Here is a 167,940-nt window from a genome sequence, read left to right on the forward strand (position 1 = left end):
AATGTCCTCGTTAAATTCACTCCGTTCCAATTCAACATTAAACACAGATTTAATAGTGGAGAGTACGAAGTCTAGCCCCCCTGCTTCTTCGATAGCGGCATCTTCATAGGTCGCGCTAACAGGGCGAGTATCCATGTAGCCGTTATTATCGTCATTACAGTGGACTTCTTCGATAGTGATTTCGCTCACCTTAAAAGCTGTCATCAACTGATGAAGATTGGCAAAAGAAATGAGTTGCGTTAAGGGAGTTAATGAATGGTGAAGAACAAGAGCCTGTTCTACAAAGTGCTCGTTGATTTTAGCTGGGTTCATGTGTATCTCCGTTATCAAGTTGATAAGGTTATACTTTCATGGATTCAACTGACACAAGTGCCGCACCATGGTCTTTGATAGAAAAAGCTAACAATGAACAAAAAGACACCAGAAATCTCCAATTAATCTACCTCTGTGGTAGATTTTTTAACGAAATTTGCGATTAGAAATATTGGGGATAAGGTTGCCGTAAATCAATAAAGGAGATTTACATCATGCATCAAATAATCACAACAAATGGAATAAAACAACTGGCTAATGTTGCAGGCCAAGAGCCGCACACTGAACCTCTGTACAATGAATTAAATAAATTGCTTGAACATGGTGTTATTGGGGAGGAAGCGGTCGCGCAATGGGTTACTCAGTTTACGGATTTGGACTTTAAGACGACGGTTAAACCATTATCATTGTTACTGTAGAGCTTTTTAATAGCAAAAAGGGGCATTGCGCCCCTTTGTCTATCAAAGATAATTCATCATGCAGCCACACTGTCTAAATACAGGCAGTGGTAGCAATCAGCAACGTAGCCGTAAAGGTTGCCGAGGACGTCCTTACACTCACTGGCCGCATCCTCACTCACTTCACCTTTCTCTATCATAGATTCGATAACCTTAAGGCTCTGAGTTTGTTTGGTTCGCCAGCTTGCGATTCTGCTTTTTATTCGTGCTTTTGGCAGGCCGAGTATTTCGGCTTTCTCTAAATCAGCTTGGAGGCTATTAATTTTAAGCGTGGCCTCGTACTCCTTCTTCCAGTATGAGGCGAACCGGCGTTTCTGTGCATTAGTCATATCCTTCCTCCTACGCGATTTCTTCAAGGTATTCGGCATGCTTCTCAAGCAGCGCTTCAACTAAGCCGTGAGCATCAGAACGGCTATCACGCTTGTAGGTTTTACCATTGAAAACAACTTCGAATGAAGAGCCTGTGATAAAACGTACAGATTCATCATAACAAGACGCTCCTTCTTCGTTTGAACAGGCCGTTACGACAAACACTTCTAGCGATAACTTAGCTTTGTGGTCGTGCCATGCGGCGATACGTTGACGAAACACCCCGGCAAAATCATTTTCGTCAAGGAATTCTTTGATTTGGCTTTTAGAGATAGTGTCGATGTTCATGGCTTTATCCTATTAGCGTTTGCATCAAATGATGCGTTGTGCTGTGTACGTATTTAGATTAACGCCATGATTGATACCGCAACCCCTTTCACTAACGAGAAACATGTCTACCAAGGAAATGTAACAATTAGATAAGCTCGCAAGAGCCCTTTAGGTATAGAGAATTAACAAAGAAAAAAATAAAAAAGGGAGTGTGGTTGCCACACTCCCTTCACGTTTATCAAAGCCAAGGCTCAAAATCTGGGCCTGTCAAAACATACCTATCAGTGCGCTTTATCTGAGAGGCGTTTCTGCCAATATTCGGCAGTCGCGATACCTTCAATAAGAGGCAATGTGATGTCGTGATATCTATCTAACCATGCTAGCAACTGAGGCACTTCTGAGACGGTCTTTTTTGCGTGCTTCATATACATGGTTAAGATCGAGTAAATCTGCTTATCTGTTGCATTCAGGCCATGCATTGACTCTAGCCAAGCCTTGAAGCCGTTCGTATCGAGATAGTCCTGCTTAAACTTTTCAAATGAAGGCGGCACTTCCATGAAGGTAATATACTTTTCTACTTTACTGTCATAGATAGGGCGAAGAAATGTATCAAAGGTTTGAAAAGTCGCGGTATTCATAGCAATTTCCTGTGCTGTTTTTGTGGACGTTCTATTATGTCACCCGTTTCGATAGCGCAACCCCAACTTCAACAAGAGCAGGAAGAACCATACTTTCAACATATTTCATTCGATATAGAATAAATGGCAAAAAAATACTATGTCTATCAAAGATAAAGCATCGCTCATAACAAGCTATTTTGAATAAGAAATATCCACAGATAATGTGCGCACATTATGTTTTACCTGTGGATAAAAGTAATCGTTTTAATCAGCTAAATGTGTATTAAAGCTTTCCAAAAGGCGCAGAAACATTGCTTTGCCCTGCGCCGTGAAATTATCTAAAAGAAATGTTATTTCTAGCACATGTATCACGTATAAGGTCGGCAACAACTGAAGCTTCCCACTTCATCAAATTCATCCGTAGACAAAGCTGGTTAAAGCGGTCCTGAGCAATACGATGCTTTCCATGGCGAATTGCGGAAAGTACTGGTTGAATATCGGTGTGAATTGGATGAGCCTGACTTCGCCAGTTAAGAGCTAGTCTTTGGCCGACTTTATAGGTTCGAATACTCATTTTTAAATCTCGACTTGGGTACTTGGAAAGAGTTCAGTGAATATTGAGTCGCATAAGTTCCACTCCACTTCGGAAGGCGATAACCATGTAAGCGCATCCTGTATCAATATCAGACTGTTATACTGTTCCTCGGCCCAGTCTTCATATGACATCTTGCCTTCGCCAAGCAAATCGAACAGGTTTTCAGAGGTTGGTGAATCAAGTTCCGTCATACTAGTATGATAATAGTCCGTCGTTGCTATGCGAGGCTCATTCGGCGATAAATCTTCAGCTTCGCGGATACAAGCAACCCCGCCGTCTTCAGTGAGCACAGTAAGTTCTTTTTCGTTCTCATTGATCAATAGTCTGAACTTCATAGCATTATCCTTCTATTAGCGATTTCATTAATTAGATGTTTCCTGTATGTCATCCAGTTTAACTCGGGCGAAGATATGGCAAGGGCTAGGAATGGAAAGCCCTCCTTAAGTTAAGAAGGGCAATGATTGGCAGTTGAATTATTGAGGTTGGCAAGTCAACGAGAGAATATTGCTTGCTTGAATCTTCATGGTGTCACTGATAGACCATGCTTCATCAGTTGGCATTGTTTTACTGTCGGTCTCATCAGCAAAGTCTGCCTTAGCGCGACACCAACCTAATAGACGGCTAATGGTGACATTAAATTTAAGCATCGCAGCCTGATTGAAGGCTAAGTGGCGATTGCCGTTAAGGTAGTACTTGATTTTAAGCAGGTCAATTGTCTTACCATCAGGCGTGTTACCTCGAATCAGATAAGCTTTGCCAGCTTCCATGTTTTCGTAGGCCTCTGACATATGCAGGTTGCTGTAACCCAGTAAACGAAAGACAACAATTAAATCGTTCGTGAACTGACGCGTATTTTCATTGAGCCCATGTTCCCAAGAATAAGAACTAAAGTTTCTAGAGCCAGAGTGAATAAAACGATAGTCTAGCACGCGTTTACATTCGCGTGACGGGTCTCCTTCCTCATATGAGCTATAGCGCCAGCGGTCAGAGAAAACGCGCTCATTGGACTTGTAGTAGCGCAAAATAGACTCTTCGCTAGTCAGTTTCTTATAAACAGAAATCAACGATTCCTCAATCAACTCGTTACCCATGTCCACCGCATACGAGATAACATAAACAGCGTTGGTATAGGTAAAATCCAGCGCGGTCTGTGATAGCTCATTAAGCAAAGCGGTTTTATTTTCGCTGGTGAGCTTTTCCTTTATCACATCGAGGTGATTAAATAACATCGACCAATATACGCGACGAAAGCCAAGAAGCTTGGCGCGAACGCCCGTTACTAAGTCTTCATGTTTAACACCTAGCTCGCCTAATAGCACTCCGTCCAATTGGCCTATCAATTTGTATTGATCCAATGTGCGCGTCATGTCTCTTTCGTATTGATCAAGAAGCGCCCACAGCACGCCACGGCTTTTCACGACTTCAAAGGTTTCTGATGTTTCATCGTTCATTTCACGCTTGATACGTTCGCGTTCTACGTGCTCATTAAATTCGTTTGTCGTCGTAGAATTGGTTTTCTTCAAGCCAAGCTCTTTATCGATAAACATCAAAAAAGGTGATGTTTTATTGATACCCAGCGATGCCCGGTACGGGTGAAACATGCGACTTCTATCTTGAAAGCGCTTTTCATAGGCCGCCATCTCTTCAGCTACAGCTTCTGCGCTCATGTCCATGAAGCTAAAGCGAACTACATGTACCTTAGCGCGAGCCTTTCGCTCAGCATCGAAGAAATCCGACTTGGCGAGAATTTCGCTGTATTCCAGTCCACGGTTTTGCATCGCTGCCTTGATGTCTTTGTTATCTACCCAGCGTTGAGGGATAACCGCGTACAATACTGTAAAATCAAGCTCTTCAAGGATACGTGCTACCCATGCCGCATAATCCCTATAGGGAGGGTTTACGAAAGCAAAATCGGCCGTTTTAGAAATTAGGTTCGTTTCATAAAAATCGGTACCTATAAGGCTTATGTTTTTGCTTCGGTAAGAGTTGATGTGAACGGTGCTTTTTTCAATCGCATAGGCTTTGAAAGGCTTATCTAGCTTATCTTTTTCTTCATTAAGCAAGTCACGCAGCGCCGTTACCACTCGACCATCTCCGGCACCAATATCTAGGATTGTTGGTTGCTCGTTACGACCAGAAATCTCATAAGCTTCCTTCAGTCGAGCGATGTCGTTTTTAATGGTATCTATCTGGCCTTTTGTTGTAGGAAACCACTCATAGTCTTGATTTAACTCTTGAAGAGCCTTCAATGTTTTGCTGGTGGTAACTGGTTCTACTGGGGCAATAAAAGTGCCGGTATCTGAATGGTCAAAACCAAAGCTTGATTGAATATCTAACATAGCGAACTCCGTCTTAATTTATGAGTCCACTTTACCGTCTGACCAGATAACGCAAGGCTATCTCCTTCGTCGACGGTAGAAAGAGAGAAACGCTAAATTTGTTCTGTAGAATAGGCGAACGCTAACTACCCTCATTGGCTTTAGCCAGTTGGGTACTTAGTGAGGTTATTTATATATAAAATGAATAGAGTCGAGACTTTAAAAGAACACGCCCCCTAAGACATCAACGAGAGATTAAAAATCTAAGGGGGCGCTACACTTTTTTTAACGCCGTCAGTGACTAAGTGACAGCATATGCATTATTCAATATTTAAAACGCGCAATCAAGTGCTTATATTATCCACATAAATCAGCTTACTGTAGAATATTTCAACACGTTCAGTTGTATCTGATATTTGCTTTCCTATACGAGACCTAAATTAGCTAAAATTTCCACGGTGTTAGTTCTAACCTGAGGGCTGAGAGTGCTTCGACAGTAGGTTTCAAAAAACAGTCCAACGTCGTATTCAGAGTTGTAATTGAAGCGCCCTAATAGCTCCCACAGCTCATCATTATCTTCAGCACTCTCTATGTCCTTCATAGACACACTTAGTGCTTTGGCGAAATTGGCCTGAGCATTACGGGGAAGGCAATGATAGTGTCCCAATAAATCACCAAGGACCTCTGTTTCATCCCAACTCCCAATGCCTGATAAGGAGGCGTGCGACATGCCATGCTGCGCACACTGCACCACTTCATCAAGTACCTGATTGTGCATCTCAGTGAGCAGGCGGCCTTGTCCAATGTGTTTGCGAAGCTTAGTGGCATCACAAGAAAAATGGGTGAGTGGCGCTTTAAATTTGGCCTCATGAACTAAAGCAGTTTCAGCACATCCCAAAAAGTGAACCCGTGATGGATTAACGGCTTGTACAAAATCAAATGTTTCTCTGGGAGACAACGCTTCTGCATTTGACGGCAGGCCAACAATAAAATCGAAACCCAATAGCTCACGGCAGCGGTTATAGTGTTCTTTAATAGACAAAGCTCCTTTCTGCATGGGTACCATGAAAGAGACTCCTTGCTGGTAGAGTTCTTCGATGTCTTGGTGATATTGCACTAATAGGTCGTAGCTATTTTGCTGTTTACCGACTTCATCTGGCGCGACGACAATAAGGCCATCAAGATTTTCGCACTGGTCGATAACATCGCGATAGAGGGCGAAGACTTTTTTAAAGTTGATTGGCGGCGTCAGAGGGTTTTTAAGCGTCTTTTTGAAGACACGGAATGCACCGCTATCAATAAAGACATGGCCACCTTGAGAAACATAGTCAGCCACTAGCCCTCTAACGGGCGCTGAAGCATCTAAAATACAAATACCAATAGGCGACTTGGCACGAATGTAACCTAATATATCGGCACGAGCGCTCGACCCAGAACGATAAGTGGTAACGTTTGAGGCTGGATTAAAGTCACTAACAAAGTCACCTTGTTCACGTTTGAATATGACATCTTCTAATTTTTGTTCCCAATCGTATCGCTTTACATCTACTGGGTTACGTTTCACTGGTGCAGGTGCACTGCCAAACATATCAACTTGCATCTTGCTTCTCTAATTTTTATTGATATGTGTATTCTTGCAGTAGTTGAGATAACGCAAGGTAGCCATATCCCGTATGGCATGTATTTGGAAGAAGGCGTTGACAATGAAAAAAAAGACTAAGAAATAGAAGAAATGACAGAATAAGCAAAAAATGAATTTCTGATTTTTCTTAAGCAAAAGTGGTGATGAGTAAGTGTGGAAATGCCGCAATGATTGGGAAATTGGCGGCATCGCCACGCGAATTCATACTAAGGTTAATTAGCCCTTACGAGTTTAGTCGCAAACATTAAAATACCTGCGCAAACTGATGCCCCTATTCCCCAGATTATTCCCGTCATAACGTAAATAGCAGACTCAGCAAAATCCTTTAGTGAAGAGATATTCGAAAGGTCTGCGACAGAAAAATAGATGATCAAGATCACAGCACTGCTTACAGCCGCGACTGAATGAGCAAACCCAGCGCTTAATGATTCATATTGTTGTTTAATAAAAAAGTGAACAAGAAGCCCTACTAAAAACGCTACTGTATATGTCCAGAACCCATAACCTAAAATATCAATTGGTGTCATTCCAAAACTCCTCTTAAATAGATAACACTCATTTATTATTGCACGATTCTGAATACCGCAACCAACTGATTAAAAGATAATTATATCTTTATCTATAATTTTAATTTCAAATATGAAATTTAGAATGCCATCGCTAACTGACCGTTGTCTTCAAGTAAGGTTTTAATTGTTAATTTCCCCTGATTCACTGCTTCTACACGTTCGCTACCAGTTAACCAATTCCCAATATGACGCCCTACGGCTGCCCATGGTTGTGGAGCCACAGAATTTCCAAGCATCATATGCGCTCCAGTTACGTTAGTTCGTGTTGTAAGGTGATGCGAGCCTTCACCAATAGATACTACCGCTTGTTTATATTCACCATCCATGCGACGCACATTGGCGTGCTCTGAAACAGTAAGCAGTCTATGAACTGATTTGTTTTCTGGATGCGCTAAAAGTGGTGTATCAGCTTTGCATTTAGCATATGTGGCTGGGATTGTTGGCATTGTCTTATCATGCATTTCAGCTACACACATTTTATGGTTATGGCCGTGCTCGCTGTTCTTTTTTGCAATGTGCGTCATATCTCGCCATGCTTTATCATCTAACGCCATAGGTTCAACTATGTCCTGAACGCGCCTTTCTTCAGCGCAGGTGGATACCAGTTTAGTCATATCCAATCCTTGTAGGCCTTTCGATACCCATACTAGGCAAAGTCTTTTTCTTCTTTCAAAATCACCGTGATCGTGGCCATTAACAACGGTTTCAGTTCTATAGTAGCCAGTAGCTGACATTACTCTGTCCATCAGTGACAGCGTTGTACTATTCAGCATATTGTCTGAATTTTCTAAAACGACGAGTGCAGGGTTTGCGCGATTTATAATATCTAACGTCGGAATGAACAATGCTCCAGCATCATGTTCTAAATCACGCTTTCTGTTTGCGCCCTGCTGTCTTGAAAAGGGTGTGCAAGGGTAACCAATGACTAGGCAGTCGAGCTCTGGCACCAAACTCTTATCCATAGTCATAATGTCGTCGTGAACGAACACAGCGTCAGGTGCAGTCTGTTGCCAAATTGGGTTAGAGTTTACGTTCACATCAGCTGGCAGACGTTCCAGCTCATTTCCGAAAGCCATGGTTGTACTTAGACCGGCAGCTAATAGCCCCATATGCAGTTGTTTTGAAAGTAAACCAATACCCGCGAACAATTCGCCCATACGCAAAGGAATTCGCTTCTTAACTTTGTTAATCAGTGACTTTTCACGTTGTCTGACACGTTTCTCGTGGTGATAGACACGAAGGATGATTTCCCCCTGTTTGTAGTCAACTGATACACGATCACAATCAGGTAATGTTTGGCCTAGCTTTTTGTTTCTTAAATCCATCAATGGGCCACGGCCGCAGTTCAAAACCTTACGCTCAGAATCTGGGTTAACAATGATGCGAACGCAATTATCTTCGTGAATTTCCTCAAACCCGACACCGGCTTCAAAGCCAATTTTTTCAAGAGTTTTATTGTTGAGGTAGACGCGGTGACCGCCTTTAGTTTTCTTAAGTGAAAGTGTCTCTATCTGTTTCATGGTGCCTCCTACAGCAAATTCGATAGAGCCATAATGACATGGTATGAAGGGAGGCAAGAGGGCAGGTAGACCCGAAGGCCTATCCACGAGAGAAGATGGTTATTCGTTAATAGGAGTAATATTATCTAACCACAGTCGAAGGTCTTCTTTAATGTCTTTGAGAGAAGATTCACCACTTTCATAATGAAATTTACCATACACCCAAACAGTCTCGGCATTGGCGTTATTGTGATACCCCTCGTTAAGAACCACCTCTATCACCTCACTGTCTTCATCTACTTTTTCTATCAGATGAGAGAGTTTTTTTGGAATCCACGATTCGATACGCTTTATGTTTAACAAGACAGGCCTCCTATTGACTATGACTTTTTAAAAAATTCTATCTGTCCACGATATTCAGGATGATGCGGTCCAATTTCTACTGCTTCCCCTGAACGCACATGTGTGCGGTAGTGAGATATTTTTGCTGCCCCATTGCCGCTAACAAGCTTCTGACAAAAGAAGCAGCAATGTTTTGGGTATGTACGTTGTTCAGCCATTTGAAATCCTTTAGTTTCATTAACGCAAAAAGTTAAAATGAAGTATTAACGCAGTGCCCGTGACTCATGCGGTACTCATGAACTTTGGCATCGCTCCAATCAGCGAACTTTTCTTTAGCCGCTTCTATCACCTCAGGTAAATAGCGCTTACCCCACACACCAAGATTACGATTCTCTATTTTCGTTTTGCCCGATTTAGTTTTGACTTCGATAGCATTCAGATGGCTCCACTTATTCAATTTAGCCTTTTCTAGCGCAACCCATTCATTTAAAGCTTCACCATAGTTTCGTCTGAGCCATTCAACCTCTTCTAAACTGCCGAAGGGACAAAAAATACAGTTGGAAGGCAAAGGAACAATCTCCCCGACGCTTTTGATATAGGTTTGACAAGCAGCCCTGTCCATTCCGAGTTCAACAAGGGGATAACTGTGTGTCACTGATTCGCGGTACCAAGTCGCCTTATTATCTTCAGCATTTGTCATTCGCTTCTCTTCGTTTTTAGCGATACCAATGATCATGCGAATTTTGCCTGACTCTTTTGCAAACTGTTTTAGGCCAGACTTTCTGCCCGTCTTCACACCATATCGCTTGCCAACGTAGTCCTCTAAAAAACGATAGATAGGATCGATTTTAAGGCGCTGAGAGCAAATCTTAGGGTATGCTTTACTCCCTATTGCATTTTTCACCATGTAAAAGTGCTGGAGTGATTTCCAGTCGCCTGTGTGATAGCCCATATCGTTCGTAATGAAGACGAACTCAATACCGTATTTCTTGCACTTACTTTGAAGATAACGCACATGCTCATATGTTTCTGAGTGCTCATTACCTGTGTCGCTCATCACTACAAGAAAATCGTTAGGTGCGTATTTAGTGCGGAAATCAGGATCATTGATGTATTTGTACAATAATGCCGTACTGTCCTGCCCAGCACCCATTGAGAGAACGGTAAGTTTTGGCTCATTATTTTGGGGGGCAAATAAATCCTTCATCATTGTCCTGAAACTCTTTAACAACCTTGCTTTGATATGTAAAAGGTATCTTGGATTTCAATGACGCAACCTCTTACTAGAGAGGGGTTATTGAATTAAATATAGCGACGTCTATCTTGGACACTGTGGGTCCTTGAATGCTGTATAACGAATAGGGGATTTATAGAAGGTTTGTCAAAGGGGAGAAGAGAGACATCAAGGATATAAAATACTTCGCCTCACACCCGTATAGTGCTTTTAAGCTTAGTTATTGGCATCGCTTGAATAGAGTTTGTTCATCTTCAGTCTATCGACGAACTCATTACAAAAAAGCATTGTAATGATAAACGCAGAAGGGTAGAACAACGCAATAATATTACCTTCTATGAGTTCAATCACTACGTCTTTGGTAAACCAAGAAATACCTACAACAAAAGACAAAGTAAAAACAGACCGAAATAGAGCGTACATCAAATTCCTCTAATAAGTAATTAGAAATACCATAATTGCTTTGGCATGCCGCTAGCAGGTTGCTAGAACTAAGCTTTTGAGGTGCTATTAGCAGTAGTGATAAAGCCATTTAACAACAGTAGCGAACCGTACATAAGCGCTGCTATACCACCTAAAAATGCAAAACTAAATTCGCTAAAAAATGAAGGAATAACTTTGTAACCTTCAATGCAGATAAATGCACCGATTCCAATCCAGATTAGGCCACTAGCAAATGATTTAAGACCATTTATATTCATAACCACACCCTAATTCTATAGATGGGGGCATCCCACCAATTGATATTTTTATTAGTTTATTATTAGCCAGAGAAATCAGACGGAATTAAGAGGCTTAAATTTAATCGTTATTATGCGAACGAGGGGAGAATATGAATAGTCATACAAGGAACTGAAGGTTGATAGACATAAAACGGTTTTCGCAAAGTTCCAATTATCAGCATAACCTACTGTCTATCGTTGACAGCAAATGTGAGGTTGATGACATTTTCGTTTCTGTTAGATGGCACCCTGATAAGCTCTTTAGCCGTTGAAATATTAATGTTTGAAGCTATCTTATCTCTATTAAGCGGAGTGTAATTGGTGGTCGCGCCTGAACGCAGATAGAAGTCTGCAACGGCTTCACCTAAGTCTAAATTCATACGTTCATTGATAAAAATTACATAACCGTTCCTCTCTTCGCCTAATACAGTCATGTAACGCTTTTTAATGTCTGCGAAAGTACCATCGAAGCAACTGATAAGTAGAACTCCATTCTCTGACTCTAAAACGTGCCCAAAAAGGTCTTCAGCAGCAAATAAAATATTTTCCAAAATGGCCTCCAAGAAACGTCGCTAATTAATAATAATTTCAAAATCTGGAGGCATTGGTTAGATAAGCAAAGCGAAATCAGTCCTTAATGGCATAAAATGGCCAGTTTCAATCTGGCCATATATAGCTAAAAGAGCTACCTCAATCTGTTAAATGTTTCATGAGGTCTCTACGAATGTACATCGTGGACTCAACATACGAAGCAAATGAATTGTACAGCGCATCATCATCCCACTGACCAGATACAGCGATAGCATGTAATTCTTTGTCCTTCGCGGTTCGTTTAGAAGACATTGTTGAAACATACATGTCTTTAAGTTTAAGCATTAACTCATCACTAGCACGCCTTTCAATTTCTTCGAAAGGTAGTTTGCCATCTATGATGAGTTTCGATTCTGTGGGAGGTTTGCTTACGCTTGTTCTAGTTTGTGGAGAAGAAGGCGTCTCTTCTGCATTTAATACGGTCCATGCATAAGCTGCTGGATTATCGATATCAGAACGTTGCCTCAAGGTTGTTTGGATTGCATTAATACGTTCTTCTAGTTCTGCAATAGAAAGCCTGTCGAAAATACGCTGTGATTGTTTTTTAGTAATTCCAAGCTCATGAAGTGCATATTCATATTCAGACATTTCAATTGTGGTATCAGTGTCCTCAAGAACCTTATAAGCAGCGTTTGGCTTAATTTTAAAACGAATGCCAGATACCTTTCTACCAGTCCGTTTCAGCTCAACTTCAAAGATTTCAATATTGCTCTGATGATTAATCTCTTTAACTGCTTTTTTGATGACTTTCGTGTTGAAGGCTTTAAATTCTACATAGGAGGATGTGTCAATACCCAATAGCCGTTTCAATGTATCGACTGGAAAAATAGGGGTTTCACCAACATTGATGAATCGGTAGACGTTCTCATAAAGTGCTAAAGATTGAGTTGAGATAAAACTGTTCTGAATTGCTAAATCAATATTAGCGTACACAGAAGGGTATAGCAGTTCTTCACGCAACTCACTAGGGAATCGAAAGTAGATTTTGCCATCAACTAACTTACCGTAACTCAGAATCGGCATAACTGCCCACTCTTTGACACCACGGGAATTAATAATGTTGTATTCTATGGCAGAAGTAGCAAGTCCAAACAGCGCTTCTTTAATGAGGGAATGATCATTGCTATCAAAATGAATATCTTTCTTAAGTCGATGTAAGGGGATCTCATAATTGATTTCCTGTCCTTTGGTTTTTTCAAGATACTCATCAAGTCTTTCTTTATCACTGCTTCCTATAGCTTCAATTATTGTTTCTCTTGCTCTGAGAAGCAAAGAGTTAACTACTTTTCTTTGTACTAGGCCCCACTTTGAACGAGACGTGTCAGAATGGATTATACTTACATGCTTTCTAAGTACTGGCGACCTATCAGTTCCTTTCATATGTATTCCTGCAAAAGGTATAAATCTTATTTACACCTTAATATTTCATTGTTTATATAAAAGTGCAACATAACAAAAGAAAAAGATCATGAGATAGATCGACGATGTGTTTAGATCGTTTAGATCGTTTAAGATCGTTTGATCGTTTAGCTCCTCTACAGAGCTTGTATTCAATGGCCTGCACGCCTAAAAGGTATCCTTCTACGGGGAATAAAGTACCCATCTACGGGGAATAAGGTACCTACTCACGGGGAATATGGTACCCATCTACGGTAGAAAAGGTGTACATATACGGGGAGAGGTACCCTATTACGGGGCGTATAAATAAGTTAATCACTTTTCTAATAATGATGCTTTAACATATTGTATAATAAGGAAAAATAATACCATACTTTATCGCTATCAATAGCTTAAAATCCAAAGGTACCCACCTACGGGGGTAAAGGTACCCAACTTCGGGGAGGGTATCCGGCTACGGGGAGAAATTAATTTTTTAGAAAAACGAACATACTTTATACAAATTGAAAAAATTTGGCATTTAAAGTGCCAATATCACTATAAAAACTCAACAAAACTCCAATAAGACATAGAAAAAGTGTGCTTAATTAAATAATTAAAGAAACTCTAGTCTCATTTATCCCCCGTAGATGGGTACCTTATTTCATATATTTTCCCCGTAGAAGGGTACCTTTTAAGGATTTATTCCTCTGTAAGAGGGTCGTTGAAATAAATAATCTCCCCGTAGAAGGGTACCTTTTGAGGTGGTGGCCCCCGTGAATGGGTTCCTTTAAAGGTTAATTCCCCTGTAAATGGGTACCTTTATGTTAATTCCTTCCCGTAGAAGGGTACCTTTTGAGGTGGTGGCCCCCGTGAATGGGTACCTTTAAGAGCTTATTTCCCGTAAATAGTTACTTTTGTTTGGGATGCTCCCCGTAAGTGGGTACCTTTAAGTACCCTCTTCGTGCAAGGGTACCTTTAGTATTAGATTTCAAAATAAAAGTTTTTTTGGGGGGAGTTTGAATTACTGAACTCATTTAAGATCTAATAGATCTTATTCAACACCGATCCTTTGTTCTGTAATTTTGTAAAGAATATCCAAGTCATTCAGCACATCGATAGGATCACGGTCAATACAATTCCGTATTGCCTCTCTCAGCCAGAATGAGGTAGTGGGGTCGTTAATAATTTGTTGTTCATCCATTAGTAAATTGCCTAGTTCAAAAATCCGGTCATTGATAACGTAATTAATTGTAGAGTTCTGACATGCTTAACGTTGTTTACTCAACCACGTAGTACCGTGCGATTTGTAAAGCCGCTTTAATGCATCAGCAGAACTAGGCTCTAAATCGGGATACTGAACGCGAGCCCAACAAGAAAGGAGTTTTTCCTTCCATTTAGGGCCGTGAGCCCTTTGCAATTCGTTAATCGCAAATTGCGCATCTGAAGGTATAGGAATTTGTCGCATGTGAAATCTCCAGTAAAGACAATATAAATAGAGTATTCGATAGACAAATCAAAAATTAAAAATAAGAAGGCTACTTTATGGAATTGTTGCGCCCCCTGGGCGCACGAGTGAAATCAAAGCATCGTTTAATTATTAAAGATTATGCTTTGAGATAGTCAGAGGAACACACTTCTCCCTCATCATTGACTAAAAAGCCATTTTTTCTGTGACGCCCCTCGGCCATCTCGGCAACAATAGGCTATTTCGCTTTACCAAACTTACCTAAAGCATCATCTAAATTGCCCTTTGAAAGAACAATAAACATGAATCTGAATTCCCCTTTCTTGTTTGCTGGGCATATCGACATAAACTCTCTATACATAACGTATAGTTGGAAAAGCGCTTCAGCGGCCTTTTCATGGGCTTCAGTGGGACATGAGTAGTAATTGTTTATTTGCATGTTCCAAGCGCCACAGCAGCGGTCTATGAACGATTGACGGTCATGAAGGAAAGCATCGCTACCGAAAGTGTCTATCATTGAAATAGTGCCCGGTCAGATAAACCTTACACCAAACGAAAAAAGGAGAGCACACGCAATAGGGCGGCCCTTAGCTTGTCGATAGGTTTTGTATGCTCAAAAGGAAATGCTGTAACCCAGACGCCGTTTTTGACATATTCTTGTCTAGCAGCGTCCTTGTGAGGTTTTACACGCCCGTGAATACCAAATATTGTTTTGCAATCTGTGCATACCCCGTGGCCATCGAAGCTAAAGACGTCTTGAAACGCCTTACTAACAATACCTCTAACGTGGGGGCCTGTGATTTCTTTTTTACATGATTTGCAATGACCGGTAATTTCAGTCAGTAGAAAACCATTCGAAAAACGGTAGGGTAGTGCAGACTCCAAAGGTGCTTCTTTCTCAAAGCGTTCAATCATTTCTTTAGTGGAAGCCATGTTAACCTTAGAGACAAAATAATTAATGATTGCTTATAGGTTGCCACGATTTCATGTTACGCAATCTTCATTAAGGCTTCATAAACAAAAACTAAGGTCTTCGTGAATTAAGTCAGAAAAGTATGAATTTAAAGGATATGACAACTAAAGATGGTCAAATCGCCAGCTTACGCCCGTTGTAGGATAATTTCTTTTCAGTAAGTACACGGTAGACACATTGGTAACTCGCTCTTTATAGATGAAATTTTCGTGGCGCAGAACGCATAGATGCTCGGCCTGCACTAGTAAGCTTATTTTTAACTCAAAACCATTATTTACTGGAGTTGAGACAAGGCAACTGTTGCGCGAGCATCGCTCCCTCTGCGCGTTTACGCACAGAGAGAGAAGTAAAGAAGCACACAAAAGGATTACTTTTAGAAAGGGGATAAACATACTATGAACAAACGGCAAGCATTTTATCAATGACTCGCTTTTCACGAGAAAAGTACTGCAACCCATATTTTTTCACGACACCATCAAAACGTATTAAATATTCACAGCGGTATTTATGGTTGGGTGGCATCCACTCAGTAGGACCAGCTGCCCCTTTTTGACGATTTAGGTACTTATTAACAGCGATCAGGTTTTCAGGGTCGTTAGCGAACCGTTCCTTGCGCTTCTTGCTCCAAGCTGCTCCACCCCTTGCACTAGCATAGCCAAGGGGTACCCTATGGTCGATATCAAGGTCGTCGTCATCGATAAAAATCTTATCTGAATATGGGTCGTAAAAGGTGCCTTTATCAACAGTACAATTGTTTGACTTATCAAATAAAACCGCAGTAGAAGACTGACGAATAAGTTGCTCGGCTCTTTCATCTTGGCAATCATGGTCTTTATCTGTCCAATGGTTCCAATCATCTCTGTTGTATTTGCCACTGGAGGGACTAGACGCGTTAGTCGAATAGTTTACATGCCCTTTAGGAAGACGCCCACCAGATGATAAGCAGGCTTCAATATTCTCATAAACTGTATAATTCTTCGTTCTTGAATAGAAGGCACTAGTCTCATCGTGACAGATACCACTGGTAGACAGCTTAACAGGTGGGTTGCCTGCTAAAGATTGCGATACAAAAAGAGAAATCGATAAAAAAAGTAAATAACGACGAATAGAGCGCATCAGGCGACCTCTTGCCGTTGGTTGTAAGTAACCCATTCATTGAAAAGTTCGTGAAAATTCTCATCTAAGTGAAATGCATTGGTTTCTAGGTCGTACACTCCAATATCGATCACTTCTTCTAACGGGACAATAGTGAGTGCTGTGGTTGGGTAGTGGTCTTTAGCTCGTCCTGCCGCTAATGAACATTTATCTTCAAATGTTTTGATGTTCTCAGCGCCGTAAACATTACCTTCGTAATAAACCATAACTGAGGTATCAGAAATAGTTCTGGATTTAACAATCGCACTGGCTGGGGAAACAATATCCGCGAGTCTTGAATTTTTGCGTGGGATATACACCGTAAACTTCATAAAAACCTCAGTATTCCAAAGTAAATTTAGTGTCGCATCTAATTCGATGATGCGAGTTCGTTAAGGGAATAATAATTGGGGGTTAAACATGTATCTCATGGACAATGCTCAACCCACCATTAAATGCAAATTTCACTCAGGCGAGGTTAAGAACGATTCAATGGCCTGTTTTGCTTTATTGATAATGCCTCTTTGCTGATCAAGGGCTACATCGACAGCGACTGATGGTGCTACTGACTTACGTGTTTCCACGTATCCCTCAAGTTGGCCACGTTTCTCAACAAGTGTTAATAGCGTTTGGTGAGTAGGATTTGTTTTCAAATCACGGATTGCTTTAAGTGTCTCTTGCTCAATCTTTTGGCCTGTTTGATAAATGGCATTGCGCAACATATTGTTGTTTTTACTGGTTGCTTGTCGAGAAATATGATCATGGATACTCATTGTTATTCCTTAGGTGTTTAACGTACACCTAAAGAATGACATAAGCCTGCAAAACGCAAGGGGAATGCTATAAGGAACCACAGTATATGGAAGAAAGTTCTAAAAGTTGTTAAGCAGTACGTCACTACCGCTTGTTCGTAGCCTAGCGAATCTAAAACTGGTTTCATCTTACGTTTATTAATTGCGCCGATAAACGAGGTTGGTCTATGGAGGACTTAGCGTTTAAGATATTTGAAATGCTGCTTTTTACCGCTTTGTTTATCACTTGCTATGATCTGGTTAAAGTAATCCTTGCACTCTTCTACTGACAATATCTGAGCAAGCGGCACCACCGAGGCTGGTCAAATACCAAAATCAGTTTTTGCTTTATTAGAGGGATACATGACCGTGAAGAAAGCAAAAGGGCGGCCATAGAATTGTTTCACTACTGTATTTCCAGTGCTGGTGGTAGGCATATATAGCGCTGATGCAATCGCCCACTGCTCTTCAATTTCTGGTTTTTTGGCGCCATGTGTAGCGCTAGCGGTGTGGAGAACTAACTCAGCAAGCTTGTCACGCTCTAATAGGTGCGATGGGACAGATAATTTAGCATCCGCATGAAGTTGATAGAATCTATCAACGGACATGCTAGCCATTACGAGATGGTCATTATGCGGGTAATAGGTAAAAAATTGTGCGAAGTTCTCATCCACGACATCTTCACTGTGGGCCGTTGCTGACCATCCTTTTTCTACAAGAGAAGAGATGTATTTTTTAAAGCGAGGATTATCCAAATTTTTTATCCTTTTACTTGTAAGTCATCAGGTCCAAATGATTTATTGTCGAGATAGGTATATGAGGGGGTGCCTTTCGCATCAACACTTAGGTAATGAGGTTTCTTAATACCAGAAGGTAGCGTCTCTATTACTGTCAAATGTGTTCCAGCGAAGCTTTTCAATACACCCAGTAACTCATCGATTCTTTCAACGAATACATTTTGTTTCGAACATTTTACTTGAATTGACATTATAATCATCCTGTTAAAATCTATGGGTATGCTCTATCACATACCCGTAATAATTGTTCCGCTTTAACATTGAACAAAAAGCTAACATTCAGAACGGTTAGCTAGAACGGAATGTCATCTTTTTTCTTGTCCGATTTTGGTGGAGCAGCGTCGTAATCATTTGGCGCAGGTTGAGGCGACTGAGCAGGTGCCTGCTGTGGCTCATCATGCTGAGAGGGAGCGGCTTGTTTCCTGTCAAGCATCTGCATTTCCTCAATAACTATTTCAGTAACATAGCGGTCTTCACGCCGTTCGTCTTGCCATTTACGAGTTTGCAACTTCCCCTCAAAATACGCCTGTGAGCCTTTTTTAAGGTTTTGCCCAATAATTTCAGCGAGGCGACGATATGACACCATTCTGTGCCATTCAGTGCGCTCTTGAAGGTTTCCGTCTTTGTCTTTCCAACTTTCAGTTGTGGCAACACTTATGTTGCAAACTGGTGTTCCATTTGGCATGTAACGCAAATCAGGGTCAGCACCTAAATTGCCAATTATCTGTACTTTGTTAAGCCCTTTAGTTGCCATAAATCTCTTCCTCTTATTCAAATCAATAGGGGTATGCTAACCCTTTATTTAATGGCGCAAGCACGCATTTTCTTAGCCGCTCTGTCTATGGTTGAAACGCTACCTGTTAAACTTATTGTCTAAAATTGCCCTGCAAATATGCATAGTTGTCATGTCAGTTTCAAAACTGTCGGATAGTAATTCTTCAGGTGATAAAAATCCTAATACTTCGATATCATTAAGCACTGACTGTATATGAGGGCCGTCGAGGTGATAGACGTGTGCATGAAGAAGACATGGCCGATTATCTGGGTAGAAATCGCTGCAAATTAACTTTGGAAGTACGTCTTGTTTTACAATATATGAATCAAGTTCTAGTTTGCAGTCCAACTGCTTAGAAAAGAAGGTGTCAAAGGACTCGTCTAGGTCAATATTGGAGTCTTTCACAATCAAATCAGTTATTCCCAATTCACTGACAATTGCAGCGCTGACTTGACCTTTAAGAGTGTTCTTGAAAGCCCATAACTTGCCGTCATACAAGATAACTGCTGTAGGAACGACCTTTAAGAAATCGCTGTCATGCTCTGCTACACCACGCTCGCATAAGAGTATGTCTTTGGTAGAAAGTGTATAGTCAATAAATGCATTATTTTCGCCGTATACCATAGACGACTTAACACAAACAACATGCTGACTATCGTGCACAATATTTTCTCCCGATATTCGTAAAAAATACTATTGTGCCTTTATTGTGAAAGGGAGCATTGCAATAAGACCAGCATATTCCGTGCTTAATGAGCACGCTTGTAATGGTAGGCCGCTATGCGACCTAAAACATTGCGATTGTCTTTGTATCGATGAATGCTGCGGTTTTAGACTTCTCTCGCTGCGCTTTTTTAGCTGCCTTTTCTTCCGCTTCTATGCGTTTTCGCTCCAGCAGCTGCTCCCTGCGCTCGTGGAGTATCATTTTCCAACGTCTAACAGCCACTTCATCTACCGGAACGCCGGTCTTATCAGACAGTGAAACCTTGATCGTCTCTCGCCGCTTAACTTTCTCCCCGTCAACTGTTTCTGTGGTAGTACGGGTTTTAAAGAACATAGTGTGATTTACGACTTCCTCTAACGCTATCATCATCTCGTAGTCAGTATGCTCGCCGTTGGTCGCAATCGAGCCATACCAGTTAGCCGCGTTGGTCAAATCTTGCTTGTTACCAAGGATGCAAAATACGTAATTGTATTTTTATGGATACTATTTGACTGCACTATTTTTTTGACGCAGTAGATATGCAAGGGCAGTCTACCAGCTTGAGCGAGTTGGCGATGCTTTTGATGGTTTTAACGGTTACAATCCCTAAGAGGTTCTGCTGACCTCCTTTAGAGGGTCGAAAAAACTTCCCCTTGTAACGATGCTCAAGGAACAGGTTTATCTACAAGCAGTCTTTTAATCGCATATCGCTGAATAGTAATGGGAATTTACCGACTGCATGGGGGCGCTGGTGGCTTATGTTACGGACCTGATGTTCCTCAGTAATATCCATCAACTCTCCATCAAACGTTGGTGATGATCCTAAATTAAGTTTTGTTTGGACAACTGAAATCTTCTTTGTGTCTTGTCATTAACAAACCACTCGAAAATTAGCCCTTAAACGCTTATCATTGATTTATCAAGGTAAGTTCGTTACCTCGCGCTTACTTTGAAGGCGCAGATGGTGTAGGAGCCTCTGCGCTGACAACTAAATACTAAATGCTAGCTGACCCTCTAACTGTTCAGATTGACTTTCCATGCCAATAGAAGATTCGATACGCTCATAAACCCCTACCCATTGCGTGTAACAAGTAATACCAATCTCTTTTTTAAGATTCGCTTTTAACCAGTAATTCTTTTTCGCCAAAACTATTAAGCCATGCACCACTAAATCACCATCATGCATATCAAAGCATGTATCGTAATCACGCTCTCCGATGTTGTGTTCATCATATAACTGGTAAGAATTTAGCTCCGTTTTTAACTGGTGAGTAAATACAGTGGCTAAGAAATCAATACGAGACTTCAAGCCTTTGCTATCGGCCAGCGCTATTTTTGACTGAAGGCGCTTGAGCTTTGCTATAGCTTTAGCTTTGTTAGATTGAGATTTAAAGTCAGCGTCTTTCATCTGAAAGTATTTTCTGTCGCAGACCAAAACGTCTGAACCAACAAAATGCTTTAATGCTGTTCGCTCCACACTAGCGCTATGTTCCTTTTCACAAGCATCACAGTAAAAACCTTTGGGTATACCTACACCGTTGCGCCCTGCTGCACTACCGCGCATGAAGCCGTGTTTTCTATTTCCCGCCGTTTTCATTACCTCGCTGATATTGATTTATGAAGCCCCAGTAGGAGAAGGGGCTATATTCAAGAAATGTTTGTTAAACAGCTTTTAATTCCCAAACGCTATCATTGTCGATCATGCGTTTAACTAGTTTTGAACCATCTAATGGCTTTAAAGAAATCAAAGTACTGTCTTGATAGCCAATGTATTGTTCCTTGGTCGATTCATCTTCTTTATGAATTGCTATCAGTTCACATTTGCCGAGATTAGGCACTTCGATGTAGTGAATGAAATCACTAAAGATACGTCCATCACGAACAATCTGAGCTGTTTTGGCTTCAGTTAACTCTTTACAAGTGCAAGAACAATATTCACATTTTTTGTTAATTGAGCATGATAGACAGTGATTACAGTAATACATACTATGCTCCCGCCAATATTGGAGTTAATTCTTTTAAAAGCATTTGACGTGCTTCTGTTAACGCAGGAACCTTTACTCGTTCAGAGAATTCATCTTGTATAAGTTCTAAGCAGTATGTAATGAATTCAGGCATGTCATCCTGCGCAACATCAGCTTCGTATCGTGCGCGAATTATATAGAAGAAATTATACAGAGTCTTTTCACGCTGTGCTTCAACAACTCGTCGAGCCATTGCATCTACCCCGCCTACGTTTTCTAAACCTGATTCAATGTCTCTGCACATCAATTGATAACGCTTATCAGCTTTCTCAGTTTCGTGTTCTAGGAATTTAATAAGTTGTTCCATGATTTACCTCGCTTAAAGAATTGTATTTGTGTAATAGGAGTTACCTGATAAGTTAGTTATTTAGTAACAAAATAGCCTTACAAATAAGGGTAGTGTTAATGGATAAAATGATAAGGTGTAATTAGGTCACGTTAAAGCAGGTTTAAGAGATGCCATTCCTATCAAACTCAAGGGTTTTTTTTCGATAGGTTTATTTTCTCTCTAAACCATATATGGCAAGGGGTGCAGGATGCTTTTTCTTGTTTCTAGCAATGTCGCTGGTGGACTCGGAACGCTATTAGCTACGCCATTAAAGTAGAGGGTATGCCCATGACTTGTAAGGCCATAAGCATACTAGAGAATTACTGCGTGGATACTAAGCCTGCTATAGGCTTATCGAGTGCGGAGTGGGTCATCTCAGCTCGTTTAAATGTCATCAATGCCTTAAAATAATCACACGACTTCTTCAAATGTTTCGTTAGACACATACTCCTCTATATCTGACATAGTTAAGTCTGTAGAGGCAGAAATTTCGTGAATATTAAGCGTGTCAGCCCGCGTGAAGGCAAGATTCACTAATGACCGGTATTTTCTCAAAAAACTTTGTGTCATCGATATACTTAAACCATCATAGATTTTAGTTAAAAAAAGCAGTAAGGTGCTTCCTGTTGTGTCTTAAAGTGTATTTAAGGGCAGAACAAATGGTGTTGATAAAAGGCCTTGTTTTGGCCCTTTAAAAATTAGTAGTTATATGAATTCAATGAATTGTGTTGGTAGTGCCCAGCGCTGTCTTAATAGCTTGATTGGAAGCTGAATAGCTACGCATCAAACGAGCTCCTTCCTTTGTTATTATCAGGTCGCTAGCACGAGCTACAGAGAAAGCCAAGTTTGAAATAATTGAAGCATTGATATCAAGAGAAGAAATTTCCTCCTGAACACAGTTATCAGACGGAGATATAAATCGTCGCAAGCCGGTAAACGGGCGTATGCATTTCTTATCTGCTTCTTCGTATACTGCATTTACGTGCAGGTGGTAACCTTTTTCTATTTTTTCTCCGGCCCAAGATTGGGTTGAACCGTCGTTAAAAATGATTGAGACCTCGATCTTTTCTGACGCATTCTCAGTTGGTACTGATAGCAGTAGTTGCTCATTTGCCATTTTAAAACTCCGTTTGAATAATTAGAAATGTCGAGGTTGATTATGCTGTACTTTTATTTAACGCAAGCCCAAAAACAAAAAAAGCCCCGAAGGGCTGTTTTAAAGTCGTTTGGTTTTGGCCAGTGTATTAGTTCTATCTGCTTGTAACGATTCAGTTATTACTGACATCTCGTCTGGAAGAGAATCATAAGACAATCCGTTCTCAATAATGAATTTGTTTAGCTTTTTCAACGGACCTGTATCAATTTCAAAAGCGATAGGAAGATCACGTAAGCAACTGGCTGGTATCGCACGAAGAATGCTAATGTCTTCTTCAGTCAATCCGCGAGACGTCATTTCAAACTCACGGGTAGGACCTTCTTCTTCAATGATAGAAAATAGCTCTACTAAACGAGCTATGTAGTCAGCTTGTATATCGCAAAGCTCCTCAGTGAGCTCTATCCCTTTTTGCAAGGATGGATTCTCTATTTTCATTGTAAGTACCTTTTAAATCATATATTCATAATTTAGTTAATAAAATCTATACCACGGAGAATAAACTACACGAGCCGAAGTGCCGGTGGATTAAGCAGGTTACCAGATGTTTTTTCTAGCTTTTTATTAAGACGCTGCGTACAGATGAGCCAGTTTCGTTTTTCCTCATGGGACATTGAGTCAGCACAGTTTATATCAGCAACGGCATTGCGTATTAAAGTATGAGTGTCTGTTAGATTAGCATCAATATGCGGGTAGACCATTTTGCATAAGATAATCATACATGAATCGATAACATTCATCTTAGCCTTGTTGTTAGATATGTTTGAAGACATTTTAAGTAGCGACTCATAAAACCGTTTTATTGGCTGCATATTCTTGTTTTTTACTTGATAAAGGCCAAAGCCGGTGATACTGCGCTCACGAGCAACCTCTATAGCTCTATCGAGGACCATTAAAGACATTTCAGTATCTTTGCTCAAATAATTGTGACTAATTCTATTCAACCTACGGGTGCGAGACTTCAGTTGTTCTGACACATGTGACCAGAAAAGCTTATTGTCATCGACAAACGAACGTTCAATATTCGTCATAGTAAATTCTCGCAAAGCTGTTTCGGCCTTTGAGTCGACGAATGAAATGAATCTGTTATTTAATGAAATAGAAGCATTGCTCATATATTTTAAAGGCTCTTAATGTTGCTAAACAGTATGGAGTGCAACATTTGATAAACCATCCTCAAAAAGTTCAAAAATTTGATATTAAGTATTCAGTAAAGTGAACAGGTACTTGTTCAAGTAAAACAGTCCCTATCCGGCTTTTGACTCGTGAAAAATAAATAAGGGCACGAATCACTCAGTGCTTTATAGAAAAAATTTCACTACAGCATACCGCAGGTATGGATAGCGAAAGGGTAGTCTTATCTGTGTTTGATAATTTCATTTTCAGACATAGCTACTCCGAGATAAAAAACAGCTAGACAATTGATAATGTCTACTGATTAGCTTCTGGTACTAGTAAAGAGCCATCTAATCCCAAAAAGTGCTCAAAAGGTTTAATCATGCTGTCATAATCAAGTTCTTCGCTGGTGGCGATCTCAATATCTTCAACTGCTACAGAGAACGATAGAGGGAAAAAAGGGGAGCAGATTGTCAATTGTTGGTTATTGCTGCCGGGTTTAGCACCTTCGACTTTGTAAACAGTGTCGACAGCCATAGTGCCGTACTCTTCAATCAACTCAGAGCTGAGACGGTCGCGGCGAAAAATAACTAATTTATTAGTCCATTCATCTATATGTGAACCATTCCTAAGAACTGCTTCTGAAGAAAAAGCGAACGATTTCATAATATTTCTGATTCCTGAAAAACTTTACCAACATGTACCATTGAATCTGTTTTGAATCGTGACACGCAAAAATAAAGGAAGTTCTTTATCGGAAATCCAATACAAATCTTCGAAAGGCACCGTATTCAGAACAACCCTTCAAATCATGCTGCGCGGTTTTTTAAGATTTTCCTTTCGCCACATTCAAAAGGCATTCGAAGTCTAAAAATGATACACCGAGCAACGAAATGAGTAGTTTAATAAGGGAGCGTTTTTAGTCCCTTAACTGACAAAAAAAGTCATTGATAGAAGAAAAGGTAGTTGAGAAGCGTCCATAGAAGAAAGCATTGCTAGATAAGAAAGCTATTTTAGAAATATTGACTGTTAAAAAATGCCACTAAGAGCATATAATAAAAGGTGTGTATGTATTGTTACAGGATTGTTGTGGTAGATTGTTACAACATATTGCTACTGTAGACATGATTGAAATATAAATAGCGTATTACTAAATTAACGGCGCTAAAAGATGTCCTTAATGGACGAGATTTGAAAATTTATAGTGATAAAACTATTTGAGAGTGTGTACGATAGACACACTGATATCTGGATTTTGAAATCATTTCTTCGTTGGACGTAGCTTATGAAACATACAATTTTAGCAGTGTCGTTAGCGCTCACATCAACATCTTTATCTGCTGATGTAGTTTTTGAAAAAAGCAAGAACGTCGATAGAGAAGTCGTCGTCACATTCAACGAAAAAAAGAATTTAAAAAAACAAATAATCGAAAAAATTCTAGAAACTGAAAGAAATAGATTCTCTGTACACTTCTCAACCTTTGGCGGCAATGAAGTTGATACCAAGAATGAGCTAGAAATTTTACAGCATGGAAGAATAAACCAGAACGGCTCCATTAAGCCTGACGTTGTTCTTAGCAATCTAGTTTATATCATTAAACCGTGTACAGATAAGTCATTGGACATAGTAAATGCTGTATGTGTTAAATATCAAGCAAGTGTGGAGATAGCAATAAATAGTGACGCTTTTATGGATGAAGGCGAAGTACATTCCTTCAATGGTCGTTTAAGCAAGGCCTCTAGGTTATTGTTAAAAAGAGATGGTTAAAAATAAAAGATATAAAAAGTACATTGTTCAGAAGGGATTTCTGAAACTTCCTTTGTTCAGGAAATTAATTGTATTAACAGCTCCTAATGGCGAAACAGTGCCGCGTGACTTTTACATAGAAGAGAAGGTTACGCAGGTAGTTGATGTCAAAGATAGCAATGTTATCCCTAACGCTATAACAATAAAAACAATCGACGGGGATTATGACCTTATTATCTCTGATAATTTTGAAAAATCCAAAAACAATCTCAAGCTTCTGGCAGAAAAAGAAGAAGTAAGTCTATTTTGGATAGATAAAGAGATGCTTGATATTCAAGCTGATGACGATGAAGATGACATTATCGATGCAATCGCGTTAGAGGGTGTTAGAAAGTGGATCTACTGCCCATACATAGCAGAAAGTTATAACGAATGGGTAGAGTTAGTTGTTCGTGATGTCGGAAATGCGGAAGAATATCAAATCGAAAGTGAAGATGTTTTGTGCGCTTCAACAATTGAGTTCTCAATGCGAGACCCCCACGTTCTCCCCGATGTTATCAAGCAGCAGTTTAATATTGATATTGGAACTTTGCTCGAAGCCTTAAACTTAGAAGAAAGCGAAAGTCAAAGGCAAATTCTCAGCGCTGCAATCATAATCATCCAAGGTATATACGATCAAACCATCGAAATGAAAAAGGTTGCACATCGTATGCTCAACGTTCTGCGCTTGCCTAGTGAAGCTAAAGTGTTTCTTCAGTATCACGCTCAGACAATTAACTGGAGTACGATGGAACTTGAGGCGCTTAAAAGCGCTTTGCCAGTTTATCGCATAGAAGGGTTGATAGACTTCATTCAAAACGTTGATGCTACCGATGATGAAATAAAGGAAATTGAAAATAACCTTAAGCAAATTCTTGGTTGTATCAAACAAACTTTGAAAGTATTGCCCGGTGTAAAATTGACAGAAAATGAAACTGTATTAAGACTAGATAGGCGAGAGTGGGTGATTTCCATTCAAGCCTCTAATCACTTTGATTCCGAACAGTTTGTGACTGGTGAGTCTCCCGAGTACATCGGTAAAGTTATTCAGCATTTAAGTCAGATGGAAATGGCCAAAAAAATGTGGATAAAAAATGGAACGAGAATTTATCAATGCGTTAAATGTGATTTTATACAAGAGCATAAACATGCATGTGAGTCTTGCGGTGGTTTGGAAATGATTAGTAAACTACCGGCATCCATTAAGAACCACAGATACAGTATACAAGATGCTGTCAGAACAATTGGGCGTAGTCACTAGTGTTATGACTACGCGACCAATTGACATTGATCTAAAGAGCTCTGATTTGTATTTAAATTAGGAAGCGTGATAGTCAAATCAACACGGTCCACGCCATTTAAACGCAGTGTGACATGATTTTTGTTGGTATCGATTACTTCCAAAAAAAAGTCATCTGAAATACTAATAATATCTCCAATTTTACAGTTCATTTTTAGCATTTTTTGACCTATTTATTTTAATATGTTCTGGCGCATCCACGCCTATCGAAACGCGGCTTGTGCCGCTTTTCAATATCTTTATGGAGACGTCCATCTCCTTTAATTCAATTGTCGTGCCGCTGGGGCTTGATAACTCAAAACCATACTTTTTACTGTCGTTAAATTGCAAAACTGAAGAACCCCTCAACAATAACATTTAGCTTTTGCTTTAATGAAAGCTCTACATTTGGAACTGCATATTCAAGCCAGTATGAAAGTTTATAGTCAGGGGGGGCCATTTTAGCCATCCCGACTAAACTCAAAAGGCTTTCAGAAAACTCAAACTCCAGTGACGAAGCCCCGTACTGTTGACATATTTTTTCAGATAAAACTATTAGCTTTTCTTCTGTGCAGTAAATTGAACTTACGTCACATTTCTTGTTGTTGGTGATGGATTTAAAGATACCAACAAGTTCATCAAAGCTTGTACAACTCATAATCAAACTCCTCTAGTAGGAAGTATTTTATGCAATTTGAAGAAGATGCTTTGCAGTTAAGGGGGTCAAAAAGTGTTTTTATTGGAGAAGGTGCATCTGACAAATACTCCGCGACTGTCTGATGCGGTAGGCCGCAATGTGTGCTGTAGGAGGACATATTTACCTCCAAAGAGGTAGGAGCTTTATTAATATATCATAAACCTATTCAAGGGTGTGATTTTTAGAGCGAAGAATTAACCCTTTATTACAAGCAATGATCCTTCGATTATGATTGAACACATAATCGGGGCACGAGCATTCTAGAATTTTCTCACCGAGTTGGAAAGATACCTCACCGTCACTGGCCATGATAACATCTGTAATAGCAAGAGAAGCCGTGTCTACTGGTGACAATTTATTACTATTTCTTTGAGCAAGCCATGGCAATTTAAATGTAAGATTTGAACGCTCAGATGCTTCAACAATTCGATTGCCAAAAAGTGAATACCATTCAATGCCATTTTCCGTCACTGCTTCAACCGTCAAAATTAATCGGTGGAGTTGTTTTTGGTCAATGTAGGCCGCTTCACTGTATTGGTAACCGTCAGCTTTCATCAGCCGCGTGTTTTCATTTAAATAGCAAAAACCTCGGCTGTAGCTTAATTGGATAAGTTGAGGCCAGCTTAAAACTGCTGCGACAAAATAATCACTTTTTTGATCTGCTTCTTTTATTCTAACTGAGTATACTGAAGACACTGATTCACCCCCATATTCGCGGTGCGCAGCATCGCTCACCGCTAGAACGAGAAACCGCATCTTTTTAAGAGTTTCACATTGAGATTTGTTGATTGAGTCGCGAATGCTGAGAGCATCCACGACAAGGTTATTTGAAGTGAGGAATTTCTTGTAAATACTTCTCATATTTACCACTCACAAAACTTCGGTTTTCTGATTTTTTTTCTCTTGTCTGTTACAGAGTGTCCATGCCAAACGTTGTCTTTCATAGAAATATGCAGATTGGTCATGGTTTCTTCATAAATACTGAAAAGCTTGTCGAAATCTTCATCGTCAATGAAAAAGGTTTCGCAATCGTCCATTGTGGCGTATTCAGAAGCGACAAAAATAAAGTCGTCTAAATCATTTCCTGTCGCAACAAAATAGCTTTCACGGTAGAACATCTCCTGTATGCCGTAACCCATATTCACGGCATCTTTTGAAAATGAGTTTACTTCGCAACTTTTTGTTGTTTTGACGTCAACTGCTCGATTGTCAAAACGTAAAAAGTCAAAGCGAGAGCGTTTTTTCAAGCCCGTGATAGGGCATGTGTAAATGATGCTTACCTCAGGCAAGCCCTCGTCGGGGTTAAGTAACGGACCTGCGTCACCGTGGCTTAGGATTGTTTTCGCGCAACGAATAGCATCATCATAAACAATGCCGTCAATTTTGTTTTTACCTTTATTCAACTCGTCGTTTTTAGCATCCATAACATCAAAAATTGGAGTTAAAGGTGCCACCTCCAAAATTTGCTTTATCACAGAATCTTTTTTACTTAGACCACTTGTGATCCCCAACTCTTTAGCGTGTGACTTTAAATCATCAAGAGTAACTAAGGCATTAGGGTGTTCTGCTTTCACCAACCCGCGATAATGCCTATCCATAAAGCCCTCTGGCTCAAGTACGATTTCATGGGCATAAGTACCAGCATTAAGTGTGTGCTCGGCTGCTTTCAGGCGATTACGCTGAATATCATCGATGTATGTGCGTTTATAAAGTTTAGGGCAAGCACGGTATTTCTTAACCATTGAAGAAGATAACGTAGGCAAGCTGTGGTAAACCTCATTAGGAATACCAATCCAGATACCATCCACCAACTCATTATTCTCCGTCACAAATAAAGGATTGCCGCTCTCATCATAGGCAAGCTTTGCGTCAAACGAAGATTTTGCTAGTCGAGCGCCATAATATTTTATCTGCAAGGCCACATATTCTGCCGTTACTTTGCATGATTCAAATAAGCTTTCGCTTGTATCAATTTCAAAAGAACCAACAAGTTCTTTATGTTCAAAGTAATCATTTATAAATTGGTGACTGGCGTGCATCTTAAACCTCATTTCGTGTAATCAATCAACACATTCAGAGTACCATTAGGTAAGATGCCGCAAGCCCCTTAACCCTTTGAGCTGCTTATTCTTTTCGCCAAGATTTTGAAAGAACTATAAGCAGCTTCAGTAGTTAAGTTAGGGAAGTTAAAACAATACTGCGATAGACATAGGTGTCCAAACATCATGCTGTCTGCGAAAGACATTTTTACGCCCATCTTAGGTTTCCCCGACTCGTTTAGAGACGCAAATACACTGTCGTTTTGGAAACGACCTTCGAATCCCTTGTTATTTTGAGAGCCATGGTAATTACACAATACAGAAGGCGTTAATGTTAAGAAAAACGCTGTAGCTTCCGGAAGTTCGACATTTGTCAACTGTAGACTTATTTTGTTAGACCAGTCATACGTCTGCTGCCCGTTTATGCGTTTGGCCGCTTCAATACGAACGGTGTGCCAGTTTGATTTTGTTGCATCTGGCTTAATTTCGATAGCAAAATCTTTACCGTGACATTTCAATGAATAATTCTCACGGTAACCCATAGCTGACAAGTAAGCATTGTAGCCAGTGTTCTGTTGTTGATGTTGAGGAGGTCTATTACGTTGATAGCCCTGCTCTAAATTGTTATGCATAGAATCCTCCTTAGATATTCCTGAAATACATGATACCGCAGGTTCATATCACACAAGATAAATCTAATTTTGTAATAAAGAAGCTGTTGATGATTAAGATACAGAAAAAGGCGCCTTAGCAAGCCTTGCATTGAATTAAACGGGTGTACGATTTGATTATGTACAAGGGGAGATGTTTCAATGAATAAGATTTTAACCATGGCTGCTTTGGCAAGTTTAACACTACCAAGTGTGTGCTATGCGAAGTGTGAACCAGCTGAGCTTGAGCAACTATTGAGAAAAGGGCCCTATACTTCTGCGTTTAACGAATTTCAAGTATCTGCTGGTTTCGCTTATGGAGCATGGGTAACTAAGTATGACGAACTAAAGTTAAGTAACGATCAGAAAGAGCGAAGTACGTTTCTTAACTTAGGTAAACAGTATATGTCTGATGCTACAAAGTCTGTCCAAGATTTATATAGTGTGGCCGCATCGCTTCCTAGTGAAGCTTATTGTAGGAATGAAATGATGTCTTATATCAAAAAGAGCGGTGAAGACATGGTTCAATTCCACAATCAGATGATCGCGGAGTTCGTTAAATGAAAGTATCAGATATTGTTCATAAGTTAACAGGTTACGGTTCAAGACCCAAAGAGTCTGAATCGATTGAAACACTTGTTAAATTGTACAAGCGCCAGATGATTGCTAAGACGGTAGTTATGCTTCTTGTGCTAATTTCACTTGTGGTTCAGCTAGGGTTTTCTAAAAGGCCGCCGAGTTTGACCGTTCCACATGTTGCTGTCGTCAAGGTGCATGGTCCCATTGGTGGCGAAAATGGCGTTCAGGGCGTTGATGTTATTAAAGCGATAAAGGAAGCTTACAACTCACCTACTGCAAAAGGCATATTGCTAGATCTAAATTCTGGTGGTGGCTCTCCAGTTCAAGCTGAAATGGTCTATGAATATATAATGTCTTTAAGAGGCAAAGGTAAACCAATAAAAGCAATAGTACAGGAAGGATGTATGTCAGCCTGCTACTATATTGCGTCTGCCGCAGACAGTATTACAGCACATCGTTCGTCTGTTGTAGGGTCCATTGGCGTAAGAATGGACCTATGGGATTTCTCTGAAGTTAAAGATCGATATGGTATCGGAAAAAAAACGCTTTCAGCGGGTATCCACAAAACAATTCTAGACTCATGGAGTGATAACACTATGAGTAAAGAGAGCATTGAACTTGTGAGTAAAAATGCCATGAACCCTTTATATGAGAGCTTCGTCAGTGATGTTAAAGCTGCACGGATAGGTATCGATGAGGACTCTTACCCTAATATTTTTCAGGGGATGTTTTACAGTGCTTCAAAAGCAAAGCAAGCAGGTTTGATAGACCACGTAGAAAGCTTCTATTTCTTTAAAGAAAACTTTATGAGCGAACTAGATGTAACCGAATCACGAATTTACGAACAGCGTAAAAAGTCGTTTTTTGAAACACTTGGTTTTCCTTCAATTAGTGTAAACCTAAACCTACCCAACTCATCAGTAACAAGTTAGGAGTTGTCATGCTAAAAAAGTCAGTCTTTAGTATCGGTGCTTTGATGATAGCTATGCCGTTGCTATCTAACGCACAGCAGTTTTCGGCAGAAGACATTGAACTACGTGCTTCTAATCTTGAAATGAAGCGTGTAGAAGTCGTAAAAAGACTGTCTGAAAGCATTGCTCAATTGGAAGTAAGAGATGTATCAGTCATACGTGCAGAAACCTCTTCAGTAAATGAAAGTGACTTGGGGTTGGAAGAGCTACATGGTCAGTTTCGGATTAAGTTACAAGAGGGTGTAAGCGAGCCCGACCCAAAGCAATAAAACGACTTGTAATGTGATTTGAAAGCCCCGCTTGTGCGGGGTTTTTTTATTGGCGATTGATAAGGAGTCAAAATTGATATCTTAACGACAGGTTAAACGAAAGAAGCAGAATAGAATGGAGATAAATATAAAACAGGATTTTTTCATGAAAAGATTTGTATTAACGACAATTGCTGCATTTTCCATATCTTGTTCGGCTTATGCTAATCAAGTAGCTGCCCCTACATCTCCTGAGGACATAGAACAAACGTTGAATAAAGTAGTGCCGCTTCCTGCAAATAAGTTGTTCTTTGCAGAGGATGGTGAATCGACCTATATCTTTTCACAATCTGGCCGTTTCGTTTTTACCGGAAAGGTCTATGACACATGGCAGAAAAAGTACATCGAGAATAAAGCTGATGCGCTTAACAGCCATACTGTGCGGTTAGAAGAAATTGGCTTCCCTCCAGAGCTTCTTGGTGCCGTCCATACCAAGCAAAATGGTCAGGTTGATGCAATTGTGATAACTGACCCTAATTGTTCAGCATGTAAATCGATATACAACGACATTGAAGATGCCCTACCTGATTCGCGGGTCGCGTATGTGCTTACAAACTTAGTAGGCGGTGAGAAATCAGTTGAAACAATTACAGAATTGTATTGCGCAACAAGCGACGAAGATGCGGTTGAAAAACTCAAAGGCAACGACGACATCGAGCTAGTTTACGACAATGATTGTGATGAAACCCGACTGCTTAAGAATATTCAATTAGCAACGTTGTTAGATGTTCAACGACTACCGGTGGTTATTAACTCAGTTGGCAGAATCCAACAAGGAGTACCGGCAGATTTAGAAGCATTTTTAGGAGAAGGCCGTGAATAGAACATTAAAGACAAGCTTGTGTCTTATTGCCATTTCTCTATTAGGTGGCTGTGCAGGTATGTCCATTGGTGAAAAGGAGTCATGTGGTTTAGTACCAACAGGTGCGACATGTGTTAGTGCAAAAGATGTTTATCTGATGACGAATCATAGAGAACATTTAGAGAATATGTCGCCAGAAGAGCTGCAAGCACTACGAGAAAGGGCAACCGGAAAACAGTCTGCGCCATATCAGGCATCTGAAGAAAAACCCACGCTTTCTGAGTTTTTTGGGTTCGGGGCCAGTGATAGTAAAGACAGTAAGTTTTTAAAGGTTGATCCAAAGCCTCAGGTGAATACAAACGAAGTTGTTAGTAATGACGGGCTTAAAAATGCTAAAGACATTAAATTAAAAGAAATGCTTATAGATGAGCAGTCAGTCTATCGTACACCTGCAAAAATGCTGCGCATGCAATTCGCGAAATGGGAAGATCAGTCAGGCCGATTGCATGACCCCGGTAAAATCTACGTTGAAATCGAAGGTCGTAAATGGATTACTGGCAGACAACAAGTCTCAAATCCTAAGATTATTACCCCTCTAGAAGTAAGACGTGCTGTTGATAAGAAAGCTGAAAGCGTCTCGGGTAAATAAGGAGTAGCTATGGGTATCTTCCAATCATCTGCGAAGCTCGCGGAAAAACTAACGCGAAAGCACTGTCCCGGTGACCTCTTCCCTTACATTGATTATATGGAAGAGGACAAGATCTTTGTGTTGGACGACGGCTATATTGGGGCTGTTTGGGACTGTCGCCCAATAAACGGAACCGCAAAAGAAATCGAAGATGTTGTAAATAGTCTTTTGAACAAAGACTACCCAGAAGGGGTCTGCATGTCATTCATGCTATTTGCATCTCAAAACATCGCCGATTTCAAACATTCTTATCAAGTAATGCGTGGTGGACGTGTTGATGACAGCGAGCTAAATAACCTCTACAGCGGCATCAGTAGAGGGGTAGTAGATTGGTTAGATGAAGGCGTAAAAAAACCACTAAACAAGTCTGGCATGAAGATGCGTAACTACGATCTTTATATCAGCTTTAAAATGCCTGTAAGCAAGAAAAAAAGAAAAGAGGACTTTGTTTCAGCCCGAGAAATGTACCAGTTCAGGAAGTTTATGAACATCATGGATGGTGCATTGACCTCAGCAAAGCTAATGCCAAGAATATTGGATGAAGAGGGCCTTCTGTATAAATTGCAATCAATATTTAATTGGTCAGATCGTGCTCCTTGGAGAAAGGGGAGGGCGAATGTTGATGCATCTCGCACTATGAGGGAGCAAATATTTGATATTGGTAACGGCATTCGTGTAGATGATGAAGGTGGCACAATTTCTGTCAAAGACAAAGTAATAACACCATTCTCAGTAAGTGCCCCACCAAACTACATGTTCTTTGGCCGAATGATAAACCTTACAGGTGACTGGGAAAAAGGGATTGAGGGTTACTTTGATAACTATGCTCACGTTCTGAATGTCGAATTTCCAGATAGAAAAAAGGCTATGCGCCGATTCTCCAATTCACGCGGAGCTTTGAAACATCAAGTAAATGTTGGTTTGGCCAAACTTAATGAGCGTATCAAACTTCAAGCTGATGACTTCGATAAGCTTTACCAGAAGATTGAAGTAGATAAGGAAAAACTCATTGAATGGAGCCTTCATTTTCTAACCTTCACCGATAAAGATGAAGATGTAGAGGGGAAAGCCGAAGACTTTATGAATTACCTAAAGTCTCGTGGGTTTAGTGTTGAGCAGGACCAAGGTATAGCATTGCCGTTGATTATGAACTGTATGCCATTGGTGGCAAATACAGCACGTAATAAATTCCTTGATCGCATGAATAAAGACACATCGAGTGTGGCCGGTTTCTTTATGCCGATATATGCGTCATGGCGTGGGAATGCGTTCTACAATCCCATGATGCCCTACATAACGAGGACAGGACAACTTTTCGGGTTTAACCCTTTTATTTCTGATACCAACTATAACATGCTGGTTTGCGCTACATCAGGTGCTGGTAAGTCATTCTGGACAAATGGATACGTGGCGAACCTTCTTACGAGCGGAAAAACTACTGTTAATGGCTTATTAACCAAAGAAGGGATGGAAGACAAATCGCGTCACCCTCTAGATGGCGGCATTGTTTATATCATAGACGTTGGTGGTTCATATGCGAAGCTGTGCGACCTTTATAAAGGCCAGAATCTTCAATTTAATAATGATTTTGATTACTCGCTTAACCCATGGCCCATGGTAGATGAATGGGAAGGTGAAGAGGGTATGGCCGAGATGGTCTTCCAAATACACGCGCTAATGGCGTTTGAGGTGGGAGAACCAGACGCTTTCCAAACATCTCGCTTGAGAAGCATCATTAACCAAGTTTGGAATGAGAAAGCACGAGAAGCGCATATTGATGATGTGGCCAAATTATGTCTTGCAGATGAAGACCGCCGTGTTCGCGACATGGGTCACCAACTTAAAGAGTTCTGCCCCGGTGGTACCAATTACCGTTATTTTAGAAAAGACAAAAAGCCTGTTAACTTCAACAGTAACTTTGTACTTGTAGAGCTTGAAGAACTTAAATCTAAACCTCACTTACAGAAGATTGTACTTTTACAAGTATTCTCTAACATCCAGTTTTCGATGTATTTGGGCGATAAGAACCGACGTAAGAGCCTTATTATTGACGAAGGTTGGGAATGGATTAAAGGCGATAACAAAATCGTAGGTAACTTCCTAGAAACCGGTTGGAGGCGTTTCAGGAAGTACAACTCTAACGGAATACTAATTACTCAAAGCTATAGGGATACGAAGCAATCTTCAGTTGGTGAGGCGCTGTCTACGAACTCAAAGTGGAAGATGATTCTTAAACAGGGTTCTGGAGAAGTTAAGAAAATGCAGCAAGAAAAAATGCTGGATGTTACTGACTCTCAATATGAACTAATGAGCACCGTAGCGACGGTACCCAAGCAGTATTCAGAGATATACATTGATGGTGGAGATGCCAGTGAAGTAGTTAGGTTTATCGTACCTCGATTCGAGCAACTACTTTATACTACGGCGCCGGAAGAAGTAGCAGCCATACAAAAGTATACTAAGAAAGGCTTGTCTCTGATTGAAGCGATTAGAGAGGTTATGAAAGAGGAAGGTTCTTCATAATACTCTGTGGGATATTGAGACCAGCAAGCATAAGCTTGTTGGCCTCATAAACTCTACCGAAGATATTAGTTAAACTGACTGGATATTATGAATACAGTTCAAACCTACACCTCCTTTGACAAAGGTGCTAAACGAAAAGACCGTAGAGAGCATCTTAAACTGTGTGGTTATATACGCATTGCCGATATAGATCCTGCTCTTGGTAAGCCAAGAGAATTAGCGATGGAGCGTCTAAATGCAAAGTCTGAAGTCGCTGGTGGGCAGTATCACGGTGTCTACCCACAAGACATTAAAGGCATGAATGGCAACATAAGCTATTCATTGTATGTAAATGAAAAATAGATATTGGAATGCTAAGTGTCTTCAGAATTACATGACCTCTTATGCATAAGAGCTGGGAAGTTTCTACAAAATAACGGCTTTGCAGTATCATTTGATGACCGCTTTGAAGCAGCTGTGGATACGGGTGAACGACCTGACGCATTAGGGTTTAGAAATGGTGTTAGCTGTCTAATCGAAGTTAAAGTTTCACGTTCTGATTTTTTGGCAGATAAAAAAAAGCGATTCAGCCAAAACCCAAACTTAGGGATGGGGGATTGGCGTTTTTATCTATCACCAGCCGATGTCGTGCGCGTAAATGATTTACCTGAAGGTTGGGGGCTATTGCACGCGACAAACAAATAAGGAAAGTTCATGGATGGCCGCCAAACACACAGTGGTATTCGGCGAAGCCCATGAACGCTAATATACAAGCAGAGTGCGATTATCTCTACAGTGCTTTAAGGCGAATTAAATTAGCAGGCCATTTAGAAACTGCATTCTTAAAATAGAACACAAAAAAACCTAGCAGTCGCTAGGTTTTTGTTTGATATTAGTGCGGGTTTTATTCGGCAAGTCCAATTTTTTCTGCAATCTGTTTTGGTGGTAATGCGCCGGGAATTGATACTAAATTATCTGCTACGATAAGAGGTGTTCCTTGCACATTGAACATATCGCCAGCCTTGTACATTTTATCAATTTTGTTATCACAAACTGCCGTTGGGACTGGTTGTCTTGCAAACGCGGAATCGAATGCCGCTTTCTTATCGTCAGCGCACCAAACATCACGGTTAACAGCATACCCAGAACCTGAAGTTCCTGAACGAGGGTATGCGATGTAACGCACTGTAATACCCAATTCGTTAAGCTCAGGAATCGACTGGTGAAGCCTGCCGCAGTAACCACATGTCACATCTGTAAATACGCTAATCACGCGCTTCTCATTTGCCGCTTTGTATACAACCATTTCGTCGGCCAATACTTCTAAAGCGTTAGCCTTGATGGGCTTAAAACGTTCAGACGTATGGTTTTTAAAGCCTTCGCCAAAATCATAGATTTGGCCCTGAATAAAATGCTCACCATCTTCTGTTGCGTAATATATACCCTTAGGCGTAACTATCTGTTTAACGCCAGATACAGGTGAGTCTTCAATTGCCATTATTTCGAATGGGAAAAGCTTACTAAACTTATCCTCAATGATGGTATTGGCAACGGCGCTGGCGCTTAGTAATGAGGCTGAAAGAACAGCGGTAGCAAGAAGTCGTTTCATAGTCTTTCCTTCAAAATTGATGACATGCAGATATTAACTGGAATATTGATGCTGCAACCTCTTTAAGCTAGTTAAATCGGGCTCTTAATAACCGACGATGCTTCTAATGAAGTGGATAATACTTAGTAGTAAAAACAACTTGAGAGTTACTAATGTTAAAAAAAGCTTTGTGTTTGATAGCTGCGTGCGTCATAAGCGCGAACACCATGGCTTCTCTTTCCAGTTCTGAATCTACTATTAGTGTAAAGAAAGGAAAGGTCTCCATTGAAATATATTCCGAACCAAGCACCATTGTTTATTTAGACGGATTGCATGTAATAACTGAAGGGGGGATTGCCTCGACCGATTACCCTGAAGCACAAGCACATCGCTTTATTAGAGAAGATGTGATTGGGTATAGAGGTGGCCTGAACATGGGTATGAACATTTTCAATGTAAAAGAGAATGAGCTTAGCGTCATTGTTCAATACAAATCCTGTGACCTTGTAAAAGAAGTGTGTTTCCCGCCTCAGCAGGATGTCCATAGGATAAGTAAAAACAGGTTGGACACCCATACAGATAGTAATGCTCCGAACCTCAGAATTGCTATTACTGAAGTTGATAGCTTGAGAAACCGAGTAAACGAACGAATTAGCTTTGAACGAAATCCTTACCTTCTTTTAGTTGAGAAGGGATGTCTACAGTGCAAATTAGCCCTTAATGAAGTACTACCCACACTACCAAGTTCAGGTATGGATTTATACATATTCGAAGATGCTTTTACATCAGAGAGTTCAGGTTATTTAGCTGATATTGCTACGCCTGAAGGGATCATGATTTTCAAAATAAACAACGACGCGACGATATTAGATAGTGTCGGTGGCTTAAACGATAAAAAAGAACTTCTGGAGTATTTCTTATGAAAATTGGAAATGTAAAACGAGTTAAAAAGAGTGCGCTAAATAGCAAAGTAAATAAAACGGTTGCTGGACTGTTTGGTGTGCTTGGTATTTATATGTTGCTTATCAATCTCGCGGTCTATGGCAATGTGGCTCCGTTGTGGATTGTGGCATTGTCTGTTATGGCGTTGTTATTTCTTCCATTGACGAAGGTAGAAGATGACAAAGGCAGGCAATATCTAGCGTATTGGGGAATAGTATTTAAATCGTTAAATACAGAGGCTTTTGAAAGGGTTTCACAACGCTAAAGCAATTACGCTCTAGCGTTCTCTCCTTTTCTGAACATGAGCGCTTTCTTAACGCATATTGCTAAGACAATGCATCCCATGAAAGCTAAATTCGCATAACAAGCGATTAATAGTATTTTAGTGAAAATGCCGACAGCCTCACGAATTGAAAGTAACCTGTAGCTTATTTCAGACTGAAATATAACGGCCAGCAATATGATAATAATTGATAGGGCCAATACTCCCGGTAATGCGTTACGTAAGTCTGCGGTAGACGGCCCCATGTGAACAGACACGGCAATTATTAGATAAACCCACAAAATTTCTTTGAAGGACGCATCACTGAGGGCGAACAAGATACCCTGAAAGCTCTCGATGGAAACAGCCTCAAAGAATATAAATGAACTCAACAAAGTTGAGAATCCACCGCTAATGGCTTTTTCATTAATGGCTAGAAAGAGTTTATTTACCTCAGGAAAGAAAATCATATTGGCCAGAAATATAACGGCAGCGCCCATCAATAGTGGCGCAATACCAATAAAGAAACAACCACATATCTGATAAATGGTATTTCTGTAACCATGTTGTACGTAACCTAAAACCCCTGTCTTTATGTCAGGTGCAAATAGTTTCACTTGTGCAACTTCGTGTCGAAAGAAAACAGCGAAAATAGCGTGAGATAATTCATGTAATGGGGTGCCGATAACAGCTGTGGGATAGAGGCTTCTAAATCCAAATTGTGTGACTAGGAGGTGTTTGTTGAGTTTTTGTAGTCCATATAAGATTAGACTGAATGCAAAAACAACCCCAAATAAGCTGGATAGCACTTCAATACAGAATGAAAGAACAAGCGGAAAGTTAAAATACATATAATTTTAAGTACCGCTCAGCTCTGCTTCATTGTTCGGTAAGATAGGATTACCTTCTATTAAAGCTGAAGACTTGGCTTTAAATTTCTCTATGACTTCCGGCGCGATGCGATAATACTCATTAGAGTTGATAAAAATTAACGCTTTCCCATCTACGTCTACAAAGAAGTTTTTATACTCCAGTGCTTCTAGGCAAGCGCGAGCATCTTCTTTTCTTTCGGCTTCATTTGAATCATCTACTACACCATATGATGCCTTAATGCAGCTCTCATAGTTTGACGGTTGCACTATTAAGCTACTGTCTACATCGTAGTTATGAGAGGGTGTTGTCATTATAATGTACCCAATAGCTACTAGGCCAATAGCAACTAAACCAATGAGTTTTCGTTGTTTAATGGTTGACGATTTCATTACTTTTTGTCCTTTTTATTTTTTTTGTTTTTATCTTCATCTTCATCGATTTCTGGATCAATAAATACGCTAAGGGAAGAGCGGTTTACATCGACTCTAAGGTCATCGCGTTCTGGGTCAAAGTCGCTTTTGCCTTCGTCGGTTAATTCGTCGTCTGGAGTGAGGTTCCTTAGGACATCGCTTCGGGTAGGCTCAGGAATAAATTGCACATCTACCCAGTTTTTCAATTCCTTGGAATATACAAATGTTCTATCAATATATTTACGCATTCGCGTGAATTCCTGAAGCGTGAAGATGGGCTCGTTATCCTTCATTGCTTCTGGATCGAATAAGTCAGTTGCTTCAATAGGATCATCTTCAAATACTTCATCAGGCGCGTCGATATCAATGCTGAAGAACATGTCGTAAATGGCTTTCAATAGCCAAAGCGCTAACAGCACTAGAATTATACTGAGAACAAAATTAACCAAGATACACCCACTCAATAAGTTGCTTTTGGCCATTATATTGACAATAAAACGGCCAAGAAATCATTAACGACACTAAAAACGCCGCTAAACAAACGTTGGGGAGGATGAAACCAAAATAAAATGTGTAATTAATTGGTGTAAATGTAGGTATAAAAATAGTGATAAACGCGATAAAGAAAATCCTTCCTGCTTTTTTGCTCTCATTATCCGCAATGGGAGTAGCTGCGGATCAGAACATAGAAATAGAACAACAAGTAACCTTAGCTGTTGATAAGCAATTAGCGCTGCCTGATGGCAGTGCGTTGAGTATTGTTCGTACTGGGCCACTTTCTGATGACGGTGGCAATCTTCTGAAAGGTAGGCATCAACTGTTTTTTACGAACAAAGCAGAGAGTACTATCCCTGTCGTTGTGAACAATATTAATGTTTCGCCCGGAGAGACAGTAGAATTCACTGTAAACCTATCATTAACATCCAATCGTTTATATTTTCCAATTTATCCAGCAGTGGCGGGTGCTGCTGGTGAGATATTTTATGACATTAACCTACCGTCGTTATCTATTACCAATTGCCCAACTGAATACACAGAGCTTCCTTCAAATGCTTGTGAAAAAGTAGAAGTGACTGCGGGTGAATACGTTTGTCCAGATACCTACACCAATGTTGGTACAGAGTGTTCATTAGAAAAGACCATAACAATCAACAGCGCTTGCCCCATCGATTTTGCGCTAATAGGTGGAGAGTGCGTTAAAGAAGACAAGCTCACGGCCACGGATAGCTGTGAACCGGGCTATAGGCTAAACGGTGCAGGCCTATGTGAACAAAACGTGTTGTATCCGATGGAATTCACATGCCCAGATGGCTATGCCCTCGATAGCAATAACATATGTAAGCGAACTTATTCAATTGAGCCCGGAGAAACTTGTTCAAGCGGGTATTTAAGAGTAGGTGAGCAATGTGAACGCGTCTTAGAGCTTGCTGTTGGTGCTTGTGAAGCTGGATTTGCCCTTAAGTCTGGAGAGTGTTTTGAACTCAAAGTGCCACTTGATTTATGTCCACATGGCTATACACAAGTGGGTGAAAACTGTGAACTTCTTGAGGCCAATACACCTACTTTGGATTGCCCAGCTGGGTATGCCCTAAATGCAGATAATCAATGCGTCGAGAGAACTGAAATTCTTGTATCGGGTGTCGCGTGCCCTCCTGACACCGTTAATGATAACGGTGTTTGCAAGAAAATAGATTTTTTTGAACAGGAGGCTAAGTGCGGAACTGGACAATATTTTGATGGTTCAAAGTGCATTGAAGAGGTTATTAAACCTATTCCCCAATGTAAGGAAGGTTGGGTTTTAATCGACGGCAATTGTTACGAAAAGCACGGCTATGAATTAATTTGTCCAGATGGTTTTACGTATGCTGATGACCACTGTGAGCGTGTTGATATCATCAACAAGCAACAATGTCCTGACGGCTTTACGTTCAACGAGCAAGAGCAGAACTGTTATAAAACTATTGTTGGCGATGCCATAGAAAGTTGCCCCCAAGAGTATGCATTAATAGATGGCAAGTGTCAGCGTGAATCTGTACTAGACCCAATAGGATGTAGCTCTGGCCATGTTCTTAATGATGGACGTTGCTACGACATCGTATTAGTCGATTATGTATGCCCAAATGGTTTTACTAAAAAAGCAGGCCAATGTGAAAAAGTTTCTATCACAGAGATTTCTACTCGATGCCCAGATGAATACAAAGAGGTAAACGGGCAATGCGAGAAACTGATTACTACTGATGCAGTACAAAGTTGTGCAACCCCCGGATACTTCATTGAAAATGAGGAATGTTTAAAAGTCACGGAAGCGGCTGCAAAACAGTGCGAAGCTGGCTATACCATGATTGATGGCCTTTGTTATCGCACGCAAGAACCAATGTACTTTTGTGACGATGACTTTGTGCTAAGTGAAGACAAAGCTACATGTACTAAAGAACAAGTTAAAGACGCTTTCCAAACCTGCCCCGAAACCTTTGAAAATGTCGGTGGCGTCTGTGAAAGACGTTCTACTGTTACACCTGAGTTAGAGTGCCCAATAGGTTATGAACCTGCAAATGGGCGATGTGAAATGCAGGTGGAGGTAGTTGCTTCACAATGTCCTGAAGGAGCGTACTACAAGGAAGATGGTTCCTGTGCCTTCGTTAAAGAATTGGTACTAACATGCCCATCGAACATGACACTAAAACAGGGTGCTTGTTATGAGCGTATTTTTAAAGCTAAAGATACCTGTAAGGCTGGTTTTGTATATAGCAACGGAGAGTGTTTCGAACTGCTTGGAAAAGAAAAGGTCTGTGAGGCAGGACAAGAAGCTATCACCGTAGGAGGAATTACTTTATGCAAATCAGTTGAAATCAAAGCGTTCTGTGCAGACGGTTTCTATTTTGACGGTAATTCTTGTATTAATAGCGATGGAAAGAAACAGTCGAGGCAGGATTACTGCCCCGACGGATTTACATATTCTAATCAAGAGGGGGTTGAGCGCTGTACATCAGATGAAAACCTCACTCTAACCATAGCATCGCTTTCGTGCCCTGAGGGTGCTACATCTGTGTCTAGCTCTGACTGTTTATCGCTATGCCCTGAAGGGTACCAAGATAATAATGGGAAGTGTGAGTCAGTCTCTCTTGTCGATTTTGAATCTTCGATATGTTTAGAGGGTGAATTGGTAGATGGTAGGTGCTTAGTCAGCGAACCAAGAAGGGGGGGCCTATCCGGCTACATTTGCCCAGTTGGTACCGAGAACGCATCTCCTCATATCAATGACGACACTAAGCGACGTGGTTATTCAAAATCCTGCCTGAAAACAATTACAACAAGTAAAGAGCAAGTGTGCTTGAGTGACCTTGGTGTAACGGGCCCAGCATGTGTCATTAACGGTACAAAGAAGTTTGTTGCAGCTGAGGTTTGCCCAGAAGGGTTTGTTGTTAATAAGAAGGGTGAATGCGCTGTAGTAGAGCACGCCGAAAATGCTTGCGATGGTGTCTCGTTTAATGGACCGAATAGCTCAACGGTTGATACATATGTGAACGAAAAAGGTGCGTGCGTTTCATATGTAAAAGTTGAGCAGCAAGAGGCATATGTGTGTCCTACTGGATTTAAGCCAGTATATAACTATGACGGGCATGCATTACCCTCTGAGCTGAATCCTCAAAACGTTGTAAATGAAGCAGTAAGCTCTGATGTATGGACTGCCTTCGAAGCTCAGTGGTCAACCGTCAACTTCATTAGCTCTACAAATAATGATGCGCATCAGGTTAAAGGTACTCCGAAGATTAGGGACTTCTTGTGTGTATCAGACACAGTAACATTCATTGAAGCTGACTTAGGGGAGTCACCTGAGCATACATTCACCGCAATTTTTGATGGTGAAAAAAATTATGGTATTGATGGGCAGTCGTTGGTAGACAATGTTTCTGTTATGGCTACTCGCTACCAAGGTAATTATGTATCAGGCATCGATAGTGCTGGTGAAATTTATAATTATGAATTTCTAAAGGCTATTGTTCGTGGAAGCTCGGAGGCCAGCATAAGTGGTTATACTCCTTCTCTTTCAATAAACGGTAATAGTGGCTTTACACTACCTGCCCCCGGTACCGAAGAAATAAAAGAATTTATTAAACTGTATCCCGTAAAAGGGCACGAGGATAAGTTTATCATTGCATCAATGCTGATGGCGGGCAATGTAGAAGGTCAGAGCCACGACGCTGGTGACTATGTATCTCGTATTATCCAGTCTAATAAACCAAGCATGATAGATATAGTTGGTGGCTGTAGCGTCAACAGTGAGAAGTTGGTTAAAAACATAGCCACATATAACACACCTCTGTACGAATTCATTACTTCAGCTGGTGGCTTTGTTGTTGATACAGATTCATTTGTAAGCGAGCAAAATGAAGAGTCTTGTTACATAACATATCAACACCAAGGCGCGTTAACTAAGCAATGTCCAAGCGGTATGAAAATGAACGCGCTTGGGCAATGCGAAACGTCAAGTGGTATTCCTAAAGCCCAATCATGTGAATCTATATCTCAGTTAAGTGTAGATTATAAATGTCCGGCAGGTACCCAGTTAGGGCCAGATGGTTCAAGCTGTATAACTAAAACATATACTCCAGCCTACTCCTGTGAAGTCGGTGAATATCAGTCGGATACAGGCCTATGTGTTCGCAACGCTGAATGTAAAAGCGGTTATAACGTATATGGCGAGTTTTGTGGCAAGCCAATTGATTGTAATGAGGTGCTAGGGATAGAGGGCTCTAAATATGACCCTACAATGAATATATGCAGAAGCAAAAAATATAGAGAAAGTGGCATTACCAATACCGCCGTTCCTACTTGCGATGAAGGTGAAGTGTTGGATCAAACTAATGCCATGTGTACCTATCCATATGAGACTGCAACAGTTCCTGCAACACTGGCGTGCTCTGCTGATAAAATAGAGGGTGAACAGTGTGTATCTGAAGTGGCAATTCCTGCAAGTGCTTCACAGAGTATTGAGTTATCTGAATTTGACAGGTCGACAGGTCAATGCAATACATATTTTGTACAAGGACACGATGCATCAGAAGTGTATTGTGAATCAGGTCGAGAGCCACTATATCTTAATGGTAATTGGTACTGTGCTGAGGATGAACCTTCTGAACCTGCCATTCCAGTATGCCCTACAGGTTACAAGCAATCATCTGCTGGCTCATCAAATTGCATTAAAGACAACATCACAAAGCTTCAAGAAAAGCCGGTTAAAGGTAGCCAGTTTGTTAAAGGTTTTTATGTATCCAGTATACCAAATGCAGATGCGCTCTTGTGTGGAGAAGATACCATCTGGAATGGAAGTACATGTGAGCAGCAAGTTAAATCAACTTTACCGCCAACCATCGGGGCATGTGAGGGGGTCATAGAGTATGGCTTTGATAAAAATGGCGCTAAAACACTTATCTGCCAAATATCTACTCAGCCTGCAATCTGTGAAGCAGGTTACACCATGGGTGAGCGAGGCGTCTGCGAGCGTGTAGAAATCCACAAAGTAAACAACATATGCCCAAATGACTTTACTTTCGATGGTGTGCATTGTCAGCGACTAGAAACAGAAAACGTAGTTTTTTCATGTCCTGATGATATGACGCTTGTATCAGAAGAGGAGGGTTGTAAGGGTGTTGTTACTCAGCCTTCTACCGTCCAGTGTCCTGAAGGTGAGTCATTGGTAAATGGTGCATGTATCAATGCCGATACTGATGATTTTGTGGCAATGTGCGATGCACCACTAACATATGACGCAATCAATAATAATTGCCGTTTAGAAGAAATAGAGCCGATCGCATACGACTGTGGCCCTAACCAAGTCTTAAATGGATATGTGTGTGAAGAACTTCTTGTTGAAACAATCATAGAAGAATGTCCAGCGCAATTTGTTCAGAATGGACAATGCATCAAGACTGAGAAAGTACCAATGATTGATGAATGCCCATTAGGGTATTCTAATCAAGGCGCTAACTGTGTTTCTTCTGTAGACAATGCTAATGCCATAGTATGTCCTAATGGAAGTTCGAAGATAACCGGTACCTCTATTTGCAAAAAAATAGAAACGACAGGGGTTATTTTCTCATGCCCTGCACCCTATGACCTTAAGAACGGAAACGAGTGCCAGCGTGTAGTTGTTGAATCTTCAAAAGACCAATGCCCATCAGGCTATCGCCTAACTGAAAATGGTCAGTGTGAAAGAGTGACTGTCACTCAGGGTTCCATGTTTTGTGCCTCTGGGTTTACCTACAATGAACAAGAAAATCGTTGTGAAAGATTAGTTGAAACTTCAGTTTCTAGTTGCCCAGAAAACTATAAGCTTGTTTCAGGGCGATGCTATCCAACGTATTCTTCTAAAATTGAGTGCCCCAATAACTTCACACTGAATAATGATGGTAAGTGCGTAAATAATGCAGTGTCTCCTCTGGACACTATTTGTCCTAATGGATGGCGAGCTGGTGGTAATGGCCAGTGCTACAAACTTGAAACTACAAGTGGCGCTAAAGCTTGCCCAACTGGTTATTATTTGAAAAATGGTGTGTGCGTAGAAGATGTTTTCACAGATATCAATGGTTGCCCAGAAGGTTTTTCATTCGTTGATGGACAGTGTAAGGAAACAAGCCCGGTTCTATATAGTTGTCCAACAGGTTGGAACAAAAAAGGGCAAAAGTGTGAAAGAACATTAATTAAACCCGTGACATCATGTCCTAACGGTTATACCAAGCACGGAGATTTTTGTTTTGTGACTAAACCTGCTGAAGAGAAGTGCCCGAATGGATATATAAATGATGGAGCAGGGCGATGCTCAAAATTAGAAAAGCGTGATATTGCTTCTTGCCCGAATGGATATGTTATGGACGGAGGCTTCTGTAAACGAGTAATCAACGCAACCCAGAACTGCCCTTCAGGGTACAAAAATGACGGTGATGGAACCTGTTCAAAGTTTGATAGTCAATACATCACTTCTTGTCCAGCAGGGTATTCAAAATTAGGGAACTATTGCTATGAAACTAAGGATTTATCAACTACATGTCCGAGCGGATATGCAAAGCAAGGCAATACCTGTGTAAAAAACATCACTAAAAGCCCATCATATACCTGCCCTAACAACTATGCTGTAGTTGGTGATAAATGCTCTTTACCGATCCAACCTTATTGTAGTGAAGGGGATTTCAATAGCTCTACTCAGAGGTGTGACAAATACACAACGGATGTATTATTTTCATTTTGCCAAACCCACCAAGGACACCCATATCTAAACGAGCAAGAAGGCATGTGGGTTTGTGATGGTTCGGGCTCTCTAGCTTCTGTAATGTGCTCAGATAGAAGTATGTCTTCAGGACGGTGCCCAGCGGGTTCAATTAACACATCTTACAATTGTCCAACAGGTACAACAAAGCAAGGTAGTCAATGTATTAAAAGCGCAACTGTAACCTGTCCTTCAGATTACAGTGTATCTAATGGAACATGCTTAAAGACCGACACTAAAGATATAGTTACCTATTGTCCTAGCGGATTCAATAAAAATGGAACTATGTGTGTCAATTCCTCAGCAAGTTTAAATAAGGGTTATTGTGCCAATGGTTACAATCTAAATTTTTCTAATGGAAAATGCGAAAGGACTCTGCACAAAAACGTTAACTATACTTGTACAGGTGGTTATTCCCTCTATGGCGTGAGTCAATGTAAATCTAATACTCCGACTTACAGCATTGGCAACTGTCCATCTGGAGGATACACATTAAATTCAAGTTCTGGCCTATGTGAGAGGACTCTCGCGGAAGATGTAATATATTTTTGTAGTTCATCTAGTTACTCGCTATATAAATCCGTTCAATGTAAGGCGAACAATGTAGCTTACTCTGTCGGTTCTTGCCCGTCAGGATATGTTAAAAATAATTCGACTGGCTATTGCGATAGGTTTGAGAGGGGGGATGCCAGTCAATACTGCTTGGCTGGTAACGATATAGAAAGTGTTAACTGTCCAACCACGACGTGCGAAGCAGGCTTTACTTTGTCCGGTGGGCAATGCATACAAATCAATGAGTTCCCAATATCAAGTTGTGATAGTGGCTATGTCAGAATAAATAATGAATGCTTCAAGACCCAATCTGCTAACCCCGAATGTCCTTTAGGCTATACACTGACAAATGGTGTTTGCACTCTTAAAAGTGGGGATGGTGGTGTTAAATCATGTGCTGCTGGTTTTGCTCTAGTGAATGGTTCCTGTCACGAACTGCTTAACAAAGTGGCAACCTGCCCAAGTCAATTTAGAATGGAGGACGGTTTTTGTAAGAAAAATAACGCCTCTTTTCCTACTGGCTGTAAGGAAGGTTTTATAAGCGATGGAGTGAATTGTAGGGAAGTAACCAGTAGTGTGATGCTATGCCCAGAAGACTATGTTTATAGTGAAAATATAAATTTATGTGCTCGTGTAGAGCATTGTCATAGTGACGATCCCGAATTGCAATGTGCAGATACGGTGTGGCTTGAACGACCTAATGAGCAATGCCCTTCAGGTTCAAGTTTATTTGAAAATGTGTGTGCTAAGAATGAAAGTGATTCAAGCGGCTTTGCATGCCCAGCAGATAAAACTTACGATTCAGTGTCAGGTAGTTGTATTAATGTGGAGGTTAACCAACCATCAGAAGTTTGTCCGTCAGGGACGATTAGTTATTCTGCAACACAGTGTTATCGCGCTACAAATGATCAAAGTGCTGTGATATGTGAAGGGAAATCAACATTCAACACTTCCACTGGTGAGTGTGAAATTGAAACTATTTCTGAATCAACTCCGACATGTTTTTCGGGATATGTTCCTTTAGATAGCAGGAAGTGTCGTGCAATAAATGCAACCTTAAATGCTGGTATCTGTCCATCTGGTATGACTTTAAAGTCTGACGGAATGTGCGACCAAGTTAAGACAAGCGCTCCCGTTAATATATGCCCTGATGGAGTAAGCGGTTCTATTAATCAATGTCGTTCGTCAACAGGTAGTAATGTTGGACTATGCCCTGCTGGCTTCACCTATGAAAATGGAAGGTGTAAAGATACAAGAGAAATAAATAATGTTTTGTCTTGTCCTGACACGCATTTCTATTCAAATGGAAAATGCTACCCGATGACGCCAAAGTTTAATTCTTGCCCATCTGGTTACTCACTCAACGGTCAGCAATGTGAGCGTATAGGAACATCAACGGTGTCTACGAACTGTAGAGATGGCTTTGTCAAGTCGAACGGTATGTGTGTTAAGGAGACAAAACGCTCATTCGTTAACTGTCAAACTGGCTTCGCACTTTCAAATGAGGGTCCATTTAAGACCTGTCATAAGATCGAAGAATCGGCACCTACATGTCCTGAAAATATGGGCCTAGTGGATGGTATGTGTAAGCAGGTGGTCGTGACCGACATCCAGAATGTTTGTTTCGATGGCTATTCACAATTAAATGGCAGTACATGCTTTAAAGACCTCTTTACCCCACGGTTCTTTGGTTGCCCTACCAGCCATCCAGATCCATATGTGCCAAATAGAACAATGTGTACTAACGGCACCCAACAGATTGCTCGCCAACCTACCTGTGCGGAAGGAGCTGTGTTCGATGAAAGTGAGGGTATGTGTAGAGAGCGTCTGACTCAACCAATCCTGAAACAGTGCCCGTTAGAATACACGTTGAGAAATGGCAACTGTGTTAAAGAAGTAGAGCAACATCCGTTAAGCGAGGTTAAGTGTCCAACTGGTTATGTGCAGCGTATTGGTCAAAGTGAAGTTTGCCAGAGCTTGCCAGATTATCCTGAAAAAGGAATATGCCCAACTGGTACCGAGCGCGAGGGCAGAGTGTGTATTAATACAGAAACATACGATCCTCAGGATAGTTGCCCGGCTGGTTTTGCTAAGGTTGGTGATTCTTGTATGAGAACTTTAGTATCTCAAGTAGATAGGGAGTGCTTAACTGGTAATTCACACGACCTACATTATTGTAAAAATGCAACGGCTGTTAACAACCTTGGCTTTGGCTACAAATATGATTGCCCAGCAGGGTACAAAGCTAAGGGGCAATCATGCTACCGCATCGTTACGAGAACCATAGACTCAGTTTGTCAAAGTGGCCAAGTTATTACACCAGAGGGTTGTCGAACCATTAATGAAGTAGCCCATGTGGATACTTGCCCATCTGGACAGCAGTTATTAAGTGATGGCGTTTGTCGCTCGACTACACCTCAGAATGGGGCTGCTGAGTGCGCAGATGGCTATGTCTCAACGGGCAACGGAAAATGCTACAGACTAGATTGGCAGTCGCCTTCTGTGAACTGTTCTATCGGAGAAAAACAAGGTCTTAACTGCTTCAATTTTGAAGAAATCGTTGCAGAGCCTGATTGTCCTTACGGTTATCAGTTCAATGGCAGTCAATGTCAGAAAATTGAAATAGAAAATATAGTTAAGGTTTGTAAGTCCGAATTTGGTGTATTGAATGATTCGTTCTGTCGTGAAATTGCATCAACCAACATCCAAGCAAATTGTGGTGCGAATGCATACTTCTCAACTGACCATCAGCGCTGTATAGAGAGGAAAGAGCTGCCGCGCAGTACTAATTGCCCATCGGGTATGACATATAATCAAGATACCGGCTTCTGCCAAAGCGTGACAGTGGTTTCAAGTGATCCGCTTAACGGGTTTGTATGCCCAGCCGGATATTGGTATGAGACTGAACGTGACATATGCGTGTCCTATCAGGAGAGCGCATCTAAAACGCTGTTTACATGTCCTTCTGGCTACACGATTCATCACAATGAATGTCGTAAAACGGGGAATGTTAATGCCACCTATACGTGCCCAGAAGATACCGTTATGGTCGATACAGTTAGCAAAATGTGCGCCTATACAGCTTTGGACCTTAAGCTCGGAAGCTGTCCCACAGGATTTATTTATAATACGACGATGAGTATTTGTACAAGTTCTGAGCGTATAAAGGCACAAGCATCATGTCCAAGTGATTCATTACTAACGTCTACTGGCCAGTGTCGCCGTGTCCTAGACACTTTGCCTGTTACTAAGCAATGTACAGCACCGTTCAAGGATGTAGATGGTTACCTCAATTGTGTGAAGGAAATGACGGCGGTAGCTACCCCTTCGTGCCCTTCAGGCTTTGTATATCACACGGGTATCAGTCGTTGTGTTGATGAAAACATCGAAAGCAAAATTATTGTATGTGAAAATGGCTATGCGCTTAATGCTGAAAATGCACGTTGTGAAAAACTGGTTACTAAACCTGTAGACAAGCAATGTGACGATCGATTTTCTCTTGAGGATGGCCAGTGTATATCCGTGCTACCGAATGAGTCTGTGTCTATTTGTGATACAGGCTTTCTTTATGACCCTGAGTCAGATCATTGTGTTCAGCATCAGGTAACAGAAATTGTCTACACATGCCCAACCGACTATTCCTTCGATGATGCATTAAAAGCATGCGTTAGAACAGATCATAAGAATGCGATTGAAGATTGTCCTACCGGCTTTTTGCTAACCGAAGATAAGAAATCTTGTGTTAAGACAAAAGAGATGGCGGCATCACCTGCATGCCCTGATAATTATGAGCTTAACGGCATAGAGTGTACCTTAGTCATTAAAGAAGCACCTGCGACTATGTGTCCTGATAACTTCACGAAACGTAGTGTCAATGAATGCGTTTCAATTGAAGAGGCAACCCCAATCTCACTGTGTGGTGAAGGCTACGACTTCGCAGATGGACAATGCACCAAAACAGACTATAAGTCTATTGAGCGTTGTGCAGCTGGCTATCGGGTCATTGATGGTGGCTGTTATAAAACAGAGTTGACGACATTTGATTGCCCAGCAGGCACAAGCTTGACGCGCAATAATGACGATCAGTTAGTGTGTCGTTTCTATCAAACGCTTAGCAATACGATAAGCTGTCCATTAGGTCAATACAGCTGGGTTAAACAAGGTTGTGTTGATGTTGATACTGACGAACTATTAACAGATTCTGTACCAATGTGCCTTCCGGTAGAGTTTGGAAAGGGTGAGTTAGCGCGTGGAGAGTTCGACAAATCAAGAAATCGTTGTATTCACCAGAAAGAGTATCCAGCAGGTGAGTACATGAATGCGTGCTCTGGGGATTTAATACAGCATGACGACGTGTATTGTCGAGCAGTCACAGCAGATAACGAAAAGGTTATCCCGCCGTTTGGATATGAGTACGATGAGTTAACAGGTTATGTTAAGAAAGAACTTGTGTCCTCCGCAGACATACTTTGTCATGATGGTTTTAGCCTACAAGGCGATTCATGTAAGAAAGAAACCGTAGTAGAGCCAACCGCAAATACTTGTCCAGAGGGGTTCTCTGTTACTGGGCCTGATACGTGCGAAATCAGCGACACAATGGATGCATTGTTTGTTTGTCCAGAAGGATATTTAGATGTTGGTAACAATCAGTGTCAAAGGACGATAATTCTTCCAGCACTCTAATAAATAGAAAGTCAGGGTAGGGAAACCCTGACTTTTTTAAATTAATCTTGTTAACACCTCAAAATCCTATTCTTAATTAACCGCTACAGCCTTAACCATTAAATACAATAGTAATAACTGGAAAAGACTGTATTGGTTATGAATAAAAAAGCACTTATAACAATTTTAACCTCGCTCCCTTTAATGTCGATGAACGTTAATGCTGAGATGAACGTCCGAGGCGAAATAGACGCTCTATTGCCGACGCTATCTAAAAGCTTTAATGACGCTCGCTTTACCAATATCGATAATGCGGAGGTTAGCTTGTCAGTTAACCCTGATTCAGGTTGTAGCATAGTCAGCAATAGAAACGTTGCAAGACGTAACAACCTAATGGGTGACCTATCATGTGTGTTTGAATGGACTGATATACCCAGTGGTGTCAGCGCAGGATTATTGCAAGCTAAGGGAATTGTAAGTGACATTTCTGATAATCAACTTTCCTATCAAATATCTTTCTTTTCTGGCCAGTCAGAAGAGAAAGTTGTCATCAATAGTGAAGATATTAACCTTGATTTAGAAATTCCAGAAGCTCCAAAGTTAGTGCGTGTTGAGACAGAGTTTAGCCATGACACGATTGAGGGATTAACGCCAGTTAACTACTCCCTTAACTCAACACTAAAGGAGATTCGAATTACTGTTGAACCAAGACAATATACTCAAAAAATAGAACTTGCAGGGTTAGGCCGCTGTGAAATCCCAGCTGATGAAATCTTGTGTACCATTAATAAAAGCGGGGCGCGTTTCGGTACACGAGAAATGCCCCAAGGGTACAGTACACACCCAATAAATATTAACTCGTTAAACGGATTTTTTCCTGAAATTAAAGAGCTATACACAATCGCATGGGACTATCGAAGTCCTATAATAGAGACCTTTGCTGCGCGTCTTCATACTCCTTTAGCTAATGACACATTTCCGGCGACAAAAGTACTTATTGGTAATAGTGAAAAAGAAGTACCCAATGGACAGGCTATGGTGGTGGTTCGTTCTCCTTATGAAGATAGTGAGCGTATAGGTAACATGTTGCGCTACTCGGCTGACATGGGTAATGAGTCGGCATGGGTAAAAGGTGGTGCAGAAAAACCGGTTATTTGGGATTCGAGTCTAAGGGCGCCAACAGGGTTTGGGTACTCAGGTGTGTTCAGGTATCAACAACGTGGTGACAACGGTATTGACTCATCATCGCTTAGTCAGTGCATTCAAGTGACAGATTTAAAGGACGACGATAAATTTACCTTTTCCATGGCGATACGTGCAAATATAGGGACATTTGATGACGATGTTATTGTTCGTATAGATACAGGATGCCAACCCGGTGAAGGGCAGACAGGTGAAGAGTATAACTTTACTTTAACGGATGACTGGCAAGAAGTAGAACTTTCCCAAACTTTAAACACCTCAATTAATGACCGCGTTTCTGTGCATATCTACGGTGACAATGGAGTAGATGATGGAGAAATGTTTTTCCTAGCTAACGCTCAATTGGAGCGTGGCAATAAGCGAAGTGTTCATATTCCAACAATGGCGAACCCAAAGGTTTTTGACGTAGGTGCTGGAGATTGGATAGTGCCAGAGAATGTCAGAGTCACATTTGAGCAAAGTGAAGGCTACGAGAACCCCGATAACGGCCTAACAATGGGTAATAGAAAAGTAGTCGAGGAGGGTAAATTTCAACGTAAGCCACAAGCATTTTCTATTGAGTCAGATTTATCGCCTCAAATAATTGATAACTCTTTCGTGTATATCATGGACATTTCAGATGTCGAAAATGGCGTGTTCCAGCCCGTTGTTTATACAGAAGATAAATACGCAAACTTTGCTAGTAAGGAAATGAGCGAAGTTAAGCTAGACAGCAAATTACCAACAATTAGATTTCATCAAGCCTCGACTAAGATAGAGAACGGAGATGCTTTGTACTTCCCTGAGGATATTGTCGTTGTTGCAGAAGATGAATTCATTGGTGGTGCAGAAGTAACAGAAATACGTTTCGATGGAAAAGTTGTTGAGATGGATGCTAGTCAGAGAAACTTTGCTCTTATTACTGAGTATTTAGAGCTAGAACGTGGTGATGAATACAGCATTGAAGCAACAGTGATTGATCAAGAAGGAAATCAAGCGACAGAGAGCCTTAATCTTGTCTATATGCCTACTCGTTTTGAAGAAAGGACTACAACTGACACTGCTTATCAATACGTCCAAAACTTTCAGTTTTCACTTCTACAGCGTGAAGGCCGTCGATGCCGTTTCCTTTCATCAAAAGCAGATGCTATTGCGCAAGCAACATACGTAGGCCCTACATGCTACTTAACAGTTGATTCTACAGAAATTGCTGTTGATGAGAATTCGTCTGTGCCATCTGCGACGGGTGTCTTTCAGACAGCAGGAACCAAGTATATCAATTATGTTTATACGTTCGTTAATGCAATTGGTGCTGAGAGAGTGGCAGCAGAAGGTACTATCGTCGTTGAAGTAGTAGAACCTGACGATATTCAGATTGAACTGATGCCAGAGCCAAATGTTAATACTGAGGTTTTTTCGGTAAACCTTACTGGCGGTAACGTTACAACATCTCGTGTAACAAGCAGCAACGGACCAATAACATTCAAAATAGTCACGGACGGTGAAGATGATGAAGTTTATGAATTTGGACAGAGAGCTAAAGCGCAAACGATAGTCAATGGCCGCCGTATCAATGCACCACAAGGGGATTTATGGGAAGAGCGAATATTTAAGATTACTGCTTTCTATACGCTAAAACCTGACCTTGTTGAAACTACAGAATTTAAGATTGTTTATGTTCCGAGTCGCTATGTGCGAGGACGTCTAGAAAGTGATTTTAGAGATGCCCTAAACACGGATACAAAAACGGATACCGTGAAAGTTGGGATGTATGACCGTGCTATCGGCGATTATGTCTACGATGAGACCACCATGGGTAAATGGCGAGGCTTTCTGGCCCTTAGAGAGGGTGATGGTACGATCATACCTCTGACGCCAGAGAAAGATATGGTGGCTGGTCAAGCTGACTTTGATGTTGATATTAGTAAGCTTGGATTAGGGTCAATGTCTTATGTGGGCGTGCTAAATCTTGTTAGTGAGCTGGAGGGTTACACTAAGCAAATCATCACCAATAGAAACTATATCCGAGTATGGAAAGGTACCCAACTTAACGGTGGAATAAAAGCTTTCAGGTTGTTCGGTAAAGTACCTTTCACATTCCTTGGCCAGTATCGACCAGATAGCTTCGATGATAGTCGTGTTTTAGGAGGGGTAAAGTGGGAGATAACTCAGGATGAAGTAACGTGGGAAGAAATGCCAGCTGGGACTAATGAGCGCTTTATTCGTCGTGTATTCGATGAGCCCGGTGTTTGGAAAATAAGGGCTGTTGCAACCAATAAGCTCACGGGTGAAGAGAGTGTTACTGAGGAAGTTGAAGTAACCGCGTTCAATACGCCGACGATAACAATTATTGGGCCTTCTGTGATGTATTACGGTGAAACTCAAGAATTCCGCGTGCTCGATAGAGGGGAAGAGATAGACGGTACAGGCGGTATTATTGAATGGTCCTATGATGGCGAAACGTGGGTTGAAGGTGATAATGTACTAACCCATACCGTAGAGGAAGGTGACGAGTCGTTTAGGCTGTTTGTAAGAATGCGGTATGAAGACACAGATAGTGTAGATAGGTCTGCCTATGACAGCGCGAGGAAGAGCATTAACGTTAAACCACCTTCGCCGCCTCGTATACTAATCAAAGGACCGTTCCATTCTGAGGTAGGAAAAGAAGTTTCATTTACTGCTCGAACAAGTTCAGCATATGCTGGCACTGTTTCTGAAATAATGGGGGAGTGGACTCTGCCAGATGGTACTGTCGTCGAGGGCGATGAGCTAACCATCACGGTTCCAGTGGAATGGGAGGGAGAGGTTATAAAGTTAGAGTTTAAAGCGTGGCATAAAGGTCTTCAAGCCAGTACTACAGCCGACAAGTCATTTACTACGAAAGGTTGGCGATATGAGTTCCCTAATTACGATTTCGTTGTGAGGCAACAAACCAAGTTCGCACCGTCACAAATGCAAATATTCGCACAGCGCGAAAGGGTTTCTTACCCAGACTCAATTTATTTCGAAACAGAATTCACACCGCTATCGGATATGAAGCTTGAATACGAAGGTCGAAACAGCGCAAGGTTTATTGCTGATAAACACGGTGTTCATACTGTAAGAGTGACTGTAAAAGATAGTCGTGGAAATGAAGTGGACTTTATCCAAACAATAGAGGTTGTAGAGGCTGATCCACCAGAAGTTTCATTTAGAACATCATTCAACAACAGAAGAATGCGAGAACCGTTGGATGTAATTATTAATGCTGGTGTAAGACTGCAACACTATCAGGATAAAGTCGATACATATCAGTGGTATGTTGATGACGTACTTCTTCCTGATAGTAATGCTAGAGCTAACGTATTTGGTCTTCCAGAGGGGCAGCATGTCATAAAGCTGGTTGCCACGACTGATCATGGTCATGTTGCTGAAGAAGAGTATGTGGTAGACGTAATTGATAACAAGACGCCGACATGCAAGCCTCGCTGGAGAGTTTATGCTTATTACACACGCATCGACTCCATGTGTACTGATGAAGATGGAAGAATGACGCTTTATGAATGGGAAGTCGATGGGAAAATGACTGGGGTAAGGGGTTCATCCATCCAATACTATTACCCCGGAGGCGTTAGACCAGAAAGTATAGATGTTCGTTTGATTGCATACGATGACTCTAATGAGTCCACGGAGACGACATTTAATGTGAATACCAAATAAAACGAAAAGCATACTGAAAAAACAAAGTCTGCTTACAAACAAGGGAATTGGCAGTTGATTGGGTCCATGGCTAAATCGCCACGCGCACCAATTCCCCTGTATTCTTCTAATTAACACTTAAAAAGAGCTCTCTTAATTAAGGGGCTCGCCTGTCATCTCTAGAGATAATATACGGCAAGTATTAATTGCTGCTGGAATGACATGGACATCCAATCGCTTCTAAAAAAACACAAAGCGAGAATACAGAGTGTTCTCTTTATTGGCTTAGCTTACCTAGCATTTACACTATTCCAAGCTAACTACAAGATATCGTACAGCCAAAAGGCTGTTTATTCGCTTCCTCATGGTCTCTATCTTACCGAACTTAGTGACACCTTCGAGCGAGGTGATGTTGTAGCTTTCGTTCTTGAAAAAGACAGGGTAATACATAAAAAAGGCACCAACTTCGCAAAAATAGCCGTAGGCGTCCCCGGTGATAAGGTTACAGTCGATGAATATGTTGTGACTGTAGAAACGCCAGAAGGCGAAGTAAAAACCTATCCAGTAGACATGCCATACCTCACTCAAAAAGCCGGTGTTCCAATTGAAAATTATCTTAAAACTTATGAAGTTAAAGAAGGTGAGTGGTTTTCACTTGGTACGCATAGGTTATCGGTAGATTCCAAGCTCTTCGGTATGGAAACAACAAACAAAATAGTAGGGGTAAATTATGCGATTTGGTAAAGCGTTAATCGCACTGACGTGCATGTCATTGTCCGTAAATGCACAACAGGCATTCGAGCTAACGCCAGAAGAAAAGGCTATGTACGAAGCACAGAAGCGACAAATTGATGCAGCGCAAAAACAAAATACTTTTGCTACGGGTGCCGTACCTTTAAATACGGAAGAGTATAAGCTCTCTGAGACTGACAGAGACTTGATGTTAAGGGCTCAAAAGAGACTCTTGGATATTACTAATGGCGAAATACCACAAGTCGCTAAAGGTCTGGAAAACATCACTGAAACCACCTTAGTTCAAGCAAAGAAGTACAATCAAGAAGCCCAAAACATAGAAAAGCGAACCCAGTTTGGTATTTCACAGGACCAATATAAGGCATTAGAAATTATTGCTGGTGATGACAGCCAAGACTTAATTCAACAAATGAAGCAGGCAGAACAGCGAATGATTGAAGAGCAGGCTGTTGAGGACGGCGAAAAAGTTAAGTACTTCATTTCCTATTCAATGCCAGCCCGTGTAGTCGACGACATTCTTATAAGTGCCGCAAAGAATAACAACGCTGAAGTGCTTATTCGAGGCCTAATGGATGGAATGGACAATGTTGGTCAGATGATAAGGTTCGTTGATTCAATCAATCTTCGCTTGCACGAACAAGGCAAAATTGAGAAATACCCCAATGTGCAACTGGCGCCAATTGAGTTTATGAAATATGACATTGCTAGAGCGCCGAGCATGGTCCTTACAGAGAATGGTGAAGTTATTAAGGCGCAGGGTTTGACCACAATTAAAGACTTGAAGCGTCGATTGGATGAAGGAGTTAGCGATGCTGGTGTCCTGTCCGAAACCTATCCAATTGGTGAAAAGTTACTTTTCGATGAAATAGAAGAGCGTATAGCTAAGGTCGATTGGGAGTCAAAGAAACAAAAAGCTTTTGATAGATATTGGAACAATTTCTCATTCATCGATCTGCCGCCGCAGCAAGAATCGGAAATTTATTATATTGACCCGTCGATAGTCATGACGAAAGACATACCAGCATACAACGGTAAATTGCTGGCTTACGCAGGTCAACGCGTAAACCCATTGGAATTAATGCCTTTAAATCTCAACATGATTTTCTTCGATGCCACTAATGAAGATCAATTGAAATGGGCGCTTGGACAATTCTATAAGTCTGGCAGTACCGCAACCATGATTGCTACAAAGCTAGATAGAACTGATGGCTGGAAGCAGTTAGAAGAGATCACTAACAAAATCGGAGTGCAACTTTATGTGTTACGTCCAGAGGTCGCACAACGTTTTGCGTTACGCAACACGCCCTCAAAAGTAACCACTGAAGGTGTCTTAATTAAAGTAGAAATTATTGGCCAAAGTGAATGGGAGAAAGGACATGATTGATATCAAGCTTATTATAGGATTTATAGCCGGTGTAGTTGTTTCGCATATTTACCCAGTAGTAGCCGCCACCATATACACCTACGTAATGAAAGGGTGGGTGTTACTGCAAGGAGCAATGTCGTGAAGCGGTTTAAGGCAATTATTCTCACTCTATTCATTGGTCTTACTGCATCAACAACAGTACAAGCGAGCGGTGTTGGTGAAGCGCTTTGTACGAATGCGAACGTATTCACTAAAATCATGGACCAAATGTGTTGGTCATGCATGCTTCCTTTTCGTATGTCTGGAATAGGGCCCAATGCACCAGAAGGGGCAGCGAGTAGCCAGTTACTGTGTTTGTGTAAAGACGATAACGGTGTTTATAAGCCACCGGGTGTGCCGCTAGGTTACTGGTCGCCAAGAAGGCTTATAGAAACAGTGAAACTGCCTTGGTGTAGCCCGTCACTCGGTGGTATGCGACTACAAGATACGATTGTGGGCCTTGGTGAAAGAGGTAAAGCAGGTGGTTCTGCGCCGGATACCGATAGTGGTACAAATGCTTTTTATCAATATCACTATTTCAGTTACCCAATAATGCAGATGCTTTCGTTATTTGTGGTACCAGAATGCCAGCGCGACCAATATGTTGATTTCGATATCCTATATCTAAGTGAAATTGACCCAACGTGGAATAATCCGCTTTTAGCATTTGTACTGAACCCTGAAGCTGCTTTATTTGCCAATCCACTCGCCCAAATTATGTGTACGGTAGACTGCGGTTTGATCACTTCAGGTATCGCCAAAGAGCAAAACTACTTCTGCGCTGGTTGTGACGGTACTCTCTACCCGTTTACAGGGCAAGTTTCTGGTGGTGGACAGCCAGCTCGTAATACATCACTCGTAGCTCAACGTGTACTAGCTTCTCTTCATAGAAAAGGGCTTTCTAAGCGCACCATGGGTAATGACGCAATGTGCGAACCCCAGTACGCGCCAATGGTACCAAAGAGTATGTATAAGTTATCTGCTATCCATCCATTACCCGAAGCTGATGCCGATGCCATGGTTACCGTACCTGAGCGCGACAGCAATGGCGATGAGATACTAGGCGACGATGGAGAGCCAAAAACAAAGAGCGTAAAAGCTGGGTGTTGTCATCCATTGGGCGACATGGTTTATAAGTGGCGCGGTGTGACTGGGGAGACTATTCCCGGTGTTGGTGAGGACTATGTATATATGCAATTTCAATACGTAGATTGCTGTCTAGCGAGGTAATATGAGTCTCAATCCTAAACAGCAAATAGTAGCGGATGCTAAAACGTATGCATTGACGTGTGCGTTACCCGGAAGCGGTAAAACACATACGTCTATGGAGCTAGTGAAGAACTTACTAGAACCAAAAGCAAATTATGCCGTCATGGTAACATTTACCAGAGCTGGGGCTGGTGAAATGCGAGAACGAGTAGAAATGAAACTTACTGCTGAGCAACAAAAACGAGTCAGAGTAAGTACCTTCCACTCCTTGTTTATCTCGATGTATAAAGCCGCTGGTGGGTATAAAAAAATTATCATGGGAGCTGATCAGGACAATATTATTCGGATGGCTATTAAGTCCGTTGATGCAGCACTTTTAGCTGATTATATGGATGTAGTGCAGTCTATTGATTTATTAGGCCGTCAGCTTGACCCTGATATGGGGGCAGTACCTGCGCTACATGCAGAGGTGTTTTGTAAATATCAAAACCTTTGCAGAAAATACAATAAGACCGACTTGAACGCCTTATCTCGTGAAGTTGTTATAAAGCTACAAAATAATGAAATGAAGCCCATGAACTGCACGCATATGATTGTTGATGAGTTTCAGGATTCAGATGAAGTGCAGGTGGAATTTTTGCTATTACATGGTCGCGCAGGCGTGATTGTTATGACAGTTGGCGATGATGACCAGTCGATTTATAGTTTTCGCGGGTCGATGGGCTACACGGGAATGGTTAAGTTTCTCGATGAGTTCAAGATAAAAGCATTTGTGCTTGATACCTGCTACCGATGTGCTGAGGAAGTCCTCATGTCAGCAAAAGGGCTTGTTGAAAACAATGTATATCGTGTTGCAAAAACCATGAAGTCAGGTGCTGGTGAAGGTGGCAGCGTTTATGTTTATGAGACCAATGACCTTGAACATGAGGTCGAAACGATTATTAAGCACATACCCTCTCAAAAAAAGCAGTGGGCCGTACTTTCACGCAATCAAATACAATTAGACGCCGTGCAAACAGCCTTACAGGAACATGGGTTCAGCTATCGTCGATTAGGCGAAAAAAGCATCTTTGAAAACAAAGATGTGAACGCGTTAATGACCATGATGGCATCGATAAAGTACGATAAGAATAAGCACAATATCATCGATACATTGATGTTCATGGAAGAGCCTGAAGACAGTATGGACATCATCGTTAATACACTAGTCACTAAAAAGCAGAGCTTGGCGCATATCGCACAATCTGAGTTTCTAGATTGTTCGGCTGAGCTAATGAATTTGTCACGTCTATGGCCTGACCTGAAGTTTGACACGACCAACCCTAGTGAAATAGATAGGCGTTGCAGAGAACTTAAAAACGTGATTTTTAGAGCCAAAGGTGTCACGGCAGATAAAGGCGGTAAAATGTTTGAGGCGTTTTTCAAAATGTTTACTCGCTGGGCGAATAAAGGTGGATGGACGGGTGCTGTTGACAAGACTGCATATCTTCTTAACAACAAGGATGACAGTGAGAAGAAAGAGGTTGAAGTTGAGTTGTCTACCCTGCATTCAAGTAAAGGTCTTGAGTGGCCAAATGTGTGGATAATGGGAGTCAATGACTCAACAATCCCCGGTGAAAATATCAACGAGGCGACACTTGAAGAGGAAAGGCGTCTTCTATACGTCGGAATGACAAGAGCTGAAAAGAACCTACGCCTTTCCTATCATAAAGAGAAAGCGTCATGCTTTATCGGTGAGCTTACACATGAGTGTATTAAATTTAAGCGAGCTGCCCCTTCAAAATAGTTGAATAATATGTAGGCGGTGATAATATAAAGTTATCCCGCCTCACTTGCTTTGCAGAAGCAAGCCAAGGAACTTGACGTTAGTTATCTTTGAAGAATACTAAGGTCAGGTGTCTTAAATCACCTAAACGAAACACAACTACTCTCGTTAGCTTTTTTGTTTGGACCTTTTAGGTCTTTGCAATTCCTTTGCGCGAGAGTTTCTGTGTGTTGCTGTCGCACGATGCTTGCATCAACGTCAGCCTTAAGAGGTATATCTTCTTAAGTAGTATAGGAGTTCACCTTAAAACCGCTTCTCGGCAAGTGATAATCAATTTATTGATGCCGTCCCCAATAGGGAAGACTTTCTTCCCTGTAGGGATAGTTACGTCTTCTTTGTGCGCTATTGGGTTTGATTTTATATCGATCTTTAGCACGAGATTAAAAGTCTGTAGGAGGACGTAACATGTTAAAAAAACTTCCAATAACTATTGGTGGTGAGATCGTTGGTTTTGCTCTTTGTGAGCTTATTAACAACAAATTCCTTGTGAGGTCTGCTGTTGCTGTTTTCAGTGGCTCGGTGCCTTCCACGACTTGATTCATTTCGATGAGTTGAGCTTTTTCTAAATCAGTGATGGCTGGTAGTTCAAAGTGCCTGCTTAGCGGGTATTTTGCTCTACCCGCTGTCAATCAAACTGTTTACAAATTGAAGGAATTTAAGATGAATACCAATGATCCATACTACAATGTATTTGACCATATGGTTCAAGTATGTTCGGGGAAATGGGATGTAGTTGCAAGCAGGTATAACCTACTTGCTGATGCTGCAAAACGTTATCCAGCTCAAACACCTTGTCCTATTACTGGAAAAGGAAATACAAAGTTTCGACTCCAGCGTGGCTGGGAAGATTCTGGTCTTGGTTACCACAATGATAGAGGCGCAATCAGCATTTTGCAGGTTGTATCTGAAATTGAAGGTATCAACAAAGGTGAAGCCGCTAAACGTCTTATTGCGATGTGTGGTGGTTCTAACGTCGACTTTAACCCTAAACAGGTTAAAGCCATTCGCAACCGAACGTTTAAATTAGACGAAAAGGAAGCGAAAAAACGTTGTAATTCGATACAAAAAGTACTGAAAGACTGTGTTCCTGCTTCTGAGTCGGACATTGTTAAGATGTATTTCAAAACTCGCACGGGTCTTGATTACAACGTTATTCCTGACACTTTACTGTTTCATCCTGAATTAGCATATTATGAATATGACAATCAGAAAAAGAAGCCAGTATTTGCAGGAAAACACCCAGCATTAGTTTGCAAATTTGTCGATGTGGACGGGCAAGGTATTACCTTACACCGTATATTTCTTCAAGTTAACGCTGATGGCTCAGTGAGCAAGTTAAAGCAAGAATCGAAAGTCGAAAAAGGCGAGTTTATTGACCCTAAAAAGGTCATGAGCCCACCGCGTGATATGTCTCGTGGAAACATTCGACTTTTTGAAAAGGACGGCATTACTGAAGCACCGATGGGTGGTTTTGTAGGAAGTTTCACTGAGGGTGTTGAAACCGGAATGGCTGTTCTAAATGCAACAGGTATAAGTACTATGGCCTGCTACTCGGATACTATCTTGGCTAACCAAGATGTTGATAGAATGGTAGAAAAGAACCTTAAATTTGTTGTCATCTGGGGTGATAAAGACGCTGGTTTTGCTGGCCAAGATAAGGCTTTCAAATTAGCGCGTAAGTTTCGCCGTAAAGGTGTTGAAGCTCAAGTAGTGTTACCGTCCTTACCTATAACAGGAAAAGGCGTTGACTGGGAAGACGAATTGAAAGCATTTGGTCCAGACCATCTGCTAGATATGATGACTCGCTCAGTCACTTATGATGAAGCTAAAGCAGAACACGAAAAATTCGTTGAAGCTGGAGGCTTATCATGAGTCACACTATCAGAATTACGCTAGATGAAGTACGCAAGAAACCACAAGTGATACTCAAGACGATGGAGGACAAACGTTCTGCACCTGAGAGTCATTGTCGAGGTGGTCATTGCGGTGTATGTAAATGCACGTTAAAAGCGGGGAAAATACGATATTTGAGGGAACCATTAGCGTTTCTGGAGGATGATGAGTTTCTTCCTTGCGTCAGTATCCCTGACACGGAAGCTGTGGAAATCGAACTTGAGGCTGGCTAACTAGCCTCCCTCTTGTTCGGTTGTCCGTTTCTCTTCCTTCATACCAAGTATATCTTTCAAATCCCGTATAATCGCATCCATTCTACCTTCAGAATAATTGGCCCTCTGTTTTAGCAATAAAAAATTAACGTCATATTGGTCAATTATCTTAAGCTTTGCTGTAATTTCTTTATGTTCTACGCCCCAGCGCTCATCGGGGAGTAAGAAGACACAAAGCGCAATAGATGGTGTTCTTCGTTTATCTATAAAAATAAAGTCAGGAACGATAGCGTTCGTAATCATGCCCATATTGTCCATTAACTTAAAGACAAGACTCGCCTGATCATCTATTTCACGTTTGATGTCATATTTGGACAATACTTCTGTATCATTAATAGTACGCTTAACAAGCCCTAAATGAAGCATGTGCTCAGCTGGCAACCAATGAATGTCGTTGATAGTGTAAGAGTTTGATATATTCACAAAATGTACCTTGTACTAATAATGCTGATACTTTAACACTGCATCAAAATTGAGCTTCGCAGTTAAGGTGAGAAAATACGTAGATTATCAAACATGGGTTGCGTGTATATCCGACGTCCATCAGCGACAAAGCTTTCGCCGATTTCGAGATGCGAAATACGCGGTGTCTTCGAAAGACAAAGTACAAGTTCATCGAAATGCTTTTCACTCACTGCATGCACCTCATAAAGAGACTTGACTAATACCCGGTATGAATTGCCAGATGGGAAATAGTAACGAAGTGCTGAATCTGTAAATACAGCATTTTTTTTGAAGGAAGCATAAGCAGTTTTATTAGGCCTTTGGTGCCATTCTTCAGGTTTTGTGAAGTACGATGCGAACCGTAGAAATCTTAACGGAGCGTTTTTGGCTTTCACGCTCATTTCTTCAAGTTTGGCTCGATCCGATACTTTTAGAGGTTCAGCAGTATCAAATATTTCATTAATAACAATATCACCGTTATGCATCAATGTTGTGTTTAAAATCAACCCAGTGATATCAACATAAGCGTGCAATATTGAGAGCTTTGAAAGTAGAGTGTCGGAAAGTGTGTATGTTCCCCTTCCGTCCCACATTGAAAAAGGTTCAGTCTCTGATGGACTCAACTTAATTAGGACATGATGTCCATCATAGAATTCGCGAACATAGTGTTCATTGAAGAACAACCTATCGATAGGCATTCTTTCCATAGTATTCCAATGTTCGCTTTCTGAACTATCTAGTTTTTTACTAATAACGTAGTCCGCTATATCACTCAAATTATGTGAAAGAGGGAGAAAATAACCTTTAGAAATTAAGTCGCTGGCCTGTCGTCTAAAATAGTACAATGCGTCATCGTAAGAGTCGAAGGGACCTCTCCGAGGAGTTTCTTTGTGATTACAGCGAACTACATAATTACCCTTGTCATTTGACAAGCCTAACAATTCAATAGACAAAGAAATCTGTCCTTTGCCTCTGGGGTGAATTAGCGTTATATTTTGATTGTACACCTATTGATTACCCACGTACCACAACTCGAAATTTAGGGTTTCACTCCTTCCCATATAGCAAGGCAAATTATTAAATTTAATCCTCGGTTAGCTATTTATATCCAATAGCTAGAATTTTATCGGTTTTACATTCACCGTTATTTGGTTTTTCGTTTATCACATTGATTAATGTGGCATCCAAAACTTCAGATTCACCGTTGTTGAAGGGAGAGGTCATACACGCGACTGTCATATCACCTTCTTTATTAAATAATTCCTTCAATTGTTCTATGTGCTCGCTTAAAAGCATCTTAAGTTCCCTTGTTGTTATGGAAGTAATTCTTGAAGCAAAGGATTAGGCCCAACCATTGATTTAGGCTCTCCACGCGGCAACTTTGTTAACTCCTGATAAAAGCGATTTGTTGAGTCACTAGGGATACTCTCAAACTCCTTCACTTGACCTTTACTACTGAAGAACATGTGAGCTTCATCCATAATGAAATGCCTCTTTCTAGGACTCCACTTTGACTGTTTCTTTGCTTTTTTTAGCTTATGGGATAATCGCATATTCATTCCCCAGTTTCAGACATGACCTTATTAATAGATAACCTGACAATGGCAGCAACCTTTCCTTCGTTATGGATCGATCTTTCATAATCAGTGGCAGGGATTAGTTTGCCATTATTGGCAGACCAGATTTTAGTTGAATTTGCGATAACGACATCTGAGATTTTTTCATTTTCGGTTTTATAAAATGGCATTTGATTAATTCCTTTATTTAATTAGAGCTCTTGGTTGATTTTGTTGCCGCATCGTTTGCATAAAAATACCGCTACCTATGTAATTGAGTATCAGAACAGGTAGAACAAGCAGAAGGCCGCTCAGAACATTATGGGTAAGCACACCATGGTTAGTGTTGAACCGCGTGTAAAGTAGCACCCAGAACACCTATGAACTGAAGGTAAATAGTGCTATTTTAATGATCCTATTTGTCTTTTTCGACATTGGTTTATTCCTCTTCTAGACCTATCGTTCCATCGCACAGTGTTGCGTCGAGTTGGTTAACTACGGTTTGACCATTAGATAAAGCAATCGAACTGTCCACAGATATCGCCTTAAAGCTAAATACCTGAAGTATCCCTAACGTGGTTCGTATTATCTGTTTTTCAAAAAACGACTTTGGTTTGCTTCCACATTCGGTTCTAATGATTTCGTTAAGATCATAATAGTCGTTAGACGAAAAACCATCTGCAACCATTGTCACCAGTTCTGAATGCACATTGCTTGGGAGGTTTAAGGGGTTATTAGGTCTGGCCAGCATTGAATAGAAAGACTGCACCGATTCATCGCCAATATCTCTTGATAGCTCTACTTGCGCAATCGCCCAAAATGTTGGAATACCAATACACAGGGGAAGCAATATATACTGAAATTTTTCTTTCATTTTTTTCTGCACTGTTACCCTTTAGGTGGCATTAGCCATAATTTTGTCAATGACGGATGTAGGTACATCATATGCGTTCATCAACTTTTTGAAAGCATCCTTACCTTTGAAGTAAGCAGCCTCTACCTTTCTACCAGTATCAGCTGCACTCATAGCGATTCTAGAATCAACAGCAATAAACATTATGCCAGTCTTTACATTTGCCACTCCTAATGAAGTAGGCAGTACATCTTTATTATGCAAAAGTGACTGAACAACGTTAATCGCCAATTCTTTCTCTTTAATCTCTTCTGGGCTTGCTTTAAGCATGTTAAGCATATTTTATTCCTCACTAAACGGTATTGGCAGGTCACAAGTTAAAATATCTGGCCTATCACTGGATATTTTCTTTGATGCCCACTGAATTGAACCGCTTTGTCCACGAACCTTGAGATACCGGCTTGAAAGTTGATCGTTATCATCAGTATCAAACATACCTTTAACTATCACGCCAATCACCGAGCGAATGTCAGTTTGTGAAGTGACGTTCATATTCCATTCTGCGGTCGGTAGACCTGTACCTGAAAGCCCAATCTCAAATTTCAAATACTTTGGCGTTTGGCTCTGCTTCGGCAGATCTTCTTTAGTGATATCAAATTGGTTACGGCCATTGGGCCATTGTCTATTGAATTGTCCACCCATCGTCACCACTCCTTCGGTTGAGATGGCTTGATACTAGACGTGCCACGTGGCGAAACCTCATTGCCCTTTCTTATTTCTATACATTTATGTTTAACTACAAGGTTTCGATTTTCATGTATAAATGAATCAAATCCATCTGCAACCTGAGTTGCAGCATTTTCGCACAACTGTTTAGATTGAAAGCCGTCGATGATAGTTGGGCCATTGTCATGAGATGTGTTAGTCAACATCAATAGAAGTATCCATTCGTTCATATTCATTCCCCTGTTATCTATCATCCACAGATTTACCGGCAACTGTCTTACTTGGATTATCCCAACTAGTGCCGGATTCTGTTGCTTTCGACTTCTTCCATGGGCTAACAGCGCTAATGCCGAATGCGACTCCCATGATCAAAACATACCAATCCCGATTATCATAAAACATAATAACAAGGTAGATACTTGCTATGGCGCAAACGATTCGTATCGTAAATTTTAAACCCTTGTTTTCAGCCACTTCTTCATTCCTTGGTCGTAAAATAGCGTCTGATGACGTGGTAAGTACCCAATAAAGCGGCAAGTATTATCACTCTCGAAACTCCATGGGCCACAGTAACTGAATTGCCTAGGTAAAATGATTCGTATGCTTGTTGGCCGCTAAGCGACAAAGCGAACACAAACATCAATTCTTTGATGCTTTTCATTGTTGATTCCCCTGTTAGTAGATCTTGTTCTTGATTGAATATGAAACAGAGAAGATTGCAGCGACTAAAGCGAAAAGTGCACCTGCTAAATGTGCGGTGTCAGGTAAAAGCAAACTAATCCAAAAAAGCAAACCAGTGAATGTTAAAGGTAACGCTATTGCAAACTTAATGTATTTCATTTCATTCCCCTGTTCCTGACTTAGTGCTTGAGAAGTGATTTTTGTAGAACGGGAAGCTTAGAAGGCCAATAGAAAAATTGAAGAAAACACCATATGGCATTAGTTCTTCAAAAATATGAGATGAAGGTTCAACTAATAGACAGCCAAAGCCGCAAACTATTAAGAACCAGCCAAAATAATTGCCTTTGATAGTTTTACTCATTTCATCTGTCATGTATTTATTCATCAATATCCTTCAGTGCTAATTTGACTCTTGCTTATCAGGAAGGCCAAGAAAAAAGCTTGCTCCAGCGAAAGCGACATATATATTCATTCTCATAAAATCATCTGCTCCTAATGCTGACAGAGACATGACAAGTGACAGTGAAAGCATTATCTTCTTAATGACTGGCATATGTGTTTAATCCTCGGTTCCGCTTTTGTGTGATAGCAAAGAAATATGCCAAAATATGACAGCGAGAAGAGCAATTAAGGGAAGCACCACAAACAACCCACCTAAGTTAAACCCTAACACCTCGAATTCAGACAAGTTCATTTAATTCCCCGCCTTTAAATCTTCATTTTTAACTGAAAGAATTCTAGCTTTTTTACTATATTGATGAATGATGGCAGATGCTAAAGCGGAGCCAAAAACAAAGGTTATTGAAAGTGACTCTGAGAGCTCAAATTCATTAGCTAAGGCTGTTGATAGTCTAAGCATGAAAATCGATGTGCCGATGATAATTAAAAGCCCTAAGAATGTTAGGGAAGCAATCTCTAACCCACTAATTGCAATAAATTTTAGTGTTTTGTAGTTAATCATGTTTATTCCTCAGTCTCTTTTAGAGGCTTAGTACATAAAACTTCTACACAGAACGAGCCATACTCTTGTTCACCAGTTGAGCACTCTTTAAGATTCCCTGAACTAAAAACCATGCTTCCATCTTCATTCAATACATAACTATGCTTTTTTGGTCTTTCAGAAAAATAGACAGTAGGTTTGAATGAACCGTTGCAATAAGAATTTTCTAACAGCTTCTTTGCGGTATCCTCGGTTAATATTTTTTGCTCAGATGCTTGAAGTTGCATTGAAGTCAGCGCTGCTGAGGACATCGCAACCAAAAATATAAGTTTGTTCATTTTATTCCTATTGTGATTAATTGAGGCTACTTTACCGCATTTTGAGATAGCGCAACCAATTAGGATTGGAAATTTCGGGTGTCTGAACAATAATACCGACAAGGTTCAGTTCCTTCTGTCACTATTTATCTCAAGTAATATTTTTAAATGATTGCTGAAACGCATCATTAATACGTTCAAAATTCGGGTCTATGTATTCAAATGCTAGCGTCATGTCTGGGTCGCTGTGGCCCAATATACGCTGTATCGTTTCAAGCTCTACTCCTTTCTGATCTAACCAAGTCGCAAGCGTTCGTCGCCCTGCATGAGTTCCGCTTGGCAAACCACTATTTTTAAATATCTCTGATACAAGAGTTTGCATGGAACTACACACTTTCGTTGTTCTTACATTTCCATTAGCATCTTTGTATTTCTTGTCACGAAAAGCCATTTTACGCCAAGACTTGCCCTTCTTTGTTATTGCAAATATTGGCCAATCAGGATTTAACCCTCTAAATTCATCATTTTCTAATACACAAATATTCTGGTCTAGCATTTCCCTTAACCACTCCTCGATGGCATTGATATGTGGTTTAGCTAGTATGTAGGCCGCGCGAGATTTATTTGTTTTTGTATAAGAAGCGGGAATAATAAACGTGGTGCGAAGCTCATTTGTTTCTCGAAGCAAATCTCTGACTCTTAGTTTTGCTACTTCATTTATTCTCAAGCCTGAGCCAAATAACGTCCATATTATTGCAAGGTTACGTTTCCCTAAGTCACCACGAGAAGCCATCCATAAGATCTGTTTAAAGCGTTTTTTGGTTGGTACCTCGGCTTTTCCTTCGCCTTTCTTTTTATCTCTAATGAGTCGATTTACAGGTCTGTACTTTCCCAATTTCAAATTACCAAGTTAGCCAAATTCCCTTGTAGTTGAATGTTTTACAAAATTAGTTGAAAAGTCAACAAATATGGGGCAGCAAGGGAATGGTCTAAAAGTGGAAAGCCCATCGTTGGCAGAATACAGATATCTCACGAGATGAAACCTCTTTCAGCGCTCTACGAAACTGCGAGTTTTATTCGGTTGCGCTATCTCAAAATGCGTTAAAGTGGACGTTATTAATAATTGTATTTTTAATAGGAAACCACATATGACTGCGCAATTGGCGTTTTTTGACGAACCTGTAGTACCCGATGTCCGATGGATAGAGGTAACGAAAAAACCTTCTATTACATGGTTGTTTGACAATGCGGCGCGAGCGTTCAAACAGCTTGAAGATCTGAGTGAAGAGCAATTTGTGAAAACCTGGAAAGCCGTTGGATTGGCCTCTTTTATGTTTCGACGAAATATAACTCCTAAAGGTTTTGTTTATAGTCGGCACAAACACTTGATTCATCAGATTGGGTCTAAAGAGCTTGTGAACAAAGTCGGTGTAGAGTTTAAGCGTAGAGGCTTGGATAAATGCATTGGCCTTGATATCAGCATTTCAGAATAGGGGCTTGTGTATGTGTAATATTGATGAAGTAGCAGCACAAGGCTACTTGTTTGCGGAGAATGGCTGTAAAAGCATCCCAGTCATCGACTATCACGATGATATGGAGTTGCTGGCGTTTAACGCTGGCATCAGCAATTACAATGCTCGTAACGGCACTAGTTTTCCGAAGTACAAACCGGTAACTGCTACATTAAGCAAGTCGGAATTGGATAAGAACCCATTTCCTGCGGATCATGTGGCAGTGCAACAAGCATCTATCTAAAGCCTCCTTGTGGGGCTTTTTTATTGCTTGGACGTTTCCTATATCTCTTTTAGCAAGGTTCTAGAGGGAATTAGAAAATCTATCGTTTATTCTTATATAGACTTACTAATACTTGAAAGTGTAGGATTTAAAAATCACGTAAGTCGTCGGAATGGTATTGAATGGAATCAAAGGCAGACAAAAAATATCCTGTTTTTTATACACTACTTGGTGTGGTAGTTGCTGTTGCTGGAATATCAGTGATAGCGGTTATGTTAGTTTATGGCTTAACATTTCCAGACTTCATAAATGACCAAGAAAAGTTCGCTCAGTTTGGTGATTTCTTTGGTGGTGTACTTAATCCCATCTTGTCGTTTCTGACCATCGTTTTACTAGTTGGTTCACTTGCACTCCAAAGAGTAGAGTTAAGCAAAGTAGTTGAAGAGTTGGAGCTTACTCGAAAAGTACATGTGTCCTCAGTCAATATGAATCACTGGGAGCATATTTTAAAAAATTTTGAGGAAGGTGACTCAGAGATACTTCTTTCATCTACAACTTTTAAAGAAATACTTGATACAAAAATAGGTCTGGTTGAGTTTTACCGATTGGGAACTACTAGACCAAAACAGTATAGTGTTTATGAGATATTCTGTAATGAAGAGTTGTTTTCCAAAGCTATATCAGATGGATACTGGACTGAAAGGGCTGACATAGAGAAGGCATTTAAACCGCACAATAGAGCTTTATCAGACTTTACAAGTAGGTTGGATGCCAATCTGAAGTTTATGGCTGTTGAAGTTAAACAACTAATGGATTTGGGGTGCCCCAAACTTAGGGCAAAAGAGATAATTCAAATTGGAAATGACCTGATCCATGACTATTTTGGTAATAAATCACCACAAGTTTTCAAGGCGAATATCATTCCACTACTACCTTCCTATGAAATCTTCATAAAGGCATTTGAGAATTATCCTGAAAACATAAGCTCAGTCTGATGTCTTTGCCCAATATAATCTAAAAAAGAGCTAGCAATTCGTTTCCTATATGGCTCGAAATCACTTTCAAGCCATCCATTAGGTAAGTTAATCGTTACCAGCCGTGATAGTTATCGATTAGACGTTTAACGATGTCTTTGTTGTGGGCATCCAAAGTTGAGCAAATAGCACCGAAATTTCTGTTTCTACTAACGTAGTCTGTTAAACGTTTACGGTCGTATTCATCTGAGATATCAAAGTTCTTTTCTCCGTCATTATTGAACTTTATTTCTAGCGCTTTTTGCATAACCGAACTAGCAGTGTCATATGTGTTGTAACAGCTCGCTAATACATATTCCATGACCGCTTGGCCGCTCCCGCCGCCTGCACCGAACAACAACTTCTCAACATCAATTTTGATATGGTGCTTGTCAGTTACGTCCTCTAGGGCAATATCGTTAAGTGTGTGATAGAACTTGTGCCCAATACTTTTTATGCAATCTTTTACGGCTACTAAAAAACGCTGCTCTTTTAACTTTTCTTCTTTCAATGAAAGTAGGTGTTTTGCTAGTTTTTCAGTAAGAAACTCAGGTGTATTACCCTGCCAGCCACTGCTTACAGTAATGGCACTGATTTCCTCATTATCCATGTACCAAAAGCCTTGTAGTACGTCTTCTATTCCAAAAACGCCGAACTGATCATGTTCTAGTCCAAATGTATGTTTGATTAGTTTAGGAATGGCTTGTGCAAAGTCTCTAACATCGATAATTCCATTGCCCCAACAAATAATTTTCATCGCTTCAGATTGACTGATGCTTTGTTCTTTTTTGAGGGCTTTCGCATTCTGTTTTGCTTGTTTTAACGATAGTCCAGAAGGAAATTTAAGATACGGTTCTAAGCGCTCAACTTTAAGTAATCTGCGGGTAGGTTTAGTTTTGGTAGCTGTATCAGTTGTCATAATATGTTCCCTGAGTGTTCGTTGCTGTCGATACCTGAACACGAAACAATTAAACAACATCATTTAGATGATGAATGAACGTGTAAAAATCTTAGGTTATTTGTAACTTCTTCGGCAAACATAGTTCGTTTTATGGCTCGACAGTGCCACGGTTGCCAACCGCTATATCTACGATAGCGTTAGCAACATATGACTGCAAGAACAATTATAAAAACTAATCTTTCGTTTCCTACATGCCCCAAAGGCGCTAATTGAGAAAACATTAGTAAAACTAAGTGTTGGCGCTTTCCTTCATGGCCGCGTATACCTTCCGAACGGTATTTATTGCCTTTCCTGTTTTTGTGCTGGCTTTGCGTAATGACAATGAAGCGTGAAAGGCTTCCACAATGTCGGGGTGGTCAGTAAGCAAATTCTCTGCGTTTTTCGCTGGCCTTCCTAAATGAGTGTTATTCAATAGCTTTGCTTTCCGCTGTCCAACTCTTACTTTGTGCGCGTGTTCCCGATAGGTAGTACGGCAATAAGCCCCTTCAACTGTTCGCTTGCCTAGCGCCTCAAGGTTTAACAAGCTTAGGTCATGAGCAGTTTCAATTGCGTGAAAATATTCTGTGTGACTACCAATGACAAACTGACTAGCGCGAAACCGCTTATGTATAAGTCTTTCAAGGCTACCAAAGTGCCTGTATAAGCCTGCTATCTCAACGGACAGAACATCACCATGTTGCTGTAAATCGCGCTTTATCTCACTTATCCGTAGTGCTAACTCTGATCGAGAAGTAATACCGACTTTGATTAACGGGAAACAGGTCGAGCCTTGTTGCAAATGAATTTTTAGTACGTAAAGGTGCTGATTTAAAAGTGCCTGAAGGCGCAACTGATAGAACCTTGCTGCTTGTGTGCCGTTCATTTCATCATGATATTGCAACATGGCTAAACGCGCAGGAAATAGTTGTTCCTGTAGTGTTGCCTCCGGCAATATTATTTTTTTCTGAAGTAATGAGTCATGGTGCTTGACAAAATCACGCCCTAATCGCGTTAGCTGGTATTTTTCCGGTTTATTGGGGGATGGTTCAAGTAATCCTCCTTGCGCTAAATACATTGCTGTTTCAGTTTGTTTTTGCGATAGCCATACATTGTCGTATCGCTGAAATTTATCTAACAGCTTGATTTCAGATTTACCGATTCCAGTTGCGATGTCGTAGAACGGCAGGCCGGTTTGTTGAATTGTCGATTTCGATTCCATGCAGGTTTCACCGGCATGGGCAAAGTGGTGTTCTTTTATCGCACCTTTCCTGGCGATAAGTTTTTCAGAGCAAAAAGGACAGTGTAGATTTGTGTGGCCTGATTCTACGTCAGCGACACTAACCAACTCGCCAGATTCACTCATGCCATGCGTAAGAAACATCACTACCCGACTGTATCACAAAAGTATTATTGCCGTTTATCTTAGCGAACCCTGCATAGATGTAAAGATACTTTTGTGATACACATTGAAGATGAATTAATCTAATGCCTCGTTTCCCATTACCCTTTATTTGTAGCGGCCTGTAGACGGGCGCTATAATTTTATACTACGATGTTGGAAACAAGGTTTCCTATGTGAATATGTCGAACGAAAATATTGATTTTAAATGGCGCTGGAATCCTCCTTCTTTGCGAACTGTTAAACAACCAGAAACCCTTACGCCAGATGAGTTTCTGGATATGGTTGAACGTGTAGATAACGAGGGAGTTGATCCGCTGATTGGATTGCGTAACCAATGCATGTTGCTAACTACCTATTTTAGTTGCTTCAGAGCTGTTGAAGTGAGCCAGTGGAAAGTAAATGAAGCTCTATACCCTGACGGTTCCCTTATGTTCGTCACTCGTTTGAGAAAAGAGGGAACGAAAGGTAATTATCCTGCCATTGCCCATATCCCCAACGTGCGTGAATACAGAGAGTATTTAGAGAAATGGTTTGATGCGAGAGTTAAACATCGAATTGGGCTGGCAAAGCAGGGTTCGGATGAATATAGGGGCTTAGATCCTGAGTCGCATGTATTTCTTAGTAACTGGCGAGGTATGTGGCAACCGTTTTCGCTCACTAGAAAAGTGTCGAAAGGTAAGGAGTACAAGGTTGCTACTGCTGTTCAAAACCTTCTGACAAAACTCTATAAGGATTATGGGTACCAAAATTCAAGTAGTCACGCTGGCCGTCATAGTTTTGCTCGGTTCGCACAAAGATTATTGGAGAAAAAAAATAACCCTGACACATCGCGTATAATTCAAACACTGCTCCACCATAAGACCGAAGAGGCGCAGCGTGACTATACAGATGTAGATTTTAACCATATTAGAAAGGTGGCTCAAAAGATGATGCCCAAACCGAAGAAACGGGGAAGACCGCCTAAAAATGACTAGCTACAGCAAAACAAAAACAAGCTACTACAGAAGGCTTTACGTCGCATATCTCATTGACTCTGGCACCAATACCGTACCAGCGTTGCTTGATGTTACTGAAATGCACCGCAGAACGCTACAGGACACACTTAAAGCGCTTGCTGACCTCGATATTATTATTGAAAGTCGAGGTGGCACCAAGAATGCGAGCTACGCTGTGAAATCGTGGGGAGCGATTGATAAAGATTGGATAAAAAATAATTTGCAGCACGTAGAAAGTGTGCTAAAATGATTTTAAGTTAAAGAACAAGTGTGCGTTTTCAGCAGGTTTTGGACAATGTGTAAACTATTAAAACCGCCGTTCATCAGAGTGAAACGTTAAACGACTGACAGGGCCGGAGACCAAACCTATATAAGAGTGGTTAAGCAGGGGTGGAAAGTCCCGCCGATTTGCAGCCGTAAGCTGCTTCATATTCGCATGGGTTCTGTAGCTCAGATTGGTTAGAGCGCTACGCCGTTACTGAAGTGATTGCAAGCACTGAGGTTATGATTTCGCGATAAAGGCTATAAGGGGGTCTGTCGCTGGTTCAAATCCAGCCAGAATCCAGTCGAATGTGGTTAATAAACGGGTAAGCATATGTCACTAAACAAGCAAGATAAGTTGGTAAAGAAAGCGATGGACGACTTGAGAAATGGTAATGCCATTCTCACTCACGATTGGCTTGATGAGAATAAGTGCGATGCTAGTGATGCAATGTATGTAGCTGAGTCTATTGCTCACGCAGTTAACAAGTACCATTTTAACGATGCTTACCCGCATCAAAATATCGGTTAATGTGGAAACAAAAATGAAGTCAGAACGCCTGAGTTTTGCTAAACGTGCTCTTTTAACCAGAAGTGCTGAAGCGCTTTTTACCGCCTATGAAATGCTTGAGGAATACGATGAGGAAAGTATTCGCGAGTTCCTGGAAGGTGACGTTACTGTAGCAGCCGTTTCTGTTGTTTCTGGCATTGATGAACCGGCACTTGTCGATGAAGTTGTAAAGCAGGCTTCAAAAATACAACGCCAAGCAGAATTGGCTTAATGGGAAATAACGGATGATACAAAGCGCTAATAGAGAATGTGGATGTCCATATGAAAAAGAGTAAAAGTCAAAAAAGGGCGCAAAAACAAAAGCAAGCAAAAAAAACACTTGCAACAAAACAGCACGAAATTAACCGCAAAAAGAAAGTTTTAAAGCTACCTGATTTTATTACCTGTAACGAATGCGGTGGACGAGCGCCTAACTCTACATTTGAAGTGCTAAACACTAAAGGGCTAGATGGGATAGATTTGGCATTAACAGGAATTTGCTCAGAATGTAATTCTGCCACTATTGCAATATCTGGTGATCCTGAAGCAGCTAGCGCGATGATGGCAGCCTTTTCGGAAGAAATGGGTGAAGGCAAGATAGGACTTGAAGCCGTGAAACTCAGTTAGCAATAGAGGAATAAATAGAATGAAGAGAGGGTGCGCATTTTTATTAGGATTAATGTCGTTTAGTTTGTTAGCAAGCGACCTTTCACTGCTAACAGATACAAGTAAAGCAACAGGTGAAGTCAGGGTTTACGTTAAAAATGTTAGTAATAAAGAGCAATCAGTATTAACCCGAAACCTAACGATAACACGAGGAGAAGACGAACTAACACTCTCCCCAGATATACATGTTTTGATTATTGATAGGACCAGAATTGTATTAAAAGAAGACTTGGCATATTACGGAGTTGTACATCTCAAACCCGGCGAAACAACTTATATTAGAAATCCAAGTGTTGATGCAAATGTATCTACGGTTAGATACAAAATAGTTAAAGAATGGGGCGATATGCATGGTCTTTGGACTGGTAACATTGAGACTTCGCTATCTAATTAGTCAGTAGCAGGGAATGGACTGAGTTATGCAGTCACATGGTGAAAGACTGATGTTTACCAAAAAGAGTTTGCAGGAGATAGTCGTTAATGCTGTGTGCTTATTTGCAGCGATATTTTGTTTTGTCATTTTTTATAAAAGCAGGGATTGGTACATGTTGTTAATGGGTATCGCTTTTGTTTTTAGTATTTTTCGCTACCCAAAGAAAACGAAAACAACCGAGGAATGAATCACTTTGTGCTCTTCGCCTGAACATTCACGAGCCAAAAAATTTCTTTTGGAACAAGCAGCCGCTTGGATTGAAGACTTAGAAACAACTGAAGTGTTCGATAATTCAAGCATTGATTCTGAAGTGCTACTAACTGAAGCGAAAAATCTCAGTAAGACACTCAGGCAACAAGCCAAAACAGCTTAATAAGCAATATGGGAAACATACCTTATGAGAAGACTCTTGTTAGAACTAACTGAAGCCTATTCTGAAAAAGGTGTAGAGGCTGCCGAAGAAATACTTAAAGGTAGAACCGAGAATGAATTAGGTGTTTTGCGTTACGAGTTGAGTTGCATGGTTCAACTTGCTGTTGAGGCAAAGCCTGTCCTAGAGAATGACGACGATTAAGTATGTGATGGGAAATACGATGATTAATATTGATGGAAAAAATTACATTGCAAGAACTGTTGAAGGCTTTGAAGATTATCGTGGTTTCTCAGCGAAAATAGTTTCAAATGTAAACACGATTTCGGGTGAAGCTGTTGCAGTAAAAGTAGGTACTAAGTGGCAATTTGTTAACCCAACGGTTAAATAGGAAATACGATACCAATCGAACTTTTTAAAATCTCTATATTAAAGGTAAAATTATAATGAAAACAGCAATCAAAAAACCATCAATAGTAACATCAGTACTTTTAGTAATATCACTAACCGCTTTTTTCTTACCGCTATTGGTGCTGACTATTATCTTCCCTGAAGCCGTTGAGAATACTATATCGAGTCCATCTACTCCACTGTCTGGTGTACTTGTAGGTTACTTAGTAATGGTATTTGCCAGATGCAACTTAGACGTAAGTCGTTTCGGAGAATTGGTTAAGCCAGTAGACCAGAGAACAAAGCAAAACGTTGAGAAAAAGTCATGGGAAGCCAAAGTTATTTTCGGCATTTCTTTAATAGTATTTTTGATGTGTTTAGCCATGACTGGAACATCAGTTGCTTCAATTATCGTCTGATGGGAAATACGATGGAAAACACGATGGAAAATCTGGGAACGTTCGTTTGGTTTGGTTCCAATGATGGGAATACTGGATTATCCCTTTTCACGGCAGAAGAATGTGATGAAAAACGTTTCGATGTTACAAATGTAGCGAGCTATTTAGACCGGATTTATGAGTACGATAAGCATACGTTTGCTGACAAAACTATAGCCTCAATATACTTGCCAGAAGTTGAACTGAACTCAATTGAAATCATGCTCTTGAAGGAATTAGCTATTTCACAAAATATTCTGTTTAGGGCAAGGGACGTAAGCTCATGTGAGCAACTAGAACATTATAAAAAGTTCCCTATCTGGAAATAGAAAATACGATGAAACCTTATACGACTGACACTTACGGACGTAATCATTACTTTCATGCGCCTAAAGAGCATAAGGTGCCTAAACGCTCTAAAGAACGCGAGGGAACACGTACTAGTGTACGTCAAAAAGCCAAATGTCTAATTAAGCAAGAGTTAGTGTAGGTGATTTTATGAGCTTCCCTAAGTTTAATAAAGACTGTTTACAAAGGATTGTTAGGCTTAATAAAACGGTTAGGAACAGAGCGGGAGAAACGTTTCTAGAGGGTGACCTTATGGTTGTTACTAAGCGAAACAAATTCGAGTCAACTGTGCATGTAAGGCCACTTAAAGGTTCAATTATCGTCGATGAAGATGATTGCGAATTCTTAGGTGACAAAGAAGATTTTGGCTTCAATAAGTATCAATAGGAACTACTGATTCATGGCTAGTCTTGAGTACCAAAATATACCAGCGATGTTTGATGACTATGGTGAGCCTTGCAGTAACTGTATTCATTCAGCTGAAGATAGTTTTTGTCGTAAAGAACATCGACAAAAAGTAGTGAGCATTTACGAAGGTCACATACCTGAAGTAACTGTTAGGAGAAAAGGCGGCTGTCCAGACCATGAAATTAAGGAAGGTGATTGGTGGGGCGAAGATCCTATTAGGCCGTTTTCTGGTGAGTATGGTGGCTCTAAAACTTCGATAATATAAGTATGGGAAACATTCATGAAAATTCTCGAAACGAAGTCAGATGATGCCAACCTCGATGCGTTTATTAAGTTTACTTTAGAGGCAGTAAAACGTGGTGATGCAAGTATTAACCAAGCACAAACTGCGCTCGTTGATTTTGTTTATGCTGTAGATAACCGCGATGAACAAGCGAAAACGTGGCTAACACAAGGCCGCAAGTTGCTTATCGACGAAAACATCAAGTAGGAATAATAATGAGAAAGAAACTAATACAACTAGTAGGACTTTTTGCTATCTGCCAGCCAGCGATTGCATTAGCTGAAAGCCAAGCTCCTGAGTTTGTGAAAGACTTTGCAGTTGAAGTAGCAAGTAAGGCTTACTCTTATGCTGATAGTTCAAAAGCCATTAATGATGTTACCTACAGTGTTTCGGTATTCGTCGCTGATAAAACGTGCAATGTAGTGGTTGAAACAATTGAAGTTGAACATCGTTCCATTGATGGTGAGTTACTAGAGCCGTTGTTTAAGCCTCTAGCAAAATCCATAAATTGTGAACCTCGTTCGTAAGATTAAAGGCAATAGGAAACACGATGTTAGAAGTGACCGGCTACGAACTGCACTTACTCAAAGATAATTATACAGGCGAAATTTTTGATAACGCTGTTTGGTTTACATGCCCTGTTTGTAATGAAGACTCGCTGGCAAGGTTTAATGGTGAGGTTACTTTCAACAAGCCGCTTCGCGCTCGCTGTTGCAAAAGTGATTTTTCGGTAAGCGTTTCTAAAGAATTAAAGATGTAGGAAAACGATGGTTAATAAAGTGAAGTTATTCCATTTATTGTTTATATGTATATCGACCGTATCTCCACTTACTTTGAGCATATTTGTTGTTAGAGATAATCCTGAAGCCAGCCTAATTGTCATATTGTTTGCCTGTTCGCCCTTCTTTATTTTGTCTTATTTAGGATATAGGTTGTCAAAAAAGCTCGTTTTACTTTATTGCCAAGAGCGTCATCCATGAAGGCTAAGTACTCAGGGCTATTTGGAAAATAGATATCGCCCCCGAATATTGCAAAACCAATGAATCAATCTGGTAGGAAACAGTTATGGCTTTAGGTGACGTAAGAAGAAATGCGAGAGCAAACGCGCTTGAATCTGCTGCTCAATACGCTGCAAGCTTTGATTGGAGCAATTACGATGAAAATCAAATGTCCGAAAAAGAATATGCAGTTTTTATGGAAGAATGTAAAAAGCTATCTAAGCAGCTTGAAACTAAAGCTGAAAAGATTAGAAACGTCCAATAGGAAACAACGTGCCAAGCGAACTTCATGAAAAACTCTGTAGTAAAGGCGTATCTTGGCTAAAAAGAAACGGATTTGGTGTTGCATCTCTGAACGTGTGGGGCGCTGGCAGTCGTGAAAGAGTCGATTGCATAGGGTTCAGGCAACAATGCTCTGCTTTGATTGAAGTTAAAGTCAGTCGTTCTGATTTTATTGCTGATATGAAGAAACCGGAAAGACAAACTGGCGGGGTTGGTACCTATCGCTTTTACTTGGCTCCGGCTGGTTTATTGGGGGTTAATGATTTACCTGAGAACTGGGGATTAATTGAAGCCAGTGGTAGGTCACTGAAACTTACGTACGGGCCGAAAGGAAACTATTGGCCTTCTTTTGAAAATGCTCAGGACTCAGATTGGAAGGATTTTGCGCATTCATCCTGTGCAGAATCAGAACGTTCTTTGCTTTACACAATAGCTCGAAAGGCTATGTCTTAGTACGGGAAATAAGAATGGCTATTTTTCTTGGTAAAGTTTACGACAAAACTATTGAAGATATGGTGTTCGCATATGACCTTGATAGGGTCACTTATTTTGGCAAACGGTATATTGTTACTTACGGTTGCTGTTTAGACACTCTAGCAGGTGATGCAGCTTTGACAGAGTTATCGCATTTGGTGGCGAAATTAGGGGATTCTTGACCAAAAAAGATGCTATCGCCGCCCTCAAAAATTCAAAATGGTAATGTAGGAAATTCCATGGAAGAGATTATTAAAAATAAATTGACCCTGAAACAGGGTGAAGTCCTCAAGCTAATAGACCATAGAATGAAAGGTTCGTTGCAAGAAACAGATGTTTATAACTATGACATTGTTGATGAAAGTGGCTTAAAGGTTGGCTCTGTAGAATATACACACCACACAGCCATTAAAGGCTTCAAAGTCACACAAACTATGACCCAAAAGACTCTGGATGGTGAAATAGTTAATAATGAGCGTTGGTAGTAAATAAATGAAAACTGAAGTGAATCCAAAAAATAATCTTTATATTGAGCTATTAAGGCGTTCAACCACTGGATTTTGTGGTGATTACGTTGGGGTATTCGTAACCCTCGAAGTGCCTTTTGCAGAAAATGCGCAAGTTCATTTCAAGAAAAACGGAGACAGCTTTAATTTCACATCTCTATCTTACTGGCTAGACGGTGAAGAAGTGAATATCGATAATCACCCTTCTATTGTGGATAATATTATTAGAGAAGGTGAGCTTGCTTACGCAATTGATGTGGTGAATGAATGGTTTTCATTTATTGGCCGCAGAGAATTACAGAAAGAGAGTTGAGTTGGAACAGCCAGTTGTCACCTATGAAAGTAAACATGAACTCATCACGTTAGAAGGCAACGTAAAACTGTTGAAAACGCTATAGGAAATATAATGAGAAAGAAACTAATACAACTAGTAGGACTTTTTGCTATCTGCCAGCCAGCGATTGCATTAGCTGAAAGCCAAGCTCCTGAGTTTGTGAAAGACTTTGCAGTTGAAGTAGCAAGTAAGGCTTACTCTTATGCTGATAGTTCAAAAGCCATTAATGATGTTACCTACAGTGTTTCGGTATTCGTCGCTGATAAAACGTGCAATGTAGTGGTTGAAACAATTGAAGTTGAACATCGTTCCATTGATGGTGAGTTACTAGAGCCGTTGTTTAAGCCTCTAGCAAAATCCATAAATTGTGAACCTCGTTCGTAAGATTAAAGGCCATAGGAAACACGATGAGCATCCGTCGGAAAGTTGGTGATATCGTCCTTGTGAAGACAGAGGATGAAGAATTTGTTGGTCAAATTGACGGTTTAGGTGTCGAACAGCAGGATTGCTGTTCAACCTGTTACGTTAATCCGACACATGATTCCGAATGTCGAGAATGGCCTAATGTCAAAGTGCTAAATGATGAGCATGTTGCAACCGGAGAATGGGCTTACCATGTATCCGAATGTGAAATGTTCGACGTAAAGTAAGGTATGGGAAACATTTAACATGCAAGTGGTAATAAAGAAGCACCCAAAAACACAGGTTAATGAGGCTTTTATAGATGGTCTTCTTGTAGGTGTCTTTGAGCAAATGACAACTTGTAGTGACGCTTATTCATTTATGTCTAAGTGCTCCCACGACAAGCTGTCCGGTGATCACTATATTGCAATTGGTCAGAAGCTTAATGAGTTAAATTTGGAGCGATAGAAAACAAGATGGAATGGTTGCTTGATACAAGGGTTGGTATTGTCCCTGTTGCATCAAATAGTGTCAACGACGCTATTTTAAAAGGCGTGGTTTCTAAAATTGATAATCTAGGGTTTGAAATCGAACCTGATAAAAATTCAAGCCTTCCCGTGACATATACATGGCAGTCTATGAGAAACTTCAAGTTCATAGCTTTGGCTAAAAACGGGGACGGGAAGTTGAATAAGTGATTGTGAGATTGAAAAAATAGAATAATCAAATAAACAAACGATGCTACTTACGGGCTGTTATAAAGTGGCGCCACCTTTATTAATATAAAGCAGAAATACTATGGAAAATGAAGATTTTGGAGCTTTAAAAAAACGGATTGGTGAAGCTTCTGGTACTGAGTGGATCGCAGTGATGATTGATCCTACTAGTGATACAGGAGCTTATAGCATTGAAGAAATTTATGTTATAGCAGAGCAATACTTCTTCTGGGGGGAAGGTGAGTTCATGGATAAGAATTTTTGGCAGATGATAACTAACGCTACCAATGTTAAAAATCAAAGTGAATTCTTTTCTAAGTATAAACGTGTATTTGATGAAACGAAGATGGATGCAAGCAAGCTAAACATGGCGAAAGCTGCATTTGCTGAGTTGAAACGAGAGGCAATGCTTTATGCTCAGGGCCTTGATAAGGACAGCGAGGATTTTAAATTTGAAGCTTAAAATAAAAAAGTGATACGCATCCGCAAACTATAGGCACCCTTAAACTCCGTAGAAGTTAAAAAACAGAGCGCGTGTACTCAAAACTTTGGCATTGATTGCATAGGTTTGATTTCCCCTCCCAGCTGTGTTCGCACTTTATGCAAAGGTGGAGCATAGATTCTCTGAAGTCGGTGTATTTCCCCATGGTATTTTCACGAAACCCTGAATCGTTTTCATAGGAAGCTTTGTGACTACCTAATAACACATAAACAGATTCCGACCCTTTTTCGAGCGCATTAATACGTGATTGTTGTTTTGAGGAACTTAAGGTTTTTTTGTGGGCGTTCGCGATTTCTGTCGTGTTAGTCTGAGTCGCAGGCCCTGTATAATTGTTCGTGTTCTGGTATATGCTTCTTGGCGTGTCTAAATCAGCTAGTAATGCCTCTCTATTTTCACTAACAAACTTATCGTGGCGATGCTGAAATCGCTCTTCTCTAGGGTGGTGGTGCCAAAATTTACCAGTATGGGAGTGTGCTAAGAACTCAATAAGTACATCCTTATATTGACCCGACTGAGTTTCCTCAAAAGCTTGCATTAAAGACATAACATTAAATTCTATGACTCCAGAGTTTTTATCTATGCTTTTGAGTTGATGAGGAATGTGTCGGCCATCATATGTAATGTATACAATAAGCTCGAAATCCCCAATCCCAAGTACAAGATCGACAATTACTCCATAGCGATTTAGTTCAGCTTCTACTGAGTCAAACTCTATTACTTTCTCTTCCGCTATTATATATCGATGGGAATGCAGGAGATTAGAGCCCGGTATGGTAGAGGATAGTTTTTTTGAGTATGCAGGTAGACATAGTTTTGCACCCTGCTCAAAAAGCTGCTTCATCATCAATCTAACTGAGACAGCAAAAGAATAATCACATGGTTTTTCTGTTTTCTTTTGTACATCTCGTGATTGATGTGCAAAATGCCACTCTTTAACTGCGCCATGCCTTGCTATAAGCGGAGTCTTACAGGAGGGGCAAATACATTGACATTTCATACCATTTGGAACGCTACCCACATCGATTACACGATTAGTATCAAGGTGCAAGCCAAACGGGATGAGAGTAAAACCATTCATTATCATTCCTTTGATGGTTAATAATAAAGTGTCATCCGGATTTTAACCGCACATCGAACTTTAAGCCATAAAAGCTAATGCTGTTTGTCGTTCCTAATTGAATGATAAAGATTGAAATTATAGGTCTTAATTTCATTGCAGAGCTATAGGTTGGGGCAAACTGTTAATTAATATTGGATAAAAGATGATTAAGCCAACTGGGTTAATCAGATAGATAATTATTATTCAGTGTTAACAACATCAATAGCCGAAATATCAATTCAATGTAAAAGCGTGGCTCTTAAAAAATGCTGTACAATCTATGATTCACTAAATAAAGGAGTATATATGTTTTCAGGGGTAACGGGGAAGGTAGTACATCTGCAAGACAAAACAGTAACATCATTTTCATCAACTAGTAGATCATCACTTTCACCGTCTACAAACAACTTAAAAGCGTCTTTCTCTTCTTATCACGATGTGTCATATGCTTCTGAGAGTTTCTATCGCGTTTTCATACGCACAAATGAAGGGGAGGAGACAGTCACAATTCCTGACTCTATAGACGTTAGAGAAGGACATATCATCACAGTTCTTTTCGACTCAGGAGTGCCTATATGGGCGTTCAATGAGACGTTGCAAACGCGTGCATTCTGTTTCAAACCAGAGCATGAGGGGGGCGAAAGTTTCTGGTGTAATTCGAACCCCCCTTGCTTATCGCCTGATGGAGGAATTTTTGCCAGCTGGTTTCTGTTAGGAGTAGTTTTACTAGCAATGTCAATCGTTTTTGCGTTGCTGGAAGGGCCGTGGTATTTGATGTGGATGCCGGTAATACCATTTCTCGTATACAAGAACCTTCAATCCAGAGGTTTTTTAGGTGTAACACAAATGCCATGTTTAAATGAACGTCAATCATTCATACAGACAAAATGGAGATACAAGGTAGTCAAGCCAGCAGTGAAACCTATACTTACGTTAGGGTTAGCCTGCTTTTCGCTGGTATATCTTGGTTACGGCGACGATATCTACAGTTCTAAATATGGTTTTTTTAATTATGAAGAACCATTGGCAGGCATAGTAGTTGGAACGATGATTTATTTTTTCTGTGGTCTAACAATAGTATTGTGGGCTTCGAAAGCCGCTGTTTCAAAACTTCAGCCTGAATTTGAAAGTGACGTGAGAGTATACAGAGAAGTATATTTAAGTGCAGCGGATGCGTATTTGCAAAATTCTAAGTACAAAAACTCCCTTACTATGGATAGCAATGCAGAAAGCGTAGCACTGTAGGGTAAGCATTGCGTAATAGTCGTAAGTTTAACTAGTAAATTATGGCGCGGGTGGTATTTACGTTCGCGCTAACTTGTACTAGACTAAAATCAACAAAATACTTCTGTTAGCACTTTTTTATGGCCATTATGGTCATTTAATTTCCGCGCAGAAGTCAATTGTGTCTCAACTACATTGTGCATTGTACAAAATAGTAGAGACTTTAACGGAGAAAACCTTAAACCGAAGCTTCGTTCTTCGTCAGCTTTTCGCAAAACGAAACCCTGTTTGGGACACACCAAACAGGTGAGTCCTTTATGCAACCCCACTTCATAGAGGACATTAGATATGGCTTATTCTTGTTATTTAGTGAAGTCTGAACAAATAAAGCGTATTGCTCTACCTGTTCATTCAAATCACTTTATGCACCACATAACCGTAGATTTTGGTATTCCCAATGATTCCCGTTTACCTCCAAGACCGAATAACGTTCAAGTTATCGGTGTTGCATCTGACAATAAAGCGCAAGCTTTAGTTGTTGCAGTTGATGGTAAAACAGAACGTAAAGATGGAAAGTTATTTCATGTCACAGTGTCTACTGCTGACAATGTAAAGCCCTTCTATTCTAATCGCCTCTTAGAATCAGGTTATACCCCCACTAATCCAATTAGCCTTGATGTTGAACCATCTATCGTTAATTGGTAATCGCAAGATTATTTTAACCCACTAGGGACAGACTTTTGTCCTTATGGGCTGAAGGTTTGTCTTTTGATATCAGAAAGGAAACCACAATGAAAATGTTTAAGGTATCTATATTTGGACTTTTAATATCACTTTCTAATTTTGAAATCATCAGAGCAGAACCCCTATATGGGATTTACACTGATATGATTAACTTAAACGATGGTGAGCTGCTTGTTGATGATGTAACACTCATGAATGATGGGAGTTTCAAAGGAGTCATGGATGCTTCAGAGGAGTGTCTAAAAAACTTCAAAATGAAAAATCCATTGATTTTTGTTAATCAAATCCAAGAAGTAAAAAGTTCAACTGTAAAGTTTAACTTCGGATGAGGGAAGGCGCCATTTTGGTGCTTTTTCAAAGTCTGTTGCAACCCATCAGGGACAAATCAATGTTCTTACGGGCTAGTGGTTTGTCTCTTTCCATTCAGGAATTGCTATGCAAATCACTAGAAAACAATATGACTTACTCCTTGGTTTCTATGCTCATTGTTATTGTGTCTACCACGAAAAAGTAAAAGCTTATTTCGAGTTCTGGGCCACACAATTAGATGATGCACAAATACCTTGGGCCGTACAGAACAATGTTTCTGTCACTGCTGAAGATAAGGGCTCTAATACCCTATATCTATCAACACATTTAAAAAGTAAAGGTGTAGAAATACACTAACTGTTAGTTATTAAAACCCGTCAGGGAGTACACCTGACCGGTGTCTCCTTTGGCTTTTTTGGCTGTAGGAGGCAATTATGAAAAACGATATGCAAGATATTTATGCTGTAGTGCGCGATCAAGTTACGGAAATGAAGATTGACTTTAAAGTCAAAACTAAACTGTTAGAGAAGTTAGAGGATATGTTTGTGAATGATGCAGATACCAATGAGTATATGCGCTTCACAACCTTAGCCAAAATGTACGAATCTACGTTTGTTTCAGAGAAAGAACGTTTCTTACTTAACAAATCACTATGTGAAGAGTTAGGTTCGACACCTCTTGAAACTGATACTTCATTTGCTGCGAGAATGATTGAGCGCCTAGCACAATTTACATTGGCGTAAAGGACAGGTGGCGTTAGCCACCTTTACCCGCTGTGAACCTTGAGTTTGGTTCACCACCAAGCATCTTTACGAGGGTGTTAGGTGGTGAATCAAACTAACTAACCGAGGTATACCCAATGGAAAACATGCATATCTTTTTATTTAATGAGCAAAAAGTTCTTCTGGCCAACGCTAACGATTATACCGGCGTGAACGTTTCGAAGTTTATTGATGAGAATGAAGCATTCACAGCAGTAAGAGAGGCGTTAATTCGCGAAGGTAAAGTATTGGAGAATGATCAATGGACTTGCTTTTCGTAGATTCAGTAGGGGTGGTGAAGCTACCCCCTGACTACTAACTATACATAATCAATGCGCTTTATTACTCCTATAAATCTCTAAATCTGCTTTAAAGACATGTTCTAAACCTATTTCATGAAAGCGACGTTCCTCTGCATTGGTTGTAATCTTATGGCAAGGCTCTAAAGGTTTGTTAGCAGCGTGCGGAATAACTTCTATATGCACACCGTACTCACACGAAGATATATGACTAGATAAACAACCTTTGCATGTTCTTTTTTGAGTAAATGCCATTAGGTAATCTCCATTATGTTTCTACCGCAGACGCAGTATGCATCCAACGCGTGCTTAGGAACGCGTCAATAACAATATTGGTTTCAAAAAAATGTCACTATCATTGCAGAACTTGTGTAATTAGTATGCTTTATCTTTGGATTAGCACTGCTGCTGAAGAGCTGAGTAAGAGCGTCTACCCATACCAAATTCTTAAGAGGTAGATCAGTTTCGTTTGTTTATCACAGCCAATACGATAAATGACATGACTGATATCGTAAGGGCGTAACAGGCCATATGAAATATAAGTGGATGAACCTCATCGTGAAGACCGGCTTTAGATGTCATGAAAGCGACCAGAGCTGTCAGTCCGACTGCACCAGCATCGCGAGTGAGGATAACCAATAACCTACGCTGAGACCTTCCAACTATGGCTTGCATTGATAAATGAAAAATTAGATAAACCACCAAGTACACAAAAATAAGTACGGTAAGTATTAACTCCACAGGAAATTTAATGGGCTCGCTTCAATGGCTCTGTGAACATCTTCATTGGACGCTTCAACATCGACGATTATCGCTTTTACAGCCCCAGCCCTTTCAGCACTCTTTAAAAGGCACTCTTGTTCAATTTCGCTTACCGAGCGCAAAGAAGCTTTGATAACCACTAAAGGGGCAGGCATAACTTTTTATGTATTCGCTGCATGCTTTCTGAGAAGTGCATTAAAGACATCTTCCAGTGCTTTGGCATTAGCGATGAAATGCATACTATCTGAAAAGGCTCCTAACATAAAAGCGCTATGCTTATATCGAGCGTATAGGCATTGAGGGCGTTGTTCTCAACCTTAACGATTATAGCGTTTCGCTTGCCTATGTTTACTAGCGAATCGAGCAACCACCCAATAAGCGCAACAGAGGGGATGAAAAGCAAGATGATCGTAAGTGTACTGAGTGGCCCGTAAAACTCTTGACCACCTAGATAATGAAGATGGCTGGTTTCCAGATAGGCTACGAAAGACAAAATTGCCATAAAATTAAAAAAGCGTTTGCTCATAGTGACGGTTCTTTTTCTTTTTTTGACATTAGTGCTTTTGCGCGTTCACCTTCAACCTGCGGGTCTAATCCTATTTGCTTAGCATGCTCAACTCGTCGCATACAAGCTTGAACCTCTTCAGAGGTTGCATTTCGCGTGGGTGCTGGCTTATAAGTGCCTGTTTCTCCGAAGTGTTCGACAATTTGCGACATCTTAAGCGGAATGAGAGCCGTACCAATTGACGATACCATCGTTTGCTGACGTTCTTTTACGATCAATGCGCATCGGTAACTCACCTGTTGGGCAAACCCCAGTCGAAAGAAGTTTCGCTTCGATGCACCTTTCAGTTCCTGTTGCTTAAGTTGCCTTTCACACGCTTCGACAAAATATTCAAATGTGAGCTTCGCCACAATGACGTCTGCTTTGAAACCTTGGAACATAAACGACATATTAGTTTCGTAGATTTCGCGCTGGCGCAGCACACGGCAATCATTAAGTGATGAAGAGGCAGATGCAAGTGCAACCATCCATTTTGGTGTGCGCGAGCCATTGAGTTCGTATTTTAGCTCAAGGAATTGACTGCCTTTAGCGGCCTCAATATCAGAAACTTCAAGTTGGTGCTTGTCCATCAAGACTCTTGCTCGTCTGGCAGCGATCATCGCTTCATTGGGTGAGGAAGAGTCATTCGCCATTGCCAACAACTTGCTAATTTTCTCGATGATTCTATCCATGGTTTCTGACATTAACTTTATACTCCAGTGCTGTTTCACTATGTACTTCATAGTAACACCTACCTTTAGGGCGCAAGGTTACCGCATGTAAAGGGCGATGAGAAAGTATTCGGTTCAAGTCACTTAAGAACTTGTCGAGTCCGTCGTAGACATCCCTGACTGTGACGCGGTGTACCAACCAGCCTTTTTGCAGGGCGAAAGATTGCTTCTGTCGGTCACGATTAAATGATTCCTTATCTCTGTGAGGTCCAAACCCATCACTCTCGATAAACACTTTCCACGGCAGTAACGAGAAGTCATACCGAAAGGCAATTTCATGGCCCGGTAATATAACCTCCGATGCATGTTTGCCGCCGTCGCTATATCGACCAAACTCAATGTCCAAAAGTGCATGGATTTTTACAAAGGGGTCAGGGGAAGGGTAATGACAGAACCTGTGGCCATATTCTGTGACGCCGTGTTTTTCTTTGCTTTTTTTGCTGGTGGCTTTAAGCGCTTTATCACTATGCTTTGCCGCCGGTGATGAGACCATCTTGCCGCCCATCGACGTTTTTTTCTCCATGTGTTTGCGAATTTGAGACTGCGCGTGCTTGCCTAGCTTGCTAATGTCCTGCTCAGATACGATCCGCATGGTCACGCCTGCCTACCCAAGGCTGACATAGAACGACGTTTGCGAGGTAGTGTTGCCTGTTCTTGTTTCTCTGCCTGTTCTTGTTTCTCTGCCGGTTCAGCTTTTTCTGATTTTGCTTGCTCAGCCTTTTTGTTGACAGGGTTATTGGGAAACTCGGTCGCAGATAGCTCCTGTTCGTGATCTAATAAACCAGCCAAAAGTCGAGTGTTGTTACCAAAGCGAACCCAGTTTTTAGCTTCCTTGCGCACGGCTGTTTTACACGCCATTTGCATAAAGAAGTTATCCCAATACGTCGAATCAGCCATTGCCCTAATCTGATAAATTTCTCTTAGGTCAACAATAGAGGATGTTTTCACACCATTGCTAAACTCTGTAGCGCAAAAAGCGCCAACAATATCACCGCGCCCCTCTCGCAATGTCGCTAAGCCGAATTCATGCTCTACCGCTTGGGTACCGTCTTCACGCGTAAACACACGAAACTTGTCATCATTTCCGTGCACAGTACTAGCCGTGGTGACCTTAATCGAATCTGATAGCACAGCCAAACGAATAAGGCCGTTATAGCTCGAAAAGATATGAAACCCATCCTTTGACATGGTGACGTAAGCAAACATCATCCCAGACTCTTTCACTAACGATAACCCATGCTTTGCAACATCAAGAAATGCTGATGTTAAACGGTTGGCGTCAATAAGATGCTGAGGTTTGACGAAGTTGTTTTTCATTAATTCGTTCAAAAATGCTGTTAGTTCTTGAGAGAAATCTTTTGTTAAGCCCATGCCATGTTGCTCTTGAATAAGTTTATTAAAGTCAGATTCACGCTTGTCAATGAAAGCTTTTGCTTTCTTTAGGATGTTGAACTTTTCAGTCATCAATGATTCGTTAGACATTATCCGCTCCGCGATATTTGTTACTTCTTTTCTATAGGCACATCATCTCACGGCAATTTATAAGGCAACCCCTTCAAATTAGTTGAAACAGACTCTTTGAAAGACAAAGTTAATGGAGCTACGTATCATAACCATGTCCATGAAAGACAGCGCTTAATCATAGAAACAGTGTCCATAAAAGAATGAGCTTCTTGATAAAGCTGCGTCCATGAAAGAACAAGGTAAAGTTTGATATTCACAGTGGCGAGGCTTGCCGCCTCCGTCTATGGGGTATGATGAAAATATTAGAAACATCATTTTTAGGGATGAAATGAAAGTTAATTTAGCGGAATACAAGAAGAACAGACCCACTATTGCGCCGTTGTTTGATTACATTGAACGAGCCACAGAAACAGGTTTCTCCGACCACACGCATAGTGACACCTTACCTTACCCTGAAAACATTGATAGGTTTACAAAGTTGTTCTTGCCTATGTTTTTGTATTCCATCACATCAAAAGAGTTTAAAGACATGCTGTCGTTTATTGCCGATTGGACGGAGCATTTTCATTTTACTCGCCCCAATTTGATGCTGATTAAATACCTCGCGAATAAAGCTCCAGACGTCTATCACCGTTTAGCAGAGGGTTTGCACGGCGAGGCAGGTTTCTCAGCTTCAGGGCTGGCACACGAAGGAGTATCTACCTTTTTACAGGCGCGTATCATTGAGGCAGCACATCTCGCCCACAAAGGGCCGACAATTTCGTACCACCCAAACCTGTATCAAATGTTACGACTGACGGATACCGACAAGCTCACAAACATCCCAATCACAATGGTTAATACGCCCTACAAGTCGATGTACTTAGACTGGAACAGCCTTAACACTGATATCGCTGATGTAGACGGTATGGTGTATCAGGGCTGTTATGTACAAACAAGGGTTGTTACATGGGAAGCGATGGTGGATGGCAATATTATTGCCAATGATAGGGCCCTACAGGTGGCATACGAAAAGGGTACCATCAAAGATAATGAAGATGTTCTATTCTTCGATATGCTGTTTGTAGGAAAGCCTGAAAATGAAGCCGCCATGCAGACAACCCTATTCTCGATTGCAGCTTCAAAGGTAGAAGGTTTGTCCATCAAAGACGCGGTTTTCGATGCGGAAGAGGCAAGTCAGCATGCGTTTGTTGGTATTCCAATAGATGACATGAAAGAAGGGATAGCACTGGTAATAAATACGCTTTTGTACATGACGGCGAAAAAAAGCGTGCGCGAAGAAATGAAAGAAATGGCGGGGATGGAAAAGAAGATCCTCAATATCAAGAATCCCGCCAAAAAGAGAAAGGCGCAGGCACGGTTAAAGAAAAATACCTACGACTATGTTCGCATAGGTAAAGCATATGAATTACACAGGGAAGATTCGACAACAAGGGAAGGGAAACAAGGAAAGCAGGAGCCACACATTCGTTTAGGGTTTTTTAATACGTTTTATAGAGGGGACCGCATTCTAAAAGACGACAATGGCTTACCAGTGAAAGATAAAGATGGTAAGAGCATCCCGCTCCCTATAGAAAAGCGTGCCAAAGAAGTCAGATGGGTAATGCCATACTTGGTTAATGCTGACTCGTTATCTGATATTTCTGTGAAGCGTAGAAAGCTCGCTTAGTGATATAAACATTTGCATATAATACATACACAAATCCAATCTAAATTAACCGTGATTAAAGCGGTTCGTTTCTCCTAGATATTCCCATCTTCAAACTTAGGTAAAAGCTTTATGGCTGGCCATTGAAGGTGCATTTCAAAACCCAACTAAATTTTTCCAAACAGGCAAAATGGATAGACCAATTACACTAACTAAAGAAAGGTTAGAAAAAGCGACAACTACCAACGGTGGTTACAATGCCAAGCAGCTTAAAGTGCTTGGTGTCGGCTTCCCACCAAAAAAAGGCTGGAAATCATCTCTTGTAGGCACTCAAACGAACTTAACTACGTTTATAAAATTTGTTAAAGCGTCAGGAAATACCGAGTATTTAAGTGAGGTAGAAAGGATACTACCTAAGCTATCTCCTCCCACATCAATGCAGGAACTGTTTTCAAAACCAATACAAAAGCAGACGGTGAGCCCAGAAGCAGACCGCAAGGTGACGCCGTATGTGGCGCCTAATGCAATCAACTACGCTGACTATGCGTGTTACCCCACAAAGAAGAAAGCTTCGAAAGCGTTAAAAGCGCGAGTTAAAGTAATATTGAATTACGGCATACATAACGCGGCTAAACTCCTGAGCGAGGAAAGCAACAACTATGACGACTTGGCAAAGCATATTTGTGAGATTGAAGAAAAGTCAGTTTTGCCCGTGGATGTAGAACTTCTTAGGCGTTGTTTAAGATATGCCCGGATACGGATTTTAATGAGAAATGGTCGGGCTGAAGCGGTGAAGTTGCCACCAAAGCCAACTCCTGAAGAGCAGGAAATGATGCATAGACTTGGACTTGAAAACAAATTAACGAAGTCTATGGAGAAGCGCATGCGCGTCGCCAGACGTTATGAAAAAGCAAGTAAGGTAGGCTCTTATAAATATAAAGATATGTTTTCGGCCAATAGCATAGATAGGCAGCAATACCTTTACGTGATACGTCCAGAGAATAGTAATAAGGTTAAGATTGGCATCAGTAAAAATCCAGCTAAGCGGTTAAACGCATTGCAGACGGCAAATGCGGAAAAACTGCATATTTCGTTGGTACTGAAAACGAATGATATAGCAGTCAATGAAGAGGGCAGAATGCACAGGTACTTTAAAAGAAAGGCGCTTAAACGGAGAATGGTTTAGAGATATTGACGACGTTGAGATCGTGCATGCTGTAGGTAATAGGGCAGAACCTTTGTAAGAGGCAATAGTTCACGTATGATAATCTCCTTTACATTTGCAAAGGATTACAGAATGCATATAGAAGCCAATGGGAAATCACCAAAAGAACTGTGCAAAGAATTAGAAAAGCTCATACAAGATGAGCATCATGAAGTTGATTCAATAGTGATAGGTGATTTGAGCCATATCAACCACCGGGCCGAATGCCATAACGGAATTGTGGTGGAAAGTGTAGAACATAATCATGGCAGCACCTATACACTCTCCTACAGTTATGAATGGAATGTATATAACGGATGCGCAGATATGAACGAACATGATGAGGTTCACGACTGTATAAGCTTTGACATTGATGAGCAAGGTAAGCTGGTGTTTGAACAAGTCGTCTTAGAGCCAAGAAGCACTTTAGACGAATTTTAATTTTTAAATGCATTATCCGTGCTGTCATCAAACTTCAAAGTAAAAGCGCGGGGGTTAATGGCATTACCACAAAGCGTTTTACCGTTCACCAATTCTATGCCGACGCGAAGAAAAAAGTTGAACTCAATGACCTCTATACCCTGATATGCAAAAAATGCATTGCTAGGGAGTCTGCTGTTTGCTGCTGAAAGGGCTTTTAATTCGGTCATGTCCATGTTTTTTAAGCCATATGTAAGAGAAAAACTGAACATACCAAATACGGTTCTTTAAATTAACTGGCCAAAGATCCAGATTTTAATATAGAGAGCCATTTCATTTTTTATCTGTATAAAAAATAGCGCTAAGAAAATTCACTTGCAGTATAATAGGCGCATAACGTTGTGAAACGTTTTCAATAAAACATCTTAAGCAGTAAACGAATTAAAAATTAAAATAATGAAAAAGGGAAGAAGTAGCCCTCGCATCAAGCGCTAACAGACAAACGGCCAGTAACATGTTCGAAAATAATGTTATAGCGAGTATTGGGGAATTATCCTCAACCCAACCAGTAGTAACCTTTTTGTTGATTGCCTACTTGTTTTTCAGTAGGAGTTGTAAATTAATGGAGGCCTACTGGAACAGACATAAGTAAATTGAAAATTATGTAATTCGTTTTAAAGCCCTCGTTAGTCGGGGGCTTTTTTTATGTCGCTTCACTACTCACAATATCGTTTAGCGCCAAATTTAGGCGCCTAAATTGCCACGCTCCTCGCATTGCCAGAGATATGATAGTTCCAAACTATATGAGGATCGAACTAATGCTCTTGCACCTAATTCCAAAAATAATTAACAAGTATGCCTACGTTACAGTTTCGCTGGTGGACATAACCATTCCAGAGTTCAACCTAACGTTACGCGGAGGCATTGACATAATCACACGCAAGCCTTACCCCAATAAAGCTCATCATGTTGTTTGTCGAAAGGTAGGCAGGAAAGCAATAAATGGAATATTCATCGAAACTGGCAAAAAACACTCCAATTTCAGTGTTGAAACCAGATGGAGCTTAGACGCCGAGCAGGTAATAACACATAGGGTTAATTACACTGTACTTGATAGCGATTACGACTGCATTAGTGACGATCCGCTTAACTGGACCAAAACAAGAGAGGGCAATTTTAAGTGCAGAACTCCTGAGCGATTAGCAAAGTATTCGCCATTAGAATCAAAGGTTGCGATGGAGGTATTGTTTGAAGGCAATAGCAGTCCCAAAAAGTGCTTTTACACTGATACCTTTGAAAATGGTTTACTAATAAAACGTGTTGAAGAGAGCCATATTCCTACCATTGAGTACGATCGCCTTCAACACTGGCAAGAAATGTCCGGTCGAATTCCATCGCTTGACGATGCTTTTAGGGCTTGCGCTCTTCAATAATCAATTAAGATGATACCCTAAGTAAGGTTTTTAATTGGAGTAGAGGCAAAGTATGCGTGGCGTTTCGTATGACGGAAAAAGAGAAAGGTGGCGATGCTTTCATGTCAGTGGTAATAGGACATTTCAACCCCGTTTTTCATCTGAACATGAAGCTTTCTGGAAAAAGATTGAGCTGTGTGCAGATGATGGCGTCTTCCCTTTTACAAAATCGGTCAAAGAAGGGAACAAAAACCCTAAATCTAGGATTTCTGGCATCAGCTATCTACCGGTAGGCGTAAGAGAGCACTTTTCAAAAAGTGGAAACTGCTGGCGTGTAATAGCGCATTTACCTGATGGCGAAGCAGGTAAAGAGTCTACAAAGGAATACCGATACGAGGATGGTGACTACGTGAATAGAGAGCGAGTGATTCGCCAAGCAGCGTGGGACAGATATGAGCATTGTAAGGGGCGTATTATGAAAGAATCTGCTCGTCAAACACCAGTGAACAAATCATTGCTTAATCGCCTTTTCGAAACCACAGAAGTTGCACTCCAAACTGAATTAAACCAATGTTTTAAAGCTTCGGCGAGCGACTTATCTCATTAAATATCCAAGGAAGTACCCTTTATGTCTAAAAACTATGAAACGTTAATTGATGAAATTATGGAATTGACGATAAAAACAGCTAGAGGTAACGGGGTTAACGTAATGGGCCTCGTCTATCCAGCACTTAACGTTAGAGAGTCGCTTAAGAATTGGTTTTTATTTGCTGAAGATGCACCTGAACTACCTACCAAAGAGGAACTGAATTTGTCAGGTAGATTGATAGGTCAATTCGAAGCTGAAGCCCATGCTACAGCCATAGATAAGCAAAAAGTTGTTGGAGTGTGGACTGATGGTGTGATGTTGACAGCAGATAATGGCAACTCAAAGATGATGCCCGGTATAGCCCCTTGCGCATTCAAATTGAAAGCTGGCCAGCATTATAAAGTCACCGTTGAAGAGGTCTCGAAAAAGTGACGTAAAGCACGTTCTCAAAATGAATGTTGCTGTATCAGCAGGTGGTAAATACCTAGCTAGCTGAATCATTTGCTAAGGGCAGAAACCTAAATCAAATTAACGGGAAACAATATGAAAAACATTGGCTGGGTTATAGCAATATTTTTTGCTGCGTTGTTCACTATCAATTCTTTAGAAAAAGAAGGTGAGGAGCTTGATTATGTTATGGATTCAATGAAGTTTCTTTTTAGTTGGCGTGCTAATCAAGATTACCGGATAGCTTGCCATAAAGAGAGCAAAAATAATCATGGAGATAATGCTGTAAGCCTTGGGCAGATAGGCGATCTAATTGATAAGGGATTTTTGGTATGTCCACTAGAGGGTAGGGTAGGAGTTCCGTTAGGCGTAGGTAAAGCACTAGTTGAAACAGCTTATGTCCCGCTGCGAGCTGCAATTCCCTATGAGATTGCTAAAAACGCTTTACAGGGTGAGGAAAATAAGAGGTGTAGCGATTACATCAAGCCATTATTAGTAGCCTGTCCGAGTTTGCTTAAGCCTTATTTGGAAAGGGTTCAGTTCATTGAAAATCCAGAGACATAATCAATAGTTTCAGGATGTAAAAGGAATCATCATGATTAAAAAATATCCTTCACCAATCATACATTTTGGGTTACAGACAGTGGCTAGCTCCACGATGGCTACGAAAAGTGTTGGCAGGTACAGAACTTCATAGATCTTGGTTAAGCGGATATATGGGGGTTTTATAAAGAAGCAGGTGAGAGGTTCGGTGTGTGTGACAGGCACTGGTTTGCGAATAGAACTATCAAATAGGAAAAACATACATGATTTTTTTTATCCCTATCATAATCTTTTTTTTGCTCTGGGTTTTTACTGGGTTTTATCTTGCGACCCAATATCAAAAGCTTTTTCAGCAGGTATTTGAATTTAGAGAAAGAGTTAAAAGATATGTGCTAGAAAATGGCACAACTGATGAAAAGCTTTACAAGCTGGTAATTGAAAGTTCACGGGATATATTACCAAGTAATCATTCTACCAATATAGCGAAAAGCAAGAAATCGCAAACATTTATGTCTGATGAGAAGAAGCTTTTAGCGGGTATGGTGTGCGGGGCGGTCTTGGGAGTTGCTATTGCGGTTCCGGTTTATATTTTTATTAATTTCTGATAGGAAACATCGTCATGCAATCTAGCGAAAATAAACATTCAGAAATGTCCTGTTTCTCCTGTGGTGGGTCTGGTGAGCAAGCGTCCATTCATGGTGAAAATTATCCAGCTGAACCTTGTGGCCTGTGTCACGGTGATAAAGTGACATACCCATCTTCTGATGAAGATATTAAACGTCCGTATTTGGCAAGAGGTTGATAAAGGAAAAGCATGATTTCATGGGTTAAGGCGTTATTTACATCCAGCAAGGATAATTCTGAAGGCTTTGTTTATCTTGGCGCTGATGAAACTCCACGAATAGCTGATGAGAACGGAAAAAAGTATACGTTTTTTCACTTGGTTTCAGAAGGAAAGCATAAAGGGAAATATAAAGCTGGTCTAACAGTTGGTAGAGGTGGTGAGATTTCAGATCAGATGAGAGAACGCGAAGTCATTGATATTCATAATTCAGGTTATGAAATTGTATCTTTAGGCGACTATGAAACGGATGAAGTGATGGCAGTTAGTGAAAACACTGAGTCGCTAGTAGTTAAATGCGTTAATTGCCAGCACCCTAACTTAGTTAAAGCCGGTGAATTTGAACCGAATGTAAATGGTCATTTTCTCGATGACGCTCATTATGGTTTGCATTGCTCAAAGTGTGGTGAGCAAATCATCATTCAAACAAAAATCACGGCATAGGAAAAAAGGAAAAAGGTAAACAACATATGAAAGCAACGCATACTGCAACACAAAAAGCATCAGATTTTGAAAACTTTAAAGATGTAATGATCTCATTTGTATCCAAAGCTCTTTCACTGACTAAAGCTGAAGAACAGTCGTTATTAGAAAATAGTAGTGAACTTTCTCAACAATCGACATTGCCTGATTTGATAGACCATTTATCAGAAAAAGGTGTTGAAGATAGCCTTATTGAAAGACTTAAAGAGTTTGGCAAAGATGATGCGGTTTTAGCGAATGCTAACCCACTAATCACATTGAAAACATCGTAGTTGGAAAAATTTATGAACGATGAGCAAGAGCAACTTTATCGAGAAGGTTACGCTGCGTTTCTCGAGGGAGTTGAAGAGCATAGCAATCCGTACAGTAATTTAGATGCTGAATACTGGTCTGATGGCTGGGAAGACGCAAAAGATGATCAAGTTGGGCAATAGGAAACAATGACGTTGAGTGAAATTGATTACAAAACATTGCCTTATACATCTACCGATGGTGAATTAGATATATCAGAGGACTATATAGAGGTGGGTGAAACACTGTGAGTGTTTTTGCTTGCTACAAAGTTTCCAAGATGGAAGCCTCTAACTTTCTATTTTGCGGTCTGGTCCCATCAAATGGGTGATGGCAAATTTCTTCAGATAGATATCCGTGAATTGCTCAATGATGAAGGTGTTTCCATGCCACCAAAAGCTGTTGAAAAGCTAAAATATGTGGGCGAACTACTCTCATCGAAATTTGAGTCAGAAAGCGAATTATTAACTAAGGCCATAGAAGTAGCTAAGGTCTAAATTGATAGATAGGAAACATCTTAGTGGCTAAAGAAATTCTTTGGATTTATATGGATAGAAGTATTTGTGCTTTAATTCCGAAAAAGCGCGGAGTCGGCTATTTAAGACAGCCCTACGGTCATCACATTAATAGTGAAATGGAAAAGTTTAGAGACGATTTAAACGGTGTGGATATCTATGGTTTAGATGGCCATCTTCAAATAATGGTCGATAAAGCAGAATATGAAGATAAAGACCTAGTTTTTGGTAAAGCAGTTATTGAAAGGTTAGCTAGTTATCATTCTTTACCTTTTCGTCATGTAAGCCTAAATGAATTTTGGCTTAATCACCCAGTTTAAATTTGCTATTGGAAACACGCTTTATGGACCTCGAACAGGCAAAGCAAGAACTGATTGATAATGCAGTTGGTCACAATGAATACCACACAATCTCAGACTGGGAACAGTTAAAAGAAGCTGCTGAAAACGAACAAACGTTTGCCAGTGATAGAGTTCGTATTTTAGGTGGTTTAGTTTCACTGGCCAATAGCAAAAGATAATATGGGAAATAGGAAATACGATGTCTTTAGAGGAACGCAGACAAATGAATGCTAGTCTTCTCTCCGCTACTAAGGCCAGAGAAGAGAAGTTATCAACTCATCCCACTATTAATAGGTTTCTTAAAGAAGGCTATTACCTGAAGTTTTGGGATGACCGTTATAGTGCAGGTATCAGGGTAGCGCTCGGTAGAGAATATAGTAAGGAGTTCTCTGATGTTTGCGAGTTGACAGATAGTGGCGACATCGAAGCAGCAGGAATAAGTGAGTACCTATTAAATGCTGGCTCTTGGCTTCCTTTTGATTGCGGTCTGACTGTCCAAGATGCCCTTGATTCACTTGAAGCCAAATTAGCAATGCTACCAGAAGAGTATATCTCCCGCTCATCAGATTGGGCAGATAAGTATGATTCGGCACTCAACAAAATACTAGAAAATGCAGATGGTGATTACGGTATTGCGAACGCAATTGATTCCGGCAAGTTACCTTCTAATCCGTTTGTTCAGCAATAAAAAACGTAATGGGAAATACAATGGAAATCAATAAATCTTTATCATCTAGCCAAGCTAGATTCGCCACATGGATTGAGGAAGAGATGCCTTATCTATGGCCGTTGTTTGACTTCAGCAAGAGAGAACTTATTTCAGGCAGTGTTGATAAATACTGTGAAGTTGCATCGAGAGGTGAGCAAATAATGGCAAGGTTTGCTGCTGGGGTATGGTGTGGTAACAATCAATATGATTTTGACTTCACCGAAGCAGCCGCTCACTTGGATGAAAAGCAAATGAGCGTTGTCACTGACTGGCTGAAATGCCCATTTTGGCCTTAATTAACGATATTGGAAACACATGAACGATTTTATAAATTACTTATGGGCTTTGCTTATAGGCTTATTCATTCCAGCATTTGCAGCTGTCGCATTAGCCTCCTTCGTAGCGGATAATTTAGGTTTAGATACAGGAAAATATTTAATTTCAATCTTACGAGGCATTTTTGCAATTATATTGATAGCGATAAGCGGTGCTTTTGTAATCAAAAAATCTACAATCTAATGTTGGAAACAAAGGAGCACCTAACTATGAAACATCCGATTCGTGAAATAAAAACGTGGCTCGCATGTATTTTCTCAATTTCAATTGCTTTTTGTATTGCATGGCCTTCTGCTTTCAAGCTCGGCTGGACTTATAGTGATTGGATTTCAGGAAAGCAAGCTTCACCAAACGATAGTTTCCTAATGCTATTTTTAGTCCTCTCAATCGTGTTTTCTACGATAGGTGCAGTTTACTGCGCTATTTTAAGACAAGGCGATTCTCGCAAAAAAGCGTATTTGACCACATTGGAATAACGATGCCTCAGACACAGCAATCTTTTGAGAAAAAATATAACTGTAAAATGACCATCACTAAAGTTGAAACTGGCAAGTATCCGGCATGCCCTTTTTGCGGAAAGTCTGACCTGAGCGTCGAAAATCTGAAATCTGCTTGGGGTACTGGCGATAGCGAAGATCATGTTGTTTGTAATAATTGCGCAGCCAGTGCTCCAGTGGAGTGTTGACAACAGAGAAGGCAGTCGAAAAATGGAACAATCAAGCGTTAAAAACTGAATAGGAAATATTGCCTGTTTGTAAATGTTTTATTGATAGCTCTATTAGTTAAAATAAATAGGGAGGTTTCAATACTTGTTGTAGTAAAGAGAACAAAAAAACAGCGACTTATGAGCCTTGCTAAGATGTTCTATTTGTAGGTACTTTCGTTCAAATTAGTGCATGTAGTAGTAACCATGCATTCATGCCGCTTAAAACACACATTTGACATTTCCAAGATTCTACATTCAACTAATACTGCAAGTAGTACATATCACCTAAACTAAATTACTATAGAAAGGGATGTTTATGGCTATTCAAACAGATAATGACACTACAACTAACGAAAGCTTACTTATAACAAGCGTGCTAGCTGGGCTGGGGGGGATTTTACTCTCACTATGCACTTTAGCTGCTGCCAGTGCTACATCGCCAAATTTGAGTATTGTGAAGTTAGGCCACGTCACAGCGATCATTATGTACTTCTTCATTTCTGCTGTTTTATGCATAGGTATGAACGAAAAGCGCCGTAAAGAAGCGTTTATTCTTGGCATAGCAGCTCCAGCGATTATAACCAGCATGGCTGCGGGAGTTGGTGGTAACATAGATGATAATATACCTGAAAGTGCTTTTAATTTTTCTATCATTTCAGTAGCAAATGCCGCACAAGAGTCTAGCGATAAGAATCTCGAAGACAGTCAGTTTTGGACTGATTTCAAACGAGGTATTGGTTTTCAGGTCGATAAGCAAGAATGGCAGTCGAGGGCATATTCACTACAGAGTAAGGTTGAGAAGTTAGAAAGCGAACAGCAGACTATTTCTAAAGAAATAGAAGGCATAATAATTGAGCGTAACGACGCTTTGGCGTATGCAGAGGTTGCGAATGCCGAAAACTTAAGATTAAAGCGTCAAATTAACGAAAATAAAATTGCTCCAAAGGACAGTTCCAACGAAGCTAACTTAAACAACTGCAACTTGGATGATCTGTTGGAGTTGTCAGACGAAGAGACCACTCGTTTTATTAAAAATCATCCATCATGTCAGTCAAATGATTTAGCTACTTCTAATGAAAATGATTCTGAAATAAATTCTCTAATTTTAGGCATAAAAATAAAAGGCTTTTTATATAACACCAATCCTTTAATGTTTAGAGCCAGTTACAATGAAAATCGATTTCTATCCATTGAAAACCGTATTTATACTGAAGATCTTACTTGCAGCGCGTTTCGTGCTGACAAACTCCTATTGCTCGCTCGATTGAATAAAAGAGATTTTGGACTGTTTTCGGTTGTAACACCTTACATGCTTAGGTTGATGTATGTTGATCTGATGTGGTTTACAAAACACAAATATGCTCAGTGTCTATCGGATGAAGAAGTTCAAGAAATAGATATGTTAATCCGACGCTCAATTGAGATAGATCTATAAATTCAATTTTTTGCGAATACATATTTAATCTTCTGTCGTTGGGTACGACATACTGAATCAATTTGATGATTGTTTTATTGATGCGCCACGAGATCTGAATGGCGTATAGGAGACATCATGCCCCTTTGAAGAAAAATTCTGATTTGCTATTGTTAATTAATGTTGGCTACGCATTAATTAGACAGTTCCGTATATCTGAGCAATACTTTTTTGCAAAGTGCGAAGTAATTTTCTATGAACAAGGGCAAAGTCGTGTGCTCCATCCAAGAAAAAACAGACATACTGTATAACAACTACGCGTTTATCTATCTAGTGCGTTGGTAGTGCTAACAGGAATAAATCATGATTGAATAATTTTCGATGTACGACCATGTACAAGACATAGTAAATAATATTATAAGTGAACAGTTGGAAGAGGGTCATTTATTAGCTGAGCGCTTTTTTAGAATTTGCCAAGAATTTAGAGGTTTCGACGCGCCCAACTTTGACATTGACGAAAACACGGCATTGCTTAATGACCTTTTAGAGTTTGAGAAGAATATCTGTAGCTTAGAATTCCTTTATATGTTCTACGGTTATATAGCAAGAATGTATCTGCAAACAGGGAATGCGGAGAACTCCATCATCTATGGGCAAGACGCAGTGGAATTGAATGAAAGAGTAAAAGATACTGAAGGTGTTAGGGCTGCAAATAATGTGTTAGGAGATTGCGCCTTTGCTAACGATTCAGCTTTAGTGGGAGTTGAGTTTTTCGAAAAAGCTCAACCTCGTTCTTTACCTCAAATCGAACATTATAAGAAATTACCGAATCACAACGCGCATCATATAAATAAGCTGCTTAAGAGAAAAAAGCGACCTAGTACTTTCAAGTATTTTGAATCGCCAGAAACTCAAAAGCTTGAAGAAAGTATTCGTTTGATGATGGTTGCTCAAGGATGTACCAGAGCCACTTCAAAAAGGTATTGCGATAACTTACCTTCTTAAATTCTTTAAATGTGGTTAAGAACGTAATTACACCTTCTTAATAAACCACTCCCACAAAAAATACCGCTTACTATTTAAAACCGATGATGTACGAAAAAACACAACGCGCACGTCATTTGATGCTTATTTGAGAATTTTCACAAAAAATAGGCCTGAAGGGGTTGCGCTAAAAAATACAGTGTTAATTTCAAAGTATATCGTTTTGATTGGTTACACGGAGACCGTTATATGAAGATTAAACTAACATTGCTAGCTGCGTCCTTCACAGCGCTTTTGGGAGGCTGCGCATCAAACCCAGTTGATGAGCATGCAAAGCATCAAGCAGAGTTGCTTGAAAAGCGTATGGATGCCATGGAAGAGGTACTTGAAGAAGCCCCGGACTGGTTCTTAAATCCTCCTAAGGCGACCGATGTAGGTGTTTATGGAACCGGCATGAGTTCAGGTAGAAACCTGCAATTCACGCTCAATAAAGCAAAGCTACAGGCTGAGTTTAACTTAGCCAAAATGTATGGACAGGCTATTAGCGGTCAAGAACGTTCATATATTTCAGATAATGGTGCCAGCTCAGGTCTTCGAGAAGATAACAGTCAAGTTATCGACAAGTTGATTGCCGAGCAGGATATTTCTGGGTATGAGCAAATCGATAGTAAGACCATTTTAGAAAATGGCGCCTATAACACCTATGTTTTGTTGTTTTATCCATACGACAACACAAACCGCATGAAGGAAGGTAAACGTCAGGCGTTAGCGAAAGAAGAAGCGTCAGCGGCATACAGAACTTTAAACAAGCGTGTTGAAACGCGTCAGAAGGCGCAGGAAGCCCGTGAACGTGCTCAACAAGAGCATGAAGTGCGCTTGCTAGAAGCTGAGGCAAAAATTCGTCAGGCTGAGGCAGGTGCATCTCTTAATGGTACTGCGGGTGGTCAATAAGCAATGATGTTGGTAAATCACCTAGTTGTTAGTTTGACTGGGTGGCACGCACTATCACAATCAGGCGTGTTGCCTGAGCTCGCTAACGTAGAACCATGGACTTATAGCTTGGTGGCGTTAGGGACAGCACTGCCTGATATTGATCACCCCGATTCGACAATCGGTAGTCGAGTGAAGTGGTTTTCGTGGCCCATAAGAATTTTGTTTGGCCATAGGAATATTACGCATTCTATTGTTGCCATGACGGCTTTAGCGTATATGGTCAACTTAGAGCCGCTTCTTATATCAGTGGCCTTTGGCTATCTCTTACATTTAGTGGGTGACTGGTTTACTCCAGCAGGCCTTAAATTATTCTGGCCAGCGCAAAGAGTGTATAGGTCACCCCTTACAATTCCAACAAATAGCATAGCTGAATACCTCTTCGTATGGGGTTCAAGTGCCTTAGCACTAACAGCATTACATACGGCATGAAGGCCGAATAGATTTTAATAAAGTACGAAATGGAGTCTTACAGCTGATGCTTGAAAAACAACAAGAAGCCCTTTTAACAATGAATAATACTGGCGTGAACAGTTTGTTTGATGAAGTGACAGCGCTTGACGAAGTTGCAATGGATGACATGTTTATCATTGTTGCTAGCGCATTAAATAAACTGGATTCGATTGAAATTATGGAGCGCAAGAAAGACGGCGTGACCGGATTGCGTGCAAGTTCCGGTGAGCAAACATTGTTTGACGTTTATCCAGAGCCTTATGAACATAACAGCAAGGACAAATGGGGAGAGGGTAATAAAGTCTCGCACTTTCGATTAATGAAGGTGCACCATGGGGTAGAAATTAAACGCGAAATGCTCGATGTCTATAGCCAAGTTAATCCTCAAAAGTATATGCCAACTGGCAGTGGGGTCATGATTTACGAAGATGTTATGTTGAACTATGGGCGAAGCATTGAAGAGCTGGTGGATGTGATCAGTCGTTTCTATCGCAATTCTTTAGCGCTAGTGACAGCTAAGTATATGCAAACCACGAGCATGAATTAAGCGCCCAAAATAGGGGTGTTAAATAAAGTGGGGGGCCACTACTGAGTGACATAATCATATCAACGCAATTACAGAGACGTTGTTGATGATGAAAAAATCCATACTCGCTGTTGCAATAGCAACTTTTCTTACCGGATGCGGTGGTGTCGATGAATCGGAGCCTACAAGGACTGAGACGCCACCGATTAATTCCAACCCAACAGGTGACACCACCCCAGCTCGACTTGATGTTAATGGTCCGTCTAATGTTAACGAACGCGATAACGCGACCGCTAAAGCCGTGGTTGAATTTACACTCAACCGTGATGCCACATCAGACCTAGAAATTTTCTATTCAGTACAAAGTGCTGAGTCAGGCAGCGTGACGGCCACACCCGGTAAAGATTTTACCGAGGTGGAAAACGCCAGCGTAGAAATAACCGTAGGTCAACGTCGTGCAAGCATTGAAGTTGACATCTTGGGTGACCTAATCGATGAAGACAATGAGACCATTGTTGTCTCAATCAACGATGTACAAGGCGCTGAAGTTGATTACATCAAAACGTCTACATTCTTCGAAATAATTGATAACGACCCTGAGCCAGAGGTTGTCTTTGACATACCTCAGCAAATCGTAAGTGAAAAAACAGGCGGCATTGAAATCAGTCTAAGCCTTACCTCAATCACTGAAAAAGTGGTGACGGTGCCTATTGAATTCACGGGTACTGCCAATGAAGAACAAGACTTCGAAAAGCAATTCAGTGAGACAATCGAGTTCGCGCCATTACAAGACAAACAGACATTGGCGTTAACGGTCATTGATGACGCTATTCCTGAAGGTGGTGAAAGCCTGACATTAACGCTGGGCGACATCACTAACTCAGCAGCGGGTGAACAAGATAACCATACCGTAATTATCTCTGGTCAGGTTGGGCTTAATGATACCGGCGTAATGCTTTATTCAGATGGCGTAAACCTCGACTATCAAGAAACACCAGATGGTTTTCCCGGCCAAGATGCAGCGTCAGGGCGCGATGTGACGGTAAATAATCCTGTAGACGGTTTTGCTGGCTTTGCATTCGAATACCTAGATGCCGATGGAAACGTCATTGGTGAGGGGCGTCGTGATGAGGCATCAGCTGAAGGCGCTGTCTGCGTCCGTGATAGAACAACGAACCTGACATGGGAAATCAAGCAAGAGCAGCATGTGGACCTAATTACGGGCAACGATAATATTAATAATACGTTCCGTTCAGATCCCGTAGGGTATAACACTAGTTTCGGTAATGAGCATAGCTTTTGGCGAAGTGCTAATTACCAGTACTTCTGGTACAGCCGAGACGAAGACAACAATGCAGGGGTAGAAGGTGCTCAAGGAGAAGGTTTGCTAAGTGATTTGCCAATCTCTTTAAATTGTTCTTACCAAGCATCTGCTCTTGAAGATGCAAATGGAATCCCTGACTCAGTACGACTCCCTCAGGCGTTAGGGCTTAATCGCGGTGCAGTACGATGTAATACGAGTGACTACCTTCGCGAAATGCAGCGTGCATCATTGTGTGGATTTACTGACTGGCGCTTGCCAACACTCAACGAAATGAAGAGTGTCGTCGTTTATGAAACCCAGACTGCCATCAATGGCGAAGAGGTTTCTGTTATTCCTTCGATGTTCCCTCGTGATGCTGCCATTGAAAAAGGCAATCAGGTGTTCAGCAATCAAAGCAATGCCGAAGTTCAATCACCTATAACCCGTCCATTCTACTTCACTAGCACGCCAAGCACTGAAAATGATGGTTCGGTCTGGTGTGTAAATACCGAGACCGGCGATACGGCCCTGTGTCTTAAAAATCGTACTGGTTACATTCGCGGCGTTCGAGGAGGCTCTGAGTAATGTTTAAGAAAACGGTAACAGCATTAATACTGATGACAGCATTTTCAGCATCAGCACAAGACTGCACCTACGATACAGTGCGTGCAACCATGAACTCTGATCTTTTTATTCAAAATGATGATGGAACAGTATCAGATGTACGGAACGGTTTGCTATGGCAAAAGTGTTCGTTAGGCCAGACAGCTACTGAAGCTGGTTGCTCTGGTGTTCCTACAACGTTCGCTACATGGCAAGAAGCATTGCAGGCTGCTGAGCAGTTCAATACAGAGAATAACTTGGAAGGAGCCGAGCGCTGGCGTCTTCCAAACATCAAAGAGCTATCAGCTATTGTCGAGTATGCCTGTGTAGCGCCGAGTATCGACCTGACTGTATTCCCAGATACCCCCAATGGTCGATTTTGGACGTCTACCCCGAAAGCAGGTGGACTGGGTGCTCGTGTTATCGATTTCACTGATGCTCAAGAGGTGGATAGAGAAACCTTGCCAGAGCGATATATCCGTTTAACCCGTCTATTGAGTGAGTAGAGTGATGAAGAATTTCAAAATTAAAAGAGCTGCGTTGATGTTAACGGCATTAATGTTTGCAGGTGGCGTTGCAGCTAAAACTACTCCAGTTGATACGCGTTTTGATCTGGGTTACGGGTATACGAAAACTACGTTCTACGATGGAGAAGGCTTTTATGCTGACTATCGTTATCAATTGCTACGAGATGTGGTCCTGACGGGCCACTACACCAAAGTAGATGACGACGACCTAAAAGCCGATGGTACGCGTATTGGGGCGAGTATCGAAAAGGTGTGGTCATATAACCCATACACCGATATTGGTATCGAGCTCTCTTATACACATGATGATCTATCAGGCAACGGATATGATGAAAATCGTGGGATTGTTGGTTTGGGTGTTGGTTACCATAGTTTTGTCGGTGATTGGCGTTTCGATGGTAGCGTTTCAATCAATGATGCAGAAGTTGAAAATACTTTTATCGAAGGTGAATTTAGAGCGACTTACTTCCTTGGTAAAAGTTTTGGCCTCACATTACAGGTCGTTGGTGGTAAAATTCAAAACGCAGCGCGACTCGGTATGACGTATCAATTTTAAGAGTACAAAATGGACGCAATAGTATATGCAGCTTCATCCTTTGCATTGGGTTTGGGAACAAACCTATTGATAAGGCGTTTGTTCAAAAAACAGCAGGAAGATAGCTTGGTGGAAGGTTATATAACTATTTCAACCAAGGCTAATGCCCTTATAGCTCAAAAGCGTGCAAACCAAGGTGATATCGATCCAGATACCGGGCGTATTTCTAGGAAGAATGCAATTAAGCGTATAGACAGTGCTATTAAAGCCGCTGATGCTGAAGACGAGATTTCCGTTGTGGCCATTTTTAATCCAGTAGACTTCCATAAAGTAAATGAAGCCTATGGTTATGAAAATGGCGATAAAATTATTCTTGAGATGTATAAGCGCCTCAGGAACTATCTGCTTAAACATAATGACACCAAAGAAACGACAAATATTGGCGTTACAGAATCGGCGAATTTCTTAGTTTGGATGCCTGTTGGCATGGAAGTTAATGAAGTCAACAAGCACCTGACTATGATGGGTGAGCTTATTAAAGAGCCTATCGAGTTGGACGGGAAAGTAGTTAATATTGTCTCTAACATTGGGTATGTTGTTGTTCCAATTGAAATGGACGTCGGCGAGGAAGCTTATTTAACGCTTGAAAAGATCTCTAAGCGCGGAGTTTCGGTAAGAAGTGCAATCTCCACGGTAGACGATATTCAAGAGGCCTCTCAACACAAATCGGCCATCATTGAAGATATGATTGTTAGGGCGCTAGATGAAGATTCGATAGAGACGCACTTGCAACCTATCGTTAATACGACAACAAGGAAAATGGAGGCAGCGGAAGTACTTTCTAGAATGCGAATTGACGGTGAGGTTATCTCCCCAACATCGTTTATCCCGGTGGCCGAACGCTCAGGTCTTATAGATAAAATTGCATTGCGTGTGATTGAGAAATCTGTTTTGGTTCTTGCTGAAATGAGTAAGGCCGGAAAGTTAAATGACCATTTTTATTTATCAATAAACCTGACAACACCCCAAGTGGCTAATTCTCAGTTCATTGATAATGCAATAGAGCTCATTAAGAAGCACAATGTAAAGAACCAGCATGTTCAGTGGGAAATAACTGAAAGTGTATTTAGTGACAATGATGAGATGTTCAGGATAATTAATGAGCTTGATAAAATAGGATTTCGTGTTGCTATGGATGACTTTGGTACTGGTTACTCATCGCTGAAGCAGCTTTCGAGATTAAAAGTCAGTGCTATCAAGATTGATCGTTCCTTTGTGACGGATATTCATCGTAACGAAAAGAACATGAAGTTAGTTCGTGCAATTGACAGCATTGGTAAAAGCTTGGGCATGCACGTTGTAACTGAAGGTGTGGAAAATGAACATGAGTTAAAAGCCCTACAATCTCTCGGCATAGAGTCTTTTCAGGGGTTTTATTTCTTTAAGCCAATGCTGTCAGATAAGTTCCTAAGCATGGTTAAACAAAGCTAACAGGTAAAATCAATCCACTGCCGTAAACACATGAAAAACGGCAGTGGTAGAAAGCTAGGAAGTCCTATTAATTCATACCAATAAGTTAAAATCATGGTATGGAAGCTTTTTCTCTATCAACCACTTTTAAGTACAAAGTATTAGCTAAACAAATAGGTCGCTCTGGAGCGTATCTTAGAGGCGATATCATCTATTTTAGAGATATCAATCAAACCTTCTACACCTTTGTCTCTCATGAAGTTAGTGGCCTCTTTGACATCATTCTCTAATCCGTTTAAATCTTTCGTGCGAATATGCAGCGCAAATTGTTCTGCAAAGGCTAGTATCAAAGATTCATCCATCTCTAATTTGCTACTGTCTTTATCGAGGTTACTGATCATGTTTCTGATGTTGATATCGGTGCCCCATCGTAAGAGGATAAGCGTGCTAAGCGAATAGGGTGATACGCCAAAGCTTTCGCGTATTTGTTCGTTCATTTCAGTAAATGTACTTTGATCTATACATTCACTCTCGAAACGGGAGGTTATCTCATTTTCATTAGAATCAAGAAGGTAAACTAACCCTACATCCTTAAATAGCGAAGTGAAATATATACCATTCCAGTCGATAGCATTCGTGGAAAATGATTTCTTCAGTAGTAAAATCACTTCAGAGGTTATCAGTATCTGAGACCATACTGATGCGGGGGAAAACACTGAAAAACCGTATGCAGATCGACCGAGGTTAGTCATTATGCTCATGGAAAGAGATAGAACACTATCAATTCCCAAGCACTTTGTAATAGCTTCATGAAGGTTCTTCACTTGAAAATTAGAGTAAAAAGCCGATGATGCATACGACATTATTTTAGCCACGAGAACAGGTTCTGGTTCGATAATCTTGCATATTTCTTCAATAGAGCGCTTTTCAGATTGAGAGTAAGAAATTAATTGTGAAGTAGTATTAGAGAATAACGGCACGCGTTCATTATTTAAGATGTTATTTTTCAATGATTGAAAGCGAATTTTAAAAACAAGTTCCCTGTACTTAGCTGGTGTGATTCCCGTAATCTTTTTAAATGCACGTTCAAAAGATTTGCGTTCAGAATAACCCAGCTTGATACCAATAAAATCAATACTATCACCGGCAATAATTCCATTCGTCGAAACCTCCTGAATTTTTCTTTTCAATAGGACATTAAATGAGGTGTTATTTCTTTTAAGTGTCCGTTCGTAGTGACGAACGCTAATACCTAGTTCTTCAGCAAAACTCTCTTTTTTCCATTTATCGGGGCCTAACAAACCAAATAGCTTATTCGTAGCTAAAATCGGGTCATCACATTCAGGTACCAGAACAGCAATCCTGTTTCGCTTTAATTTCTCTTTAAAGTGATTAAATGCTGTAGCGTCAGGTGAAGGAGGCCTGAGACTAAAACAAGAAGTCGAGTAATAAAAAATAATGCCATTAACGTTGTTGATGATTTTTGGTGAAATTTTGAAAAAAGTAGACATTTCATTGGCGAATGAAAAGTTGGTGGCTTCTATCGGCATAAACTGATGGCTAAATACATCGTAGAGTAAGCGTTGAATTCGACAGCATGCCATTTTCTGAAGTGATATGTTCTCAGATAGCGGCCATGGAAAGTCAATTTTTAAACTTAGTTTTTCACCGCTTTCAATGTAAATACGCTCACCAAAAAGACTGTAAGATTGATAGTAGGTGTTAAGAATATTAAGCGCCTCATACACGGTAGCCGCTGTTGACATCGCAAGAAACATCTCACTGGCACGAGAAGTAGAGTAATTCCAACCAAGAACAAATGGGAGGAGGGGTCTTTCAGATTCAGAAGTAACTAGATCAACTAATCTGTTAATCTCTTCGGCTTTAGCAAATAACTCTGTACTGCCACTGCTACCGTTCTTCAGGTTCAACTTATCGTAGACTTTGCTCAAAAGCTCACTGTAAGGCTCCAGTGCATGAAATAAAGTATCCTTGGTTATTGAAACTAATTGCACGTTAGTCAATCCTCCTTAATTGTTTATCCCTCATCAACCTTACGGATGTGAATATTTGCAAAAGCGAGGTCAGGACATTCTGGGTTAAAAGCCCGATCGCTTCGTCGTTTTGAGTTGTCATGCTTGCGCGGAAGATTTACCTTGATATTATCATCAGCAAAATAAAAAACTGGCATACTTGCGCTGGGTTGCTCTACTCTGCCCTGTGCTGATTTGATATTGAGCATAGGACGATAATAAGAGCCTTTTGTATATCGATAGAGGTACTTACCCTCAACTAATAGCTCAACTCTATCTCTTGCCTCTTTAATAGTACGTTTCCATTCAGCAATTGGTGCATTTTGCGAAGGCCTGTCCTGTAAAAATCCCAACCTATTAAGTACTTCTTTTTTGGTAAGCGTCACAATGTTTGGTTTCTTGTGATACGAGAGGCCCATATAGATTAATTCATCACAAACGCATGTAACCTTTCGAGTAATTTGCAAAGTAATAAATGATGTGGAGCCTAATGCATCATGCACTACTTTTGCTCGTTTGCGTGCATCTAACCCTTTGGTCATATCGATGTACAGTGACTCGAAGCGTTCTTTCTCTGTATTAATGTAGTTGATGATCTCGGACACAGTTTGTTGGTGTTGTTTAGGCATTTGAATCACACCGGGTAACCGCAACGGGCGAGAAGGGTCTTGGTCCATTTTTGCACTGAACTGGGTATAAATATTTATAGCTTGGTCTAACTCATCATCAGTAAGCACTCTGTATTCTTTACCATCTAAAGGTAACTTTATTGCTGTTATTCTTAAGTCAGAGGTTGGAAGCCTGCGAATATAATTCGTTAGTGACTCAGTGTTCTCTTTGATGCGCTTATAGGTAGCAAGCAATTCCAAGTTGTTAGCGGTTTTTTTCATACCAACCCCAATAAAGCGTGATACAACACGTTTTTATTGTAGCACAGTATTTCAGCGGCATAGTGCTTTATTAAGAAGTAAAATACAATACGTTAATTCTCTGAGCAGAGACAGGGGCTAGCATACACTGTCTCTAATGAATTGCACCAACCACTAGGAGAGGGATTGTGCTGTTAGGTTTATACCTTTTTGTGATGACATGTTTGCTAATAACTAAACTTACGAATTCTTACATAGGGTTAATTATTCTTGGGATTGTTGCATTAGTCTCTTATATAACTACGGTGTCAATTGACATTACGCTGTCAAAAAAGAAAAGAGCATTGTTTGCCGGTATTGGTTTTGTTCTCATCTCTACTGTGTCCATTGTAGGTATGGTCAACATGGAACAAAAGCCGGTAACCATTACTGATTATTTAAGCCCATTGCTATTAGTATTTTGTCACCCAATTGTGGTATACCTTAAAAAAGGGGGTAACCGTCATGCAGGTTAACTCGTTCTACAATGAAGTCCTCACACTAAAAGAAAAGGTGAAAGATACGGTCGAGCTGGATACGATTTATGCAGCCCGTCTGAAATTGATTCGCATAAGTTTAGGTAATGAAAATATTGCACTACTCAAACGCAACGAGGCGTTAAAAAACGTGGTTGTAAAGTTATCAAGCGAGCCTTTAGATATGCCCTTATTAGATCCTGATAGCATTGAAGTTAGTGATTTTGTGGATACATTTAAACAAGAGACCCTTCAACACTTTAATAATATTCTTCTCGTTGCTCATTCTGCCAAGTGACAAAAACATGCCAGTAAAACTACTGGCATTCTTTATCCTTCCAACAACTCTTTTATTCTTTCAGGCTTAATCAGAATATCCTTTGTGAAATGTGCGCTGGCGTCATAGGCCGCTTTAAGGGTGTCTAAATTACTTTGACCAAGAACTAAGCGCTTCAGTTCGCCCGTCTGTTTATGCTTTCGAGTGACAAACAAATCTGCGAAAACGTGCTTGTCTTCGTGGAGGATGCTGTGCAAAGGCGTCGAAATGTAAAACCTGAAGGTTTTGTTATTGTTCATGCCATATAAAAGTGGAGAGAGTGCATTTACCAAGCTATGTTGCTCGCTGCGTTGAAATGGAATGACATGCCGAGTGTCACATACAGGGTAAACTAGTGTGGTATTTATGGTGCCAGTAGAGTCTATTAAAGACATGATTAACCAAGCATCTGAAGATGGGAGATGAGGCCATTCAATATTTTCAGTTGGCAATTTCTTATTGTTGATCATCAGTCCAAGCTCGTTGACACAGACAGAGGATGCCAAACGAATCCACAATGCTGCGCCGTGGCGTTTAGCATGCTTTCTAGCGATTATAAGCCCGTTTTCCCCAAAAAAAAGGCTTTGAATGACAGGGAAACCATTAGGTAGGGTGATGGAAGAATTGGGTTCGGCACACTTCAGCTTTTCAACAAAATCCTTCACTGTAACAAATCGGCCGAAGTGAATGTGAGCGAAGCTGTTGTACGTCAACGTAATGAGTAGCGATTCCATCATAGACGGTGCTACGACTTTAACCCGCTGATGGCGATAGTTATGTATTGAAGGGCTAGAAGTGGTGTCTCTCATTGACACAGATTTATCGTTGTCTTCCTGAGACGTAACTTTACTTTCAGTATCGTTCATGGACATGGCTTCACTCTGGTCTTTTGAAGACACAGCTTTATCACCCTCTAAAAAGGAAATGTTTCTTAAAGGAACAAACACATCAGGAAGCAGCGTCCTTCGTTGACGAAATAGAGGGCAGTCAGAGTGATGCAGGGGAGAATCGGGAAAAGAGGAGAGAAAGTAAGTATTGGTATCGCGGCGATGTTTAACGACCATTTTGATAGGAGTGCAACTACAGTGACAAAGTATATCCCAATGCCCGTGCAGACCGCGCAAAAAATCTTTGTCGCTGAGGCTATCTAACGATACCTCTGACAACATGCGGTCTGCATTATCCCTATCAATAATCGAGAACATTATTCCTCAGTGGCGGCTTCAGCACCTTTTTTTTCATTCATAAACAACATTACAAAGAAAACAGCAACGCCGGCCACCAACGCATTCATATCAGTCAATGCTTCAGTGGCCATAGCTGCGGCCATAGCGCCAAATGAAACACAGCCGATAAGCGCAGCTTTTTTTACAGGGATAGATTTAGTCATATATATACTCCAGATAGAATGATAGCGCACAACACTGTGCAAATTTCACATTCATAATAATGTTCATTTGCAGGTGGCGACCTCATTAAGCGATATAATATCGTGTCTTAATAGCATGCTGGGGCATTGAATGTTCTAGCTAAATTTTGTTTTCGCGCATATTAGCCTCTTTATACTCTATGTGTTCACTGGCTAGTTGAACTTTAATATTCTTTATCTCTTGCTTATCGACTTTTTTACATGTCATCGCTTTGTAATCAAACGATGCATTCAAGGTTTTCCTATCAATAAGAATATGGAGCGTCTTATCTTCCTTTATGTGGTCTAGATGGAGCATCACGCTGTTGTCCGTTAGCATTGCTATATCAGTAGCGTAAAGATTGGCTTCTCCTACCGTGTCTGACCATTCATAGTCCCCCATGTAGACAAACTGCCCAACATTGGCCATTTTCGATTCAGAGTCATAGTAAAGGACATATGAATTAGCTTGTAGTGGGCTACCTGCATAGTTTGGTTTCTGACAAAAAAAGCGCGTAGCATTTTTGAAATCATTCTCCGAGAATTCGTGAACGGGATCAGAGCAAGCTGTTAATCCACCAGCTATGGACATTATAAGGGCTACGCTAGATAAGTGAGTTAGTATGGCCATATCACGACATTCCTTTATGAGGTGAATGCTATATCAACAATTTTGATAACCGTTTTACTCTCGTCCCACTCTGATAGCTTTGATTTAACTGTGAAGTATTTACCATTTTCCATTTCATAAACGTAACCAGCTTTTAATGGTTTACTGTTACGTATTGAGTAGCTACCAACTAAAACGGGGTTGAAGCTCTCCTCAAAAATGGTATCGCCGTTTTTATTTTGGAAATAGACTGTAACTTTGACTTTATCTAGCGAGCGTTCGCCGTTGTTTTTAAGCGATACGCGGATGGCAGGTACGTCTTTATTAGAGAAGGTATCGATTCGTTTGGCCACGAACTCAGTTATTTCGACGTTATCCATATACTCCATTTTTTCTGCGAAAGCTTTGATTGCGGTGCGCGTCTGAGTGATCCCCTCCATCGCCGCTTCTTTTGCTGAGTCGATTTCGCTCATGGCGTGATATTTCTCTAACGCCTCTTCAAATCGTTTACTTTCGAGCAAGGATTTAGCTTCTTTGCTCAGTTGGCGAACAGTTAATCTTTCCTCGCGAGATTTGGCTTGCTTAGCTTCCTTTTCAACACGTTCACGCTCCCTGATTTCTTTATCTTTTGCCAGAGCAGAGCGGTATTTTTCGAGCACTTCTTGCCCGGTCAAACCATCGATAGACTGAAGGTTAATGTACATGAGCGTTTTGTGTTTGGTGCCGTCGTTGTTATCGGCAAGCGAACCCATCATAGAAGAAAACCCGTCTCGGCCACCGACGGAAAAATACATCAAGGCTTTTGAGAACTCCTCACGGTCCTGAGCGTTCAAGTCAGCGGTGATTTCTTGCGCTGAACTTTTGATGGTTTCCTGTGATGTAGTATCAAGTGTAATAGGACCAGAGCAACCGGTAAGTAAAAGAGAGGCAATAAGGGCAAAGTGTTTCATGGCATCCATTCCTATGTAGTGTTAAAGACAAACTCCTGCATCGACAAGATAACAGGGTTGCACGCGTTTATACAGTCGAGTTAGTTGCTGAAGATACCGAAAAGGCCGCTGAATACGAGACAACACATCACGCTTACGGCATAGAAACGTATAACATCAACAACGACTTCTTCCTCATCAGCGTTTAAATCATCGGCGTTAACATCAAGCTTTCTAGCAAGGGCTACAATATCCGATTTTTTCAATGTGCCTTTACATTGTTCAGGTCCATGTTGAATACGGATTTCAAACGCGTCACCAATAATGCGCTCGACAGTAACATTGTCATCACTAAGCGAAGACTGAGTAGAAGTCATGCTCATGTAAATTCCTTGTATTTTGGCCTAATCAAACGAAGCTTTTCATTGATGGTCATCATAATACTGCAAACTCTCGTGGTGCAACCCATACTAAATAGGACAACCTAACAAAGCTAGGCTCCACCCACACCACACCCAAACTTCTATAAATATAGGACAACCTATCATGTATCCTTGACACAATATAAGGGTACTTCGTAGCCCCATCTCAGGAAAATCGAGCATCAGCTTTCCTGCCCGACCGCTTCACGCGTTTGTTTCTTATTTTTTCTTTTTCCATTTTTTTTCATCTTATTGCCACAGGCGCAGGCTCACCAGAACGACTGTTCGAAACATCCTAAAAGAACAGGTCAGGCAATTCAAAAGAAGAGCAGGGGGCAACAAAATTCGAAGAAAAATCCTGGGGGGAATAAGAGACAGGATTTATTTCATTCGGCGGTGAGCTGGTAACTCTATTAGTCACCGCTTGTTGTTAGGTTGTCCTAATTTGAGTTGATTTTACTGGCCATGCTTCATTCTAAAAATAGAGGGCGCAAAATACAGGGCTCTAATTTTCAGCCACTATCAGCAATCATTTACACTTTAACCCAATACTCAATGCCAACAGAGAATTGGAGTTCTTCAAGATGCATCAACATTCGGTTAATAGAACTATACTCGCAACGTTACTTCCCATCCTGTTAGTCACTAATGCGCAAGCATCCAATGATGATTGTACATCGTCACTGGACCTAGCGCTGACTAGATGGCGTGAGACATTAAACACTTATCAATATAAACCATTGAGACGACACTTAGAAAAGCAGGCAGAAATATGGGCGGCTCAAAGAAGTGAACGCTCAGACACCAAAATTTTAAAGAATGCTCTTCCATTAATGGGCTTATTGAATGCAAATGAATTGGGGTGTTTTTCAAAGCCGTTACTTTTGCCTATAAAGCGCCCTGAGGTGCAATAGGGATCATTCCCGCGATACGAAAGTGAAACGGCTTAAGGAACTTCCGTGCTAACTGGAAATCATTGCAATTATTATGTTAAATACAAGGTCTTCACCACCAGCATGTCGATAATAAGTAAGTAGCACTTATTTTCGTTAGCCAAATCCAGAGTCTTGCCATACCGAAACTTGAGGTATAGTGTCTTTTATGAAGAAAATGAAAGGCGAAGCGATGAGAATTACAACGCGCAAAGGGCTGCCCACCAAAGCATCACTTTACCGATTAGCCGAAAAGCATAAAGTATCCATAAATTCACTCGATAATAGAACAGATTTGGATTGTATTGCTTGGCAGCATCACAAAGAAGAGGCCATCAAAGCTTTCATGAAGGACTTAGAGGAAGCGGGTTTTAGCGTAACTGATTATGCGCCATATATACCCAAAGAGCACTGTGGAAGTTTCCGTATCGGTCCTCGTTACAAGTTCCCTAGAGCTTAACTGAATGGTCCGTATGGTTACACGCCTTAAAATCATACTGCACATATGGAGCTTAGCAATATGGCTAACAAAATCGAATTCAAACTCATCAATGTGGTACCGCTTCGCGCCATGCGCGACAAGGGGCATGCTAAATTTGCCGTCTATGAGGATGGGGAGCAAATAAACTAGCTATGGATGAGTAATGATGACATTAAAGCCAATATCCAAAAGTATCCAGACCAGCGTGAATGCTTGATACAGGGACTAATTTAAGAAATTGAACATAAGGAATAAACGATGAAGATATTTAAATATGTAGTTTTGTGTTTACTAGCAGGGTTAGTAATTATTTATTACGAAAAGAGCATTATTCCGCTCGCGCTCGATAGCGAATACCATCAGTTAGGTGATATTTTCGCCGCTTATATTCCATTGGTTTTTGCTCTTACATGGATAGTTTACGGCGGTTATCGGTTCTTTATAGCTGATAAAACGACAGGGTAATGAAGTCATTATGCCAAATCACACCTTTTGCATTGAATTTTAGAATCAATATTTATTCGGATTTCCTATGATAGACGCAATTCTTTCTTTAACGCAGGCACCTCCTCGTCTCAACGAAAAGAGTCTCGCAAATATTTATCGTCGTATATCTCATTTCTTTCCGAACTTAGATGAAACAGGTAGAACACAGTTTCTATCTGAATTATTTAATGTGCGCTCTATAGATGAATGCATATCCGATGAATTCGTGTTTCAAAATATTGAACCTTCCGTTGATAGAGAGGAATTGCGTGTACTTGCAGAAAGAATTATCGGCTATACAAACTATTCGTTAGAACAAGCGAAGAGCGTGGTCAGAAGTGTCCTAAATACGATCCCAAAACGTTTTGATGACCTTATCGATTACACCACAGAAGAGCGATTGAAGGCTTTTAAGGAAGCGGCTAACTTTCACCTATCAGTCTATACAGGAAAAGAATTTCATTTAGAAACGCTCGATAATATAGCCAACGTTTTTGAACAACTCCCAGACGTCGCTATCACGCTATTTGGCAATTCACAGATGGACGAGAGTCGAACTGTAAGTGATGAAGCGATAGAAGCCTTTACAGTTCGTCAAAAGATGCTCTATAGGGCTGGCGATTATTACTTAAATCACAGAGTCGGATTTAAAACCAACTCCATGTGGTTAGCATGTTTCATATCAAGCAATAGTTTTGGCTGTTTGGATGGGTGGTTACATAGGGATGGCGAGTTGTGCAATAACAGACATTTCGGGTTTAAAGACGACGATGCTGTTGTCGAGCTAGTTCTATCTTCGCTACGCTATCTTGATGAATATTTTAGTCGACAAGTTGAATATAAAGGCGTGAGTTCTAATGAAGCTATGAGCTTCTGCCGAACTGGCTCTATGTATATCGAGGCCATGCTTGATGCAGTCGAATATATTGTAAAATGCAGAGAAGCAAAAGGAGAGTTCTTTGACAATGCCTACGAGAGCATAATGGCCATGCTTGATGAACACTCACTATTATTAGACGGTCGTCAAGAGCTGAAGTTACTGACACATAAAGTTGCTTTTGATTGTGTAACTGGCTTTACCCAACGTCAATTCGACTTGTTATATGAAATAGTCGAAGATGACTACGGAACCCAAGGGCCACCTCCTGACATGTATACTTTTTTTGATGCATGGAACTTCATGGTATATGGCCAACAACATGATATCAAAGCTATGTTGGGTCCATTATTTTTAAGATCTAATTATCATAGGTCGTCATTGACAGAACTGTCTAACTTTGTCACTGCTCAACTGGAGAATGATGAGCTCGAAAAGTATTGGGAAGACATGTTCATGGGATACTTCACCAACTATTTATTTACTTTAGTTAACAAAAACTCCCATAGTCATTTTCTGTTTGATGAGATATTAGCCGCTTCTTTGGATGCCAGAGGCATCGTTGACAATAAAGATGTTGTAAGGACAATGGCCGAGCTGGGTCATCAACGATCACGACAAGCCATGAATGAATACTATTAAACATTGCACGAACGGTGTGAGTTCAAATACAGGGTTGCGTCATTGGTAAGTACCTTACAGTAACGGTATTGTTTTCATTTCCTTAATGATAGTGGAGAAAGTGATTTTATGAGTGATACCGAACAAAAGTTTCCAGTCAATGAAGTCCATGCCGCATGGCAGGAAGGTTACGACGCATTTGATGCAAATATCGAACATCCAAACCCACCCTACGAAAATGGCTCGCTTGAAGCCGAGTCATGGCTTGATGGCTGGAGTGACAAAGAAGAAGATTTACAGCAGCAGGACAAGTAGTGAAACAGATCGAGCAGCGCAAAGAAGTACCTCCTGTATTAGTTAAGACATGGTATGAACTTATTAAGAATGGCCCGGATAATGAAACACGGGAGCATGCACAAAAAATGCTGCTTGGGGCATTTGGTTCTCACCATGAGTTAGAAAAATACCTCAGAAAGAACAAACTCATTTAAATATTTGCTAGTTAATAAAAAAGGCACTCTATATTATATATAGTGCCTTTTTTGTATTTGTAGCTCATTACGATGTAAGGGCCTGTACGTCCATCATCTATCCACGAGAAGCAAAATCAACTGGGATTACATTTGAGGACTTCTGTACAAAGAAGGGTTCAAGTTTTAGGTTGGCTGAATGGTCAATCGATGCGCAGTCACCAAAAGCGTCCTTTATATCACCGAACACTCTTACAGCTTGATAGTCTTTAAATGTCTCTGGCCAATAATATACTTTGCCATCAGTGGCAGTGATATGAAAATAATAGTTCCACGATTTAGTATTATAATCAGGGCTGTGGTTTGCTATACGGCAGACTAACCTGTTTCCATCCTTTATTGCTCGATGCAGATCTCGAAGCTCTTTTTCGTCGGCAGATAATAATAATTCGTTCATAGCTAATAAACTCTTCTTTACGTCACTTGAAATATAATACGAAGAAAAAGGAAGCCTAAGATTTATTAAGGAGGTTAAAAAGCTAAGTTAACATACCAATCTGAAAATATTTCGGAAACCACTTATACGGAAGACTAAGATTCATTAAGTTAAATGGTAAGCAACGATAGGGGAAATAATAAGTGAATGCTTCAGCTGAAAAGCCATCGGAAGCACTCATGCTCTAAAGCTGCCAGTAACTTTTCTGGCCTTACCAACTTTAATTTCTGTTCATATTAGGGAGTTCAGTGTAGCCCTTCGGGTATCCCATAAACTGTTCACAAAATTCTGGATGAAGCCCACCAGCGTTTGCACCAACAGCCATAATTTCCCCCACGAGACCACCCAACTTTCCCGGTCTTGTAAGTCGACTTTTGCAAGTAAAGTTATTATTGCCGTCTTTTTTCAAAAGAGTGCTGTATAAGCCCACATAACGCTGCTTAGAAACATTCAACAAATCACATTTACCGTTTGAGAAAATGGCGTCAGAGTGCGCTACACCGCGTGTAGGCATGCATGTTACATATTTACTATCTAACACCCACTTAGTACCTTCACGTACACCCGCTAATAGGTCATCTGAGATATGGGTATTGCTTTTGTCATCTTTAGATACTTCAAGTATACGAATTGAGTCAAAGATGGCTTTTGCTATATCAGGGATGATGGCATTGCCTAATGAATTAATTCGTTTGGTTCGAAGTTTAATCGACTTAGGGTTTTCACATACTGCTTCGCCTAAAACCCATTTAGGTTCCTCTTCCAATAGAGGCATTTTGAATGGTTTATCTAAATTTGCTAACGCAACCTGACGAACATGGTCAAATACATTACGTTTACTCTGGCCAGCACCCGTTGAAGGGAGATAAGCAACGATATATACACGGTGACGGTAATGAGGATAATTAAAAGCCGTAGCGCTGATCGTTTCCCACTCAACGATGTAGCCGAGTTCGGTCAGTCGGGCCACAATGTAGCTTAATCCTTTTCGATTTAAACGTTCAGCGTTTTCGAACACACAATAGGGTATTTCTAGGTCTTCAATTATTCTCAACTGCTCGTAAACCAATGATGATTGTTTACCATCAATTCCAGAATTGTCGTTAACATTGGCACTAGACACGTTTTGGCATGGGAATCCCCCAGTAGCGATATCGGGGAAGGGCACTACACCTTCAAAAAAGTCCTCATATGTGACGGTAGAGAACCCCGTCTCCTCACACGGAACAACGTCTTCATCAGTGATGGCGCTATGGAAAGCTGTCGGTACTGCCAAATCGCAGATATTACCTGCGTTTTCCATACAGAACTTTTCATCTATAAGGCGATTGTTATACGGGTCCGTTTCACTGCATAACATAGTGTCGATAAATCCGCTTTGCTTAGCTGCGAGAGAAAAACCACCTAAGCCCGTAAACATGTCGAGATGATTAAAGCGCTGCATATGAATCCCTAATCCTGTTTTATGCCAACCAATATATAACGGAATTAAAGGACGCAAGCGGAGTAGTTTTGTCCACAGAGGATATGGTTTAAATACCTATTGGTCGACAGTTAGAATGGACTTATAGTGCCTAAACATGATAGGTGCCTTAATACCCGATAAGATGAAGCTACAGTTTTTTCCGTAATTTGCTAAATATTGTTTAAAGCCATCGAGAGGTTTATTCTTGACACCACTGTCAACCTAAACAGAAAAATTCACTTTAATGGCTAAACGCGACATAGCAATGAAGTTCATAACGAGGCTAGGAAACGGCTGGACAGTCCGTGTGGCTATTCCCAAAACGAACGGAGAGAATTATATCTACAGCCGTTTTTTGGATAGGGACTTCGGCTCTAAGGATGCTTAACTTAGCGCTGCACAGAAACAACGAGATTACGACGCCAAATTAATTGGCGCAGATAAGAAACGAATACGCAAAAAAAAGACAGATGCAAAAAAATCAGACCTTATTACTGGTTTATCTGAAGTGAGGACCGTTGAACGTTATAAAAATGGGTCGGTATACGAGAGAAACTACATCATTGCGTATCACCCTGTGAAATGGCGCACTCTAAAAAAGAAGTATATGTATAAAGACAACCCGACCAGAGCAGCAAGCAGAACAAGGAGTGAGGCTATAAAGTGTGCAGAAAAGGTACGCAAAGAATGGGAAAATGAACAGGGAATGGTTAATTGATTTTATCTATGAATGACAATTTGGTTCACGCATGATAACCCGAATTATCATGCGTGAAAAAACAATAACATAGCGACTAACTCTTCTCGCTATCCTTTGACGTCGAAACACTGACCTTATCACTTTTGAACTGGCGCTTTAACGCATCTTGGGGTGCGGTCTTTTTGTTGCTACGTGACCGCTTCGCAGCCTGCCAGCCCGATAAAAAATAAGACTCAAGCATTTTTACTACTCGCGAGCGCTCACGTTCTGAAAGCGCTGCCAGATAAGCATTGATATGAAGTTCGTCGTCGTCGTATCGCTGGTGGTTAAAATCTTCAATTGGAAGGTCCCAAATGCTGCGATATCTCTCTTGTAGCACGTATTCAAGTGCTTCATCAAAAGTATCAGCTTCCATCCCCTTTGTGAGTTCCATGATTTTGGAGTGTGTCTGTTTATTCATCAGGATGGTTTTTTTGCTATGTCCCTTACGGTACTTATAGCTTCTGAAGCGCGAGCGTATTGTTAGAACGGTATGCTCATCCAGTTCACTTTTAAGCAGCTTCATCGCGCTCTTATAGTCAGAAAGAGAATGTATGTCATCGAGCAGTAAATGTACCTTGGCATATCCACCAGCGACGAACGACTCAGGTCCCAGTGCCCTGATAAATGCTTCAAACGCTTTGGACTGACTGTACTCTAGCCACAATTCATCTTTGTTCATAGGTATATTGCTCCTCTCATGCGAATGAAGTTTAGAGCAATTAGCTATTCATTTCATCTAACATCATGTTTCATTAGGATTAATATCGCTATTTTTACCTTTTTAAAGAAAATTCGCATGATTCGATATTAAAATTAGAGCTTCTGGCGCTTTGTGAACGACAATTAGTTAACCTTTTATCGTGCAATGTCGCACATAAATTAAGGTATTAATATGTTACGCGTAATTTTGATAATTCTTGCGATTCTTGTCGTCCTCGGCCTCTATCTTCTTGACTGGCCGACCACGAAAGAATTTATTCAGCAATTGTTAGTCAAGGCCTTCCAGTAAGAGTAGTGCCATGGATGGCATTGGCTACGCTCTGTTTTTCAAGGTATTCTTTAAGTCGCTTTTCTATCTGAGCCCACGTTTCATTTGGTTGATCTGCTACAAAACCTTCTGGTACAAAACGAATCACTCCACGCTGATTAAGCTCAGTATTCTCTGACCATGCTGAACTACCTGCAACACGGACTGCCATATAAATTGGCACTCGCTTCCAACGTGGCACATCAGCAGACTCCATGGCAGAATTTAGAAAACTATCGGCACACTCTTGGTCACATTCAGGAAACTGCATCCAGTATAAATAATCGTGAACTACGGCTGCTGGTGTATATATATCACATGGTGGGAAGGCTACCCAGAAAGAACGTGGGACACTCGCGAAGTCTGTTACGAACCCTTTTGGTACATATCTATCTTCACCATTTAGTTCGAATTTAAGTGGCTCTTGAACAATCCAGTATTTGCCATCACCTGTGACCCTCGCACTTAGTGGTGATTTCACTGATGTTGCACAGCCTGAAAAGAGGGAAACTACAACGAATATAATGAGACAGCGGTACATAACATTTTCCTTGTCGGTAGTGTCCAACTACATCCATAACGTTGGATATGTGTAAGGGAGCCTTAAAAACAGTCTCCAAGTTCATACAAGCCAATATCAAGCATAGCTAAATATCATTCAAGTATAAATTTCTAGCTAATTCCAATTACAGAAAAACTAATCAACGATTTCCATTTACAACCATTCATAGCAGTCATCATTGTTAAATTAGCATTTGATACGTGGAATTTCGTGGATACGCGTAGTGTACCGTTTCGAAAGGTAATTGCGTCTCATGGCGAAGCGTTGCTTGAACCCTTTGGCAGCGAAGCTTACTGTATCTCTTCCAAATCTTGCGTTCATGGTATCTAAAGCATTCATAAGCGCGGGGTTGTCTGTACATTGCGAAAACAGATCATGTTGGTAGTACGCACTGTCCTTCAAATCCACGAGACCTACCCCGACCTTGTAATACCGAAGTTTAGGCACAAACAAAGAGCCTATGCCGGAAGAAATCGCCCCTATAATGTTGCGTGTGTCAGAGGTTGGTACCTCGAAGGGCGTATAGAACGTTTTCTTTTGATAGGGTTCGTCATCATGAGGCGAATTCGCCGCGAAAAGTACAATACCACCAGCTACACTGTTCTGGGCACGCAACTTACTTGCTGCAATTTCAGCATGGCTAACTAATGCCGATTTCAGCTCTTCTATACTTGATACTCGCTGGCCAAAGCTGCGGGTGGAATAGATCTCTTTCTTTGCGGGTCTGACATCATCCCAAGAAAGTCTCACTTCTCCCTGTAACTCCCGTACTGTGTTTTCCAGCGTTATCGAAAAGTACTTACGCATTTTGCTTGGATTCTGTTGCGCTAATTGAAAACCGTTCTTTATCCCCATGGCGGCAAGACGTTTCTCCAATCGACTACCTATACCCCACACATCAGACGTTTCCATTTGCGTGAGGACGTGACGCTTATGCTGGTCAGAGCGCACAATTGCTGAGCCATTGAAGCCCGGTAATTTCTTTGAGGCGTGATTTGCAGCTTTGGCCAACGTGCAATTGACACCGAATCCCACCCCAATAGGAATACGTAATTGGCGCCATAGTGCTCTTCTTATATCAAGCCCTAGCTGTACCCATTGTTCATCAGACATTTCATTCTCAAATCGCATGAACCCCTCGTCGATGCTGTATTCATACAGTTCATCTGTGTATTCATGGAGAAGTGAAAACATCTTGCTAGATATATCTGCGTATAGCTCATAGTTACTTGATCGCACAACAGCGTTAAATTTTCTGATGTCATCCTTCATCTGGAACATCGGCAAAAACTTCTTAAAGCCCAATCTTTTAGCAATTGGGCACAATGCGACACAACAACCGTCATTGTTGGAGAAAACTAATACTGGGCGTTGCCTTATACTGGGGTCCAGAGACTTCTCTGCACAGGCATAGAAGCTGGTGGCGTCACAAAGAGCTATCATTGGATGTTTAATGGCTTGAATAAGCGCACAGAGCGAATTACCGTTCCTTCAATGGCGAAGTCATCTGCATCAGAGATTTGATAAGGGGGATAATCGGGCGATGAAGATAAAAGACGCCTATTTCGCATATCAAGGCGTTTGCATACAAACTCACCACCAACAGCGCATACTACAACTGCATTATCCTTAATAGGCTCCGAGCGCGAGATTATAAGTAAATCACCATCGAAGATACCATCGCCTACCATCGAATTACCTTGAGCCAAGCCAATGAATGTCGCAGCTGGTTTATCAATAAGAAGCGAATCGAGATTAATACTTCGTTCGACATAGCCAGAAGCCGGTGACTCAAACCCTACGATACCAGCCTGAATTTTCAACTTGAGAACTTTCAACATAACCAACACTGTATATAAAAACAGTATTATCGCAGTTATTCAGATTTTTTTAAAATTAAATCAATCAGTGTTCGGTCTCGAAGCTATCCTCTTCGCATAAACTATAGTAGCTCATAATATCTGACAGTTTCGCAGAATAGCTTTAGATTCTATCTATACAACGGATTCACTTGCTACCTCTCTGGCGACTTTTCACCTAGCCGGTAGATACATTCTAGTTGCGCAGTGATTTTGCTTAGTGATAAATTCGATATGTTTGATTTGTCCTTGCTTTGTGATAATTGAATTGATGAATTAGACATGATTAATCTTTCCTTTGTGATGATTGGGTTGATTAGTTAAACAAATGGTCGATACATGCTGCGTCAACAGCTGTATCGACCGACTCACGTATAACTGCGTCTACAGTTGCACATAAATATGAGCTGGTGAAAAAGCTACTGGGGCCTTCACCTGCGCCTTTTTATTTTCTTGGTGGGTTATTAGAACGACCTTTACCTGAAGGCCTACCTGTTGTACTTGGTCCATTCTTAAGAGTAAGCATAAAATCCTCACTTTGTGTTTATCGTTTCATAAATTGAATATCAAAGGACTTCAACGCCCGGTAGGTATCCACCTGCGGCGGCTATATTTGTTTTTAGTTGAAATTCAGCTTCCTCCGTTAGATTGAAATGACTGGCTAGCTTTTTATAGACATCGATGATTTTGTCCTGCGGTACGTTCCTTATGATGACTTGGGCCTCGCGTAGACCTCTGTCTTCTTGAATATGAATTCGGTACTCCATGTTCTTGTTCATAGTTAATCTGCATTTCACGCCCTTAAATGCCATATTGGACAGCGCCAACAATTCATCCGGCACGGTTACATCAGCAATACTCTTATCGTGTCGCAATCCGTTATTGCCATGAATTAGTTGGCTTTTGAAACAACGTATAGCTTGTGGTTCAACATACCCTGTATCAGAACTTGTAAAGTTATGGATTTCGTTACCCGTAAGGTTCACAGGGCGAGCATCAAGATGCTTGGTGTTGTACACAATTTCTGCTGGGAGTCCGAAGTTGCTTATATTGTTAAAATAGAAGTCACAAAAAAGGTACAAAATTACGTGCTCATCTTTATGAATAACAACATTGTCCCACCCGTAGTCCTTTATTCTTGGGGCGCTACGCCAATCGATAATTGAGTCAGAGGATGCAATAAACTCGCTCATTTTTTCAAACCATTCCTTTGTTTCATCCTGTTCAAGGTGCTGCTTTATCCAATCAAGAACTGCGGGAATATTTCGTTTTGAACAACCATTGAGCATTGAAGTAATTCTAAAACCGGCGCCAAGATCAAAGCTCTCTTTTTTGGCTAACACACTATCCCCAACCAGATGCGTTAAAATCTTTACGGTACCTTCAGAGCTAAAAGCCTGAACCAGCCCTTGACGATAAAATGAGTTATTTCTTTCTGGGAGTTGTGATAAATACTCGGCAACAGACTCGTATATAGTCGCCTCTAGATACTTTCCCGAATCCTGCCTTGGCATACCATAGCGAGCTATAAGGAGATTACATTTGGTAGGGCCGAGATTTTGCTTTCCATTCTTGTAATGATTGATATTCGTTTCGTTAATGCCTAAATACTCTGCAATATCTTTTTGCTTCTCGTTCATTAACTCAGCCTTAGCTATAGCGTGGTTAATTACCGCCACTGAGTATTCCATTGTGATTTACTTTATATCCATTGATGCGTCCCTCATTAAGTTGATTGACTAAGAGACTAGCAAATAGCGTAGTAATTGGAATTAGTAAAAAACTAAATTACCACTAAATACCTTTAGGAGGCGCTTGAAACATAATATCGATGAGATACCTGCACTGGCTAAGAATACAAAAACGTGTTGTATCACAAACAAAAAGACCTTGAGTCTTAACGTGTTGCATCACGCCTTTAAATCATGATGCATCACAAAAAGCATAAAATGTGTTGTAACACCCCCACCCTAAGCTATAATTTTATAACTTGTTTAAATCAGACTTTTAACAAGTTAAAGTAAATTTCGAAGAGTAGGGTGCTATTTTGACTAGTAATAGTGTTTTAGTGCTCAAATTCGACGTACATTTGTTTGAAATGTAACGGCGAATATGGGGCTAGGAATGGAATGATAGAAACGTGTTGTATCACACTGCAACTTTTTGTTGCCCTATGAAATTGAATGGTATATTGAACGGCGGTATTGAAAATCAGGAAAACCTTTAGATGAATAAAAGACAGCTTAAGAGTGAGATGTTTGTTGAAATATGTGAACGCACTATGGCCACTTGGCTTCCTGTCCGTAAAAGTATTACCGAAGTACCATTCAACGAAAAATGTAAATTTTGGTACCAATTGTGGGCTCCAATATTTGTATCATTTATAGCTGTCGTTGCTTTGGATTGGATTGGTATTTTTATCGCGATTGCATTAAATTTCTGGTGGTTTGGTCAGTGGAACCGTTATTTAAAAGCATGTGAAGCGCAAAGCAGCGTCAATGATAGACAAAAATAAATAACGTCGGATTCAAAGCGTCGTCCACGAAAGACAAAATGAAAATAAATGTCGAGCTTACATCTATGTCCACGAAAGACACATTAACAGTCATCGAAGCTGAAACAACATTACCTTTGTCATCGAGAGACAATATTAAAATCTCTCCTTCAACATTACATCTGATGACTTTGCGCTCTAAGCGTTCAAGGAAAACAGTCGCATCACAACTAAATCAGATTGTGAGAATATTCGGACATGACAAGCACGAAACATTTGATTGGATAGCAATGAAGCCCGTTGATATAGATGTCGTTATTGAAACGCTTTTAGAAATTCGTAAGATGAAGCCAAGAACTGTAAACTCATACCTTGCGGCCATCAGAGGGGTTTTTCGAGCCGCTTATATGAATGGAATAGTGAACAATGAAACTTACCATCGAATTCAGCAAATACGAAACGTTAAAGCTGAAACTATTGCCAAAGGCCGAAAACCTATAAAGAAAGAAGCTGTAAAAATACTAGTTGAGCACTGTCTGTCTCTGGGTGACGCTATAGGCTTTAGGGATGCAACGATAATTTCATTGCTTGCAGGTAGTGGCTTACGCAGAGACGAACTAGTTAATATTAAGCTCAAAGATTACGACTCCTCACTAAGAAAGTTTGTAGTTACAGGAAAAGGCAACAAAGAGCGAACCGTAGATATCCCCCCTAATACCTGCAAACGTTTGAATGAATGGATTGATAAATATCGAGGTGCCCTACCCGGTTACATTTTCTGTAGCATAAATAAGTGGGGTCAAATGAATATAAGCGATAATTCCCCATTAAGCGGAAACGCCATATATGATTTACTTAAGAAACGGACCAAAGAATTATCACACGATCATGTAAGGCCACATGGTTTAAGGCGCTTTTGCGGGACTAACATGCTGAAGAACGGCATAGATCTAGTTGTAGTAAGAGATGTACTAGGTCACAACAGCATTAGCACGACCCAGATATACATAGAGAATGACGAAGCTGAATTGCAAAAAGCAGTTGAGTTAAACGACATATAAAACTAAGCAAAAAACTAATAGGTGACTATAAATATGAATAAAAGTGAATTAATAGATAGCATTGCAGAAAAAACAGGCCTTTCTAAAGCAGATGCAGGTAAGGCGTTAGCTGGCTTCACGGAAACTGTGACTGAAGCGCTGAAAAGCAATGACTCAATTGCACTAGTTGGATTCGGTACCTTCTCTGTATCAGATAGACCAGAGCGTCAAGGTCGTAACCCAGCGACCGGTGAAGCTATGACAATTGCCGCTAAGCGCGTTGCAAAATTCAAAATAGGTAAAGGCCTAGACGACGCAATAAACAGCAAATAACATAATGGAAAAAAGCAGTCATCTGACAAGCCGATACGGAAATTTGGATCTTTCATTGAAGCTTTAACATAAAAGCCTTGCGGGAAACTGTAAGGCTTTCGTTTTTTTAGTACATACACCTATCTTGCAGACCTGACTTAAATAATATAGTGATTATAAATCCCCTCTCAGGTGTCTATTGTTGACTTTTTTGTGAGATATATCTATGTAACTTTCAAACTAGAACCGCGCCAAATGCAAGATTAGAATCTTTAACAGTATAGTTACAGGTAAAGTCATCAAACTCCAACAGCAGTCACACATATTAGAAAGCTAGTATTGCGCCGTTTGTATCTAGCTGACACACTAAACCCTAAGAAACATGGCGTAATTACATGAAAGACAGAATTATTATCGTACTGAATGAAATTGATAAATATATAAAGCTTAATGACACCTCGAAGGCGTTAGAGCTTTCTTTATCCGCTCTTACTAATATTAAGAAGAACAAAGAGGATGAAAACTTCTACCTTGAGGCTATTTTCAAAATCTCAGGTTATTTTGTTGATATTGCCCATTTATCAAATTTACAAGAAGTTAAGAGTAAAGCATCGAAAATTGGCTTGGATCTATTGGAAAAGAATAGAGATAGGTTGTTGGGGATTGTGGGTGAGTTTAACTATTTTTATTTCTTGGCTAACGCAAAATCAAACTTCATTACAGTAGAAAATCCGTTTGAACATGACTTTAATTCAATAAATCAACTTATTGACCACAAGGCTCTTCTGTGGAAGTCACTAAAAGCTTCAAATTTTAGCCATTTGCAAGGAATGACTAATCTTGCAAATTCACTTAAACAGCAGTTTCGATTAGTTGAAGCCTTAAAATATTATGATGAGGTCATAAGATTCAATCCAAATATTGCACAGGCATGGGTAAACCGTTCTGAAACTTTACTAATGATTAATCAAGTTTCTAATAGTTTTAGTTTACCTATGCTCGAAGAAGTTAAAAAAGGCTACATAGAGGCAAGCCTATCTTCAGAAGCCCCTGAAAGCTTTAAGAGCTACTGGGCAGACTTGGCTGATACTTTCCAGTCAAAGATCACTTCAATCTGTATTGAAGAAGGCATATCACTGTCTGATTATGATGAGCATGAGACACAAGCTGAATATGAATCTTTAAGTGAATACAGAAAATTTTGTCTGGATAATGATTTGGCTCTTTCTGAACATGGTCTGTACTGTAAGTGCAATGGAAGTAGGAGGGATGAGTTAACAATACCAACTAGGGGCGGTGTAACTGGAAATTTCATTGAGCCAATGGAAAAACTCCTAAACCGAATGAAATCAGAGTTTGGCCTTGCTAGAAAGTTGTATTACGAATCGATTCTACTACCCGAAAATGAACAGGAATTTTTTGAGCTTGGGTTTTCAGAGCTTCAGGATAACGAGGAACTTGGGGTTAGCATTGAAAAATTAAGAACATCATTTCGTCTGTGTTTCGGAATTTTGGATAAGATTGGTGTTGGGGTATGTGAAATGTTTAATATTTACCCAGACAATAATCAAAATGTCTATTTTACGAACATGTGGCGCTTTGATGGTGATCCTGAAAGGGTTGAAAAATTTAACAGCTTGAAAAATCCAAGCCTGCTCTCGCTTTACAGCATTTCTTCTGATTTAAATGATAAAAAATCTGGAGAGTGGAGTTTCTTTAAGGACTATCGCAATGCTCTTGAACATGAATATGTAGTAATTTACCAAGGTGATGAATCACTTGTAGAAAGTGAGTATAGTGAGTTCTCTTTTAAAAAGAAAATTACTTATATTCATATAGATGAATTTGAAAGCAATTTATTGCTTATGTTGCAATTGACTAGATCTGCAATTTTTTCATTTGTATATGCAGTTAGGAGTCACGCGCTTACTAATAAAAAGGAGAGCGATATTTTAATTACTAAGGTAATGGAAAAGAAAGGTTATGAGGAATAACCAACTTCTGTATTAATCGTTATATTTCTTGAAGTAAATAATTTTCTCTACTGCAACAGGGCCTTTTGCTAGGCCCATTTTCATAGCTGGGGTAGTTTTATTTTTTACGTCAGGCTGGCAGTAGTTATAATAAACCCTGAAAATATCCCCTAGTTCCAGATGAATGCTTTGCCTGTAAAGGATGTGCCACACACGTTGCATAGATAGCGCTGGTTACCCTTCGGGGTTTTACCACGCTTTTTTATTGATGTTGGCTCGTCACCAGAATTGCTTGGGCAGTCAATGTTCGTGCATTGCGTTCCGGGTTCAACCAAGTAGGCAGAGATGCGCTGAAGCTCCTCGTAGATGCCCTTATTGCTTTTTAGTGAGTAGAACTTCTGGTTATCGAAAGGTGACTTGCTGGCGTAGGAGATACAGCCTTTGCATTTAATTGCTGATGATTTTTTGCCCGTGCCTGAAATGGTATAATATTTAGTGTGCTTAATGGCTTGACGGCCTTTTCCGTTTTTTATTATGGTTATTTAAGTCCTCTATATCCTTGATGCCTTCTGGTGTCAGACCAAAGTTCTCACATTTCGTAAACTTACATCAATTGACCTGAATTCCTCGAAAAGCGAAGGGAATGGCGGGTGGTTTGTCTTGGCAAGATATTTTGCTCACTAAAAAGCGCTATATACCGTAGGAATTTACAGCAATTATAGCGCTTTATTTCAGTTAGCCAAGTTTACAGATCCAAATTTCCGTATCGGCTTGGTCATCTGACTGCTTTTTTTTACTTTCTGCTTTGCCCTAATATAAATTGACAAAATATATTAGACCGAAATAATCATGATTTCATTATACGGGCTTAGGTAAAGAACAGTCCTCTAGAGTTTTAGCATCAAAATTACAAACCGTGCCTAGAGAAACCTTGAAAAGGTGAACACCCAAACTCAAAGCAGTCATTGTTCATATTTTAACTTGAACACGAAAACATGCACCAGCCAAAGAAAAGCCAACCAAGAAATAAAAAAACCCACAAGCAACATCGACATATGCTCCCAAATAATATTCTTGACCAAAATGGACTCTGCCGAGTTACTTGGATTTATGTAAATATCAATAGGTTCGGAGTCTAGGAACTTTCTCTCAAGTTTTTGAGCCAACCCAAGCATAAAGCTGTCGTCATAAACGTCATACCAAGTAACATTTCTTCCTGTGTGTTCCTGATCATTAACTGTGTATTTATACAGGATGCGGGGCGTATATAACGCATATTGGCTTCGATTATCTCTGGTAGTTGTTGTTATCATTTCGTCAATATAGACATTTATTAGCGTTGCTTTATAAGGCTCCCAATTTATAGACGTGATTGGGCCAGCTAAACCTTGAAATACTTTCATCGAGAATACGATGACAAATATTAGGGTGATCAAAGCAACAAAGAGAAGCCCCAATCTTGCTTTTCTGAATTGTTCACGACTTATCTCTATTGTCATTAAAAGGCCACTTCTAGAACGTTATGTAGAAATTTAAAAGGTTTGATTAGCGACACCTCACATTTTTTAATAACCGTCCGAACTCATAGATTGGAAGTCTGAAGCCTTCAATTCGTTGTTTTTCTTATCTAGAGCTAAGTGTGATTCGATTATCTTATCTGAAACTGGAGAGCCCGTGTTAATAAGCCACGAGACATACAGGAAAAGCATTAAAAAAGAGAAACCGAAGGCACCAAAGGTACAATTAAACCACAATGGAACTTTAGAACGGGAATCTTTATGCATAGTAGGCTCCTTTTACTAGCAGACAAACGTTTTAGATAAGTAATAGTCTAAGACAAAGATCGAGATTGTGGTTAGAATTAGAGCAAGAATTTTACTTCTTAATTAGTTCTCTTTGTTTATGAATCAAAAACATCAAAAGGCTTCTTTAATTAGATTTAATACTCACGCAGTTGATTGGGATTCCTCAACTGCTCGATGGAATTTTGATTTAAAACCTCGATATCGAAACCATAAACAGATTGTGTAAAACGATTGTTGTAGTGTTCATAAAATGCCACCATTTTATAGTCAAGAAGTTCGTTATTAAATAAACTCTTAGAGAGGTTATATCCAAAGTTGCCTAGCACAGAATTGTTTGTACCGACATAGATTAAGTCTTTAATATCGATGTCGGCCAATGCTAACGAACCTGAAGATAAATATGGATTGTAAAACACCTCAACGTCGGGGAGCCAATCACAGGGAAACTTTTCATCGTAATTAATCGTTCTCAAACTACCTATTGAAAAAGCATCGTTTACAACCACTAAATCAACCAAGTCTGTAGGGTGTTCCCACTTATGTAGAGATACTTTTTCTAATAATGTATCCATTTCTCTCTTAGACACAGAAACGTGATAGCTTGGATCTTCCACTTTCGCCTGACTTAGACTACTGGTATGTGCAAGAACACCAAAAATAACATCCCTGCATAGTTCGTTTTTTAACGTTCCAGATGTTTTGTGTTTATTTAAGATTTCACTCGTTTCGAAGATTTTATCTAAGTGGCTGGTCTTTAGGTTTAACTTCACTTCAAACGCTGCAACTACAAAGTCGTAGTTTACATAATTACGATCAGCAAGTTCAGGCATGTCCTTCACAATGACCAAATCAATTTCTGGTGACCTTGTTCCATCATTGAATTGGATAATTACTTTATTTAGTATTTCAAAATCCGTAAAAGGAATCATAGTTGAAATAATAGTGGACCATGTTTTCTCAACAGTGCCACCCACCATAGCAGGGTTTTCACGAACGACAGGTTTAAGTGATTCGATATCGCCTGAAATCAAACTTTTCATAGATTTCAACTTCGCAATAAGCCGAGGAGAGGTGCGATCAGATTGCTCCATCTGAGAAACAAATACATCCTTAAAGTTATCGTTGCCACCTCTGTCAAATAGCTCACATGGTTTAGACATTGTATTTCCTATTAGATTTTTAACTCAGTAATCGCCTGTCGGATTTTGTACAACTCCTGTTCAGAGCTAGGCGAGTCCGTGAATAATTGTTAATCGTCTATTAAAGATTTCAAACGCTTGAGTAGTAACTTGTAGGCTTTGTTATCTGCGATTAATAATTGACGGTTCTTGTAAGTCATCGTGATTCATGTTTCCAGATAGGGAACTTTTTATAATGTTCTAGTTGCTCAGCTGAGCTTACGTCCCTTGCCCTAAAAAGAATTTTTTGTGAAATAGCTAATTCCTTTAAAAGCATGATTTCAACTGAGTTCAGTTCTACATCTGGTAAGTACATTGAAGCTATAGATTTGTCAGCAAACGTATGCTTATAGTGCTCATAAACTCGATCTGAATAGCTCGCTATATTTGTTACATCAAAACGTTTTTCATTACATTCTTCTGAAGTGAAAATGCATAAACCAGTGTTCCCATTTCTGGAACCAAACCAAACGAACGTGCCCATATTTTCCATTTTATTTCCTATTAACTGAATTCTTTCGTCATATAGTCTTTGTTAGATTAAGCACACACATGACTCTACTTCGTTATCGTTACTGCATCTTAAATATAAAGCTGAAGCTTATGTTACAGTAAAATGCTTTTTGGCCTGACGAAGTGCTTCGTGTTCATTCTCCGCGTTAATCCTTGAAGTAACTTTCAAGTCTGGAGCGCGTAACTTATCTCGCTCCATTTTTGCTAAATCTGGGTCTTCATAAGGTTTACTGATACAAACTCGTCCATCCGGTACAACTCGATAACCAAACCACCAAGGCATATTAATTCCTTATATAAAACAGGTATATTGTTAACAATAAAAAGCGATTTAAAAATTAACGCAATTTAGCCAAATAACTATTGAATAATAACTTAAATGGTAACTTTATACTCTTAACTGCGTCATCAGCATGAATATAAAAAGGGGCTCTCTTTCCGTGATAATCTATTTCGGTACCTATTTGTTTAAAGGCTAGGCCAACGACCGACATTTTTCGAGCTAAAGCAGGTTCAATCATTACATAAACGTGCTTTCGACCTGAGTTCACTGCTATAGCTGCGGCGGCAAGGTACAGACAAACGGCTATTAATGGAAATGCCCGTGATGCCTTTTTGATAGTTGATTTGCTCTTGATGTTTCCAAGGCCAGCACCTAAAAATTTATCTACATTCCGAGCTCTGAATTGACTTGGTATGGCTAAACGGGATACCTCACATATATCTTCTCTACGAAAACAATTAGGGTGATAGCGCATATCTGTAATTGAGTGTAAGCATGACTCTTCAATCGGTAATAGTTGAACATCTGTGACTGGAGATACTAGCCGGACGGTACCACAATAATCGTTACTATGCTTAAGCGACAATAAGCAATGTGTTGAATAGTGATCACTTTCGTTGAACTCAAGGTTGCAATCATTCAAAGGCTCTAAGTTCAGTTCTTCTGCAAATACGTTATACCTAATTGAAAAACAAGCTTCTCGTTTTGTTGGTGATGTTGCAATAACCGGAAGGAATAAATGTTTAGCACTGTTTATTGTACGATATAGGGAAAGGGCGCGTTTGGTACCTGACACTACTTGATTAAATGGAGATGTACTTCTTTGGTTTGTAATTGATTGCATCGTAATTCCTTAGCCTCATTCTTTGACGACTATGAAATTACCATCGATTCATTTGGCGCAAGCGTTGGCCACTCAGCGCTAAGGGTTGCCTTGCATTATTTAATATCAAAGAGCAAAAAAAAACCTCGCTATTGCGAGGTTCTTAGAGTTATTTATCATTCGGCTTCCTGAAGGTCTCAGGAAAGTATTTGTACCCTATCTTGTCCCAATCAATAAGAATTCCAGCACATCCTAAAACGGCTAGGATACAAATTGTCGAATAAACAATAATTTGATACATAATGTCGTTACCCATATTACTTTCCTTAACTGTACTTCAAGTAGCGATAAACCGCAATTCCACCCGCAATTATGATGAATAATCCACCCATAATAGCGGAGACTACTGCTGCTCTATATTCAGCGAACCCAAGTTCCTGTGACAAGATAATTGGAAAAAGGCCACCAGCAAATAAAGCTGGTCCAAATGCCAAAAATATTATCTCAATGAACAAGAGAACTGCGTCTTTCATAGACTTTTTCATAAGCGCTCTCCTCTTTAATTGCTCATAGAGCCAATAAAAAGAGATGAACGAACCCAATAAAGGGAGTTATCTCCCCTTATGGGCTTCTATGAAATATTTTCTTATTATTTTATGCCTTCCAAAAAAGGCATTAGTCAAAACTGGCTCTAATAGAGAGCCATAAGTTTATGCAAAGTTTTTAAGTACAAGTTCAGATAACTTTGATTGCAGCTCTGAGCAATCTGAAACACAGACGCTGTTGCTTTCATCAAATCCACTGACCTCACTTACACCAATGCCGATAGCAACGAGATGCACTCCCATTTCACCAGCTAACTGCTTGGCAGCTTTCACAGTTTCTTCATTACACCGACCATCAGTAATAACGCAGATAACTTTCTCGCCAGAGGCATTAAAAGAAATCATACGCATTAATATAGACTGCAATGCTTCGCCTGTTGGTGTTGAAGAGCCTATAGCAGGCACAGCCATGTCTTTACTGACAGGTTGCAACCATCCCTTTGTCTCTATAATCGAGTTTGCGACGGGATAGTGATAGCAAGCTGTCTTGACATCTCTGTGTGGCTGAAGGCCTTTCATAACACCATAAGCAGCATCATTAGCCAGATCTATATTTCCTTTGTATTTCATGGAAACGGATACATCCACCAGCAACGCCAGATTGAAACCTAAGTTTCGTCTTTCTGTCGGATTAACGAACACATTAAAATTGCCAGCATTTACGCCTGCAATCTTAGATGCGTCTACACGTTTACCAGAACGATCATAACGTTTAGTTACTTGACCTTTCTTGGTTAAACGATGCTGATTAAACGCTTGCCCAATAGATTGAGAGTAACGTTCTGCATTATGAGTAATACTGCCTATGCCATCAGGCAACGTGTTGACAATATCAAGTGGTTGGAATTCTCCATCACATTGAATGCAAGCACGCCCTTCATTTCTTGCTATCTCGGCCATCTCACCAATAGTCTCTTGAAGCTCTTTATGGAGATCTTCAACATCGGCTTGATTACCTTCTTCAAGTGCTGCTTCTGCGAATTGTTGCGCTTTATCTGAGCCGTTGCCACTGCCAGATTGAGCTGAGTTTTCATCGCCACTTTGGTCACCCTCGCCACTGTTGTTTTGAGTATCACCATCGTCTTGACTATCACCCTCACCTTGACCGCTGTTGCCGTCTTGATTTGAGTCATCCTCGCCTTCACTACCAGAGCCCTGCCCGTCATCTGAATCGTCTGAGTCAGCACCGTCATCATCAGATGAACCGTTGCCTGAGTTATTTTCAGAGCCATCACCGCTATCGCTAGAGTCAGAATTCGAATCTGAGCTTTCATCATCATTTGACTGTTCTGAATTATCATTACTGTCATTTGAGTCATCGTTCTCATCATCTTGGTCTTCAGATTCGTCTTGCAACAATTCTAAGACCTTTTCGGCAATGCATATAGCATCATCAGTGTTTTTGCACTGATCAATCCCAGACATGATATCGACTAACTTATCTGCGAATTCGTCACCCGCCTGCTGGCGAATATACGCAATTGCTAAGTTAGCTTCTTCAAGCAAGTTTTGACCGATTGAACTTCTCCCTTTATAGAGCACATAAGAAAACACTAGCTGCATCGGTGAATCATCAGGTTGAGGAGTGCTAAATTTGCCCTCCTGTTTCCAAATATTCACTCCAGCTGCGTTTTCTATCTCCATACCCGGATATGCATTTATAACCGCTTTTTCCATACGAGCATCTTCAACCGCATTGGTGAGATTCATAAGGAGCTTGTTTTTAGCAATCCGAGGGAGTGTAGAGAAATCAGTAAACTTGATATGACCAAGTTCGTGATTAATGTACCACTCTACAAGTGCAAGGTAATTTGGATCGCTCCAATCGCCTTCAGGGATGTGAATTGCATCTTTTGTCGCAAACGGAGAACCGCCTTTAACAAGTTTGATGCCGATATCACCACGAGGTGACATGATATTTGCCAATGCGCGAGCTTTAGCAAGGATTGTATTTTTCATTAACATATTGTCCTCCTACAGACTTAAGTAACCCGCAGAGACAATTCCCCTAAAAAGGGAATGCCCCTTTTAGGGAGTTAATGGTAAATAACAAAAAGGTGACGCCGAAGCGCCACCGATCAGTTTAAAAGAATGATAAGAAATCATCCTGTTGTGGTGTTGATACTTGTGGAGGAATATTGTTTTCAACAACAACTTCTTCTTCAAGCATAACGTCCTCAGCTTCATCAGTCACAGAAGTGACTGTTTCAGCAGCGTCATCAGAAACCGTAGTCTCAATCTCAGCTTTAGGCTCTACCACTGGTTGAGTTGGAACATCAGTTACATCATTTGCTTCAGCAACGACATCAGGCTCATTAGAGTCATCGTCGATAGATTGCTGTGCATCACAGTTACTGCTTGCAGAATTGTTTTTCCACAAGTCTTGGTCCAATAATGTTTGAGGGTCTTTTAGTCCAGCTAACATAATTCGAATAGAATTAAGTTGAACGCCATCATCAATCACCCCAGCTTTGGGCAGCTCTTTGACTACAGAGTCAATGTACTGCACAAACTTGATAGCACCACCATAAAGCACAACCCCATCATAGATTAGGTCGCGTAGCGCGTTTAGACGCTTAATCAAGTAAGATGCCTTTGGCCTCTCACCTAATTTCTTAAGGTTGTTATCCGCTTCCTTTTCAATACGCTCAAACAATACTGCTTTAGCGTCTTGTTCAAACAAGTTTTCTTCGCCCGGAATTGCCATAAATGGCAACGGTGTATCCAGTTTAAATTTAAACTCATCTGACACATCCTGAGCAGAAGGCAACTTCTTTTCGAGGTATAAACGAGAACGGTCATCAAGCTTACTTAAAACATCAGCAGAAATGCGCGAGTAATCAGCAACAAGACTGGCAACGTTCACTTCCCATTCACTAATGATTTTATCGGTTTCCCGTTTCAAATCATTCCACTTAGAAGCCAAAACAATGTATGAGCGACCAGAACCACGACGCAAAGCACCGAATCTTTCTTCCCATAGACGTTCTAACTTCTTATGTGTACTCCAGATAAAGCGCTTATCCTCATTACTAAGGATACGAGTCAATTGACTCTGAAGCATTTCTGCTGGAATCTCGGCATCCTTAGAAACTAAGTTGCCTTTCGTCAAAGCCTTATCACCAGACCAATTTTCAAGTGAGTAACCGACTAAGATGTAGTTATTGTTAAGTTGTACCATGATGTCCTCCTACAGACATTGAGTGACTTGTGCGAAAGTCAAAATATTAATTAAAACACCCTAACACGCACGAGGAGGACACAACTTCCCTGACAGGGAAGAAGTATCTTCCCTGTTGGGATGGTAGAAATTAAGCGGTAAAGAAACTAAAGGGTCCGTTTACTGCTTCTTGGATTGTAATGTTATCGGCCAAGGAACTGTAATTGTTTTCAAGGCGCTTTTTCTGTTTTGCTAAGAACAAATCAGAAGCAGCTTGGTTATCACCACAATCTTTGACGTAATAAACTAACTTCCTGTGTTGCTCAGGGTGAGAATACACAGTATGTAATTTATTACCGTCTTTTCGTAAGAAATAATACTTACATGGTGTTCCATCTGAGTAATGCTTTATGAAGAACTTATCCCAGATAAACATTTTTATTAACGCCGGTACAGGAGAGGCATTGACATCAATCAAGCCACTCTTATTGCCCTGACCGGCTACTACTTTCCCTCAAGCTGCTTAGGTGTCTTAGAGAGCGCGTCTCCAGCCACTTTTCGCAAAATACCGCCGTCACCCATAAGAGCAACATAAGTTTGCGAATCTAAGCCTGCTAAGAAAGCTGTTTCTAGACAATCCTCAAGCGTTGCTTCAAAACCACGTTTAACCATTTGGTCAGCCCATGATTTAAGCCCTCGGAAAGTCAGTAAGGCTGTTATGCCATTCGTGCGACTCGCATCTCTGCGACGACCCACTTTTGGCCCAAGCGTTGCGTCTCGCAATGCATTGGCGACAGTCAGCATTGTGCTGATGGTTGTCATGCCTAGCATTGGGAAGCCCTTAGCAATGATTTCAGACTCCTTACTCGGCTTTAAATAGTCGAAAGTAATAAAATTGAATCTGTCTAAGAACGCATCGTCCTGAACTCTAGATGAAGGAAAGGCTGGATTTGCTTCTCGCCCGTTGGTGTTCGCACACACAGCAAGTCTGAACCATTCACCGGGGTGAACAACCTCTTTAGTATCCTCTATAAGCCACGGCTTCATTTCCGCTACGCGGTGTAACGAAGCTGCGGTATCAGGACCAAGCTTGTCGCCCTCATCAAGTAAACAGAACACACCGTGTTTCATCGCATCAGCGACAGCCGCAAGGTCAAATTCTGTTTCAACGCCGTCACCCTTGTTACGCAAAACAAACTTGCCTTGCAGCTTGTCTGTTTGTGTATCAGGAGTGGCACTTAGCACAAGCATTGGTAAACCAACGCGAGAGCAGATGAAGTGCCATAGTTCGGTTTTGCCAGTACCCGGAGGTCCAAAGCACCAAATCGAACGGCCATTCGGTCTAACTAACCACATAAGTGCATTAATTAGAACGTCGGTATCAGGTTGATAATGTGGATCACATGACGGTACCTGAAGATGACTCGGAAAGTTATTCGGAATCTCAATAACGATATCCTTCTTAAAACCGCATTCTGGGAACATTGCTTTAAGATTAACTTTATTACGAGTATTTATATTTTGAACATTGTTCATTGTGTAGTCCTCCTACAGACTTATGTAAATAGGACTACTCCCCATCGGAGTAGTCCCGATTGGGGTTTAGTTATCCAGAATAAAAGCGCGAGTTCTAAGAACTTCACTGTCAAACTGGTTTTCATCAGAAGATGAAATTGTGATCATGTCGCCTTCACAGTATTCAAAAACAGACATGCTGTCTTTGTGAGCGTATGCAGCATGGCACCCACCGTTTACTGTACCTAAATACTCAACTCCCTCTGGCAAGCAGGTGGTGAAGAAATTTAGGCTTGGTACATATTCACGAGTGATACGAGAACCAAATACAGATAACTCCATATTAAGCACCAGCAACACGTTTGAATCGAGCATCCGCTTTCGCTTGCTGCTCTTGGTAGTGAAGTAGACCTTCACCGTCATTGTAGTCACAACGATCATCAGAGAAATTACGACCCTGCTTCATAGCAAGTGCGCCCTTCCGTAAGACTTCGCCGTCTAAACCAATATATGCCGTATAGAGCAAGAAAAGTTCGCTACCGATAAAATCGATAACTTCTTTGTATTGCTTAGAGGTGGGAGAACAATCTCTCACTAGCTTCAACTGATCATGAATGAAGGCTTCAATGAAGCGATACATAGTTTCATTATCGAAGTTAAAACCAAATGCATCTAACTCTAGAATGTAATCTGGGTTCATGATGCAAAACTCAAGCGGCATTTCTTTATGGTTTGGGAAAATAACTACGTCGTTTGAATGGAACCATTGGTTTTCTGATTTTTGTTTACGATTAGTACGTGGCATAACAAGTCCTCCTACAGACTTAAGTGGTTAAAAAACCATCTGAGGAGCACAGATACACTAATCCCCTGATGGGTAGTGAATGTGCTACCTCATCAGGCAAAAATGTAAAATTTAGTGTAACGGTCGCTTACGCTCGGTTACTGAATATTCGTTCTCTAATAAGCCTTCGATAGAAAGCAAACTTACTTCAGCGCTAAAACGCATAATCTTCTTAAAGCCCGTCTGCTTATTTGAAAGCGCAACCCAGCGTTGGCCAAGTTTCGGGGAGTAGAAAATATCTGCGCTCCATTCAGGTGAAGAGAGGTGACGAAAAACTCTAAAGTTGAAGTTAGCTTCAGAGAAAATGCGAGACCAAAGGCCTTCATTTTCGCTAAGAACTAATTCGCTAATTGGGGCCATCATAACGATGAACCTAACTGGCTAGATATAAAGATGTTGCATATGATTGTTGCCTTTCAGCAATTCTCATAAGCTGTTGGGCGCATCGGTCATCCTTAGTATATTTAGCTTTTTTAGCTAAACGGGATGCACGGCGTGCTCTATAAGCTGCGATATCTTTAGTATTCATGGTAATGCCCTCCTACAGACAAAGTATGTAAAGGGCATAACTCCACTAGGGGGTATGCCCCTAGTTGGGATGTGTTAAGACGTAAAAACGCAAAAAGAACCCAGAAGAATTCATGATGTATACGTCATAACAGAGAAAGCCAAAGCGAAATGCTAAGGTGATAGATGTAAGCTCAATGGGTGACATCCAATGAGTTTCAACAATTCATGAGAACTAATACTGGTTGAGCAGCACTTTTTTGAAGGTAGAGTCCTTTAAATACATATTGAGAAAAACCCAAAATGGCCACTTTTAAGAACGAGTTCTAATGCAGTGACGGGCACAAAATACTCTTGCGCTATGTAATGTGGCGCGAAATGCGCGACAAAGGAAGCTAACAAGAGTGTTTTGATTCGGTAAGGATATCGGCAACACCGATATTTAAGAAAACTTTTTATCTAGCCAAACCATGTTGGCTGAAGTATTTCGAAGTATGGTAATTTAATACTATAAGTACCATACTTCGTCAACCTTTTGCTTTAAATTTGAATAGAATCAATAAATCGTGTTTCAAGTACATAAGCGTCATGCTGGCCCAATACGCTTGTGGCATCGAGAACAATGAACCCTTCAGCGTTTAACCTTTTAATTGCTTCTGCGACTTTCTTTTGTAATAACGTTTCATCTTGAGTAGAGGTTTCGCGCAAAATCTTAGCGAAATTTACAACTACAATTTGCTGAGCGCTATCAGTAACCATTGCATCTATTTGCTCTTCTAATTTAGGTTGGTAGTAAGAAGTGAAAACCAAATTTACTACCAATAAAATCGCGATTAACTTCAACCCTTCTGTCAACCAAAAGCCACGGTCCCTGCTATCTTTGACAGCAGGTGCTTTTTCGGTTGTTACAACTTCTTGGTCTTTTGCCTTGTTGCTCATCCTCTTACCTCCAACGCAATTCCTTTTTGAGTAATTAAGTCAATTTTACGACCTGCTTGTATCTCAATGTATGGAAGCGACTGCTCTGCTAATTTTATCCAGTATTCTGACAACCTTTCCATGGAGTCACCTACACCATTAAGTGCTGCGATGCCCGTTACTTGGCCGGGGTCAGGTGCTTGGAATAAGGTTTCAGATCCCGGTGTTGTCTGAACGCCCGGAATATTCATAGGACGAACTGCACCAGCAAAACCAGAAAGCGTACCGGCCAATACCGTATTCGCCAACATTTCATCCGCGTTATGCACAAGATTACCTTTGATGCCTTCTAGGCCATCAGAACCACTACCGAATGCCATAAGGCCTTTTTCAATCACTGAGCCATCGTCACGCATACAACTCAGTGTCTCAGATCGTACTTTACCTCGTCTGTCCTTGAGGGAGCCAAGAGCCCCGGCAATAACTGTACAACCACGAAGGTCAATATAGTATCCACCCGGCGTCAATACTTCTTCAGTAATCCTTATTAAAATTGGAGGTGGGTTTGATGCAGTGCTTCCTGATATATCAGCATTAACACCTGTTATAATTGTTCCAGAGATCATTGAACCGGCAGGTAACCATACAGGCTTTTCTTCTTCCTCAGTTTCTACCTTATTCTCTAGTTGATTGATAGCTTGCTTACGCTGTAATTCTTCACCTTTGAATGCAATTTGCTGTTCGCCATTAGCGCCAATACGAATTTCTTTTGACTGAGAAACAATACGTAAACCTTTACCCATCAAAGGTTCGGTAGAAATAATATTTTGATTTCTGCGTTGAACACGAGGTGGTTGTTGCACAATGATTGGGGGCTGCTGTACTTGGGCGCCTGACTGCCCCTGTGGCGTTTGCCCCTGATTATTTTGAACTTGCGTATTGTTATTGCGATTGGGTGTCCCAGTTACCTGAGATTGTCTAGAAACAGCCAGTTCTAATTGGCGCTTTAAATCTTCCTGCTCCAACCGGATGCGGTCCATTTCTGCCTGCATTTGCTCTCTTTCAGCTGAATAGTTGGAATTCACACTCTCCAACTGAGAACGCATTTCTTGAGATTGAGCTTGAAGTGCATCGTATGCTGCTTTCATCCGATCATCTTGTACTCTCTCAGATGAAGCATTACTTGTGAACATTGTTTCCGATTTAGATTTAACAGGAACATATGCTGGGCCACCATCACCAGAGTCATAGAATGTAAAAAACATCAGAACTCCAATACCGCCACCAAGCATGACCTTGTTACGGAACGAGCTGTCTGTTTTTAGTTTTTCAATTTTATCTTCAAAGAATTCTTTTACAAAATCCATTGTTCACCTCACTCAGAAATCAAACGAGTGCGCTTGCGCTTGACCTGCTCAGGGCGCATCACTTCTCTAAAAATGTAAACCTCAGCTTGCTGCCCCGGCATAAGCGTAGAACGAGGATAGCTTCCCACAACAATGATACTTTCATCACTTTGGTAGTATCCAAACGAATCACGCTTCACCATGCAATGCTCTTCATCAAAATCTACTGGCTGATTACTGTCATTTGATATTTGAACAATATCAATAATGTTTCGAGGATTAGATAAACGCTGTAACTGAACATGACTAATACCAGTTGAAAGTAACCCTTCGCAAGGGCGAGATGGAGCCGTATCTTCTAAAATAAATCCTGCTGGGATATCGGAGCGTGCAACTGACTCCATGATTGTTGAGAATTTATCTACATATTCATTGGTAACACGATCGAACTCTTGTTGAGCTAATAACGACTCTTCAAGTTTTGCTTGTTTGTCTCTTGTTTCAGCACGACGTTCCATCTCACGCTTCATTTCTGGAGTGAGCTTAACATTTAAATCAATCATCGCCTGACCGATTGAAAATGGGAATAAGGTCACAGCAATAGTGGTTTCGGGCATTCCCTCTTCTCTCAAATGCATACCTATTGGCGCTTTAGAATCAGTCGCAATCGTCAAGTAGCGACCTTCTTCAAACAAGTAAACGTTATCAGGGAAATTACCAATTACCTGCACCTGCTTAAAGTTCGTTGTAATACGGTTAGGTAGGCCTGATGAAATCGGAATCATTTCATTACCACCTACAGACATCGTATATTTCTGCTGTGGCTTATATTTTTTTAACACGCGCTGCTCCGGTGTTTCGTTCACTTCATCGCTGGCGGTATATCCATAAATGGCAGGGTCAATTGCATTTTGACCAAATTTGGAATTCATTATTGTTGCAATTTCCGCATTTACCCTATCAGGATTGGCTGGCTGCCCTTGGCCTTGAATCTGTTGAGCCTGCACTGATGTCATGGGTTGTGTACTTGATGAAACCCATGGCTTGTCGAAAGTGTATCTTTGCTCTTCCTGTGCAGGCTGTGATTGTTGAGCCGAAGCTGAAAATGAAACAGCAAGCACCAACGATATTAAACTCTTATTCATCTTCATTTGACTCCTGTTTTGTCGGTGTAGCTAACATTTCGGCTTGGTTAGCCTTTAGGGAAGATTGGTTTATTTCTGTGATACGTTTTGAAATTTGAGGGGCCCCCGGATAGACCCTATAAGAATCAATGACTGGACTACCATTAAGTACATTTACTTTTACTTCGTAAGTGTGAGGCATTGGGTCGCTTCGCCCATCTTTCCGCGACAGCTCTTCTTTATCGCCATACACCCAAACAATGTCGGCCTCAGCAATATAATCAGAATCCTTCACAATGAAGATTTCTTGTACTTCTTGTAGGCGCAACATTTCAATATGGCGGTCTATGTTTTCTTCAAACTTAAAATGAAGGCTAGGAGCTAAAATACGCTTAACATCTTCAACTATTAGATCGCGGGAATTAGGGTTGATATTGCCAACTAGACCAACAAACCAGTCTGCCCAGTACTTTTTAGTGGCTGCGTTGGCGTTATTATTCGCAATAACCATTTCTTCAGCCATATTTGGTGGCACTAATATTATTCGCTCATTGTTTTTGACGGTTTGCCAACCAAAAAGCACAAGCGCTATTGCCATAATGATGTTTGATACCTTGTTATTTTCAATGTATTGAACAGCAACAGCGAAGGACTTAAGAGACCCACGTTTGGTCTTTCCTTTAGCCATCTTAGTTATTCCTCTCTTCTAGGTATTGCGAAATCTGCTGAGTATCTTTTGGAGTTCCTTGGTACTGGACAATGCGCTCAGGAAAAATACGCAGGTTCTTCAGCACCAAATCAAATTCGTAGGTCCACTGTATAAAACGTGGGTTTTCATTTGGGACAAACACATATTTTTCACCTGTCACCCAAACACGGTTAAGGGGTTCGTAATATTTCGCAGTGCGAGGTACAAAGCGTTCAATTACTTTTGATTTACGAAGCGTTTCCCTTGTCTCTTCAATCCCCTCTTCTACATTCTTCTGATAAACAAAGGGCATCATATTCAGGGTCAGTGTCTTAAGTTCGTCGATACTAGACAAATCAACACTCCCGAAACGGCCAGCGAGATACAGCGAAGTGCTTATTTTAGCTGACTCTTGCATTTGACTACCCAACACCAAGTTGAGATGAGTCATATTCCGTTGTTTAATAGTAATATCCCTATCAGCCACAACGTTATAACCGATAATCACAATTAGACTGGTAAGCAGAAAAATCCTTATCTGCTTGAATGCCACAGCTTTCCCAAGTGTGTATGTGATAGACATATCAGAATGCATTGTGACTACCTGATGTATTCTTTGATGAGGGGGTCAGGAACCCCTTTGGAGAATACGCTTGGCAACCAGCCTTTATTCCATAGGTAATGGAATATATAGCCCCGCCCCTTCTCTTTTACTGAGTTGGCCTTTGTGATCCAATAAATAGATAGCAACACTCCTAAATTTGGAAAACCTAAGGTTGCAAATATGGCAATAATTACAAACATAAAAGCAAAAACATCCTGTGGAAATATCAGCACTTCCACTGGTTGATTCTGCCTAGTTGGAACATAAGACTGTTTCATACATTCATATCGTTGTTTGATGGATAGCTTCATTATGTCACTCGTTTTGAGCACATAACGGCGATTAAGGCCCCAAAAAAGGCTCCTAATTAGCAAACACAAAAAAGCCCTCTTAAGTAGAGGGCTTTTTTAAGCAAGTGAAGCTTAGATAAACGCAACACCTGTCAATAGGTTTGTTATTAGTGTTTCTGCGTTGGCGAAAACCAAACCGAACACTGTAGCACCAGCAGCTTTCAAGAAATCTGGCTGAATCACGGCATAAAAGCCAGCAGCCATAAACATAAATACCATGATAATTTTACCCGGCGCACCAGTTAACCAACCGGCGACTTCCGCATAGAATGCATCAAAGTAAGCACCACCCGTACCTGCAAATGCAGAAAAGGCGAACATGCTTGTTAGGATCGCTAAGAAGGATAGCGTTTTTTTATTAAAGATATTGCTCATTAGTACGTACTCCAATTTAAGCAAAGTTTCACGATTAGGTGTGCAAGCACCGACAAAGATAAGGTTACTCACTTATAAATGATTCACTGTTGATTAAGGGTGTTAAAAACTGTAGTTAACCAAAAAGCGACCTGTTCGTCAGAACAATTGCACGATATTAACCAACCAAGTAGATACATCACTATCTGGTTCTAATATTTATAATGACGTGAAAATTAGGACTTAAACGTTATTAAGACTAGTAAAATGGCTTTTTAATAAAAAAGCCAGCTTCAAAGCTGGCTTTTGCTATCAACGTAAATAGGTAACTCAAGGCTTGATAAAATACATCTCTTTACCATGTGGCGCTTGAATGTAAGGATAACCTGTATCTTTCGCCTTTCCTGTATTTGCTCCATTGGTTGTGTAATATAGATACAAACCGTTTACTGGAATTTCTTGTCTTGATAAATAATTTAACGAAACGTTGCTACCATTAAATTTAGCAGTAACTATTACATATTTTTTCTTTGTATCGAGCCATGGAAGCTTATCAGATGTTACAATTTCTTCGACTTGGATACCAAAGAAACGCATGCCGCAGTTTCCTGAAAAGAACCTAGATTCATAATCTGATAGTGCGGCCTGAGTGATAGATGTTCCATAATTAAGAGCTTCATCATAGTAAGACGATGATAGTTCATCACATTTTGATGCAGTAGTTGAATCGGTCCAAACCGAAGCATAACGACCATTTTTAGACTCACTGCTTGGGTCGGATGCTTTGTTATAAATAGCATAACTTACAGCAGACTTTGACACTCCAATGGCATCTGAAAAGAATTCACCAAACTTATCTAGCATCTGTGTACGAGCTATAGCATCAATATCGTCCCCTTCTGATAAATTGGTAATATCGATTAGTGCTATCACTTGATTGTATTTAGCGTCCGAATCTGGCGTTAATAAGCCACCTGCTAGTCCAGTAAGACTGGCAGACAACAGACTACCTCCAGATGCCAGTGAATCAACAAATCCAAATGAGGCATTGCTTTCATCCAAATCTATAACTGAGTCGCCATCTTTAAGTCTCGCGTCTTTGGCGCCACCTAAGTTTGCAGCCTCCATCAGATTTAAAGCATAAGAACGGTGTTCTTCAAAGGAGCCAGAATATTTATTGAATTCTGCAACTGTTTTCGGGCCAGAAGTTGAACTACAGGCAGTTAATAATCCTGCTAGAGTTAACGCCGCTGTTGTCTTTAATACATTCATCTCATATTCCTTTTTGTAATCTTATATCTTTATAGTAACTTTAAACTCAGCCGCGCAACCCATTAAGGGCCACTTAAATAGGAGCAAACTGCTGGTCTCGATGGAGATGTACAATCTATCTCGTTTAATTTTATCTGATCCCAAATTTGCCTTTGAGTATTTGTCATCGATCCCTCACCCTGTCGAGTTCGGGTTCGTTCAATCGTATTTTCACGACCCGCACTGTTAAGTAACTGGCCTGAACCTGTCATATTTTCCACGTTTGTATCATCGTCGGTTTGTGGTAATACGCCTGCCTCCCCCATAAGGCCAATCCACTCGCTAAGGTCAATTGCGCTCCAATCAATTGCAGCCAACTCGTTAAGAGAAAGACCCTCACAAGTCATATTGTCTTTATCAACGTCTATAGTTTTCCCTAACATAGGGATTGCTTGCTCCATAACGATACGAGCTAAAATAGTGTTGTAGCAGCAATGGTGATGTCGCTTCTTAAGACATACCCCCAATATTTTCTTTTCACAGGTTGGCTTATCTCTGCCATTATTTATCGACCTATTTACGTTTACACACTGACGCATTTCGATCTTCAATCCAGCATCCATTTCATTGTCATCACATTGTGTAGCAATGTTTATAACAAGATTAGCAACTTGATAAGCAGTATAAACAGCCATAACACCATTTAAAACATTTAAGCTCTGAGCAACTGAATCAGATAGCGCATAGTTTGCTGTTGCGCTACCGGCTGCCTCACCTGAAGTTTGAAATAAAACATCGCGAAGTGCATCTGGCATTAGTTCTGCCACAAAATTCGTCATTTCCTGCTTCAAGGTATCTAATCCAAGGCTCGAAGCGACATTAGCTGCACCATCTGGTGAACTTACCTCACCAGCTATATTACCTGCAATTTGATCGTAAGCATTTGATAAGGGAGTAGCTATAGCATCATAAGCAGATGTAACAGGCTGTCTTACCGTTTCCCATCCAGACTTAACAATAGTGTCATTAAGGATTTCTGCGCTCATGATTTGTGCATCGAGATTTGCCATTCCCATTGTGACACCAACATACTCGGCAATAGAGACTCCACCCGGCCCCTCACAGCAATCATTACCAACAGGATAAAAGGAGCAGTATTCGTACTCTCCCGGCCATATTGTACATGTGCTGGGGTCTGTGGGGTCTTCGCATGTCCTGTCATCAATCATGCCTTGAAGCATTGAAAATTGTGCCATGACGTTCACAAAGTCATCATTCGTTTGCTGATTACCTATATCGCAATCACCACCCGCACAAGGAACAGAAGTATCACAAATATTTTCATCGATTGCGTTATTGATAGTGACGCTTTTCGGGTTACCGCATTCATAGGTATAACGCCAGTTAAAGCATTTTCCCGTTTGTTCATCTTCCCATTCACAGTCTTGTCGTTTGATAACACAATTTGGTTCTGCTTCAAGTGTGTCGCAAGGCTTGTTTTCAATATCTCTAACTTCATCTACCGTATAACAAAGTTTCTCTTGTAGAATTTCGTTAGTTACAGGGTCTCTAATTTCATCCTGAAAGCATACTTCATCAGTTGGTTGAACACCCTCCCCCATCAGTGGGTCGCAGTTATAATTCCGCGCTATAGCCCTTTCACACCATGGGTCGCCACCTTGTTCGAAAGGACTCTTAATGCCATTGCCACCCGGTACAATATATCCATCTTTGGACTCTAAGCAATTCCATTGACTAGCTGAGCAATATCCTACTGGTTCGTAAGTGTTACTATAGTCAGGACCCAAGTCATCAAAACAACCTTCAGGTGTTTGTAGTGTAATTTCAGAATTCGTTTTAATAGGTTTATCAAATTTTATTTCAACGATATGAATATATTGACCTCGACCACCTATTGCAGATAAGAACTCAAGACTCAACGATTGACCTGCCACATAATTACTTTTTGCCATTCCTGAAAAAAACCAATTATCAAGCCACTTATTTCCGCTTCTCCCCGGTTTAGATTCACAACCTTTAGTACCAGCAATATATTCATCAAAGTATCGTGATGATTCATATATAGTCGAACCGTTTACATTGAGTCTTACGTGGTCATCAACATGACTTTTAACGACTTGAGCGCTTGTAACATTCATGTCTTGTGCAAATAGTATTTGAGCTGAAGTAGGATAAATTTGGCATTTAAGCCCATCATCAGGTAGCTCATTAAAGGCACTTCGGTCAAAGGTAAGTCTGAGGCAGTTTTCACCACATTGCTCCACTGAACTTCCCGCTCCGGTTAGAATAATGTCTTGAAATGGAGTATTAATTTCTCTCTCAACCTCACACTCACCGGAAGTGAAATTCTCTTTGACCATTTCAAAGCACATATGCTCCGTTGATTCATCCCACTCTATGTCGGTATCGTAATTTGTTCGAATGGTTCTGCAATCACTGATCACGCCTCCTCCAGTGTTTGCAGTATCAGTAATAATATTATTTGTGCGAGTTAACACGGGGTCTGTGTCAGAAATCGGTAAAGGTGGATTTTCGTTCTTAATGCTCATCACCGTTTGGTAAGCAGTTGACGTACTGTCATTATTAGAACTTAAATTTTGAATTGTATCTCGACCTTCGTTGATTAATGCATTCTCATCATCGTACGTGTCGGCCTCATCGAAGGTGGTAATGTTGGTGTCGCCTCCACCTATAAACTCTCTCTCAGCGGTGAAAATTCTTGGTTTGACGTTTCCGCTAGAGTCTTTTTTGTCTGAGAGTCGAATAGTAATAGCCCCGCCCTGCGCCACTGTTGAACGAGAAGGCGCCGAGACAACTTCCGAAGCCAAATGTTTGGCATCTACGATTGTTGCTTCTCTGCATCTCCCCAAATCTGCTTCAAGCGAATTTTGGGTAATATTGTGACATGGAGAAACACTTCTACATGCTTGTACCTCAGCACTTGGCGAATCATCGTTGATTCCATCGCATATCCCAGTATTCAAGCAGGCCTCAATATCTTCTTTACCTGATTGCCATGAAACACCAGTACATGACGATGCCAATACTTGTGCATTGACTAATAGAGTGACAATAAAAAATATAGAACGCATTGCAAACCCTTCATGAAATTATGAAGATATTATCGCTACTTAAAGAAGGGGCAGCCCTCTAATAAGAGGGCTAATTCGGTGTGTTAGTGCGTTGATTTTATGTAATTCGCATAGCGATGTAGAAAAGAACGTGCTTCAGAACTTGTCATAAGTCCTTTTGAAAGTAACCAATTAAGGTAGTAAGCATGTAGCGGTGAGACATCCCCTTCGGCTACATCTAGAGCACTAGGTATGTAACCGATATAAACGTCCTGCTTAATTGTCGCACAGCTAAGGTCAAAGCCTACAAATTGGTTGCTCTCACAGTTTCGCCAAACTTTGTCGACGATAGTAACTGTTGGGCTTGCGATGATCAGCGCCGACAGTGCTTTATCATGCTTAACATCCCTATCTAGCTGATTTAGATAATTAGCTATCTTGACAATTTTCGACTGGCTTATCAGTCCCTGCTCCAGAATAGATGATGCTAACCCAACGTTGTTATTAAAAGGGTTGCTGGAAATACTTTCCTGAATCGAGTTTCTATGAACATTACCCTCAAGCAACGAATTTGCGAGATACGTGCGTGAAATGACCCTTTTGTTATCAGGTCCATATTGTCGACTTAAATAATCATCAAACAAATACCGACTTAAACCACTGCTCGCTATAGCTTCTTCGAGAGACATTCTTGAAACATCCATGGCAAGGATAGTGTCGACTCTAGGGGTAATATGCACGAGCACCATTTGTTCGAAGGTTGAGCACATAAAAGGAAAGCGTTTAGGAAAATCACTCCATGAGGCTATATCAATCCACTCAGACTTACTTAAGCTTCGACCCTTGCAATAAGGCAACACCGACAAATCCATGTAGTTGTACATAGCGGTTTTTTTGATGACATCTTTCACTACCGCGTATTTCAACTCTTTACCATGTTTCTCAATGTCACTTAATACGCCAGCCATATACAGGGACAATGAAGGTGACGCCCCCTCTTCTGCACTTAACAGTAAGCGCTCATCAATTGAACCTCTTACTTCACCTACAACAGAAGACTTATAGGTATCTGGAAAATCTCTCTTTATAAAATCAAGGTTAATCAGGCTGTACGCTTCGAGCATATTTTTTCTGTCAATCTTACCTCGTAAAGAGCTATTCATCTCATTTTGGAAGAAGAAACTTGCCTTACTAACGATGTCATAAGGAATTAAGCCATTAAGAGATATGTACTCTTGGTCATACATTGACCTATTAACGTCAAACTCGTTAATTAGAGACATTGAATAATAGAAATCCACCGACCCTTCGTTTAAATCATAGTCAGCACCAGCAGATGATAAGCTGTCGTATTTTAGCGAGAATCGCCCTAACTCGTTAGACGCATATGGTAATAGTTCGCTCACACGTAAAGGTTTGGTCTCAGCATATAGATGTGCGCTATAAAAAAGCGTTAACACGTAAAGTAAGTATCGGAAACTCATAAACACCTCAAGCAATTAAACTAAAGTACGTTACCATTAGTTTTCACCGCGCAACCCCACTAGAGGTTGCTGTATAGCTTCCCAGTCCATCTTATCGAGGATAGTTCCGCTTTTGTGACGTTCACTCGTGCTGAGGTGTTTGTCTGCGTTGATATAGAAAGAGACTTATCACAATCCAGCTCTATCGTCCTTATTCTTCGGGTCCTAGTTTTATCTTCATAGGGGATGCGAACCTGAACAGAATGCGCCTCTCCAGTGATGAATGGCACATCAACAACGTTGTTACCAATGTTGTAGTCCATACGCATCTCACTGCGCTTAATCAGATTGAACAACTTTACATGGTCGGCCGGTAACGAGGCATTTACGTCAGGCAGTCTGGCCAAGCATAAACGTAAATCTGATTTGTCATTTTGAAAAACTGCAACAGAAGATGACTCAGGATAAAACTTTGCTTCACCGTCGCCCATCATGTTGACTGATTGACCACCATCGAAGGCACTGGCAAACGCTCTTTTTAGTCTTTCTTGGCCTTCATTTGAAATGCTTGTGGCAACTTCAATACTGACGTCAACATTATCTTTGGAAACCTTTAAAACCTTGGTTTCACCGATGGTAGTATTTAAATAGGTATTTAAAGATGCAAAAGCATCACTAAAGTAGGAACTCATTTTGCTGACTGTTTTTGCGTTGAATAATGCAAGCGAAAGTGATTCGGGTGCAGACACAATACCTGATAGACCCATTACACCATTTTCATGCATCATTTGGTAAAAATAAGCGCGGGTGGATACGAGTTGATTCGCTGCATGCTCGATATCCTCATGTTTTATAATGGGCCCTTTCCTAAGAGCGCTCGTTATCGTTTCCTGATAGTTAATCGCCTCTACCATTTTGGCAATTAAATCATTTTCCCTCAAAAGCCGGTCAGAATAGAAAGACACTCGGTAATGGTTTAATGAGAATTCTCCCACTATGTCAACGCAATGAGGTATCGGATTGTCACAACTTACAATGCTATAGGATAAATCCTCCTCATCAACACTTGACTCGAAGAAAGTAGCCAAAAGTGATGATGAGGTAATAAGTCCAAGCTCCTTCAAACGACCATTTAAAGAAGCGTAGTCAGGGTTTTTAATTAACGCATTATGCAGGTGGCTTAACCTAGCCTTCTCATGCATTGTCGCTATAGATAAATGTGATTCAAATGATAACTCCGTAGAAAATGCAGTGGCGACTTGAGCTCCAACTAAAAGAGGAACGGTCAATAATCCACCAGCCAACTTAACAAGTCGTTTGAACACCATACGTAAAGACATTTCGTTCACGTTATGCCTTCTCATTATCAGTTGAACCTCTCCTGTCGGAGACAAAAGTATTTGCGAAGAATTCACCTAACCCTTCATTACCAGATCCATTAACTGATGGCATTTTGCCCTCTCCCTGTTGTGCAACATTATCTTCTGTGGGCATCAATGGAGTAGATACCGGAGGTTGTACATTTTGATTAGTAAAATCATATGGGGCCTCGGATTTCTTTTGTCCTAACTCTGGCGCATCATTAAAGGCACCTTTCCCAAAATTGTCGTCTTTAGAGCTATTGTATAGCCCTAAAAACTTACCATAATCACCACCGCTATTATCAAATGCTCGAACAGCATAGGCGATGTTCTCGCCAAGTTGTTTTTGTGTTGCATCACCATTACGCATCATCTCAATAGCTGAAATGGCAAGGAGTTGAGTGTCTCTTCCTGCGCCATCTTTTCTTTCGCCATCAGTTTGCAGAGCATCGAAGGTTTTACGTAATTCGCCATCGTAAACCCCCTTCGCAGCATTTATAGCATTGATGTTCGAATTGCTGAAAAAGCCCCCAGTTTCGACGTCCTTGGCGGTCTCCATAATGAAATCATAAGTCGTGTTGAAATCTGAAGCATAACGACCAGAGGTTTCAACATCGTTTGAAAAAGCAGTAGCTAGTGGTATTTGACCATCATCTGTAAAGTATTTGCTATTGTTGTTTAAGCTTCTCTCTTCTATCTCATTAAGACCGCTCTCTTCAGAGCTTAGCCCTCTCAATTGCTCTAACACATTATTAAAACTCGATAACTGAGGATTTGATTGGGTCGCCGTATATGCTTGCGCGAGTCTTAAGTCTTTTAGTTCATTTGATGTCATATCATCTGGACCCAACTCTTTATTACCCATCAGGTCGAAACCATTTTGCAATCTAGACCCAAATGTATTTTCAGTTAGAGACCCATAAAGCTCTTTCATGTCTAACTCTAGGTTTTCATTAATTGGAAGACTATCCAAATAATTCTGAGCTTCATCCTCATAACTATTACCTCTATTTACTTTATAAGTGGAGTCTTCACCCGGCTTATAATTTTCCAGATTGTCAATAATCCTGTCTGCTTCGCCATATCGCTTTTCAAATAATTCATTTAGCTCAGAGCTTTGCTTACTTCCAGCTTGTATTATGTCCCCTTGTGACGCAGGTCTAACGCCGTTGGCATCAGAGCTCAATCTCACGTCATTTGATTGACTTCCGTACTGTTCGTCTAATTGCTCTAGAACAGCCCCATTTTGAACTAAGCGGCCATCAGAGTTCCGTACAGCACCACTTATATTATCAACATCAGTTTCAATAGCGCTGCCTTCCTCATTTACATTGGCTAAGTCCCCTGCCAGTTTCGCAAGATTCTCACTCATTCCTGTTAGAAAATCAGCTTTGTTGGGGTTAGTCATAAATTCCGATAACATATCAACCTTATCGTCATATTTTTGAAGCTCTAATGCATCTCCCGATGTACCATTAAGCTCTATTGAAGATTCAATACCTCGTGTTTTATCCAGCATAAATTGCTGAGCAGGATTTAGAAGACTTCCGAGACCGCCTGTAGCTTCGTCATTTTGTTGAACCAATTTAGACCATCTTTCTCTCGAATTATCAAATTCCTTGTTGAGGGCTTTTTCATTCTGTGAGAAGTCAGCACCTTGTTGTTTTTGGCCGTCGATAAAAGTTTCAAGCATGTCTTGGCGCTCGGATAAGCTTGCAGAGGAATATCCATTTTGACTTGCGAACTGCTGGAAGTCGGAAATAATGTCATCTCTATTACTCAGACCTTTAGTCAATATGTCAAGCTGCTCACTCTGTGTGATCATTCCGTGGTCCTGAACAGCCTCAAGGAAGTTCTCAAGTTGAGCATCATTTCTCTGTAAATAATCACCATTTTCAAAGTTTAGTTTTGCTTCGCTCGAAGAGCTTGCAGACTCAAGAAACCCTTGGGCTTTTTGATAGGCATCTGCTCGTTTTGAATTTTCCTGAAACTGGTCAATGGAACTTCTACTTGTATCATTAAGCACAGAAAGTGTGTCGCGGTTTTCAATTGCTGTTTTAGCCATCTCGGATGCAGTTTTTTGAAACTGTTCCTGTCTTACCAGTTGATCAGCGTCCTCTTTTGAATAACCAATCTTTTGTAGATGCTGACTTAGGCGCTCGTAAGCTTCTTGCTGTTGCTCTCTATTTTCAATTCCAGCATAAGCTTGTATATTTGCGAAATCACCAAGGAAACTTCCCGTTCCAACACTACCTTGTACTCCCGCTGATACAGCAAATGTAGAAGAAAGAATCTCTCCATACTTATCTGCTAAGGTCTGTTCGTCACCGTAAGCAGTTTTCTCTTGAGTAGATAGTTGACTGGAAATTGCTTGTGCTTCTTGTATTTGCTGTTGCTTTTCAGATTGGTCAGCGCTTGAGCTTGTGTTGCCTGCACTTGTAGAACGGAGTTGGGAAACTGCCTCAACAGCATTTTTACCGACCTCCTTACCTGTAGTTTGACTCAGAGTGCCAGAGCTGTTGCTTGCTCTGTTATAGTTATTTGAAACCGATACCGAGCCACTAGTCCCATTTGCGTTTGTTACAGTCATTGATGCCCCAGTTTCAGCCCCAAGTGTGGCTGTGAGTCCTCTGGAATTAACCACAGTGCCGTCGCCGTTTACAACTCCACCGAATTTAGGATTAACATTGCTAGTATCTGTGGATGCTTTAGGCGCAGAGTTTGCAGCCCCCATCAGTGCATAAGCTGAGCCAGTTAGCAGGAATAATGTAACCGTCGGCATCAATTGTGCAATTGTACCGCCCATTCCTAATGCGGTTTCAATGGTCGTATACGAGGCTTCTATCCCACCAACTGTTTGTAAATTTAAACACTGGACATCTGTCGGGTTAGCGCACATTTCAGATAAAGAAGCGTAATACTCTACAAACAATCTTGAAAGTACGGCAGTAATTGGAATTGTATTTACCCAGACAACCAGTGTTAACCATGCGAGCAATATTTTAAGTAAAGCTCCTCCAGAGATTAAGATAAGAAAAGGAATAAGTACGGTCACGAAATAACAGATGATTTCGAAAATCTGAAGCATGATTGTCCAGTTTTCGTTGTAATATGAGTAATCAGCAGCTCCCTTAGTGTTTTTATCCTGCATCGCACGGAAACGAGCCTTTTCCATTGACAGTTCGAGATTGCTAAAGCTTGCGGTTCCCTCTGTAGCTGCTCTACGTACTACATATCTAGCAAATTCACTTCTTACTAAGTTTGCCGCTGTTACAGAACCTGCAACGGTAGCATTTGTAAGAGATACAGCTGCATCAATATTAACTCGACCGCTAATTCTCATATCACCGATTGCAGTATCAACCCAATCACTATCCATCTGAGCTTCGATTTCTGCATGTGCAATATCACAGTGAACTTCAGCTGGGTCTTTTCTGCTATGCGGAGCATCACCAGAATTAAGTGCTTGTCCGGGTGAGGATAGTTCAAAGTACACTTCTGTGGTAAATGGAATTGGACCTGTATCTATTGAAGGCCAGAAGTTATGGAAAGACTTGCTGTCTATTTCATCCTTCCTTCCCTGACTTACCAAGTGCGCGTTATAGCAGTCCCTTACGTAGTTAACCATACTTGCAGCCAAGTCATCTCTGTCATTCTGAAGTGTTTGCTGAGTTGGTGACCATTGTCGTAAATTCATAAGTGCTACATATGGGTCACTTGGAATTCGCACAGAGTCTGGAGACCCATCTCCAGCTGGAACATATTTAGGCAACGCGAAAGCTGTTGTTAGAACGTCATTCATTTCGGGGCCGACTATACCGAGTACATAAAAAGGCATTGCAATACCTAGCGGTAAATCAGTCACAAACGCTGTACTCCCATTCGGACCAGTGATTACTGCGTCATAACGAGTACCTGCTGCCGACCCCATGGAAAATCCGAACATAGTGAACCAAACAACAAACGCAGCAATAAGTTTGTTAAAACTAAATTCACCGGTAGTAAGAGCATTAATTGCTGATACAAGGATGCCAATAGCCATAGCACCACCAATTGCGTTTCCACCTCCAAGGCCACCAGCATCGAGGGCCATCATAACTGCATTCAGGACAGTTTCTATTAGATAAGGGTCGCCAGTGGTAAAAAATTCGACTGTCTGATTCATGGATCAAGCCCCCCTTTCAAAGTCGCGAATATTCATAATTGCGCGAATCGTGTCGTTGGCTCTCTTTATTCCTTCTGCGTGCTCCTTCTGAAGCTGAATGGCAGTATCTTTAAGCGTATCGACGTTTTTTCTTAGATTTTCAATTGCAGACTCAGGAATCTGGTCTACAGTACCTTTGCTTGTGATTTCTTCGAACGCACGTTCATATTGTCTAACAATATCTAACACAACTTTTGCGGCAACAGTCGATGCTACATGGTCACCAATATCAGCAGCAGCCTGTTCGTCTTTTATTAAATACGTGAGGCCCTTATCGCCCATAGGGAAAAGAGTTGAAAGAGCAACTTCCCTTTCTGTCATGCGTGAGTTACCAAATTGCTTTTTCACAATAAGGCCATGGACCATTGATTTGACAGTAGGTAAAACTCCGACCCAAGTTGTAGCGCGTTCAACAGAAACTTCCGTACATTCCTCGGCCCAATTTAGACATTTTAAAACCTCTGGAGGTTGACCATCTTCACCGGGGTTACTTCCATATAAAAATGCTTCTACCGTTAGTGGTTTGTAAGCTGAAATTGCCCCTTCTTGGTCGTTATCTCCATCACTTACATTTACAACTACATTTCCAATTAAAGACTGGAAAATTTCGAAAAACTCTTGGTCATCGTAAGCAACTGTATCAGCAATGAATGACCCCCCTTTATATCTGGAGTTTTTAAAATACTCATACAGATAGTTTTGATTACAGTCATCACCACACGTTTCAGATACAGGCTTTGAATCATTTTTCTCATATTGTTCCGCTGCATCCTCACTCGTACCACTTTCAAACGTTTCTCTTATTCCTTTAATAAGAGCATTATTTTTAATCGTGCTTTGAATCTTATCGCCATGTTCTGCAACGATCTTTTCACAACCACCACGCAATAGTTGAGCATGTTTCTGAATGTCTTTTGCGAACTCTTTCATTTGTGACCAACATCCCGAGCACATTGCATCTATAGCAACACCAAAAGCGTACATGAGAGTACCTTGTGCTATCGACCTAAGCTGTTGAACTAGCTCATCTTTATTAATTATAGAGAAGGCGCCAAGATTAAAATCTATACCGTTACACCCATATCTAAATGATGGAGGCCTGATTGAATAAAGAGAACTGAACGTAACCTGAGGTGTTCTTATAGACGCCGCGCCGAACCCTACTGCATAACCGCCAGCAGTTTTATATCCTCTAGCTTCAGTAGTTTTAACCATGCCGTTAAAAACGTTCTCAGCAGGGCTTGCACTACTTACAATTGGGAGTATTAATAATGCAAAACACATCGATTTAATTGCATTAATCATCAGCGCTGTTCCTTTCTTTCAATATAGTATTTTCAATTTCAGTAGCTTTTTCAGAATCACTAAGACCAAATCTATTACGTATTAAATCCATTAGTACTTGGTCTGGGTCTTCTGTCTCTTCAACCTGAAGTTCGTTTTCTACAAAGTCCACACGTTTTGCTTTTTTGATTTTATTAAGGTCTGACTGATCAATGATTCCCTTATCTTCGGCCAATAGAACAAGACGCTCTTCAAGGGCATCTAGTGTAGTAAACCCATCAGTTAGTTGGGTTATCTCACTGCCATCATTGAAGACCATGAAAGTAGCAGGAACTTGAGTAATACTTAGTTTCTTCAAAAACGATGGGGTAAGTTCGTTACTTAGTCTAAAGTTTTCAAAATCCCCCGTTGGAGGTAAACCATCAAAACTAATTGGCAATGCATCGATGCCTGTCTTATCTCTAAACATAGATACTAGTGGGCCTTGCTTCTGACACCATTGGCAATCACCACGGTAGAAATAGAAAATAGATACCTCTTCAGATAATCGTGCGTATAGGTCACCCTTGTTCTTTTCAATTTCTTCGTCTCTCAATATCAAAGCTGCTCCTGATGTTTTCATAAGGCGTTCTTCTGATAGTTCTGGGAACTTAAGGAACAAATTCCGATTTCGGTATGAAAATTCAGAGCTTTTATCAAGCATTACCCTTTGCATGACGGCCCACGCCAAAAGGTTTTCATCATTTGGATTATCAATTGCCCGATCACGAAGTACTGGTAAACTTTCACGAATGTGCTCTACACTGAATGGACGCACCTTTTTAGATTTGACACTTTCTGCCTCCGTTGCAGGTGCTGGTGTTATAGCTTCAGGCTCTTCAGGTTCTTCTTCGATTGGAGGCTCTTCGTGCCAATACCAACCTCGCTGTCTATCTTCATAGAATGATTTAGGTGGTTCATCTGCATTGAGATAAAAAGAGCAAAACAACATGCCCATAAACGCAAATTTATTCATGACCGGATTCAGGTGGACTAACATAACGCTATAGTAGCGTTAAGGTGTGGAAGTATTGCTTGATTAAGAGCCCAAATTTAGTGCGTTAATCGATTGAATAATGATTGAGGAACAAAAAAAGTGCATGATAAATGTACCGATGCACTTTAACAAATTTTGGCTTATGTTTTGCGATTTAAGTCTTATAAAGGAAATATTCGCTCCAACTATCCTGTTTTGAGTTCGCTTACTTCGCTTTCTTTGGAAGTACGTGCCACAACATTGGTTTTGCGCATTTTCTTTATTGCAAAACAGTTTGTGCAATTCGATTGAGTATTGCTGTCCATTTTAACAGCAAAAGTCCAAGAACATTTATTACAGCGATTAATTTTGAATAAACCACCGCTAAACATCATAAGAGCTGTATAAACTCGGTCAGCATAAATCTCGCCGTATAATTTGTGCTGGCTACAGCGCTGCAAGTTTCTTTTCAGACGTCTACAAACGAATAGAAGTTCATCGGCCGTTATAGGCATATCTAAATCTTTATTGCGTGAATTGCATTGCTGATAAGTTAGGATTGCATCATGAGCTAGCGCTCTTTCCTCTGGTCTTGTAAAAGACTGAGAACTTTTTTCACGAAAAACGATGCCATCACTTTTCTTCATTTCTTCACGGATGTCATCGCAGAATTTTTCGAGCTTTTTGTAGTCAGAAACCTGTCCAAAACAAAGGTTATGGCAAATAGCCTTGCTTAACATGAACTCTTTAACGAGTGCTTCATACTGCTCCACAACCTGAAAAACATGTAGCTGTTTCCTTGCGTATTTCATTATCCTGCACTCCGTGTCAACTTATACTTGGCTGGCTGTCTGATATTTCTGACCGCATCGCGCAGCTCAAAAACATCGTTTGCATTTGCCATTGCTAATTTTACGTTCGACATGAATTTACGCTTAAGTGTCATGATCGGTGGCAATAAATGCGCACCATCTGTATGCAGGGACATTTGCGGAACGTCTGACGGAATAACATTAAGCTCTTCAAGAAAATATGATGACGTAGATAAATCGTCATCGACAGCTTCAAGCAATTCACCAGATTTCTGTATGAAGTTTTGTTGAAGCACAGCTAGTTCATCTAACACGGCTTCAACACGAGAATTATTGAAAGGCACACTACATCCTTAGTATTTCGTTTTGTTTTCTGCGGCTTCTTACCACTTGGGTTAGTCTGACGAAAAACAATTCAAACTTGTACCACACTATTCGCCATGGCACGCCACAAAAAATACCACTTAAGTATAAGTCATTTTTGTGTATACGCATTACCTATTGATATAGTTGGAGTTTATACCAACCTTTGCACGAATAGGTATTCAGAGATATACCAATGAACTAAAAACCATACACCTGATAATCATGATTAAAATTTAAATCAAAATCATCTACCCAACAACAATAACACTGTTAAAAATGGTGCAACCCATGGGAATGAATTTTGACAGATAACTGTACAAAAATACACTTGTATATTAATACACATTAAATAGTATTTTCACCATAAATTCATATAAGCAATATTACCTTCTGAAGACATAAGTCTACTACAGCGTTGAATAAGGTAGTAGTTGAATTTTACCTTCTCCCCTACCCCATACTCGTACATTTGAAATGTAATCAATTCTTAGGTTTTAATCATTCACAGTTGTATATTTACAAAGAAAAACACTATTGGCTCAGTTTTATCAACTGAGCGAATGATTACTTCTATTAAAAGGTTTTTATATAATACAGCAGGACAATTCATCTTGCTGACAAATACCAAACATAATTGAAACACTGCTCCCAAAATCTAAACGCGATCAAAGGACTTTGGATAGTGTTCAATTGTTTGCTTGAATATCATAACTGTTTTGAAACAGCCAAAGATAGCGATAGTCCTGTAAGTCAGATATCGGGGTTCATAGAGGATATTGAGACACCTTTTACATCTAACCTACATAAACCAATTAAAAGTTCTTTTTACAATCGGCCCTTCTTTGTAAGTCAAAACATAAGATTGTAATTTACAATCGGCTCTTCTTTGTAAGTCAGAACAAAAGATTGTAATTTACAATCTGTACTTCTCTGTAAGTCAGAACATAGGATTGTAATTTACAATTGGTACTTCTCAGTAAATCAGAACATGAGATTGTAATTTACAATCGGCCCTTCTTCGTAAGTCAGAACAAAAGATTGTAATTTACAATCTGTACTTCTCTGTAAGTCAGAACATAGGATTGTAATTTACAATT

At 40.6% G+C, this 167,940-nt stretch carries 212 protein-coding genes and 1 tRNA gene (1 of these 213 only partly in view); 97 read left to right on the forward strand and 116 right to left on the reverse strand.

What is annotated here, in order from left to right; all coding sequences use genetic code 11:
• Positions 1–312, reverse strand: partial view of a hypothetical protein gene (locus tag ACHUFN_RS11720; protein WP_394222571.1) — the 5' portion only. Its footprint begins 252 nt before the window's first position; only the first 312 of its 564 coding nucleotides appear in the window; it begins with the start codon at positions 310–312; its stop codon lies beyond the left edge, outside the window.
• Between the two features lie 215 nt (positions 313–527).
• On the opposite strand from ACHUFN_RS11720, the gene ACHUFN_RS11725 reads away from it, so the two are divergent.
• Entirely contained in the window at positions 528–731 is a 204-nt protein-coding gene (locus ACHUFN_RS11725) for a hypothetical protein (RefSeq protein ID WP_394222572.1), read from the forward strand.
• 56 nt (positions 732–787) lie between these two features.
• Here ACHUFN_RS11725 and ACHUFN_RS11730 read toward each other — a convergent pair whose 3' ends face one another.
• The 36 genes from ACHUFN_RS11730 to ACHUFN_RS11905 form a co-directional block, all read right to left on the reverse strand.
• Positions 788–1,099 carry a hypothetical protein gene (locus ACHUFN_RS11730; protein WP_394222573.1) on the reverse strand — a complete coding sequence of 104 codons (312 nt, stop codon included), beginning with the start codon at positions 1,097–1,099 and terminating at the stop codon, positions 788–790.
• 10 nt (positions 1,100–1,109) lie between these two features.
• On the reverse strand, positions 1,110–1,427 hold the full coding sequence (locus ACHUFN_RS11735) for a hypothetical protein (RefSeq protein WP_394222574.1): 318 nt from the start codon (positions 1,425–1,427) through the stop codon (positions 1,110–1,112).
• A gap of 263 nt (positions 1,428–1,690) precedes the next feature.
• On the reverse strand, positions 1,691–2,047 hold the full coding sequence (locus tag ACHUFN_RS11740) for a hypothetical protein (protein ID WP_394222575.1): 357 nt from the start codon (positions 2,045–2,047) through the stop codon (positions 1,691–1,693).
• 316 nt (positions 2,048–2,363) lie between these two features.
• A complete protein-coding gene (locus ACHUFN_RS11745) occupies positions 2,364–2,603 on the reverse strand; it encodes a hypothetical protein (RefSeq protein WP_394222576.1) in 240 nt (79 codons plus the stop codon).
• A gap of 2 nt (positions 2,604–2,605) precedes the next feature.
• Positions 2,606–2,959 (reverse strand): hypothetical protein, encoded by a 354-nt coding sequence (locus tag ACHUFN_RS11750; RefSeq protein WP_394222577.1) that lies wholly within the window; start codon positions 2,957–2,959, stop codon positions 2,606–2,608.
• A 138-nt stretch (positions 2,960–3,097) separates the two neighbouring features.
• Entirely contained in the window at positions 3,098–4,963 is a 1,866-nt protein-coding gene (locus ACHUFN_RS11755; protein WP_394222578.1) for a class I SAM-dependent methyltransferase, read from the reverse strand.
• A 403-nt stretch (positions 4,964–5,366) separates the two neighbouring features.
• Complete coding sequence (locus tag ACHUFN_RS11760) at positions 5,367–6,542, reverse strand: hypothetical protein (RefSeq protein ID WP_394222579.1); 1,176 nt, start codon at positions 6,540–6,542, stop codon at positions 5,367–5,369.
• Between the two features lie 254 nt (positions 6,543–6,796).
• Positions 6,797–7,111 carry a hypothetical protein gene (locus ACHUFN_RS11765; protein ID WP_394222581.1) on the reverse strand — a complete coding sequence of 105 codons (315 nt, stop codon included), beginning with the start codon at positions 7,109–7,111 and terminating at the stop codon, positions 6,797–6,799.
• Between the two features lie 119 nt (positions 7,112–7,230).
• On the reverse strand, positions 7,231–8,673 hold the full coding sequence (locus ACHUFN_RS11770) for a DNA cytosine methyltransferase (RefSeq protein ID WP_394222582.1): 1,443 nt from the start codon (positions 8,671–8,673) through the stop codon (positions 7,231–7,233).
• A 99-nt stretch (positions 8,674–8,772) separates the two neighbouring features.
• The gene (locus ACHUFN_RS11775) at positions 8,773–9,015 is read right to left on the reverse strand and encodes a hypothetical protein (RefSeq protein WP_394222583.1); all 243 of its coding nucleotides are present in this window, start codon (positions 9,013–9,015) and stop codon (positions 8,773–8,775) included.
• A gap of 17 nt (positions 9,016–9,032) precedes the next feature.
• Complete coding sequence (locus ACHUFN_RS11780; protein ID WP_394222584.1) at positions 9,033–9,212, reverse strand: hypothetical protein; 180 nt, start codon at positions 9,210–9,212, stop codon at positions 9,033–9,035.
• 32 nt (positions 9,213–9,244) lie between these two features.
• Positions 9,245–10,204 (reverse strand): adenine nucleotide alpha hydrolase family protein, encoded by a 960-nt coding sequence (locus ACHUFN_RS11785; protein ID WP_394222585.1) that lies wholly within the window; start codon positions 10,202–10,204, stop codon positions 9,245–9,247.
• Between the two features lie 240 nt (positions 10,205–10,444).
• Entirely contained in the window at positions 10,445–10,651 is a 207-nt protein-coding gene (locus ACHUFN_RS11790; protein ID WP_394222586.1) for a hypothetical protein, read from the reverse strand.
• A 68-nt stretch (positions 10,652–10,719) separates the two neighbouring features.
• Positions 10,720–10,929, reverse strand: a complete 210-nt coding sequence (locus tag ACHUFN_RS11795; RefSeq protein ID WP_394222587.1) for a hypothetical protein — start codon at positions 10,927–10,929, stop codon at positions 10,720–10,722.
• A gap of 206 nt (positions 10,930–11,135) precedes the next feature.
• Entirely contained in the window at positions 11,136–11,501 is a 366-nt protein-coding gene (locus ACHUFN_RS11800) for a hypothetical protein (RefSeq protein WP_394222588.1), read from the reverse strand.
• A gap of 139 nt (positions 11,502–11,640) precedes the next feature.
• Positions 11,641–12,921 carry a replication initiation protein gene (locus ACHUFN_RS11805; protein ID WP_394222589.1) on the reverse strand — a complete coding sequence of 427 codons (1,281 nt, stop codon included), beginning with the start codon at positions 12,919–12,921 and terminating at the stop codon, positions 11,641–11,643.
• A gap of 1,051 nt (positions 12,922–13,972) precedes the next feature.
• Positions 13,973–14,122 (reverse strand): hypothetical protein, encoded by a 150-nt coding sequence (locus ACHUFN_RS11810; protein WP_394222590.1) that lies wholly within the window; start codon positions 14,120–14,122, stop codon positions 13,973–13,975.
• Between the two features lie 66 nt (positions 14,123–14,188).
• Positions 14,189–14,386 carry a hypothetical protein gene (locus ACHUFN_RS11815; protein ID WP_394222591.1) on the reverse strand — a complete coding sequence of 66 codons (198 nt, stop codon included), beginning with the start codon at positions 14,384–14,386 and terminating at the stop codon, positions 14,189–14,191.
• Positions 14,387–14,624: 238 nt separating this feature from the next.
• The gene (locus ACHUFN_RS11820; protein WP_394222592.1) at positions 14,625–14,903 is read right to left on the reverse strand and encodes a hypothetical protein; all 279 of its coding nucleotides are present in this window, start codon (positions 14,901–14,903) and stop codon (positions 14,625–14,627) included.
• A gap of 26 nt (positions 14,904–14,929) precedes the next feature.
• The gene (locus tag ACHUFN_RS11825) at positions 14,930–15,319 is read right to left on the reverse strand and encodes a hypothetical protein (RefSeq protein WP_394222593.1); all 390 of its coding nucleotides are present in this window, start codon (positions 15,317–15,319) and stop codon (positions 14,930–14,932) included.
• Between the two features lie 433 nt (positions 15,320–15,752).
• A complete protein-coding gene (locus ACHUFN_RS11830) occupies positions 15,753–16,511 on the reverse strand; it encodes a GmrSD restriction endonuclease domain-containing protein (protein ID WP_394222594.1) in 759 nt (252 codons plus the stop codon).
• On the reverse strand, positions 16,475–16,825 hold the full coding sequence (locus tag ACHUFN_RS11835) for a hypothetical protein (RefSeq protein WP_394222595.1): 351 nt from the start codon (positions 16,823–16,825) through the stop codon (positions 16,475–16,477). Before ACHUFN_RS11835 ends, ACHUFN_RS11830 begins: the two co-directional genes overlap by 37 nt.
• Positions 16,826–16,957: 132 nt before the next feature.
• Complete coding sequence (locus tag ACHUFN_RS11840; protein WP_394222596.1) at positions 16,958–17,266, reverse strand: hypothetical protein; 309 nt, start codon at positions 17,264–17,266, stop codon at positions 16,958–16,960.
• 341 nt (positions 17,267–17,607) lie between these two features.
• Positions 17,608–18,039 carry a hypothetical protein gene (locus ACHUFN_RS11845; RefSeq protein WP_394222597.1) on the reverse strand — a complete coding sequence of 144 codons (432 nt, stop codon included), beginning with the start codon at positions 18,037–18,039 and terminating at the stop codon, positions 17,608–17,610.
• A 5-nt stretch (positions 18,040–18,044) separates the two neighbouring features.
• Positions 18,045–18,272, reverse strand: a complete 228-nt coding sequence (locus tag ACHUFN_RS11850; RefSeq protein ID WP_394222598.1) for a hypothetical protein — start codon at positions 18,270–18,272, stop codon at positions 18,045–18,047.
• 101 nt (positions 18,273–18,373) lie between these two features.
• The gene (locus ACHUFN_RS11855) at positions 18,374–18,835 is read right to left on the reverse strand and encodes a single-stranded DNA-binding protein (protein ID WP_394222599.1); all 462 of its coding nucleotides are present in this window, start codon (positions 18,833–18,835) and stop codon (positions 18,374–18,376) included.
• Between the two features lie 99 nt (positions 18,836–18,934).
• Positions 18,935–19,519, reverse strand: a complete 585-nt coding sequence (locus tag ACHUFN_RS11860; protein WP_394222601.1) for a hypothetical protein — start codon at positions 19,517–19,519, stop codon at positions 18,935–18,937.
• Between the two features lie 124 nt (positions 19,520–19,643).
• Positions 19,644–20,012 carry a hypothetical protein gene (locus ACHUFN_RS11865; protein WP_394222602.1) on the reverse strand — a complete coding sequence of 123 codons (369 nt, stop codon included), beginning with the start codon at positions 20,010–20,012 and terminating at the stop codon, positions 19,644–19,646.
• Positions 20,013–20,547: 535 nt separating this feature from the next.
• Positions 20,548–21,156 carry a hypothetical protein gene (locus ACHUFN_RS11870; RefSeq protein ID WP_394222603.1) on the reverse strand — a complete coding sequence of 203 codons (609 nt, stop codon included), beginning with the start codon at positions 21,154–21,156 and terminating at the stop codon, positions 20,548–20,550.
• A 64-nt stretch (positions 21,157–21,220) separates the two neighbouring features.
• Positions 21,221–21,544: a hypothetical protein gene (locus tag ACHUFN_RS11875; protein ID WP_394222604.1), complete on the reverse strand. Its 324-nt coding sequence runs from the start codon at positions 21,542–21,544 to the stop codon at positions 21,221–21,223.
• A gap of 1 nt (position 21,545) precedes the next feature.
• Positions 21,546–21,890, reverse strand: a complete 345-nt coding sequence (locus ACHUFN_RS11880) for a hypothetical protein (RefSeq protein ID WP_394222605.1) — start codon at positions 21,888–21,890, stop codon at positions 21,546–21,548.
• 432 nt (positions 21,891–22,322) lie between these two features.
• Positions 22,323–22,481: a hypothetical protein gene (locus tag ACHUFN_RS11885; RefSeq protein WP_394222606.1), complete on the reverse strand. Its 159-nt coding sequence runs from the start codon at positions 22,479–22,481 to the stop codon at positions 22,323–22,325.
• A 145-nt stretch (positions 22,482–22,626) separates the two neighbouring features.
• Positions 22,627–23,028: a hypothetical protein gene (locus ACHUFN_RS11890; RefSeq protein ID WP_394222607.1), complete on the reverse strand. Its 402-nt coding sequence runs from the start codon at positions 23,026–23,028 to the stop codon at positions 22,627–22,629.
• A 99-nt stretch (positions 23,029–23,127) separates the two neighbouring features.
• Positions 23,128–23,502, reverse strand: a complete 375-nt coding sequence (locus ACHUFN_RS11895; RefSeq protein WP_394222609.1) for a hypothetical protein — start codon at positions 23,500–23,502, stop codon at positions 23,128–23,130.
• A gap of 65 nt (positions 23,503–23,567) precedes the next feature.
• Positions 23,568–24,095 (reverse strand): hypothetical protein, encoded by a 528-nt coding sequence (locus ACHUFN_RS11900; RefSeq protein ID WP_394222610.1) that lies wholly within the window; start codon positions 24,093–24,095, stop codon positions 23,568–23,570.
• A gap of 400 nt (positions 24,096–24,495) precedes the next feature.
• A complete protein-coding gene (locus tag ACHUFN_RS11905) occupies positions 24,496–24,846 on the reverse strand; it encodes a hypothetical protein (protein WP_394222611.1) in 351 nt (116 codons plus the stop codon).
• A gap of 619 nt (positions 24,847–25,465) precedes the next feature.
• Here ACHUFN_RS11905 and ACHUFN_RS11910 point away from each other — a divergent pair.
• Both ACHUFN_RS11910 and ACHUFN_RS11915 read left to right on the forward strand, forming a co-directional pair.
• Entirely contained in the window at positions 25,466–25,948 is a 483-nt protein-coding gene (locus tag ACHUFN_RS11910; RefSeq protein ID WP_394222613.1) for a hypothetical protein, read from the forward strand.
• A complete protein-coding gene (locus tag ACHUFN_RS11915; protein WP_394222614.1) occupies positions 25,941–27,227 on the forward strand; it encodes a hypothetical protein in 1,287 nt (428 codons plus the stop codon). The genes ACHUFN_RS11910 and ACHUFN_RS11915 overlap by 8 nt, the downstream gene beginning before the upstream one ends.
• A gap of 180 nt (positions 27,228–27,407) precedes the next feature.
• Here ACHUFN_RS11915 and ACHUFN_RS11920 read toward each other — a convergent pair whose 3' ends face one another.
• The 5 genes from ACHUFN_RS11920 to ACHUFN_RS11940 form a co-directional block, all read right to left on the reverse strand.
• Positions 27,408–27,596, reverse strand: a complete 189-nt coding sequence (locus ACHUFN_RS11920; RefSeq protein ID WP_394222615.1) for a carbon storage regulator — start codon at positions 27,594–27,596, stop codon at positions 27,408–27,410.
• Complete coding sequence (locus tag ACHUFN_RS11925) at positions 27,586–27,903, reverse strand: hypothetical protein (RefSeq protein ID WP_394222617.1); 318 nt, start codon at positions 27,901–27,903, stop codon at positions 27,586–27,588. Before ACHUFN_RS11925 ends, ACHUFN_RS11920 begins: the two co-directional genes overlap by 11 nt.
• Positions 27,904–28,104: 201 nt before the next feature.
• Complete coding sequence (locus tag ACHUFN_RS11930; RefSeq protein ID WP_394222619.1) at positions 28,105–28,803, reverse strand: hypothetical protein; 699 nt, start codon at positions 28,801–28,803, stop codon at positions 28,105–28,107.
• 2 nt (positions 28,804–28,805) lie between these two features.
• Positions 28,806–29,981, reverse strand: a complete 1,176-nt coding sequence (locus ACHUFN_RS11935; RefSeq protein WP_394222620.1) for a PD-(D/E)XK nuclease-like domain-containing protein — start codon at positions 29,979–29,981, stop codon at positions 28,806–28,808.
• Positions 29,982–30,049: 68 nt separating this feature from the next.
• On the reverse strand, positions 30,050–30,613 hold the full coding sequence (locus ACHUFN_RS11940) for a hypothetical protein (protein WP_394222621.1): 564 nt from the start codon (positions 30,611–30,613) through the stop codon (positions 30,050–30,052).
• Between the two features lie 180 nt (positions 30,614–30,793).
• Here ACHUFN_RS11940 and ACHUFN_RS11945 point away from each other — a divergent pair, with 180 nt between their 5' ends.
• From ACHUFN_RS11945 to ACHUFN_RS11980, 8 genes are all read left to right on the forward strand, one after another.
• Positions 30,794–31,195: a hypothetical protein gene (locus ACHUFN_RS11945; protein ID WP_394222622.1), complete on the forward strand. Its 402-nt coding sequence runs from the start codon at positions 30,794–30,796 to the stop codon at positions 31,193–31,195.
• Positions 31,192–32,142 (forward strand): S49 family peptidase, encoded by a 951-nt coding sequence (locus tag ACHUFN_RS11950; RefSeq protein ID WP_394222623.1) that lies wholly within the window; start codon positions 31,192–31,194, stop codon positions 32,140–32,142. The genes ACHUFN_RS11945 and ACHUFN_RS11950 overlap by 4 nt, the downstream gene beginning before the upstream one ends.
• 8 nt (positions 32,143–32,150) lie before the next feature.
• Positions 32,151–32,450, forward strand: a complete 300-nt coding sequence (locus ACHUFN_RS11955; protein ID WP_394222625.1) for a hypothetical protein — start codon at positions 32,151–32,153, stop codon at positions 32,448–32,450.
• 145 nt (positions 32,451–32,595) lie between these two features.
• Positions 32,596–33,312, forward strand: a complete 717-nt coding sequence (locus ACHUFN_RS11960) for a thioredoxin domain-containing protein (RefSeq protein ID WP_394222626.1) — start codon at positions 32,596–32,598, stop codon at positions 33,310–33,312.
• Positions 33,305–33,940 (forward strand): TraV family lipoprotein, encoded by a 636-nt coding sequence (locus tag ACHUFN_RS11965; protein ID WP_394222627.1) that lies wholly within the window; start codon positions 33,305–33,307, stop codon positions 33,938–33,940. Before ACHUFN_RS11960 ends, ACHUFN_RS11965 begins: the two co-directional genes overlap by 8 nt.
• 9 nt (positions 33,941–33,949) lie before the next feature.
• Complete coding sequence (locus ACHUFN_RS11970; protein WP_394222628.1) at positions 33,950–36,502, forward strand: TraC family protein; 2,553 nt, start codon at positions 33,950–33,952, stop codon at positions 36,500–36,502.
• 87 nt (positions 36,503–36,589) lie between these two features.
• Entirely contained in the window at positions 36,590–36,844 is a 255-nt protein-coding gene (locus ACHUFN_RS11975; protein WP_394222629.1) for a hypothetical protein, read from the forward strand.
• Positions 36,845–36,859: 15 nt separating this feature from the next.
• Complete coding sequence (locus ACHUFN_RS11980) at positions 36,860–37,186, forward strand: hypothetical protein (RefSeq protein WP_394222630.1); 327 nt, start codon at positions 36,860–36,862, stop codon at positions 37,184–37,186.
• A gap of 199 nt (positions 37,187–37,385) precedes the next feature.
• Here the strand turns inward: ACHUFN_RS11980 and ACHUFN_RS11985 are convergent, their stop codons facing one another.
• The gene (locus tag ACHUFN_RS11985; protein WP_394222631.1) at positions 37,386–38,090 is read right to left on the reverse strand and encodes a thioredoxin fold domain-containing protein; all 705 of its coding nucleotides are present in this window, start codon (positions 38,088–38,090) and stop codon (positions 37,386–37,388) included.
• A gap of 152 nt (positions 38,091–38,242) precedes the next feature.
• Here ACHUFN_RS11985 and ACHUFN_RS11990 point away from each other — a divergent pair, with 152 nt between their 5' ends.
• Positions 38,243–38,992 (forward strand): hypothetical protein, encoded by a 750-nt coding sequence (locus ACHUFN_RS11990; RefSeq protein WP_394222632.1) that lies wholly within the window; start codon positions 38,243–38,245, stop codon positions 38,990–38,992.
• Positions 38,989–39,276: a hypothetical protein gene (locus ACHUFN_RS11995; protein ID WP_394222633.1), complete on the forward strand. Its 288-nt coding sequence runs from the start codon at positions 38,989–38,991 to the stop codon at positions 39,274–39,276. The genes ACHUFN_RS11990 and ACHUFN_RS11995 overlap by 4 nt, the downstream gene beginning before the upstream one ends.
• 5 nt (positions 39,277–39,281) lie before the next feature.
• Here the strand turns inward: ACHUFN_RS11995 and ACHUFN_RS12000 are convergent, their stop codons facing one another.
• The 3 genes from ACHUFN_RS12000 to ACHUFN_RS12010 are packed head-to-tail and all read right to left on the reverse strand — an operon-like array spanning position 39,282 to position 40,975.
• Entirely contained in the window at positions 39,282–40,124 is an 843-nt protein-coding gene (locus ACHUFN_RS12000; RefSeq protein ID WP_394222634.1) for a hypothetical protein, read from the reverse strand.
• A 6-nt stretch (positions 40,125–40,130) separates the two neighbouring features.
• On the reverse strand, positions 40,131–40,535 hold the full coding sequence (locus ACHUFN_RS12005) for a hypothetical protein (RefSeq protein ID WP_394222635.1): 405 nt from the start codon (positions 40,533–40,535) through the stop codon (positions 40,131–40,133).
• Entirely contained in the window at positions 40,535–40,975 is a 441-nt protein-coding gene (locus ACHUFN_RS12010; RefSeq protein WP_394222636.1) for a hypothetical protein, read from the reverse strand. Before ACHUFN_RS12010 ends, ACHUFN_RS12005 begins: the two co-directional genes overlap by 1 nt.
• A gap of 188 nt (positions 40,976–41,163) precedes the next feature.
• On the opposite strand from ACHUFN_RS12010, the gene ACHUFN_RS12015 reads away from it, so the two are divergent.
• From ACHUFN_RS12015 to ACHUFN_RS12055, 9 genes are all read left to right on the forward strand, one after another.
• Positions 41,164–53,055, forward strand: a complete 11,892-nt coding sequence (locus ACHUFN_RS12015) for a hypothetical protein (protein WP_394222637.1) — start codon at positions 41,164–41,166, stop codon at positions 53,053–53,055.
• A 138-nt stretch (positions 53,056–53,193) separates the two neighbouring features.
• Positions 53,194–57,915 (forward strand): hypothetical protein, encoded by a 4,722-nt coding sequence (locus ACHUFN_RS12020; RefSeq protein WP_394222638.1) that lies wholly within the window; start codon positions 53,194–53,196, stop codon positions 57,913–57,915.
• A gap of 201 nt (positions 57,916–58,116) precedes the next feature.
• Positions 58,117–58,638: a S26 family signal peptidase gene (locus ACHUFN_RS12025; RefSeq protein ID WP_394222639.1), complete on the forward strand. Its 522-nt coding sequence runs from the start codon at positions 58,117–58,119 to the stop codon at positions 58,636–58,638.
• Positions 58,625–60,031 carry a TrbC family F-type conjugative pilus assembly protein gene (locus ACHUFN_RS12030; RefSeq protein WP_394222640.1) on the forward strand — a complete coding sequence of 469 codons (1,407 nt, stop codon included), beginning with the start codon at positions 58,625–58,627 and terminating at the stop codon, positions 60,029–60,031. Before ACHUFN_RS12025 ends, ACHUFN_RS12030 begins: the two co-directional genes overlap by 14 nt.
• Positions 60,024–60,155 carry a hypothetical protein gene (locus tag ACHUFN_RS12035; protein WP_394222641.1) on the forward strand — a complete coding sequence of 44 codons (132 nt, stop codon included), beginning with the start codon at positions 60,024–60,026 and terminating at the stop codon, positions 60,153–60,155. Before ACHUFN_RS12030 ends, ACHUFN_RS12035 begins: the two co-directional genes overlap by 8 nt.
• Positions 60,152–61,282 (forward strand): TraU family protein, encoded by a 1,131-nt coding sequence (locus tag ACHUFN_RS12040; RefSeq protein WP_394222642.1) that lies wholly within the window; start codon positions 60,152–60,154, stop codon positions 61,280–61,282. Before ACHUFN_RS12035 ends, ACHUFN_RS12040 begins: the two co-directional genes overlap by 4 nt.
• A gap of 1 nt (position 61,283) precedes the next feature.
• Positions 61,284–63,047: an ATP-dependent helicase gene (locus tag ACHUFN_RS12045; RefSeq protein ID WP_394222643.1), complete on the forward strand. Its 1,764-nt coding sequence runs from the start codon at positions 61,284–61,286 to the stop codon at positions 63,045–63,047.
• Between the two features lie 699 nt (positions 63,048–63,746).
• Complete coding sequence (locus tag ACHUFN_RS12050; RefSeq protein WP_394222644.1) at positions 63,747–64,958, forward strand: DUF7146 domain-containing protein; 1,212 nt, start codon at positions 63,747–63,749, stop codon at positions 64,956–64,958.
• A complete protein-coding gene (locus ACHUFN_RS12055) occupies positions 64,955–65,212 on the forward strand; it encodes a 2Fe-2S iron-sulfur cluster-binding protein (protein ID WP_394222645.1) in 258 nt (85 codons plus the stop codon). Before ACHUFN_RS12050 ends, ACHUFN_RS12055 begins: the two co-directional genes overlap by 4 nt.
• Here the strand turns inward: ACHUFN_RS12055 and ACHUFN_RS12060 are convergent, their stop codons facing one another.
• The 14 genes from ACHUFN_RS12060 to ACHUFN_RS12125 all read right to left on the reverse strand — a co-directional run bounded on the left by ACHUFN_RS12060 (position 65,213) and on the right by ACHUFN_RS12125 (position 71,663).
• The gene (locus tag ACHUFN_RS12060; RefSeq protein ID WP_394222646.1) at positions 65,213–65,674 is read right to left on the reverse strand and encodes a hypothetical protein; all 462 of its coding nucleotides are present in this window, start codon (positions 65,672–65,674) and stop codon (positions 65,213–65,215) included.
• A 62-nt stretch (positions 65,675–65,736) separates the two neighbouring features.
• Entirely contained in the window at positions 65,737–66,648 is a 912-nt protein-coding gene (locus ACHUFN_RS12065) for a hypothetical protein (RefSeq protein ID WP_394222647.1), read from the reverse strand.
• A gap of 145 nt (positions 66,649–66,793) precedes the next feature.
• Complete coding sequence (locus ACHUFN_RS12070; RefSeq protein WP_394222648.1) at positions 66,794–66,934, reverse strand: hypothetical protein; 141 nt, start codon at positions 66,932–66,934, stop codon at positions 66,794–66,796.
• 316 nt (positions 66,935–67,250) lie between these two features.
• Positions 67,251–67,442, reverse strand: coding sequence for a hypothetical protein (locus ACHUFN_RS12075; RefSeq protein ID WP_394222649.1), 192 nt, complete (start codon positions 67,440–67,442; stop codon positions 67,251–67,253).
• A 248-nt stretch (positions 67,443–67,690) separates the two neighbouring features.
• Entirely contained in the window at positions 67,691–68,125 is a 435-nt protein-coding gene (locus tag ACHUFN_RS12080) for a hypothetical protein (protein ID WP_394222650.1), read from the reverse strand.
• A gap of 21 nt (positions 68,126–68,146) precedes the next feature.
• A complete protein-coding gene (locus tag ACHUFN_RS12085) occupies positions 68,147–68,443 on the reverse strand; it encodes a hypothetical protein (protein ID WP_394222651.1) in 297 nt (98 codons plus the stop codon).
• A 3-nt stretch (positions 68,444–68,446) separates the two neighbouring features.
• Positions 68,447–68,806 (reverse strand): hypothetical protein, encoded by a 360-nt coding sequence (locus tag ACHUFN_RS12090; protein WP_394222652.1) that lies wholly within the window; start codon positions 68,804–68,806, stop codon positions 68,447–68,449.
• 2 nt (positions 68,807–68,808) lie between these two features.
• Positions 68,809–69,060 (reverse strand): hypothetical protein, encoded by a 252-nt coding sequence (locus ACHUFN_RS12095; RefSeq protein ID WP_394222653.1) that lies wholly within the window; start codon positions 69,058–69,060, stop codon positions 68,809–68,811.
• 13 nt (positions 69,061–69,073) lie between these two features.
• Entirely contained in the window at positions 69,074–69,304 is a 231-nt protein-coding gene (locus ACHUFN_RS12100; RefSeq protein WP_394222654.1) for a hypothetical protein, read from the reverse strand.
• Between the two features lie 4 nt (positions 69,305–69,308).
• The gene (locus ACHUFN_RS12105; RefSeq protein WP_394222655.1) at positions 69,309–69,491 is read right to left on the reverse strand and encodes a hypothetical protein; all 183 of its coding nucleotides are present in this window, start codon (positions 69,489–69,491) and stop codon (positions 69,309–69,311) included.
• 180 nt (positions 69,492–69,671) lie between these two features.
• Positions 69,672–69,884, reverse strand: coding sequence for a hypothetical protein (locus tag ACHUFN_RS12110; RefSeq protein ID WP_394222656.1), 213 nt, complete (start codon positions 69,882–69,884; stop codon positions 69,672–69,674).
• Between the two features lie 321 nt (positions 69,885–70,205).
• Positions 70,206–70,472, reverse strand: coding sequence for a hypothetical protein (locus tag ACHUFN_RS12115; RefSeq protein WP_394222657.1), 267 nt, complete (start codon positions 70,470–70,472; stop codon positions 70,206–70,208).
• Positions 70,473–70,474: 2 nt separating this feature from the next.
• Positions 70,475–70,789, reverse strand: coding sequence for a hypothetical protein (locus tag ACHUFN_RS12120; RefSeq protein WP_394222658.1), 315 nt, complete (start codon positions 70,787–70,789; stop codon positions 70,475–70,477).
• A 130-nt stretch (positions 70,790–70,919) separates the two neighbouring features.
• Complete coding sequence (locus ACHUFN_RS12125) at positions 70,920–71,663, reverse strand: tyrosine-type recombinase/integrase (RefSeq protein WP_394222659.1); 744 nt, start codon at positions 71,661–71,663, stop codon at positions 70,920–70,922.
• Between the two features lie 253 nt (positions 71,664–71,916).
• On the opposite strand from ACHUFN_RS12125, the gene ACHUFN_RS12130 reads away from it, so the two are divergent.
• From ACHUFN_RS12130 to ACHUFN_RS12140, 3 genes are all read left to right on the forward strand, one after another.
• Positions 71,917–72,261, forward strand: a complete 345-nt coding sequence (locus tag ACHUFN_RS12130; RefSeq protein ID WP_394222660.1) for a hypothetical protein — start codon at positions 71,917–71,919, stop codon at positions 72,259–72,261.
• A gap of 10 nt (positions 72,262–72,271) precedes the next feature.
• A complete protein-coding gene (locus ACHUFN_RS12135) occupies positions 72,272–72,523 on the forward strand; it encodes a hypothetical protein (protein WP_394222661.1) in 252 nt (83 codons plus the stop codon).
• A gap of 161 nt (positions 72,524–72,684) precedes the next feature.
• Positions 72,685–73,497: a hypothetical protein gene (locus ACHUFN_RS12140; protein ID WP_394222662.1), complete on the forward strand. Its 813-nt coding sequence runs from the start codon at positions 72,685–72,687 to the stop codon at positions 73,495–73,497.
• A 94-nt stretch (positions 73,498–73,591) separates the two neighbouring features.
• On the opposite strand, the gene ACHUFN_RS12145 is transcribed toward ACHUFN_RS12140, so the two are convergent.
• Together ACHUFN_RS12145 and ACHUFN_RS12150 are read right to left on the reverse strand one after the other, a co-directional pair.
• On the reverse strand, positions 73,592–74,434 hold the full coding sequence (locus ACHUFN_RS12145; RefSeq protein WP_394222663.1) for a hypothetical protein: 843 nt from the start codon (positions 74,432–74,434) through the stop codon (positions 73,592–73,594).
• Between the two features lie 271 nt (positions 74,435–74,705).
• Positions 74,706–75,836: a competence protein CoiA family protein gene (locus ACHUFN_RS12150; RefSeq protein WP_394222796.1), complete on the reverse strand. Its 1,131-nt coding sequence runs from the start codon at positions 75,834–75,836 to the stop codon at positions 74,706–74,708.
• A 200-nt stretch (positions 75,837–76,036) separates the two neighbouring features.
• Here ACHUFN_RS12150 and ACHUFN_RS12155 point away from each other — a divergent pair, with 200 nt between their 5' ends.
• The 26 genes from ACHUFN_RS12155 (at position 76,037) to ACHUFN_RS12280 (ending at position 85,173) form a co-directional block, all read left to right on the forward strand.
• Entirely contained in the window at positions 76,037–76,831 is a 795-nt protein-coding gene (locus ACHUFN_RS12155) for a tyrosine-type recombinase/integrase (protein ID WP_394222797.1), read from the forward strand.
• Positions 76,824–77,102 (forward strand): helix-turn-helix domain-containing protein, encoded by a 279-nt coding sequence (locus ACHUFN_RS12160; RefSeq protein ID WP_394222664.1) that lies wholly within the window; start codon positions 76,824–76,826, stop codon positions 77,100–77,102. Before ACHUFN_RS12155 ends, ACHUFN_RS12160 begins: the two co-directional genes overlap by 8 nt.
• Before the next feature lie 189 nt (positions 77,103–77,291).
• Positions 77,292–77,416, forward strand: a tRNA-OTHER gene (locus tag ACHUFN_RS12165).
• A gap of 31 nt (positions 77,417–77,447) precedes the next feature.
• Positions 77,448–77,645, forward strand: a complete 198-nt coding sequence (locus ACHUFN_RS12170; RefSeq protein WP_394222665.1) for a hypothetical protein — start codon at positions 77,448–77,450, stop codon at positions 77,643–77,645.
• A gap of 13 nt (positions 77,646–77,658) precedes the next feature.
• Entirely contained in the window at positions 77,659–77,895 is a 237-nt protein-coding gene (locus ACHUFN_RS12175; protein ID WP_394222666.1) for a hypothetical protein, read from the forward strand.
• 50 nt (positions 77,896–77,945) lie between these two features.
• Complete coding sequence (locus tag ACHUFN_RS12180; protein WP_394222667.1) at positions 77,946–78,290, forward strand: hypothetical protein; 345 nt, start codon at positions 77,946–77,948, stop codon at positions 78,288–78,290.
• 19 nt (positions 78,291–78,309) lie between these two features.
• Entirely contained in the window at positions 78,310–78,723 is a 414-nt protein-coding gene (locus ACHUFN_RS12185) for a hypothetical protein (RefSeq protein ID WP_394222668.1), read from the forward strand.
• 436 nt (positions 78,724–79,159) lie between these two features.
• Positions 79,160–79,336 carry a hypothetical protein gene (locus ACHUFN_RS12190; RefSeq protein ID WP_394222669.1) on the forward strand — a complete coding sequence of 59 codons (177 nt, stop codon included), beginning with the start codon at positions 79,160–79,162 and terminating at the stop codon, positions 79,334–79,336.
• 19 nt (positions 79,337–79,355) lie between these two features.
• The gene (locus ACHUFN_RS12195; protein WP_394222671.1) at positions 79,356–79,523 is read left to right on the forward strand and encodes a hypothetical protein; all 168 of its coding nucleotides are present in this window, start codon (positions 79,356–79,358) and stop codon (positions 79,521–79,523) included.
• 55 nt (positions 79,524–79,578) lie between these two features.
• A complete protein-coding gene (locus tag ACHUFN_RS12200) occupies positions 79,579–79,941 on the forward strand; it encodes a hypothetical protein (RefSeq protein WP_394222672.1) in 363 nt (120 codons plus the stop codon).
• An 11-nt stretch (positions 79,942–79,952) separates the two neighbouring features.
• Complete coding sequence (locus ACHUFN_RS12205; protein WP_394222673.1) at positions 79,953–80,288, forward strand: hypothetical protein; 336 nt, start codon at positions 79,953–79,955, stop codon at positions 80,286–80,288.
• A gap of 169 nt (positions 80,289–80,457) precedes the next feature.
• Positions 80,458–80,694 (forward strand): hypothetical protein, encoded by a 237-nt coding sequence (locus tag ACHUFN_RS12210; protein WP_394222674.1) that lies wholly within the window; start codon positions 80,458–80,460, stop codon positions 80,692–80,694.
• A 13-nt stretch (positions 80,695–80,707) separates the two neighbouring features.
• Positions 80,708–80,980: a hypothetical protein gene (locus ACHUFN_RS12215; RefSeq protein WP_394222675.1), complete on the forward strand. Its 273-nt coding sequence runs from the start codon at positions 80,708–80,710 to the stop codon at positions 80,978–80,980.
• A gap of 15 nt (positions 80,981–80,995) precedes the next feature.
• Complete coding sequence (locus ACHUFN_RS12220; RefSeq protein WP_394222676.1) at positions 80,996–81,205, forward strand: hypothetical protein; 210 nt, start codon at positions 80,996–80,998, stop codon at positions 81,203–81,205.
• A gap of 8 nt (positions 81,206–81,213) precedes the next feature.
• A complete protein-coding gene (locus tag ACHUFN_RS12225) occupies positions 81,214–81,525 on the forward strand; it encodes a hypothetical protein (protein ID WP_394222677.1) in 312 nt (103 codons plus the stop codon).
• A 23-nt stretch (positions 81,526–81,548) separates the two neighbouring features.
• Positions 81,549–81,758 carry a hypothetical protein gene (locus ACHUFN_RS12230; RefSeq protein WP_394222678.1) on the forward strand — a complete coding sequence of 70 codons (210 nt, stop codon included), beginning with the start codon at positions 81,549–81,551 and terminating at the stop codon, positions 81,756–81,758.
• A 305-nt stretch (positions 81,759–82,063) separates the two neighbouring features.
• On the forward strand, positions 82,064–82,261 hold the full coding sequence (locus ACHUFN_RS12235) for a hypothetical protein (protein WP_282764656.1): 198 nt from the start codon (positions 82,064–82,066) through the stop codon (positions 82,259–82,261).
• A gap of 8 nt (positions 82,262–82,269) precedes the next feature.
• A complete protein-coding gene (locus tag ACHUFN_RS12240; protein ID WP_394222679.1) occupies positions 82,270–82,731 on the forward strand; it encodes a hypothetical protein in 462 nt (153 codons plus the stop codon).
• A 14-nt stretch (positions 82,732–82,745) separates the two neighbouring features.
• Positions 82,746–82,934 (forward strand): hypothetical protein, encoded by a 189-nt coding sequence (locus tag ACHUFN_RS12245; protein ID WP_394222680.1) that lies wholly within the window; start codon positions 82,746–82,748, stop codon positions 82,932–82,934.
• A gap of 57 nt (positions 82,935–82,991) precedes the next feature.
• A complete protein-coding gene (locus ACHUFN_RS12250; protein ID WP_394222681.1) occupies positions 82,992–83,237 on the forward strand; it encodes a hypothetical protein in 246 nt (81 codons plus the stop codon).
• Between the two features lie 7 nt (positions 83,238–83,244).
• Entirely contained in the window at positions 83,245–83,571 is a 327-nt protein-coding gene (locus tag ACHUFN_RS12255) for a hypothetical protein (RefSeq protein WP_394222682.1), read from the forward strand.
• Positions 83,572–83,664: 93 nt separating this feature from the next.
• On the forward strand, positions 83,665–83,976 hold the full coding sequence (locus tag ACHUFN_RS12260; protein WP_394222677.1) for a hypothetical protein: 312 nt from the start codon (positions 83,665–83,667) through the stop codon (positions 83,974–83,976).
• Between the two features lie 23 nt (positions 83,977–83,999).
• Entirely contained in the window at positions 84,000–84,242 is a 243-nt protein-coding gene (locus ACHUFN_RS12265) for a hypothetical protein (RefSeq protein ID WP_394222683.1), read from the forward strand.
• Positions 84,243–84,261: 19 nt separating this feature from the next.
• On the forward strand, positions 84,262–84,462 hold the full coding sequence (locus ACHUFN_RS12270) for a hypothetical protein (protein ID WP_394222684.1): 201 nt from the start codon (positions 84,262–84,264) through the stop codon (positions 84,460–84,462).
• Positions 84,463–84,470: 8 nt separating this feature from the next.
• Positions 84,471–84,692: a hypothetical protein gene (locus ACHUFN_RS12275; RefSeq protein ID WP_394222685.1), complete on the forward strand. Its 222-nt coding sequence runs from the start codon at positions 84,471–84,473 to the stop codon at positions 84,690–84,692.
• 100 nt (positions 84,693–84,792) lie between these two features.
• Complete coding sequence (locus ACHUFN_RS12280; protein ID WP_394222686.1) at positions 84,793–85,173, forward strand: hypothetical protein; 381 nt, start codon at positions 84,793–84,795, stop codon at positions 85,171–85,173.
• A 55-nt stretch (positions 85,174–85,228) separates the two neighbouring features.
• Here the strand turns inward: ACHUFN_RS12280 and ACHUFN_RS12285 are convergent, their stop codons facing one another.
• Positions 85,229–86,290, reverse strand: coding sequence for a competence protein CoiA family protein (locus ACHUFN_RS12285; RefSeq protein WP_394222687.1), 1,062 nt, complete (start codon positions 86,288–86,290; stop codon positions 85,229–85,231).
• A gap of 327 nt (positions 86,291–86,617) precedes the next feature.
• On the opposite strand from ACHUFN_RS12285, the gene ACHUFN_RS12290 reads away from it, so the two are divergent.
• From ACHUFN_RS12290 to ACHUFN_RS12315, 6 genes are all read left to right on the forward strand, one after another.
• Positions 86,618–87,556, forward strand: a complete 939-nt coding sequence (locus tag ACHUFN_RS12290) for a hypothetical protein (protein ID WP_394222688.1) — start codon at positions 86,618–86,620, stop codon at positions 87,554–87,556.
• Between the two features lie 327 nt (positions 87,557–87,883).
• Positions 87,884–88,240, forward strand: coding sequence for a hypothetical protein (locus tag ACHUFN_RS12295; protein WP_394222689.1), 357 nt, complete (start codon positions 87,884–87,886; stop codon positions 88,238–88,240).
• 86 nt (positions 88,241–88,326) lie between these two features.
• The gene (locus ACHUFN_RS12300) at positions 88,327–88,608 is read left to right on the forward strand and encodes a hypothetical protein (RefSeq protein WP_394222690.1); all 282 of its coding nucleotides are present in this window, start codon (positions 88,327–88,329) and stop codon (positions 88,606–88,608) included.
• Positions 88,609–88,714: 106 nt separating this feature from the next.
• Positions 88,715–88,945, forward strand: coding sequence for a hypothetical protein (locus ACHUFN_RS12305; RefSeq protein WP_394222691.1), 231 nt, complete (start codon positions 88,715–88,717; stop codon positions 88,943–88,945).
• Positions 88,946–89,022: 77 nt separating this feature from the next.
• Positions 89,023–89,331, forward strand: a complete 309-nt coding sequence (locus tag ACHUFN_RS12310; protein ID WP_394222692.1) for a hypothetical protein — start codon at positions 89,023–89,025, stop codon at positions 89,329–89,331.
• Positions 89,332–89,447: 116 nt separating this feature from the next.
• Positions 89,448–89,630 (forward strand): hypothetical protein, encoded by a 183-nt coding sequence (locus ACHUFN_RS12315; RefSeq protein WP_394222693.1) that lies wholly within the window; start codon positions 89,448–89,450, stop codon positions 89,628–89,630.
• A 48-nt stretch (positions 89,631–89,678) separates the two neighbouring features.
• Here ACHUFN_RS12315 and ACHUFN_RS12320 read toward each other — a convergent pair whose 3' ends face one another.
• The 6 genes from ACHUFN_RS12320 to ACHUFN_RS12345 form a co-directional block, all read right to left on the reverse strand.
• Entirely contained in the window at positions 89,679–89,903 is a 225-nt protein-coding gene (locus ACHUFN_RS12320) for a hypothetical protein (protein WP_394222694.1), read from the reverse strand.
• Between the two features lie 476 nt (positions 89,904–90,379).
• Entirely contained in the window at positions 90,380–90,565 is a 186-nt protein-coding gene (locus ACHUFN_RS12325; protein ID WP_394222695.1) for a hypothetical protein, read from the reverse strand.
• A 101-nt stretch (positions 90,566–90,666) separates the two neighbouring features.
• Positions 90,667–90,936: a hypothetical protein gene (locus ACHUFN_RS12330; protein ID WP_394222696.1), complete on the reverse strand. Its 270-nt coding sequence runs from the start codon at positions 90,934–90,936 to the stop codon at positions 90,667–90,669.
• Positions 90,933–91,697, reverse strand: a complete 765-nt coding sequence (locus ACHUFN_RS12335) for a DUF2786 domain-containing protein (RefSeq protein ID WP_394222697.1) — start codon at positions 91,695–91,697, stop codon at positions 90,933–90,935. Before ACHUFN_RS12335 ends, ACHUFN_RS12330 begins: the two co-directional genes overlap by 4 nt.
• Positions 91,639–92,277 carry a hypothetical protein gene (locus ACHUFN_RS12340; RefSeq protein ID WP_394222698.1) on the reverse strand — a complete coding sequence of 213 codons (639 nt, stop codon included), beginning with the start codon at positions 92,275–92,277 and terminating at the stop codon, positions 91,639–91,641. The genes ACHUFN_RS12335 and ACHUFN_RS12340 overlap by 59 nt, the downstream gene beginning before the upstream one ends.
• A gap of 2 nt (positions 92,278–92,279) precedes the next feature.
• Complete coding sequence (locus ACHUFN_RS12345) at positions 92,280–93,167, reverse strand: recombinase RecT (RefSeq protein WP_394222699.1); 888 nt, start codon at positions 93,165–93,167, stop codon at positions 92,280–92,282.
• 310 nt (positions 93,168–93,477) lie between these two features.
• Here ACHUFN_RS12345 and ACHUFN_RS12350 point away from each other — a divergent pair, with 310 nt between their 5' ends.
• The 3 genes from ACHUFN_RS12350 to ACHUFN_RS12360 all read left to right on the forward strand — a co-directional run bounded on the left by ACHUFN_RS12350 (position 93,478) and on the right by ACHUFN_RS12360 (position 96,442).
• The gene (locus ACHUFN_RS12350) at positions 93,478–94,818 is read left to right on the forward strand and encodes a hypothetical protein (protein WP_394222700.1); all 1,341 of its coding nucleotides are present in this window, start codon (positions 93,478–93,480) and stop codon (positions 94,816–94,818) included.
• A gap of 169 nt (positions 94,819–94,987) precedes the next feature.
• Entirely contained in the window at positions 94,988–95,983 is a 996-nt protein-coding gene (locus ACHUFN_RS12355; RefSeq protein WP_394222701.1) for a GIY-YIG nuclease family protein, read from the forward strand.
• Between the two features lie 111 nt (positions 95,984–96,094).
• Positions 96,095–96,442 (forward strand): hypothetical protein, encoded by a 348-nt coding sequence (locus tag ACHUFN_RS12360; protein WP_394222702.1) that lies wholly within the window; start codon positions 96,095–96,097, stop codon positions 96,440–96,442.
• On the opposite strand, the gene ACHUFN_RS12365 is transcribed toward ACHUFN_RS12360, so the two are convergent.
• On the reverse strand, positions 96,439–96,693 hold the full coding sequence (locus tag ACHUFN_RS12365; protein WP_394222703.1) for a hypothetical protein: 255 nt from the start codon (positions 96,691–96,693) through the stop codon (positions 96,439–96,441). The genes ACHUFN_RS12360 and ACHUFN_RS12365 overlap by 4 nt on opposite strands.
• Positions 96,694–97,239: 546 nt before the next feature.
• On the opposite strand from ACHUFN_RS12365, the gene ACHUFN_RS12370 reads away from it, so the two are divergent.
• From ACHUFN_RS12370 to ACHUFN_RS12490, 25 genes are all read left to right on the forward strand, one after another.
• Positions 97,240–97,854, forward strand: coding sequence for a DUF6012 family protein (locus tag ACHUFN_RS12370; RefSeq protein WP_394222704.1), 615 nt, complete (start codon positions 97,240–97,242; stop codon positions 97,852–97,854).
• A gap of 52 nt (positions 97,855–97,906) precedes the next feature.
• Positions 97,907–98,440 (forward strand): hypothetical protein, encoded by a 534-nt coding sequence (locus tag ACHUFN_RS12375; RefSeq protein WP_394222705.1) that lies wholly within the window; start codon positions 97,907–97,909, stop codon positions 98,438–98,440.
• Between the two features lie 21 nt (positions 98,441–98,461).
• A complete protein-coding gene (locus tag ACHUFN_RS12380) occupies positions 98,462–98,854 on the forward strand; it encodes a hypothetical protein (protein ID WP_394222706.1) in 393 nt (130 codons plus the stop codon).
• Positions 98,855–98,965: 111 nt separating this feature from the next.
• Positions 98,966–99,433: a hypothetical protein gene (locus tag ACHUFN_RS12385; RefSeq protein WP_394222707.1), complete on the forward strand. Its 468-nt coding sequence runs from the start codon at positions 98,966–98,968 to the stop codon at positions 99,431–99,433.
• A gap of 242 nt (positions 99,434–99,675) precedes the next feature.
• Positions 99,676–100,017 (forward strand): hypothetical protein, encoded by a 342-nt coding sequence (locus ACHUFN_RS12390; protein ID WP_394222708.1) that lies wholly within the window; start codon positions 99,676–99,678, stop codon positions 100,015–100,017.
• Between the two features lie 14 nt (positions 100,018–100,031).
• Entirely contained in the window at positions 100,032–100,214 is a 183-nt protein-coding gene (locus tag ACHUFN_RS12395) for a hypothetical protein (protein WP_394222709.1), read from the forward strand.
• 12 nt (positions 100,215–100,226) lie between these two features.
• Positions 100,227–100,697: a hypothetical protein gene (locus ACHUFN_RS12400; RefSeq protein WP_394222710.1), complete on the forward strand. Its 471-nt coding sequence runs from the start codon at positions 100,227–100,229 to the stop codon at positions 100,695–100,697.
• Positions 100,698–100,723: 26 nt separating this feature from the next.
• Entirely contained in the window at positions 100,724–101,008 is a 285-nt protein-coding gene (locus ACHUFN_RS12405) for a hypothetical protein (RefSeq protein ID WP_394222711.1), read from the forward strand.
• A 12-nt stretch (positions 101,009–101,020) separates the two neighbouring features.
• Positions 101,021–101,170: a ribosome modulation factor gene (locus tag ACHUFN_RS12410; protein WP_394222712.1), complete on the forward strand. Its 150-nt coding sequence runs from the start codon at positions 101,021–101,023 to the stop codon at positions 101,168–101,170.
• Positions 101,171–101,350: 180 nt separating this feature from the next.
• Positions 101,351–101,524, forward strand: coding sequence for a hypothetical protein (locus ACHUFN_RS12415; protein ID WP_394222713.1), 174 nt, complete (start codon positions 101,351–101,353; stop codon positions 101,522–101,524).
• Positions 101,525–101,547: 23 nt separating this feature from the next.
• Positions 101,548–101,862 carry a hypothetical protein gene (locus ACHUFN_RS12420; RefSeq protein WP_394222714.1) on the forward strand — a complete coding sequence of 105 codons (315 nt, stop codon included), beginning with the start codon at positions 101,548–101,550 and terminating at the stop codon, positions 101,860–101,862.
• Positions 101,863–101,885: 23 nt separating this feature from the next.
• Positions 101,886–102,062 carry a hypothetical protein gene (locus ACHUFN_RS12425; protein ID WP_394222715.1) on the forward strand — a complete coding sequence of 59 codons (177 nt, stop codon included), beginning with the start codon at positions 101,886–101,888 and terminating at the stop codon, positions 102,060–102,062.
• A gap of 20 nt (positions 102,063–102,082) precedes the next feature.
• The gene (locus ACHUFN_RS12430) at positions 102,083–102,571 is read left to right on the forward strand and encodes a hypothetical protein (RefSeq protein ID WP_394222716.1); all 489 of its coding nucleotides are present in this window, start codon (positions 102,083–102,085) and stop codon (positions 102,569–102,571) included.
• A gap of 20 nt (positions 102,572–102,591) precedes the next feature.
• Complete coding sequence (locus tag ACHUFN_RS12435; protein ID WP_394222717.1) at positions 102,592–102,888, forward strand: hypothetical protein; 297 nt, start codon at positions 102,592–102,594, stop codon at positions 102,886–102,888.
• Positions 102,889–102,907: 19 nt separating this feature from the next.
• Complete coding sequence (locus ACHUFN_RS12440; protein WP_394222718.1) at positions 102,908–103,111, forward strand: hypothetical protein; 204 nt, start codon at positions 102,908–102,910, stop codon at positions 103,109–103,111.
• A gap of 26 nt (positions 103,112–103,137) precedes the next feature.
• Positions 103,138–103,404, forward strand: a complete 267-nt coding sequence (locus ACHUFN_RS12445) for a hypothetical protein (protein WP_394222719.1) — start codon at positions 103,138–103,140, stop codon at positions 103,402–103,404.
• 546 nt (positions 103,405–103,950) lie between these two features.
• Complete coding sequence (locus ACHUFN_RS12450; protein WP_394222721.1) at positions 103,951–105,069, forward strand: hypothetical protein; 1,119 nt, start codon at positions 103,951–103,953, stop codon at positions 105,067–105,069.
• A gap of 360 nt (positions 105,070–105,429) precedes the next feature.
• A complete protein-coding gene (locus ACHUFN_RS12455; protein ID WP_394222722.1) occupies positions 105,430–106,053 on the forward strand; it encodes a hypothetical protein in 624 nt (207 codons plus the stop codon).
• A 228-nt stretch (positions 106,054–106,281) separates the two neighbouring features.
• The gene (locus ACHUFN_RS12460) at positions 106,282–106,983 is read left to right on the forward strand and encodes a hypothetical protein (protein ID WP_394222723.1); all 702 of its coding nucleotides are present in this window, start codon (positions 106,282–106,284) and stop codon (positions 106,981–106,983) included.
• Positions 106,984–106,986: 3 nt separating this feature from the next.
• Positions 106,987–107,454: a metal-dependent hydrolase gene (locus ACHUFN_RS12465; RefSeq protein WP_394222724.1), complete on the forward strand. Its 468-nt coding sequence runs from the start codon at positions 106,987–106,989 to the stop codon at positions 107,452–107,454.
• A 46-nt stretch (positions 107,455–107,500) separates the two neighbouring features.
• Positions 107,501–108,022: a hypothetical protein gene (locus tag ACHUFN_RS12470; protein WP_394222725.1), complete on the forward strand. Its 522-nt coding sequence runs from the start codon at positions 107,501–107,503 to the stop codon at positions 108,020–108,022.
• Between the two features lie 85 nt (positions 108,023–108,107).
• Positions 108,108–109,889 (forward strand): Lcl domain-containing protein, encoded by a 1,782-nt coding sequence (locus ACHUFN_RS12475; RefSeq protein ID WP_394222726.1) that lies wholly within the window; start codon positions 108,108–108,110, stop codon positions 109,887–109,889.
• On the forward strand, positions 109,889–110,413 hold the full coding sequence (locus ACHUFN_RS12480; RefSeq protein ID WP_394222727.1) for an Lcl C-terminal domain-containing protein: 525 nt from the start codon (positions 109,889–109,891) through the stop codon (positions 110,411–110,413). The genes ACHUFN_RS12475 and ACHUFN_RS12480 overlap by 1 nt, the downstream gene beginning before the upstream one ends.
• Before the next feature lie 37 nt (positions 110,414–110,450).
• Positions 110,451–110,990 (forward strand): porin family protein, encoded by a 540-nt coding sequence (locus ACHUFN_RS12485; RefSeq protein WP_394222728.1) that lies wholly within the window; start codon positions 110,451–110,453, stop codon positions 110,988–110,990.
• Positions 110,991–110,999: 9 nt separating this feature from the next.
• Positions 111,000–112,460: an EAL domain-containing protein gene (locus ACHUFN_RS12490; RefSeq protein WP_394222729.1), complete on the forward strand. Its 1,461-nt coding sequence runs from the start codon at positions 111,000–111,002 to the stop codon at positions 112,458–112,460.
• A gap of 140 nt (positions 112,461–112,600) precedes the next feature.
• Here ACHUFN_RS12490 and ACHUFN_RS12495 read toward each other — a convergent pair whose 3' ends face one another.
• Both ACHUFN_RS12495 and ACHUFN_RS12500 read right to left on the reverse strand, forming a co-directional pair.
• On the reverse strand, positions 112,601–114,454 hold the full coding sequence (locus tag ACHUFN_RS12495; protein WP_394222730.1) for an HDOD domain-containing protein: 1,854 nt from the start codon (positions 114,452–114,454) through the stop codon (positions 112,601–112,603).
• A 23-nt stretch (positions 114,455–114,477) separates the two neighbouring features.
• Positions 114,478–115,362, reverse strand: a complete 885-nt coding sequence (locus ACHUFN_RS12500) for a DNA replication terminus site-binding protein (RefSeq protein WP_394222731.1) — start codon at positions 115,360–115,362, stop codon at positions 114,478–114,480.
• A gap of 167 nt (positions 115,363–115,529) precedes the next feature.
• Here ACHUFN_RS12500 and ACHUFN_RS12505 point away from each other — a divergent pair, with 167 nt between their 5' ends.
• A complete protein-coding gene (locus tag ACHUFN_RS12505; protein WP_394222733.1) occupies positions 115,530–115,856 on the forward strand; it encodes a hypothetical protein in 327 nt (108 codons plus the stop codon).
• Positions 115,846–116,154 carry a hypothetical protein gene (locus tag ACHUFN_RS12510; RefSeq protein WP_394222734.1) on the forward strand — a complete coding sequence of 103 codons (309 nt, stop codon included), beginning with the start codon at positions 115,846–115,848 and terminating at the stop codon, positions 116,152–116,154. Before ACHUFN_RS12505 ends, ACHUFN_RS12510 begins: the two co-directional genes overlap by 11 nt.
• 32 nt (positions 116,155–116,186) lie before the next feature.
• Here the strand turns inward: ACHUFN_RS12510 and ACHUFN_RS12515 are convergent, their stop codons facing one another.
• The 5 genes from ACHUFN_RS12515 to ACHUFN_RS12535 all read right to left on the reverse strand — a co-directional run bounded on the left by ACHUFN_RS12515 (position 116,187) and on the right by ACHUFN_RS12535 (position 119,502).
• Positions 116,187–117,377 (reverse strand): hypothetical protein, encoded by a 1,191-nt coding sequence (locus ACHUFN_RS12515; protein ID WP_394222735.1) that lies wholly within the window; start codon positions 117,375–117,377, stop codon positions 116,187–116,189.
• Positions 117,377–117,562 carry a hypothetical protein gene (locus tag ACHUFN_RS12520; protein WP_394222736.1) on the reverse strand — a complete coding sequence of 62 codons (186 nt, stop codon included), beginning with the start codon at positions 117,560–117,562 and terminating at the stop codon, positions 117,377–117,379. Before ACHUFN_RS12520 ends, ACHUFN_RS12515 begins: the two co-directional genes overlap by 1 nt.
• 139 nt (positions 117,563–117,701) lie before the next feature.
• A complete protein-coding gene (locus tag ACHUFN_RS12525) occupies positions 117,702–118,211 on the reverse strand; it encodes a hypothetical protein (protein ID WP_394222737.1) in 510 nt (169 codons plus the stop codon).
• A gap of 14 nt (positions 118,212–118,225) precedes the next feature.
• On the reverse strand, positions 118,226–119,140 hold the full coding sequence (locus tag ACHUFN_RS12530) for a DUF6694 family lipoprotein (RefSeq protein ID WP_394222738.1): 915 nt from the start codon (positions 119,138–119,140) through the stop codon (positions 118,226–118,228).
• Positions 119,141–119,220: 80 nt separating this feature from the next.
• Positions 119,221–119,502, reverse strand: a complete 282-nt coding sequence (locus ACHUFN_RS12535) for a hypothetical protein (RefSeq protein ID WP_394222739.1) — start codon at positions 119,500–119,502, stop codon at positions 119,221–119,223.
• A gap of 623 nt (positions 119,503–120,125) precedes the next feature.
• On the opposite strand from ACHUFN_RS12535, the gene ACHUFN_RS12540 reads away from it, so the two are divergent.
• From ACHUFN_RS12540 to ACHUFN_RS12565, 6 genes are all read left to right on the forward strand, one after another.
• Positions 120,126–120,455, forward strand: a complete 330-nt coding sequence (locus ACHUFN_RS12540) for a hypothetical protein (RefSeq protein WP_394222741.1) — start codon at positions 120,126–120,128, stop codon at positions 120,453–120,455.
• A 187-nt stretch (positions 120,456–120,642) separates the two neighbouring features.
• Complete coding sequence (locus tag ACHUFN_RS12545; protein ID WP_394222742.1) at positions 120,643–120,933, forward strand: hypothetical protein; 291 nt, start codon at positions 120,643–120,645, stop codon at positions 120,931–120,933.
• Positions 120,934–121,212: 279 nt separating this feature from the next.
• A complete protein-coding gene (locus ACHUFN_RS12550; RefSeq protein ID WP_394222743.1) occupies positions 121,213–121,419 on the forward strand; it encodes a hypothetical protein in 207 nt (68 codons plus the stop codon).
• A 67-nt stretch (positions 121,420–121,486) separates the two neighbouring features.
• Positions 121,487–122,959, forward strand: a complete 1,473-nt coding sequence (locus tag ACHUFN_RS12555; protein WP_394222744.1) for a hypothetical protein — start codon at positions 121,487–121,489, stop codon at positions 122,957–122,959.
• 108 nt (positions 122,960–123,067) lie between these two features.
• On the forward strand, positions 123,068–123,253 hold the full coding sequence (locus ACHUFN_RS12560) for a ribosome modulation factor (RefSeq protein ID WP_394222746.1): 186 nt from the start codon (positions 123,068–123,070) through the stop codon (positions 123,251–123,253).
• Positions 123,253–123,429 (forward strand): hypothetical protein, encoded by a 177-nt coding sequence (locus ACHUFN_RS12565; protein ID WP_394222747.1) that lies wholly within the window; start codon positions 123,253–123,255, stop codon positions 123,427–123,429. The genes ACHUFN_RS12560 and ACHUFN_RS12565 overlap by 1 nt, the downstream gene beginning before the upstream one ends.
• A 97-nt stretch (positions 123,430–123,526) precedes the next feature.
• On the opposite strand, the gene ACHUFN_RS12570 is transcribed toward ACHUFN_RS12565, so the two are convergent.
• The 7 genes from ACHUFN_RS12570 to ACHUFN_RS12600 form a co-directional block, all read right to left on the reverse strand.
• Positions 123,527–123,865 carry a hypothetical protein gene (locus tag ACHUFN_RS12570; protein WP_394222748.1) on the reverse strand — a complete coding sequence of 113 codons (339 nt, stop codon included), beginning with the start codon at positions 123,863–123,865 and terminating at the stop codon, positions 123,527–123,529.
• A 259-nt stretch (positions 123,866–124,124) separates the two neighbouring features.
• A complete protein-coding gene (locus ACHUFN_RS12575; RefSeq protein WP_394222750.1) occupies positions 124,125–125,348 on the reverse strand; it encodes a DNA cytosine methyltransferase in 1,224 nt (407 codons plus the stop codon).
• Between the two features lie 815 nt (positions 125,349–126,163).
• The gene (locus ACHUFN_RS12580; RefSeq protein ID WP_394222751.1) at positions 126,164–126,790 is read right to left on the reverse strand and encodes a hypothetical protein; all 627 of its coding nucleotides are present in this window, start codon (positions 126,788–126,790) and stop codon (positions 126,164–126,166) included.
• Positions 126,791–127,103: 313 nt separating this feature from the next.
• On the reverse strand, positions 127,104–127,679 hold the full coding sequence (locus ACHUFN_RS12585) for a DUF1353 domain-containing protein (protein ID WP_394222752.1): 576 nt from the start codon (positions 127,677–127,679) through the stop codon (positions 127,104–127,106).
• Between the two features lie 207 nt (positions 127,680–127,886).
• Positions 127,887–129,143 (reverse strand): Y-family DNA polymerase, encoded by a 1,257-nt coding sequence (locus ACHUFN_RS12590; protein WP_394222753.1) that lies wholly within the window; start codon positions 129,141–129,143, stop codon positions 127,887–127,889.
• The gene (locus ACHUFN_RS12595; protein ID WP_394222754.1) at positions 129,140–129,541 is read right to left on the reverse strand and encodes a LexA family protein; all 402 of its coding nucleotides are present in this window, start codon (positions 129,539–129,541) and stop codon (positions 129,140–129,142) included. Before ACHUFN_RS12595 ends, ACHUFN_RS12590 begins: the two co-directional genes overlap by 4 nt.
• A 584-nt stretch (positions 129,542–130,125) precedes the next feature.
• The gene (locus ACHUFN_RS12600) at positions 130,126–131,238 is read right to left on the reverse strand and encodes a hypothetical protein (protein ID WP_394222755.1); all 1,113 of its coding nucleotides are present in this window, start codon (positions 131,236–131,238) and stop codon (positions 130,126–130,128) included.
• A 548-nt stretch (positions 131,239–131,786) separates the two neighbouring features.
• Here ACHUFN_RS12600 and ACHUFN_RS12605 point away from each other — a divergent pair.
• The 4 genes from ACHUFN_RS12605 to ACHUFN_RS12620 all read left to right on the forward strand — a co-directional run bounded on the left by ACHUFN_RS12605 (position 131,787) and on the right by ACHUFN_RS12620 (position 135,399).
• Entirely contained in the window at positions 131,787–132,074 is a 288-nt protein-coding gene (locus ACHUFN_RS12605; RefSeq protein ID WP_394222756.1) for a hypothetical protein, read from the forward strand.
• Between the two features lie 38 nt (positions 132,075–132,112).
• Positions 132,113–133,114, forward strand: a complete 1,002-nt coding sequence (locus tag ACHUFN_RS12610) for a tyrosine-type recombinase/integrase (RefSeq protein ID WP_394222757.1) — start codon at positions 132,113–132,115, stop codon at positions 133,112–133,114.
• 33 nt (positions 133,115–133,147) lie between these two features.
• A complete protein-coding gene (locus ACHUFN_RS12615; RefSeq protein WP_394222758.1) occupies positions 133,148–133,426 on the forward strand; it encodes an HU family DNA-binding protein in 279 nt (92 codons plus the stop codon).
• A 374-nt stretch (positions 133,427–133,800) separates the two neighbouring features.
• Positions 133,801–135,399 (forward strand): LA2681 family HEPN domain-containing protein, encoded by a 1,599-nt coding sequence (locus ACHUFN_RS12620; protein ID WP_394222759.1) that lies wholly within the window; start codon positions 133,801–133,803, stop codon positions 135,397–135,399.
• Between the two features lie 149 nt (positions 135,400–135,548).
• On the opposite strand, the gene ACHUFN_RS20195 is transcribed toward ACHUFN_RS12620, so the two are convergent.
• From ACHUFN_RS20195 to ACHUFN_RS12775, 32 genes are all read right to left on the reverse strand, one after another.
• A complete protein-coding gene (locus tag ACHUFN_RS20195; protein WP_463424082.1) occupies positions 135,549–135,713 on the reverse strand; it encodes an IS1/IS1595 family N-terminal zinc-binding domain-containing protein in 165 nt (54 codons plus the stop codon).
• Between the two features lie 627 nt (positions 135,714–136,340).
• Positions 136,341–136,877 (reverse strand): DUF3592 domain-containing protein, encoded by a 537-nt coding sequence (locus ACHUFN_RS12625; protein ID WP_394222760.1) that lies wholly within the window; start codon positions 136,875–136,877, stop codon positions 136,341–136,343.
• Positions 136,878–136,943: 66 nt separating this feature from the next.
• Complete coding sequence (locus tag ACHUFN_RS12630) at positions 136,944–137,162, reverse strand: hypothetical protein (RefSeq protein WP_394222761.1); 219 nt, start codon at positions 137,160–137,162, stop codon at positions 136,944–136,946.
• A gap of 155 nt (positions 137,163–137,317) precedes the next feature.
• Positions 137,318–138,343, reverse strand: a complete 1,026-nt coding sequence (locus tag ACHUFN_RS12635) for a DUF6602 domain-containing protein (protein ID WP_394222763.1) — start codon at positions 138,341–138,343, stop codon at positions 137,318–137,320.
• 175 nt (positions 138,344–138,518) lie between these two features.
• On the reverse strand, positions 138,519–138,854 hold the full coding sequence (locus ACHUFN_RS12640) for a hypothetical protein (protein WP_394222764.1): 336 nt from the start codon (positions 138,852–138,854) through the stop codon (positions 138,519–138,521).
• A gap of 108 nt (positions 138,855–138,962) precedes the next feature.
• On the reverse strand, positions 138,963–139,157 hold the full coding sequence (locus ACHUFN_RS12645) for a hypothetical protein (protein ID WP_394222765.1): 195 nt from the start codon (positions 139,155–139,157) through the stop codon (positions 138,963–138,965).
• A gap of 55 nt (positions 139,158–139,212) precedes the next feature.
• Positions 139,213–140,001, reverse strand: a complete 789-nt coding sequence (locus tag ACHUFN_RS12650; protein ID WP_394222766.1) for a PEP-CTERM/exosortase system-associated acyltransferase — start codon at positions 139,999–140,001, stop codon at positions 139,213–139,215.
• Between the two features lie 305 nt (positions 140,002–140,306).
• Positions 140,307–140,525, reverse strand: coding sequence for a hypothetical protein (locus ACHUFN_RS12655; protein ID WP_394222767.1), 219 nt, complete (start codon positions 140,523–140,525; stop codon positions 140,307–140,309).
• Positions 140,526–140,690: 165 nt separating this feature from the next.
• Complete coding sequence (locus ACHUFN_RS12660; RefSeq protein ID WP_394222768.1) at positions 140,691–142,544, reverse strand: vWA domain-containing protein; 1,854 nt, start codon at positions 142,542–142,544, stop codon at positions 140,691–140,693.
• Between the two features lie 124 nt (positions 142,545–142,668).
• On the reverse strand, positions 142,669–143,766 hold the full coding sequence (locus ACHUFN_RS12665) for a DUF3150 domain-containing protein (RefSeq protein ID WP_394222769.1): 1,098 nt from the start codon (positions 143,764–143,766) through the stop codon (positions 142,669–142,671).
• Between the two features lie 130 nt (positions 143,767–143,896).
• Positions 143,897–144,223 carry a hypothetical protein gene (locus ACHUFN_RS12670; protein WP_394222770.1) on the reverse strand — a complete coding sequence of 109 codons (327 nt, stop codon included), beginning with the start codon at positions 144,221–144,223 and terminating at the stop codon, positions 143,897–143,899.
• Positions 144,224–144,249: 26 nt separating this feature from the next.
• Complete coding sequence (locus ACHUFN_RS12675; protein ID WP_394222771.1) at positions 144,250–145,281, reverse strand: AAA family ATPase; 1,032 nt, start codon at positions 145,279–145,281, stop codon at positions 144,250–144,252.
• A gap of 66 nt (positions 145,282–145,347) precedes the next feature.
• Positions 145,348–145,602, reverse strand: a complete 255-nt coding sequence (locus ACHUFN_RS12680) for a hypothetical protein (RefSeq protein WP_394222772.1) — start codon at positions 145,600–145,602, stop codon at positions 145,348–145,350.
• Position 145,603: 1 nt separating this feature from the next.
• Positions 145,604–146,065, reverse strand: coding sequence for a hypothetical protein (locus ACHUFN_RS12685; protein WP_394222773.1), 462 nt, complete (start codon positions 146,063–146,065; stop codon positions 145,604–145,606).
• Positions 146,066–146,176: 111 nt separating this feature from the next.
• Entirely contained in the window at positions 146,177–146,467 is a 291-nt protein-coding gene (locus tag ACHUFN_RS12690) for a hypothetical protein (RefSeq protein ID WP_394222775.1), read from the reverse strand.
• A 10-nt stretch (positions 146,468–146,477) separates the two neighbouring features.
• The gene (locus tag ACHUFN_RS12695; protein ID WP_394222776.1) at positions 146,478–146,633 is read right to left on the reverse strand and encodes a hypothetical protein; all 156 of its coding nucleotides are present in this window, start codon (positions 146,631–146,633) and stop codon (positions 146,478–146,480) included.
• A gap of 518 nt (positions 146,634–147,151) precedes the next feature.
• Complete coding sequence (locus tag ACHUFN_RS12700; RefSeq protein ID WP_394222778.1) at positions 147,152–147,550, reverse strand: VirB4 family type IV secretion/conjugal transfer ATPase; 399 nt, start codon at positions 147,548–147,550, stop codon at positions 147,152–147,154.
• Positions 147,547–148,896, reverse strand: coding sequence for a TraB/VirB10 family protein (locus ACHUFN_RS12705; RefSeq protein WP_394222779.1), 1,350 nt, complete (start codon positions 148,894–148,896; stop codon positions 147,547–147,549). Before ACHUFN_RS12705 ends, ACHUFN_RS12700 begins: the two co-directional genes overlap by 4 nt.
• A gap of 8 nt (positions 148,897–148,904) precedes the next feature.
• Positions 148,905–150,020, reverse strand: a complete 1,116-nt coding sequence (locus ACHUFN_RS12710; RefSeq protein WP_394222780.1) for a hypothetical protein — start codon at positions 150,018–150,020, stop codon at positions 148,905–148,907.
• Positions 150,013–150,687 (reverse strand): TraE/TraK family type IV conjugative transfer system protein, encoded by a 675-nt coding sequence (locus ACHUFN_RS12715; protein WP_394222781.1) that lies wholly within the window; start codon positions 150,685–150,687, stop codon positions 150,013–150,015. Before ACHUFN_RS12715 ends, ACHUFN_RS12710 begins: the two co-directional genes overlap by 8 nt.
• A gap of 1 nt (position 150,688) precedes the next feature.
• The gene (locus ACHUFN_RS12720) at positions 150,689–151,282 is read right to left on the reverse strand and encodes a hypothetical protein (protein ID WP_394222782.1); all 594 of its coding nucleotides are present in this window, start codon (positions 151,280–151,282) and stop codon (positions 150,689–150,691) included.
• Positions 151,283–151,287: 5 nt separating this feature from the next.
• The gene (locus tag ACHUFN_RS12725) at positions 151,288–151,602 is read right to left on the reverse strand and encodes a type IV conjugative transfer system protein TraL (protein ID WP_394222783.1); all 315 of its coding nucleotides are present in this window, start codon (positions 151,600–151,602) and stop codon (positions 151,288–151,290) included.
• Between the two features lie 111 nt (positions 151,603–151,713).
• Entirely contained in the window at positions 151,714–152,016 is a 303-nt protein-coding gene (locus ACHUFN_RS12730; RefSeq protein WP_394222784.1) for a hypothetical protein, read from the reverse strand.
• 309 nt (positions 152,017–152,325) lie between these two features.
• Positions 152,326–153,267: a hypothetical protein gene (locus ACHUFN_RS12735; RefSeq protein ID WP_394222785.1), complete on the reverse strand. Its 942-nt coding sequence runs from the start codon at positions 153,265–153,267 to the stop codon at positions 152,326–152,328.
• Positions 153,268–153,329: 62 nt separating this feature from the next.
• A complete protein-coding gene (traN, locus tag ACHUFN_RS12740) occupies positions 153,330–156,359 on the reverse strand; it encodes a conjugal transfer protein TraN (protein ID WP_394222786.1) in 3,030 nt (1,009 codons plus the stop codon).
• Positions 156,360–156,442: 83 nt separating this feature from the next.
• Positions 156,443–157,744, reverse strand: a complete 1,302-nt coding sequence (locus ACHUFN_RS12745; protein WP_394222787.1) for a hypothetical protein — start codon at positions 157,742–157,744, stop codon at positions 156,443–156,445.
• A 137-nt stretch (positions 157,745–157,881) separates the two neighbouring features.
• Complete coding sequence (locus ACHUFN_RS12750) at positions 157,882–159,150, reverse strand: hypothetical protein (RefSeq protein WP_394222788.1); 1,269 nt, start codon at positions 159,148–159,150, stop codon at positions 157,882–157,884.
• A gap of 1 nt (position 159,151) precedes the next feature.
• Positions 159,152–163,327: a conjugal transfer protein TraG N-terminal domain-containing protein gene (locus ACHUFN_RS12755; RefSeq protein WP_394222789.1), complete on the reverse strand. Its 4,176-nt coding sequence runs from the start codon at positions 163,325–163,327 to the stop codon at positions 159,152–159,154.
• Between the two features lie 3 nt (positions 163,328–163,330).
• Positions 163,331–164,671 (reverse strand): conjugal transfer protein TraH, encoded by a 1,341-nt coding sequence (locus ACHUFN_RS12760; RefSeq protein ID WP_394222790.1) that lies wholly within the window; start codon positions 164,669–164,671, stop codon positions 163,331–163,333.
• Positions 164,664–165,665 (reverse strand): conjugal transfer protein TraF, encoded by a 1,002-nt coding sequence (traF, locus tag ACHUFN_RS12765; RefSeq protein WP_394222792.1) that lies wholly within the window; start codon positions 165,663–165,665, stop codon positions 164,664–164,666. Before traF ends, ACHUFN_RS12760 begins: the two co-directional genes overlap by 8 nt.
• Positions 165,666–165,871: 206 nt before the next feature.
• The gene (locus tag ACHUFN_RS12770) at positions 165,872–166,477 is read right to left on the reverse strand and encodes a hypothetical protein (RefSeq protein WP_394222793.1); all 606 of its coding nucleotides are present in this window, start codon (positions 166,475–166,477) and stop codon (positions 165,872–165,874) included.
• Positions 166,477–166,821: a hypothetical protein gene (locus tag ACHUFN_RS12775; RefSeq protein ID WP_394222794.1), complete on the reverse strand. Its 345-nt coding sequence runs from the start codon at positions 166,819–166,821 to the stop codon at positions 166,477–166,479. The genes ACHUFN_RS12770 and ACHUFN_RS12775 overlap by 1 nt, the downstream gene beginning before the upstream one ends.
• Positions 166,822–167,940: the final 1,119 nt, after the last annotated feature.

Source organism: Alteromonas gracilis, assembly GCF_043642145.1.
GTDB classification, from domain to species: domain Bacteria; phylum Pseudomonadota; class Gammaproteobacteria; order Enterobacterales; family Alteromonadaceae; genus Alteromonas; species Alteromonas gracilis_B.

Excerpts from the sequence above, each read along its gene's own strand:
- ACHUFN_RS11900 (WP_394222610.1), bottom strand. The coding sequence starts at position 24,095 with ATGACGAATATTGAACGTTCGTTTGTCGATGACAATAAGCTTTTCTGG.
- ACHUFN_RS12715 (WP_394222781.1), bottom strand. The coding sequence starts at position 150,687 with ATGGCTAAAGGAAAGACCAAACGTGGGTCTCTTAAGTCCTTCGCTGTT.
- ACHUFN_RS11770 (WP_394222582.1), bottom strand. The coding sequence starts at position 8,673 with ATGAAACAGATAGAGACACTTTCACTTAAGAAAACTAAAGGCGGTCAC.
- ACHUFN_RS12180 (WP_394222667.1), top strand. The coding sequence starts at position 77,946 with ATGAAAAAGAGTAAAAGTCAAAAAAGGGCGCAAAAACAAAAGCAAGCA.
- ACHUFN_RS12465 (WP_394222724.1), top strand. The coding sequence starts at position 106,987 with ATGATGTTGGTAAATCACCTAGTTGTTAGTTTGACTGGGTGGCACGCA.
- ACHUFN_RS12595 (WP_394222754.1), bottom strand. The coding sequence starts at position 129,541 with ATGTTGAAAGTTCTCAAGTTGAAAATTCAGGCTGGTATCGTAGGGTTT.
- traF (WP_394222792.1), bottom strand. The coding sequence starts at position 165,665 with ATGAATAAATTTGCGTTTATGGGCATGTTGTTTTGCTCTTTTTATCTC.
- ACHUFN_RS12535 (WP_394222739.1), bottom strand. The coding sequence starts at position 119,502 with ATGAGCATGACTTCTACTCAGTCTTCGCTTAGTGATGACAATGTTACT.
- ACHUFN_RS12275 (WP_394222685.1), top strand. The coding sequence starts at position 84,471 with ATGGAATGGTTGCTTGATACAAGGGTTGGTATTGTCCCTGTTGCATCA.
- ACHUFN_RS12590 (WP_394222753.1), bottom strand. The coding sequence starts at position 129,143 with ATGATAGCTCTTTGTGACGCCACCAGCTTCTATGCCTGTGCAGAGAAG.
- ACHUFN_RS12650 (WP_394222766.1), bottom strand. The coding sequence starts at position 140,001 with ATGCAATCAATTACAAACCAAAGAAGTACATCTCCATTTAATCAAGTA.
- ACHUFN_RS12380 (WP_394222706.1), top strand. The coding sequence starts at position 98,462 with ATGTCTAAAAACTATGAAACGTTAATTGATGAAATTATGGAATTGACG.
- ACHUFN_RS12265 (WP_394222683.1), top strand. The coding sequence starts at position 84,000 with ATGAGCATCCGTCGGAAAGTTGGTGATATCGTCCTTGTGAAGACAGAG.
- ACHUFN_RS12400 (WP_394222710.1), top strand. The coding sequence starts at position 100,227 with ATGATTTCATGGGTTAAGGCGTTATTTACATCCAGCAAGGATAATTCT.
- ACHUFN_RS12515 (WP_394222735.1), bottom strand. The coding sequence starts at position 117,377 with ATGTTCTCGATTATTGATAGGGATAATGCAGACCGCATGTTGTCAGAG.
- ACHUFN_RS11730 (WP_394222573.1), bottom strand. The coding sequence starts at position 1,099 with ATGACTAATGCACAGAAACGCCGGTTCGCCTCATACTGGAAGAAGGAG.
- ACHUFN_RS12660 (WP_394222768.1), bottom strand. The coding sequence starts at position 142,544 with ATGAAAAATACAATCCTTGCTAAAGCTCGCGCATTGGCAAATATCATG.
- ACHUFN_RS12730 (WP_394222784.1), bottom strand. The coding sequence starts at position 152,016 with ATGAGCAATATCTTTAATAAAAAAACGCTATCCTTCTTAGCGATCCTA.
- ACHUFN_RS12720 (WP_394222782.1), bottom strand. The coding sequence starts at position 151,282 with ATGCATTCTGATATGTCTATCACATACACACTTGGGAAAGCTGTGGCA.
- ACHUFN_RS12200 (WP_394222672.1), top strand. The coding sequence starts at position 79,579 with ATGAAAACAGCAATCAAAAAACCATCAATAGTAACATCAGTACTTTTA.
- ACHUFN_RS12675 (WP_394222771.1), bottom strand. The coding sequence starts at position 145,281 with ATGAACAATGTTCAAAATATAAATACTCGTAATAAAGTTAATCTTAAA.
- ACHUFN_RS12080 (WP_394222650.1), bottom strand. The coding sequence starts at position 68,125 with ATGAAAGAAAAATTTCAGTATATATTGCTTCCCCTGTGTATTGGTATT.
- ACHUFN_RS11895 (WP_394222609.1), bottom strand. The coding sequence starts at position 23,502 with ATGAAAATAGAGAATCCATCCTTGCAAAAAGGGATAGAGCTCACTGAG.
- ACHUFN_RS11850 (WP_394222598.1), bottom strand. The coding sequence starts at position 18,272 with ATGTCAATTCAAGTAAAATGTTCGAAACAAAATGTATTCGTTGAAAGA.
- ACHUFN_RS12215 (WP_394222675.1), top strand. The coding sequence starts at position 80,708 with ATGGCTAGTCTTGAGTACCAAAATATACCAGCGATGTTTGATGACTAT.
- ACHUFN_RS11945 (WP_394222622.1), top strand. The coding sequence starts at position 30,794 with ATGAATAAGATTTTAACCATGGCTGCTTTGGCAAGTTTAACACTACCA.
- ACHUFN_RS11985 (WP_394222631.1), bottom strand. The coding sequence starts at position 38,090 with ATGAAACGACTTCTTGCTACCGCTGTTCTTTCAGCCTCATTACTAAGC.
- ACHUFN_RS11905 (WP_394222611.1), bottom strand. The coding sequence starts at position 24,846 with ATGAAATCGTTCGCTTTTTCTTCAGAAGCAGTTCTTAGGAATGGTTCA.
- ACHUFN_RS12705 (WP_394222779.1), bottom strand. The coding sequence starts at position 148,896 with ATGGATTTTGTAAAAGAATTCTTTGAAGATAAAATTGAAAAACTAAAA.
- ACHUFN_RS12645 (WP_394222765.1), bottom strand. The coding sequence starts at position 139,157 with ATGCCTTGGTGGTTTGGTTATCGAGTTGTACCGGATGGACGAGTTTGT.
- ACHUFN_RS12755 (WP_394222789.1), bottom strand. The coding sequence starts at position 163,327 with ATGAATCAGACAGTCGAATTTTTTACCACTGGCGACCCTTATCTAATA.
- ACHUFN_RS12315 (WP_394222693.1), top strand. The coding sequence starts at position 89,448 with ATGGAAAACATGCATATCTTTTTATTTAATGAGCAAAAAGTTCTTCTG.
- ACHUFN_RS12130 (WP_394222660.1), top strand. The coding sequence starts at position 71,917 with ATGACTGCGCAATTGGCGTTTTTTGACGAACCTGTAGTACCCGATGTC.
- ACHUFN_RS12025 (WP_394222639.1), top strand. The coding sequence starts at position 58,117 with ATGGACATCCAATCGCTTCTAAAAAAACACAAAGCGAGAATACAGAGT.
- ACHUFN_RS12555 (WP_394222744.1), top strand. The coding sequence starts at position 121,487 with ATGATAGACGCAATTCTTTCTTTAACGCAGGCACCTCCTCGTCTCAAC.
- ACHUFN_RS11990 (WP_394222632.1), top strand. The coding sequence starts at position 38,243 with ATGTTAAAAAAAGCTTTGTGTTTGATAGCTGCGTGCGTCATAAGCGCG.
- ACHUFN_RS12690 (WP_394222775.1), bottom strand. The coding sequence starts at position 146,467 with ATGATGGCCCCAATTAGCGAATTAGTTCTTAGCGAAAATGAAGGCCTT.
- ACHUFN_RS12230 (WP_394222678.1), top strand. The coding sequence starts at position 81,549 with ATGTTAGAAGTGACCGGCTACGAACTGCACTTACTCAAAGATAATTAT.
- ACHUFN_RS12475 (WP_394222726.1), top strand. The coding sequence starts at position 108,108 with ATGATGAAAAAATCCATACTCGCTGTTGCAATAGCAACTTTTCTTACC.
- ACHUFN_RS11925 (WP_394222617.1), bottom strand. The coding sequence starts at position 27,903 with ATGAGTTGTACAAGCTTTGATGAACTTGTTGGTATCTTTAAATCCATC.
- ACHUFN_RS12095 (WP_394222653.1), bottom strand. The coding sequence starts at position 69,060 with ATGAACGAATGGATACTTCTATTGATGTTGACTAACACATCTCATGAC.
- ACHUFN_RS11855 (WP_394222599.1), bottom strand. The coding sequence starts at position 18,835 with ATGGCAACTAAAGGGCTTAACAAAGTACAGATAATTGGCAATTTAGGT.
- ACHUFN_RS12635 (WP_394222763.1), bottom strand. The coding sequence starts at position 138,343 with ATGTCTAAACCATGTGAGCTATTTGACAGAGGTGGCAACGATAACTTT.
- ACHUFN_RS12615 (WP_394222758.1), top strand. The coding sequence starts at position 133,148 with ATGAATAAAAGTGAATTAATAGATAGCATTGCAGAAAAAACAGGCCTT.
- ACHUFN_RS12450 (WP_394222721.1), top strand. The coding sequence starts at position 103,951 with ATGGCTATTCAAACAGATAATGACACTACAACTAACGAAAGCTTACTT.
- ACHUFN_RS12445 (WP_394222719.1), top strand. The coding sequence starts at position 103,138 with ATGAAACATCCGATTCGTGAAATAAAAACGTGGCTCGCATGTATTTTC.
- ACHUFN_RS12685 (WP_394222773.1), bottom strand. The coding sequence starts at position 146,065 with ATGCCACGTACTAATCGTAAACAAAAATCAGAAAACCAATGGTTCCAT.
- ACHUFN_RS12710 (WP_394222780.1), bottom strand. The coding sequence starts at position 150,020 with ATGAATAAGAGTTTAATATCGTTGGTGCTTGCTGTTTCATTTTCAGCT.
- ACHUFN_RS12250 (WP_394222681.1), top strand. The coding sequence starts at position 82,992 with ATGGAAGAGATTATTAAAAATAAATTGACCCTGAAACAGGGTGAAGTC.
- ACHUFN_RS12640 (WP_394222764.1), bottom strand. The coding sequence starts at position 138,854 with ATGGAAAATATGGGCACGTTCGTTTGGTTTGGTTCCAGAAATGGGAAC.
- ACHUFN_RS12500 (WP_394222731.1), bottom strand. The coding sequence starts at position 115,362 with ATGAAAAAAACCGCTAACAACTTGGAATTGCTTGCTACCTATAAGCGC.
- ACHUFN_RS12605 (WP_394222756.1), top strand. The coding sequence starts at position 131,787 with ATGAATAAAAGACAGCTTAAGAGTGAGATGTTTGTTGAAATATGTGAA.
- ACHUFN_RS12140 (WP_394222662.1), top strand. The coding sequence starts at position 72,685 with ATGGAATCAAAGGCAGACAAAAAATATCCTGTTTTTTATACACTACTT.
- ACHUFN_RS12630 (WP_394222761.1), bottom strand. The coding sequence starts at position 137,162 with ATGCATAAAGATTCCCGTTCTAAAGTTCCATTGTGGTTTAATTGTACC.
- ACHUFN_RS12225 (WP_394222677.1), top strand. The coding sequence starts at position 81,214 with ATGAGAAAGAAACTAATACAACTAGTAGGACTTTTTGCTATCTGCCAG.
- ACHUFN_RS11735 (WP_394222574.1), bottom strand. The coding sequence starts at position 1,427 with ATGAACATCGACACTATCTCTAAAAGCCAAATCAAAGAATTCCTTGAC.
- ACHUFN_RS12170 (WP_394222665.1), top strand. The coding sequence starts at position 77,448 with ATGTCACTAAACAAGCAAGATAAGTTGGTAAAGAAAGCGATGGACGAC.
- ACHUFN_RS11815 (WP_394222591.1), bottom strand. The coding sequence starts at position 14,386 with ATGCGACAAATTCCTATACCTTCAGATGCGCAATTTGCGATTAACGAA.
- traN (WP_394222786.1), bottom strand. The coding sequence starts at position 156,359 with ATGCGTTCTATATTTTTTATTGTCACTCTATTAGTCAATGCACAAGTA.
- ACHUFN_RS12580 (WP_394222751.1), bottom strand. The coding sequence starts at position 126,790 with ATGAACAAAGATGAATTGTGGCTAGAGTACAGTCAGTCCAAAGCGTTT.
- ACHUFN_RS11785 (WP_394222585.1), bottom strand. The coding sequence starts at position 10,204 with ATGATGAAGGATTTATTTGCCCCCCAAAATAATGAGCCAAAACTTACC.
- ACHUFN_RS12480 (WP_394222727.1), top strand. The coding sequence starts at position 109,889 with ATGTTTAAGAAAACGGTAACAGCATTAATACTGATGACAGCATTTTCA.
- ACHUFN_RS12655 (WP_394222767.1), bottom strand. The coding sequence starts at position 140,525 with ATGAAAAAGTCTATGAAAGACGCAGTTCTCTTGTTCATTGAGATAATA.
- ACHUFN_RS12120 (WP_394222658.1), bottom strand. The coding sequence starts at position 70,789 with ATGAACAAACTTATATTTTTGGTTGCGATGTCCTCAGCAGCGCTGACT.
- ACHUFN_RS12150 (WP_394222796.1), bottom strand. The coding sequence starts at position 75,836 with ATGTTTCTTACGCATGGCATGAGTGAATCTGGCGAGTTGGTTAGTGTC.
- ACHUFN_RS12310 (WP_394222692.1), top strand. The coding sequence starts at position 89,023 with ATGAAAAACGATATGCAAGATATTTATGCTGTAGTGCGCGATCAAGTT.
- ACHUFN_RS12665 (WP_394222769.1), bottom strand. The coding sequence starts at position 143,766 with ATGGTACAACTTAACAATAACTACATCTTAGTCGGTTACTCACTTGAA.
- ACHUFN_RS12320 (WP_394222694.1), bottom strand. The coding sequence starts at position 89,903 with ATGGCATTTACTCAAAAAAGAACATGCAAAGGTTGTTTATCTAGTCAT.
- ACHUFN_RS12285 (WP_394222687.1), bottom strand. The coding sequence starts at position 86,290 with ATGAATGGTTTTACTCTCATCCCGTTTGGCTTGCACCTTGATACTAAT.
- ACHUFN_RS12295 (WP_394222689.1), top strand. The coding sequence starts at position 87,884 with ATGGCTTATTCTTGTTATTTAGTGAAGTCTGAACAAATAAAGCGTATT.
- ACHUFN_RS12680 (WP_394222772.1), bottom strand. The coding sequence starts at position 145,602 with ATGGAGTTATCTGTATTTGGTTCTCGTATCACTCGTGAATATGTACCA.
- ACHUFN_RS12545 (WP_394222742.1), top strand. The coding sequence starts at position 120,643 with ATGAAGAAAATGAAAGGCGAAGCGATGAGAATTACAACGCGCAAAGGG.
- ACHUFN_RS12510 (WP_394222734.1), top strand. The coding sequence starts at position 115,846 with ATGCAGGTTAACTCGTTCTACAATGAAGTCCTCACACTAAAAGAAAAG.
- ACHUFN_RS12490 (WP_394222729.1), top strand. The coding sequence starts at position 111,000 with ATGGACGCAATAGTATATGCAGCTTCATCCTTTGCATTGGGTTTGGGA.
- ACHUFN_RS11970 (WP_394222628.1), top strand. The coding sequence starts at position 33,950 with ATGGGTATCTTCCAATCATCTGCGAAGCTCGCGGAAAAACTAACGCGA.
- ACHUFN_RS12335 (WP_394222697.1), bottom strand. The coding sequence starts at position 91,697 with ATGAAGTACATAGTGAAACAGCACTGGAGTATAAAGTTAATGTCAGAA.
- ACHUFN_RS12430 (WP_394222716.1), top strand. The coding sequence starts at position 102,083 with ATGTCTTTAGAGGAACGCAGACAAATGAATGCTAGTCTTCTCTCCGCT.
- ACHUFN_RS11835 (WP_394222595.1), bottom strand. The coding sequence starts at position 16,825 with ATGAAGTTTACGGTGTATATCCCACGCAAAAATTCAAGACTCGCGGAT.
- ACHUFN_RS12050 (WP_394222644.1), top strand. The coding sequence starts at position 63,747 with ATGAATACCAATGATCCATACTACAATGTATTTGACCATATGGTTCAA.
- ACHUFN_RS12005 (WP_394222635.1), bottom strand. The coding sequence starts at position 40,535 with ATGAAATCGTCAACCATTAAACAACGAAAACTCATTGGTTTAGTTGCT.
- ACHUFN_RS11820 (WP_394222592.1), bottom strand. The coding sequence starts at position 14,903 with ATGATAGACACTTTCGGTAGCGATGCTTTCCTTCATGACCGTCAATCG.
- ACHUFN_RS12570 (WP_394222748.1), bottom strand. The coding sequence starts at position 123,865 with ATGAACGAATTATTATTATCTGCCGACGAAAAAGAGCTTCGAGATCTG.
- ACHUFN_RS12395 (WP_394222709.1), top strand. The coding sequence starts at position 100,032 with ATGCAATCTAGCGAAAATAAACATTCAGAAATGTCCTGTTTCTCCTGT.
- ACHUFN_RS12575 (WP_394222750.1), bottom strand. The coding sequence starts at position 125,348 with ATGCAGCGCTTTAATCATCTCGACATGTTTACGGGCTTAGGTGGTTTT.
- ACHUFN_RS12030 (WP_394222640.1), top strand. The coding sequence starts at position 58,625 with ATGCGATTTGGTAAAGCGTTAATCGCACTGACGTGCATGTCATTGTCC.
- ACHUFN_RS11805 (WP_394222589.1), bottom strand. The coding sequence starts at position 12,921 with ATGAAAGGAACTGATAGGTCGCCAGTACTTAGAAAGCATGTAAGTATA.
- ACHUFN_RS12220 (WP_394222676.1), top strand. The coding sequence starts at position 80,996 with ATGAAAATTCTCGAAACGAAGTCAGATGATGCCAACCTCGATGCGTTT.
- ACHUFN_RS11830 (WP_394222594.1), bottom strand. The coding sequence starts at position 16,511 with ATGGGTTACTTACAACCAACGGCAAGAGGTCGCCTGATGCGCTCTATT.
- ACHUFN_RS12455 (WP_394222722.1), top strand. The coding sequence starts at position 105,430 with ATGTACGACCATGTACAAGACATAGTAAATAATATTATAAGTGAACAG.
- ACHUFN_RS11765 (WP_394222581.1), bottom strand. The coding sequence starts at position 7,111 with ATGACACCAATTGATATTTTAGGTTATGGGTTCTGGACATATACAGTA.
- ACHUFN_RS12020 (WP_394222638.1), top strand. The coding sequence starts at position 53,194 with ATGAATAAAAAAGCACTTATAACAATTTTAACCTCGCTCCCTTTAATG.
- ACHUFN_RS12115 (WP_394222657.1), bottom strand. The coding sequence starts at position 70,472 with ATGATTAACTACAAAACACTAAAATTTATTGCAATTAGTGGGTTAGAG.
- ACHUFN_RS12390 (WP_394222708.1), top strand. The coding sequence starts at position 99,676 with ATGATTTTTTTTATCCCTATCATAATCTTTTTTTTGCTCTGGGTTTTT.
- ACHUFN_RS11750 (WP_394222577.1), bottom strand. The coding sequence starts at position 2,959 with ATGAAGTTCAGACTATTGATCAATGAGAACGAAAAAGAACTTACTGTG.
- ACHUFN_RS12190 (WP_394222669.1), top strand. The coding sequence starts at position 79,160 with ATGAGAAGACTCTTGTTAGAACTAACTGAAGCCTATTCTGAAAAAGGT.
- ACHUFN_RS11870 (WP_394222603.1), bottom strand. The coding sequence starts at position 21,156 with ATGAAAACGGCGGGAAATAGAAAACACGGCTTCATGCGCGGTAGTGCA.
- ACHUFN_RS11780 (WP_394222584.1), bottom strand. The coding sequence starts at position 9,212 with ATGGCTGAACAACGTACATACCCAAAACATTGCTGCTTCTTTTGTCAG.
- ACHUFN_RS12405 (WP_394222711.1), top strand. The coding sequence starts at position 100,724 with ATGAAAGCAACGCATACTGCAACACAAAAAGCATCAGATTTTGAAAAC.
- ACHUFN_RS11885 (WP_394222606.1), bottom strand. The coding sequence starts at position 22,481 with ATGACACAAAGTTTTTTGAGAAAATACCGGTCATTAGTGAATCTTGCC.
- ACHUFN_RS12625 (WP_394222760.1), bottom strand. The coding sequence starts at position 136,877 with ATGACAATAGAGATAAGTCGTGAACAATTCAGAAAAGCAAGATTGGGG.
- ACHUFN_RS12110 (WP_394222656.1), bottom strand. The coding sequence starts at position 69,884 with ATGACAGATGAAATGAGTAAAACTATCAAAGGCAATTATTTTGGCTGG.
- ACHUFN_RS12385 (WP_394222707.1), top strand. The coding sequence starts at position 98,966 with ATGAAAAACATTGGCTGGGTTATAGCAATATTTTTTGCTGCGTTGTTC.
- ACHUFN_RS12325 (WP_394222695.1), bottom strand. The coding sequence starts at position 90,565 with ATGCCTGCCCCTTTAGTGGTTATCAAAGCTTCTTTGCGCTCGGTAAGC.
- ACHUFN_RS12610 (WP_394222757.1), top strand. The coding sequence starts at position 132,113 with ATGAAAATAAATGTCGAGCTTACATCTATGTCCACGAAAGACACATTA.
- ACHUFN_RS12360 (WP_394222702.1), top strand. The coding sequence starts at position 96,095 with ATGCATATAGAAGCCAATGGGAAATCACCAAAAGAACTGTGCAAAGAA.
- ACHUFN_RS11890 (WP_394222607.1), bottom strand. The coding sequence starts at position 23,028 with ATGGCAAATGAGCAACTACTGCTATCAGTACCAACTGAGAATGCGTCA.
- ACHUFN_RS12770 (WP_394222793.1), bottom strand. The coding sequence starts at position 166,477 with ATGAAATACGCAAGGAAACAGCTACATGTTTTTCAGGTTGTGGAGCAG.
- ACHUFN_RS11955 (WP_394222625.1), top strand. The coding sequence starts at position 32,151 with ATGCTAAAAAAGTCAGTCTTTAGTATCGGTGCTTTGATGATAGCTATG.
- ACHUFN_RS12055 (WP_394222645.1), top strand. The coding sequence starts at position 64,955 with ATGAGTCACACTATCAGAATTACGCTAGATGAAGTACGCAAGAAACCA.
- ACHUFN_RS12435 (WP_394222717.1), top strand. The coding sequence starts at position 102,592 with ATGGAAATCAATAAATCTTTATCATCTAGCCAAGCTAGATTCGCCACA.
- ACHUFN_RS12350 (WP_394222700.1), top strand. The coding sequence starts at position 93,478 with ATGAAAGTTAATTTAGCGGAATACAAGAAGAACAGACCCACTATTGCG.
- ACHUFN_RS12760 (WP_394222790.1), bottom strand. The coding sequence starts at position 164,671 with ATGATTAATGCAATTAAATCGATGTGTTTTGCATTATTAATACTCCCA.
- ACHUFN_RS12045 (WP_394222643.1), top strand. The coding sequence starts at position 61,284 with ATGAGTCTCAATCCTAAACAGCAAATAGTAGCGGATGCTAAAACGTAT.
- ACHUFN_RS12145 (WP_394222663.1), bottom strand. The coding sequence starts at position 74,434 with ATGACAACTGATACAGCTACCAAAACTAAACCTACCCGCAGATTACTT.
- ACHUFN_RS12330 (WP_394222696.1), bottom strand. The coding sequence starts at position 90,936 with ATGAGCAAACGCTTTTTTAATTTTATGGCAATTTTGTCTTTCGTAGCC.
- ACHUFN_RS12725 (WP_394222783.1), bottom strand. The coding sequence starts at position 151,602 with ATGAAGCTATCCATCAAACAACGATATGAATGTATGAAACAGTCTTAT.
- ACHUFN_RS12355 (WP_394222701.1), top strand. The coding sequence starts at position 94,988 with ATGGATAGACCAATTACACTAACTAAAGAAAGGTTAGAAAAAGCGACA.
- ACHUFN_RS11745 (WP_394222576.1), bottom strand. The coding sequence starts at position 2,603 with ATGAGTATTCGAACCTATAAAGTCGGCCAAAGACTAGCTCTTAACTGG.
- ACHUFN_RS12370 (WP_394222704.1), top strand. The coding sequence starts at position 97,240 with ATGCTCTTGCACCTAATTCCAAAAATAATTAACAAGTATGCCTACGTT.
- ACHUFN_RS12305 (WP_394222691.1), top strand. The coding sequence starts at position 88,715 with ATGCAAATCACTAGAAAACAATATGACTTACTCCTTGGTTTCTATGCT.
- ACHUFN_RS12470 (WP_394222725.1), top strand. The coding sequence starts at position 107,501 with ATGCTTGAAAAACAACAAGAAGCCCTTTTAACAATGAATAATACTGGC.
- ACHUFN_RS12560 (WP_394222746.1), top strand. The coding sequence starts at position 123,068 with ATGAGTGATACCGAACAAAAGTTTCCAGTCAATGAAGTCCATGCCGCA.
- ACHUFN_RS12415 (WP_394222713.1), top strand. The coding sequence starts at position 101,351 with ATGGGTGATGGCAAATTTCTTCAGATAGATATCCGTGAATTGCTCAAT.
- ACHUFN_RS12210 (WP_394222674.1), top strand. The coding sequence starts at position 80,458 with ATGAGCTTCCCTAAGTTTAATAAAGACTGTTTACAAAGGATTGTTAGG.
- ACHUFN_RS12425 (WP_394222715.1), top strand. The coding sequence starts at position 101,886 with ATGGACCTCGAACAGGCAAAGCAAGAACTGATTGATAATGCAGTTGGT.
- ACHUFN_RS11875 (WP_394222604.1), bottom strand. The coding sequence starts at position 21,544 with ATGTATTACTGTAATCACTGTCTATCATGCTCAATTAACAAAAAATGT.
- ACHUFN_RS12440 (WP_394222718.1), top strand. The coding sequence starts at position 102,908 with ATGAACGATTTTATAAATTACTTATGGGCTTTGCTTATAGGCTTATTC.
- ACHUFN_RS12525 (WP_394222737.1), bottom strand. The coding sequence starts at position 118,211 with ATGGCCATACTAACTCACTTATCTAGCGTAGCCCTTATAATGTCCATA.
- ACHUFN_RS12245 (WP_394222680.1), top strand. The coding sequence starts at position 82,746 with ATGGCTATTTTTCTTGGTAAAGTTTACGACAAAACTATTGAAGATATG.
- ACHUFN_RS12075 (WP_394222649.1), bottom strand. The coding sequence starts at position 67,442 with ATGCCATTTTATAAAACCGAAAATGAAAAAATCTCAGATGTCGTTATC.
- ACHUFN_RS11755 (WP_394222578.1), bottom strand. The coding sequence starts at position 4,963 with ATGTTAGATATTCAATCAAGCTTTGGTTTTGACCATTCAGATACCGGC.
- ACHUFN_RS12540 (WP_394222741.1), top strand. The coding sequence starts at position 120,126 with ATGCATCAACATTCGGTTAATAGAACTATACTCGCAACGTTACTTCCC.
- ACHUFN_RS12530 (WP_394222738.1), bottom strand. The coding sequence starts at position 119,140 with ATGAAACACTTTGCCCTTATTGCCTCTCTTTTACTTACCGGTTGCTCT.
- ACHUFN_RS12255 (WP_394222682.1), top strand. The coding sequence starts at position 83,245 with ATGAAAACTGAAGTGAATCCAAAAAATAATCTTTATATTGAGCTATTA.
- ACHUFN_RS11950 (WP_394222623.1), top strand. The coding sequence starts at position 31,192 with ATGAAAGTATCAGATATTGTTCATAAGTTAACAGGTTACGGTTCAAGA.
- ACHUFN_RS11725 (WP_394222572.1), top strand. The coding sequence starts at position 528 with ATGCATCAAATAATCACAACAAATGGAATAAAACAACTGGCTAATGTT.
- ACHUFN_RS12550 (WP_394222743.1), top strand. The coding sequence starts at position 121,213 with ATGAAGATATTTAAATATGTAGTTTTGTGTTTACTAGCAGGGTTAGTA.
- ACHUFN_RS12700 (WP_394222778.1), bottom strand. The coding sequence starts at position 147,550 with ATGAGCAACAAGGCAAAAGACCAAGAAGTTGTAACAACCGAAAAAGCA.
- ACHUFN_RS11795 (WP_394222587.1), bottom strand. The coding sequence starts at position 10,929 with ATGAATATAAATGGTCTTAAATCATTTGCTAGTGGCCTAATCTGGATT.
- ACHUFN_RS11960 (WP_394222626.1), top strand. The coding sequence starts at position 32,596 with ATGAAAAGATTTGTATTAACGACAATTGCTGCATTTTCCATATCTTGT.
- ACHUFN_RS11740 (WP_394222575.1), bottom strand. The coding sequence starts at position 2,047 with ATGAATACCGCGACTTTTCAAACCTTTGATACATTTCTTCGCCCTATC.
- ACHUFN_RS12585 (WP_394222752.1), bottom strand. The coding sequence starts at position 127,679 with ATGTACCGCTGTCTCATTATATTCGTTGTAGTTTCCCTCTTTTCAGGC.
- ACHUFN_RS12485 (WP_394222728.1), top strand. The coding sequence starts at position 110,451 with ATGTTAACGGCATTAATGTTTGCAGGTGGCGTTGCAGCTAAAACTACT.
- ACHUFN_RS11940 (WP_394222621.1), bottom strand. The coding sequence starts at position 30,613 with ATGCATAACAATTTAGAGCAGGGCTATCAACGTAATAGACCTCCTCAA.
- ACHUFN_RS12260 (WP_394222677.1), top strand. The coding sequence starts at position 83,665 with ATGAGAAAGAAACTAATACAACTAGTAGGACTTTTTGCTATCTGCCAG.
- ACHUFN_RS12280 (WP_394222686.1), top strand. The coding sequence starts at position 84,793 with ATGGAAAATGAAGATTTTGGAGCTTTAAAAAAACGGATTGGTGAAGCT.
- ACHUFN_RS12235 (WP_282764656.1), top strand. The coding sequence starts at position 82,064 with ATGGCTTTAGGTGACGTAAGAAGAAATGCGAGAGCAAACGCGCTTGAA.
- ACHUFN_RS12085 (WP_394222651.1), bottom strand. The coding sequence starts at position 68,443 with ATGCTTAACATGCTTAAAGCAAGCCCAGAAGAGATTAAAGAGAAAGAA.
- ACHUFN_RS12410 (WP_394222712.1), top strand. The coding sequence starts at position 101,021 with ATGAACGATGAGCAAGAGCAACTTTATCGAGAAGGTTACGCTGCGTTT.
- ACHUFN_RS12340 (WP_394222698.1), bottom strand. The coding sequence starts at position 92,277 with ATGCGGATCGTATCTGAGCAGGACATTAGCAAGCTAGGCAAGCACGCG.
- ACHUFN_RS12735 (WP_394222785.1), bottom strand. The coding sequence starts at position 153,267 with ATGAATGTATTAAAGACAACAGCGGCGTTAACTCTAGCAGGATTATTA.
- ACHUFN_RS12155 (WP_394222797.1), top strand. The coding sequence starts at position 76,037 with ATGTCGAACGAAAATATTGATTTTAAATGGCGCTGGAATCCTCCTTCT.
- ACHUFN_RS11825 (WP_394222593.1), bottom strand. The coding sequence starts at position 15,319 with ATGGCTTCCACTAAAGAAATGATTGAACGCTTTGAGAAAGAAGCACCT.
- ACHUFN_RS11995 (WP_394222633.1), top strand. The coding sequence starts at position 38,989 with ATGAAAATTGGAAATGTAAAACGAGTTAAAAAGAGTGCGCTAAATAGC.
- ACHUFN_RS12270 (WP_394222684.1), top strand. The coding sequence starts at position 84,262 with ATGCAAGTGGTAATAAAGAAGCACCCAAAAACACAGGTTAATGAGGCT.
- ACHUFN_RS12160 (WP_394222664.1), top strand. The coding sequence starts at position 76,824 with ATGACTAGCTACAGCAAAACAAAAACAAGCTACTACAGAAGGCTTTAC.
- ACHUFN_RS11840 (WP_394222596.1), bottom strand. The coding sequence starts at position 17,266 with ATGAGTATCCATGATCATATTTCTCGACAAGCAACCAGTAAAAACAAC.
- ACHUFN_RS12290 (WP_394222688.1), top strand. The coding sequence starts at position 86,618 with ATGTTTTCAGGGGTAACGGGGAAGGTAGTACATCTGCAAGACAAAACA.
- ACHUFN_RS11790 (WP_394222586.1), bottom strand. The coding sequence starts at position 10,651 with ATGTACGCTCTATTTCGGTCTGTTTTTACTTTGTCTTTTGTTGTAGGT.
- ACHUFN_RS12205 (WP_394222673.1), top strand. The coding sequence starts at position 79,953 with ATGGAAAACACGATGGAAAATCTGGGAACGTTCGTTTGGTTTGGTTCC.
- ACHUFN_RS11975 (WP_394222629.1), top strand. The coding sequence starts at position 36,590 with ATGAATACAGTTCAAACCTACACCTCCTTTGACAAAGGTGCTAAACGA.
- ACHUFN_RS11760 (WP_394222579.1), bottom strand. The coding sequence starts at position 6,542 with ATGCAAGTTGATATGTTTGGCAGTGCACCTGCACCAGTGAAACGTAAC.
- ACHUFN_RS12135 (WP_394222661.1), top strand. The coding sequence starts at position 72,272 with ATGTGTAATATTGATGAAGTAGCAGCACAAGGCTACTTGTTTGCGGAG.
- ACHUFN_RS11915 (WP_394222614.1), top strand. The coding sequence starts at position 25,941 with ATGGTTAAAAATAAAAGATATAAAAAGTACATTGTTCAGAAGGGATTT.
- ACHUFN_RS12375 (WP_394222705.1), top strand. The coding sequence starts at position 97,907 with ATGCGTGGCGTTTCGTATGACGGAAAAAGAGAAAGGTGGCGATGCTTT.
- ACHUFN_RS11810 (WP_394222590.1), bottom strand. The coding sequence starts at position 14,122 with ATGGATGAACAACAAATTATTAACGACCCCACTACCTCATTCTGGCTG.
- ACHUFN_RS12105 (WP_394222655.1), bottom strand. The coding sequence starts at position 69,491 with ATGAAAAGCATCAAAGAATTGATGTTTGTGTTCGCTTTGTCGCTTAGC.
- ACHUFN_RS12300 (WP_394222690.1), top strand. The coding sequence starts at position 88,327 with ATGAAAATGTTTAAGGTATCTATATTTGGACTTTTAATATCACTTTCT.
- ACHUFN_RS11880 (WP_394222605.1), bottom strand. The coding sequence starts at position 21,890 with ATGGAACAACTTATTAAATTCCTAGAACACGAAACTGAGAAAGCTGAT.
- ACHUFN_RS12035 (WP_394222641.1), top strand. The coding sequence starts at position 60,024 with ATGATTGATATCAAGCTTATTATAGGATTTATAGCCGGTGTAGTTGTT.
- ACHUFN_RS12195 (WP_394222671.1), top strand. The coding sequence starts at position 79,356 with ATGATTAATATTGATGGAAAAAATTACATTGCAAGAACTGTTGAAGGC.
- ACHUFN_RS11935 (WP_394222620.1), bottom strand. The coding sequence starts at position 29,981 with ATGCACGCCAGTCACCAATTTATAAATGATTACTTTGAACATAAAGAA.
- ACHUFN_RS12070 (WP_394222648.1), bottom strand. The coding sequence starts at position 66,934 with ATGACAGTCGCGTGTATGACCTCTCCCTTCAACAACGGTGAATCTGAA.
- ACHUFN_RS12695 (WP_394222776.1), bottom strand. The coding sequence starts at position 146,633 with ATGAATACTAAAGATATCGCAGCTTATAGAGCACGCCGTGCATCCCGT.
- ACHUFN_RS12090 (WP_394222652.1), bottom strand. The coding sequence starts at position 68,806 with ATGGGTGGACAATTCAATAGACAATGGCCCAATGGCCGTAACCAATTT.
- ACHUFN_RS12620 (WP_394222759.1), top strand. The coding sequence starts at position 133,801 with ATGAAAGACAGAATTATTATCGTACTGAATGAAATTGATAAATATATA.
- ACHUFN_RS12000 (WP_394222634.1), bottom strand. The coding sequence starts at position 40,124 with ATGTATTTTAACTTTCCGCTTGTTCTTTCATTCTGTATTGAAGTGCTA.
- ACHUFN_RS12175 (WP_394222666.1), top strand. The coding sequence starts at position 77,659 with ATGAAGTCAGAACGCCTGAGTTTTGCTAAACGTGCTCTTTTAACCAGA.
- ACHUFN_RS12365 (WP_394222703.1), bottom strand. The coding sequence starts at position 96,693 with ATGTTCAGTTTTTCTCTTACATATGGCTTAAAAAACATGGACATGACC.
- ACHUFN_RS11930 (WP_394222619.1), bottom strand. The coding sequence starts at position 28,803 with ATGAGAAGTATTTACAAGAAATTCCTCACTTCAAATAACCTTGTCGTG.
- ACHUFN_RS12185 (WP_394222668.1), top strand. The coding sequence starts at position 78,310 with ATGAAGAGAGGGTGCGCATTTTTATTAGGATTAATGTCGTTTAGTTTG.
- ACHUFN_RS12520 (WP_394222736.1), bottom strand. The coding sequence starts at position 117,562 with ATGACTAAATCTATCCCTGTAAAAAAAGCTGCGCTTATCGGCTGTGTT.
- ACHUFN_RS12345 (WP_394222699.1), bottom strand. The coding sequence starts at position 93,167 with ATGTCTAACGAATCATTGATGACTGAAAAGTTCAACATCCTAAAGAAA.
- ACHUFN_RS11910 (WP_394222613.1), top strand. The coding sequence starts at position 25,466 with ATGAAACATACAATTTTAGCAGTGTCGTTAGCGCTCACATCAACATCT.
- ACHUFN_RS12460 (WP_394222723.1), top strand. The coding sequence starts at position 106,282 with ATGAAGATTAAACTAACATTGCTAGCTGCGTCCTTCACAGCGCTTTTG.